This is a genomic window from Roseomonas gilardii (genome assembly GCF_001941945.1).
Classification (GTDB): Bacteria; Pseudomonadota; Alphaproteobacteria; order Acetobacterales; family Acetobacteraceae; genus Roseomonas.
Window position 1 is genome coordinate 1,352,162 of the sequence record NZ_CP015583.1, and the last position, 218,974, is coordinate 1,571,135.

Sequence of the window (218,974 nt, forward strand, 5' to 3'; positions counted from 1 at the left end):
GGCGAGGATGCCAACCAGTACCTCTCGCCCTCGGTGACGCTGTTCGACGCCTCGGTGAGCTACGACCTCGGCCAGTACCGGCTGTCGGTGAACGCGAGCAACCTCTTCGACAAGGAGTACGTCTCCTCCTGCACCGGCACCTACTACTGCTACTGGGGCAATGGCCGCACGGTGATCGGCAACGTCTCCTACCGCTGGTGAAGCGCAGGCCGGGGCACCCCCAGGTCCCCCGGCCGCCTATCCGGGGCCGACCCAGTAGGTCCCTTCGAAGGGCACGGCGGCGAAGCGGCGGTTGATTTCCGCCAGCGTCGCCGCCGGGTCGAGATCCGCGAAGAGGTCCGGCCGCAGCCAGCGCGCCATCGCCTCCAGCGCGGCGATGCCGACCGGGCTGCCGAAGACCGGGTTCCACAACCCATAGACGCGCCTGTCCCGCGTGGCGGGCAGGGCCACGAGTTCCGGCGAGGCCATCAGCGCCTCCAGCGAGGCCCTGGCCTCGGCCAGCGTGACGCCCGTGCCGACGCGCAGGCCCTGCTGGTCCTCGTCATGGCGGTTGCCGGTGTTCACCACGATCTCCGGCGCCACGGCGAGGAGCTGCTCCAGGTTGATCTCGCCGCCGCGCGGGCCGGGCAGCATGCCCTCGGACAGGTTCCGCACGCCCACCAGCGAAAGCATCTGCCCCGTGCCGTCATTCCCGGCCACCCAGCAGCAGGGCCGCCGCCCGGCGAAGGCGTTCATGATCACCCCCGGCCTCGGGCCGGCATGGGCGGCGACACGCTCGCGGATGCGCGCCAGCCGCTCCTCCTGGAAGCCGATCACCGCCTCGGCCCGTTCCTCGCAGCCCAGCGCCCGGCCCAGCAGGCGGATGCTCGGGATGCCGTTGCTGAGCGGCCGCTGGAAGTTGTCGATGAAGATCACCGGAATGCCGGCGGAGGCGAGGTGCTCGACATTCTGCCGCGTCTCGGCCGAGCCGAGCTGCCAGGTGCTCAGGATCACCAGCTCCGGCCGCAGCGCCAGCACCCGCTCCACCGAAAGGCCCTGACCCACCGCGCTGGTGAGCTCCGGCACCTGGTTCATCGCCGGGAAGCGCTGGCGGAAGGCCCGGTCGCTGCCCTGGTCGTGCTGCTTCAGGTCGCCGCCCATGCCGACCAGCAGGGAGACGGGGTCGGGCAGCAGCACCGACAGGGTCAGGAGCTGGAAGTTCTCGGCCAGCAGGATCGCCCGGGGCTGCCGCGGGAGCGTGACCTCGCGCCCCGCCAGATCCGTGACACGGCGCGGCCATCCGCCATCCGCTGCCTGGGCGCGCACCGGCGGAGCGAGCCAGGGCAGCAGCGGCAGCAATGGCAGCGCGAGGCGGAGGCGGGAGGAAATGCGGGCCAAGGGCGGGGCCTCCTGGAAGCGAGAACCGCTCGCAATAAGGGGCGCCCGGCCCACGGCACAAGGCACCCGCCATCATTCTCCCGGCGCTACTCGCTCCGGCGCGGCCGCTCCATCAGCCGCCCGACCGCCTGGGCCACGTCGAGCCGCCCCGCCAGCACGGCGGCGACGGTGGCGCTGACCGGCATCTCCACCCCGGCCGCCGCGGCGCGGGCGAGCAGGGCGGGCGCGGTGGCCGCCCCCTCCGCGACTCCCCGGCTGTCCGCCAGCGCCTCGGCCGGGCTCAGGCCGCGCCCCAGCGCATGGCCCAGCGCGAAGTTCCGGCTGCTCGGCCCGGTGCAGGTCAGCAGCAGGTCCCCCAGGCCGGAAAGCCCGGCGGCGGTCTCGGCCCGCCCGCCCAGCGCCACCACGAGGCGCGCGATCTCGGCCAGGGTGCGCGTGACCAGGGCGGCGCGGGCATTCTCGCCCAGCCCGGCGCCCATGGCGGCCCCGGCGGCGATGGCCGCGACATTCTTGGCGGCGCCGCAGATCTGCACGCCGAGCACGTCCTCGCCCTCGTAGAGGCGGAAGGCCGGCGTGGCGAGGCGGGCGCAGGCGGCGGCGCGCAGCACCGGATCGGTGCTGGCCAGCACGGCGGCGGCGGGCAGGCCGGCCGCCACCTCATGCGCGAAATTCGGCCCGGAGAGCACGGCGGCGGGCAGGCCCGGCCGCAGCTCGGCCAGCACCTCCAGCGGCAGCAACAGCGAGCTGCTCTCCACCCCCTTGGCCACCGCCACCACCGGCGGCAGTTCCGGCATGGCGGCGACGGCGGCGCGCAGCGGCTGCATCGGCACGGCCAGCACGGCGAGGCTCGCCCCCTCCAGCGCCTCGGCGGCATCGGCGGTCACGCGCAGCCCCTCCAGCACCGCATCCGGCAGGCGCGGGTTCCGGTGCGTCCCGCGCATCGCCGCCGCCTTCTCCGGGTCGCGCGCCCAGAGCGTCACCCGGTTGCCCGCCCGTGCCGCCTGGATCGCCAGCGCCGTGCCCCAGGCCCCGGCGCCAAGGACGGCGAGCCTGTTCGCCTCACTCATCGGTCAGCCTCGTCACGGCGCAGCCCTGGCCCGGCTCGCCCTGGCCCAGGCGTTCCAGCAGCGCGCGCAGGATGTCGCCGGTCACGGCCTCGAAACTCCCCTCCGGCACCCAGGGGCCGTTGCTGACCACCAGCCCGCAGCCGTTGAGCCGCGTCGGGTCGGTGGGCTCGCGCAGCCAGAGCTCGCAGGCCAGCAGATCCCGCACCCCGGAGGCGCGGAGCCGGTCGTGGAAGTCGCGCACCGGGGCGCGGTGCTTCACCGGATACCAGGCCGCCTGGATGCAGCCCCGGAAGCGCCCCGAGACGGCGGCGATCGTGTCGGCGAGGCGGTCGAACTCGCCCTCCTGCTCGAAGGGCGGGTCCATCAGCAGCAGCCCGCGCTTCTCCGGAAAGGGGGTGAGGGCGGTCGCGGCCTCCCAGCCGTCGCGCGCATGCACCGCCACGCGCCGGTCGCGGCCGATCCGGGCCCGCAGCTCCTCCTGGTCCTCGGGATGCAGCTCGCAGAGCACCAGCCGGTCGCCCTCCCGCAGCATCGCCTGGCTCAGCGCCGGGCTGCCGGGATAGAGCGGCGGCCAGCCGAACTCCCGCACGGCCGAGAGCCAGGGGGCGAGCGGACCCTCCGCGATCCCCTCCAGCCGCCCGATCCCGGCCCGCCATTCCCCGGTGCGCTCGGCCCTCTCCTCCCGCAGGTCGTAGGCGCCGATCCCGGCATGGGTGTCGAGCACGCGGAAAGGCGCCGGCTTGCGCCGCAGGGCGGCGAGGATGTGGTGCTGCAGGGCATGCTTCACGCAGTCGGCGAAGTTCCCGGCATGGTAGGCGTGGCGGTAGTTCACGGCATTCCCTGGCCGCGCGAGGCGGCGAGATCATAAAGCGGATGGCGGAACAGCGATTCCGAGGCGCGGTTGTAGCTGATCGCGGGGCACCGCCAGCCCGGCGGCGCGGCACCGAAGCGCGCCAGGATCAGCCCGTCGCCGGAGAAGCCCTCGCCCACATCGTGCTCCACCTCGATGACGCCGCCCAGCGCCCGGACCGCCTCGACGCAGCGCTGGTGCGTCAGCGGGTCGCCGCTGATGAGGTGGTGATGGGTGGACAGGAACAGCCAGTCCACGCGCCCGTCGCGCAGCAGCGGCGCCGCCTGCTCCAGCATGGTGAACTCGGCGCCCTGCGCGTCGCAATGCAGGATGGTGAGCCGGTCAAGGCCCCGCGCGGCCATCAGCCCGGCCACGTCATGGCAGGCGAGGTCCAGGGTTCCCGATTCCTCCGTGGGGAAAGGCAGGGTCTCGCCCGGCCGGTCGCCGAGGAAGCCCTGCACGATCTCCGCCGCGACGCCGTTCAGCGCGAGATTGGCGCGCCCGACCTCGATGTGCCGCGGATCGGGCTCCAGCAGCACCGCGCGCCGGCCCGGCGCCGCGAGCAGGAACCAGATGGAGTAGAAGGCCCAGTATCCGCCAAGCTCCAGCATCGTGCCGCCCGGCGGCAGGCAGCGGAGAAGCTCGTGGAACAGCCGCTCCTCCTGCGGCTCGTGATGGCCATGGCAACGCTCGATCAGCTCGGTCATCCAGGCGCCGCAATAGCCATCCGCCAGGACCCGTATGCCGTTGTGCATGATCTGGACGCGGCGGCCATCCGCCATCCTGCCGACGCGCCCGGCATCCGGCACGCGGGGCATGGGCTCCGCATCGCGGCATCGCATGCCCATGGCGATGCGATGGGCATTGCTGACCGAGGGCAGAACCTGCGTTTCCAGCCGCCTCGGGTCCAGGAGCTCCGGCGCGGCGGGCAGCAGCAGCGGCGGCAGGGTGGGTTCGAGCGCCAGGCCGGCGGCGCCACGGCCGATCCCGTTCCGGCCGATCCTGTCCCTTTGGGCGGCGGGAAGACCGGTTCGCGGCCCGCTCGGGTCAGGCGCGGCCGCCGTGCCGCGGGAAGGCCGGAAGGGCCACATCAGGATATCCCCTCCCCGGCGGGAGAAAGCTCCGCCAGCGGCCAGCGCGGCCGTGGCGCGTGGTCCACCGGATCGGTGAGGCCGGCGCGCAGCCGCTCGATCCCGGCCCAGGCCACCATCACCGCATTGTCCGTGCAGAGCCGGATGGGCGGGGCGATCAGCGGCAGCCCGGCCCGTTCCGCCACGCCGCGCAGCGCCTCGCGCACCCCGCCATTGGCGGCGACGCCGCCGGACACCACCAGCGCCGTGGCGCCGCGCATCATGCCGAGGGCGTTGCGCGCCCGGTCGGCCATCACGGCGGAAACGCTGGCCTGGAAGGCGGCGGCGATGTCCGCCTTTCCGGCTTCGTCGGCGAGTTTGCCCACCGCCTGGGCCACGGCGGTCTTGAGGCCGGAGAAGGAGAAGTCGCAGCCCGGCCGCCCCAGCATCGGGCGGGGCAGGGGGATGCGCTTCGGGTCGCCCGACGCCGCCAGCCGTTCCAGATGCGGCCCGCCGGGCCAGGGCAGGCCAAGCAGCTTGGCCGACTTGTCGAAGGCTTCGCCCACCGCGTCGTCCAGCGTCGAGCCGAGGCGGCGGTAGCGGCCCAGCCCCTCCACCGCCACGCACTGGCAATGCCCGCCGGACAGCAGCAGCAGCAGGTAGGGAAAAGCCGGCGCCTCGGGCAGCAATCCGGGAAGGCGCGGCGTCAGCGCATGCGCCTCCAGATGGTTCACCGCCACGAAGGGCAGGCCATGCGCCAGGGCCAGGCCCTTGCCGAAGCTGGCACCGACGATCAGCCCGCCGATCAGCCCGGGCCCCGAGGTGGCGGCGATGCCGCCCAGCGCCGCCGGCGCGATCCCGGCCTGCTCGAAGACCCGGGCGGCGAGGCGCGGCATGTGGTGCAGATGCGCCCGCGCCGCGACCTCCGGCACCACGCCGCCGAAGCGCGCATGCTCCGCCACCTGGCTCAGCAGCGCCTCGGCCAGCACGCGCCCATCGGGGGCCAGCAGAGCCGCCGCCGTCTCGTCGCAACTGCTTTCCAGGCCGAGCACGGGCCCCTTGAGTTCCATCATCCCAATCCTCTCGGCCCATTCCTCGCAGCCGGTGCGCGCCTCACCCACCCTGCCCGGTCCCGGGGGCCCGGCCCGCGAGAGGACGTGGGACATTCTGTCCCAGTCACACCCGCGACAAGCCCGCTTCCACGAAGGGCAGGGCGGTTCTATGACGCGCCGATGCTTCCTGCCCACCCCGCGGCACCCGGGACCAAGCCCGCCGCCCTTTCCTCCGAGGCCAGACCGCGCGTGCAGCCGCATGCGGGGCGGAACCTGCCGCTGCGCGTCGGCACGCGCGGCTCGCCCCTGGCGCTGTGGCAAACGCGGCACTTCCTGCAGAAGATCCTGCACTTCTGCCCCGTGCTGCGCATGGCCGAGGCCTTCGACGAGCATGTGATCGCCACCTCGGGCGACAGGATCCAGGACCGGCGCCTCGCCGATATCGGGGGCAAGGGGCTCTTCGCCAAGGAGATCCACGAGGCGCTGCTGGACGGGCGGATCGACTTCGCCGTGCACAGCCTCAAGGATCTGGAAACCGAGATGCCGCCGGGCATCGTCCTCGCCTGCACCCTCAAGCGCGAGGATGCGCGGGACGTGCTGCTCCCCGGCCCCGGCTGCGGCGCGCTCGATCCGGCGGACCCGCTCGGCTCGCTGCCGGCGGGCATCCTGCTCGGCACGGCCAGCCTGCGGCGGCAGAGCCAGGTGCTGCATGCGCGGCCGGACCTGCGGGTGACGATGATCCGCGGCAACGTCCAGTCCCGCCTCGGCAAGCTCGGTGCCGGCGAGGTGGATGCCACGATGCTGGCCCTGGCCGGGCTCAAGCGGCTGGAACTCGCGCCCGAGGGCATGGTGATCCTGGACCCGGAGGCCATGGTCCCCGCCGCCGGACAGGGGATCGTCGGCGTGACGGTGCGCGAGGGCGACACCGAGCTGCGCCAGCTCCTGGCCGCCATCGAGAATCCGGAAGCCCGCGCCGTATCCCGCGCCGAGCGCGCGCTGCTCTCGGCGCTGGACGGTTCCTGCCGCACGCCGATCGGCGGCCATGCCAAGCTGCTGCCGGACGGGCGGCTCCGCCTGACCGGGCTGGTGGCGCGGCCGGACGGCTCCTTCCTGCTCAAGCGCAGCGTGCATGGCGACGCCCGGGATGCCGAGCGGCTGGGCGACGCGCTGGGCCAGGAATTGCGGCTGGACAGCCCGGCCGACCTCTTCACCTGAGCCGCGCCGCGGAAGCCGGGGATTCGCCCGGCTGCCTCGTCACGCGGCCGGAGCCCGGGGCGGCCGAGACCGCCACTCTCGTCGCCGCGCTCGGCTGGCGGCCCGTGCTGGCGCCCGCCCTGCTGCTCGAACTGCGCCACGTGCCGCTGCCGCCGGCCCAGGCCCTGCTGCTGACCAGCCGCGCCGCCGCCCGCGCCCTGGTGGGCCGCATGCCCGACATGCCGGTCCTGGCCGTGGGTGGGGCCACGGCGGCGGAGGCCCGCCGCGCCGGCGCCACGACGCTGCATGTGGCAACCGGCGATGCCCAGGCCCTCGCAACCCTTGCCACCGCCGTGCTGGACCCGGCGGGCGGGCCACTCCTGCTGGCGGTGGGCCGTGGCTACGCGCTTGATCTGGCCAGGATATTGCGGGAGAGGGGATTCCGCGTCCGGCGCCGGGTGGTCTATGACGCCCACCCCGCAAGACACCTGCCGGAGGAGGCGCTGCTGGCGCTTCGTGCGGGGAAGATCGGCTCGGCCCTGTTCTTCTCGCCGCGCTCCGCGGAGGTTACGCTGTCGCTGATGCGGGACGCGGGCCTGGCCGCGGCGGCAACGTCCGTCGAGGCCCTCGCGTTGAGCGCGCGTGTCGCGACGACGCTCCGGGGCCTCCCCTGGCGCGGTGTCCGCGTCGCGTCCGATCTGAACCAGAATGCCTTGTTGGCCCTGTTGGGTCCGGCAGGCCAAACAGGAGAGCCGCCGCCCTCATGAGCGATTCCCCCGACAAGGACACGGCCCCAAGGGAACAACCAGGGGCACAGCAGGGGCCTCGTCAGGAGCCGCAGGCGGCTGCCGGCCCGTCCGGGTCCGGCGGCGCGCCGGCACGTTCCACCCTCCCGCCCTCGCCGCCGCCTCGCAAGCTCGATCCGGCGGTGCTGCCCATCCTGATCGGTGTGCTGGTGCTGGGCGGCGCCCTCGCCTTCCTGTTCCTGACGCCCTCCGGCACGGTCAATTCCGGCGAGACCAACCGGGTCCGGATCGCGGCGCTGGAGGAGAAGCTCGCCTCCGCCACCGAGCGCGTGCAGGCCGACGAACGCCGCATGGCGGCATTGGAGCAGCAGGCTCAGCAGCTCGCCACGCGCCCGGCCGGCGACCCGGCCGCCCTTCAGGATCTCGGCGCCCGCCTGCAGGGCATCGAGACCCGGGACGGCGAAAGCACCAAGCGCCTGACCGACAGCCTCGCCGCCCTGGAGAACGACCTGCAGCAGCGCCGCCAGGCCAACGAGGCCCGGCTTTCGGCCATCGAAAAGAACGCCGGCGAGGCCAGCCAGCAGAACGCCCAGCGCATCCAGGCCATCGACGGCCGGGTCGGCGAGGTGGAGAACCGCGCCGCCGCCCGCGCCGCGGAGGCCGAGCGCAGCCTGTCGCAGCGCATCTCCGAGGCGGAGAAGCAGATCGCCCAGCGCGTCGCCGATGCCGAGGCCGCCATCGCGCCCCGGCTGGCGGCGCTGGACCAGAGCATCGCCCAGCGGGTGCAGGCCGCCACGCAGGAACTGGACCGCCGCGTCAACGCGCAGAACAGCGCGCTCGACCAGCGCCTCGCCGCCTTCGACGCCCGGGTGAAGCAGGCCGAGAGCGCCGAGCGCCGCGTGGGCTTCCTGGCCGCGCGGGGCGCCATCCAGTCCGCGCTGGAGGCCGGACAGCCGCTGAAGCAACCCCTTGCCGGCCTGCCCGGCACGCCGCCGCCCGCGCTGCAACGCTATGCGGACACGGCACCGCCGACCGAGGCCGCGCTACGCCTGAGCTTCGAGGACGCCGCCCGTGCCGCCCGCGCCGCCGCCGAGCCGCAAGGGCAGGGGGTCATGGACTCCGCCCTGGCGCGCATCCAGGGGCTGGTGACCGTGCGCCGGGGCGATCAGGTGGTGGTGGGCGACACCGCCGCCGGCCATCTGGAGGCCGCGCGCCGGGCGCTGGATGCCGGCGACCTCGCCGCGGCCCTGCAACGACTCGACGCGCTGCCGCCCGAATCCAAGGCCGCCATGCGCGGCTGGCTGGATCAGGCCCAGGGGCTGCTGGCGGCGCAGACCGCGCTGCGCACCCTCGCCGCGGACCGCAACGGGGGCGCCGGCTGATGCTTCGCGCCATCTGGCTGCTGATCGTCCTCGCGGTCGGCGTCGCCTTCGCCTGGTACCTGCGCAACCTCGGCGGCGCCGTCGAGATGCGGGTGGGCGATGTCTTCGTCGGCCTGCCGCTCTGGGTCCTGCTGCTGATCCTCGTGGTCGGCTTCGTGGTGCTGCACGGGCTGCTGCGGGGCTGGGCGCTGCTGCGCTCCTGGCCGCAGCGCATCCGTGACCGCCGCACCGCCCGCTACCGCACGGAAGGCGATGCCGCCGTGACCCGCGCCCTGGTGGCTCTGGCCTCCGGCACGGCCGACCAGGCGCGGATGGAGATCCGCCGCGCCCGCAAGCTGCTGGGGGACACGCCGCACACCCTGCTGCTGACCGCCGAGGCGGAGCGCATGAGCGGGCGGGAGGAGGCGGCCAACGCCGCCTTCCAGGCCCTGGCCGAGCGCGAGGACGCCCGCTTCCTGGGCCTGCGCGGGCTGCTGCGTTCCGCCATGCAGCGGGAGGACTGGCCCGAGGCGCAGCGTCTGGCGCGCGAGGCCGAGGCGGCTCAGCCCGGCGCCTCCTGGGTGCGGGAGGAGCGGGCGCTGCTCGCCATGCGCACGCATCACTGGGGTGAGGCGCTGGCGCTGCGGGCGCCGGGCCTTTCCGAATCCGCCCTGGCCCTGGCCGCGGCGGAAGAGGAGCAGGCCCCGACCCGCAAGGCGGAGCTGGAGAAGCGCGCCTTCCAGGCCGATCCGGGCTTTGCCCCCGCCGCCCTGGCCTATGCGGCGCAACTACGCGACCTCGGCTCCCCCCGCCGCTCGCGCGCGGTGCTGGAAGAAAGCTGGAAGGCCGCACCGCATCCGGATCTTGCCCGCGCCTATCTGGCCGGCGAAGGCGATGTCCTGGCCCGGGTGCGCGCGGCCGAGGCCCTGGTGGAGCCGAACCGCACCCATCCGGAAAGCCGCCTGCTGCTCGGGCGGCTGGCGCTGGAGGCCTCGCTGGTCGGCCGGGCCCGCACGGAGCTGGAGGCGCTGGCGGCCAGCGGCGAGGCCGATCGCCGTGCCTATCTCGCCCTGGTGGATCTGGAGCGGGTGGAGCAGGGGGACACCCCCGCCGGCCGCGCCGGGGAGGCGAAATGGCTGCGCGCCGCCGCCGCCGCCGCGCCGGAGCCCCGCTGGGTCTGCGGCCAGTGCGGACAGGAGCACGAGGCCTGGGCACCGGTCTGCGACCATTGCGGCACCACCGGCCGCATCGGCTGGACGGCTCCCTATCAGCGCCCGCCCGTCCCGCGCGCGGAAAAGGTGTAAACCGGAGTTGCCGAAGTCGGCGGGCGAGGGTAGATAGCGCGCCACGCCGCTTCGGCAGGCCGACTTAGCTCAGGGGTAGAGCAACTGATTCGTAATCAGTAGGTCCGGGGTTCAATTCCCCGAGTCGGCACCATCTTCCCCACATCCACATCCGAACTTGCCACACCGTTCGGCGCCAGGGATGCGGGGAGGTTGCCTGGCCTTCCGGGCGACGGAACCGGACAACGCAGTTCCGTTTCCAGCGTGATCCAATCCCGCCCGAGAATCAGGCGCTTGTCGGCGCTGCGCGAGATCGGCAGGCCAATCACCTTGCAATAGGCGATCAGGGCGGCCGCCAGCGCGGCGGCATGAAGGATCTGCGACACCGGCTCGGCGCCGGCGCCCGGGCGGACCACCACCCGCAGACTGGGTGGGTCCTGGGAAAGCGGCTCGCAGCGGAGGATCTCCAGCGGCTCCGGCGTCAGTCCGAGGACTGCCGGGGCACTGGCCAGCGCCTGGGAAAGAACAGGGAGCGGGAAGCGGATCTGCCGGACATCGACGATGTCTTGAAACATGCGCTCCTCCTTGCCGGACCTTTCTGCCGGCAAGGTCTGAAGCAAACATGAAGATCGCGAGGCGCGGCGGACCGCGGAAAGCCGCCGGGCCGGACGGTGCGCCTCAGCGCAGCGGAAGGCGGTCCGCCGGGGGAGGGTTTCCCCACAGGCTCGCCTGAGTCTCGATCAGATGCGGCTCCGACGCGATGGGCGGCGCCACGGGGAACACGGCAGCCGCGCCACGCTCCATCCCGCCTCCTGGCTCGTCGCAGAAGCGCGAGATATAGACGGCGTCGATCTCGGCCGGTGAAAGCCGGATCGGCCCGTCGCCCCAGAGATCGTCGTTGGTCCAGACCCCTTCGGCCGGTTTCCACAGCATCGGCCGGGGCGTACAGGCCCGCCCGGTATGCGAGGTCGAAAGTTGAAGCCAGTGCCAGGATTCCATCTGGTGACACCTGGCTGGCGGATATCCATCCCAATCCGATCGCATCGCTGGCCTCCCCCAATCCTTGTCCGGCAGCGCCCGCCATTCATTGGCGTTGGCGAATCTGAACGCGAATGAGGGAGGGTTGGGCAAATCAATTGTTTGTATTGCCGGATCAATTTTCTTCCCAGAGTTGTGGACACAGCCGCTCTTCCGGCATGGTTTCCAACGGATCGGGGGCATTCCGGGAAGAGCGACCGGACCGGATAGCCTCAGCAGCGGCCGTCACGCAGCTCGATCACCAGCAGGATCACGACCAGCCAGCAGACGAGACCGATCGCAGCGGCCCAGGCGAGGCCCTTGCGCAGCCGGCCATCCGAGACCTCCTGCGGGTCCGGCTGGGGGAGAGGTTGCGGCTCCCCCTCCGGTCCAGGATCGGGCCCATGGCCCCGCCGCCCCTGATCGTCCCGCTCTCCTGCGATCCCATGCCCTCCGCCAAATCCGGGCGGCACGGCCCGGATGGAATTCCCCACGCAATTCGGGTGCCACTCGCCCTTCGCACGGGTTACCGACGGCTTGCGAGGCAATGCGATGACGCTGAGGTGAAGACAGGCGGCCCATCCCCGTCCTGTGAAAGACACTCCGGAAAGCCTCTCGCAACCTCGGCCTGCCAGACTGGTTGCCGAGCCGGACGGTCCGGGCCAGGCGCCCTGGCACGGAGCCCGCCCGGCACAGGAAATGGACACCGCAGGCCATGGCCGAGGACAGCAAGAGCGCGCAGGTGCAGGTGGCGAATGCCCGCCCCGAGGATGTCGGCAAGGGGGCCGCGCGGGTCAGCCGGCGCATCATGCAGGAACTCGGCCTCCAGCCCGGCGACGTGCTGGAGGTCGTCGGCCAGCGGCACACCGCCGTGATCCCGATCCCGCCCTTCCCGGAGGACGAGGACCTGGAGATCATCCGCCTGGACGGGTTGCAGCGCGCCAATGCCGGCGTCTCGGCCGGGGAGCGGATCGAGGTCCGCCGCGCCCAGGTGAAGCCCGCGAGCCGCGTGGTGCTCGGCCCGGCGCAGAAGAACCTGCGGCTTTCCGGCTCCGGCGAGGCACTGCGTCGGACCTTCATGGGCCGGCCGGTGGTCGCCGGGGACGTGATCTCCACCTCGGTCTACCACCGGCCCGAACGCGGCGCCGACGGCATCCCGGACGAGGTCTATCGCCGCTTCTTCGAGCAGCAGACCTATGCCCTGCAGGAAATCCGCCTCGTCGTGGTGGAAACCACGCCCAAGGGCATCGTCCGCGTCGACCAGCACACCGAGTTCGAGGTCCTGCCCCAGTACGCGGAGCCGAAGGAGGTCCGCCGCGCCGACGTCACCTATGACGACATCGGCGGGCTGGGGAATGCGGTGGACCAGGTGCGGGAGATGGTGGAACTGCCGCTGCGCCATCCCGAGCTCTTCCAGCGCCTGGGCATCGACCCGCCGAAGGGCGTGATCCTCCACGGCCCGCCCGGCACCGGCAAGACGCTGCTGGCCAAGGCGGTGGCCAACGAGTCCGAGGCCAACTTCTTCTCCATCGCCGGTCCCGAGATCATGGGCAGCCAGTACGGCGAGTCCGAGAAGCGGCTGCGCGAGATCTTCGAGCAGGCGGGCAAGCAGTCCCCCTCCATCATCTTCATCGACGAGATCGACAGCATCGCGCCCAAGCGCGACGAGACGCGCGGCGAGGTCGAGCGCCGCATCGTCGCGCAGCTCCTGACCCTGATGGACGGGCTGGAGCCGCGCCAGAACGTGGTGGTCATCGCCGCCACCAACCGCGTCGATGCGATCGACGAGGCGCTGCGCCGCCCGGGCCGCTTCGACCGGGAGATCGTGATCGGCGTGCCGGACGAGCCGGGGCGCCGCCAGATCCTGAGCATCCACACGCGCGGCATGCCGCTGGCCGACGACGTGGACCTCGATGCGCTGGCGCGCTCCACCTATGGCTATGTCGGCGCGGACATGTCGGCCCTGGCGCGGGAGGCGGCGATGGATGCGGTGCGGCGCATCCTGCCGCAGATCAACCTGCGGGAGGGCATCCCGCCCGAGATCCTGGCCGACCTGCGCGTCTGCCGGCAGGATTTCGAGAATGCGATGAAGCGCATCCAGCCCTCGGCCCTGCGCGAGATCATGATCCAGGTGCCCAACGTGTCCTGGGAGGATGTCGGCGGGCTGGAGGAAACGCGCACGCAGCTCCGCGACGGCATCGAGCTGCCGCTGAGGCATCCCGATGCCTTCCGGCGGCTGGGCATCCGCCCGGCGAAGGGCTTCCTGCTCTTCGGGCCGCCGGGCACCGGCAAGACGCTGATGGCCAAGGCCGTGGCGCGGGAGGCGAGTGCCAACTTCATCGCCACCAAATCCTCCGACCTGCTCTCGAAATGGTATGGCGAGTCCGAGCAGCAGGTGAGCCGCCTCTTCGCCCGGGCCCGGCAGGTGGCGCCGACGGTGATCTTCATCGACGAGATCGACAGCCTGGTGCCGGCGCGCGGCGGCAGCCTGGGCGAGCCCGCGGTGACGGAGCGCGTGGTGAACACCATCCTGGCCGAGATGGATGGGCTGGAGGAATTGCAGAGCGTGGTGGTGATCGGCGCCACCAACCGGCCGAACCTGCTGGACCCGGCCCTGCTGCGCCCCGGCCGCTTCGACGAGCTGGTCTATGTCCCCGTGCCGGACGAGGCCGGGCGGCTGCATATCCTCCGCATCCAGACCAAGGACATGCCTCTGACCGACGACGTGGACCTCGCGGACCTGGCGAAGCGCAGCCAGGGCTACACGGGCGCCGATCTGGGCGACGTGGTGCGCCGGGCCGGCCTGCTCGCCCTGCGCGGCGACATCGCCAGCCCGGCGGTGGGCCGTACGCAGTTCGAGCAGGCGCTGCGGGAATCCCGCCCCTCGGTGACGCCGGAGATGGAGCAGGAATACGAGCAACTCCGCCGCAGCCTGAAGCAGCAGGGGCCCCTGACGCAGCGGCCGCGCATCGGCTTCCAGCTGGACTGATCGAACGGCGGAACGCGCCGGCGCCTGGGCTCGCGAGGGTCCGGCGCCATGCTTCGGGGCCAGCCCCCGGGGGAGAGGCTCTGCCTCTCGCCCCGGACCCCCTCTCCGCCAGGACGCTGCGCGCCCTGAACCCGATGAGCTGGCACGCGCGGTGACCGTCGGCCCGAAGGCCCGATCCCGCGCCTCCCCAACGCCCCTTGCTTCCCGAACCCGGCTTAGGATATAGGAATAAAATCAACATCCCGCCGTCACATCGCCAACCACTGGAGGCAGGATTCTGGGCAAAATCCTCTCGTCTACGAAGCGGGGCCCCGCATCCGTCGGACAGATAAAGGACTAAAACCCTAAAATCTTAAAACACTAAAACCCGGGATACCGCATGGGACGAAAGACCCTCGCCCCTGCAGGCGGGAAAGGGCGAACAGAACCGGCACCAGGCCGTGATGCCCCCCGAGGATCATGCGCTCCGCCCTTCGCATCGGGTGGCACTGTTCAGGGCTGCGGGTGCCAGGACAGGATGAATTCGTGGATGCCCGAGGCGATGAACTGCACCGCGATGCAGGTCAGCAGGAAGCCCATGATCTTCGTCATCGCCATCACGCCATGCCGCCCCAGGAACTGCGCGATCCGGAAGGAGGAGGACAGCACCAGCCAGGCAAGGAAGAGCGTGATGACGATACCGAGCGCGATCACGAGATAGCCCAGCACCATCCGCCCCGGAGGGATCTGCGAGCTGTAGCCGAGCACGGCGGCGATGGAGCCGGGGCCGCTCAGGCTCGGCATGGCCAGGGGCGTGAAGGCGATGTCGGGCTGGCCGGGGCGGTTGGCGGTCTCCACCGTCTCATGCGTCGGGCCGGTCTCGTCCTGCCCCGTGAAGATCATGCGGAAGCCGAGCGCCAGGATGATCAGCCCGCCCGCGACGCGGATGCCGGGCAGGGAGATGCCGAAGCCGCTGATGATGAGCTGCCCAGCCAGCAGGAAGGCGATCAGGATCGAGGCGGCATAGATCGTGGACAGCCGGATCTGCCGCTTGCGTTCCTCGGCCGGCATGGTGCGGGTCAGCGCGATCACCAGCGGAACCGTGCTGAGCGGGTTCATGATGGGCAGGATGCCGATCACGACGATGCCGACATAGTAGGGGATCTGGATCAGGTCCGACATGCCGGTTGTCTTGCCTTTCCTCAAGGGCGAGGCAAGGCTGAGCTTCCCCCGCCGGGCGGATACCAGCCCTGCCCCAGGCCGGCACCCGGCACGGTGCCCCATCGGGCGCTCCCATCGGGCAACCCCCAGCCGGGGCCATGCGCTGTGCCGGGACAGGCGGCACAGCAGGAAAGCCATGACCCCCTTTCGCGTGGACTGGACGGATGGAACCGTGGAACCCGTCCTGGATCGGGTGCGGCGCCATGAATTCGCCCCGGCGCCGGCAGGGGAGGGATGGCGCTACGGCTGCGACGCCGGATTCCTGCGCGAATTCTCCCGCTTCTGGGCGGAGGACTATGACTGGCGCGCGGCGGCGGAGCGGCTGAACCGCTTTCCGCAATTCGTGGCGGAGGTGGACGGGGTGGAGATCCACTTCCTGCATCTGGTGGGTGAGGCGCAGGGGAAGCGGCCCCTGCTGATGAGCCATGGCTGGCCCGGCTCGCACCGGGAGTTCTGGAAGGTCGCGGAACCGCTGGCCTTTCCCTCGCGCCATGGCGGACGGGCGGAGGATGCCTTCGACCTGGTGATCCCCTCGCTGCCGAATTTCGGCTTCTCGGCCAAACCGGCGGAGACGATCGACCAGCGGCGGGTGGCGGCGCTCTTCGACGGGCTGATGACACGCGTCCTGGGCTATCGCCGCTACCGCGCTCATGGCGGCGACTGGGGCGCGCTGATAACCGCATTGCTGGGCCTGCACCATGCCCCCAGCCTGGAGGCGATCCATCTGACCATGCTCTTCCCCCGCCCCGGCGCCGCGCCGGACACGGAGGAGGAGAAGGCATGGGCGGCGAAGTTCCCCGGGATCGAGCAGCGCCTGGGCGGCTACCGGCATCTCCAGGGCAGCAAGCCGCAGAGCCTGTCCTGGGCGGTGGGCAACAGCCCGGTGGGGCAGGCGGCCTGGATCCTGGAGCGTTTCCACGACTGGTCGGACCGGCGGGAGCGGCCGTTCGAGGCGGTGTTCAGCCGCGAGGACCTGCTCGACAACATCATGATCTACGTGATGACCGGGGCCTTCCACTCCTCCATCCGCTTCTACGCGGCGGCGATGGAAGGCGGCTTCCGCAGCCTGCCGCCGGGCGTGCGGGTGGAGGTGCCGACGGCCTTCGCCTGTTTCCCGGACCCGCTGCACCCCTGGCCGCCGCGGGGCTTCGCGGAAAAGGGGTTCAACGTCACGCGCTACACGCCCATGCCGCATGGCGGGCACTTCGCGGCGCTGGAGGCGCCGGACCTGCTGGTGGCGGATCTGCGGGAATGGGCGCTGGGCGGGTGAGAGAGGGAGCCGGCGTGAGCCGGCCCCCGGAAGGCGGGGCGTTCAGACCGCCCCGTGCGCCTCGAAGGTCATGGCGTAGATCGAGTGCGAACTGGTCATGTAGAGGCGGTTGTTCTTCGGCCCGCCGAAGACCAGGTTCGGGCAGCGTTCCGGCAGGCGGATGAAGCCGATCGCCTTGCCCTGCGGGTTGAAGACCATCACCCCATCGAGATCCTCGGACCTGCCGCGCAGTTCATAGACCTTGCGGCCTCCGACATCGCGCGGCTCGGCCTCCAGCAGCCCGTTGCTGCCCCAGCCGCACCAGAGATTGCCGTCCCGGTCCACCTTGAACCCGTCCAGCGCACCCTGGTCGGCGGCATCGATCAGCTTGGTCTTGCCGGAGAGCGTGCCGTCCGGCTGCACGTCATAGCTCCAGATGCTGCGGTTGGGCGTGCCCTTCCACTCGACGACATAGAGCTTCTTCTCATCGGGGGAGAAGGCGAGGCCGTTGGGATTGACCAGATCGGTGAGGACCGCCGTCAGCTTCCCGTCCGTGCCGATGCGATAGACATTGGTGGTGGGCTGTTCCGGCGTGGCGCGGAAGCCCTCCCATTCGCCGTTGATGCCGAAGGTGGGGTCGGTGAACCAGATCGTGTCGTCCGACTTCACCACGATGTCGTTCGGCGCGTTGAGCCGCTTGCCCCCGTAGCTGTCGGCCAGGACGGTGATGGAGCCGTCCTTCTCCGTGCGGGTGACGCGGCGGGTGACGGAATGCTCGCAGGTGACGAGCCTGCCCTGCCGGTCCCGCACATTGCCGTTCGAGAAGTTGGACGGCGCGCGGAAGACGGTGAAGCTGCCATCCTTCTCGCTGTACTTCATGATCCGGTTGTTGGGGATGTCGCTGCACAGCAGGTAGCCGCCCGCATCCCCGCTGGCGGGGAAATAGGCCGGCCCCTCGGCCCAGCGCATCCCCGTGGCGACCTGTTCCAGCGTGCTGCTGTAGATCCGGTACTTCGCGAAGCTGGGATCGAGGATCTGCACCGCCGGATCGGGATAGCGCTGGTTCGGCGCGAAGGCGAAGGACTGCGCCAGGGCCGGCCGGGCCAGGGCGGCAGTCGCGGCAATGCCGCCGGCGGCGGCCAGCAGGCCGCGTCGTGTGGTGTTCATCCTGTCTGCTCCTCCCGATGCGGCGAAACCCGGAGTGGTCGAAGGGGCGGCCGCGAACGGGGGAGCCTGTCCTGTGGCCAGGTGGCTGGCAAGGGGGGCTCAGCCCCCGGCCGCAGGGCTATGAGCAGGGGCAGCGGGTGCTGGGACCGCGGGCGCGGGGCCAGCGGGCGTACTGGCGGGCGCACCGGGAGCGGGCGCACCGGGAACGGGTGCACCGGGAACGGGCGCGGGGAGGGCCCGGCCGGTACTCGCGTCGGCCGGGCGGGGCGTGGTGGCGGCCGCGTCGGGCTTGGGCGGGTTCGCTGCCCAGGCGAAAAGGGCAAAGCCCAGGATCGCGAAGGGGGCTGCGCGCCAAAGGGCGCAGACGAGCCGCTCGAAGCGCGCCCTGACGAAGAGAAAGCTGCCATCGGCGCCAAAGAGGGTGTTGTCCTCCCTGGCCCGGGCAAGGAGCTGCGTCGTCGCGGGCGTCTGCGGGTTGGTGCTGCGGGCCTGATCCACGAGGCTGACGTAGTCGGCGAAGGATGTCGCGCCGGGCGGCAGCCTGTCCCGGTAGCGTTCGAGCAGCCTGGTGCGGACCTCGACCCATTCCGGAAGGTTGTCGTGACCGGCCGAGGCGATCTCGCGGAAGGTCATGCTTTCGCGGGTGAGGACCGATATGGCGTGGTGGAGGATGACGGCCAGCGCCCCGAAGCCCACCAGCAGGCCGCCGATGGCCAGGATCAGCCGCAGCGTATTCGCCACCGGGTCCAGCGATCCGAAGGCGGTCAGCGAACTGCCGGCGAAGATGCCCGCCGCGGTCCCCACCACGCCACCCACCATCCAGCGGGCGGTGTCGCGCAGGGACTGCGCGGCCGTCGCCATCGCGGAGGCGACGGGATCGGGGTCGCTCATGGCTTGCGGAGCTTGCCGAAGTCTATGGCGAGGAGAAGCTGCGGGAGAACCCGGGCGATCTGGGTCGCGGCGCGGGTGATGTCGTGCAGGTTGGCGGTTTCGACGTTCAGGATCGCGCCAGCGGGGTCGGGCCTGCTGTCGTCGGCGATCTGGTCCCGGGCCGAGGCCACCAGCCTGTCGATATCGGGCGTTCCGTCCTGCCCGTGCTGCAGGTTGATATAGGCGCCGGGGGTGTCGAAAGGATTGGGGATATGGACGGGGGTGAAAGGATTGAGGAACGGATCGCCGTTCGCCGGTTGCGACGCCGCCTGGACCTCGATCTCCAGGATATCGCCGCCGCAGGCGATGCGGATGAGACCGTTCGCGTCGGGGATGGCGATGATGCGTGTGGCCATGACAGGAGACTCCTCAGACCGGAGCACAGCTTGTCATGACGTTTCTGGAACGAGAAGCTTCCCGACGAGCGATCCCGGCCGCACGAAGCCGGGCTGCCCTGGCAGGAGCGGGATGTGGCGGCCCCCCCTGGCCCCGGGGGGGCATACTCCCCCGGGGTTGCGGCGATCATCGCCTGCCTGGGCGGCGTCAGGCCGCCTTGCGCGCGGTGAGGCCCCAGTCCCGCAAAAGCTGCACCAGCGTGTCCTGCGCCTCTGGCGTGAGCGGCCAGGCTGCGGGCGGACGAGCGGGGCCGGCATCCTCGCCCATCAGCTGCAGTGCCGCCTTCACCACGGAAACATTGGCGCCGCCGAGCTCCTGCGCGCGCAGCACCTCGAAGGGGTCGATCGCCTCGATGTTCTCGCGCGCCGCGGCGAGGTCGCCGCGCTCCAGCGCCGCATGGATGGCGACGGAACGCTCGGGCACGACATTGATCAGGCCGGAGGTGAAGCCGCGCGCGCCCACGCCATACATCGGCGGGGCCCAGGGCTCGGCCAGGCCGCAGGTCCAGTTGACGCCGAGATGCGCGGTGCGGCGCACGGCCTGAGCCAGCAGCATGACATTGGGGGTGGCCCATTTCACGCCGACGACGCCGGGCAGGCTGGCGAGCTCGACGATGCGGTCGATGCCCATGCTGTCGTTGCGCAGGTAGAGGACGATGGGAAGCTCGCCGGCCTCGGCCACCCGCTGGAGATAGGCCTTGATGCCGCGCGGGGCGCAGAACGGATCGGGCGGCTGGTGCACCATCAGCATGTCGGCGCCGGCCTGCTTCGCCACGCGGGCGAGCTTCTCCGCCTCGACGATGGAGCGGCCCACGCCGGCGATCACGGCGGCACGCCCGGCGACCATGCCCGGGACCTCGGCCTGCATGCGCTCGGCTTCGGCGAAGGAGAGCGAGTAGAACTCGCCCGTATTGCCGTTCACGGTCAGGCCGTGGACGCCGGCCTTCGCGGCGCGGGCGATGATGGGCTCCAGCGCCGCTGGCGCGATGGCGCCGTCGCGGTCATAGGGCGTCACCAGGATGCCGGAGATGCCGCGCAGGGCGGTGAGGCATTCTTCCCGGGTCTTTGTCATGTCGTCGTCCTCCTCTTCTGGTTGGAACTGTTCCGTCCGGAGCCGTCCGGGTCGGCGATGGCGAGGCTGTCGGCCATCCCGTCCTCCTCCATGGAGGCGTCGGCCCGCTGCTGGGCCGGATGCAAGGAGGCCTGGCGCAGCGAGCGCAGGCCATGCGCGCGCATCAACAGCTCGGCGCGGTCCTGGTCGCCCAGGCGCAGGGCGTCCAGCAGCTCGGTGTGCTCCGCCAGGGCACGGGTGAACTCGCCTGGAGTGGCGAGGCTGCGCTGGCGGCCGACCTGGTCATAGCCGCGCAGGGAGCGCAGCGTCGTTTCCAGCATGGCGTTGCCGGCCATGTCACGGATCATCTCGTGGAAGCGGGTATTGGCCTCGGCGAGGCGGCCGGCGTCGCCTGCCCCGGTGGCGGCCCGCATGGCGTCGAGCTGCCCGGCGAGGCGGGCGATGTCCTCGGGCGTGGCGTTGCGGGCGGCAAGCCCGGCGGCGACGGCTTCCAGGGCGACGCGGATGCGCCCCATTTCCTCCAGCTGGCTGGGGCCGAAATCGGCGACAAGCGTGCCGCGGCGCGGCAAGGTGACGACGAGCCCTTCCATCTCCAGCCGCCGCAGGGATTCGCGGACGGGGGCGGGGGAGACGCCGAGGCGGGCGGCAAGGCCGCGCTCGGAGACACGGGTGCGCGGCGCGAGGCGGCCCATGGCGATGGCGTCGCGCAACCGGTGATAGACACGTTCCGAGAGCGAGGCCGTTTCGCTCTGCGAGAGTGGCTGGAGGCCGTTCATGCCATCTGATATATCAGTCTGGCCGAGCCTCCGCAAGCGCTTCCCGCCCCGTGCCGTCCCCAAGGGGCCAAGCCGTCAGTGGGAGGCTCCGGCGGCCATCGCGCGGCAGGCCGGGGTCAGCACGGCGGTCAGGCGCCGGGCGAGCTCCTCGGTGCGGAAGGGCTTCTGGAGGATCCTGTCCTTGTTCTCGCCTGCCATGGCCGGGGCCTCGGCATAGCCGGTGAGGAACATGATCGGCAGTTGCGGGCGCCGGCTGCGTGCGGCCTGCGCAACCTCGACGCCATTCATGCCGGGCATGGCGAAGTCCAGCAGCAGCAGGTCGAAGCGGGTGTCTCCGTCCAGCAGGTGCAGCGCCGCGAGGCCATCATGGGCCTCGACCACGTCGTAGCCCAGGTCCCGTAGGGTGAGGGCGGTGATCTCCCGCACGGGCTCCTCATCATCCACCAGCAGGATGGTCCGGTCGTCTTTCTCCTGCCCCTCCGCGGGGGCGAAGGCAGGAGCGGCCGGGCGCGCCTGGGCGCGGGGCAGATAGAGATGGATGGCCGTGCCCTGGCCGGGCGCCGTCTCCACCCGCAACCCGCCGCCGGACTGCTGGACGAAGCCGAGCACCTGGCTGAGACCCAGGCCGGAGCCCTGCCCGACATCCTTGGTGGTGAAGAAGGGCTCGAAGGCCCGGGCCCGGACCTCCGGCGTCATGCCGGTTCCGGTGTCGCGGACCGTGATCGCCACATACTCCCCGGCCGGCGGTTCCTCGGGGTGCCCGGGCAGTCCGAGTGTGACGTTGCCGGTGGCGATGCGGATCGTGCCGCTGCCCTGCATGGCGTCGCGCGCATTGAGCACGAGGTTGACCACGGCGAGCTCGATCTGGGTCGGATCGGCCATGGCGAGCCAGGCTTCCCGTCCCGGGCTGGCGTCCAGGCTGGTATCCAGGCGGATGCTGCCGCCCACAGTGGTGCCCAGCAGCCCGACCATGTCCTGGATGAGCGCGTTCATGTCCAGCGGCCGGGGGTCGAGCCGCTGGCGGCGGGAGAAGGCGAGGAGCTGCGAGGTCAGCAGGGCGCCACGCTCGGCGGCCAGCCGGACCGCTTCCAGCCGCCGCGCGAGGAGGGCGGGCGACAGGCCCGGCAAAGCGGGCTGGCGCTGCAGCAACCGCAGGTTGCCGAGGATGACGGTCAACAGGTTGTTGAAATCATGCGACACGCCGGCGGTGAGCTGGCCCAGCGCCTCGGCGCGCTGCATCTGCCGGAGCGAGGCTTCCAGCCGGTCGCGCTCCTCGATCTGCTCCTGCAGACGCCGGTTGGCCTCGGAAAGATCGCTGGTGCGCTGCCGGACCAGGCGTTCCAGCGCTTCCTCGGCCTGGTGGCTGGCGGTCATGTCCGTGTCGATGCCGACAAAGCCGAGGAACTCGCCCTCGGCGGAGAGGCGCGGGGCGGCATCCACCCGCATCCAGTACATCCGCCCTCCCTTGGCCTGCATCCGGACGACGATCTGGAAGGGCTCGCGCAAGGAGAGGGCGCGGATGATCACCGCTTCATAGGTGCCCAGATCGTCGGGATGGACCAGCCGGCGCCAGCCCTGCCCCTGCAACTCGCTGGCCGGATAGCCCAGCGTCCGCTCGTGGTGACGATTGGCGAAGACGCAATTCCCATGCTGGTCGGAAAGCCAGATCATGGAAGGGGTGCAGTCGGCGATGCGGCGGAAAGCGCTTTCCCCGGCCGCTTCCGCCGCAAGCCACAGGGCGGGGGCGGACTCCTCCGGGGATGGATGGCTGTGGCCGGATGGGCCGCACCCTTCGGAACTGCTCCCGGTCTGGCAGGGCTGGGTCGTCGGGCGGCGGGAGGGCCTTATTCGATCGGACGAGGACAGGGCCATGATCCAGGGACGGGAGGCGCGGACAGAATTCTGGACATCATTGTCCTTGGGGACGGCAAGCTAGGGCCCCGGGGGTGTCACCGCAATTGCATGGTGCCCCGATGGCGCCCCACCGGGCATCACCCTCGCGTGACGATGGCAACCCGGCGGCCGGTGCTGGCATGCCGCGGCGGCCCGTGCCAGTTCTGGCGGCCAGCAAGACAGGGGCTGATGCCATGACATCTTCCGAGGCTCTGCGCGGCGCGATCCTGCCGGTCACGCCCTTCGGCCAGAACTGCCTGATCCTTTGGGACGAGGCAACGAAGCGTGGGGCGGTGGTCGATCCGGGGGAAGCCGGGCCGGTGCTCGCCGCCCTGAAGGATCTTGGCGTAACGGCGGAGAAGGTCCTGCTGACCCATGGCCACCTGGACCATGCGGCGGGCGCCGCCGAGGTTGCCGAGACGCTTGGCATCCCGGTCGAGGGACCGCACGACGCGGACCGCTTCCTGTTGGACGGGCTGGCGCAGTCGGCGGCGCAGTACGGCTTCCCGGGGCGGCCGGTGGTGCCGGACCGCTGGCTGGCCGAGGGCGACACGGTGGAGGTCGCCGGGCACCGCTTCGAGGTGCTGCACTGCCCCGGCCATACGCCGGGCCATGTGGTGTTCTTCGATCCGGCCGCGCGTTTCGCCGTGGTGGGGGACGTCATCTTCCGCGGCTCCGTGGGGCGGACGGACTTCCCCTATGGCGACGGGCCAGGGCTGGTCCGGGCGATCCGGGAGAAGCTCTTCCCGCTGGGCGACGACGTCGCCTTCCACTGCGGTCACGGGCCGGGCGGGACGCTGGGCGAGGAACGGCGCAGCAACCCCTATGCCGGGGATGGAGCCGCCGCGTGAGCGCGGAGGAGCCCGATATCGTCTGTACGGGCAGCCGGCTGGTCTATGAGAACCGCTGGATGCGGCTGCGCGAGGACACGGTGCGGCGGCGTGACGGCTCGCCCGGCCTGTTCGGCGTGGTGGAGAAGACCGATTTCGTGACCGTGGCCGCAGTGCAGGACGGCATGGTCCATATGGTCGAGCAGTACCGCTATCCGGTGGCGCGCCGCTGCTGGGAGTTCGTGCAGGGCATGTGGGAATATGCGCCCGGCACCGACCCGCTGGAACTGGCGCGGGCCGAGCTTCGGGAGGAGACGGGGTTGCGCGCGGCGGAGATGCGCTATGCCGGGCGGCTCTTCCTCGCCTACGGCTTCTGCACCCAGGCGAACCACGTCTTCCTGGCCACCGGCCTCTCGCCGGGCGAGGCGGCGCTGGAGGTCGAGGAGCAGGACCTGGTGACACGGGCCATGCCCCTGGAGGAGCTGGAGGCGATGATCCAGGACGGCGTGATCGAGGACCAGTCCACGGTGGCGGCCTTCGGCCTGCTGCGCCTGAAGGGCATGCTGTGAGAGAAGCTCCGGAAAGGGGCTTCCCGGTTCCGCTACCATGAGTGGAACGAACGCGATGTTTTCAGCGCTCCGGCCGTGAATGGCTGTCTGCAGACTGAAATGTTCACTCGATTGCAACGGGTGCTTCCGGCGCATCCTCGCTACAGCGGTCCCCGTCTGTCACATCTGGGGACCTGATGTCCGACACCATCCTTCGGGGAGCAGCCGAGACGCTGACCTCCTCGCGCCCGGATCTCGACCGCAAGCCGCATACCCTCGGGGCCATCGCCTTCATCCTGGTGCTCGCCGCCGGGCTCGGATACGCGGCCTTCAGCATCGCGCAGGACATGCGCAGCGTGGGCGAGCATGGCCTGGCGACCGGAGCCCTCGTGATGCTCGGCCTGGCGCTGGTGATCGCGCTGGGCTTCGAATTCGTGAACGGCTTCCACGACACGGCGAATGCCGTTGCGACGGTAATCTACACGCACAGCCTGCCGCTCCTGACAGCCGTGGTCTGGTCGGGCTTCTGCAACTTCCTGGGCGTGCTGACCTCCAGCGGCGCGGTGGCCTTCACCGTCGTGACCCTGCTGCCGGTGGAACTGATCCTGCAGGTCGGCAGCGGCGCGGGCTATGCCATGATCTTCGCGCTGCTGCTTGCGGCCGCGATCTGGAACCTGGGGACCTGGGCGATGGGGCTGCCCAACAGCTCCTCGCACGCGCTGATCGGCTCCATTATCGGCGTGGGCCTCGCCAACCAGCTCATGGCGCCGGCCGGTTCGGCCACGTCCGGCGTGGACTGGAACCAGGCGATCGGCGTGTTCAAGGCGCTCCTCTTCAGCCCGCTCATCGGCTTCGTGCTGGCGGCGGTGCTGCTGCTGGCGATGCGCTTCGTGATCCGCAACGAGGCGCTCTACAAGGCTCCGGAGGGCAACAAGCCGCCGCCGATGGCGATCCGGGCCCTCCTGGTCGCCACCTGCACCGGCGTCTCCTTCTTCCATGGCAGCAATGACGGGCAGAAGGGCATGGGGCTGATCATGCTGATCCTGATCGGCGCCGCGCCCACGGCCTATGCGCTGAACCGTGCCATGCCGGACAGCACCACACCCGCCTTCGTCGAGATGACGCACCGGGCCAGCGATATCTTCGCCACCCGTGCCGGCAGCGCCCCGAAGCCGGAGAATGCCGCCGCCGCGCGCGCCGTCGTTGGCGACGCGCTGAAGGCGCGCGAGGTCAACCGCCCCGAGGTCTATGCCGCCCTGGCGGTGCTGACCCAGGATATCGGGCGGCAGGTGCAGGGCTATGGCGCGGTGCGGCTGGTGCCCGCGGCGGCAACATCGAATGTTCGCAACGACATGTACCTCGCCTCCGACGCGGTGCGGGTGATGGGTGCGCATCCGGACGGGTTCGGCGAGGAGGAGATGGCGACACTGAAGTCGCTGCGTGGCCTGCTCGACGACGGCACCAAGTTCATCCCCACCTGGGTCAAGGTCACGGTGGCGCTGGCACTGGGCCTTGGCACGATGGTGGGCTGGAAGCGCATCGTGGTCACGGTGGGCGAGCGGATCGGCAAGACGCACCTGACCTATGCGCAGGGGGCGTCGGCCGAGATCGTGGCCATGGGTACGATCGGGCTGGCCGATGTCTATGGCTTGCCGGTGTCCACGACGCATGTCCTTTCCAGCGGCGTCGCCGGCACCATGGTGGCCAATGGCTCCGGGCTGCAGTGGTCCACGGTCCGGAACCTGGCGATGGCCTGGGTGCTGACCCTGCCGGCCGCCATGGCCATCGCCGGCGGTCTCTACGTGCTGCTGCGCCAGGTCTTCTGACGGTGAGGGCCGTCGGTCGCCGGCCGCGCCGCCGGGTCCCCTCACCGCATCGTCATGGCGCGGGCGCGGCGAATTCATGCTTGAGGAGCGATCGTCAGGATGGGCCGGGAAGCCTCCGTCATGCCGATACGTCTTGCCGCCGCGTTGCCGGGCGGTGTCGTTGCCCTGGTCGCTGCCCTGGCCCTCCCCCCGGCCGCAGCGGCGCAGGAGGCGGCCGGGAAGGACTGCAAGGCCCGGGACGGGGCCGACCAGGGCGGCAGCCTGCCATCCGGCGAGGCGTTGCAGAAACGGCTGACCCTGTGCCTCGACGGGGATGACTTCACCATCCGGCCGCTGTTGCGCTTCGACCTCGATGGCGTGTCCTTTTTCGGCCAGGAGCGGCCGGGCGGCTTCGATTCCGGCACGCAGGTCCGGCGGGCGCGGCTGGGCGCGGCCGGCAACCTGCCCGCCGGCTTCGGATACCGGGTGATCTGGGAGTTCGGCGGCTATCCGAGCCGGACCAACTTCCTCTACGAGGCGCAGCTCACCTACAGGATTCAGGAATGGGGCATGGTCCGGGCCGGGGCCTATACGCCGCAGCACCTGCCGGAATATGCCGCCAGCTCCTTCGACCTGCTGTTCCTGGAGCGGTCGGCGATCAGCAACATCGTGGCCGGCCTGGCGAGCGGGGATTCGCGGGAGGCGCTGGGCCTGGAGGCGCGTGGCCGGGACTGGAACCTGAGCCTCTACGGCACGGGCGGCACCAGCTCGGCGCTGCACGACCACCGGCAGCGCGGCCTGGCCGGCCGGGCCGTCGCGGCGTCGGATGAAGGCGGGCTGCTTCATCTGCAGGCGGGGTTCGACGTTGCGGCGCAGTTCGATCCGGGCACCGTGCCGGGCAACGACACGCTGCGGCTGCGCGACTATCCGGAGCTGCGCGGCGACGGCACGCTGCGCTTTCTCGACACCCGGTCGATGGGCGCTCAGGAGGTCTATGCCTATGGGCCGGAACTGAGCGGCACGATCGGCCCCCTCTATGTCGAGGCGCTCTACCAGCAGATCGTGGTGGACCGCGGCCATGGCGGGACGAGCCGCTTCGACGGCTGGTACGCGCAGGCCGCCCTGCCGCTCCTTCCCTGGAACGGCAAGCGGCGGCGCAGCGCAGAGACGGGCACCTGGCGGCGGCCGGCCACCAGGGGCTGGGCGGGCCTCGACGGCCATCCGGGGGCGCTGGAACTGGCGGCGCGCTACAGCACCGTGAACCTGAACGATGGCGCGGCGCGGGGTGGCACGCAGAGCATCTGGACGGTGGGGCTGAACTGGTATCTCTCGGAGAACCTGAAGGTGCAGACCCAGTACCAGAACGGCCGGGTCGCCCTGGATGGGCCCGACCGCCTGTTCCAGGCCTGGGCGGTGCGGCTGGCCTTCAACCTCTGACCGTCCAGGCCTGCGCGGAGGCGCCGGCACCGGCGCGCCACCCCGGCATGCCGGTTCCGCGCTTGCGGCGCGGCGGCCGGGGCGGGAAGAAGCCTCGCGTTTCCGTGATGAGGATGGCGATGAGCGACGAGGACTACGTGTATGACGAGGCCACCGGCGAGTGGCGCCCGGCCAGCGAGATGAAGGCGGCGGCGCAGGCCCGGCCGGAGGTGCGCGATGCCTCGGGCAACCTTCTCGCCGACGGGGATTCCGTCACGCTGATCAAGGACCTGAAGGTGAAGGGGGCGAACCAGACCCTGAAGCAGGGCACGGTCATCCGCTCGATCCGCCTGACCGACGATCCGGAGGAGATCGACTGCCGCCACGACACGATCAAGGGCCTGGTGCTGCGCACGGAGTTCGTGCGGAAGCGTTGATCACGCCTCGCCTGGGCTCGGCGAAAGGCGCAGTTCGCAGCAGCCCCGGTCACCCGGCTTCCAGGTCCGCGCCGTGAAGCCGATGCCGCTGGCGCCGAAGACGCCATGATCGGCACGGCCGGCGATGCGGCAGAGCAGGGCGATCTCCTCCGGCGTCCGTCCGTCCTCCTCCCAGGCCTCCTTCAGCGGGCAGCGTTCCACCTGCACGATCAGCGTGCCGTCCGCTTCCTCGCACAGCCGGTGGGGAAAGAGCCGGCCCCAGTCCGGGCTGGCGCGCGTCAGGAAGGTTTCCGCCACGGCATGGGGCGTGGGGGCGCCGAGCCCGGCGAAGAGGGCAGCGCCCGCCGCCGCGCCCCGACGCTCGATGGCAAGCGACAGCAGGCGCTCGGCCTCCGCCTCGCCATGGGCCTCCCGCAGCGTGGCGAGCAGGTCCCAGTAGAGGCGGCCGCGCGCCTTGAAGGCGGCATCGAGCTCGGCGGCGAGGCGGGCGGCACGCTCGGCCGGGGCAGGCTCCCCGGCGGGCAGGGCGGGGGAGGGGATCTCGCGCGATTCGGCCATAATGGGGAGAAGGCTCGTTCCTGACCGGCCCCGCTGTCCACATGGATTTTCTACCCTGCCTTCCCTGCGGAGGACGATCTTTCCGCAGTTGCGAAACCTCCGGCCGCATGGACAGAGTGCCTCCCCCCTTCCCGCAGGAGAGACCCGCATGCTGCAACTCGGCCAGGTCGCGCCCGATTTCGAGGCGGAGACGACGCAGGGGCGTATCCGCTTCCATGAATGGCTGGGCGACTCCTGGGGTGTCCTGTTCAGCCACCCGAAGGATTTCACCCCCGTCTGCACCACGGAGCTGGGCATGACGGCGCGGCTGAAGCCGGAATTCGAGAAGCGGGGCGTGAAGGTCATCGGGCTGAGCGTGGACACGCTTGATCGCCATGCCGGCTGGGATGCCGATATCGCCGAGACCCAGGGCGCGGCGGTGAACTTCCCGATGATCTCGGACCCGGACCGGGCCGTCGCCAACCTCTACGGCATGATCCATCCCGAGGCCGATCCCTCGGTGACGGTGCGGACGGTCTTCGTGATCGATCCGAACCGAAAGATCCGCCTGATGCTGGTCTATCCGCCGAGCGCGGGCCGGAACTTCGACGAGGTGCTGCGCGTGATCGACAGCCTGCAAACCACGGACCGGCACAAGGTGGCGACGCCGGTGAACTGGCGGCCGGGCGATCGCGCCATCGTGCTTGCCTCGTTGAGCGACGAACAGGCGAAGCAGCAGTTCCCCCAGGGTTTCACCACGGAGAAACCCTATCTCCGCTGGGTCGAACTGCCGAAGGAGTGATGCCTTGAGCCTGTCTGGTCCCGTCGATGGCTTCTGGGGTGCGGTCGGCCGCACCCCGATGATCCGGCTGAAGCGTGCCTCGGAGCTGACGGGCTGCGACATCTTCGCCAAGGCGGAGTTCATGAACCCCGGCGGTAGCGTGAAGGACCGCGCGGCGCTGGGTATCCTGGGCGATGCGGTGGACCGCGGCCTGCTCACCCCCTACCAGCCGGGCACGGTGGTGGAGGGGACGGCGGGCAATACCGGCATCGGCCTGGCGCTGGCGGCGAATGCACGCGGCTGGCGCTCGGTGATCGTGGTGCCGGAGACGCAGAGCCGGGAGAAGATCGACTTCCTGCGGATGATCGGCGCCGATGTGCGACTGGTGAAGGCCATGCCCTATGCCGATCCGGGCAATTACGTGCATGTCTCCCGCCGTCTGGCGGAGGAGTTGTCGGCCGAGGGGCCGACCATCTGGGCGAACCAGTTCGACAACCTCGCCAACATGCATGTGCATGAGCGCACCACCGGGGCGGAGATCTGGGACGAGCTGGACGGCCGCATCCACGCCTTCACCTGCTCCTGCGGCACGGGCGGCACGCTGGCCGGCGTGGCCCGGGCGCTGAAATCCCGGAACCCGGAGGTGCGGATCGTGCTGGCCGATCCGATGGGCAGCGCGCTCTATTCCTGGGTGAAGACCGGGCGGCTGCATGCCGAGGGGAGTTCGATCACCGAGGGGATCGGGCAGGCGGCCCGGGTGCCGGGCAACCTGGAAGGCGCGCCGATCGACGATGCCGTGCAGGTGCATGACGAGGCCATGCTGGCGGAGGTCTATGCCCTGCTGGCCGAGGAAGGGCTGAGCGTCGGCGGCAGCGCCGGGCTGAATGTCGCGGCGGCGATCCAGGTGGCGCGGGAGATGGGCCCGGGGCACACGGTGGCGACGATCCTCTGCGACGGCGGGGCGCGCTATCAGTCCAAGCTGTTCAACCCGGAATTCCTGGCCACCAAGGGCCTGCCGGCGCCGCCCTGGCTGCGGGGATAGGGGGGCTCGTCGCGCCCCCAGGATCAACCGGGTGGGCGAGCCGTCCGGCGGAGTTGCCTGTGCGCCTCCATCTGGACCGCATGACGGTGCGGCAGATCGGTGGCGTCCACGTCCTCAATCCGGGTCAGGATGCGCCAGACGTGGCCGAAGGGGTCATGGAACTGCGCGATGCGATCGCCCCAGTATCCATCCTGGACGGGACAGGCGGGCTGGTCCGGCCGCGAGCCTGCGGCGACAGCTCTGACCAGGAGCGCATCCACGTCTTCCACGTATAGGGTAAGGAAGCTGGAAGCGGCGCCGGCAGAGACAGGAGCGCGCGGCCAGTCTGGACGCGGGGCATCCCGCCAACGCGGATTCTCGCGGGTAACGAAAAGCGGAGTCCCGCTCAGGCGCAGTTCAGCCCAGAACGCTTCCATGCCGGGCTCCGCGCCGGGGTGGAGGGCATGACTGCGCCTGAGTTCCGTGGCGCCGAGGATGTCACGGTAGAAATCCGCGGCCCTGGCCACGTCCTGCACGATCAGCGTGATGCCAAGTTCGCCAGGGGCCTGACTACCTCGTATCGCCATGTGCGGTCTCCCATAGCCGGCCACGAATGCCGCGGCACAGTAGGGAGGACAAAGCGTTCCTGGAAACGCGATTCCCGGACTCGGTCGGAGGAGGGGGCCGAAAAAAGAAAGGCGGCTCCGAGGAGCCGCCAAGTTTAGGGAGGAAACGTCCAAGAAATGCAGCCTCACATCTCTGCGATGCTGCACAGCGACAATATGGACGGTCTGGTCCATCCATGCAAGCCCAAATTCACAACCCAATTTGCCCTGTATGCATTTCCGGGTTGCAGGGGCCGAAGTTTTCTCACCACAGGACATCGCCCACGGGCTGCAAAGGTTTCGGCACGTCCAACTCGCCGATCGATTGCAACAGGTCGATCTCGATGGTCCGGCAGATGGCGTTCAGCGGCACGTCGTTCGGCGTGTTCTCGAACGGGTCCTGGATATCGTCGCCGATCTGCTCCATCACCAGCAACATGAGCCCCACGACGGTGGAGGCGAGCGGGGTGTAGAGGCCCAGGCTTTCCACCAGCCCGAGCGGCAGCAGCACGCAGAACAAGTGGACGAAGAAGCGGGGGTAGAAGGTGTATTGCCGGGGCAGAGGCGTGTTCTTGATCCGCTCCATGCCGCCCTGGGCATTGGCCATGTCCACCATCGTCGCCTCGATGCGGGACTGCCGGATATTGTCCATCCAGCCGCGGTCCAGCGCATCGCCGACCAGCCGGGCGGAACCGTTGAGGATGGCGTTGGGTACGTTGTTGAAGCGGTGGAGATGGGCGACCTCCTCCGGCTCCATGTGCCGGGCGAGCTCGTCCCAGCACTCCTGTTTGCGGAGCTGGCAGCGCAGGGCATGCACATAGGCGACCTGCCGCTGCACCAGCCGGCGCTTCAGCGGCACCGCCTCCGGCGTGTCGGGCAGGAAGGCCAGGACCTCCCGCCCATAGGAGCGCGAGGCATTGACCATGGCGCCCCAGAGGGTCCGCGCCTCCCACCAGCGGCCATAGGCGCTGTTGTTGCGGAAGCCCAGGAAAAGCACCAGCGCCGAGCCCAGGAGCGGCAGGGGAAGCACCGGCAGATAGACGCTGAAATCGTGGTGGAGCGTGACATAGGAGACCACGATCAGGACGTCCCAGATCAGGAAGATGACCAGGGGCCATCCCAGCCGGGCCATCATGCGGTGCAGCTGAACGTCCTTCGGAACGATCATGCGGTTCGGTTCTTCTCCGTTGTTCGGCGGTCGGGGCAAGAGGCATCCCGGCGCCCCGCCACTGCTGCAACGCAGCATGTCCTCGGGGGTTAGGCCAAGAATCCGAGTGTTACAGGGGCAACCGCCTCTCCGGGTGCGCGTCATGAAGGCAGCGGGTGCCACCCGCGGATGCGCGGAGCCGGGAGACACATCACATGATCGAAAGACGCGGCATGCTCGCCGGCGGCCTCGCCAGCATGGCCTCGGTGGCGGCGGGCCTGCCGCTGGGGGAGGCCCGGGCGCAGAGCGGCAATGGAGGGGGCAACGGTCCCGCCTCGCTGCTGCTGGTCATGGAGAAGAACGCGGGGAAACTCGCCTTCTTCGACGCGGCGGACGGTACGCGGGTTGGCGAGGTCGGGCTACCTGCCTATCCGCATGAATTCGTCGTCGATGCGCAGGGGCGCTTCGCCTATGTCGGCCATTACGGCCTGCCGAGTTCCGACAAGCCGGGCGAAGGCGGACATTCCGTGGTCGTGGTGGATCTCGGCGAGCGCCGCGTGGCGCGGACCATCGACTGCGCGCCCTTCAACCGGTTGCACGGGATCGGGCTGGATGGGCAGGGCAGGCTCGGCGTGCTGAGCGAGGGGCGCGACACGCTGCTGATCCTGGACGACCCCGCCAGGGCCACGCGCCCGGACCGGCAGGCCGCCACGGGTGGGCGCAAGACGCACCTCTTCTCCTTCAGCCGGAACGGCGAGCGCGCCTATGTCACCGGCCTGGAATCCGGCACGGCCAGCCTGGTGCGTCCCCATGACCGGGGCGCGAAGCCGGTGGTGACGAAGACGGGACAGATGCCGGAGGGCAATTGCCTGAGCCCGGACGGCAAGGTCTTCTATGTCGGCAACCGGCGCAGCGGGACGGTGAGCGTGCTGGATGCCGGGAGCATGAAGCTCAGGGACCAGCGCGATGTCGGCGGCGATCCGCTGCGTCTCTACGCGCTGCCGGACGGGCGGATCCTGCTCGCGGATCTGGAGCGCGAGAGCATCAGCCTGCTGCGGCCTGACCTGCGCGAGATCTGGCGCCTGCCGCTGGGCGCGAAGCCGAGCGCGGCCTCGCTGCACCCGGGCAAGGCGGTGGCGTTCGTCTCCCTCGCCTCGGACGAGGTGGTGGCGGTGGACCTGGAGGCGAGGTGCATCGAGCAGCGCATCAGGACCGGCGCGGGCGCGGACGTGACCCGGCTGTTGCAGCAGGGCTGAGGCGTCAGCGCCGGACGAAGAGCGCGATCGCCAGGACGATGCAGGCGAAGGCCAGGATGCCGAACATCGCCTGCACGACGGAGTAGTTCTCCGCCCCCGTCGCCACGAAGACGGAAGCCAGGCTGCCGCCGAGATAAAGGATCAGCCGGACGATCAGTCCCATGGCGCGGTGCTCCTTCCCGTGGCGGCCGGCGCCACCGGGCCATGTGGCCCGGCGGCACGCGGCGCGGGCATCGTCAGCCCGCCTTCGCCTCGCGGCGGCGGCGGGTGAGGATGAACTCGGTATAGCCGTTGGGCTGGGTCGTGCCCTCGAAAACGAGGTCGCAGGCGGCCTTGAAGGCAGGGCCGTCGAAGCCAGGCGCCATCGGGCTGTACAGCGGATCGCCCGCATTCTGCTGGTCCACCACCCCCGCCATGCGGCGCAGGGTCTCCGTCACCTGTTCCTTCGTGGTGACGCCGTGGCGCAGCCAGTTGGCGATGTGCTGGGCGGAGATGCGCAGCGTGGCGCGGTCCTCCATCAGCGCGACATCGTGGATGTCGGGCACTTTGGAGCAGCCGACGCCCTGATCCACCCAGCGCACGACATAGCCGAGGATGCCCTGGGCGTTGTTGTCCAGCTCGGCCTGCACGTCGGAGGGCGCCCAGTTGGTGTCCTTGGCCAGCGGCACGGCGAGGATGTCCGACAGCTTCGCGCGGGGCCCGCCGGCCGCGATCTCCCGCTGCCGCTCCAGCACGTTCACCTGGTGGTAGTGCAGGGCGTGCAGCGTGGCGGCGGTGGGGGAGGGCACCCAGGCGGTGTTGGCTCCGGCCTTCGGGTGGCCGATCTTCTGCACCAGCATGTCCGCCATGGCATCGGGCGCGGCCCACATGCCCTTGCCGATCTGCGCCTTGCCGGCGAGGCCGCAGGCGAGGCCGGTATCGACGTTCCAGTCCTCATAGGCCTTGATCCAGGGCTGGGCCTTCATGTCGGCCTTGCGCACCACGGCGCCGGCTTCCATGGAGGTGTGGATCTCGTCGCCCGTGCGGTCGAGGAAGCCGGTGTTGATGAAGACCACCCGCTCCCGCGCCGCGGCGATGCAGGCCTTGAGGTTGGTGGTGGTACGACGCTCCTCGTCCATGATGCCCATCTTGAGCGTGTTGCGCGCCATGCCGAGGATGTCCTCGACCCGGCCGAACATCTCGACGGCGAAGGCCACCTCCTCCGGCCCGTGCAGCTTGGGCTTCACGATATAGACGGAGCCGGCGCGGCTGTTCATGCGGCGGCCGTCCGGACCGATATCGTGCAGGGCGATGGCGCCGGTGATCAGCGCGTCGAGCATGGTCTCGGGCACCGGCTGGCCGTCCAGCGTCACCACGTCGGTCAGCATGTGGTGGCCGACATTGCGCACCAGCATCAGCGAGCGCCCCGGCAGGGTCAGCGTGCCGCCATCCGGCGCGGTCCAGCTCCGGTCCGGGTTCAACTGGCGGGTGACGGTCTTCCCGCCCTTCTCGAAGCTCTCGGCGAGGTCGCCCTTCATCAGGCCGAGCCAGTTCCGGTACACCACCACCTTGTCGGCGGCATCGACGGCGGCGACGGAATCCTCGCAGTCCTGGATGGTGCTGACCGCGGATTCCAGGATCAGGTCGGAGATGCCGGCGGCATCGTCCTTGCCGATCGGGCTCGTACGGTCGAAGACGATCTCCAGGTGCAACCCGTTCTTCCGAAGCAGCACGGCGCCGGGCGAGGCGGGTTCGCCGGAATAGCCCGCGAACTGCGCGGGATCGCGCAGCGCCGTGGTGGTTCCACCCTTCAGCGTCACGACCAGCGCGCCGTCCTTCACCGCATAGCCCGTGGCATCGGCATGGGAGCCCTGGGCGAGCGGCGCGGCCTCGTCCAGCGCGGCGCGGGCGCGGGCGATCACCTGGGCGCCACGGGCGGGGTCGTAGCCCTTCTGCTTCGGCCCTTCCTGCGGGATGGCATCAGTGCCGTAGAGCGCATCGTAGAGGCTGCCCCAGCGCGCATTGGCGGCGTTGAGCGCGTAGCGGGCGTTGTTCACCGGCACCACGAGCTGCGGCCCGGCGATGGTCGCGATCTCCGCATCCACGTTCCCGGTGGAGACCTGCACCTCGCCCGGCGGGTCGAGGAGGTAGCCGATCCCGCGCAGGAAGCTCTCATAGGCCGCCGCGTCGATCGGCTTCGCGGGATGTTCGCGGTGCCAGGCATCGACCTTGGCCTGGATCTCGTCGCGCTTCGCCAGCAGGGCGGCGTTGCGGGGGGCAAGGTCGCGCAACAGGGCTTCCATGCCGGCGAAGAAGGCATCCGGCGCGACGCCGGTGCCGGGCAGGGCTTCCTTGACCAGGAAGGCTTCCAGTTCGGGGGCCACCCGCAGGGCGCTGCTCGCCGCCATGACCTGTTCCTCCGGAGATATGATCCAGTCCAGGAGATAACCGCCTTCGCGGTGCCGGGCAAAGGGGCCTGGACCGGACCCGGGAACGGGTCGCCCCCGGGGCATGGGCAAATCTGCGACAGGACAGGCCCCGGATGCGTTCCCCGCGCGGCGGACAGGGCATCCGCGCCGCCGGCAAAAACCGGGATGGCAGGGGTTGCGGCACGCTGCGGGCGGGCGGAGGCTGCCGCGCCGAAGGAGCCATGTCCATGTCCCAGCACGCCTCGCCGAACCTCGCCGACTACCAGCCCCGGCCGCACCGCACCCAGAACTGGGCGGTGACCAAGCCTTCCGCGCGCGGCAAGCGCGGCATGGTGGTGTCGCAGAGCAAGGCGGCCGCCGAGGCGGGCGTGGCGGTGCTGGAGGCGGGTGGCAATGCGGCGGATGCGGCGGTGGCAGCAGCCTTCGCGCTGGCCGTGGTGGAACCCTGGAACAGCGGCCTCGGCGGCATCGGCTTCGGCATGGTGCACCGCGCCGGGGCGGAGAATGCCGAGGTGCTGGATTTCGGCCCCGTGGCGCCGAAGGGGGTGGACCCCGCCGCCTACAGGCTGACGGGCCAGGTGAAGAAGGACTTCTTCACCTGGCCGGAAGTCGAGGGCGACCGCAACATCCACGGGCCGCTCTCGGCGCTGATCCCCTCCTCGGTGGCGGGCTACGACCTGCTGCGCGAGCGGTTCGGCACGGGAATGCCCCTCGCGGAACTGCTGGGCCCGGCGGTGGCGCTGGCACGGCGTGGGCTGCCGCAGGACTGGTTCACGCTGATCAAGGTCGCGGCATCGGCGAAGATCATCCGCCTCTATCCGGAAAGCGCGCGGATCTACCTGCCGGACGGGTTGCCGCCGACGCCGCCCTACCAGGGCAATCCGGGCTTCTTCCGCCAGGGCAACCTCGCCGAGACGCTGGAGCGGCTGCGGCGGCACGGGTTGCGCGACTTCTACGAGGGCGGTGTCGCCGCCGACCTCGTGGCGGATCTGCGGGAGCTGGGAAGCTTCGTTTCCGCCGGGGATCTCGCGGAATGCCGCGCCGCGGTCCGGCCCGCCACGGTGCTGGACTGGCGCGGGCGCTTCCGCGTGCAGTCGGCTGGTGGGCTGACCGCGGCGCCGACCCTGGCGGCGGTGATGCGGCAGATGGCGGAGGTGCGGCCGGGCGGCGAGCCGGATGCGGCCTGGTACGTGGCGCTGTCGCAGGCGATGCGCGATGCCTATGCGGAGCGGCTGACCAGCCTGGGCGCCGCGAACCCGCCACCGGAGCCGGCGGAAACCTGCACGACGCACCTGACCGCCACGGATGCGGAGGGGAACATGGTGTCGCTGACCACGACGCTGCTCTCCTCGATGGGCGGCCGCATGGTGCTGCCGAAGACCGGCGTGCTGATGAACAACGGCATGATGTGGTTCGACCCGACGCCGGGTTCGGCCAATGCGATCCGCCCCGGTGCGCGCCCGCTGTGCAACATGCTGCCGCTGACGGTGTCCGAGGCGGGCAAGGCCGGGCCGGTGATCGCCGTCGGTGCCTCGGGTGGGCGGCGCATCCTGGCCAGCGTGTACCAGATGCTGGCCTATTCGCTCGATTTCGGCATGGGGCCGGAGGCGGCGGCGGCGATGCCGCGCATCGACGTGTCCAGCCCCGACGCCACCAGCGCCGACCCGCGCCTGCCCGGCGCCGTGCTGGAGGCGCTGGCGGGGCAGGGGGGGCTGGAGTTGGTGGAGCATGCCACCATGCCGGTGAACTATGCCTGCCCGAACATCATCCGCTGGGAGGATGGCGAGGCGGTGGGGGTGAGCGACGTGATGTCGCCGAGCTCGGGCGCCGTGGCGGCGGGTTGAACCGGCTCCGGGGGGAGGGCTGGCCTCCCCCCGGATGATGCCGCCGCTTCAGGCCGGAGCGGCGGCATTCTCCTTGCAGTAGCGCGCGACCTGCTCGTGCGTCAGGAAGCAGACACCCTCGAAGCCCTTGATGTATTCCACCAGCCGGTCGAGCAGCGCGATGCGCGAGCGGTGGCCGATGATGTGCGGGTGCATGGTGAGCAGGAAGAGCCCGCCCTCGGCATAGGCACCGTCGAATTCCGCCTTGAAGATCTCCTCCACGGCGGAAGGCGGCGTATAGGGGCGCAGGCCGCTGAAGCGCTGGAAGTTCAGATAGGGCGCGTCGTCCTTGATCCATTCCGGCGGCAGCTCGACGATGCCGGTGGGGACGCCGTCGGCGACGATCTCATAGGGGTCGTCATCCGCCATCAGGCTGCTGTCGTAGAGCAGGCCCATCTCCCGGATGATGTCCATCGTATCGACCGAGAAGTCCCAGGAGGCAGTGCGGATGCCGACGGGACGGCGCCCGGCGGTCTTCTCCAGCACATCGGCGGCGCGCATGGTCAGGTCGCGCTCCGCCCCCGGCGGCAGGGTGGTGTTGGCCTCGTGGATCCAGGAATGGATGCCGATCTCGTGGCCCTCATCGGCCAGGGCGCGCACCTCCTCCGGATAGATCAGCGCCGAGACCGCCGGATAGAAGAAGGAGGCCGGGATACCATAGCGCTTCAGCAGCGCGCGGATGCGGGGGATGCCGCGCCGGCTGCCGTACTGCCCCTGGCTGATGCGCATCGGGCTCTCGTCGGCATCGCGCAGCGGCGTGGTATCGTGGTCCGCGTCGAAGGAAAGGGCGACGCAGCACCGCGCGCCGCCGGGCCAGGAGGCGGGCGCCAGGGAGCGGCCGGCGCGGGCACGGTTGACCATCCTGCGCCAGGTCGGCTCGGGCCATTCCCAGGGCTTCATGGGCTGGTCGCTCATCGTCTCACCTCTCGGCTCGGAAGGCGGACACGAGAGAGCCGCGGCGGCTCGCCGTCAACACCCGGTGGCGAGGCGGAAGGCGGCGGGCGGGGCTGGCACGCCGATTGCTCCGAACCGGGGCACCGCAACCGCGCGCCGGGGCGCGCCGCCGAGGGGGTCGTTCATGGATATCGGTGTCTTCATCCCCATCAACAACAATGGCTGGATCATCTCGGAGACCTCGCCGCAATACATGCCGAGCTTCGATCTCAACAAGCGCGTGGTGCAGAAGGCCGAGGGCTATGGCCTGGATTTCGCGCTGTCGATGATCAAGCTGCACGGCTTCGGCGGCAAGACGGAATACTGGGACTACGGGCTGGAGAGCTTCACGCTGATGGCCGGGTTGGCCTCGGTGACGACGAGGATCAAGCTCTTCGCCTCGACCGCCGTGCTGACGCTGCCGCCGGCGATGGTGGCGCGGATGGCGGTGACGATCGACAGCATCTCCGGCGGCCGCTTCGGGGTGAACATCGTCTCCGGCTGGCACAAGACCGAGTACAGCCAGATGGGGCTGTGGCCGGGCGACGTGCATTTCGGCCGGCGCTACGACTACAGCACCGAGTATGTGACGATCATGAAGGAGCTGTGGGAGACGGGGGAGTCCGACTTCAAGGGCCAGTTCTTCCAGATGGACCACTGCATGCTCAAGCCCGCGCCGCAGGTGCCGATCAAGCTGGTCTCGGCGGGGCAGAGCGACCGCGGCATGGAGTTCGCGGCGCAGTACTGCGACTACAACTTCATCCTGGGCGAAGGGGTGAACGAGCCCCGCAAATGCGCGGCGCTGCCCGCGCGGATGCAGGCGGTGGGCGAGAAGGCCGGCCGCGATGTGGGCTCCTACGTGCTGTACATGCTGATCGCCGAGGAGACTGAGGAGGCGGCCTGGGCGAAGTGGGAGCTGTACCTCAAGGGCGCCGACAAGGAGGCGCTGGCCTACATGTTCGGCCGTGCGGCGGATGACAAGGACGCCTCGGGCACCTCGATGGCCGCCTCGGTGCTGCGCTCGGCCAGCGGCGTCAACTGGAACATGGGCACGCTGGTGGGCAGCTACGAACAGGTGGCGCACATGCTCGACGAGGCGGCGGGGATGCCGGGGGTGAAGGGGCTGATGCTCACCTTCGACGACTTCATCGAGGGCATGGACAAGTTCGGCCAGAAGATCCAGCCGCTGATGCGCAGCCGCGCGAAGGTGCTGGAGAAGGCCTGACCGCCCGGACGTCATCCGGAGACGGCCCGTTCCGCGAGGAACGGGTCAGCGGGCGGCGCGCCAGGGCCTGCGCCCCAGGCCGGTGAAGAAGCGCAGCAGGTAGCCATCCGGGTCGGCCAGCACGAACTGCCGGTTGCCGGCCTCGGTGTCATCCTGCCGGTACCAGCGATCCTCCAGCGGGATGACGATGGAGAGGCCGGAGGCCAGGGCGCCGTGATGCAGCGCCTCCACGTCCGGGACCTCGATCTGAAGGTTGATGCCGCGCCCATAGGGGTGTTCCAGCGGCGCGGTGCGGAAGCGTCGGCCAGGCCCCGCGGCCTCCTGCAGCATCAGGTGCACCTGCCGGTTCCCGTCGCCGCGCAGGAGATAGGCGAAGCGCTCCTCGGGGCGCGTGACATGGAAGCGGAAGCCGAGGGGTCCGCAATAGACGGCCAGAGTGCGGTCGATATCTGCCACGTCGAGCTCGGGCACCACGGGAGGCGGGCGAAAGGACATGCCCGCAGCCTGACATGGCAGCGGCATGGCAGCCATACGCGCCGCAGCCATACCGGACGTGGCCTATCCCGGCAGCGGGCATGGGCGCAGGATGCCGGCGCGATGGTGACAGCGATGACGACCAAGACCGATCCGGCGCTGATGAGCGCTGAGGAACTGCTCGCGCTCTATGCGCGCCGGGCGATCAGCCCCGTCGAGACCCTGAAGGCCGTGACCGAGCGGGTCGCGCGCTACAATCCCTGGGTGAACGCCTTTGCGGCGCTGAATCCCCGCGCACTGATGCAGGCGGGGGAGAGCGAGGCGCGCTGGGCCGCCGGGCGGCCGCTGGGGCCGCTGGACGGCGTGCCGGTGACGGTGAAGGACCTGCTGAACGTGGCGGGCTTCCCGACCCGGCGCGGCAGCAAGATCACCGACGCCACCCCGGCGCCGGAGGATGCGCCGGCGGTGATGGGGCTGAAAGCGGCGGGGGCCGTCATCCTGGGCAAGACCACCACCACGGAATTCGGCTGGAAGACGCCGGGCGACTGCCCGCTGCACGGCATCACGCGCAATCCCTGGGACCCGCGGCGGACTCCGGGCGGCTCCTCCTCCGGCGCCGGGGCGGCGGGGGCGGCCTGTTTCGGGCCGTTGCATGTCGGCACCGATGCGGGCGGCTCGATCCGCATCCCGGCCGCCTATTGCGGGCTGGTGGGAGTGAAGCCGAGCTATGGCCGCGTGCCGCAATGGCCGCAGAGCGCCTTCGGCAGCGTCTCCTGCGCCGGGCCGATGACGCGCAGCGTGCGCGACGCGGCGCTGATGCTGGGCGTCATGGCGCGGGCGGATGTGCGCGATCCGTACTGCCTGCCGGACGAGCCGCGCGACTGGCGCCAGGGCATCGAGGGCGGCGTGCGCGGGATGCGGGTGGCGGTGATGCGCCGCCCGGGTTTCGCCGCGCCCCTGGATGCCGATGGCGAAGCCATGCTGCAACAGGCCGCCGACTGGCTGCGGCAGGAAGGTGCGCTGGTGGAGGAGGCCGATCCGGCCTTCCCCGATATCCGCGAGACCTTCGGCCGCGTCTGGGGTGTGGCGCTGGCGCGGATGGTGTCGCTGACGCCGGAGGCCAAGCGCGGCATGCTGGATTCCGGGCTGGAGGAGGTGGCGCGGCGCGAAGGTGGCATGAGCGCCATCGACTTCCTCGGCGCCGAGGCGGCGCGCACCCAGGCGGCCCATGCGGCGGGGCAGTTCCACCTGCGCTACGATCTGATCCTGGCGCCCTGCACGCCAACGGCGGCCTTCGGGGCGGATCAGCCGACCCTGCACCCCACCCAGGCGCTGTGGCGCGACTGGGCGCCCTGGACCGCTGTGTTCAACCTGACCCGGCAACCGGCGATCAGCGTGCCGGTGGGGCTGGATGGCGAGGGAATGCCGCGCGCCGTGCAGGTGGCGGCTGCCCAGGGGCGGGAGGATCTGTGCTTCCGCGCCGCGCGGGCGATCGAGCGGGCGGCCGGCTTCCCGCTGGCCGATCCGGACCTGGCGGCGAAGGCGTAGCCGGGGGACTCGCCCCCCTCGGCCCGCCGGCTGTTCAGGCCGTGGGCGTCGGTGCGCGGCGGTCGATCAGCCCTTCCTCCTTCATCTGCGCCCAGAAGCCCGCTGGAACGGTCGTGCGGAAGGATTCCGCGTTCTGGCGCGGCTGGTCCGGATGGCTGGCGCCGGGGATGAAGCAGGACACGGCGGGCTGCGCGTCGAGGAAGTGCAGGGCGGCGGTGCGGAGATCCACCTCGTGCTCCCGTGCCACGGCCTGCATGCGGCTGCGCTTGCGCTGCATCGGTTCGGGGATGGAGGAGCCGTAGTCGTAGCGATCTTTCCCGGCGAGGAAGCCGCCGTTGAGCGGGGCGCCGATCATCAGCGACACGCCCTTGGCCCGCACGGCGGGGATGATGCCGTCGAGCGCCCGGCCATGCTCGGCGAGCGAGTACTGCGTGGCGGCGAGGAAGATGTCGGGCTCCGCCACCTCCAGCGCGGCGAGGATGGGTTCCGGGTCGTTCACGCCCATGCCCCAGGCCTTGATGATGCCCTCCTCCTTCATCCTCTGGAGCGCCGGGAAGGCGCCCTTGCGGGCCTCCTCGAAGGCCTCGCGCCAGGGCCGGCCGAGATCGCGCTCGTTGCCGGGCGAGAGGTCGTGGACGAAGACGATGTCGATGCGCGAAAGGCCGAGGCGCTGCAGGCTGTCCTCGATCGAGCGGCGCGTGCCATCGGCGCTGTAGTCGTAGCGATAGCGGAAGGCGGGGGCCTCGGCCCAGTTGGCGACGCGGCGCAGGGCCAGTCCCGCATCCGGCTCCAGCACGCGGCCGACCTTGGTGGAGAGGGTGAATTCGTCGCGCGGCTTGGTGCTGAGCACGGCGCCGATGCGACGCTCGCTGCGGCCCAGCCCGTACCAGGGCGAGGTGTCGAAGAGGCGCATCCCGGAATCCCAGGCGGATTCCACCGTGGCGATGGCGGTGGCCGGGGAGACCACCTTGCCGAAGCCGTTGCTGAGCGGCTGGCAGCCGAGGCCCAGGCGCTGCGGCGGACGCCAGCGGCCGGAGGCGCCGGGATCGTTCATGGGCAATGCCGCTCCCGCGGGGTCCCTGGCCGGGGTGGTCTGCGCCGCCGCCGGGCGGGCGAGGAAGGCCGCCGTGCCGAGAGCAGCAGCGGAAAGGAGGGCGCGGCGTTCGGTCACAGGTCATCTCCCGCGGGTTGCATAGCTGGGAGATGAACGTTCCTTCACCTTGGACTGTTGCGTTGCAGTGTGTTGCGGCCCCCGGGGCGACGGAGGGCGGGGAAGGCAGGCACCTGCCCCGCCCACCCGTTCCTCAGCCCGGGTCGCGGCAGGCGAAGCTCGCCGCCTCGTCGGGATTGCCCTTGCCGTCATAGGTGGCGACCTGCGGATAGGGGCAGAGCGGCCGGGTGCGAGCGACACGGTCGCCGGCGCGCTGGGCGGCCGGGATGCTATCCGGTGCCTTGCCGGACTCGACCCATTCGACCAGCGAGGTCATGGCATCGAAGCTGTCCGTGCCGAAGCCGCCCCGGCAATGGAACATGCCGGGCACCATGAAGAGGCGGAAGAAATCGGGCGTGGCGTCGCCGTTCTTCGCCCTGGCCTTCTCGTAGTACTCCACGCTCATCAGCGGCGTCAGCGCCGTGTCCGCCCAGCCATGGTACATGATCAGCTTGCCGCCGCGCCGGCGGAAGCCGGAGAGGTCCGGATCGGTGGCGTTGATCAGGCTGCGGGCGGCGGACATGCGTTCCGGATCGCGCGCGAAGTCGAAGCTGGCCGGGTCGAAATCCGGGCGTGGCTTTCCGAAGGCCATGTTCTGCATGAAGGTCATGGCGTATTCGAACTGCCGCGAGGGCTGGCCGGGCAAGGGGATGATCCAGCGCGTCCAGCCGCCCGCGACATCCGAGCCGCCGGGCAGGCTGGGGCCGCTGGCCTCGGACCCCACCGGGAAGCCATGGAAATAGGGCTTGCCATCGGGCAGGCGGATGCCGGAGTTGATGGCGGAAATGGCGCGGGCCTGCGGTGTGGTCAGGCAGTCATCGCCATCCTGGCCCGCCGCGCACTGTTTCACGTCGCGCGCCGGGTCGAAGTCGCAGCGGCGCGGATCGGCGAGAAGCCCGTCCTTCAATCCGTCGGCGGCATCGCAGCGCGCCATCACTGCCTGCGAGACGGTGCTCATCTTGGCCGTGGTGAGGCCGCTGCCGCGCAGGGCACGGTCGTTCCAGATGTAGTTCACCATGGTATCGACGAAATTCGAGACCGGTGCGCCGGCCAGGATGCCGTCGAAGTCGTCCGGGAAGCGCTGCGCCGAGATCAGCCCCTGCCGGCCGCCGGTGGAACAGGCATCCCAGTAGGAATAGGCGGGCGGGCGGCCGTAATAGGCGGCGGTGGCGCGCTTGGCCTCCTCGACCGTGCGGTGGACGGCGCGGAAGGCGTAATCGACCATCTTCGCGGCGTTGCCGGCGAAGCTGCCCAGCGGCTCGCGCTCCGCGTCATGGCCCGTGTTGTTGCTGGCGACCACGAACCCACGGCGCAGCGCGGCCTCCCGCGTATCGCGCCGCGCGGGCGCATCGAGGTCCTCCCCGGCATAGCCGCCATTGCCGAACATGTAGAAGCGGCGGTTCCAATGCTCCGGCAGATTCACCTCGAACTGGATTTCCGGCGCGATGACGCCGCGCAGGCGGCAATAGGCGGGGATATCGCCCGTGGCCGCGAAGCTGGTGGCGGAGACGATGGTGACCTCGCCGCCGGAAAGCCCGGCACGCAGGGCGTCGCAACTCCGCTGCGGCTGTTGCGGCGCCAGGGTATAGGGCACGCCGGATTGCGCGGCGCGGGAGAAGGTGCCGGTGCCGGCGCTTTCCGAGATGCCCTGCGCCGCGCCCGATGGCTGCTGCGGCGCGGGCTGGGCCGCGAGCGGCGCGGCGCCCAGCAGCGTGGCGGCGACGGCCAGGCGCAGGCCGGTTCTACCGTAGGTCATGCTTTTTCCTCCCCGATCGGGATGGCGGATTCGTACCGCCGCTGGGCAGGAGGCTAACCCGCGCCGGCGCGCGGCGTGAACCGCATGTCGGGACGGCATGGCATCTCCCGGGTGTGCCGCGCTTCTGCTACGACCGCAGGCCGCGCAGTCGAGGAGAGCGAGCATGTCCGCAGACACCACCGAGGCCCGTGTCCTGGATTGGCTGCAGCAGCATGAGTCCGGAATGGTCGCGTTGCTGGAGGCCATGGTGAACACGGATGGCGGCTCCTACGACAAGGCGGGCGTGGATGCGGTGGGCGCCATCGCCAGCCGCTTCCTGGCCGAGCACGGCATCCCCGTGGAGACCGTACCGGGCGAGCGCTTCGGCGACTGCCTGCGCGCCACGGTCGAGGCGGGCGAGGGCGCCGCGCAGGCCAGCGGCAACCGGCAGCGCAACATCCTGCTGATGGGGCATCGCGACACGGTCTTCCCGAAGGGCGAGCCTGCGCGGCGCCCCTTCCGCATCGAGGACGGGCGCGCCTATGGCCCCGGCGTGGCCGACATGAAGGCCGGGCTGGTGATGAACATGTTCGTGCTGGCGGCCTTCAAGGCGATCGGCGGCGCGCCGGGGCCGCTGGTCGGCCTGTTCACGGGCGACGAGGAGATCGGCTCGCCGGAAGGGCGGCCGGTGATCGAGGCGGAGGCGCGCAACGCCCGCGTCGTCTTCAACAGCGAACCCGGGCGGCCCACCGGCAACGTGGTGACGGGGCGCAAGGGCGGCGTCTTCATGGTGATGGATATCGAGGGCCGTGCCGCGCATTCCGGCGGCAACTTCGAACGCGGTATCAGCGCCATCGGCGAGCTGGCGCGGAAGATCGTGGCGATCCACGCCCTGACCGACCTGGAGCGCGGCATCACGCTGAATGTCGGGCTGGTGAGCGGCGGCCAGAGCGTGAACACCGTGGCGCCGCACGCCCAGGGGCAGATCGACCTGCGCTATGTCGATCCGGCGGACCGCGAGGAGATCATGGGGAAGATCCACGAGATCATCGCGACCTCCTACGTACCCGGCACGAAGGCGGTGCTGACCATCAAGGGCGAGTTCCTGCCGCTGGTGCAGGACGCGGCTGCGAAGCGTCTCTTCGATGCCTATCGCGGCGCGGCGGCCGAGACGGGCCTCAAGGTCGAGGGGGAATTCGCCGGAGGCTGCGCCGACAGCGGTTTCACCGCCGCCGTGGGCGCGCCGACCCTCTGCTCCGTGGGGCCGGTCGGCGGGCTGGCGCACAGCCCGGAGGAGTACCTGGAGATCGGCAGCATGGTGCCGCGTGCCCAGGCGCTGGCCCGGGCGATCCTGGGGCTGGAGAAGGCTGGGCTCTGAGCCCCGGCCACAGCCGCACGGCCGGGCCTGCGTTGCACCGGCATGGGAAGGAGACGGGTGCCATGAGGTATCGGGGATGGACGCCACTGGCCGCACTGGCCCTCGCTCTTCTCGCTGGCTGCGGAGGCGCGCAGGGCAGCGACAGGACATCAGGGGAGGCAGGCCAGGGCGAAAGCCGATCCACGGCGGGACCTGTGGCCGGCATGCCGAATCCCGCCTCTGTCTTCTGCCGCGACCAGGGCGGCATGACGCAGTTCCAGAAGCAGGCGGATGGCGGTGTGATCGGCCTCTGCCGCTTCCCGGATGGCCGTGTCTGCGAGGAATGGTCCTTCTTCCGCAGCAAAACCTGCCTGCCGCCGCGCCAGCCCGGCTAGCGGGCCGGGGCGCCCCGCTGCGAAAGGCGGGGCGCGGGGCTTTCCGTCAACCGTGCCTTTTCCGCCGCCCAGGCCTCGCGGCGCAGACGTCGGCCCTCATCCTCGCGCTCGGCCGAATCGGTGCCAGGAGAGGGCCTGGAGCGCCCCATGCCGCGGGCATCCTCCGCGAAGAGGTTGCCGAAGCTGCGGTCGAACAGGCTGTCCAGCATCGCGGCCGCGGCGGGTGTGCCGGACGCCAGGAGCAGCGACAGGACCAGGAGGGCAGGCATCCGGCTCGGGCCTTCATGAAGCGTGTTGGGGGATGCTGACCGCAGGGGCCGCCCCTGACGGGCCAAGCATCGCCGGCGGCAACCTTCCTCTAGCACCAGGGTGGGGGAAGGGCGACGGGGGCCTCGTACAACTCCACGTTGCCAGTGGCCTAGTGACGGGGAGTTGCGTGGCGCCGCTGCCCCGGCGTGTCCCGCCCTAGCGAATCTGCTGTTGCAGCAGGGGCGTTGCCTCGGGGCCGCCTGCCTGCGGGCCGGTGCCCGGCGGGCGCTGGAGATGCGCCCCGCCCCGGACGTTGTCGGCGGGTGCCCCCTGCTGGCTGAGGTCCGGGGCGCGATCGGCCTCCAGCATCCCCGCCCGCGTCATCGCCGCCGAGCGGTTCTGCGGCGCTTCCGTCGGGGGCTGCTGGTTGAGGATGTCCTTCTGCTGCTCCCGCCGGAATTCCTGGTCCAGCTGCTGCTGGGCCTGGCGGGCGGCATCCTGCGCCCAGGCGGCACCGATCATGACGGGGCTGGCCAGGCTGGCGGCGAGAACCGCCATGACGACGCGCTTCATGGCTCGATGGTCTTCCTGTTCCGTTTCCCCAGGAACGCGGCAGGAAGCCCATCGTTCCCAGGGAGCAGCCCCCGAAGACCTATCCGGCTGGTCCGGACCCCGTCCCGCCCAGCCTCAGCGGCGCGCGCCGCCGGGTTGCCAGACGGGCGGTTCGACGGAGCCCACCTGTTCCACGATGCGGCCATAGGCCTCGGGGCGGCGATGGGCAGCGAAGTTGAAGATGGTAGTGCGGCCCAGCTTGCACATGTCCAGATCGCAATCCGCCACGATCAGCTCGTCGTCCCAGGAGGTCGCCTGGGCCATGATCTCGCCCTGGGGATTGCAGATGATGGAATGGCCGAAGAGCTCGTGCCCGTCCTCCACGCCGCCCTTGGCCACGCCGACGCCGAAGCAGGCATTCTGGTAGCAGCCGGACTGGATCGAGAGATGGCTGTGCAGCACCCGCAGGTGATGCGCCTCGAAGCCACGACGGTCCTGGTTGATGCTGGGGGTGTTGTAGCCGAGCATGACCAGCTCGACCTGCTGCAGCCCGAGCACGCGCCAGGCCTCCGGCCAGCGGCGGTCGTTGCAGATCAGCATGCCGACATTCACCTGCTGCTCGCCGATGGGTGCGCGCGTCACCGGGAAGCCGAGGTCGCCGATCTCGAAATAGCGCTTCTCCAGGTGCTGCACCTGCCGGATCGGGTCGTATTCCTTGTGCCCGGGCAGGTGGATCTTGCGGTACTTCAGGACGATCTCGCCCGAGGGATGGACGAAGACGGCGGTGTTGAAGCGGCGCCCGTCCGGCGTCTTCTCGGCATAGCCCAGATGGAAGGCGATGCCGTATTTCCGCGCGGCCTCGAAGAGAGGCGCGGTTTCGTTGGAAGGCAGCGCCGTCTCGTACCAGTGGTCGGCATTGGCGGTGTCCTCCTCGTACCAGCGCGGGAAGAAGGTGGTCAGCGCCAGTTCGGGGAAGACGACGACCTGGGCACCGCGCTGGTGGGCACGTTCCATGAGCCGGACCATGCGGCCGACCGCGACGTCGCGGCCTTCCGCCTTCTGGATGGGGCCGAGCTGTGCGCCGGCCACGGTGATGAGTCGCTGTGTCATGGGGGCAGGGAGGTACACCCGGTTCCGCCCCGCGCCAATGCTCAGGATGCGGGCGTGGGATCGTCCAGACTCAGCTTCATGCCACTATGGGTGGCAGAAAAACCCAGTTGCTCATAGAAGCGGCGTGCCTCGGCGCGGCTGGCATGGGTGGTAAGTTGCATCAGCCTGCAACCCGCCGCCCGGGCCCGGCCGATGGCGTGGCGCATCAGCGCCGTGCCCAGGCCACGCCCGCGATGGGTGGAAGCGATGCGGACGCTTTCCACCTGTGCCCGCAACCCGCCCTGGTGCGACAGATGCGGCAGCAGCATGAATTGCAGGCAACCGACCGGCTCGCCCTCCGCATCCTCTGCCAGGATCACCGACCATCCGGGCAGGGCGGCGATGGCGGCGAAGGCCTGCTCATAGGCGGCAGAGAGCGTGGCATCGGCACCATGGGCGGCCGGTGCCTCGCGTTGCGCGCCGAAGCCATCGTCGGCCATCAGGCGCACGATGGCAGGCAGGTCGGCGGCGGTGGCATCACGGAAACGGAGCATGGCGTGCGTCACCCTATATAGGTGTCACGGTGCTGGCGCGGCACGAAGCCTCCGGTGCCGGGCTTCGCCAGGACATTCCGTCCGTCCCAGATGCAGGCACCGCGCAGATAGGTGGCGGCGACGCGCGCCTTGACCGGGCGTCCGTCATAGGGTGACCAGCGGGCGTCCTCCCGGTCCCGGATCTCGGCGGCATCGAAGGTGAAGTCGCCGCGCTCCATGACGCAGAGATCGGCATCCGCGCCGACGCGGATGGCACCCTTCCTCGGGAAGAGGCCGTGGAAGCGGGCCGGGCGCTCGGCGCAGTAGAGCGCCATGAACTGCGGCGAGAGGCCGCGCTCGGCCAGCAGGGAGTACATGACGGGCGCGAAGGACTGCATGCCGGTGAGACCGGCGCCGACGGCGAAGATGTCGCCCCGGTAGATCTTCTTCTCGCGCGGCCAGGGGGCGTGGTCGGTGGAGACATAGGCGATGCGCCCGGCCAGCAGCTCCTCCCACATGCGCTCCACCTCCTCTGCCGTGCGGAAGGGCGGGTTGCACTTGCCGAAGCCCTCCAGGCGGACGAGGTCCTCCTCGGTCATGCACAGATACTGCAGGCAGGCCTCGCCCGTGGCCTTGCCGCCGGCACGCCGGAAATCCTCCGCCATGCGGAAGCCGCGGGCGATGGAGGAATGCGCCATGTGGACATGCGCACCCGTCTCCAGCCCGATCTCGAAGATCTCGCCATCCGCCATGCTCTCGGCCAGAGGCGGACGGGTGCGGCAATGCATGATCGGGTCGGTGCGCCCCTCTGCCTTCGCCTGGGAGGTCAGGAACTCGACCATCTCCTGGTCCTCGTTGTGGACGGAGACCATCAGCCCGGTCTTCGCGATCTCCCGGAAAGCCTCGACCATGGTGATGTGGTCGATCCGGGGAAAGCGGTTCTCGTCGTACTCATAGGTCGAGAGCTTGAAGGAGCAGGCGCCCGCCTCGGCCAGGGCGGGGATCGCCTCCACCCCGCCACGCTTGCGGATGGTGCCGTACAGGGCGATGTCCACATGCGCCAGCCGCTCCACCCACTCCACCTTCTCGCGGAAGATCTCGGCATCCGTCACCGCGCGCGGCACGTCATAGGGCATGTCCACGCAGGTGGTGACGCCGCCGGCGGCGGCCGACATGGTCGCGCCCTCGATGCCGGGAAAACCGACCGCGCTGCCGGTGTGCATGTGCCCATCCACCAGGCCCGGCAGCACGAGATCGCCGCGATGGTCGGCCACGGCGCGGGCGGCGGGCGGTTCGCCCTCACCGATTCCCGCGATGCGGCCGGCGCTGACGGCCACCCAGCCATCGGCGAGGATTCGGTCGGGAAGCACCAGCTCTCCCCGGATCAGGGAGTCGTAGGTCTGGCTCATCGGGGCTGCCTCACGGTTGATCGCGTCATCGTGTCTGCGGATGGGCGCGACGCTAGACCCGTTGCGTCGGAAGCGCGAGGGTGGCGCGAGACAGGAGGGACCGGGCGGATGCCGGTACCGCCCCGGCATGGCGGCGGGGCAGGGCAGCCGGCTGCCGCACGTCGCCGACGGAACGGCGACATCCCTGTCCTGCAAAGGCCGGACGTGAAAGCGCGAATGCCTGCCCGGCCATGGCGAAGCCCCGGAACGGAGGATCGCCGGAACGTGGAGCCGACAGCCTGTCGCGGAAGATGCACCCCCGGCGACGATGGCGCGAAGCGCGGCAACGTGGCGGTGATCGTATCCACGCCGTGCATCCGGCGACATGCAGCGGAGCGCGCAGGACAGAGGTGGCACGCGTTTTCGTTGACAAGCATCGGGTGCATCCCGATAGCGTGCGTCACGCGCCATGATTCGCGCGATTCGTTTGAAGCGACGCACGGCTGGGTGTCGGATGCGGCTTCGGCGAAAAGCCTCAGCAGGTGGTGTCGCGGAACGAGGAACGGTTCGGAACCAGGAGCCAGCATGGAAGCTGGTCAGGCATCCCACAGCCGGGCGGTTGTCCCTGGTGGACAGGTTCGGGATGCGTTGTCCGGATGCGACCCCGGTGTCCGGGACGATCCGCCGGACAGGCCCGGCGACGTTCGGACCGGCACTTCAAGACATTCCTTTCGCGCGTGTTGCAGCCGGGGACGGCATGACGCGTTGCCGTTCCGGGCAAACAGACGACATCCTTCAGAATCGAGCAGGAGACCAGTCATGAGTGAAGAAACCGGCGAGAAGGCCCCGCGGGCCCAGGCCATGGCGGTGAGCACCACCCGTCGCAGCAGCACCAGCGCGCGCCGTGGCACCACCACCACCCGCAAGGCCCCGGCCGCGGCGAAGAAGCCCGCCGCGAAGAAGGCGGCAACCACCCGCACGGCCGCAGCCAAGAAGCCGGCCGCGAAGAAGGCGACGGCGACCCGGGCGGCCAGCACGCGCACGGCCACGGCGAAGAAGCCCGCCGCGAAGAAGGCGACGGCGGCGACCCGCCGCACGGCGACCACGCGTACGGCCACGGCGAAGAAGCCCGCCGCGCGGAAGACGGCGACCGCCGCCCGCACCACGACGGCGCGCAAGCCCGCCGCGAAGAAGGCGACGACGGCGACCCGTCGCACGGCGACCACGCGCACCGCCGCGGCGAAGCCGGCCGCGAAGAAGGCGACGACGACCCGCCGCGCCGCCGCCACGCGCACGACCACGGCGAAGAAGCCCGCCGCGCGGAAGACGACCACCGCCGCCCGCAAGGCGCCGGCCCGCACCGCCGCCAAGCCCGCCGCGCCGAAGCGCGCCGCCACCGCCCGCAAGGCCACGACGCGCAGCGCCGCCAAGCCCACCACGCGACGCGTCGCCACGGCCCGCAAGCCGGCGACCCGCACGGCGGCGCCGAAGCCCGCCACGACGCGCGGCACGTCCCGCAAGCCCGCCGCCGCCAAGCCGGCCGCGACCGCGTCCAGCACGCGCTCCGAGGCCGCGAAGAAGGCCGCCGTGACGCGTGCGCGCCGCAAGGCCGAGGCCGCCTCGATCGTGACGACGCCGGAGCCGGTGATGGATCTGCCGCCCGTGGTCGCCAATGACGGCGAACCGCAGGAGGATTGAGGCGGATCGCCTGACGGACGGGACCTGCCCTTCCGGGCGGCCCCGTTCCGGAGGTCCGTGAAAAGGGGCGCCACGGCGACGCGGCGCCCCTTTTCACGTCAGGTCATATCCTCGAAGGCGCGCAGGAACATGTCGCGCCCGCCGAAATTGCCGGATTTCAGCGCGAGGTGCAGCCCGGGCGGATCGGCGAAGGTCCAGGGCACGCCAGGCGCGATCTCGCCACCGATGCGCAGGCTTCGCACGCCCAGCCGCTGCACCACGGCCCCCGAGCTTTCCCCGCCTGCCACGAGGAGCCGGCCGACGCCGCGTTCCGCCAGCCCCGCCGCGATCGCGGCCAGCGCTTCCTCCACCATCGCGCCTGCCGCCTCGCGTCCCAGGCGCCGCTGCAGCAGCGCCACGCGATCGGGCATGGCGGAGGTGGCGATCACCACCGGACGGTCTTCCCGCAGCTTGCCATCCACCCATCCCAGCGCGGCGGCGACCATCGCCGGACCGTCCTGCGTCAGCGGGTCGAGTTCCAGCACGGGCAGATGGTCACGCGCGAAGCCGATCTGCCCCAGCGTGGCGCGGGAGCAGGACCCCGCCAGCACGGCGCCATGCCCCCGCATGGGCGGCAGCACATCGGCATCGTCGCGGGATGGCAGCAGCCCGGCGCGGCGGAAATTCTCCGGCAGGCCCATGGCGATGCCGGAGCCGCCGACGAGCAGCGGATGCGCCGCCGCGGCCTCGCCGATCGCCACCAGATGCGCGTCGGTCAGCGCGTCGAGGATGGCATAGCGCCGGCCGGATTCCGCGAGGCGCGTCATGGCCTGGCGGATCGCCCCCGCACCCCGTTCCACCGTGCCGAAGCCCACCAGCCCGACGCCGCCATCCGTCTGGCGCGACAGCACGCGCACCAGGTCGGGGTCGCACATCGGGGTCAGGGGATGGTCCTGCATCCCGCTCTCGCTCAGCAGCCGGCTGCCGACGAAAAGATGCCCCTGGTACACGGTGCGGCCATTCGCCGGAAACGCCGGGCAGGCGAGCGCGAAGCCCGCCTGCAGACGGCGCAGCAGCGCATCCGCCACCGGGCCGATATTGCCCGCGTCGGTGCTGTCGAAGGTGGAGCAGACCTTGAACAGGATCTGGCGCGCCCCCGCCGCCAGCAGGGCCTCCAGCGCCGCCAGGGACCGCGCCACCGCCTCCGGCGCGGGGATGGTGTGGGACTTCAGCGCCACCACCACGGCATCGGCTTCGGGGAGCGGCCCGTCCGGCACACCGATCACCTGGATCGTGCGCATGCCATGGCGCACCAGCATGGAGGCGAGGTCGGTCGCCCCGGTGAAATCATCCGCGATGCAGCCCAGAAGAAGGGGCATGGTGCAGTCTCCTCGGTGCGAGGGGGCGTTGGATCAGCCCGCGGCAGGAAGCGCCAGCAGGTCGCGATGCCCGATCACTGCCCGCAGGCGGTTCTGTCGCCACTGACGGCTGCGGGCCTCGGTCCAGGCCTCGATGCGGCGCGGCTGCCGCAGATGGGCGCTCGCCGCATCGGCATGGCCGAGCACCAGCTCCAGCAGCAACTCGCGATGGCGGCGCGGCCCGAGCTCCCAGGCCGACCCCGCCTGCTCCACCGAGAAGCCGCGCGCGGCGAAGGCACGTGCCGCCGCCGCCGGGGCGCCACCGCCCAGGGCTGGTCCGTCGAAGCCCTTGTCGCGCCGCTGGTCGCGGCGGAAGGCCTGCGCCACCACGCCGTCGAGCGGATGCGGCGGCAGGAAGCGGTCGCGCCCGTCCACGGTCATGGAGGCATAGAAGGGGCATTCGACCACATCGGCCAGATCCTCCAGCCAGTCCTCGGACACGAGGTCCAGCAGGGCGGAACAGACCACCGCATCGGCGCCACGCTTCGGCAGCCAGTCCGGCGCGTCGGCGAGATCGGCGATCAGCCCTTCCACCCGCCAGGCACCCTCGGGCGCATGGACCAGCAGGGTCCGCTTGTTCGGCGCGCTCACCGTCAGGCCGATGCTGTCCGCGCGGCGGGCGATGGTGTCGAAGGCCTCCTCCACCAGCGCGGCGTCGCTGTCCACCAGCGTCCAGGCCTGCGCGCCGCCGATCCTGGGGGCGAGCCAGCGGAACAGGCTGCCGGTGCCCGCGCCGAGATCGACCAGATGCGGGCGCTTCGGCAGCAGGGAGACGAGGCGTTCCGCCAGCGCGGGATCGCGCGCGAAGGCGTCGGCGGGCTCGCGCAGCGCCAGCCAGGTGGCGTCGAAGCTCTCGCTCACGCCGCGCCCTCCAGCAGCGCCGCGAAGGCATCGGCGCGATCCTCCCAGCGCGGCAGCCGCTGCCCGGCGGCCCAGGAAGCATCGGCCATCTTCCGGCGCAGCAAGCGGTCGAAGATCACGCGCCGCATCGCCTTGGAGAGGCTGGCGGAATCGCCCGGCGGCGAAGCGACACCGGCGCCGGGCGGCATCAGCTCCGCCAGCGCACCGCCCTTGGTGATCGCCAGCGGCAGGCCGCGCGCCATGGCTTCGGCCACCGCCATGCCATAGCCCTCCCAGTGGGAAGCGAGGGTGAAGACGTCGCTGCGGGCATAGAGTGCCTCCAGCGCCGCGCCGGTGACGGGGCCGGCGAAGGTGACGCGTTCCTCCAGATCCAGCTCCTTCGCCAGCGCGCGCAGCGCGGCGGCGCAGGCGGGGTCGGCATCCGGCCCGGCAATGGTCAGGTGCCAGTCGAGGTCCATGAGCCGCGCCACGGCGCGCAGCAGCACGTCATGCCCCTTGCGCGGCACGAGGACGCCGACGGCGAGGAGCTGGCAGGTCTCGCCGCCCGATCCCGGGGCACGCGGCGCCGGGTCGGTGCCCGGCTCCACCACAGCGACGCGTCCGGCCTCCACGCCGAACTCGCGCGGCAGGCTTTCGGCGGTCAGCGGCGAGGTGGCGACGAGGCGAGAGAGGCGCGGATAGAGGATCTCCTCGCGCCGCCGCAGCTCCGCGCGAGTGGCGTCGTCATGGCCCGTCTCGATGCAGGTGGGATGGTGGATCAGCCCGATGGCGCCGCGCTTCGCCAGCTCCTCCACCAACGGCGCGAAGGCGGGAAGGCCGAGGCTGTCCAGCACGATCCGCTCCTCCGCCGCGCAGGCGGCGAGCGCCTCGCGCGCCGAGGCTTCCGCCGCCGCATCGGGCATTGGATGCCGGCCGGCGAGCTCCACCACGCGCACCGCATGGCCGCGTTCGCGCAGCCCGGCGGTGATGCGGCGGTCATAGCCGTAGCCGCCGCTTACCGCGTCGAAAGGGGCGGGGACGAGGAAGGCGATGTTCATGCCACCGCGCCCTCATAGGCTGCCCAGGCCAGCGGGCTCTCGCGCAGCAGGATCTTCAGCGACTGCACGGCGCGTCCGCCATCGCCGAGCTTACCGTCCCGCAGGGCGGCCGAGAGCAGCCCATGGATATGCGCGCAGAGGAATTCGGTGGTGGTGTTCTGCCCGGCCAACTCGGGCACCTCGTCGAGGTTGCGGTAGTCCAGCCCGTCCAGGATGCGGCGCAGCTCGACCCGCGCGGCGGCGATGTCCACCAGCAGGTTCGCGCCGTCCAGCCGCGCGGCGCGGAACTCCGCCTCCACGACGAAGGTGGCGCCATGGACGCGCTGGGCGGGGCCGAATTCCACGCCGCGAAAGGAATGGGCGATCATGATGTGGTCGGCGACGGTCAGGCTGTACACGCGGAAGGAGCCTCCTGGCGAAGGGTTGGCGCGGCCGCCGGGCGAGGGTGTGGCCGGGGTGTGCGGACAGAATTAAGGCGTGGCGCGCCGGACGGAAGAGCAGGGCGGCAGGACTTCCGCGCCGGCACCATGCCCGGCCGCGAAGTCACGGCGCCTGCCGGCTCCATACCCGAAGACTCAATAGACGACGACCGGGCAGAGCGGCGCATCCTGGCCGGGCGGCGTTTCGAGCAGGCCCGGCAGCGCCTGCGGCAATTCGGCGAAAGGCAGCACCGGGCCGCAGAGCGCATCCAGCGCGGGATCGTCCAGCAGCGCCAGTGCCAGCGCCAGCCGCTCCGCGTGCGTGCGACGCCCGCGCATGGCGGGCGAGACCTGGCCGACCTGGGTGGAGAACAGGCGCAAGCGGCGCGCGTGGAAGGCCTCGCCGAGCGGCAGGGCGATCTCCGCATCGCCGAACCAGGAGGCCTCCAGGATGCGCGCTTCCATCGTCGCGCAGCGGAGCGCGAGGCGCAGCCCCTCCGCGCTGGCGCTGGCATGGATGATCAGTTCCCGCTCCGCCGGCGCTTCCTCCGGCCCGGCGAAGCGCAGGCCGAGCCCTTCCGCCACCGTGCGGCGCGCGGGATCGCGGTCGAGGATATGGAGATCAATGCCGGGGATGCGCGACATCAGGAAGGCGGCGAGCAGCCCGACCACGCCCGCGCCGATCACCAGCGCGCGCTCGCCCATCAGCGGCGCGGCATCCCAGAGGATATTGAGCGCCGTCTCCATGTTCGCGGCCAGCACGGCGCGGCGATCGGGGATGCGGTCGGGCACGGGGATGCACATCGCGGCCGGCGCCACGAAACGGTCCTGGTGCGGATGCAGGCAGAAGACGCGGCGCCCAAGCAGCCGCTCCGGCCCGGACTCCACCACGCCCACCGCCGCGTAGCCGTATTTCACCGGGAAGGGGAAGGCACCGCCCATCAGCGGCGCGGCCATGACGCCCCACTGGCTTTCCGGCACGCGGCCGGCGAGAACGAGGCGCTCCGTGCCGCGCGACACCCCGCTGGCGAGGCTGCGCACCAGCGCCTCCTCCGGGCCGGGCGCGGGCAGGATCTCGCGCCGCAGCTCGGCCCGGCCGGGCGCGACGCTCCAGAGCGCCGTCGCCTCCGTCACGCCGTGGCTTCCCGGCAGATGCCCGGCCTGGCCTGGTCCAGAGGGATGTCGAAGAGCACGTCGTCGCCCAGCGAATGCACCGTCCAGGCGAAACGCAGCCCCTCGGCGATGCGCGCGACCTCCGGCAGCACGAAGGCCGGGCGGCCGGAACCCAGGATGACCGGCGCCACGGTCAGGTGCAGCCGGTCCAGCAGGCCCGCCGCCAGGAAGCGGGAGACGGTGATGCCGCCGCCCTCCACGAAGACGCGGCGCAGCCCCCGTGCGAAGAGCGCCCGCATCAGGGCGGGCAGGAAGCCGTCGCGCGGCAGGCGCAGGATCTCGGCGCTGCCGTGATGCGTGCCGCCATCGCCCGGCGCGTCCTCGGCGCAGGCCAGGAGGGTGCGCGGCGGGCCGGCGAAGACCTTGTGGCCGGTGCCCAGCCGCCGTTCCGTGTCGATCACCACGCGCACCGGGTCGGGGCCGTCCACCTCCCGCGTCGTGAGCCGCGGGTCGTCGGCCGCGACCGTGCCGGCGCCGACCACCACGGCATCGAAGAGCGCGCGCAGCCGGTGCGTGTGCAGGATGTCGCCCCGACCGCCGATCCAGTGGCTGGCGCCACAGGCGGTGGCGATGCGCCCGTCCAGCGTCTGGGCGAGGCGGCCGAGCACGAGGCAGCGTCCATCCCCGTCCCCGGCGGGGCGCAGCAGCGGCATGAAGAGGCGCGCGAGCGCATGGTCCGGCGGTGGCGGCCCGCCGCGCGCCGCGCGCATCAGCATGGCCCAGGCGTCGTCATCTCCCATGCCTTCGGCTATGCCGCAGGCCGGAACGGGGCGCCATCCCGGGCGCGGCATTCCCCTGGCGGCTCGCGCGATTGTTCGGCGCGGCCGTCCCACCCCCGCGGGGCCGGGGAAGAGCGCTCAGGCGCGGGTGCCGATGCTCAGGAAGGGCACCGGGCGCAGCGGCGCGCGGCGGCCGCCGGTGGTGTAGGTGACCGGCTGCGCATAGGGCAGGGCGGCGCCCGCGATGGTCTCGATCACCTTGGCCTGCAGGGCGATGGCGCGTTCCAGCAGGCGGCGGTTCTCGTCCGAGAGGTCCTTCAGCCGCAGGGAAAGCTGTTCGGTTTCCTCGCGCTGTGTCTCGTCGGCGATCCGCGCACCCGTCCGGTGCACGGCGACATGCGCGGCGGAGAAGGCCTCGGAGGCGCGGATCTTGGCATCCGCGAGCTTCGCGGCGCGCAGCAGGTCGAGCCGCGCCAGGGCCTCGTTCTCCTCGGCCAGGGCCTCGGCGAGGCGGTGGCCGGCGGTGATCAGCGACTGCATCATCATGCGGGGGATTCTCCACCGTCAGGGATTGAGGAAGGGTTCGCGGCGCCCGTCCCGGCACCTGATCCTTGCGCGCGCAGCATCTCCTGCATCACCGAGGCGGCGAGACCGATGCCGCCCTGGCGGCTCCAGGCCTCGGCATAGGCGTCCACCAGCATCGGCCGCCATTGCCCTTCCGCCGCGCCGCCGCCAAAGGTGCCGGCGCTGACGGTGGCGAAGGCGGGCTGCAGCAGCGCGCCCAGGGCCTGGGCCTCGAACTTCCGCGCGGCCTCGCGCACCGCCTCCAGGCGGGGCGGCTGGCCGGAGACCGTGGAGGGCAGGGTGGGGCCCATCAGCGCACCTCCAGCTCGGCCTGCAAGGCACCCGCCGCCTTGATGGATTGCAGGATGGTGATCATGTCGCGCGGCCCGACGCCCAGGGCGTTCAGCCCGTTCACCAGCTCCTGCAGCGTGACGGAGCGCGGCAGGATGCCGAGGCGGCGGCCGTTCTGGTCGTCCACCTCGATGCCGGTGCGCGGCACCACCGTGGTCTGGCCGTTGGAAAGCGGCGCGGGCTGGCTCACCTGCGGCGTCTCGGTGATCCGGATGGTCAGGTTGCCCTGGGCGATGGCGACGGTGGAGATTCGCACATCGGCGCCCATGACGATGGTGCCGGAGGCCTCCTCGATCACCACCTTGGCCGACTGGTCGGGCACGACGCGGAGCTGTTCGATCTCCCCGAGCAGGCCGGCCACGTCCATGCCGCGCGTCATCATCACCACGGTGCGCGGGTCGGTGGCGGTGGCGAGGCCGGGGAAGCGCGCGTTGATCGCTCCCGCGATCCGGCGCGCCGTGGTCATGTCCGGGTTCCGCAGGCCGAGGCGGACGCGGTCGTGCCCGGCCAGCTCGAAGGGGATCTCGCGCTCCACCACCGCGCCGCTGGCGATGCGCCCGGCGGTGGGCACGCCCCGCTGCACCGAGGCGGCCTGCCCCTTGGCACCGATCGCGCCCGTGGCGAGCGCGCCCTGGGAGACGGCATAGACCTCCCCATCCGCGCCCAGCAGCGGCGTCACGAGCAGCGTGCCGCCGGTGAGGTTGGAGGCATCGCCCAGGGCCGAGACCGCCACGTCGATACGCGAGCCGGGCCGCGCGAAGGCGGGCAGGTTCGCCGTGACCATCACCGCGGCGACATTCTTGGTGTCGAGCTGCTTCTCGTTGTCGCGGGTGTTGACGCCCAGGCGTTCCAGCATCCCGACCAGGGACTGGCGGGTGAAGACGGCGGAGCGGAGCTTGTCGCCCGTGCCGGGCAGGCCGACCACCAGCCCGTAGCCGACGAGCTGGTTGTCACGGACCCCCTCCACATCGGCGATGTCCTTGATCCGCACCTGGGCCATGGCCTGGGGGGCCAGCAAGGGCAGGAGGACGAGGGCGCAACCCAGCAGCAGCGCGGGCAGCGCCTTGATGAATCCACATCCGGCCATGTTTGCCGTTCGGAAACCGGTTCGGGGGAGGATAGGGCGCATCACGCCACGGCACAGCGCAACCGCCGTGCCAGGCATGGAGCGGGGCGAGGGCGGCAGAAGCTGCCGCCGTCCCGGCCAGAACAGCAGTCCGGCGGCAAAAGGAGCCCAGATGATCCAGCGTGTCAGCGAAACACGACCCGGCCTTCCCCTCGGCGGACCGCGCCGCGCCGCCGGGCGGGGCGGAGGCTTCCGGCTGGCGGAGGGCGGCGAGGCCCATGCCGCGGCGGCGGACGGCGCCGTGCCGGTCCTGGCCGCCGGGCTGCTGGCGATCCAGGAGGGCGGGGAGCGCGACGGGGAATGCGACCGGCGGGCGGCCCGGCGGGGGGAGGCGATGCTGGAGGAGCTGGCGGGCTTCCAGGCCGACCTCCTGCGCGGCCGGGCGGACCCCGAGCGGTTGCGGCGGCTGGCCGGGTTGTCGGAGGGCGAGACGCCATCCGATTCCCGTCTCGCGGAGGCCCTGGAGGCCATTTCCCTGCGCGCGAAGGTTGAATTGGCCCGATTGGAGGTTCGCGGGCGTGGCGTTTGAGCCACCCTGTCTCTGAAACATCTCAACTGCCCTCTTGGCTTGGCAGCCATGCGCCTTGTATGAGGCTCACGGTTTCGTGGACCGGGAATGCCGCCGGGGCTCACGAAGACTGAGGGATGTACGTGATGCTGGTGACCCTACCGCCGGATTATCGTCCGACCGAATCCGAGCCTTTCATGAACCCTCAGCAGCTGCAGTATTTCCGGCAGAAGCTGCTGCGCTGGCGTCAGGACCTGTTGCGGGAGGCCGGGGAGACCCTGAGTTCCATGGGGCAGGGGGGCATCATCGAGGCCGACCTGACCGACCGGGCCAGTGTCGAGACCGATCGCGCCCTGGAGTTGCGGACCCGGGACCGCGCCCGCAAGCTGATCAGCAAGATCGACATGGCGCTGGAGCGGATCGAGAACGGCACCTATGGCTATTGCGAGGAGACCGGCGAGCCGATCGGCCTGAAGCGCCTGGAGGCCCGCCCGATCGCCACCCTGTCCATCGAGGCGCAGGAGCGCCACGAGCGCATGGAGCGCGTCCACCGGGACGACTGACCGGCGCGAAGGGGCCTCCGGGCATCGTTTCCACTGCCGGAGTGCCGCCGCAGGGGCCGAGGATGCTTGCAATTCCGGTTCCGACAGCGCAAATGTGCCACCGCGATAGCGGGGGTCCGGCATCCCCCGGGTTCATCCCCGGGTCCACCCTCCCGGGGGCACCCCGGGACGGACCAGAACCCTTGAGTGAGAACCAGTCTGGCGGGCGAGGCGGCGAGGAGCCGCCCCGGTCCCGCCGCAATGCTTACCCGCGCGGCAGGCGCCGCGAGCTTTTGGAGGCCCACCGTGGCGCGTACCCCGCTCGACAAGATCCGGAACATCGGGATCACGGCGCATATCGACGCCGGCAAGACCACCACGACCGAGCGCATCCTCTACTACACCGGCAAGTCCCATAAGATCGGTGAGGTGCACGACGGCAACACCACGACCGACTACATGGAGCAGGAGCGGGAGCGTGGCATCACGATCACCTCCGCCGCCGTGACGGCCGTGTGGCACGACTACCGCATCAACGTCATCGACACCCCGGGCCACATCGACTTCAACATCGAGGTGAACCGCTCGCTGCGCGTGCTCGACGGCGCGGTGTTCATCATCGAGGGCGTGGCCGGCGTGCAGCCGCAGTCCGAGACCAACTGGCGCCTGGCCGACCGCTACAACGTCCCGCGCATCATCTTCATCAACAAGCTGGACCGCACGGGCGCCGACTTCTACCGCGCCGCGGACACGCTGACCGAGAAGCTGGGCATCAACTGGGTCGCCCTGCAGCTGCCGATCGGCATCGAGGAGAACCTCAGGGGCGTCGTCGACCTGGTCGAGATGAAGGCCCTGATCTGGGAAGGCGACGAGCTGGGCGCCAAGTACCATGAGGCCCCGATCCCCGACGACCTCAAGGAGAAGGCGGACGAGTACCGCCAGAAGCTGCTCGACGCCGTGCTCGGCATGGATGACGCGGCCATGGAGCAGTACTTCGAGACGGGCGACGTGGACGTCGCGACCCTGAAGGCCTGCATCAAGAAGGGCACGATCGCCGGCGAGTTCCGCCCGGTCTTCTGCGGCTCCGCCTTCAAGAACAAGGGCGTGCAGCCGCTGCTGGACGGCGTGGTGGACTACCTGCCGAGCCCGGTGGACATCGAGGGCATCAAGGTCGCCCCCGAGGAGGGCGAGGACGAGGACGCCGAGCGCCGCGTGATCCCCGCGGACGAGAACGCGCCTTTCGCCGGCCTGGCGTTCAAGATCATCAACGACAAGTACGGCAACCTGACCTTCGTCCGCGTCTATCGCGGCGTGCTGCGCTCCGGTGACCAGGTCCTGAACACGACCAAGGGCAACAAGGAGCGCGTCGGCCGCATGTTCCAGATGCATGCCGACAAGCGCGAGGAGATCAAGGAGGTCTTCGCCGGCGACATCGCGGCCTTCGTGGGCCTGAAGGACACCGGCACGGGCGACACCCTGGCCTCCGCCGACGACCCGGTGGTGCTGGAGCGCATGGCCTTCCCGGTGCCCGTGATCGACATCTCCGTCGAGCCGAAGACCAAGGAAGGCATCGAGAAGATGACCCTTGGCCTGCAGAAGCTGGCGGGCGAGGATCCTTCCCTGCGGCTGAAGACCGACCAGGAGACCGGCCAGACCATCCTGTCCGGGATGGGCGAGCTGCACCTGGAGATCATCATCGACCGCCTCCGCCGCGAATACGGCGTGGACGCCAATATCGGCGCCCCGCAGGTCGCGTACCGCGAGACGATCACCAAGGCGCACACCGAGACCTATACCCATAAGAAGCAGTCGGGTGGCTCGGGCCAGTTCGCCGAGGTGAAGATCATGTTCGAGCCGAAGGAGCGGAACACGGGCATCGAGTTCGTGAACGCCGTGGTCGGCGGCACGGTGCCGAAGGAGTACATCCCGGCGGTCGACAAGGGCATCAAGGTCCAGGCCGACACCGGCGTGCTCGCCGGCTTCCCGACGGTGGACTTCAAGTTCACCCTGCTGGACGGCAAGTACCACGACGTCGACTCCTCCGCCCTGGCGTTCGAGATCGCCGGCAAGGCCTGCTTCCGCGAAGGCATGAAGAAGGCCGGCCCGGTGATCCTGGAGCCGATCATGGACGTGGAGGTCACCACCCCGCAGGACCATGTCGGTGACGTGGTGGGTGACCTGAACCGCCGCCGTGGCGTGATCCAGTCGCAGGACATGGCCGGCACCTCGGTCATCGTCCGGGCGCATGTCCCGCTGAAGGAGATGTTCGGCTATATCTCCAACCTGCGTGGCATGACCAAGGGGCGCGCGTCCTTCTCGATGCAGTTCCACCACTACGATCCGGTGCCGCGCAACGTGGCCGAAGAGATCATGAAGGCCAGCGCCTGATTTCTCAGGCGTGAAGGTCCGGTTCCCGCCTTGGCGGGGGCCGGCCGGGCTGTGACGAAAAACCCCCTGCCAGCGATGGCAGGGGGTTTTTCTTTGCGTGGTGTCCCGCTTCGACAAGGGGTGGCTGCGGTGCCCGGCGATGCACCCGCAGCCTCGGTGGAAAGGTTCCGCCCCTCCCGCCACCGGGTCGTTTTAGGGCTTTAGCATTTTAGCATTTTAGCATTTTAGCATTTTAGGATTTTAGCCCTTTATTCGCCCAGGCAGATAAAGGACCTCGACCCATGAGGCGGGCAGGGGGTCGAACTCCATTTCCAAGGACGGATGGCGCCGAAGCGAGAATTGAGCGAGGCGGTATCTTGATTATATTCCTATAGCGGGCGGCTGGTGAGGAAGCAAGGGGCGTCGAGGGGGCCCCGATCCATGCGGCAGGACGTGTGGCCTCAGGGGAAAGGCGCAGCCTTCGCCCCGGTACTTCCATCCGCTGGTCGGGTCGGTGGGGCGGCGGTGATCGGCGGCGCCAGCTTCCCGGGTTCAGGGCACGCAGTGTCCTGACGGTGAGGGGGCTCCGAGGCGAGAGGCAGGGCCTCTCCCCCGGGGGCTGGCCACGGAGTGCGATGCCGGAGCCTCGCATGCCCATGGGTCAGCCTGTTCCACCGTTCGTATGAGGCCCGGCGTCAGCGCCGCGCGACGTTGAAGTTGATCGGCACCGCGGCGCTGAAGGTGTCGTCGCTGAACTCCTCCGGCACCGGCGGCAGGGAGGCGCGCTGCAGGGTTTCCACGGCCGCCTCGTCGAGGAGTTCGCTGCCGCTGCTGCGGGACACCCGGGCCGAGATCAGCGTCCCGTCCCGCCGCATGGCGAAGGTCACGATCACGACGCCCTGGATGCCGCGCATCTCGGCCTCGCGCGGATAGCGCTTGGCGCGGTTGATCGCGGCCGAGAGCCGGCTGGTCCAGTTCGGCGGCGGGCCGGCCGTGGCCATGCGCGGGCGCGACGGGGCGGCCGGCGCGGCGGTGGCGGCCGGGGGCGCGTACTCGCGGGCCGCCGGTGCCTCGGTGACGGCAGGGCGCGGCGGGGCAGGCCTCGGCGGGGTGGGGCGCGGCGGCGTCGGGCGGGGCGGCGTGGGACGCGGCGGCGGGGGCGGTGCCGGCGGCGGCGGCTCGGGCAGGGGCTCCAGCGCGGGTTCCGGATCGGGCGGGGGCGCTTCGGCGACCTGCACCGGCTCCGGCTTCACCGGCTCGGTCACGGGCGGCGGCTCGGCCGTCTGCACGGGCGGCGGCTCGGCCGTCTGCACGGGCGGGGGCTCGGCGGCCTGCACGGGCGGCGGCGGCTCCGCCTCGGCCGGCGGGGGCGGTTCGGCGGGCTTGACGGTCTCGGCGGGCGGCGCCGCCGCGGCGGCCTCCGTGGCCTCTGCCGGGTTGTCCGGCGTTTCCTCGGGGGCCATCACCGCCAGCTCGACCGGCATCTCCACCTCGGCGGCCGGGGGTGGGGGCTCGGGGATCAGGAACAGCGGCACGGCCACCGCCGCATGCAGCACCAGGGAAGTCCCCCAGCCGAGGACCTGCGCGCGCGTTGCCATGGCGTCAGCGCGCCTGGACGGGGGGCGTGCCCGGCTCCGCCTCGGCGATCAGCGAGACGCGGGAGATGCCGGCGGCGGTGATGCGGCCCATCACCCGCAGGACCACGCCATAGGGGGTGTCGCGGTCGCCGCGCACATAGACGGGGGTATCGGGGTCGTCCCCCTGGGCTTCCTTGATGCGGGTGCCGACCTCGGCCTCCGGCACCTCGTCCTGCTTGATGAAGGTGCGGCCCTCGTGGTTCACGGTCAGCACCACGGGCGGCTTGGGCGCGGCGACGCGGGCGGCGGAGGTCTTGGGCAGGTTCACGGGAACGCCCACCACCATCATCGGGGCGGCCACCATGAAGATGATCAGCAGCACGAGCATCACGTCCACCAGGGGCGTGACGTTCATCTCGGCGAGTGGGCGCGCGTCGTCCTCGTCGCCGCCGAGATCGGGTCCGGCAAAGGCCATGGTGGAATGCCTTACTCCGCCGCGGCGCGCAGGCGGGTGTTGGCGCGGCGCGACAGGTTGGCGGCCAGGTCCCCGGCGGCGGCCGCGCCTTCCTGGCGGATGCGGGCGATGGCGACGTTGAAGCGGTTATAGGCCATGACCGCCGGGATGGCGGCGAAGAGGCCGATCGCCGTGGCGAAGAGCGCCTCGGCGATGCCCGGCGCCACGACGGCCAGCGAGGTGTCGTTGCTGGCGGCGATGCCCTGGAAGCTGTTCATGATGCCCCAGACCGTGCCGAACAGGCCGACGAAGGGGGCGACGGAGCCGGTGGTGGCCAGGATCGGCAGGCCCGGCTCGGCGCGGCGCAGCGCCTTGGTCAGCATCCCGCGCATGGAGCGTTCCATGCGGTCGCGGAACTCGGCGCGGCTCTCATCCTCCTCGCGCCCTTCGCGCCATTCGCGCAGCCCGGCCTGGAGGGTCTCGCCCGCCAGCCCGTCCTGCTGCACCGGAGCGCCGGTCGGCAGGCCGTCATGCACGATGCGGGCGAAGTTGCGGACCTGGCGGCGCAGGCGGCCCAGGGTGATGGTCTTCTCGACCATGATCGCCCAGCAGGCGATCGAGGCCAGGATCAGCAGCAGCATCACCACCTTCACCACGATATCGGCCTGCAGGAACAGGCCCAGCATGGTCAGGTCGTGGGGCGGGGGAACCGGCACGGCGGGGAGGGCGGTGGCGGGAAGGGCGGCGTCCGGATTCATGGGGGTCAGACCCTCGGGCTCGGGGTTGCGTTGGCCAGGGCCTTGGCGAGCGGCGCTGCGCTCGGATCGGCCGTCTGCGTCACTTGTCGAAGCTCACGCCCTGCACGCGCGACGAGGTCGCGATCCGTGGCAGGCAGGCGCTGCGCCCTTCCGGCTCCGGTCCGCAGGCAAGGAGGTCGTTCAGCAGCACGCCGGTGATGCCCTCGCAGGGCAGGCCGGACAGGTCGAAGATCCGGGCCAGCGTCTTGCTGGCGGGCAGGGGGCCGACATCCAGCGCCAGGCGGCGGGCGATCACCCCGTCCTTGCCGAAGAGGATCAGGTCCAGCCGCAGCGGGTCGATCGCGGTGTCGCCGGGGTTGCGCATCAGCAACCAGGCGCGGCAGCCGGGGGGCTGCAGGTCCGGCTTCGGTTCCAGCCGGTTCAGCTCCAGGGTGATGGGCTTGGCGGCATCCTGCTGCGCCGCGGCCGGCAGGGCCAGGGCGGTCGCGGCGGTCAGGGAGAGGACGGCGGTGAGAAGGCGGGACGCAACCGCCCTCACGCCGCTTCCGCGCCGCGGCGCAGCAGGAAAGGCGGAGAGGCTTTTCGCGGTGGCGCGGCCGGACCGGAGGAGGCTGTTCCGGGTTTGGGGCTGCGGCATGCGGATCTCCGGTGAAAGACGACGCACAAGGGTGCGGCGCCACCGCCCCGATGCCGGGGAAGCCCGGCCGGGGAAGGATGATGGCACCGCAGCAATGTCGGGCTGTCTTTCGCTCCTGGCGTTCTGTTTAGCAAGTGAGAATTGCTTGCAAATACCCTGTCGCAGTCCTGTCCCCCGGAGACGGCATGGCCTCCGGATGCGCGAACCGGTGGCCAGGGTCCGCCCAGGGCGGGTGCCGCGTCAGTCCACCGGCTGCGCGACGAAGCCCGCCCAGCCCCGCGCCCGCAGCTCACAGGCGGGACAGGTGCCGCAGCCATAGCCCCAGGGATGGCGGTGCGTGCGATCGCCCAGATAGCAGGTGTGGCTGTCCTCCAGGATCATCTCCACGAGTTCCTGCCCGCCCAGGTCGCGGGCGAGGCGCCACGTGGCGGGCTTGTCGCGCCACATCAGCGGGGTGTGGAGGACGAAGCGGCGTTCCATGCCGAGGTTGATGGCGACCTGCAGCGCCTTGAGCGTGTCGTCGCGGCAATCGGGGTAGCCGGAATAATCCGTCTCGCACATGCCGCCGACGAGGTGGCGCAGCCCCCGGCGATAGGCGAGGGCGGCGGCGAAGGTGACGAAGAGGAGGTTGCGGCCGGGGACGAAGGTGTTGGGCAGCCCGTCCTCGCGCATCCGGATCGCGATCTCCGCCGTCATGGCGGTGTCGGAGACCTGTGACAGCGCCTCCAGCGGCAGCGTGTGGTCGGGGCCGAGCTTCGCCGCCCAGTGCGGAAAGCGTTCCGCGAGGAGGCGGCGGAAGGTGTCGCGGCATTCCAGCTCCACCCGGTGGCGCTGGCCGTAGTCGAAGCCCAGCGTTTCCACATGGGCGAAGCGGTCCAGCGCCCAGGCGAGGCAGGTGGCGCTGTCCTGGCCGCCGCTGAACAGGACCAGGGCGCCGTCCCCGGAAAGATTGTCGGTCATGGGGTGATGTTCTCCAGGCGGGACACGGCCCAGGCGGCGGCCTCCGCCACCACGGGGTCGGGATCTCCGGCGAGGCGGCGTGCTTCGGGCAGCAGCGCGGGATCGGCCGAATTGCCGATGGCGTAGAGCACGTTGCGGACGAAGCGGTCGCGGCCGATGCGCTTGATGGGGGAGCCCGAGAAGTGGGCGCGGAAGGTGGCGTCGTCCAGTGCGGCCAGTTCCGCCAAGCGCGGGGCGGCGAGGTCTTCCCGCCCGATCAGGGCCGGCTCGGTGGCGGTGTGGGCGAACTTGTTCCAGGGGCAGGCGGCGAGGCAGTCGTCGCAGCCATAGATGCGGTTGCCGAGGCGCGGGCGCAGCGCCTCGGGAACCGGTCCCTTGTGCTCGATGGTGAGGTAGGAGACGCAGCGGCGGGCATCGAGCCGGTAGGGGCCGAGGAAGGCACCGGTCGGGCAGGCGTCGAGGCAGCGGCGGCACTGGCCGCAATGGTCCGTCTCCGCCGCATCGGGCGCGAGGTCGAGCGTGGTGTACACCTCGCCCAGGAAGAGCCAGGAGCCGTGCTGGCGGGACACGAGGTTGCTGTGCTTGCCCTGCCAGCCGATCCCGGCCTGCTGGGCGAGGGGCTTCTCCGCCACCGGGGCGGTGTCCACGAAGACCTTCAGCTCCATGGCGGCCTCGCCGCCGGCGAAGCGGGCCATCATCCAGCGGGCCAGGGCCTTCAGCCGCTTCTTCACCACGTCGTGGTAGTCGCGGTGGCGGGCATAGACGCTGATCGTGCCGCGATCGGGGCGGGACAGGCTGGCGAGCGGGTCGTCCTCCGGCCCGTAGTTCATGCCGAGGCTGATCACCGAGACGGCTTCGGGCCAGAGAGCCCGAGGATGGCTGCGCTGCTCGGCGCGTTCGGCCATCCAGCCCATCTCCCCATGCATCCCGGCCCCCAGGAAGGCGGCGAGGCGCTCGCGCACCTCGGGCCCGAGGTGCGCGCGGGCGAAGCCCACCGCGTCGAAGCCCAGCCGCAGGGCCTCGTCCCGGATGGCGTCGCGGGCGGCGTCCGGCGGGCAGGCGGGGGCCGTGCCGGGGCGGGATGTGGCGAGGGTGGCGGACATGGTTCCGGCCCTATCTGTCGCCCCTGGCACCGCGCTGCAAGGATGGACGCGGCCTGGCGGGGGAGTCATGCCGGGTGGTGGTGACTGAAAGGGAGTCCGGGGCGATGGAACAGGAATTCGCGGGGCGGCGCGTGGTGGTGATGGGCGGCAGCCGGGGCATCGGGCGTTCCACGGCGCTGCTCTTCGCGGCGCGCGGGGCGGCGGTGTCGATCTGCGCGCGCGGCGCCGGGACGCTGGAGGACACGCGGCGGGAGATCGCGGCGCTCGGGGGCCTGGCCCATGCCGGGGTGGCGGACCTGTCGCGGGAGGCCGACATCGCCCGCTTCATCCCCGAGGCGGCGGCGGCGCTGGGGGGGATCGACGTGCTGGTGAACAACGCCTCGGGCTTCGGCATGTCGGATGACGAGGCGGGCTGGGCGGCCTCGCTGAATGTCGACGTGATGGCGGTGGTGCGGGCCAGCCACGCGGCACTGCCCTTCCTGGAGGCCTCGCCCCGGGAGGGGGGCGGCGGCAGCATCGTCAACATCGCCTCGATCTCGGCGATGCGGGCCTCGGCGCGCTCGGCGCCCTATGGGGCGGTGAAGGCGGCGGTGATCCACTACACCGGCAGCCAGGGGAAGATGCTGGCACGGCGGGGCATCCGGGCCAACTGCGTGGCGCCGGGCTCCATCGAGTTCCCGGGCGGAAGCTGGGAGCAGCGCCGGCTGGCGGGGGAGAAGCTCTATGCCGACACCCTGGCCACGATCCCCTTCGGGCGGCTGGGCAGGCCGGAGGAGGTGGCCGAGGTAGTCGCCTTCCTGGCCTCGCCGCGCGCGAGCTGGGTCACCGGCCAGTGCATCGTGGTGGATGGTGGCCAGCTCGTCGGCCCCTGAGAACGGGGACCGAGGCCATGGCCGGGATGGGAGCGACGCCGGCATGACACGCTCGCGCGTCCTGCTGCTGCTCTGGCTGGCCGCCGCCCTACTCGGCGCGGGCGCGATGGCGCTGCTGACTCCCGGCGATCCGGGGGAGGCGCCACCGCCTGCCCGGCTTGGCGACGCCCCTGGCCAGCCGTTGGAGGCGCTGCTGGCCGGGGCCGACCCGGCGGCGGGGGCGCGCCTCTTCGGCCGCTGTGCCGCCTGCCACACCATCGGCGCGGGCGGGGCGGACCTGAACGGGCCGAACCTGCATGGGGTGATGGGGGCGCCCGTGGCGGGCAACCGGCCGCGCTACGGCTATACCCAGGCGCTGCGGCAGGTGGGCGGGGTGTGGACCCCCGCGCGGATGGACGCGTGGCTGCGCGACCCGCAGGGCTTCGCGCCGGGGAACCGGATGGTGTTCCCCGGCCTGAAGGATGCCCGGGAGCGGGCGGATCTGATCGCCTATCTCGGTGGGCGATAGGGGAGGGATCCGGCCGCCCCGGACTCCTCAGCCTTCGGCGCGCACGCCCACCGTGGCGGCGGCGGCCACGATGCCCGCCCAGCTCGTCTCGTCGATGGGGATGCCCTCGGCGAGGCGCTGCGCCATGGTCCGGCGCTCCGGTTCGCCGGCCACCAGAACCTCCTCGCCCGGCTGCGGCGGGGAGGCCTTCACATGCGCGATGCAGGCGGCGACCTCGCGCTGGAACGCCGCCACGTCACCCAGGCGGGCGGGGTCGAAGACGAAGCTGAGCATGTTGTTGACGATGCCGCGCCGGGGGCTGTCGTCGCCGGTGTTGGGGCCGCCGCCGCTCAGGCCGCCGGCCAGCACCTCGCACATCAGGGACAGGCCGAAGCCCTTGTGTCCGCCGAAGGGCAGCAGGCAGCCATGGGCGCCCTGGCCATCCGCATTGCCGGCACCCTTGTCCTGCGTGCCGTAGAGGGCGTTGGGGTCGTCGGTCGGCCGGCCCTGGGCATCCAGCAGCACCGGGGCGGGCAGCGTCTTGCCGGCGTTGCGGGCGACGCGGACCTTGCCCATGGCGATGGCGCTGGTGGCGAAGTCGAGCACCAGGGGCGGCTGGCCTTCGCCGCAGGGCACGGCGATGCAGAAGGGGTTGGTCTGCAGCCGCCCGTCGCTGCCGTTGTGGGGCGCGACGAAATAGCTGGGGCCGAGCCGCACATTGGCGAAGTGGATCGAGATCAGCCCGGCGGCGGCGGCCATCTCGCCGAAGGCGCCGATGCGGGCGAGGTGGTGGGAGTCGCGGACCGCCGCCACGGCGATGCCGGTGGTGCGCACGCGGTCGATGGCCCAGCGCATCACCTCCCGCCCGATCACCTGGCCGAAGGCGTCGCGTGCATCCACCACCGCGAAGGGGCCGTCGTCGCGCAGGAAGCGGGGCGGGGTGTTGGGCACCAGATGTCCGTCCCGGCAGTCCTGGAGATAGTCCGGGATCAGCCCGACGCCATGGCTGTCATGGCCCTTGAGATTGGCCTCGACCAGGTCGCCGGCGACGGTCGCGGCTTCCTCCGGCGTGCTGCCGGCGGCCTGGAAGATGCTGGCGGTGAGGGATTGCAGGCGGTCGCGGGCGATCAGCATGGCAGGTTCTCGCTCCCTTGGTGCGGGTTCTTGGGCTCTGTTCCTGCCCGGGAGCCTGGACGCGGCGGCGCGGGCGCACAAGCCGCGCGGGCCGCATGGCGGCCACCGGCCAGGGGAGCTGGGCGGCGAGAAAGAGAGGCTCGGCAAGGGGACACACGCGAAACAAAACGGTCCCGGACGGAATCCATTGCCCGTTTGGGCATTCCATGTGCGGGCCGAAGGGACTATCTGCCCCCGGTCCAGACGTCTTTTCTTCAAGTCACGGTGATTGTTTCATGACCCCTGCCGAGATCGCCCAGGTCCAGGCCCATCTGCGCAAGCAGTTCAACAACCAGCAGATCGTGGTGGCCGCGCCCAAGCGGCGCGGCGGCAGCGTGGAGCTGCGTATCGGCGACGAGTTCATCGGCACCATCCACCGCGATGCCGAGGATGGCGAGGTCTCCTACGCCATCCAGATGGTGGTGCTGGCCGAGGACCTGAACCAGATCGACTGATGCGGCTGGCGGCCGGCCCTATGGCCGGCCCTGGCGCTGGCCCCCGGCCGTGGAGCCGCCCCGTTCAGCCGCGGCCGCGATAGCCCGGCACGTCCTGCGGCGGAATCCAGACCCCCTCCGGCGCGGCGCCGGTCTGCCAGAACACGTCGATCGGGATGCCGCCGCGCGGATACCAGTAGCCGCCGATGCGCAGCCAGTGCGGCTTCAGCTCCCGCACCAGCCGGTCGCCGATCTCCACCGTGCAGGCCTCGTGGAAGGCGCCGTGGTTGCGGAAGGAGGTCAGGTAGAGCTTGAGCGACTTGCTTTCCACCAGCCAGCCATCGGGCACGTAGTCGATCACCAGATGCGCGAAATCCGGCTGCCCCGTGATGGGGCAGAGCGAGGTGAATTCCGGCGCGGTGAAGCGGACGCAGTAGCGCTTGTCCGGATGCGGGTTCGGCACGCGCTCCAGCCGCGCCTCCTCCGGCGAGGCGGGCTGGGCGGTGTGCTGGCCGAGCATGGTCAGCCCCGCCAGCGGACTGCCCGGCGGCAGGTCCGCCGCGCTCTCATGGCCGGGGGTGGGGCGGCCGGTGGTGCCGGAAGACGTGTCGTTGTCGCTCATGGGGCTGCACTCTTTGCGGGGCTGGTCTCGCCCCGGGATTCCTCGTTCACGCCGGATATGGGCACGTCGCCCGCCGGATCGGCCCCAGGGTCGGCCCCAGGGTCCGCCTGGGGGACGGCCGAAGCGCGGCCGGCGGAGGGGCGTGACGCCTGGCCCGTGGGGGCGGCGGCGGTCTCCGCGGCACCCTCGGCCCAGCCGGCCTCGATGCGCGCGGCCTCGTCCTCGAAGCGGCCCGCCAGGATGGCCCCGCGCAGGCGCGCCATCAGCACCTGGTAGTAGCGGATGTTGTGCCAGGTCAGCAGCATCGGGCCGAGCATCTCCTCGGCCTTGAAGAGATGGTTCAGATAGGCGCGGCTGTGCCGCGTGCAGGCCGGGCAGTCGCATTCCGGGTCGAGCGGGCGCGTATCCTCGGCGAATTTCGCGTTCCGCAGGTTCATCACGCCGCGCGAGGTATAGGCCCGCGCGGTGCGGCCGGAGCGCGTCGGGATCACGCAGTCGAACATGTCGATGCCGCGCCGGACGGCGCCGATGATGTCGGAGGGCGTGCCGACGCCCATCAGGTAGCGCGGCTTGTCCCGGGGCAGCAGCGGCGTGGTGACGTCGAGGGTGGAGAACATCATCTCCTGCCCCTCGCCGACCGCGAGGCCGCCGACCGCATAGCCCTCGAAGCCGATCCCCGTCAGCGCCCGCACGCTCTCGGCGCGCAGCCCGGCATAGGTGCTGCCCTGCACGATGCCGAAGAGGCCGTAGCCGGGGCGCGGCACGAAGGCCTCGCGGCAGCGGGCGGCCCAGAGCATGGACTGGCGCATGGAGCGCGCGGCCTCCTCCTCCGTGGCGGGGAAGGGGGTGCATTCGTCCAGGCACATGGTGACGTCGGCATCCAGCAGGTTCTGGATCTCGATGGAACGCTCGGGCGTCAGCCGGTGCTTCGAGCCGTCGATATGCGAGTGGAAGGTGACGCCATCGGCATCCATCTTCCGCAGCTTGCTCAGCGACATGACCTGGAAGCCGCCGGAATCCGTCAGGATCGGGCCGGACCAGTCCACCATCCGGTGCAGCCCGCCGAGGCGGCCGACGCGCTCGGCGCCGGGGCGCAGCATCAGGTGATAGGTGTTGCCCAGGATCATGCGGGCGCCGGTGGCGCGCACCGCATCGGCGGTCATCGCCTTCACCGTGCCGGCGGTGCCCACGGGCATGAAGACCGGCGTCGGCACCTCGCCATGCGCGGTGTGCAGCATGCCCGCGCGGGCGCCGCCATCGGTGGTCGAGAGCGTGAAGGACAGGGTCACGGGGCGGAATCCTCCCGCCGCAGCAGCGAGGCATCGCCATAGGAATAGAAGCGATAGCCGGATGCGATGGCGTGGTCATAGGCCGCACGCACGCGCGCCGTGCCCGCATAGGCGCAGGCCAGCATGAACAGCGTGCTCTTCGGCAGGTGGAAGTTGGTCAGCAGCAGCGGCGCCGAGCGGAAGCGGTGGCCGGGCAGCAGGAAGAGCTCGGTGAGGCCTCGGAAGGGGGCGATCGTGCCGTCCTCCCGCGCGGCGCTTTCCAGCAGGCGCAGCGCCGTGGTGCCGACCGCGACGACGCGGCGGGCGGCGTTGATGCGCGCGGCGGCCTCCGGCGTGATCTCGCCCCATTCGGCATGCAGCCGGTGTTCGCGCGGGTCGTCGCCGCGCACGGGCAGGAAGGTGCCGGCGCCGACATGCAGCGTCACCGTGGCCCGCCCGATGCCGCGCGCCTCCAGCGCCTCCAGCAGCCGCGGGGTGAAGTGCAGCGAGGCGGTGGGCGCGGCGACGGCGCCGGGACGGTCGGCGAAGACGGTCTGGTAGTCCGCGCGATCCGCCGCCACCGGGCCGCCGGGGCGCTGGATATAGGGCGGCAGCGGCACCTCGCCGGCACGTTCCAGCGCGGCGAGCAGAGCGGCCTCGTCGGGGCCGAAATCCACCAGCACAGCCCCGCCCTCCTGCCGCTCCACCACGCGGGGGGCGAGCTCCGGGGCGCCGCCGATGGCCAGCACGTCGCCGGGGCGCAGGCGGCGGGCGTTGCGGGCCAGGGCATGCCAGACGCCGCCGCCCTCGGCGCGGTTCAGCAGCAACTCGATCGCGGCCTCGCCGCGCCGGGCATGCAGGCGGGCCGGAATGACGCGGGTGTCATTGACCACCAGCAGGTCGCCCGGCTCCAGCAGCCCAGGCAGGTCGGAGACATGGCGGTCGGCGAGGCCGTCCGGGCGCACGTCCAGCAGGCGCGCGCTGTCGCGCGGCTGGGCGGGGGATTGGGCGATGGAGGCTTCGGGGAGGGTGAAGTCGAAATCCACCGTCCGGAGGGGCGGAAGGGAATGGGACACGCTACGGACTCGCTGGCAGGCGGCGGCCCCTAGACCGGGTGGGCACGCCTGTCCAGTCTCGCCGCCCCGTCGGAGGGGGGCGGATCAGGTTTCCTTGGCGATGATGCCGTTCAGGGTGCGGCAGGCGGCGACCACGGCGACCAGCAGCACGCCGTTGCGGATCAGCCCTTCCGGCGTGAGATAGTGGCCGCCGAGATAGAGGGAACGGGGCAGTTGCGTCACCACGTTCTGCAGCATCGGGTCGAGCTGCAGGTTGGCGGTGAGGTTCACCAGCACCCACCAGGCGATGCCCGCGAGCAGGAGCAGGGGCGCCAGGATCTCGGCCACCTGCTCGATGAAGGTCAGGGCGAAGGTCGCCACGCCGCAGACAAGGATGCGCAGGGTCCGGCCCAGGATGGCCTCCAGCCGGGCCATCAGCGGGCGGTCCGCACGGTCATCCAGAACGCTCCGGCGCGACACACCCGACATCGCCCTATCCCCTCGAAAATCCAGTATCGCCCCGCGCCCGGCCGGTCCGCCAGGACGGGCACTTTAGACCCGGGGGCAGGGGAAAGGCCACCGAGGAGCGATCACTCTCGCGATGGTTGCAGGATCGGCGCGGCCGGCATGGCCTCCGGGACACGCCCGGGCAGGGGGTGGGGAGCAGGGAACCCGTATACGTGCCGCCGGGCGGGCGCTTCCCGGCCGAGCCGGCCCTTTTCAGCGGCGAGGGCGGCTGTTCCGGACGCGCACCGGGACCGGGACCGGGGCAGGCTGGCCGGCCGCGTGCGCGGCGGCGGCAACGGCGGCGGCGATGGCAGCCAGGGCAAGGGAAATCGCGATCATCATCCTTCCTTTCCTGCCACGGCCGGGGGCCGAGCGACATGATGTTCGGGAACAAGGGCGGATGCGGCAAGCCTTTTGCCGCAGCCCTCCCTTTCCGCCGGGGACGGGGTGTTCCCCCCTGGTGTCCACCGCCCGGATCGCGGCGCCGCTCGCCTGCCGTCCGGATTGCGGAACGGAGGCGGGAGGCCGGGGTGCTCCCGCGCCATAACTCCATCATAGATTTTATGGGCGTGGCCGCCGGACAAGATGCCTGTGGGGAAGCTCACCAATGCGGCGGGCGCAACCCCCCGGAAACAGAACCCATGGAACCGAAGCGGGACTGGCGCCTCCTCCCGGACGCGGCGCCGGCCCGCCGTGACAGCGGCGCCCCTCTCGCCCGATCCGGCCGTGCCGGCCCGCATCCCCGCCATCCTGTCCTCCGACGGCATCCCTGTTTCCGCGCCTGCTCAACGCGCCGATCGCCCATCGGTTCGGCAATCGCCGTGCGGAACCGGCGGAACTGGCGAAATTTTTCGCCATGGCGCGGCTTGCTGCACCCGGTTCCGCTCGTTCAAGCTCCGCCGCCATGAGCCAAAGCAACATCCAGCCCGACACCGACCGCTTCCTGGCGGACCTGAACGACCTGCGGAAGATCGGTGCCTTCCGAACCGGCGTGCACCGCCCGACCTTCAGCGAGCAGGACATGGAATCCCGCCGCTGGCTGATGGCGCGGATGGAGGAGGTGGGGCTGGTCCCTGAGATCGACGGCATCGGCAACGTGCTGGGCCGGCATCCCGGGCCGGGGCCGAAGCTGCTGGCGGGATCGCATATCGAGAGCCAGAACGAGGCCGGCTGGCTGGACGGCGCGCTGGGCGTGGTCTCGGCGCTGAACCTCGCCCGCGCCGGCCTGCCGGTGGACGTGATCGCCTTCGCCGACGAGGAGGGGCACTACGGCTCCTTCATCGGCTCGCGCTCCTTCACCGGGCTGCTGGAGGAGGCGGAGATCGACCGCCTCGCCAACCGCTACCACGGCAAGCCGCTGCGGCAGGCGCTGCAGGAGGCGGGCCTCGCCGGCAAGCCCCGGCTGCGGCTGGAGGAAGGCCGCTACAAGGGCTTCCTGGAGATGCATATCGAGCAGGGCACCACGCTGGAGAGCGCCGGGCAGCAGATCGGCGTGGTCACCGGCATCGTGGCGATCTGGCAGTACCGCATCACCTTCGAGGGTATGCAGGACCATGCCGGCGGCACCACCATGGCGGAGCGCCGAGATGCCGGGCTGGCGGCGGTGCGCCTGCTCGCCTGGCTGGACGGGGAATTCCCCCGCCATTGCGGCGAGCGCACGGTCTGGACCTGCGGCCGCATCACGCTGGACCCGGGGGCGGCCTCGATCATCCCCGGCAAGGCGGAGGTGCTGTTCCAGTTCCGCGACATTTCCGTGGAGGTGCTGGAGCGGCTGGACGGGGTGCTGCGCCGGGGCGTGCAGGAAAGCAACCGGCGCGAGCGCTGCACCGCCACGCTGGAGGTGGTGAGCCAGTCGAAGCCCGCGCCCTGCGATCCGACCTGGCAGGAGGTCCTGTCCGGCGCGGCCGAGGCGCTGACCCCGGGCGGCTGGCAGCGCATGCCCTCCGGCGCCGGGCACGATGCCCAGTACATGGCGCCGCACGTGCCGACGGCGATGCTCTTCGTGCCCTCGATCGGCGGCATCAGCCACCACTGGAGTGAGGATACGAAGCCCGAGGACCTCGCCATGGGCCTGCGCGTCATGGCCGAGGGGGCACGGCGCTTCCTGGCGGAATGAGCGAGGGGCGGCGTGAGGTCGATTCCAGCCGCTGGACCGACGCGTCCGCCAGGGCGGCGGAGGAGCGCCGGCACATCCCGCCGTCCCAGCCAGCCATCTTCAGGCGAGAGGAACTCCTGGCGCCCTCCCGGCAGGAGCATCCGGGCCGTCCGCTCCGGAGCGGGGGAGAGGCATCCGGGGCACAGCCCCCATCCGGTCCTTTCGCTTGTGCCGAGAGGCGGCTTACGCCACCCCCCCTTGGACGTGTAGTCTTGTCCCGAGAGTTTCACCCCGGGAGACAGCGTCCGGATGTCCGCACAGGTTGCCAATCTCCGTCCCGGTGGGGCCGCAGACCTTTTCCGGCTGAGAGCCGCCAATTTCAGCCTGCTGGTGCTGCGCCTGCTGGATGCGCGGGTGGAGGCGGTGGTGCCCGCCATCGCCGACCAGTTCCGCCGTGCCCCGGGCTTCCTGCGCAACGCGCCGATCGCCATCGGGCTGGACGATCTGGAGGACGGGGCGCAGGTCGATTTCGAGACGTTGATCCGGGAGCTGCGCGCCGCGGCGATCCAGCCCATCGGCACCACCGGCGGCTCGCCCGCCCTGCGTTCGGCCGCCCTTTCCGCCGGGCTGCCGCCGCTGCGCAGCGTGGGGGAGGGGAAGGAGGAGATCCCGGCCTTCACCCAGGCCCCGCCGGCGCCCGAGCCGGTGGCCCCGCCCGAGGCGCCGCCCGCCCGGCGCACCATGATCGTGGACGGTTCCGTGCGCGCCGGGCAGCGGGTCTGGGCCCAGGGCTGCGATCTGGTGATCAACGGCACGGTCAATCCTGGCGGCGAGGTGATCGCGGACGGCAATGTCCATGTCTGGGGCGCGCTGAAGGGCCGGGCCGTGGCCGGCGGGGCGGAGGATACCGAGGCGCGGGTCTTCGCCTTGCAATTCGACCCCGAACTGGTGTCCATCGCGGGCTACTATGCGGTGCGCGACGGGTTGGGCGATGCGCCGATCGGCAAGGCGGTGCAGGCGCGGCTGATGGGCGAGAGCATGCGCTTCGACCGGCTGGGCTGAGGCGCGGCCCGGCCAGGGGCGTGATCCATGAGGGGCCGGCGGGCCGGGATGGGGCTGACTCGCCGGGGCCGGTGGTGCTGTAAGACGGGTTTCGACAAGGGGGACTGGGCGCGATGGCGCAGGTGATCGTGGTGACTTCGGGCAAGGGCGGCGTGGGCAAGACCACGTCCTCCGCCGCCATTGCGACCGGACTGGCACAGACGGGCAAGAAGGTGGCGGTGATCGACTTCGACGTCGGCCTGCGGAACCTGGACCTGATCATGGGTGTCGAGCGGCGCGTCGTCTTCGACCTGGTGAACGTCATCTCCGGCGAGGCGCGGCTGAACCAGGCGCTGATCCGCGACAAGCGGGTGGACACGCTGAGCATCCTCCCCGCCTCCCAGACGCGCGACAAGGAGGCGCTGACCAAGGAGGGCGTGGGCAAGGTCATCGACGATCTGGGCAAGGATTTCGACTACATCCTCTGCGACAGCCCGGCGGGCATCGAGAAGGGCGCGCTGCTGGCGCTCTACTTCGCCGACCAGGCGATCGTGGTGACGAACCCCGAGGTCTCCTCCGTCCGCGACAGCGACCGCATCCTGGGCGTGCTGCAGAGCAAGTCCCGCCGCGCCGAGGAGAACAAGGACCCGGTGCGGGAGCACCTGCTCGTCACCCGCTACGATCCGGCGCGGGTGGAGAAGGGGGAAATGCTGAAGCTCGACGACATCCAGGAGATCCTGCGGATCCCCCTGCTGGGCGTGATCCCCGAGAGCGAGAGCGTGCTCAAGGCCTCCAACACCGGCAACCCGGTGATCCTGGATGCCGAGAGCAGCGCCGGCCAGGCCTACAAGGACGCGGTGGCCCGTTTCCTCGGCGAGGAGCGGCCGATGCGCTTCCTGGGCGTGGAGAAGAAGGGCCTGCTGTCGCGCCTGTTCGGCGGGAGGGCCGCATGAGTTGGCTCGCCTTCTTCCGCAACCGCAAGCCGGAGCCCCAGACCGCGGCCGCCGCCAAGGACCGGCTGCAGATCATCCTGAGCCATGAGCGGATCAGCCGGAACGGCGAGGATTTCTTGCCCAAGCTGCAGCAGGAGATCGTGGAGCTGGTGGCCCGGCATGTCGCGATCAACCCGGAGAAGGTGAAGGTCGATCTGGAGCGGGGCTCCGATCTTTCGGCCCTGGCCATCACCGTGGAACTGCCGGGCCCCGAGGCCGTGGCGCCGAAAGCCGCCGCCAAGCCGTCCGGAGACACGGGCGCGAAGGCGGTGGGGAAGGCCGAGGGCGAGAAGGGGAAGCCGGACAGGGAGGCGGAGAAGACGGCCGCCAAGGTGCCGGAAAAGGCCCGCGAGAAGCACGTCGGCTGACCCCCGTTTCCCACCCGCCGGGGTGCCGCGAAGGTTGACCTTCGCGCCTCCGCGCCTTATAGGCCCCGGCCAAATTCGGAAGTGTTTGTGATGAAGATCCGCAACAGCCTCAAGAGCGCCAAGACCCGTGACAAGAACTGCGTGCTGGTTCGCCGCCGCGGCCGTCTGTACGTGCTCAACAAGAAGAACCCCCGGATGAAGGCCCGCCAGGGCTGAGATCCGGGGCGCGGGGAACCCCGGCACGGACCGGGGGCTTCCCCGGCCCTGGCCGGGACAGGGCCTGACCGGCCCCGCTCCCTCCAGACGAAAAAGCCCGCCATGGAACCCCATGGCGGGCTTTTTCGTGCCGGAATCGCCCGCCGAGCCTCAGCCCGGACGGATCGTCGCGATGCGGTGGTCGAGTTGTTCCAGCACCTTGGTGCAGAGCTGCAACTCGTCTTCGGGCAGACCGGCCAGCAACTCCTGCTCCATCTCCTGGATCCGTGGGCGGACCTGGGCCACGATGGCCTGCCCGGCCGGGGTCAGGCGCAGGCAGCGGGCGCGGCGGTCGTTCTTGTCGGCGTTGCGTTCCACGAAGCCGTCCCGCTCCAGCGCATCCAGCAGCCGGACGAGGCTGGGGCGCTCGATCCCCAGCGAGGAGGCCAGGTCCTTCTGGTGCACGCCGTCGCCGAGCTTGGCGAGATGCACGAGGGGCCGCCAGACCGCGTCCGTCAGCCCCTCCTGTTGCAGCCTGGTGTCGATCAGGGCCCGCCAGCGCCGCGCCAACAGCAGGAGGCGGTAGCTGAAATCCCGGTTGGTGGCTGGGGCGTTCGCCGGATCCATGGTGCGACGGGCTTAGCACGGGAAATCGTTCCGGTCAGGCGCACCATTTCCCATTCCCTGCGCGGCGAGGCCGGAATCCGGCCCGGAGGTCGCCCGGGGCGGGGTCCTGTCCGGGAAGAGGCGGCCCGAAGGCCGCTTCCTCAGGGCTTGGTGATGCTGTTGACCGTGCGGTCCATCGAGCGGCCCACCGACTCGGCCGGGCCGCTCGGCGGGTCCAGCGTGTCGCGGATCTTCTGGCCGGTGGTCCGCTCGGCGCAGGCGGCGAGGCTCATCGCGGCCAGAAGGATCAGGGTGGCGGGCTTCACGATCGACAAGGGCGTTCTCCTTTGGGGCTTCGCCGGGGCTTAACCGGCCGAATCCGGGCTGGGTTGCAGATGGGCGTGATGGGCTCGCGCGGGTGGCGGGAATGTCACAACGCTTGCGTCGGGCCGCCGGGGCGCCATCCTCAACCCATGCGCATCGTCCTCGCCCTGCTCCTGCCGACACTCCTGCTCCACCCCGCCATTTCCCAGGCCCACACCCAGGCTGGGGCCGGGGATCGGGACCAGCTCCTGCCCGTCCAGGCCAGCCGGCGCCCCGATGCCGCCGCCTCGCAGGCCGAGGCGCAGCGCCTGCTGGACGCGCTGGCCCGTGCCCCGGATGCCGGGGCGGCGGCCGTCATCGAGGCGCAGGTCCGGCGCCTCTGGGCGGCCAGGGCCAGCCCGGCGGCGGCGCTGCTGGTGCAGCGCGCGGCGCGCAACATGGAGGCCCGGGCCTATGCGGAGGCGGTGGAGGACCTGGACGCCGCCATCACCCTTCAGGCGGACGACCCGCGGAGCTGGATCCTGCGCGGCCAGGCCCAGGCGGCGCTGGGGGACCGGCGCGCGGGGGCGCTGGACCTGCGGGAGGCGCTGCGCCTGGAGCCGAGGCAGTTCGACGCGCTGCTGGCCCTGTCCACACTGCAACAGGACAGCGGCGACCTGGTGGGTGCCTTGCACAGCCTGGAGGCAGCGATGAAGATCAACCCGCGCATGGCGGGCGGCGAGGCCCGGCTGCGCGACCTGCGCCGGCGGGCACTGGGCGACAGCACCTGAGGCGCCCGCCGCGGACCCCGGCAAGAAGGGCAGGCGAGGAAGGCGACCGGAGGGCCGGCCCGAGGGGCACGGCACGCGGGGGCGGGAAGGGGCGTCCGGGAAAGCGGCGAGGCGAGCAAGGGGAGTGACCTCATGGACGACCGCGTGCGCATGCGCGAGGTCCGCGTGCTGTCCGACGACACCTACGTCCTTCGGCGGAACACCTTCGATTTCCGCCGGCGCGACGGGCGCTGGCAGACCCTGGTGCGGGAAACCTATGACCGCGGCGACGGGGCGGCGATCCTGCTCTGGGAGCCGGAGAGGCGCACGGTGCTGCTGGTGCGGCAGTTCCGCTTCCCCGCCTATGCGGCGGGCCACAAGGACGATCTGGTCGAGGTCCCCGCCGGGATGCTGGACGCGCGGAGCCCCGAGGAGGCGATCCGGCGCGAGGCGGAAGAGGAGGCGGGCGTCCGCGTCACCGCGCCGCGCCGGCTCTTCGAGGCCTTCATGAGCCCGGGCGCCGTGACCGAGCGGATCACCTTCTTCATGGCCGAATACAGCGCCGCCGACCGCATCGGCGCCGGCGGCGGGCTGGAGGAGGAGGGCGAGGATATCAGCCTGCTGGAAGTCCCGCTGGAGGAGGCCATGGCCATGATCCGGCATGGCGAGATCGTGGACGCCAAGACGATCATGCTGCTGCAATACGTCCGGCTGCATGAGCTGGGCGCAGCCTGAAGGGGGCATGCGCGTACCGGCGCAACGCCCGGATGGCGGGCCGGGGCCCCGCCATGGGACAGGAAGACATGAGCGACACCCTTCTCCCCCTTTCCGACACGGCGGACCGTCTCTGGGATTCGCTGCTCCGACGCGAGGCGCGCCAGGACGCGGTCTATGCGGTGGCAACCCAGGGGGTGTGGTGCCGCTTCGGCTGCCCTTCCCGCCTGCCGCTGCGCCGCAACACGCGCTTCTTCGCCGATGGCGCGGAGGCGGAGGCGGCGGGGTTCCGCCCCTGCCGGCGCTGCGACCCGCGCGGGGAGCGGAGCCGGCTGCATGCCGAGGCGGTGCGCGCCGCCTGCGCGATGATCGAGGGCTCGGAGGGCATCCCCTCCCTGGCCGCGCTGGCGGAACGGGCGGGCTATGCCCGGCACCACTTCCTGCGCCTGTTCCGCGAGGTGACGGGGGTGACGCCGCGCTCCTATGCCGAGGGCGTGCGGGCCCGGCGCCTGCAACGCGCACTGGGCGAGGGCGCGCGCGTCGTGGATGCGGTGGCGGAGGCCGGCTTCGGCAGCGAGAGCCGCGTCTATGAAGCACCGGGCGCCGTGCTGGGCATGACGCCGGGCGCGGCGCGCCGGGGCGGGGCGGGGGAGGAGATCCGGACTGCCTTCACCGACAGCGCGCTGGGGCTGCTGCTGATCGGGGCGACGGAGAAGGGGGTCTGCTTCCTCGGCTTCGGGGAGGACCAGGATGGGCTGGAGGGCGACCTGCGGCACCGCTTCCCCCATGCCGCGATCCGCCCGGCGCCAGAGGAACTGACGGAGACCCTGCGCGACGTGGTGGGCTTCATCGCGGAGCCTAAGGCGGCCCTGGCGCTGCCGCTGGACCTGCGCGGCACCGCCTTCCAGCGGCGGGTCTGGGAGGCGCTGCAGGGCATCCCGCTGGGCGAGACGCGGAGCTATGGCGCGCTGGCCCGGGCGATGGGGGAGCCGAAGGCCGTGCGGGCCGTGGCGCGGGCCTGTGCCTGCAACCCGGTTTCGCTGGCGGTGCCCTGCCACCGCGTGCTGGGCCAGGATGGCGACCTCACCGGCTATCGCTGGGGCGTGGAGCGCAAGCGGGCGCTGCTGGCCGGCGAGGCGGCGGGGTGTGTCGCGGCCATGTCCCACCCGGCGGAGGAGGGGATGGCCGGAGCGGAGGGGCACGGCGCCGCCCCGGCCCTGGCGGGCTGAACGGCGCCGGGCCCGCTTTCCCGGGGGGCTACTTCTTCCCCTGGGCGGGGGCGGCCGGTCTGGCGGGCTGGGCCGGCGGCGCGGCCTGGGCGCCCGGCGGGGGATTGCCGCGGAAGCTCAGCGTTTCCGTGCCCACCTGGTCGGTGCCGACCAGCGTCCACTGGCCGACCAGCGTGCCGTTGGGCATGATCTTGTACAGCGCGAGGCCGGGCTGGCCGCCGGCCGTGAAGCCCACCGCGAAATTGTCCTTGGTGGACATGGCATAGCCCTCGTAGCGGCCGATGCTGGTCTCCCAGAGTACCTGCCAGGAAACCTCCCCGACGCGGTGCAGGGCGAGGGTGCCGTCATAGGACGAGCCATCGGGGCCATTGCCGATGACGTTGTAGAAGCCGTCCTTCTGCGCATGCGCCGCCGTGGGGACGAGCAGGGAGAGGCCCAGCGGCAGGAGGGCGGTGACGAGCCCCGTCAGGAGCCGGCGGCGAAACATCCGGGAATCAGCCTTTCTTGTCTTGTGCCTTGTCGCCGACGGTGGCGACGCGGAGGGCATTGGTGGTGCCGGCCTGCCCGAAGGGCACGCCCGCGGTGACCACGATCTCGTCGCCACGGTTGGCGAAGCCCTCGGTGGAGGCGGCGCGCGTGGCGCGGCCGACCATCTCGGTCATCGAGTGCGGCGTGGCGGAGGTGAGCGCATGGGCGCCCCAGACCACGGCGAGGCGGCGGGCGGTGTTCTCCTCCGGCGTCAGCGCCAGGATCGGCGAGGACGGGCGCTCGCGGGCCACGCGCAGGGTGGTGGAGCCGGTGGAGGTGAAGGTGGCGATCGCCTGGGCACCGATCGTGGCGGCCACCTGCCGGGCGGCGGTGGCGATGGCGCCGGCGGTGGTGGCCAGTGGATCGGGCCGGGCGGCATCCGTCAGGCGGCGCCACCCCTCGTCGCCCTCCACGCGGGACAGGATGCGGTCCATCATGTTGACCGCCTCGAAGGGGTACTGGCCCGCCGCGCTCTCGGCCGAGAGCATCACCGCGTCGGCGCCGTCGAAGACCGCGGTGGCGACGTCCGAGGCCTCGGCCCGGGTGGGGGCGGGGGCGGAGATCATGCTTTCCAGCATCTGGGTCGCCACCACCACCGGCAGGCCACGGCTGCGCGCGGCGCGCACGATGCGCTTCTGGATCAGCGGCACGTCCTCGGCGGGGCACTCCACGCCCAGGTCGCCGCGCGCCACCATGACGCAGTCGGTCAGCGACAGGATCGCGTCGAGGTTCTCGACGGCCTGCGGCTTCTCCATCTTCACCATGATCCAGGCGCGGCCATCGGCGATGGCCTTGGCCTCGGCCACGTCCTCGGGGCGCTGCACGAAGCTCAGGCCGATATACTCGATGCCCAGCGGCAGCACGAAGTCGAGGTCGGCGCGGTCCTTTTCCGTCAGTGCCGGGATCGGCAGCACCACGTCGGGCACGTTCACGCCCTTGCGGTCGGACAGCGGGCCGCCCACCACCACCTCGGTCTCCAGGTGGTCCTCGCGCTTGCGGGCCACGCGCAGGCGCAGCTTGCCGTCGTCGAGCAGCAGCGTGGTGCCGATGCCGGCGGCCGCGATGATCTCGGGATGGGGGAGCTGCACGCGGCGCGAATCGCCCGGCACCGGCGAGAGGTCGAGCCGGAAGCTCTGCCCTGTCTGCAACTGCACCCGGCCGCCGCCGAACTTGCCCACCCGCAGCTTCGGTCCCTGCACGTCGGCCAGGATGCCGATCGGGCGGCCGACCTTCTTTTCCAGCGCCCGGATCGTGGCGATGTTGGCGGCGTGGCCCTCATGCGAGCCATGGCTGAAGTTCAGGCGGAACACGTCCGCGCCCGCGCGGAACAGGCGCTCGATCATCTCCGGCGTCGAGCTCGCGGGGCCCAGCGTGGCCACGACCTTGGTGCGGCGCCGGCGGCGCAACGGAATCCTCTGCGGCATGAAGCCTCCTGAAAGGGTCCGGCCGGAAGGGACAGGAGCGGCGAAAAGGCCGCCGGCTTCCGGCAAGGCCTCTTCCCACAGGCGTCCCTGGGTGCCAAGCCGGGGGTGGATGTGGAGCGGGTTGCGCCCGGCGCGGGGCAGTGGCGCCTTCCGGATGGCGCCGGGCGGGCGGAAGGCGGGACGGGACATGGCGGAACAGGCAGGCGGGGAGGCCCGCTGGCGGGCCATGGAGGCGGCGGACCTCGCGGCGGTCGAGCGGGTCGCGGCGCATGTGCATCCGGACTATCCGGAGGATGAGGCGGTCTTCGCCGAGCGCCTGTCGCTCTGTCCCGAGGGCTGCCTCGTGCTGGCGCGCCCCTTGGGCGACCTGGGAGGCTACGTGGTCGCGCATCCCTGGCGACTCGGGCAGCCTCCGGCGCTGAACAGCCTGCTCGGTGCGCTGCCGGCGGCGGCCGATACGCTCTACGTCCATGACATCGCGCTGCTGCCCGCCTGCCGTGGCGGCGGGGCCGCCGGGCGGGTGCTGAGGCGCCTGGAGGAGCTGGCGCGGCGGCGAGGGCTGCCGAGCCTGTCGCTCGTGGCAGTCGGCGGGTCGCCCGGTTTCTGGCTCCGCCAGGGCTTCCGGGAGCAGGCGGACGAGGCGCTCCGCGGGAAGCTGCAGAGCTATGACGACGCGGCGCGCTACATGGTGAAGGGCCTCGCCACGGGCTGACACGGGCCCGCGAAGGCGCCGGCTGCCGCCGGCTGGCTTCTCCGCGCGATGCGGCGGATTCAGGCCGCGCAACGGTCCGGTCCCGGCCCGGGTGAATTTTTCCCCTTGCAGGAAGATGGATGATTGTCCATGTTCCTGGCCGATCCGGGCCCCTCTGGCGTCCCGGCGGATCGGCCGGCCTGTCTCGTGGACAGCGTCCCGTGCCTTCCGCCACCGCGATGTCGGATCACCTTTCGCGCAACCGGGCCCGGCGCGCATCCAGAATATCCGCATGCGGATTCTGCCGTCCGGCCCTTTGAGAGGAGGAGCCACCCGGCATGGAGGCCTCGCCGCTTTTCTGGATCCTGTTCAACGCGGGCGTTCTCGGCCTGCTGCTGCTCGACCTCGGCGTCTTCGCGAAGAAGGATGCCAGCGGCGCGCCCGCGCCCGTTCCCGTGCGCACCGCGCTGATCAAGTCCGCCGCCTATATCGCCCTCGCCCTGCTGTTCTTCGGCTGGATGCGGATGAGCTATGGCCTCACGCCCGAGGAACGGGCGACCAACAGCCTGGAGTTCCTCACCGGCTACCTGATCGAGTGGTCGCTTTCGGTCGACAACATCTTCGTCTTCGTCCTGCTCTTCGCCCGGTTCGGCGTGCCTGCGGCCTATCAGCACCGCGTGCTGTTCTGGGGCATCATCGGCGCGCTGGTGATGCGCGGCGTGATGATCCTGGTCGGCACCGCGCTGCTGCGCGAGTTCGACTGGCTGATGGTGGTCTTCGGCCTGTTCCTGGTCTGGTCGGGCTGGAAGATGCTGCGTTCGGCCGATACGGAGCACGATCCCGCCGACAGCAGCATCCTGCGCTGGATGCGCGCGCGCCTGCCGGTGACGGAAGGCTTCCGCGGCAATGCCTTCACGGTGCGGGAGGCCGGCCGGTGGATGGTCACGCCGCTGCTGCTGGTGCTGGTGCTGATCGAGCTGACGGACCTGTTCTTCGCGCTGGACAGCATTCCGGCCATCTTCGCCGTCTCCACCGACCCGTTCATCGTCTACACGGCGAATGTCTTCGCCATCCTGGGCCTGCGGGCGATGTACTTCGCACTGGCGGGGGTCATCCACCGCTTCCACTACCTGAAGCACGGGCTCTCGGTCGTGCTGATGATCGTGGGCGCGAAGATGCTGGCCAACTGGTATGCGGGCGGCAAGGCGGTGCCGGTGGAATACGCGCTGATCCTGACCGGCACGATCATCGCCGGCTCCATCGCCCTGTCGCTGTGGAAGACCCGCAACGACAAGCCGCAGGACGTGGCGCACCAGGGCGCCGCGCCGGAGAAGGTCGAGGCGCTGACCGGCAAGACCGGCTGATCCCGGAACGGGCTGGCCGCATGGCCAGCCCGCCTTTCCCGGCGCCGGGGGGGCATCCGGAGCGGCATCCCCCTCAGGCGATGAGGAGGATGCGCAGGTCATTGACGTTGGTCAGCGTGGGCCCGGTCACCACCAGGTCGCCGAGGCTGGCGAAGAAGCCGGTGGCGTCGTGCAGCGACTGGGCCTCCCGCGCATCGAGGCCGATCGCGCGGGCGCGGGCCAGCGTGTCGGGGGTGGCGAGCGCCCCGGCGGCTTCCTCCACCCCGTCGATGCCGTCCGTGTCGCCCATCAGCGCCCAGGTGCCGGGGCGGCCTGCGGCGGCGAGCGCGAAGCCCAGCAGCGCCTCGGTGTTGCGGCCGCCGCGCCCGGGCTTGGCGTGGCGGATCGTCACCGTGGTCTCGCCGCCGGACAGGATGACGCAGGGCTTCGGCGCCGGGATGCCGTGGTCGGCGACCGAGCGGGCGATGCCGGCCAGCACCGTGCCCAGCTCGCGCGCCTCGCCCTCCAGCGCATCGCCCAGGATGATCGGCTGCAGGCCTTCGGCGGCGGCGGCCCCGGCCACGGCCTGGAGTGCCATCATCGGCGCGGCGATCAGGCGGAACTCGCTGCGCGCCAGGCGCGGGTCGCCCGGCCGGGGCAGCGGATCGGCCGCCGCGGCGAGGTGGCGGGCCACGGCGGCGGGCGGGGCGATGCCGAAGCGCTTGAGGATCGCATAGGCATCGGCGAAGCCCGATGCCTCGGGCACGGTGGGGCCGGAGGCGATGGTGCCGGGATCGTCGCCCGGCACGTCGGAGATGGCCAGCGTCACCACGCGGGCCGGATGGCAGGCCGCCGCCAGCCGCCCGCCCTTGATGGCGGAAAGGTGCTTCCGCACGATGTTCATGTCGCCGATCGTGGCCCCGGAGGCGAGCAGGGCGCGGTTGACCGCCTGCTTGTCGGCCAGCGTCAGGCCGGGGGCGGGCAGGGAGAGCAGGGCCGAGCCGCCGCCCGAGGCCAGGAAGATCACCAGATCCTCCGCCGCGAGGCCCTCCGTCAGCGCCAGCATCCGCCGCGCCGCCGCCTCGCCCGCCGCGTCGGGGACGGGGTGGCTGGCCTCGACGATCTCCACATGCCGCGTCGGCACGGCATGGCCGTAGCGGGTGACGACGAGGCCCGACATCGGCACGTCGGGCCAGGCTTCCTCCAGCGCCTGGGCCATCAGCGCCGAGGCCTTGCCCGCGCCCAGCACGAGCACGCGGCCCGAGCGCGGCTTCTCCGGCAGGTGCCGCGCCAGCACCGCGCGCGGGTCCGCCGCGCGCAGCCCGGCCTCGAAGAGCTTCCGGAGGGTCCGCCGCGCCCAGGCGTCGCTCATCTCGGCCGGTGCCGTGGGCGACCGGCCCTGCGAGGCTTCGGATTCACTCATGCGGGCATCCCCTCCGGCGCGTCAGACGTTGGCGCTGTGGATAGCGTCGCAGACCGCCTCCGTCACTTCCTTCGTGGTCGCCTTGCCGCCGAGATCGGGCGTGAGGAGGCCGCTGGCGGTCACCCGCTCCACCGCCCGCATCAGCCGTGCCGCGGCCTCCTTCTCGCCCAGGTGCTCCAGCATCTGCGCGCCGGTCCAGAAGGTCGCGATGGGATTGGCGATGCCCTTGCCGGCGATGTCGAAGGCCGAGCCGTGGATCGGCTCGAACATCGAGGGGAAGCGGCGCTCCGGATCGACATTGCCGGTGGGTGCCACGCCCAGCGAGCCGGCCAGCGCGGCGGCGAGGTCGCTCAGGATGTCGGCGTGCAGGTTGGTGGCGACGATCGTGTCCAGGCTGCCGGGCTTGAGCACCATGCGCATGGTCATGGCGTCCACCAGCATCTTGTCCCAGGTCACGTCGGGGAATTCGCGCGACACCTCGGCGGCGATCTCGTCCCACATCACCATGCCGAAGCGCTGGGCGTTGGACTTGGTGACGACGGTGAGCAGCTTGCGCGGCCGCGACTGCGCCAGGCGGAAGGCATAGCGCATGATGCGGGTGACGCCGACCCGGGTGAAGATCGCGACCTCGGTGCCGACCTCCTCCGGCAGCCCCTTGTGCGCGCGGCCGCCATGGCCGGAATACTCGCCCTCGGAGTTCTCGCGCACGATCACCCAGTCCAGGTCGCCCGGGCCGCAGTCGCGCAGCGGCGGGGTGATGCCGGGCAGGATCTTGGTCGGGCGCACATTGGCGTACTGGTCGAAGCCCTGGCAGATCGGCAGGCGCAGGCCCCAGAGGGTGATGTGGTCCGGCACGTCCGGCGCGCCCACGGCGCCGAAATAGATGGCGTCGAACTTCTTCAGGCGCTCCAGCCCGTCCGGCGCCATCATGACGCCGTGCTTCTTGTAGTAGTCGGAGCCCCAGGGGAACTCCTCGACATTCAGGCGGAACTCGCCGGTGCGGCGGCTCAGAACGTCGAGCGCCTGCAGGCCGGCGGCGATCACCTCGGGGCCGATGCCGTCGGCGGGGATGGCGGCGATGGAATATTCACGCATGGGATGACGCTCCTGGAATCGGGAAGGGAATTCAGTGCGAGGCGGCGGAGGCCTGCGTGGCCTCGGTCCGCCGGTGCCGGCTGAGCAGCAGGGTCAGCGCCGCCGAGACCACCAGCGCGGCGGCGACGACATAGAGCCCGCCGGCGAAGCTGCCGGTGGCGCCGCGGACCCAGCCGATCACGCTGGGGCCGACGAAGCCGCCGAGATTGCCGATGGAATTGATGGTGGCGATGCCCGCCGCGGCGGCGGAGCCCGACAGGAACATGGTCGGCATGGCCCAGAGCGGCGGCTTGGCGGCGCTGATGCCCAGGTTGACCAGGCAGAGTGCCAGCATCACGCCCACCAGCCCTTCCGTGCCCCCGGCCAGGACGAGGCCGAGCGCGGCCAGCAGGCAGGCGAGCACCACGTGCCAGCTCCGCTCCCCCGTGCGGTCGGAATGGCGGGCCCAGAGCACCATGCCGATCACCGCCACGATGTTGGGGATGGCGTTGAGCAGGCCGATGCCCAGTGTGCCGAGGCCGAAGCGGCCGATGATGCTCGGTGCCCAGATGCCCAGCGTGTAGAGCCCGGCGGAGGTGCCGAAATAGATCAGCGCCAGGGCCAGCACGCGCGGGTCGGTCATCGCCTTCAGCGGGTTGTGGCTGGTCTTCGCCGCGCCGACCTTGGCGCGGCGTTCGGCCTCCATCTCGGCCGTGAGCCAGTCGCGCTCCTCCGGCGCCAGCCAGCCCGCCTTCTCCGGCCGGTCGGTCATGTAGGCGAGCACGACGAAGCCCAGCAGCACGGCGGGAACGGCCTCCACCACGAAGAGCCACTGCCAGCCCGCGAAGCCCCAGAGCCCGTGCATCTCCATGATCGCGCCGGAGATCGGCGAGCCGATGGCGCTGGAAAGCGGCGCCGCGGCCATGAACATCGCCGTCACCCCGGCACGGTGGCGGGCGGGGAACCACAGGGAGATGTAGAGGATGATGCCGGGAAAGAACCCGGCCTCCGCGATGCCGAGCAGGAAGCGCAGCGCGTAGAAGCTGTTCGGCCCGGTCACGAAGGCCATGGCGCCGGAGATCAGGCCCCAGGTGATCATGATGCGCGCGATCCAGCGCCGCGCGCCGACCCGCTCCAGGATCAGGTTCGAGGGCACCTCGAAGAGGAAATAGCCGAAGAAGAAGATGCCGGCGCCCAGGCCGAACTGCGCCGGGCTGAGGCCGATGTCCTTGTTCATCGTCAACGCCGCGAAGCCCACGTTCACGCGGTCGAGGAAGGCCACGAAGTAGAGCAGCATGATGAAGGGCACGATGCGCCACATCACCTTGCGCATCACCTGCGATTCCATCGCTGTCGGCATCTCCGCCTCTCCCTTGGCTGTCCGATCGGGCGGCCTTGGCGCCGTGCTGGCGGGGGCTGCCTCTGATAACTGAGTCGGAGGAGCTAGCGCGGCGCCGGGCGGGAACCTGCACGCGAAAGATTATGCAAAGAAATGCTATAATCAGGTCTGGGCGGATGTCCGGGCAGGAAGGGGAAGGGTCTTGGAACTGCGGCAGTTGCGCTGTTTCGCGGCGGTGGCGGAGGAGCTGCATTTCGGCCGGGCGGCGGAGCGGCTGCACATGCTGCCCTCGGCGCTGGGGCGGCAGGTGCGGCTGCTGGAGGAGGAGCTGGGCGCGCCGCTGCTGCTCCGGACCACGCGGCACGTGGCGCTGACCCCGGCGGGCAACCTGCTGCTGCGGGAGGCGCGGGAGATCCTGGCGCGGGCGGAGCAGGCGGCGCGGGCGGTGCGGGAGATGGCGCGGGCGGTCTCCCCGGTGCTGCGGATCGGCGCCATCGACAGCGCGGCGGCCGGGCTGCTGCCGGAACTGCTCTATGCCTTCCACGCCCGGCATCCGGAGATCCCGACCGAGCTGATGGAGGGCAAGTCCTCCCGCCTCCTGCCGCTGCTGGTGCGCGGGCGGCTTGATCTGGGTCTGGTGCGGCCGCCGGTGGAGGAGCCGGGCATCGTCTTCGAGCACCTGCTGACCGAGCGCCCGGTGGCGGCGCTGCCGAGCACGCATCCGCTGGCGGCGCGGCGGCGCCTGCGGCCGCGGGACCTGGAGGCGCTGCCGCTGATCCTGCCGCCCCGGCGCAGCAGCCCGCACAGCGCCGGGATCGTCAAGCGCCTCTTCGACAGGCTGGGGCTGGAGCCGCATGTGGTGCAGGAGGCGGATGAGAAGCAGACCATGGTGAACCTGGTCGCCGCGCGGATCGGGGTGGCGCTGCTGCCGGAATGGATGGCGCGTATCCGCGTGCCGGGGGTGGTGTACCGGCCGCTCGATCTCGGCGAGGCCGGCAGCCTGCCGGAATGGGCGCTGGGCGTGGCCTGGGCGGAGGCGCAGCGCAGCCCGGGGCGGGATGCCTTCCTGGCGTTGTTGCGAGAGCGCTTCCTGCCGGCCCCCGCGAGGAATCCGGCGGACGATGTCGCATCCGATGCCACAGCGACACGGCCTGTCCCGTCCTGAGAGCGGAGCTTCCGGGGGAGACTGGCGAAGCGGGGGCGGCGATGCCACTTGTGCCGCCGGACGAATTCCGGAGGACCCGCATGCCCGCACCGCAGCCCGAGGCCATCATCGACACCGGCGCCGCCGCCGGCCTGACGCCCGAGCAGCGCGAGGCGCTGGAGGCCGCCGCCTTCCGCAAGCTGGTGGCGCATCTGCGCGCGCGGACGGATGTGCAGAACATCGACCTGATGAACCTCGCCGGCTTCTGCCGGAACTGCATGTCGCGCTGGTATCGGGAGGCCGCCGCCGACCGGGGCATCGCCATGGAGGACCCGGCGGCGCGCGAGGCGGTCTACGGCATGCCCTACAAGGAGTGGCAGGCGAAGCACCAGCGCGAGGCGAGCGCGGAGCAGAAGGCCGCCTTCGCCGCCGCCAATCCGGGGCACTGAGGCGGAGGAAGCGGGGCAACGCCGATGACCGCCGTCCTGGCCAGTCTCTTCCTGCCCTTCCGCCAGCTCGGCGACCCGGATTTCCGCGGTCCGCTGCTGAAGGGCCTCCTGGGTGCGATGGTCAGCTTCGCGCTGCTGGTCTGGCTGGCGGACTGGGGCATCGCCGCCATGGCCGGACACTTCGCGGGGGAGGGCTGGATCGCCACCCTCGCCGGGCTGCTCGGCGTGCTGCTGGTGCTGTTCTGCTCCGTCTGGCTCTTCGTGCCGGTGGTGCTGGCCATCGCCGGCCTCTTCACCGACCAGGTGGCGGCGGCGGTGGAGCACCGCTTCTACCCCTGGCTGCCGCCGCCCGCCGGCGGGGCCTCGCTGGCGGCGCAGGCGCGCTTCAACCTTCGCCTGACCTTGCAGGTGCTGGTGCTGAACCTGATCCTGCTGCCGCTGTCCTTCGCCCTGCCGGTGGTGGGCACCGTGCTGCTCTGGGTGGTGGCGGCGGTGGCGCTGGGCAACGGGCTGTTCGAGGGCGTGGCACAGCGGCGCATGACCGTGCCGGAGGCGCGGCTGCTGCGCCGCCGCCGCCGGGCCGAGGTCTTCCTGCTGGGCGCCGTGCTCGCGGCCCTGGCCGTGGTGCCGGTGGCGAACCTGCTGGTGCCGATCCTCGGCACCGCCGCCATGACGCATCTGCTGCACCGGGGGCAGGGCGCGCTGGTGCCGCGCCCGCAGGTGGCGGAGCTGCGGGCGGGCTGAGGCGCCCGCCCCGGGGAGCTGGGGGCGATCAGCCCGGCAGGGGCGCCTCGCCGCTGCGCAGGATCGCCTCGACCGTGGCCTGCACCTCATAGGCCTCTTCCAGCGTGGCCAGGTGATGCGGCTCGCCGCGCGTCATGCGGGCCACGCCGTCGAGCTGGCGCTGCAGGGTCAGGGGGCGGGCCTTCTCGTGCGGCATGGCCGAGGGATCGCCCTCCCATGCGCCGTCCGCCCCCAGGCGCTCCGCCAGGGCCCAGTTCCGCAGCCGGATGGCGCCCTGGCTGCCGGTGACGGTGAAGCCGTTCGCTTCGTCCGCCCCGACCCGCCCGACCGAGCCGGACAGGGCCAGCGGCAGGCCGCCCGCGGTCAGGCGGGCCTCGATCTCCCGCTCGCTGCGGCCTGCCTCGGGGAAGAGGGCGCGGGCCTGGGACAGGGCGAGCGGGCCGAAGAGGCGCCGGGCCAGGAAGAGGAAATGCGACACCACCTCGCGCGTGAAGCCGCCCTGGGCGGGGCCGTCCAGCCAGCCGGCCGCCGCGTGCTGCCAGCCGCGTGGCCAGCGGGCGAACTCCGCCGCGATGGCGAGATGCCGCGGCTGCCCCACCGCCCCGGCATCGAGCCATTCCCGCAGCCGCTCCACCGTGGGCGAGGAGGCGAAGGGGAAGTTGATGGCGCAGCGCGCGCCCTTCGCCTCCCGCAGGAAGCGCCCGGCATCGGCGACATCCACCGCCAGGGGCTTCTCGCAGAACAGCGCCCGGCCTGCCTTCAGCGTCGCCCGGGCATGGGCGAGATGCGTCGCCGGGGGCGAGGCGACATAGACGCAGTCCGAGGCCTCGATCACCGCCGCGGCGGAGGCGAGGAACTGCGTCTCCGGCAGTTCCGCGCGCAGCCGCGCCACGGCCTCCGGCGCCGGGTCCCAGAGGCCCGCGATCCGCACGCTGTCCTGGCCGGCGGCGGCCCGCAGCAGGCGCTCCCCCATGATCCCGCCGCCGATGATGCCCAGCCGCACGGGGCCGGCCGTGGTGGAGGTGTTCGTGTCGGGAGTGGTCCTGGCTTCGCTCATCCTGGCCTCGTCTCCATCGTCCGGTTCATCGTGCGGGCGGAACCTACAGCGATGGAATCCCGTGCCAATGGCCCCCGCGCGGATTCCGCGCGGCCACGGCCAGGATCGGGGCCATGCGGCGGGCGGTGCCCTGCCCAGCGGGGCGGGGCGAGGGGACGGGGCCGTCCCGCGTGTTGGCGGGGACGGGGCGGGCCGCTATACCCGGCGCCTTTCGGGGGAGAACATATGTCGGACGTGACCGATCAGGACCAGGAGCAGGACACCGATGTCGGCGGCATCGCCGCGGACCGTCTGCGCTCCATCATCGAGCGGGTGGAGCGGCTGGAGGAGGAGCGCAAGGCGCTGGCCGACGACATCAAGGACATCTTCGGCGAGGCGAAGTCCGCGGGCTTCGACGTCAAGGTGATCCGGCAGATCATCCGCCAGCGCAAGCAGGAGCCCGCCGAGGTGGAGGAGCAGGAGACCCTGCTCGACCTCTACCGCCGCGCGCTCGGCATGTGAGGGGCCGCGCGTGGCGCCGGAACAGGCAGGGAGCGGGAGGCTGATCCCGGTCAACGCCCGGCTGGCGCTGCGCGAGGACGAGATCACGGAGAGCTTCGTCCGCGCCTCCGGGCCGGGCGGGCAGAACGTGAACAAGGTCTCCACCGCCGTCCGCCTCAGCTTCGACCTGCGCAACTCGCCCTCGCTGCCCCCGGCGGTGAAGGCGCGGGCCGCCCGGCTCGCCGGGCACAGGCTGACCTCGGAAGGGGTGGTGGTGATCGCCGCCCAGCGCTTCCGCTCGCTGGAGCGGAACCGCGAGGACGCGCTGGAACGCCTGCTGGATCTGCTGCGCGAGGCGGCGGTGCCCCCGGTGCCGCGCATCGCGACCCGCGTGCCGAAGGGAGAGAAGCGGCGCCGGGTGGAGGGCAAGGTCCGGCGCGGCGAGGTCAAGCGGCTGCGGGGAAAGCCGGCGGGGGATTGAGGCTGGCGGCCATGGCGGTGGCGCATGTTCCGGAAGGGTCAGTTCCCGGCACGGATCGTTCTGCATTGGGCCGGAAATTCCGCGAAGGCTTCCCCGAAGGCTCCGGGGCCGGGTTCCCGAGGCCCGCTGCCCTATTCCCGGTCGCGCGCCGCTTCGTTTCAGGGTGGAACGGGCCTGGCTTGGCCCTGCATCAGCGGGCCGGGCTCCAGGGGCTGGCGTACGAAGACCTGGCCGGTGGCATAGGACAGCCAGACAGAACGGCGACTGAGGAAATCCGCGCCGATCACCATCTCGGCGGCCATGGGCAGGCCTTCCACGATCCGGAAGCGGGGCCGCTCGATCAGTTCGCCCCCGATGCGAAGTTCCGGGAAACGATAGTACCAGGTCGCTGACGTCGCCGGGCCGACACCGCGGGTGATGCCCGGCTTCATCCCTGGCGGCGGCGATCCGATCCCGAGAAAATCGGCGCCGCGCCGCGATATCTGGCTGCTGGTCGCGCCCGTGTCGATCAGGGCCGGCATGCTGCGCCCCATGAGGGTCACGAAGATGCCGAGGCGGTATTCCGGGCTCTGCCAGGAAGGCAGCGCACCCCACCCATCGGAAGCGGGGGGCGTGGCAGGCTGACAGGCGCCATCGCCATGCACGACGACACGCTGCCCTGGTAGATCGAGCTCGATCGCGGCCCGGCTGAGCACGTCCACGCCCAGGAAGCCGTCGAAATTCTTCTGGAGTTCCCGTGAAACGTCGTCCGGTCCGAGGATGGCGACCGGCAGGCCGGGGACGGAGAGGGTTCCGAACTGCATCCGGCCGACCGTGACGCGTCCGGTCCGGACCGTGCCACCGATGCCGCGTACGTTCTGGACGGGTTCCGTGGGAACCGGCAGGCCGAGCCGCGCCGCGGTGCCGGCAGTCAGGATGGTGCCGCCCGCGCCGGTGTCCAGCATGAGCTCGGCCGGCTTGCCGTCGATCAGCACCGGAACGGCGGGAAGGCCCATGCGCGTGGTGACGGGCACGGCGGCCGGCACCATGATCCCGCATTCCGGCCGGCTGGCACAGGCCGCGGAGAGGAAGGCGAGCAGGATCGCGGTGTTCCGCCATCGCCCGCCACGGCCCCGCCGCGCCCTCGCTACCCTGGCCGAGATCGTCACCCGCGGGATCAGTACCGGTCCAGCGCCTGCTGCGTCAGCAGGCTGGCGGGGCGCGCGCGGCGCCGGATGGGGATGCGGGAAAGCCCGGCGCAGACCTGCTCCACCAGTTGCGGCACCGGCATCTCCGTGCGCAGCCGCAGAACCGGGCAGGACAGCCCGGCCAGCCAGCCTTCGTGCAGGGCGCGGGAGCGGATTTCCGGCCCCGCCGTGTCATAGCTTTCGGCCCAGGCCAGGAAGGCGGCGCTCGCCTCCGCCATGTCGCCGCCCGGCTGGATGCGGGCGCCGTGGCGGGCCTCCTCCCGCGCCAGCAGGCGGCGCATCCGTTCCGCCGGATCGAGGCTCAGGAAGACCACCAGGTCGAAGCGGGGCACGAGGCTTCCGCCCCAGGAGATCATGGAGCCGCTCAGCACCCAGCCGGCGGCGTCGTCCAGCGCCCGCTCCAGCAGGGCCAGCCGCTCCGGCACCGGCCGCTTGGTCGTGAAGGGCGGGTCGGTCCGCCGCCAGTAGTAGAGGTCGGCATCCTCGTGCGGGCAGCCGAGGCGCTTCGCCAGGGCCGCGCCCAGGGTCGTCGTGCCGCTGCCGGAAGCGCCGAGGATGTGGACCCGATGGCTCAATACAGCGCCTCCACCAGCGGGGCATGCTGCTGCAGCACGAGGCGGCGGCGGACCTTCATGGTCGGCGTCATCAGCCCGTTCTCGACGGTGAAGGGCGCCACCGGTCGCCAGTGGCGGATGCGCTCGATGCTGGACAGGCGCCTGTTCACCCGGTCCACCGCGGGAGCGACCCGGTCCTCCGCGCCATCCGCCGGCACCAGCAGCGCCACCACGCCCGGGCGGCCCTCGCCGGCGATCACGGCCTGGGCGATCTCCGGCTCCGCCATCAGCAGCCCCTCGATCTTGGCGGGACTCACCATGTCACCTCCCAGGGTTTTGATGAAGTCCTTCTTGCGGTCGTGGATGACGATGTGCCCGGCCGGGTCGATCTCGGCGATGTCCCCGGTGTGCAGCCAGCCGTCCTCCAGCGCCGCCTCGGTGGCCTCCTGGGCGTTCCAGTAGCCGTCCATCACCAACTCGCCGCGCAACAGCAGCTCGCCATCCCCGGCGATCCGGGTCTCGACGCCGGGCAGGGGCGCGCCGACGCTGTCGCGGCGGTTGTCCCAGGGCAGGTTGACGCTGACCACCGGCCCGGCCTCGGTCTGGCCATAGCCCTGCAGCACGGTGACGCCGAGGGCGAGGAAGAAGCCCGAAAGCTCCGGATCGAGCCGGGCGCCACCGGAAACCAGCGCCACCAGCCGCCGTCCGAAGCGGGCGCGCAGCTTGCGCCGCACCAGCCGGTCCAGCGCCGCGTCCTCGATCCGCTCCAGCAGGGACAGCGGTGGCCCGTCTATCCGCCGCAGGCCGAGGGCGAGGGCGCGGTGGAACAGGCGCTGCTTCCAGGCGGGCTCCTTTTCCAACTGGGCCAGGATGCGGTGGCGCAGCACCTGGAAGAGGCGCGGCACCGCCGTCACCAGGGCGGGCTCGACCTCGGTGAACTCGGCCGCCAGCCGGTCGGCGCCACGGCTGTACACGACCTCCATGCCGAGCGAGGGCAGCAGGAAGTTGCCGACCGTGTGCTCGTAGGCATGGGAGAGCGGAAGGAAGGAGAGGTAGCACTCCCCGTCGAGCTTCAGCCGCCGCACCACCTCCGCCAGCCCGGCCTGGTTCGCCAGCATGGCCCGGTGCGGCAGCATCACGCCGCGCGGCAGGCCGCCCGTGCCGGAGGTATAGACGAGGCAGGCCAGCCGCCCGGGCGGGATCTGCGCCACCTCTGCCATCAGCATGGCGAGGTCGCCCGGATCGGCGGTCAGCGCCTGCCAGGACAGGGTCCCCGGCGCGTCCTCCATGCAGACGAGCAGGTCGAGCCCCGGATCGTTGCCGCCGCTCCCGTCCGCATGTCCCTCCTGCGCCTGCCGCGCCGCCTCGGCGACCCGGCCGGCCAGGGCGGCGGTGGAGGCGATGGCCACCCGGGCACCGCTGTCGCGCAGGATATGGGCGTGGTCCGCCACGGTGTTGGTGGTATAGGTCGGCACGGTCACGGCGCCGATGGCCATGATGGCGGTGTCGGCGACGGGGAATTCCGGCCGGTTCTCGCTGACCAGCAGCACGCGGTCGCCCGGCATGACCCCGCGGGCGCGCAGCCCGGCGGCGGTGGCGGCCACCGCATGGGCGAATCCGGCCCAGCTCATCCGCTGCCAGCCCCCGCCCGACCCGTCCCGGACCCAGTGGCGCAGCATCGGGCGGTCGCGCCAGCGCGCGGCCAGGCCCAGCAGCATGCCGGGGAGGCTTTCCCAGCGTTCGGTCATTCTGTCGCTTCCCCCTATCGTCATCGCCCGCCTGTCTTGGTGGGAGGCGGGGTGGTCATATATCCAGGCCGTTCCACTCCTCCCGCGAGGCGCACGCATTTCCATGTTTCGATCGACCTGCCTAGCCGACTCCGCCCGCCATGGCCGCGCCACCCTTGACATCTCCGGCCGCGCCGGTGGCGGCGGGGGCGAGGCCCTGCCGGAATGGGACCTGTCGGACCTCTATGCGGGAATCGAGGACCCGAAGCTCAACGCCGATCTCGGCCATGCGGAGGCGGAGGCCCGGGCGCTGGAGGCGGAAGCCGCCGGAAAGCTTGCGGACCTGTCCGGCGACGCCCTGGCCGGGGTGATCCGGCGCTACGAGGCGGTGGAGGAGATCCTGGGGCGGGTGCTCTCCTTCGCCCAGCTCCTCTTCGCGGGCGATGCCACGAAGCCGGAACACGGCCGCTTCTACCAGACCATGCAGGAGCGGGCGACCGACATCAGCAGCCACCTGCTCTTCCTGACGCTGGAGCTGAACCGGCTGGAGGATTCCGTGCTGGAGGCCAAGCTGGCGGAATCCTCCGCCCTGGCCGCCTGGCGCCCCTGGCTGCGCGACCTGCGGGTGTTCCGCCCACACCAGCTTTCGGACGAGCTGGAGAAGCTGCTGCACGAGAAGGAGGTGACCGGCCGCTCCGCCTGGAACCGCCTGTTCGACGAGACCATCGCGGCCATGAAGGTGCGGGTGGGGGAGGAGGAGCTGACCGTCTCCTCGGCGCTGAACATGCTCTCCGACCGGGACCGCGCGGTGCGCGAGGCGGCGGCCAAGGGGGTCTCGGCGGCCTTCGGCGAGCGTGCGCCGCTGTTTTCGCTGATCACCAACACGCTCGCCAAGGACAAGGAGATCATCGACAACTGGCGCCGCTACCCCCGCCCCGGCTCGTCCCGCAACCGGGCCAACATGGTCGAGGACGAGGTGGTGGACGCGCTGGTTTCCGCCGTGCGCGCGAGCTACCCGCGCCTGTCGCACCGCTACTACGCGATGAAGGCGAGGTGGCTGGGCCTGGAGAAGCTGCAGCACTGGGACCGCAACGCGCCCCTGCCGCAGGAGGAGGACCGCACCATCCCCTGGTCCGAGGCCAAGGAGCGCGTCTTCGCCGCCTACAACGCCTTCTCCCCGGAACTGGCCGCGATCGGCCGGCGCTTCTTCGACGGCCCCTGGATCGACGTGCCGCCGCGGTCGGGCAAGGCATCCGGCGCCTTCGCGCACCCGACCGTGCCCTCGGTGCATCCCTATCTGCTGCTGAACTACCACGGCAAGTCGCGCGACGTGATGACGCTGGCCCATGAGCTGGGCCATGGCGTGCATCAGATCCTGGCCTCGAAGCAGGGCTACCTGCGCTCCGGCACGCCGCTCACGCTCGCCGAGACGGCCAGCGTCTTCGGCGAGATGCTGACCTTCCGCGCCGTGCTGGATGCCGAGACCGACCCCACCCGCCGCCGCATGCTGCTGGCCGGCAAGGTGGAGGACATGCTGAACACGGTGGTGCGGCAGATCGCCTTCTACACCTTCGAATCCCGTCTGCACGAGGCGCGGCGCAAGGGCGAGCTGTCCTCCGAGCAGATCGGCGAGATCTGGATGGGCGTGCAGGGCGAGAGCCTGGGTCCGGCCTTCGAGTTCACGCCGGACTACAACGTGTACTGGGCCTATGTGCCGCACTTCGTGCACACGCCCTTCTACGTCTATGCCTATGCCTTCGGGGACTGCCTGGTGAACGCGCTCTACAGCGTCTACCAGTCCGGGGAGGTGCCGGATTTCCAGCGGAAGTATCTCGACCTGCTGCGCGCCGGCGGCACGCTGCGGCACAAGGAGCTGCTGGCCCCCTTCGGCCTCGACGCCTCCGACCCCGGCTTCTGGAACAAGGGTCTCGACGTGATCGACGGCTTCATCACCGAGCTGGAACAGCCGGCCCCCGCCGGGGCGGCGTGAGGACCGCATGAGCGATACAAGACGCGGCAACAGCCTGTTCGGCGAGATCCGCCGCATGGCCCGCACCTCCGGCGCCGTGGGCGGCATCGCCGCCCGCGTGGCGGGGGAGCGGTATCTCGGACTGAAGACCGACAAGTCCGCGCATGCCGAGGACCTGAAGGCGGTGCTGGGCGGGCTGAAGGGCCCGATGATGAAGGTGGCGCAGCTTCTCTCCACCATCCCCGACGCGCTGCCCGAGGAATATGCGCGGGAGCTGTCGCAGCTCCAGTCCAATGCCCCACCGATGGGCTGGCCCTTCGTGCGGCGGCGCATGTCCACCGAGCTGGGGCCGGCCTGGCAGTCGCGCTTCTCCGCCTTCGGCCAGGAGGCGGCGGCGGCGGCTTCGCTGGGGCAGGTGCACCGCGCCACCCTGCCGGACGGGCGGGAGGTGGCCTGCAAGCTGCAATACCCGGACATGCCGAGCGTGGTGGAGGCCGATCTGCGGCAGCTCCGCCTCGCCATGGGCATCTATGCGCGCATGGACAGCTCGATCCAGAGCGACGACGTCTATGCCGAGCTGAGCGAGCGGCTGCGGGAGGAGCTCGACTACGAGCGCGAGGCCGCGCATATGCGGCTCTATCGCCTGATGCTGGCGGGCGAGCCGGAGATCCGCGTGCCCGAGCCGGTGCCGGAGCTGACCACCAAGCGGCTGCTGACCATGACCTGGCTCGACGGCCGCGCGATCCAGTCGCGCATCGACGAGGACCCGCCGCAGGAGGAACGCGACGCCTATGCGCGGGTGCTGTTCCGCGCCTGGTACGTGCCCTTCTACCATTACGGCGTGATCCATGGGGACCCGCATCTGGGCAACTACCAGATCCGGTCCGACCTGCACGGGATCAACCTGCTCGATTTCGGCACCATCCGCGTCTTCCCGCCGCATTTCGTCACCGCCGTGGTGCGGCTCTACGAGGCGGTGCGCGACGGCGACGACGACAAGGCCATCCATGCCTTCGAGGCCTGGGGCTTCCGCAACCTGCCGCGGGAAACCTGGGCGGTGCTGATGAAATGGGCGCGCTTCCTGCACGAGCCGCTGATCGACGACCGGGTCCGCCCGATCTCCGAGACCCAGGACCCGCAATTCGGGCGCAAGGTGGCGGAGGAGGTGCATGCCGGGCTGAAGAAGACCGGCGGCGTGCGGCCGCCGCGGGAATTCGTGCTGATGGACCGGTCCACGGTGGGCCTGGGCAGCGCCTTCCTGCGGCTGAGGGCGCGGCAGAACTGGCACCGGCTCTTCGAGGAGCTGATCGCCGGCTATGACGAGGATGCCCTCGCGGCCCGCCAGGCCGAGGCGCTGCGCCAGGCGGAGGTGCCGGCGGCGGGCTGATCCCGCCCGCGGGGGCCGGCTTTCCGGAATTCGCGACCTGCTCTCTTGCGGCCCTTCCGCCGCCCGGTGATCGTGACCGGGCAGAAACGGAAAGCGGAGGGAAGCCTGCATGCGCCTGGCTGTACCGAAGGAAAGGCGTGCCACGGAGGCACGGGTGGCGGCGACGCCCGAGACGGTCCGCAAGCTGATCGGCCTCGGCCTGACCGTGGCGGTGGAGAAAGGGGCCGGGATGTCCGCCGGCATTCCCGATGCCGCCTATGCCGAGGCGGGGGCGGAGATCGCGCCGGATGCCGCGGCGGCCCTGGCCGGGGCGGGGATCGTGCTCAAGGTCCGCGCGCCGCTGGCGGCGGGCGAGGGGGAGGTGGACGAGATCGCCCTGATCCCCGAGGGCGCCGTGCTGATCGGCACGCTGGAGACGACCTCCGCGCCTGAGCGCAACCAGGCCTATGCGGCCCGCCACATCACCGCCTGCGCCATGGAACTGGCCCCGCGCATCACCCGGGCGCAGAGCATGGATGTGCTGTCCTCCCAGGCGAACCTTGCGGGCTACCGCGCGGTGATCGAGGCGGCGGGGGCCTTCGACCGGGGCTTTCCGATGCTGATGACGGCGGCGGGCACCATCCCGGCGGCGAATGTGCTGGTGCTGGGCGCGGGCGTGGCGGGGCTACAGGCCATCGCCACGGCGCGGCGGCTGGGCGGGCGCGTCTCGGCCTCCGACGTGCGTCCGGCGGCCAAGGAGGAGATCAAGTCCCTCGGTGCCAGCTTCGTCGGCGTGGAAGACGAGGAAAGCGCCGCCGCCCAGACCGCCGGCGGCTATGCCAAGGCGATGAGCCCGGAATACCTGCGCAAGCAGGCCGAGGTCGTGGCCGCCGCCGCCGCCAAGGCGGATATCGTGATCTGCACGGCGCTGGTGCAGGGGCGCAAGGCCCCGGTGCTGCTGACCGATGCCATGGTCGCCGCGATGAAACCGGGCGCGGTGGTGGTGGACATCGCCGCCGATGCGGGGGGCAACTGCGCCGCGACCGTGCCGGGCGAGGCGGTGACCACGGAGAACGGGGTGAAGGTGCTGGGCTGGCGCAACTGGCCGGCCCGCATCCCGGCGGCGGCGAGCAGCCTCTATGCCCGCAACCTGCTGACCTTCCTGACCACCTTCTGGGACAAGGAGGCCGGGATGCCGAAACTGCCGGAGGAGGACGAGATCGTGCGTGGGGTCCTGCTGACCCGCGGCGGCGCGGTCGTCCACCCGCAATTCCAGAACAACTGAGGGGGGAACAGCGATGAACCCGAACGAGACCGCCCAGGGCTTGGCGGGCCGGGCCGATGCCCTGGCGGCGCAGGCGCTCGACCTCGCCCGCCAGGCCCGCCTGGTGGCGGAGCAGCATGCCCCGGCGGCGATGGAGCAGGTCGCCCATGGCGCCGCCGTGGTGGAGCCCTTCCTGCTGCTGCTGACGATCTTCCTGCTGGCCTGCTTCGTCGGCTACCACGTCGTGTGGAACGTGACGCCGGCGCTGCACTCGCCGCTGATGGGCGTCACCAACGCCATCTCCTCGGTGATCGTGGTGGGCGCCATCCTGGCCACGGGCCTGGGCGATTCCATCGCCGCCAAGGTCTTCGGCTTCCTGGCCGTGACGCTGGCGAGCGTGAACATCTTCGGCGGCTTCCTGGTCACGCGCCGGATGCTCGCGATGTTCAAGCGGAAGGGCTGAGGGCATGTCGCACACCCTCTCGACGCTGGCCTATCTCGTCGCCGCCGTCCTGTTCATCCTGGCGCTGCGCGGGCTGAGCCATCCGGAGACCAGCCGGCGCGGCAACCTCTTCGGCATGATCGGCATGGGCATCGCGGTGGTCGCGACCCTGGCCCAGCCGGGCATGTCGGGCGGCGGCATCGCCATCGTGCTGGCGGGCCTCGTGATCGGCGGCGGCATCGGCGCCTATCTCGCCAACCGCATCCAGATGACGGCGCTGCCGCAGCTCGTGGCGGCCTTCCACTCGCTGGTGGGCCTCGCCGCCGTCTGCGTCGCGGCCGCCGCCTTCTACGCACCGCAGAGCTTCGGCATCGGCGTGCCGGGCGCGATCCATGCCCAGTCGCTGGTGGAGATGTCGCTGGGCCTCGCCATCGGCGCCATCACCTTTTCCGGCTCGGTGATCGCCTTCGCCAAGCTCCAGGGGCTGATGTCGGGCGCGCCGATCCTGTTCCGGGGGCAGCACTGGCTGAACCTGGGGCTCGGCATCCTGCTGCTGCTCCTGGTGATCGGCTTCGTCGCCAGCGGCAGCGCGGTGCTGTTCTGGCTGATCGCGATCCTCTCCTTCGCGCTCGGCTTCCTGCTGATCATCCCGATCGGGGGCGCGGACATGCCGGTCGTGGTGTCCATGCTGAACAGCTATTCCGGCTGGGCGGCGGCGGGCATCGGCTTCACCGTCGGCAACCTGTTGCTGATCGTCACCGGCGCGCTGGTCGGCGCCTCGGGCGCGATCCTGTCCTACATCATGTGCAAGGGCATGAACCGTTCGATCGTCAACGTGCTGCTGGGCGGCTTCGGCTCGGATACCGGCGCGGCCTCGGCCGCTGGCGGCGCGGCGCAGCCGGCACGGCCGGTGAAGTCCGGCTCGCCGGAGGATGCGGCCTACATCATGAAGAACGCCGGCAAGATCATCATTGTGCCCGGCTACGGCATGGCGGTGGCGCAGGCGCAGCAGGTGCTGCGGGAGATGGCGGACCTGCTGAAGAAGGAGGGCGCCACGGTGGAATACGCCATCCATCCCGTGGCGGGGCGCATGCCGGGGCACATGAACGTGCTGCTGGCCGAGGCCAACGTGCCCTATGACGACGTGAAGGAGCTGGAGGAGATCAACCCCGAATTCGCCGAGGCCGACGTGGCCTATGTGATCGGGGCCAACGACGTGACCAACCCGGCGGCGAAGACCGACAAGTCCTCGGCGATCTACGGCATGCCGATCCTGGACGTGGAGCGGGCGAAGACGGTGTTCTTCGTCAAGCGCGGCATGTCCAGCGGCTATGCCGGGGTGGAGAACGAGCTGTTCTTCCGCGACAACACGATGATGCTGTTCGGGGACGCCAAGAAAGTCACCCAGCAGATCGTGCAAGCGTTGCAGAAATAGCGGCGCACGGCCCCCGGGGATGTCGTCCATCCCCGGGGGCGGGTGGTGCGGGAGCCTGGGCGGCCCCCTGCCGGACTGTCCGGAACGGGCATCCCCAAACTGAAAAACCGCGGTCTGCGGGGATGAACCCGCACCGCGGTGTTTCAAAGCAGCTCTCTGGTGCCCTTCCCGGGGGGAAGGGGGAGGGCTCAGAAGCCCTCGCGCTCCAGGCGCTTGCGCTCGACCTTGCGGGCGCGTCGAACGGCCTCGGCGGCCTCGCGGGCGCGGCGCTCGGACGGCTTCTCGTAGTGCCGGCGGAGCTTCATCTCGCGAAAGACGCCCTCGCGCTGGAGCTTCTTCTTCAGGGCCTTCAGGGCCTGGTCAACATTGTTATCCCGAACGACGACCTGCACGCGGCTCGGTCCTCCTGTTCCAAAAAGGGTGGTAAATGACGTGCCGAACCACAGGCGCTGCCGCCCGATCCTCGGGAGCGGCGCCGATAGCACGTCCGCCGCCTGCAAGGAAGCCCTTCCAGTCGGCACCGGGCATCCCAGATGGGGTTCCCGTTTCTCTTTATCCAGGGACCAGTCGATGGCCATCCTCAAGATCGCGCGAATGGGCCATCCGGTGCTGCTGCGCCGTGCCGAGCCCGTCGCCGACCCGCGCGACCCGGAGATCCGCCGCCTCGCGGAGGACATGGTGGAAACCATGCTCGATGCCGGCGGAGTCGGCCTCGCCGCACCGCAGGTGCATGTGCCGCTGCGCCTCTTCGTCGTGCGGGAATGGGAGGGCGGGCGCGCCCTGATCAACCCCGAGCTGGAGCCGCTGGGCGAGGAGGTCGAGAGCGGCTGGGAGGGCTGCCTCTCCATCCCTGGCCTGCGCGGCTGCGTGCCGCGCGCGAAGCGGGTGCGCTGGCGGGCGCAGGACCTCGATGGGCGTGAGATCGGGGGCGAGGCCGAGGGCATGAGCGCCCGCGTCCTGCAGCACGAGTACGACCATCTGGAGGGCACGCTCTATACCATGCGGATGCCGGATCTGACGCTGCTGGGCTTCGAGCAGGAACTCGCCCGCGCCGCCGCCGAGCGGCGGAAGGCGGAAGAGGCGGAGCCCGCTTCGTGATCGCCTGCCTGCCGCCGCCGCCCCGGATCGCCCCGCCCGAGCGCAGCCCGGAGCGGGATGCCCTGTTGCGGGCCAGCCTGCCGCATGTGCCACGCCTCGGCTGGAGCATGGCGGCCCTGCGTGCCGGCGCCGCATCGGCCGGCCAGCCGCCGGAAATCGTGGAATCGCTGTTTCCCGCCGGGGCGCCGGGGGCGCTGGAAGCCTGGTGCGACCTGGTGGACCGCGAGATGGCGGAGGCCGCCGACCTGTCCGGGCTGCGCACGCCGCAACGGGTCCGCACCCTGATCGCCACCCGGCTGCGGCTCGCGCGCCCCGACAAGGAGGCGGTGCGGCTGGCTCTGGCGCAGCAGGCGCTGCCCTGGAACGTCCGCCTCGCCGCCCGGACCCTGGCGCGCACCGTCAGCGCGATCTGGGAGGCCGCGGGGGACCGTTCCGACGACCTGTCCTGGTACACGCGGCGCGCGACCCTGGCGGGACTCTATGGCAGCGTCCTGGCCTACTGGATGGGCGATCCCTCGGAGGACGATGCCGCGACGCTGGCCTTCCTGGACCGGCAACTGGCACGCCTCGCACAATTGCAGAAGCCACGTCCGCGATGGGGGCGGGTTGCCTGACGCTTCTGCCATGGCATTTCGGCAACGAACCGCAAGCCATTGCTCTCCCTTGATCCAGCTTCCCGAAAATCTCTCCTGTGCAGGGCGGCTGGCGGCCATTATAGGGCGTGTGGGGGCAGGGGGTGCCCTCGCCATTCTTGATCGGAGAACCCGGCTGCGATGAAGCCGTCTCGCTTTCTGCTCGCCGGCCTGGCAGCGGCCTTCGCCGGCGCCGCCACGCCTGCCCTTGCTCAGTCCTGCATCCAGCCGACCGAAAAGGCGGCCTTCGACGTGCGCGCGCTCCAGAGCCAGCTGATGGTTGTGGCGCTGACCTGCAAGCACGAGGACGTCTATAACGAGTTCGTGAAGCGCTATAACACGCAGCTTCACGGCGCCTACAAGACCATCGACGCCAGCTACCGCCGCGCCGGTGGCCAGAAGGCGCTGGACAGCTACATCACCTCCCTGGCGAACGTGCAGTCGCAGGAAGGCATCCGGATGGGCTCGCGCTTCTGCCAGAACAGCGCGGACCTCATCAAGACCGCCCTGGAGGCGCCCAACGACGTGACGGCCCTGTCGCGCCTGGCGATCGCCAACAACCTGTCGAACCCGCATGGCCGCTCGGAATGCGCCACCACCACCACCGCGGCGGTGACCCGCACGGCGGCGCCGAGCAAGCCGCAGGTCCGCAAGGTGTCGGCCACCACCAAGAAGCACTGAGGGCAGGCCTGGACCCGAGAGGCCACCCCGGGGGGTCGGGGGGCATCGCGGGGACAGAAGCTATGAAGAGGGCGCCTCCGGGCGCCCTTTTTCATGCCCGCTGTCCGGCCGATGGTACGGCCCGCGGGGCGCCATCCGGCCAGGGCGCCTGCCTGGGGCGGGCACAAAGAAGAAGGGCCGGTCCTCGCGGACCGGCCCCCTTTCCTGAAGCGACGTATGGAGCGTCTGCGCGATCAGCGCAGGACGATCTCCACGCGGCGGTTCTGCGGCTCGCGCACGCCATCGGCGGTCGGCACCAGCGGACGGCTCTCGCCGAAGGCCTCGACCGTGATCTCCGAACGCTGCACGCCATTGCGCACCAGCTCGGCGGCCACGGCGTCGGCGCGGCGGCGCGACAGGCCCATGTTGTACTGCGGCGTACCGGAGCGGTCGGCGTGGCCGGCCACCTCGATGCGGGTCGAGCCCGTGCTGCGCGCGTTCTGCGCCGCCTCGGCGATGATCTGCCGGGCGCGGTCCGTCAGGTTGTAACGGTCCCAATCGAAGAACACGAGGTAGGTGCGGGCCACGGCCTGCGGAGCCACAACCGGGCCAACCGGCGGGGGCGGCGGGGTCGGCGTGTTGAAGGCGTAGCGCAGGCCCAGCATCGCCGAGTGGTTGTAGTTGTCGAACTCGGTCTTCGAGCGCGACAGGACCGTGCGGGTGCCGTTGGCGGCCACGCTCTGGATCTCGGTGTCGAACTGCGGCGACAGCGTGCCCAGGAAGCGGTATTCCGCCGTGAACGACAGGCCGGGGACGGCCGGGATCGGGAAGGCGAGGCCGGCGATGCCCTGGTAGGCGAACTGGCCGTTGGTGTCGTCGATCACCAGACGGGCGTTCGGGCCATAGCGGCCGGTCGCGTTGTCCATCTGCACCCACTGGTAGCCCACGCCGGCGCCGATATAGGGCACGACCGGGGTGAACTGCGGGATGAAGCTGGGCAGGGCGAAGTCATAGAAGACGTTGCCCATCGCGCCATAGGTGCGCTGCTTGCCGCCGATCGAGTAGCCGCGCGTGCCGAAGGCGCTGAGCTGGTCGATGTCGTTCTCGCGGTAGCTGCCTTCGGCCTCGATCCGCAGGCCGTTGCCGAAGCCCCAGCCGATGCTGGCGACACCGCCCCAGCCCAGCTCGTACTTCGCCTTCAGGCTGTCGTTCGGCAGGCCGAGGCGAACGCGGACGGAGGAGTCGGAGTCGACATTGTTCGTGCTGCTCTGCACCCAGTTCGCGCCCGCGCCGCCACCGACATACAGGCCGGTGATCGGCTGCGCCTGGGCGGCCAGCGGCAGCGACAGGATCGTCGCGGCCATCAGTGCCTTGCGAAGGCTCATCATAAATTCTCCCTCGATCCCATCAGGGCATCGCAACCGCAGACCTGTGAGGAAGAACCCCCCGATTCACGCTGCGGCGTAACGGGGAGATAGCATTGGCTTTCCCGGAAAGCATCCGTCTGCGTCTCGTTTCTGCATCACTGTGGCAGCGTTGCCACGAGCGTTCCGGGGCCGGAAGCCTTCCCCCGTGGCAGGCCTCAGATTCGGCCGAGAAGGGCCGTCTCGTCCGTCTCCGCCAGGGTGCCGGGCGGCAGGAGAAGGTTGGCATGGCCCATCTTCCGGCCGGGGCGCGGGGCGCCCTTGCCATAGAGCTGCCCCACCACGCCGGGCGCGCCGAGAATCGCGGGCCAGCGCGCCATACCCTCGGGGCCGATCAGGTTCCGCATCACCGCGTCGGCATGGCGCGTGGTGGCGCCGAGCGGCAGCCCGGCGACGGCGCGGGCCTGCTGTTCGAACTGACCGGCGATGCAGGCCTCCGGCGTCCAGTGGCCGGAATTGTGCGGGCGCGGGGCGATCTCGTTGCCCAACAGGGTGCCGTCCTCCATCAGGAAGAACTCCACCGCCACCACGCCGACGAGGTCCAGCGCCTCCGCCACCCGCGCGACATGGCGCCGCGCCTGCTCCGCCACCGTCGCCGGGATGCGGGCGGGGGCGAAGGACAGGTCGAGGATGTGATGGGCGTGGCGGTTCTCGGCCACGTCATAGGTCGCCACGCTGCCGTCGAGCCCGCGCGCGGCGATGGCCGACACCTCCATCACGAAGGGAACGAAGGCCTCCAGGATCAGCGGGCGCGGGGAAAGCCGCTCCCAGGCCGCGTCGAGATCGGAATCCTCCCGCAGCACCGCCTGGCCCCGGCCGTCATAGCCCAGGCGCGTGGTCTTCAGCACGGCGGGCAGCCCGAGCGCCGCCACGGCGGCCGACAGGTCCTCGCGGCTATGCACCGCGCGCCAGGGCGCGACGGGAACGCCGGCCTCGGCCAGGAAGGCCTTCTCCAGCAGCCGGTCCTGGCACACGGAAAGCGCGCGGCGCCCGGGGCGGCAGGGCACCACGGCCTCCAGCGCATCCAGCGAGGCGACAGGCACGTTCTCGAACTCGAAGGTGACGACGTCCACGGCGCGGCCGAAACGCTCCAGCGCCGCGACATCCTCATAGGGCGCGACGGTGCGGGCGGCGGCGACCTGCATGCCGGGGGAATCCTCCTCCGGCGCATAGACATGGCAGCGGTAGCCGAGGCGGGCCGCGGCCATGGCGGTCATGCGGCCGAGCTGCCCGCCGCCCAGGATGCCGATCGTGGCGCCCGGGGGGAGGGGGGCGGTGCTCACGCGGGATTCTCCGGCACGGATTCGGTCTGCGCGCGGCGATGCGCCGCCAGCCGGTCCGCCAGGGCCTCGTCGGTGCCGGCCAGGATGGCGGCCGCCAGCAGCCCGGCATTCACCGCCCCGGCGCGGCCGATGGCGAGCGTGCCGACAGGGATGCCGGCGGGCATCTGGACGATGGAGAGCAGCGAATCCATGCCCTTCAGCGCCTGGCTTTCCACCGGCACGCCCAGCACGGGCAGCGAGGTCATCGCGGCGGCCATGCCGGGCAGGTGCGCGGCCCCGCCGGCCCCGGCGATGATCACCCGCAGGCCGCGCCCCGCGGCGCCGCGGGCATAGTCGTAGAGGCGGTCCGGGGTGCGGTGGGCCGAGACCACGCGGGTCTCGTGCGGGACTTCCAGCGCGGTCAGGATCTCGGCAGCGTGGCGCATCGTCTCCCAGTCGGAGCGGCTGCCCATGATGATCCCCACCAGCGGCGTGGCGTCAGGCGCTCCGGGGGAGGGCATTCGGGGACTGGTCAGGGCGGCCTCCGTCACGCAATGATGTCCGGAAGAAGCTGGCTTTCGAGCCAGACGATCTCGTCCTTCAACTTCAGTTTCCGCTTCTTGAGGCGCTGCATCTGGAGCTGGTCGCTGACGCCCAGTTCCATGCGCGTGATGACGGAGTCCAGGTCCCGGTGCTCGCTTCGGAGCTCGTGGAGGCGGCGAAGGAGGCTGTCGCGATCGGCGAGCATATGGGGCGACGGTTCCGGAAAGGGCTGCAACCCGAAGGGGTCCGCGCCCATAACATACATGTGCGGCCCTGACAGCCGCTAATCGGGAGAAGGAACCAAGGCTCATGCAGACTGCCCCGCGCCTGCGTTCGCTGGAAGAACGTCACGCCGCGCTGGAGGCCAGGCTCTCCGCCGAAACCCACCGTCCCAAGCCCGATGAGGCGGAACTGACCCGCCTGAAGCTGGAGAAACTACGTCTGAAGGAGGAGATGGAGCGCCTGCGCGGCGCGACGGGCTGAGCCCGAGGGGGCACCGGAGGCCCGGCCGGGCCTCCGGTGCCCCCACTCCTCCATTCCCCACCGCGATGGCCACCCCGTCACGCCCGGCAGGCGGACGCAACCGCCCGGGCGGCTGGCCGGTTTTCCGGTGCGGAGAACCCGCCCGATGTCCCTCGACGCCGCCCGCCACGACCCAGCCCCGCAGGGACCGCCCCCACACGGACAAGCCCCGGGTGGCACACCGCCGGAACTGCGGCGGGCCGCCCGGTCGGCGGGGCTGCGCTATGTGTCCGACGAGGCACCGGGGATCACGCGCCGGCGGGCGGGAAGCGGCTTCGCCTATCGCGATCCGGAGGGGCATCCGCTACGCGACAAGACGGAGCTCGCCCGTATCCGCGCGCTGGCCATTCCACCCGCCTATCGCGACGTCTGGATCTGCCCGTTGGCGAGCGGGCATCTCCAGGCCACGGGCCGGGACGAGCGAGGCCGCAAGCAGTACCGCTACCACCCCGACTGGCGGGAAGCGCGGGACGCGGCGAAATACGGCCACATGCTGGAATTCGCCGCCTGCCTGCCGGAGATCCGGAAGCGGGTGGCGGCCGATATGGCGCGACACGGGCTGCCGCGGGAGAAGGTGCTGGCGACCGTGGTGCGGCTGCTGGAGGAAACGCTGATCCGCGTCGGCAACGAGGACTATGCCGCGCAGAACGGTTCCTATGGCCTGACCACGCTGCGGAACCGGCACGTCCGGCTGGGCGGCGGCGAGATCCGCTTCGACTTCAAGGGCAAGAGCGGCAAGCGCTGGCAGGTCGGGCTGCGGGATCGCCGGGTCGCGCGGGTGATCCGGGCCTGCCAGGACCTGCCGGGGCAGGAGCTCTTCGCCTATCGCGACGAGGCCGGGGAGGCGCACGCCATCCGGTCCGAGGATGTGAACGACTATCTGCGGGAGATCACCGGGCGCGACATCACGGCCAAGGACTTCCGCACCTGGGCCGGGACGGTGATGGCGGCGCTGGCGTTGCGGGAGTTCGAGCGCTTCGACAGCCAGGCGGCGGGCCGGCGCAACATCCGCGAGGCCATCGAGCGCGTCGCCCGGCGCCTGGGCAATACGCCGACCGTGTGCCGGAAGTGCTACGTCCACCCGGACCTGCTGGAAGGCTACCTCGCCGGCGGGCTGGTGATGGAGGTGGCGGAGGAGGCGGGACAGGAACTTCGGGACCGGATCGGGACCCTGCGGCCGGAGGAGGCGGCGGTGCTGGCGCTGCTGACCCGCCTCCGGGGTGGCGGAAGCGGCAAGCGCGGCCGCCCGGCCTAGCCGCGACGCGGAGGAAAGGCGTACGCCACCCGGCGGAAGGCGGCGCCTTCCGGCACCGGCCTCCGGAAGGCGCGTCGGGGAGCCCGGAAGCCGGAGCCGCGGCTCAGTAGTTGCCCTCGGCTTCGGCCCCGTCCTCCGCCAGCGGCATGATCGCCGGGGCCGCGCCCGGGGCGCGATCGGCGGCGGCGGCCACGGCGGCGTTCAGCTCCGACTGGGTACAGAGGCCCAGGATCACCGGATCGCGCGGCTTGATGTTGGCGGAGTTCGCATGGGTGCGGTCGCGCACCTTGGCGATGGTCTCCTTGGTGGTGGCCAGCAGCTTCTCGATCTGGGTGTCGGTCAGCTCGGGATGGTTGCGGAGCAGCCACAGGATGCCGTCCGGCCGGTCGGTGCGCTTGGAGACGGGGATGTAGCGGGCGCCCTTGCCGCGCTTCTTGGGCACCGGGATCGGGCTGGCCAGCAGCTTCAGCCGCGCCTTGGGGTCGGTCTCGCAGCGCGCGATCTCGTCACGCGTCAACTGGCCGTTGGCGACGGGGTCATAGCCTACGATGCCCTGCGCCACCTCTCCATCGGCGATCGCCTGCACCTCCAGCGGATGCATGCCGACGAAATCGGCCACCTGCTCGAAGGTGAGGGAGGTCTTGTCGATCAGCCACACGGCGGTGGCCTTGGGCATCAGGGGGCTGGACATCGGAGCGTAACCTCTGGACAGGGGCCTGGCCCCCGGGAAAAGGAGCGTCGGGCAAAGAGCATCAGGGGGCCGCCATGGGGAAAGCCCCGCGAACGGGGCGGACTCATGGAGGGGCCAAGGGGCGGCCCGCTGCGGCAGGTCGGCGCCTCCTATAGTGAGAGGCCCGGGCCGGGTCAAAACCCGGACAGGCCAATCCCGATCAAAAGAGTCGGACAGGCCCGGAGGCACCATCCCGGGGGCGAAAGCAAAAGGGCTGGCGGATCGCTCCGCCAGCCCATCGATCCCGGAAAAGCGGCCGGCGGGCCGCCCCGGGGAGCCGGGGAAACCGGCGCCCCGTGGGCTCAGGCCGAAGTCAGGCGGCCCTGGGCTGGCCTTCACCCGATTCGTTCGCCACTTCCAGGGCGGCGCGCGGCGCGGCCGTTCCGATGGCAATGCGGCGGGGCTTCAGCGCCTCGGGCACCTCGCGCTTCAGGGAGACGTGCAGGAGGCCGTTCTCCATGTCGGCGCCCTGGACCTGGATATGGTCCGCGAGCACGAAGCGGCGCTCGAAGGCGCGGCCGGCGATGCCGCGATGCAGGTAGCGGCGCTGCGTGTCATCCTGCGCCGCCTTGCCGGACACCACGAGGACATTGTCCTGCGCCGTGATCTCGATGTCGTCGGGGCCGAAGCCCGCCACGGCCATCGTCAGCACATAGCCGTCATCCGACACGCGCTCGATATTATAGGGTGGATAGGCGGGCCCATCCGCGGCGGCGCGGGCGGTGTCCACCAGCCGCGCCATGCGGTCGAAGCCGATGGCGGTGCGCAGAAGGGGGGAAAGGTCGAAAGCGTTCACGAGAACCTCCTCAAGCCAAGCAAGGTCCGGTTGCGGAGCGGCATGCGAGCCGGAGGACATCCCATCGGGGGCGATGTGCTGGCCGCTGCCGCGCCGGCGACCCCGATCGGGCATCGCTGGCAAGGGGAAGATTGGAAGGGGAAACAGTGCGTTCAAGACCCCTGGCCAATGGGAAAAGGCTCCGGAAGACCCTTCCGGGAGTTCCCCCCGGTGGCGCCCCGCGGGGCTCCGCCACCGGAGGTCGGACCCGGCACCATCCCGGGAGCCGGCCGGATCGGAAGGCTCCCCAGGAAACGCGAAGGGCCCCACGGGAAGACCCGCGAGGCCCGGAAAGCGCCCATGCCCCCGGCCTGGCCAGGGGGAGCCAGGTCGGCTCAGCCCTTCTTGCGGGCGCCGATGCCGGCGAACTTCTTGTTGAACTTGGCGATCTGCCCGCCCGTGTCGATCACGCGCTGCTGGCCGGTCCAGGCCGGATGGGACTTCGGATCGATGTCCAGACGCAGCGTGTCGCCTTCCTTGCCCATGCAGGAGCGGGTCTTGAAGGTGCTGCCGTCGGTCATGATGACCGTGATCTCGTGATAGTCGGGATGGATATCGGGCTTCATCGGGGATCTCGTGTCTAGTGGCCGCCCGATGCCGACCGGGCGCGCGGAAACGCGGCTTCTAGCCGCCACGCCCCGGCGGCGCAACCATCAAGGCCCCATGGCAAGGCCCCATGGCAAGGCCCCATGGCAAGGCCCCATGGCAAGACCCCGCGACAGGAACCGCCGGGCAGGGCCCCGCCCGGCCGGATGGCCTTGCCCCCGGCCCGCGCCGCGCCCAAACCGGTGATGTGCGATCGTCTCTCCTTGGTGAAGCCGCGATGAACATCCTCTCCATCCAGTCCTGGGTCGCCTATGGCCATGTCGGCAATGCCTCCGCCGTGTTCCCGCTGCAGCGGCTGGGCGCCGAGGTCTGGGCGCTCAACACCGTGCAGTTCTCCAACCACACGGGCTATGGCGCCTGGCGTGGCCAGGTCTTCGGGGCGGAGCTGATCCGCGAACTGGTGGCGGGGATCGAGGAGCGCGGCGTGCTCGGCACCTGCGACGCGGTGCTGTCCGGCTACATGGGCGATGCCGCGATCGGCGAGGCGATCCTGGAAGCGGTGGCGCGGGTGCGGGCGGCCAACCCGCAGGCGCTCTATTGCTGCGACCCGGTGATCGGCGATGTCGGGCGCGGGGTCTTCGTCCGCCCGGGCATCCCGGAATTCATGCGCGACCGGGCCCTGCCCGCCGCCGATATCGTCACCCCCAACCAGTTCGAGCTGGAATGGCTGACCGGGCGCGCCGTCGGCACGCTGGCCGAGGCGAAGGAGGCCGTGCGCGCCCTGCAGGAACGGGGCCCGCGCTGCGTGCTCGTGACCTCGCTGCGGGTGGAGGACACGCCGGCCGACGCCATTGAGATGCTGGCGGCGGAGGGCGGGCATTTCTGGCGCGTCCGCACCCCGCTGCTGCCGATCTCGGTCAACGGGGCGGGCGATGCCATCGCGGCGCTGTTCCTGTTCCACCGGCTGCGCTGGGGCGATGCGCGGGTGGCGGTCTCCTCCGCCGCGTCCTCGATCCACGGGCTGCTGCGGCGGACGGCCGAGGCGGGTTCGCGCGAGATCCTGACCGTGGCGGCACAGGACGAGTTCGTGCGGCCCAGCCAGACCTTCGTGGCGGAGCCCTGCTGAAGCCGTCCTGGGGAGGTGCTTTCCTGGGGGTCCTGGCCGCGCCAAGGCGACTGATCTAGCCTCCCGCGCCGGACGGCACGGGAGGAAAGCCGATGCGTGGAAAGACGATCCTGGCCCTGGCCGGGCTGGTGGCGGGCCTGCCCGTGCTGGCGCCAGCGGCCGCGCGGGCCGCACCCGGCCCGGTCGCCTGCCCCGATGGCCTGCCCGCCGGCACGGAATGTCGGCGCGGGCGCGATGCCAACGGCGCCTATTACTGGATCGCGGTGCCGAAGGACTGGAACGGCACGCTGGTGGTGCACAGCCATGGCGGCCCCCGCCTCGGCGCGCCGAAGCCGGACGATCCGGTGGAGGACCTCCAGCGCTTCGCCGTCACCGTCTCGGAGGGCTATGCCTGGGCCGGCAGCAGCTACCGCCGCGGCGGCTATGGCGTGCGCATGGCGGCGGAGGATACCGAGAACCTTCGCCAGCTTTTCGTGGCCGAGGTGGCGAAGCCGAAGCGCACCTTCATCCACGGCCAGTCCTGGGGCGGCAATGTCGCGGCCAAGGCGATCGAGCTCTATCCCGGCAGCTATGACGGGGCGCTGCTGACCAGCGGCGTGCTGGCGGGCGGCACGGAGGGCTATGGCTACCGCACCGATCTGCGCGCCGTGTACCAGTACTACTGCCACAACCACCCCAGGCCCGATGAGCCGCAGTATCCGCTGAACATCGGCCTGCCCGCCGGTCAGCGGATGACGGCGAAGGAACTGGCGGAGCGGGTCGATGCCTGCACCGGCGTCGACAAGCCGGCGGCGGAGCGCAGCCCGGAGCAGGCGCGGAAGCTGGCGGAGATCACCGCCGTGACGCGGGTGCCGGAGCGCACGCTGGCCTCGCACATGAACTGGGCGACCTTCCTGTACCGCGACATCGTGACGGAGCGCCTGGGCGGCCGCAGCCCCTTCGGCAACGAGGGCGTGCGCTACACGGGCTCCTCCGACGACGCGGCACTGAACGCGGGCGTGGCGCGGCTGCGGGCCGATCCGAAGGCCGTGGCGGAACTGGCCGGGGACAGCGACCTGACCGGCAAGGTCACGATCCCGACCCTGACGATCCACGCGATCGACGATCCCACCGCCTTCGTCGAGCACGAGAGCCATTACCGCGCGGTGCGGGAGAAGGCGGGCACGGCGGGGCTGCTGGTGCAGAACTTCACGCGGGAGCATGTGCACAGCAAGCTGCACACGCCGGAATACGCCGCCGCCTTCGCGGCCCTGTCGCGCTGGGTGGACACGAAGCAGGCGCCGGAACCGGCGGCGATCGCGGCCTCCTGCGAGGGCTATCGCAAGGCCTATCCGGAAACCTGCCTCTTCGACCCCGGCTTCCACCCGGCGCCCTATGACAGCCGGGTCTATCCGCGCGACCCGGCCGGGAAGGACTGAGGGGCGCCTCTCAGGAGATCAGGCCGAGCCGGGCCCAGTCGTCCAGGATGGCGGCGAAGGCGATGCCCTCGTTGCGGAAATGCGTGCTGTTGCCGTTCGGCTCCGGAATCCAGCCGCCGCTGTGGTGCAGGGCGACCAGCGCCCAGCCGTCATCGAAGACCGGCGAGCCGGAGGAGCCTGGCATGGTGTCGGTCAGGTACTGCACCACCTGCCCGTCCGCATAGGCGACCTCGTTGTCCACCAGCCCGATCTGCTTGGGCTGGCCGCCCGGATGCTGGATGATGTTCACGCGCATGCCGGCCGAGGCGGCGGTGCGGTAGGGCGGCACGAAGCCGAACTGCATCCCCGGATCGCCCTGCACGCCGACCAGCGTGTAGTCCAGCGCCTCGCTCGTCACGAAGAGCATGTCCGGCGCGCAGTTGTAGTAGCTGCTGGCCATGAGCTGGCCGGAGACATCCGTCTCGTAGTTGAAGCGCAGCAGGGTCTGGCGCGCGTGATCCACGCTCGGGATCACATGGTTGTTCGTCAGCAGCAGGTTGGGCGCGATCAGGAAGCCGGTGCCGAGGCCGAGGCCGGTGACGATCACCTGCGTGACGCAGCGCGCCCGGCGCGTCCCCATCTCCAGGAAGGAGATGGGCCGCAGGTTGTTGTCGCCGATCAGCACCTCCTTCTGCGAGAAGGCCTCGTTCTGGCTGCAGACGCGCCGCACCGACAGCGCCTCCCGCGTGCCGCGCGTGTTGTCTTCCTGCCCGTGCCACTGGAAGCCGGGGCCTTCGATCACCTGGAACATCCGTCCTCTCCGCTTCATCCATTCGCGACATGGGGCTGGGTCGGGGGGCACTCCCGTGCCGCATGGTCTCCACCCCGGCGAGCGGCGCCGGAACGGGTGCCTGGACCATGACGCCGGGGGCGCCCCCACCCTTCCGTTCCGGCGGCGCCTCCCGCCAGGGCAGGAGGCGCGGCCGGCCCTAGCCGCCCGAACCCGGCGTCCCGCCGGAGCCCGCGGCGAGCTGCTGGATCTGCTGGTCCAGCGCCTCGCTCTCATTGACCAGCAGGTCGGCCAGGGCGCGCAGCCCCCGCGCGACATCGGCGATCGTGGCCGCGGCGGGCACCGTCACGGTGAAGCCCGCCCCCTGGACGGTGGCTTCCTGCCGGCCCGCCATGCCGCCCAGGCCGCGCTGCCCGGCCGTGGCGATGGCCACCACCACCGTGCTGGCGGCCCGGCCGAGATCGGTGCCGAGGCTGCCGCGCTGCCCGGCGCTGGCGGCGACGATGACCACGGTGCTGGCGGCCCGGCCGAGATCGGTGCCGAGGCTGCCGCGCTGTCCGGCGCTGGCGGCGACGATGACCACCGTGCTGGCGGCCCGGCCGAGATCGGTGCCGAGACTGCCGCGCTGTCCGGCGCTGGCGGCGACCACCACCACGGTGCTGGCGGCATTGCCCGCCTGGCTGGCGATGCTGCCGCGCTGGCCCGCCGTGGCGATGGCCACCACCACCGTGCTGGCGGCCAGGCCGCCCAGGAAGCGGCTGCCTTCCGTCAAGTCCAGCGAGGGCTGGATCTGCTGCTGGAAGTCGGGGCTGTTCACATCGACCCCGTTCTTCTCCAGCAGCTCCAGCGTATCCGCCAGGAAGCGGGCGCGCGCGGTGGGCGACTGGAGAAGGCGCTGCTCCAGCGCCTCGAAATTGCCCGTGCTCGAAGAGCCCGTATCGGAGGGGCCCGTGCTGCTACTGCCTGTATCGGACATGGCTGTCTGCTCCGGACTGGACGTTTCGGGAAGTTCACGGCGGGGAGGTGGCCCTCGGGGGGAGGCGGCCCCGTCCCCGCTTCCGTGAGGTGCGCGTCCTCAGACGATGCTGACCGAGCGGAGGGTGTCGAGGATGACACGCTCCCCGGCCGCATCGCCCTTCTGCGCCCGCACCGCGGCGAGAAGCTGGGTGATCCGCTCGCATTCCAGCCGCTCCATCACCGCCAGGATGCGGTCGGCCAGGACGGGGTCGCGGAACAGGCGGTGGCAGAGATGGCAGGGGCCCACCGCCTGCGACGGGTCGGGAAGATCGCGTGCCAGATCGGCATCGGCCTCCCGCAGCAGGCGGTAGAGCTCCGCGAAGTTCTGGCTCTTCATCACCCGCAGCAGCAGGGAGCCCTCGGCGCGATCCCAGACCTCGGACAGCGTGTCGCGATAGACATTGCCGAGGCTGAGCTTCGGCATCTCGCGGTTGTAGACCGAGCAGCAGGGATAGACCTCGCCATCCCAGAAGACCGTGATGTCGTGGTAGATCCGCTTGTAGCAACTGCCGAAGCCGGGGCTTTGCGGCACATGGCCGTAGCTCGCCGGCGTGACGGAGATGTTGCGTTGCCCCATGCGCCCGACATCGGGCAGCACGACGCGGTTGACGATGTCGATATCGGGCTGTCCCGCATATTCGGGGAAGATCTGCTCCAGCCGCATCGTGTCGTCGTAGAAGCTGGAGCAGAGGCAGACGCGCACGCCGCATTCGCGGGCCGCGTCGATGGCGTTGCGCACGTATTGCAGCGGCACCCAGTTCTGGTGGCTCGGGTCGTGCGTGGCGGTGAAGACGTCGATGCCATGGGCGGCGAGGTCGCGCAGCACGCGCCGCGCCTCCGCCATGTCCTTCGCCCAGTAGCAGGAGGAGATCATGGAGAAGGGCAGGCCGTGCTTCTGCATGCGCGCGGTGATGCGCATGATCTCGTCGTGGAAGATCAGCGCCTCGCCGCCGGTGAAGCCGCATTGCGCGAAGATGCCGAGTTCGGCGGCCTGATCGACCAGGTCCAGCGCCAGCGCCTCGTCCATGGTCTCGCTGCGCTTCGGCGAGCAGCCGTAGCAGCAGTAGTCGCAGGCCAGCGGGCATTTCATCGTGTAGTTGAGGATCAGGATGTTGAAGAGATCCGGCTCCGGCGTGAAGCCGGTCATGCGGGCGATGTCCGTATCGACCTGCTGCCGCCGCAGGGAGCGCGGCGCCATGGCCGCTCGCGGCCGCATGATCTGTTCCGGGCGCGTCACGCGGGCATCGAGTGCGGGGATGCGGTGGCAGGGGCTCGACATGGCTGGGGTCCTGTCTGTTGCTGTCCTGGCGGAAGGCAGAGAGATCTCGTCAGCGAAACGGCAGGGAATTCCCCCTGCCGGGGCGCAGTTATTCCGAGTCAATTCTGTCGTGTTGTTTAGATTTACTGTAACTCATCATCCACTTGAATGATAAGTCACGGTTCCCGCTGAATATTTATTATGTGATTTCGATATTAGAACGATATCACGATCGGTTGATGATTGAGGAACTCCACGCAGCTTCAACCGATCCTGGCAGAGCCGCCGTGCCCGGCGACACAGTGCCGTCACCCGGCCAGCGCGGTACCCGTGTCGGTATCAGAAGCCGATGCAGGCGGGACGCAGGAGGCGCAGCACGGATTCCTGCTGGAAACGCCGCCGGTAGGCTTCGGCGAGGGGCTCCAGCCGGGACGCGGCCTCGGCCGGACTGGCACCGGGCAGGGCGAGGATCAGCAGCTTCGATGCCTCGCGCCCCGCGTGTCCATCCGCGCCACGCCACTGGCCGATGGCGTCGAGCACCGTCAGCCCATCCGGAAAGCGGGGCGTGACCTCGGTGGCGAGGAAGGCATCCCAGGCAGCCTCGCCGACCACCTGAGCGCCATCGCGGTTCCGGCCGAAGAAGAGCTCCGCCACCACGCCCTGCCGCAGCCCGTCCGGGCAGGCGATGGCCGGAGCGGCAGGCGGCGCGGCACAGGCGGAAAGGGCCAGTGCCACGGCGAGGGCGGGAAGGCCGCGCCCGCCGCGCGTGATCCCGGCAGCGGGACCGGCCATGTCAGGCCACGGCGAGCAGGGCGACCCCGGCGCAGATCAGCCCGAGCGCCGCCACCTTGGCCGGGCCCAGCATCTCGCCGAAGGCGAAATGCCCGATCGCCGCGACCGCGACATAGGAGACGGCGGTGCAGGGCAGCGCCACGCTCATCGGCAGCTTGCGCAGCGCCACGATGTAGAGCAACGCCGCGCCGCCATAGGCGCCGAGCCCGATGATGGTCTGCCAGCGGAAGAGCTGGGTGAGGAAGCCGCCCTCGCCCAGCGTGCCGGCCTTGAGCAGGATCTGGCCGAGCAGCGAGGTGCCGATCGCCGCGGCGAGTGCAATCCAGGACGGCGTCATCGGACTTCGGCACCATCCCGCTGCACGGCTGCCACGGCGGGCTCATGGGGCGGCGCCTCCGGCCGCGCCCGCAGCTCCTCCCGCACCACGCCCTGCGGCTTGCCGTTGGCGGACAGGAAGGCGCGGCCGACATACTCGCCCAGCACGCCCAGGATGACGAACTGCACGCCCGCGATCAGTAGCGTGACCACCATCAGCGAGGGCCAGCCGGAGGGCATCCCGTGGACGAAGGTCTCGGCCACGACCCAGCAGGCGCCGAGCAGGCCCAGCAGGCCCATGGCGATGCCGGCGAGCCCGGCCATGCGCAGCGGCTTCACCGAGAAGGAGGTGGCGAGGTTCAGCCAGAGCCGGATCAGCCGGCGCAGCGTGTAGTTGGAACGGCCCTCGGCGCGGGCGAGGTGGCGGACCTCGATGGAATCGATCCGCTGCGTCACCTGCATGACCAGCCCGTCGATATAGGGATAGGGGCCGGTGTAGCGGGTGATGTTATCCACCACGAGCGCGGACATGCAGCGGAAGGAAGAGAGGTAGAGGCCGGCCGGCTTGTCCAGCAGGCTGTCGGCCACCTTGTTGGCGAAGCGCGAGCCGATGTTGCGCCAGGCCTCGTGCTTCTTCTCCGCATAGCGCGTGTACACCACGTCCCAGCCGCCAAGCCGGGCATGGTCGTAGAGCCGCACGACCTCCTCCGGCGGGTTCTGCAGGTCGTCGTCCATGGTGATGACGTAGCTGCCCCGGACCCGGCGCAGCCCACTCATGACCGCGTTGTGCTCGCCGAAGTTGCGCGCGTGCTCGACATAGGTGAGCGGCACCGTGGCGGTCTCGATCAGGCGCCGGCAGACATCGCCGGAATTGTCCGGGCTGCCGTCGTTCACCAGGATGATCTCGATGCCGCCGGCGGGGCGCAGGGCGGACAGCGCTTCCACCAGCCGGCCCACCGTGGCCGCGCCGCGATACACCGGGACGACGATGCTGAGGCCCTGGAAGCCGTCCCGGGGCGGGGGCACGGCCGATGCGGAGGGCAGGGGAAACATGGCGGGGTCGTCCTTCTCGCCGGCGGAACACGGTCCGGAGCGGCGGCCCGGGGGCGGGCGGCCAGGGTGGATGATGGCGCTCTCTTTAGGCCAAAAAATGACCGGTGTGCTTCGGAACTGCGACAGGTCGTCCGAAAGATGCGAAGGGGCTCATCCGGGCGTGACGCGCGTCATCCGGGGATGCAGGGTCCGGATGCCCCGTGGCCCCGTCTCGTCCAGGAGCTCGACCTCCAACAGGCCAGGCGCCTCGGGGAGCGGGCAGTCCAGACGCCAGCCGGTGGCGATGCGCCCGTAATCCGCGAAGGCATCCGCCAGATCCGGGCGGCGGCCGGCCACCTCGGCCTCGCCCAGCGGCTCCCCGCCATGGCGCAGCCGGATGCGGGTGACCGGCGGGTCCGCCGCCACGAAGCCCCGCAGCGCCAGCCGGTTCTCCTCGGGCCAGGCGGTCGCCTCCACGCCAAGGCGGAGCGGCAGCCGGGCGGCGGGGCGCCGGTCCGGCATGGGCCTCCCGGCACGGCGCCGGTGCGCCCGTGTGAGGCTTTCCAGCGCCCGTGCCATGCGGGACGCGTGATGCGGCGCGCGGCCGCCGACGGCATCCCCCAGGAACCGCTCCACCGCCGCGCTATCCTCCCGGGCCCGGCGGAGCGCGTCGAGCACGGCCTCCGGCTCCAGCGAGGCGGCCATGCCGGGGATGCCCCCGAAGGCTTCCAGGGCATCGTCCAGCGGCAGCGAGACCAGCGGCTTGCCCAGGGCCAGGGCTTCCAGTCCCAGGGTGGAGTAGTTGGTCAGCACCGCCGAGCAGGCCGCCAGGGCAGGGATCGGGTCCCCCGCCTCGACCAGCGCCTGCAAGGCCGGGTCGCGCGGCAGGCTGGCCTCGGGGCGGTAAAGGCCCGGACGGGCGGGATGGTCGCGCACCAGCACGGGGCATCCCAGCCGGGCCTCCAGCGCGGTCAGCAGCCGGTTCACCGCCTCCACGGCGGTGGGGCGCGCATCGGCGACATAGAGCAGGAAGCCCCGGTCGCTGGTGGGCTGTTCCGCCAACCGGTCGAGCTTCGGCAGGCCGGCCACCCGCGCCCGGGCACGCAGCCAGGGCGCCAGCCGGCCCAGGTCGCGCGGACCGAAGGCCAGGAAGGCATCGCAGGTGTCGTGCCGGTTCATCTCTTCCCAGCGCTGCACCAGCCCGTGCTGGACACCGATCCAGAAAGGCGCGCGCGGCGGCGGCAGGCGTTCCCGCAGGTCCGCGCGGAGCCGGGCGAAGGGCAGGGTGTTCACCGCCAGCACCAGGGCGGCGGGCCGGAAGCCCTCGATCTCCGCCGCGATCTCCTCCAGGAAGCCGGGCGAGCGGGCATGGTCGGCGTATTCCGCCACGGTTCCGGCATCATGTTCCAGAACGCGGTGCGCGCCCTCCGCCCAGCCGGCGAAGCGGTCGCGCGAGGCGTCGCCAGGCAGGGGATAGAGCAGGCTGCGGCAGGCATGGCCGCCCGCGCGCAGCACGGCCATGGCCGGGGCGAGGCTGTCGAGCGCCCGGAAGGTGCTGCCCAGGAAGAGGAATCTCAAGCGCGTCCCCGCTGTGGCGGCCGGTGCAGCGCGGGGTCCCGGCGGGGTCCGGATGCATGCCGTGGGATCATATCAACCACCGCGTGTGGTGCCGGGGCAAGGGACAGGATGACGCGCCGGGCCGGAAGACCCTTTTCAGGGCCGCGCGGCCACCGCCAGCACCGACCCCCCGGCGGGAAAGCGCGCCCCGGCGGCGAGCAGGCGCCGCTCCGCGCGGTCCACCGCCGTCAGCGCGGCGTCGAGCCAGGGCGGAAAGGGCGCGACATCGCTGGGGGCATCCTCGCCCCGCGACAGGATCTTTCGCTGCGCCACCATCAGCGGCAGCAGCAGGCTGTTCCAGTAGCGTGTCTCGATACCGCCGAATCCCGCCCCGGCCAGCAGGCGCCGGGCGGCAGGCGCGGTGTAGCGCCGGGCGTTGTGGACCCGCGTGTCATGGGCCGAACGCAGCCACTCGAAGGCCGGCAGGTTCAGGATCACGCGGCCGCCGGGCGCCAGGACGCGGTGGAACTCGGCCAGGGCCAGGGACTCGGTCACGCCCCGGTGGCAGAGCACGTCCACCGACACCACGGCGTCGAAGCTGCCATCGGCGAAGGGCAGGCGGTTGACGTCGCCGCAGGCCACGGCGGCGCCGGACTTGGCGGCGGCCCTCTGCGCGGCACCGCCGTCATATTCCAGGCCGACGCGCCGCAGCCCGGGAAGCGTGCCCTCCAGCCGCCGCAGGAAGCCGCCCGTGCCGCAGCCGGCATCCAGTACGCGGGCACCGGGCGGCAGGGCGGCCAGGGCATGGGCCAGCCGGGCATGGATGGCGCGATACCACCACATGCCTTCCTCGGCCTCGTCCATCAGCGTGTATTCGGTGGGCTCCACGGCGCGGATTATTCGCCGGGGCCGCGGCTGCCACAAGGCGGTCCCGCCTCGCCACCGCCGCATTCCTCTGCCAGGAATTCTTCCGCGGATGTGACCGCCCCCGCTTCCTGTTCCGCCGGACGATGAAACCGCCTCCACACCAGACCGGCCCGGCCTCACCGGGCTACACCCCAGGCCCTTCTTCCGGCGCTCCGCCGGCCTCCCCCAAGGCCCATGCCCTGGCCCGGACCATGGCGGAGGCCGCGCCCGCGGTGGGCAGCCTCTCCACCGACTCGCCGGCTGCCGCGCACCTGCGGGCGAGGCTGCTGCGGCTGGCCGTCCATCTCCCGGCGCTGCTCTTCCTGCTCGCGGTGCTCTCGCCCCCCCTGAACCACGACGTGGCGGCGGTGCTGAACTTCTCTGAGCGCTGGTTCGCCGGGGAGCGGCTCTATGTCGATCTGATCGACGTCAACCCGCCTCTGATCTTCTCGCTGAACCTGATCCCGGCGGCGATCGCGGCCTGGACGCCGCTGGACGGGGTGCAGGCGCTGCAGCTCTGCCTGCTCGCCCTGGCCGGGCTGTGCCTGTGGCTCTGCCTGCGGCTGCGGGAGGGGCGGGCCGAAGGCACGGTGGAGGCGGCGGTGCTGACGGGGCTGCTGCCGCTGGCGATGCTGGTGGTTGGCTATGACTTCGGCCAGCGGGAGGTGCTGATGGGCACGGCGGCGCTGCCTTACGCCCTGCTGGCCGCCCGCCGGATGGAGGGGCGGCGCACCCCGCGCGGGCTCTGGCTTGGCACCACGCTGCTGGCCGCGCTGGGCTTCGCGCTGAAGCCGCATTTCCTGGCCGTGCCCCTGCTGGTGGAGGCGCTGGTGCTGCTGCGGCGCGGGCCGCGCCGCGCCCTGCGGGACCCGGCGCCCTGGGCGATGGCCGCGGTCTGGCTGGCCTATCTCGCCGCCATCCCGCTGATCTTCCCCGCCTATCTCGGCTATGTCGTGCCGCTGGTCTGGCAGTACTACCTGGATCTTGGCGGGCAGAGCGCCTGGGCGGTGCTGTTCACGCCCAACCTCGCCGTCGCGGCGGCGCTGCTTCTGGCGCTGGTGCCGCTCGCTTTTCGCGCCACGGGCGGCCCTCTGGCGCGGGTACTGGCGGCGGCGGCACTGGGGGCCTTCCTGTCCGCCTGGGTGCAGCACAAGGGCTGGACCTACCACGTCGCGCCGGTGCTGATGCTGGGCGGCGTGCTGGCCGGGCTGCTGGCGGCGCGCGCGGCGGATTCCGTCCTGCCCCTGGCCACGGCGCGGCGGGCGGCGCCCGGGCTGGCGCTCCTGGCCACGGCGGGGCTTGCGCTCTTCGCGCTGCGCGGCGGCGAGGCGCCCTTCCGCGAGATCGGCTTCGAGGACAGCAAGGCCGGGCGGCTCACCGCCTGGCTGAAGCACGAGGCCTATGGCGAGCGCCTGCTGATCATCAGCCCGGACATCTATCCGGTCTATCCGGCGCTGAACTACGCGCATGTGCAGTCCACGCTGCGCACCATGAACATGTGGCTGCTGCAGGGCGTGTACCGGACCTGCCCGGAGAACGGGGAGCGCTACCGCCAGCCCTGGGAGATGAGCCGGGCGGAGTTCTTCGTCTATCGTACCGTGGCGGAGGACTTCGCGAAGGCGCCCCCGGCCGCGGTGCTGATCGACCGCAACCCGGGCATCCCCTGGTGCGGGCGGGAGTTCGACTTCGCCGAATACTTCTCCCGCCATCCGCTCTTCGCCGCGACCTGGCGCCACTACCACCAGGAAGGGGAGATCGAGGGCTACCGCCTCTATGTCCGGGACAACTGAGGGGGCGCCCTGCCTCGATCCCGGGCAGACGCATGCTGCGCCGCCGCATGGATCGGCAGGACACGGTGCGCCAGGACACAGTGCGACTCTTTTCGGCGATTCGCGGGGCTGATCAGCGTCTCCCGCGCATGCCCCACGGCGCGAACTCGTCCTACAAATGACAACCCTGACAGAAGACACCGGCCAGACGCGCCGGGAACGGGGAGCGAATCGTGTCCAGCACCGAGGTCACTGCGCCGAAGCTCGTCGATGATGCCGTCCGGGGGATCGGCTTCGTCGCCCTGAGCTACCTCGTCTTCTCCCTGTCGGACGCCTCGATGAAATGGGCCCTGCCGGAACTCGGCACGGCGGGGGCGATGATCTGGCGCGGGCTCTTCGGGACCCTGTCGGTCGCCTTCATGGCCGGGGTGTACCGGCCCGGCGGCCTCGCCCGGATCTGGCCCAACAACAAGCGCATCATCTTCTGGCGCGGCGTGCTGAACGTCGTGGCGACGGCCCTCTACTACGTCGCCTGGCGGCACGGCCTCGCCTTGGGCGACACCTACGCGGTCGCCGCCACCGCGCCGCTGATGCTGACCCTTCTCGCCATCCCCATGCTGGGGGAGACGGTGGGCTGGCGGCGCTGGACCAGCACGGGCATCGGCTTCCTCGGCGTGCTCTTCATGTTCCAGCCGGGGGGCGCTCTCTGGGGGCTCAACACCGTGCTGATCCTGGCCGCGGTCGCCATGCTGGCGATGACGCGGATCTGGACCCGTGTCCTGGCGCGCACCGACAAGCCGACCACCATCACCTTCTGGCTGATGTTCGGGCAGTTGCCGGCGGGGCTGCTGATGCTGCCCTTCTTCCCGCTGCCGGCGGAATGGCCCTCGCTCTTCGCCCTGGCGCTGGTGGCGATGTGCGGGCTGGCGCATGGGCTGGCGCATTACCTGCTGGCGCGGGGCTATGCCATGGCGCCGGTCAGCACCCTGGCGCCGCTGGAATACACGCCGATCCTCTGGGGCACGGCGCTCGGCTTCCTGATCTGGGGCGACATGCCCGCCTGGACCACCTTCGCCGGTGCCGGCGTGGTGGTCTGCGCCGGCCTGTACAACCTGCACCGGGAGCGCATCCGGGCGCGCGAGAAGCGCCGAAGGGAGATCCAGGGGGAGGGCAAGACCGCCGCCACGCCGGCGCCCCTGGCCGCGAGGACCATGGCATGAGGACCGGGAGCATGAGGACCGGGGACGTGAGGATGGGGGCATGAGGCACGACCTGCGGCGCGGCGCCCTGCTGATCGTCTCGGCCGGGCTGATCTGGCAGTTGATGAACGCGCTGGTGAAGCAGCTCGGGACCACCATCCCCGTCCCGGAGCTGATGTTCTTCCGCAACCTCTTCTCCTTGCCCATGGTGCTGCTGATCGCTTCGCGCGGCACGATCACGCTGCGCACGCGGCGCTTCGGCGGGCATGTGATCCGGGCCAGCACCGGGCTGATGGCGATGAGCCTGTCCTTCCTGGCGGTGAGCGTGCTGCCGCTCGCGGAGCAGCAGGTGCTGGGCTACACGCAGCCGCTCTTCATCACGATCCTGGCCATCCCCTTCCTCGGCGAGCAGCCCGACCGGCGGCGCTGGCTGGCGGTGCTGGTGGGCTTCCTCGGCGTGGTGACGGTGGCGCTGGGCCAGGGCGGGATGGGCGGTGGCAGCGCTCCGGGTTGGGCCTATGCGGCGGCGGTGACGCAGGGGCTGATCTCGGCGCTGACCACGCTCCAGATCCGCCAGCTCTCCGCCACCGAGAGCAGTTCCACCATCACCCTCTGGCAGGCCATCCTGATGACGGCGATCATGACCTGCGCGCTGCCCTTCGTCTGGGTGACGCCGACATGGGGGCAGTTCGGCCTGCTGGTCCTGCTCGGCACGCTGGGCGGACTGGCCCAGGTGCTGCAGACGGAGGCCTTCGCCTCCGCCCAGGTCTCGGCGCTTGGCCCCTATACCTATTGCGGGCTGATCTGGGCGACGATCATCGGCTGGACCGTCTTCGGCGACGCGCCGTCGCTGGTGATGATCCTGGGGGCGCTCCTCATCGTGGGTGCCGGCCTCGCCATCCTGCCGGGCCGCCCAAGGCCCGGGCCGGTGGCCGAGCCCTGCGCCAAGCCCCGCGAGGCGGTGGCCGGCGAATGAGCATCCCGTTCCTCACCGAGGACGACCTGCCGCCCGGCGAGGCGCGGGAGGTCGTGGCCGGCGATGCGGCGGGCGGGATTCCGCCCGTCCGGCGCCTCCTCTGCGGCAATGCCGGGCCGCTCACCTTCCGCGGCACCAACACCTGGCTGATCGGCCGGGGCGAGGTCACGCTGCTCGACCCCGGGCCGGAGGATGCGGCGCATCGCGACGCCATCCTGCGCGCCACGCGCGGCGAGCGGATCACGCGGATCCTGGTCTCCCACACGCATCTGGACCATTCGGAAGGCGCCCCGGCCCTGGCCGCCGCGACCGGTGCGCCGGTGCTGGCCTGGGGCCCGCACCCCACGCCGCCGGAGGCTGGCGGGATGGGAGCGGACCACGCCTTCCGCCCGGATGCGCTGCTGGCCGATGGCGCGGCGGTGGAGGGTGGGGGCTGGCGCCTGCGCGCCCTGCACACGCCCGGCCACTGCGCCAACCATCTCTGCTTCGTGACGGAGGGGCCGGGGCTGCTCTTCAGCGCCGACCTCGCCATGTCCTGGTCCACCAGCGTCGTTTCTCCGCCGGATGGCGACATGGCGGACTACATGCGTTCCCTGGCCCGGATCGCGGCGCGCGACGACCGGCTGATGCTGCCGGGCCACGGCCCCGTCCTGCCTCGCCCCGCGCCCTTCCTTGCCGCCCTGGTCCGCCACCGGGAGGCGCGCGAGGCCAAGGTTCTGGCGGCGCTGCGCGCGGCGGCGGGGAGGGTGAGCGCGGAGGATCTGGTCCCGCCGGTCTATGGCCCGGCCCTGGACCCGCGCCTCGTGCGCGGGGCGGCGCGCAGCCTGCTCGCGCATCTGCTGAAGCTGACGGCGGAAGGGCAGGCACGGCAGGAGGCCGGTGGCTTCCGCGCATCGCCCGGCTGACGGCCGGGTTCAAAGGCGGAATGCGGCGGCAGAACGCGGTGGCGGAAAATGATGGCGCAGGAAAGGGCTTGCCGCCGGGCTGGGAGGCGGTGACATTCCGGCGAATCGGTGCCGTCGCCATTTCCCGCGGCGGCGCCTGCGGCTAGAGCGGGGGGCGCAAGCCTCGCTCCGCTTGCCGGGACAGATCGCGGCGGCTCCCCTTGGAATCGCCGTGGCCCGATCGAAACTACCGGAAGCGGCGAAGCGCTGCCGGAGGCAAGGAACCAGCCATGTTCACGCTTGAGATCGGCGGCAAGCCGGTTGCCATCACCGATGCCGGGGAAGACGAGGCCCGCGAGATCTTCGAGGGCAAGGATTTCCGCGACGATCTTCTGGACCTGGAGGGCGAGGATGGCCCCCTCTGGGACGGCGAGGCCGCGCTGAACTGGCGCCCGGCCACCGAGGAGGAGATCGCCGAGTTCCGCCAGGTGGAGCTGGAGGAAGAGGACGAGGAGGACGAGGAGGATGACGGGCCGGTCATCATGTTCCTCGTGCCGCTGGTCGATGAGGACGAGGACGAGGAATACGAGGAGGACTGATCGCCTCCTTTCCCGGCCCGCATGGGGCGTGGCCTTGGCCGCGCCCCTGTCCGGCCCCGCCTTTCCCGCGCCGTCAGGCCCGGGACGGGTCGGGGAGGCCGGACCGCGCCGCCCGGCATGGGCCGGCGCTCCCCGGCCCGCCCCCCGCGCCTCAGCGGCGAGTGAAGAAGCCCTCCAGCCGTGCCATCGCCTCCCGCGCCAGTTCCGGCGAGATGGCGAAGCACAGGCGCAGGCAGCCCTGGCCCGCCGGGCCGAAGGCGGTGCCGGGTGCCACGCCCACCTTGGCCTCCCGCAGCACCCGCTTGGCGAGGTCGAGGGCGCTCTTCTCCCCCTCCACCGAGAAGAACAGGTAGAAGGCGCCCTCCGGCACGCTCAGCGTCACGCCGGGCAGGCGGGAGAGGCCGTCCACGAAGATCTGGCGGCTCTCGGCGCAGCGGCCGACCATCTTGCGGATGAAGCTGTCGCCCTGTTCCAGCGCCACGATCGCCGCATGCTGCACGAAGGTCGGGATCGAGGTGGTGTTGTACTGGTTCAGCTTGGCGAAGGTGGCGTCCAGCCCCTGCGGATAGACCACCCAGCCGGCCCGCCAGCCGGTCATCGCCCAGTTCTTGCTGAAGGTGTTGGTCACCAGCAGCCGGTCGTCGGGGCGCGCGATCTCCAGGAAGGAGGGGGCGATGGCATTGCCGTAGGTGAAGTGGTTGTACACCTCGTCGGAGAGGATCCAGATCCTCCGCTCCCGGGCGAAGGCCAGCAGACGCTCCATGTCCGCGCGCGGCATCACCCAACCCGTGGGGTTGGAGGGCGAGTTGATGACGATGACCTTCGTGCGTTCCGTCACCGCCGCGAAGAGGTCCTCCAGCGACAGCACGAAGCCGCCCCCGGCGTTGCGGCGATAGCTGACGGGCACGGGCACGCCGCCGCAGATGCGCGCGGCCTCCAGCAGGTTCGGCCAGGCGGGGGAGGGGTGGACGACCTCGTCGCCCGGTTCCAGCACCGCCTGGAAGGCCTGCATCACCGCGTTCATGCCGCCCGAGGTCACGGAGAAGCGCGAGGGTGCGACCTCCACCCCCCAGTGGCGGCGGTGGTAGTCGGCCAGCGCCTGCCGCAGCCGGGGCAGGCCCAGGGAATAGGTGTAGCGGGTATGGCCCTCGCGCAGCGCCTGCACCACCGCCTCGGTCACGAAATCCGGGGTGGGGAGGTCGCCCTCGCCGATCCAGAGCTTGATGACGGCGGGGTCCTCGCGGGCAAGGTCGGCCACCTCGGCGATCTGGCTGCTGCCCAGGCCGCGGACGCGCTCGGGCAGCGTCTCGCTCAGGTCGGTCAGGGTCTCGGGAAAAGCGGTGCTCATGGGGCCTCGTGCGCGGGCAGCGTCGGAAGGGCGCGATTATCGCGTGCCGGACCGGGGATGGCCACAGCGGCGGCACCGGATTGCGGAGCGGACAGCCATGCGGGGCGCGATATCTGTTGATGTCCGCCGCCGCCGGCCTATGGTCGTTACGGAGACAGTTTCAACGGCGGCCGGATATCACCATGGCGATCGAGATATACGCGGGTGTCCATCGTCCGATGGAGGACAAGCCGGGCCGGGACAGATGGAGCTTCGACGCCTCCATCGACGGGCAGCACGGGATCGTCGAGTTCTCCGCCCCCTCGGGAACCGGCGATGCGCAGGCGCGTGAGTTCGCCCACGACATCCTCACGAGATATCCGGAACGGCTCCAGGGCATCACATCGACACACAGCGTTCACGACGTCTGGAGGGTCCAGACGCCGGATGGAAGCTAGGTCCGGGCCCTGACGGGGCCTTGCCGCCGGCCCGGCCCCGTCATGTGCCCCCTCAGGCGCCGAGGCGTTCCGCGTGCCAGCGGAGATGATCGGCCACGAAGCTGCCGATGAAGTAGTAGGAGTGGTCGTACCCCTCCTGCATCCGCAGGGTCAGCGGGATGCCGGCCCGGTCGCAGGCCTCGCGCAATAGTTCCGGCTTGAGCTGGCCTTCCAGGAACTGGTCCGCCATGCCCTGGTCCACCAGGATCGCGGCGACGCGGGCGCCATCCTCGATCAACGCCGTGGCGTCGTGGCCGCGCCAGCGCGCGCGGTCCGGGCCGAGATAGGCGGTGAGCGCCTTCTCCCCCCAGGGGCAGCGCATCGGCGAGACGATGGGGGCGAAGGCCGAGACGGAGCGGAAACGCCCCGGATGGCGCAGCGCCAGGGTCAGCGCGCCATGGCCGCCCATGGAATGGCCGAAGACGGACTGGCGTGCGAGATCCACCGGGAACTCCGCCGCCAGCAGGTCCGGCAACTCGCCCGTGACCCAGCTTTCCATGCGGAAATGCGGCGCCCAGGGCGCCTCGGTGGCGTCGAGCCAGAAGCCCGCGCCCTGGCCCAGGTCGTAGGCCGGGTCGTCGGCCACGCCCTCTCCCCGTGGGGAGGTGTCGGGCACCGCCAGCATCAGCCCGAACTCGGCGGCGAGGCGCTGGGCGCCCGCCTTCTCGGTGAAGTTCGCCTCGGTGCAGGTCAGGCCGGACAGGAACCAGAGGAGCGGGAGCCTTGCCCCCGCCTCCTCCGCCTGGGGCGGCAGGTAGAGCCCGAAGCGCATCGGCGTGCCGGTGGCCGCGCTGTCGTGGCGGCACACGAGCTGCGTGCCGCCGAAGCTCCGCGTGCTGGCGAGGACCTCCATCAGAAGGTGACGACGCTGCGGATCGACTTGCCCTCGTGCATCAGGTCGAAGGCGTGGTTGATCTGGTCCAGCGGCATGGTGTGGGTGATCAGGTCGTCGATGTTGATCTTCCCCTCCATGTACCAGTCCACGATCTTCGGCACGTCGGTGCGGCCGCGCGCGCCGCCGAAGGCCGAGCCCTTCCAGACGCGCCCGGTGACGAGCTGGAAGGGGCGGGTGGAGATCTCCTTGCCCGCCTCGGCCACGCCGATGACGATGCTCTCGCCCCAGCCGCGATGGCAGCATTCCAGCGCCTGGCGCATGACGTTCACGTTGCCCGTGCAGTCGAAGGAGAAGTCCGCGCCGCCGCCGGTGACGTCGAGGATGGCCTGCACGACCTTGTCGTTGCCCAGCTCGGCCGGGTTGATGAAGTCAGTCATGCCGAACTTCCGCGCCATCGCGACCTTGGCCGGGTTGATGTCCACGCCCACGATCCGGTCGGCGCCGACCATGCGCGCGCCCTGGATGACGTTCAGCCCGATGCCGCCCAGGCCGAAGACCACGACATTGGCGCCCGGCCAGACCTTGGCGGTGTTGATCACCGCGCCGATGCCGGTGGTGACGCCGCAGCCGATGTAGCAGATCTTGTCGAAGGGCGCGTCTTCCCGGACCTTGGCCACCGCGATCTCCGGCAGGACGGTGAAGTTCGAGAAGGTCGAGCAGCCCATGTAGTGGAAGACGGTGTCGCCCGTCGCCTGGCTGCGCGCCGGGGTGGCGGGTTCGCAATGGAAGCGGCTGGTGCCGTCGGGCATCACGCCCTGGCCCTGCGTGCTGCGGATGGCGGTGCAGAGGTTGGTGCGCTGGCTGAGACAGGACTTACAGTTGCGGCATTCCGGCGTGTAGAGCGGGATGACGTGGTCGCCCACCTTCACGCTGGAAACGCCGGCGCCCACCTCGCGCACGATGCCCGCGCCCTCATGCCCCAGGATGGCGGGGAACTTGCCCTCCGAATCCGCGCCGGAGAGGGTGTAGGCGTCGGTGTGGCAGACGCCGGTGGCCATGATCTCCACCAGCACCTCGCCGGGCTTCGGGCCGTCCAGCCGGACGGTCTCGATGGTCAGGGGCTGTCCGGCGGCCCAGGCCACCGCGGCGCGTGTTTCCATCTGTCAGGCTCTCCCGCTTCGTTCCCCGCGGTGGACGGCCCATCGGGGGCCGTATCATCGCACCGGGACCAGATCCTCGCGCAGTGATAAGGACCGTGATATCCCGAGGCAAATCGCGCCGTCTCCGGCCCCCGGCGGAGGGGGTTCCGGAAGCCGGGCGCCGCCTCTGCGTCAGACGGACACGCCGTAATCGGCCAGTTCCGGAAGCATGGCCTCGATCACGAAGTCCACGAAGGCTGACGGGATGTCGAGGTAGAACTCCCGGGGGGAATAATCGCCGACCACGGCTTCCAGCCCGTTTCGCGCGGCCCATTCGGCCAGGGCCTCCAGGTCGGCGCGCGGCGTGTCGCTCAGGAAGGCGATCTGGGAGCGCAGCTTGTCCTCGTCGCGGCGTGGATTCGTGCTCTGGCTGAACTGCAGGTCGATATTAGTGCCGGGCTGCCGTAGCCAGATCGAACGCTCGGTGCGCCGCAGCTCGACGAAGCCGAGCCGGGTGGTCAGCATCATGACCACCGTCTCGAAATGCCGGGTGTCGAGGCGGTTGGCGACATGGTTGAACTGCATGGCCATGGCGGTCTCCAGAGAGCGGCGCAGCGCATCCTACAGGCCGCCCCCGCTCCGGAGCCATACCAGCGCCGCCGGACACCGCGGCACGCTCCCGGGCTGCGGACCCGGGTCGTGACCCCTGCGGGTCAGGCTTTCCGCCGGCGCGGCAGGTATTCCGGAAACCGGTTGTCGAAGCCCGCGAAGCGGAAGAGCGGCCGCTCGTCCCGCGCCCCGGGCGGCAGGGCGAGCAGGGCGCGGAACTCCCGCAGCACGCAGGCGGTGATGGGGGCCAGGGCAGGGCCAGGGCTGCCCTCCACCGGATACCAGCCGAGCTCCTCCAGCTCCCCGGAGCCGGCGAGGCTGCCGCGCACCGCCTCGGCGGGGGCGAGCAGGAAGCGCGCGTTGAAGCGGATCGACATGGTGGGGGGCGTGACGGCCCGGCAGAGATAGCCGAGCGGCGCGAGGTCGGGGCGCAGCGTGCCGCCCGGCGCGACCTCGCCCAGCAGCAGGCCGGTTTCCTCCTGCAGTTCCCGCGCGGCGGCGACGGCCAGGCCATGGGCGGTGCGGGGCGTGGCGCGGCGTTCCAGCGCCTGCCGGGTCGGGGCGGCGAGGGGGGTGAGGGCGGGGGTTCGCCGGTCCGCCGGGTCCAGCCTGCCGCCCGGGAAGACCAGCACGCCGGGCATGAAGCGGTGGGCACGGCTGCGCAGGCCCATCAGCACTTCCACCCCCTGCCGGGACTGCCGCCAGAGGATGAGGGAGGCGGCATCGGCGGGGCGCGCGGCGGCGGCCTTGTTGCGTTCGGGGCCGGTTCTGTCCTGGACGATCATGGGCCCAGCTTGGCACCGGCATGGCGGGAAGGAAATGCGGCGTTGGGCGCGCAGGGCGGGTCCTTTCCGGCCGCCCGGCAAGTTGCGAACGTCTCTCAAACCATTGCGCGTGCTTGACAAACGGCGGTCCGGCTCGCATCTGGGCCATACCGGACCCCAGAGGTCCAGTATTCCGCTCCCTGCCGGAGGTCCTGCCGTGCTGCGGTTGTCGAAACTGACGGATTACGCCATCGCCGTGCTGGCCCGCCTGGGCCAGGAGGGCGGGTTGCGCACCGCCCCGGAACTCGCCGCCGGCACCGGCCTGGGCGAGCCGACCGTGTCGAAGGTGCTCAAGACCCTGGGCCATGCCTGCCTCGTGGAAGGCGTGCGCGGCTCCCGCGGTGGGTATCGGCTGGCACGGCCCCTGTCACGCGTTTCCCTGGCCGAGGTGGTGGTCGCCATGGATGGACCGATCGCGCTGACCGCCTGCGTGGACGGTTCCGTCAACAGTTGCGACGCCGAGGCGCTCTGCCCCGTGCGCGGGCGCTGGAACCCGGTGAACGACGCCATCCGCGACGCCCTGGCCTCGGTTTCCCTGGCCGACCTGACGGCCAATCCCTGTCAATCGCATGGCCGCACCGCCCCGACCGCCCCCCCGGCGGTGCCCGTCGCCGCGCAGTAGCTGAAAGAGCAAGGACAACGAGATGCCCGCCGTCTCCGAGACGATCGACGCTGTCCAGTCCGTTACCCACTCGACCTACAAGTGGGGCTTCGAGACGGATATCGAGATGGACATGGCCCCCAAGGGGCTGAACGAGGATATCGTCCGCTTCATCTCCGCCAAGAAGGGTGAGCCCGGGTGGCTGCTCGACTGGCGGCTCAAGGCCTTTGCCGCCTGGAAGAAGATGGAGGAGCCGCGCTGGCCGGCGGTGAAGTACCCGCCGATCGACTACCAGGACGCCTACTACTACGCCGCGCCGAAGCAGAAGGCCGCGCCGAAGTCGCTGGACGAGGTCGATCCCGAGCTGCTGAAGACCTATGCCAAGCTGGGCATCCCGCTGAAGGAGCAGGCGATCCTGGCCGGCGTCGAGGGCGCGGGCGAGATGCCGGCGGACCCGCAGGACGGGGAGCGCGTGCCGGTGGCCGTGGACGCGGTCTTCGACAGCGTGTCCGTGGCCACGACCTACAAGGAGCGGCTGGAGAAGGACGGCATCATCTTCTGCTCCATCTCCGAGGCGGTGCGCGAGCATCCGGAGCTGGTGCGGCAGTACCTGGGCACGGTGGTGCCGGCGGGGGACAACTTCTTCGCGGCGCTGAACTCGGCGGTCTTCACCGACGGGTCCTTCGTCTACATCCCCAAGGGCGTGCGCTGCCCGATGGACCTGTCCACCTATTTCCGCATCAACGCCAAGAGCACGGGTCAGTTCGAGCGGACGCTGATCATCGCCGACGAGGGCGCCACGGTTTCCTACCTGGAAGGCTGCACGGCGCCGCAGCGTGACGAGAACCAGCTTCATGCCGCGGTGGTGGAGCTGGTGGCGATGGACGACGCCACCATCAAGTACTCCACGGTGCAGAACTGGTACCCGGGCGACGAGAACGGGGTGGGCGGCATCTACAACTTCGTCACCAAGCGCGCGGCCTGCCGCGGCAAGCGGTCGAAGGTGAGCTGGACCCAGGTGGAGACGGGTTCCGCCATCACCTGGAAGTACCCGTCCTGCATCCTCCAGGGCGATGAGAGCGTGGGCGAGTTCTACTCGGTCGCCATCACCAACAACTGGCAGCAGGCCGATACCGGCACCAAGATGATCCATCTGGGCGCCAACACGAAGTCCACCATCGTGAGCAAGGGCATCAGCGCCGGCCAGGGGCAGAACACCTATCGCGGCCTGGTGAAGATCAGCCCGAAGGCGCGGAACGCCCGCAACTTCACGCAGTGCGACAGCCTGCTGATCGGCGACCAGTGCGGCGCGCACACCGTGCCGTATATCGAGAACCGCTGCATCTCGGCCAAGGTGGAGCATGAGGCGACGACCTCGCGCATCGCCGAGGACCAGCTCTTCTATTGCCGCCAGCGCGGGCTGAACCAGGAGGAGGCCGTGGGCCTCATCGTGAACGGCTTCTGCCGCGAGGTGCTGAAGGAGCTGCCGATGGAATTCGCCGTCGAGGCGCAGAAGCTGCTGGCGATCAGCCTCGAAGGCTCGGTCGGCTGAGGCATCCGCCCGCTCGGGGCACGACAGGAGAACAGGCCCGGCCGTGGCGCACCAGCGTGTGCCGCGCCGGCGCCGGATGGGATAAGAGCGATGTTGAAGATTGAAGGGCTGCGGGCCGAGATCGACGGCAAGGAGATCCTGCGCGGGATCGACCTGGAAGTGCCGACGGGCGAGGTGCATGCCATCATGGGCCCGAACGGCTCGGGCAAGTCCACCCTGTCCTACGTGCTCTCGGGGCGCGAGGGCTATGAGGTGACGGGCGGCACGGCCAGCTTCGACGGGCAGGACATCCTGGAGATGGAGCCCGAGGAGCGGGCGGCGGCGGGGCTGTTCCTGGCCTTCCAGTACCCGGTGGAACTGCCGGGCGTGGGCAATGCCAACTTCCTCCGCACCGCGCTGAACGCGCTGCGCCGTTCGCGCGGCGAGAGCGAGCTGGACGCGATGCAGTTCCTGAAGCTGGCACGGGAGCGGATGAAGAAGCTGTCCATGCCCGAGGACATGCTGAAGCGCGGTGTCAATGTCGGCTTCTCGGGCGGCGAGAAGAAGCGCAACGAGGTGCTGCAGATGGCCCTGTTGCAGCCGAAGCTCGCCATCCTCGACGAGACGGATTCCGGCCTGGACATCGACGCGCTGAAGATCGTGGCGGAGGGCGTGAACGCCCAGCGCGGCCCGGATTTCTCGGCGCTGGTGATCACCCACTACCAGCGGCTGCTGGACTATATCGTGCCGGACCGGGTGCATGTGCTGGCCAATGGCCGCATCATCGCCTCCGGCGGGCCGGAGCTGGCGCACCGCCTGGAGGCCGAGGGCTATGCCACGGTGATCGAGGAGGCCGCGTGACCGCGCTCCCCGCCAACACGCCCGGCGGCACCAGCTTCCTCGCCCGCTACGAGGGGCTGCGGGACCGCCTGCCGGGCCGCAACATCCCCGCCATCCACGCGCTGCGCGAGGCGGCGGCGGAGATCCTGCGCACCACCGGCCTGCCGACGCGCCGCGTCGAGGCCTGGCGCTACACGGACATCACCGCGGTCAGCCGGGCGGAGTTCCGCGAGCCGCTGCTTTCGGTGGAAAGCGGCCCCCCCCTGCCGTCGAAGCGCTGCGAATACCGCGCCGTCTTCCTGGACGGCCGCTTCCAGCCAGACCTGTCGGAGCTGCCGCCCCATGCGGCGCCGCTGAGCGAGCATCTGGTGCAGGCCGCCGGCCTGCTGGGCGAGGTCGATGCGCTGCGCCCGGCCGAGGCGCTGAACGCCATGCTCTTCGAGGACGGGTTGTTCCTGGACCTGCCGGAAGGCGCCGAGGGTGGCGAGCTGGAGCTGCTGACCGTGGCGACGGGGCCGGTGGCCATGGCCTATCACCCGCGCCACGTCATCCGCCTGGCGCGCGGCGCCTCGCTGATGCTGCTGGAAACGGCGACGGGCCCGGAGGGCAGCCAGCACCTCCACAACCCGGTCTTCGACATCGCCGTGGCGGAGGATGCGCGCATCGTGCATGTGCGCGCCCAGCGGGAGCCGGTGGAGGCCTTCCACCTCGCCCATATCAACGTCCATGTCGCGGCGCGCGGGGTCTATGACGGCTTCGCGCTGAACGCCGGCGGGCGCGTGGCGCGGTCCGAGATCCGGCTGCGGCTGGACGGGCCGAAGGCGGAGGCGCATCTGAACGGCGCGCAGCTCGCGGCCGACGGGCAGGTGGCGGACATCACCACCGCCATCGACCATGCCGCGCCGGATTGCCCCAGCCGCCAGACGGTGAAGACGGTGCTGGCCGGCCGCGCGCGCGGCGTGTTCCAGGGCAAGATCCTGGTGCGGCAGGCGGCGCAGAAGACCGACGGCTACCAGATGAACCAGGCGCTGCTGCTTTCCGAGAACGCGGAGATGGACAGCAAGCCGCAGCTGGAGATCTATGCCGACGACGTGAAGTGCTCGCACGGCGCCACGGTCGGCGCGCTGGACGAGGAGCAGCTCTTCTACATGCGCTCCCGCGGCATCCCAGCCGATGCGGCGCGGGCGATGCTGGTGCGTGCCTTCCTGGAGGAAGCGATCGAGATCGTGTCCTCCGAGACGGCGAAGGGTGCGCTGGAGGAGGCGATCGCCATCTGGTGGACGCGCTACGGCATCGGCACGTCGGGCGAGGGGGAGGCGGCGTAACGGTCATGGACGGCCCCCTGGGAAACCCGGTTGCTCCTGCCTTCGACGTGGCGCGGGTCCGGAAGGACTTCCCGATCCTCTCCACCACGCATCGCGGCAAGCCGCTGGTCTTCCTCGACAGCGGTGCCTCGGCGCAGAAGCCGCGTGCCGTGATCGATGCGATGAAGGAGATGATGGAGACCGCCTATGCCAATGTGCATCGCGGCGCCTATCACCTCAGCGAGCAGGCGACCGAGGCCTACGAGGCCGCCCGCCGCGCTGCCGCCCGCTTCCTGAACGCGGGCGACGAGCGCGAGATCGTGCTGACCGGCACCGGCTCCACCCAGGCGATCAACCTCGTCGCCCATTCCTTCGGACGCGGCGTGCTGAAGCCGGGGCAGGCGGTGCTGGTGAGCGAGATGGAGCACCACGCCAACCTCGTGCCCTGGCAGATGCTGCGGGACAGCCACGGGGTGGAGCTGCGCATCTGCCGCGTCACCGATGCGGGGGAGCTGGACATGGCCGACCTGGAGGCGAAGCTCGCCGACGGGAAGGTCGGGCTGGTCTCCGTCGCCCATATGTCCAACGTGCTGGGCACGGTGGTGCCGGCGCGGCGGATCGTGGATCTCGCCCACGCCTATGGGGCGCGGGTGATGTTCGACGGCTCCCAGGGCGCGGTCCACCGCAAGGTGGACGTGCAGGCGCTGGGCTGCGACTTCTACGTCTTCACCGCGCACAAGCTCTATGGCCCGACCGGGCTAGGCATCCTCTACGGCCGGATGGAGGTGCTGGAGCGCATGCCGCCCTTCCTGGGCGGCGGCGACATGATCACCGAGGTGTCGCTGGAGCGCTCGCTCTTCGCCGAGCCGCCGCTGCGCTTCGAGGCGGGCACGCCGCCGATCATCGAGGCGATCGGGCTGCATGCCGCCATCGACTATGTCGAGGCCATCGGCATGGAGGCGATCGAGGCGCATGAACGGTCCCTGGTGGACCACGCGATGCAGCGCCTGGGGAATATCGAGGGCGTGACGCTGCTGGGCCGGGCGCAGGACCGGGGCGGGGTCTTTGCCTTCTCCATCGACAACGCCCATTCCCATGACGTCGCGACGCTGCTGGACCGCGCGGGGATCTGCGTGCGCTCCGGCCGTCATTGCGCCGAGCCGCTGCATGCCCGCTTCGGCGTGGAAAGCACCTGCCGCGCCTCCTTCGGCCTCTACACGACGCATGAGGAGGTGGATTATCTCGCCGAGGCCGTGACCAAGGCCCGGGAGTTCTTCGCGTGAGGCCCGGCGCCGGGGCGGCCATCGGAATGGCCCATCCCGGACAGGGCCTGGGAGTGCGCTGATGTTCGACGATCTTCGCGATCTCTACCAGGAGGTCATCCTGGACCACGGCCGCAAGCCGCGGAACTTCCGCCGGCTGGAGGATGCCGACCGCCACGCGCGCGGGGACAACCCGCTCTGCGGCGACCGGATGGAGCTCTGGGTCAAGCTGGACGGGGAGGGCCACATCGCCGACGCCGCCTTCCAGGGCAAGGGCTGCGCCATCTCCATGGCCAGCGCCTCCCTGATGACGGAGACGGTGCGCGGCAAGAGCCCCGGCGAGGCGAAGGAGCTGGGCACGAAGTTCCGCGAACTGGCGATGACAGGCACCTGCCCCGATTGTGGCGCCGACCTTGCCGAGGAGATGGAGCGTCTCCAGGTTCTGGGCGGTGTCGCCGAGTATCCGAGCCGCGTGAAATGCGCGACCCTCGCCTGGCACACGCTGAATGCCGCCCTGGAGGGCGCGAAGGAGGCGTCGAGTGAGTGACACGCCCGCCAAGGACCTCTCTGTGACGGAGGAACCCGCCGCGACGCAGCCGGCCGCCGCCTCCCATGGCGTCTGGACCCCGGATGGGGAGGTGCCCCCCGCCGCGCCCGAGGGCGTGCAGGAAGAGGCCGTGCTGAACGCGCTGAAGACGGTCTTCGACCCGGAAATCCCCGTCGATATCTACGAGATGGGCCTGATCTACGCGGTGGAGATCGGCGAGGACGGCACGGTCAAGGTCGAGATGACGCTGACCACGCCCTCCTGCCCCTCGGCGCAGGAGCTTCCGACCATGGTCGAGGAAGCGGTCCGCACCGTGCCGAATGTGAGCGACGTCGAGGTCGAGGTCGTCTGGGACCCGCCCTGGGACCCGTCGCGGATGAGCGAGGACGCCCGCCTCGCCCTGAACATGTACTGAGGAGGTTGTCCCCCCCGATGAGCACGACGACCGAGACCCCCACCCGGCCCAAGCGCGCCCTGCCGCCGCTGATGTCGCTGTCCGATTCCGCCGCCGACCGGTTGCGCCGCCTCTACGAGAGCGGCGAGAACGGGAAGTACCTGCGCATCGCGGTGAAGACCAAGGGCTGCTCCGGCATGGCCTATGACCTGAACTGGGTGGACGAGCCCGGGCCGGGCGACGAGGTGGTGACGGACAAGGGCATCACCATCCTGGTGGACCGCAAGGCGACGCTGTTCCTGATCGGCACCATCATGGACTACGAGGTGAAGACCATGTCGGCGGGCTTCACCTTCGTGAACCCGAACGAGAAGGGCCGCTGCGGCTGCGGCGAGAGCTTCCACGTCTGACCGGGGCGGCGGCCGTCAGACCGCCACCTCATCCTCCGCCTCGGCATTCCTCCCGGTGGGGGCGAGGCGCGTGTCCAGCCGCACCAGGGCGAAGGCGACGGCGAGGAAGCCGGCCGAGATGCCCAGTGTGTTGAGCCCGGTCCGCGCCCAGCCGATCGCCGCCACGTCGATGAAGGGATAGGCGTAGCGGCCGCCGAGTTCGCCGCGCAGCAGGGCATAGGCGAGATAGACCAGCGGGTAGATCGCCCAGATCAGCGGATCGTGCCCGCGCAGTCGCCCCTTGGGCATGAAGAGCAGCCAGAAGAGCGGCACCAGCGCCGGAATGGCGTCGTGCATCAGCATGTTGGCGGTGCGGGCGAGGCTGTCGCCCAGCACCGGCACATGGCCGCGCAGCAGCAGCGCATAGACCACGCCCACCAGCATGATCGCCAGCGTCGTGCCCCCCACCAGGCCGGGGGCGGCGAAGCCGGGGCGGCGCAGGGCGATGCCGGTGAAGACCAGGGCCACCAGCAGGTTGGTGGTGATGGTGAAATAGCCCAGCAGGACCCAGAGCGCCGCGACGACGGACTGCGTCCGCTCCAGGAGCGACAGGAACTGCAAACCCAGCTCGAGCCAGGCGAGCACGGCGATCAGCGCCGCGAAGCCGGTGGCGACCTGGCCGAGGGGAAAGTGGCTGGCGGGGAGGGTCTGCTCCATGTCCGGGTGAGGCGTGGTCGGGTCGTCGTGCAACTTGGGTTGGAATCCGGGGGAAGGTGGGGACCTCGTGGGGTCAGCCCGCCAGGATGCCTTCAGCCCCGGGCGAATGCCACCACGGATTCGAGGTGCGGCGACCACAGGAACTGGTCCACCGGCACGGCCGAAACGGCACGCCAGCCACCGCGCTTCAGCAGCGCCGCGTCGCGCGCCAGGGCGACGGGGTTGCAGGACACATAGACCACCCGCTCCACCCGGCTCCGGGCGATGATTCCCATCTGCTCGGCGGCGCCGGCATAGGGCGGGTCCAGCACCACGGCGGCATAGGCGCCGAGCTCGGCGGGCAACAGCGGCTGCCGCGCGAGGTCGCGGCGCTTGGCCTGGACGCGGCGCATGGCCTTGTTGGCGCCGGCGGCGAGCGCCGCGACGGCCTCGGCCTCGCCCTCGAAGGCATCCACCCGGGCGAGCCGGGCCAGGGGCAGGGACAGCGTGCCCACCCCCGCATAGAGATCGGCGATCCGGGCCTTGGCAGGCAGCCTGCGCGGCAGGGCCGCCAGCACGGCCGCGACGATCGCGGCCTCGCCCTCCGGCGTCGCCTGGAGGAAGGCACCGGGCGCCGGGGGCACCGCCACGCCATCGAGCATCAGCGAGACGCCGCCGCTCTGCGCCGCGATCTCCGGCGCGCCCTTGTCGCGGGCCCAGGCAATGCGGGGAATGCCGTGATCCACGCCGAACGCCGCCAGGATCTGGCGGTCCTGGGCGGTCAGGGGCGCATCGGTGCGCAGCAGCAGGTCCGGCCCGGTGTCGAGCAGGTTGACCAGGGCCGAGGCCTCCCGCCGGAAGCCGCGCAGCCGGGCGAAGAGGCCGCGCAGCGGCTCCAGCAGCGTGAGGATCGCGGGGCCGAGCACATGGCATTCCCGCATGTCCACCACATGCGTCCCGGCCCGTTCATGGAAGCCGATCCGCACCCCGTCCGCGCCCTGGCGGATGGCGAGGTCGGCGCGGCGGCGCGTCATGGTGGGGCAGGGGGCCAGCGGGGCGACGGGCGTGTCGGGAAAGCCGGCGCGGGCCAGCGCCTCGGCCAGCCGCGCGGCCTTCCAGGCGCGATAGGCCGCGCCGTCCCAGTGCTGCAGCGCGCAGCCGCCGCAGGTGCCGAAATAGCGGCAGGGCGGGGCGACGCGCTCCGGGCTGGGGCGCAGGACCGCCTCGGCCTCCGCCATCACGGCCTCGCCACGCTTGCCGGCGATGCGGGCGCGGACCCGCTCGCCGGGCAGGGTGAAGGGCAGGAAGGCGGTGCCCCCTTCCGGCAGGGTGGCGACACCGTCGCCGCCCGAGCCCATGGCCGTGATGTCGAGTTCGAACGTGCTCACGCTTCGTCCAGATGCAGGGTGGTGAGCCAGATTTCGGCCAGGAAGAAGGCGAGCGACCCCATCAGCACGATCAGCGCCGCGACCAGCAGCGCGCCGAGCAGCAGCCCCACGCGCAGGTCGAAGAACGGGCCGGCGAAGGAGATCACCAGCAGGGCGCAGAGCAGGAAGGCCGAGAGGACGCAGCCGGTGATGGCGAACTGCACCAGGCGCGCCCGCCGTCCCAGCCGGGACAGCTCCCCGGGCGCCGGTTCCGCCCCGGCGCGCAGGGCGCGGGTGCGGTCCACCAGCCGGGAAAGCCGTGTCGCCAGGATGTTGAGCACCGCCATGATGCCGCTCAGCAGGAAGGCGGGCGCGATCGCGAGCTGGATGGTCCGCTCGACGTCGAGGATGTCACCGCCCAAGGGAGGCCCTTTCCGGAAGACGCGGTGCCGGGGGGCTCCCATGCCCCGTCTGGGGCAGGGAAGCGCGCCGGCACCGTGGATCAGGCCGCTTCGGATTCCGGCGAGGCGGCTTCCTCCACCCGGCGCGGGCGGGGGATGGGGATCAGCATGAAGGCCGGCACGTTGTCGCCGAAGCCCAGCACCGGCGGGCCCAGATCGTCGCGGTCGCGGCGGGAGGGATAGCGGTCCTCGTAGCGGCCCCCCTCGTGACGGCCACGGCTGCCATAGCGGCTCTCCCGCTCCACCTCGGCGCCCTCGCGCCGGGCCGGGGCGGCGGCCTCCGGCCCCGCCTCGCGGCGCGGACGCTCGGCACGCGGGGCGCGATCCTCCCGGGGCGCACGCTCCTCGCGGGCACCACGTTCCTCGCGGGGCGGGCGGGCCTCGCGCGGGGCGCGTTCCTCGCGGGGGGCCTTCTCCTCGCGGGGCGCGCGCCCTTCCTCCCGGCGGCCCGAAGCGGGGCGGGCGGAACGGGTGCGGGAGGCGGGCTCCTCGCGCCGGCCACGTCCGCCGCGCGGGCTGCGGGCGGCGGCTTCCATCTCCTCCTCGGAGACGGCGTCGATCCCGTCGATCTCGATGCGCGGGATCGGGTTGCCGGTCAGCTTCTCCACCGCCTGGAGCAGCTTGGCGTCGTCCGGCGTGGCGAGGGTATAGGCATGGCCTTCCCGCCCCGCGCGGCCGGTGCGGCCGATGCGGTGGACATAGTCCTCGGAATGGAAGGGCACGTCGAAGTTGAAGACGTGCGACAGCCCGCCGATGTCGATGCCGCGGGCCGCCACGTCGGAGCAGACGAGGAGCTGAAGCTCATCCGCCTTGAAGCTGTTCAGCGTGGCGAAGCGGGCGGACTGGTCCATGTCCCCGTGCAGGGAGCCGACCGAGAAGCCGTGCTTCTTGAGCGACTTGTAGAGGATGTCCACGTCGCGCTTGCGGTTGCAGAAGATCAGCGCGTTCTTCACCTGCTCCCGCCGGATCAGGCGGCGCAGCGCCTCGCGCTTTTCCATGGTGCGGCAGAAGACCACGCCCGCGACGATGGTCGGGGCCACGGAGGCCGCGCGGGAGACCTTGATCTCCTTCGGGTTGCTCAGGAAGGCATCGGCCAGCTTGCGGATCTCCGGCGCCATGGTGGCGGAGAAGAACAGCGTCTGGCGCAGCGGCGGCAGCATGCCGACGATCCGCTCGACATCGGGGATGAAGCCCATGTCCAGCATCCGGTCGGCCTCGTCGATGACGAGGATCTTGCAGTCGGCGAGCAGGATGCGGCCACGGTCGAACAGGTCCAGCAGCCGGCCCGGCGTGGCGATCAGCACGTCCACGCCCTGGTTCAGGATGGCCTTCTGCTCGTCCATGCTTTCGCCGCCGATCAGCAGCGCATGGTTCAGCTTCAGGTGCTTGCCGTACTTCACGAAGTTCTCGGCCACCTGCAGCGCCAGCTCGCGCGTCGGCTCCAGGATCAGCGAGCGCGGCATGCGGGCCTTGGCGCGCGATCCGGACAGGATGTCCATCATCGGCAGCACGAAGGAGGCCGTCTTGCCGGTGCCGGTCTGGGCCACGCCCAGCACGTCGCGGCCCATCAGCACCACCGGGATGGCCTGGGCCTGGATCGGCGTCGGGGTGACGTAGCCGGCATCGGCGATGCCCTGGAGGAGGAGTTCGCTCAGGCCGAGATCCGAGAAGGGCGGCAGGGGCTCCTCCGGCTCCGCGGCGGGGGCCTGCTCCGGCTCCACGGCCTCGGGCTCCGCAGTCTCGCGCGTGGCCTCGGCCTCGGGGGCCTGGGCGGTGGCGGGAGCGGCCTCCTCCGGAGCGGCGGAGACCGGCTCGTCCGGCAGCGGCCCGGCCACTTCCCCGGCGAAATGCCCGATCTCGGCGGCGGAGGAACCCGGCACCTCGTCGCCTTCGCGCGCCGGCACGGTCTCGCCCGGCAGCGTGGCGCCACCCTCGGGCGGGACATCCGGGTTCGGCACCACGGCGTCCTCGTAGAACTGCTCGGGCGTCTCTTCGGTGCTGCCCTCGCCGGGGCGCTCGGGCTCGAAGGGAGTGCTCTCTTCCTGCTCGGGCGTGGTGCCTTCGGGCGTCACCGGCCCGGGCTGCCCAGCCTTGTCATGAGACTGGTCATGGGCCTGCTCATGGCCCGTGGCTTCCGGCTTGTCGCTGTGATCCGCCGCGGCGGCAGCGTTGCGCGTTTCGTTCAAATCTGATCGGTCCTGCGGCGCCCGGCGGAAGACCGCCAGGCGGGTTATGCCGCGGCCTTTCCGCGGCTATCCTCTTCTGCAGCCCGGGCGTCGCGCCAGCATGGTGGCGGACTGGCCAGGGGACCGAAACCGGTCCCGCCCGACCCAGGCTTCGCCGCATATGCGCGCATAGCCTGTTGAAAGCAAGGTTTTCGGCGCTGGACGGGCATTCCGGCATCGCCTATCGCCCGGGCGTGAGCACGCGCATCCCCCTTCTCCTGTTGCCCGGCCTGCTGAACGACGCCCGCCTCTGGCACCACCAGACGGAGGCCCTGGCCGGCATCGCCGAAAGCCGGGTCCCCGACATCAGCCTCGATGACAGCATGGCGGCCATCGCCGCCCGGGTGCTCGCCTCGGCCCCGGAGCGCTTCGCCCTCGCCGGCCTGTCGATGGGCGGCTACGTCTGCTTCGAGATCATGCGGCAGGCGCCGGAGCGCGTGCTGCGCCTCGCCCTCTTCGACACCTCGGCGCGTCCGGAGGCGCCCGAGCAGGAAAGGCGGCGGCGCGGGCTGATGTCGCTGACCCGGGGCAGCGCGCCGGACCGGTTCCGGGGCGTCACGCCGCGCCTGATGCCGCAGATCCTGCATCCCGACCATCTGGGCGAGGGCAGCGGAGGCAGGCTGGGGCAGTTGATCACCGACATGGCCATGGCGGTGGGGCGGGAGGGTTTCCTGCGGCAGCAGGCGGCGATCCTCGGGCGCCCGGACTCCCGCCCCGGCCTCGGCGCCATCAGGGTGCCGGCGCTGGTGGCGGTGGGGGAGGCGGATGCCATGACCCCGCCCGCCCTGTCGGAGGAGATCGCCGCCGGCATCCCTGGCGCCGCCCTGCACCGCGTGCCGCGCAGCGGCCACCTGCCGCCGCTGGAGAACCCGCCCGTGGTGAACGCGCTGATGCGGGACTGGCTGCTGGGCTGACGCCCGGCGACGGGCTGCGGCATGATGCGGGCCGTTCCCCGATCGGAGTCGCATGGCGATGAGCATCCTCGACCTCGCCCTGGTGGCGCATGACACCAAGAAGGACGCGCTGATCGCCTGGGCGGAGCGGCACCGCTCCCTGCTCTCCGGCCACCGCATCCTGGCCACCGGCACCACGGGCCAGAGGCTGAAGGAGGCCATCCCCGAGCTGAAGGTGGAGCGTGTGCTGAGCGGCCCTCTCGGGGGCGACCTCCAGATCGGCGCCCGCATCGCCGAGAAGCGGGTGGACGCGCTGATCTTCCTGATCGACCCCCTCTGGGCTCAGCCGCACGAGCCCGATGTGCGGGCGCTGATGCGCATCGCGGCGGTGCATGACGTGCCCATGGCCACCAACCTCAGCACCGCCGAGGCCCTGGTCGCCACCTGGCCGAAGGTGACGGTGCTGGCCGACGGCTGAACCGCCCCCGGGAGGGGGACGAATCACGCCGCTCCGCCCTCCGGGGCGGGGGTCTCCTCCGGGCCCGTGGCGATCAGGTGCTCCACCAGACGGCGGGCATGGACCGGCAGGGCGTCCAGCCGCCGAACGCAGAGCATGAGCCGGCGCAGGGCCCAGGGATCGGCCAGGGGGACGGCCGCCAGCGCCATCTCCCGCTGGCAGCGCCGCGCCACGATCTCCGGCAGCACGGCGATGCCCACCCCGGCCTCCACCATGCGGGCGAGGGCGGTGACGCCGCGCAGCCGGACCCGGAAGCGCGGCACATGGCCGAGGCGCGCCGCCTGCTGCGACAGATGCGCCGACAGGGCATTGCCGGCCGGCAGGCCGACGAAATCCTCCTCCAGCACCTCGGCGAAGCGGAGGACGGACCGCTCCGCCAGGGCATGGCCATGCGGCGCCACCACCACCAGCCGGTCGATGCGGAAGGGATGGGCCTCCAGCCCGCCGGTCCCGGCCTCCCCGGACAGGATGCCCGCCTCCGCCTCGCCCTGGGCGATGGCGGCGGCGATCTCCTGGCTGGGGCGTTCCTCCAGGTCGAGGTCGATGCCGGGATTGGCCGCCAGCCAGCCCGCCAGGGCGGCGGGCAGGTGCTCCTCGATGGCGGCGGTGTTGGACAGCAGGCGGACATGGCCGCGCAGCCCGCCCCGGGCATGGTCGCGCAACCCGCCGCGCAGCCGCTCCATCTCCTCCAGCACCCGGCGTGCATGGTGCAGCAGCGTCTGCCCCGCCGGGGTGGGGCGCACGCCGCGCCGGCCGCGTTCCAGCAGCGGCGCGCCGAGCGCCGTTTCCATACCCCGGACGCGGGCGCTGGCCGAGGCCAGCGCCAGGCCGACCCGTTCCGCCCCGGCGGTGATGCTGCCGCACTCGGCGATCGCCGCGAAGAGCCGGAGGTCGGTCAGGTCGAAATGCATGGACGCCTGCCTACGCCCAGGACGAAGGCTGCCTCAAGCATTCCCGCATTGTGGCAGGGCGGCGCGCGGATCAGCCTGCGGCCATGGACCTTCCCCTTTCCCTTCTCGCCGGCATCGCACCGGTGTTCCTCCTGGCCGGATTCACCAAGGGCGTGACCGGGCTGGGCCTGCCCACGGTCGGGATGGGTCTGCTCAGCCTGTTCATGGCGCCGGCCCAGGCTGCCACGCTGGTGATCCTGCCTTCGTTGCTGACGAATTTCTGGCAGATGACGGGGCACGCCTTGCCGGGGTTGCTGCGCCGCCTCTGGCCGATGCTGCTGGCGACCGTCCTGGGCTGCTGGGCCGGGCGCGGGGTGCTGACGGGGGGCTCCGCCTGGGTCGGGCAGGGGGCGCTGGGGTTCGTGCTGGTCGCCTATGCGCTGTTCGGCCTTTCGCCGCTGCGCCTGCCCTCCGTCCCACCCCGGCGGGAGGGGTGGCTCGGCCCGCTCGCCGGCTTCTGCACCGGGCTGCTCACCGCCGCCACCGGGGTCTTCGTGCTGCCGGCGGTGCCCTATCTCCAGGCCCTGTCGCTCGAACGCCCGGCGCTGATGCAGGCGCTCGGCCTGTCCTTCACCACCTCTACCCTGGCGCTGGCGGCGGTGCTGGCCGATGGCGGCGCGCTGGACGGTGCCGGGGCGACGGGCTCGGCCCTGGCGCTGCTGCCGGCTCTGCTCGGGATGGCGCTCGGGCAGTGGCTGCAGAAGCGGCTGCGCCCTGCGGTCTTCCGGCGGATCTTCTTCGGCGGGTTGCTGCTGCTCGGTGCCCATCTCCTCCTGCGCGGCCTGCTCGGCTGAGCAGACCGCATGGGAAGGGGAGCGTCAGGCGTCCACCGCCTCGACATCCAGCTTCGCGGCATTCTCCTGGATGAAGCGGAAGCGCAGCTCCGGCTTGCGGCCCATCAGCGCCTCCAGCAGCTCCGCCGTCTGGGCGCGCTCCTCGGGGGGCAGGACCACTTTGAGCAGGGTCCGCTTGCGCGGGTCCATGGTGGTCTCCTTCAGCGACATGGGCGGCATCTCGCCCAGGCCCTTGAAGCGGCTGACCTCGACCTTCTGGCTCGGCTTGAAGCTTCGCTTCCGCACCCGCTCCAGGTCCGCGTCGTCGCGGGCATAGACGGAGACGGCGCCGGATTGCAGCCGGTAGAGCGGCGGCTGCGCCAGGAAGACCCGGCCCTGCCGCACCAGCTCCGGCAGCTCCTTGTAGAAGAAGGTCATCAGCAGCGCGGCGATATGGGCGCCGTCCACATCGGCATCCGTCATGATGACGACGCGGCCATAGCGCAGGCGGTTCATGTCGAAGCGCTCGCCCGCGCCGCAGCCCAGGGCCTCGATCAGATCCTTCAGCTCCTGGTTGCCGCGCAGCTTGTCGGCGGAGGCCGAGGCGACGTTCAGGATCTTGCCGCGCAGCGGCAGCACCGCCTGGGTCTGGCGGTCCCGGGCCTGCTTGGCGGAACCGCCGGCCGAATCGCCCTCCACCAGGAACAGCTCGGTCGCCGCGGCATTCTCCAGCGAGCAGTCGGCGAGCTTGCCGGGCAGGCGCAGCCGCCGCGTCGCCGATTTGCGCGGCGTGTCCTTCTGCTCGCGCCGCCGCTGCCGCTCCTCGGCCCGCTCGATCGCCCAGGCGAGGAGGTTGTCCGCGTTGCGGGTGTCGCCGGTCAGCCAGTGGTCGAAATGGTCGCGCAGCCCCGCCTCGACCAGCTTCGCCGCCTCCGGCGAGGTCAGCTTGTCCTTGGTCTGGCCCTGGAACTGCGGGTCGCGGACGAAGACCGAGAGCATCCCGGCCAAGCCACCGAACAGGTCCTCGGCGGTGACCCCGCCGGCCCGCTTCTCCTTCTTCAGCTCGCCATAGGCGCGCAGGCCCTTCACCAGCGCGTTGCGCAACCCCGCCTCATGCGTGCCGCCCAGAGGCGTCGGGATGGTGTTGGCATAGGCGTTGAGGAAGCCGTCCCCATGTTCCAGCCAGGTCACCGCCCATTCGGCGCGGCCCTGGCCCTCGGGGAAGGAGACCTCGCCCGACCAGGGGGCGGGGACGACCGTGGCGCGGCTCTCCACGGCGGCCGCCAGGAAGTCCGAGAGGCCGCCCGGGAAATGCAGCGTGGCGGTGGCGGGGGTCTCGTCCTTGATCAGCTCCGGATCGCAGGACCAGCGGATCTCCACGCCTTTGTAGAGATAGGCCTTGGAACGGCAGAGCCGGTACAGGCGGGCGGGGGAGAAGAGCTGCTTGCCGAAGATCTCCTGGTCCGGCGTGAACCGGATCGTGGTCCCCCGCCGGTTGTGCACCGGGCCGGCATTCTTCAGCTTCGTGACCGGCTTGCCGCGCTCATAGGCCTGGGTGAACAGGGTGCGGTCGCGGGCGACCTCCACCTCCATGCGCTCGCTCAGCGCGTTCACCACCGAGGAGCCGACGCCGTGCAGCCCGCCCGAGGTGTCGTAGGCCTTGCCAGAGAACTTGCCGCCCGAATGCAGCGTGGTGAGGATCACCTCCAGCGCCGAGAGCTTCGGGAATTTCGGGTGCGGATCGACCGGGATGCCGCGCCCGTTGTCGCGAACGGTCAGGCGGTTGCCGGCTTCCAGCGCGACCTCGATGCGGTCGGCATGGCCGGCCACCGCTTCGTCCATGGAATTGTCGAGAATCTCCGCCGCCAGGTGGTGCAGCGCGTTCTCGTCGGTGCCGCCGATATACATGCCGGGGCGCCGGCGGACGGGCTCCAGCCCCTCCAGCACCTCGATATCCGCCGCGGAATAGCTCTGGTTTGCGGGCCCCTTCTGAGGGCGGCCGCCGAACAAGTCGTTCATGTTGTGTTCCGGTCCCCCGCCGGGAAAATAGGCCGTGTGGCAGGGAACCGCAAGTTTCGCGGGCGGTGGCGCGGCGATTTACCGGCTGGCGCTCGTCCAATGGCGCGTCCTCGGGGCACAGGCCCGATGACAGCAAAAACCCCTCCGCCCGGCCGGATGCCAGAGGGAGGGGTCTTGGTCTCCTGCGCCCCGGCGAAGGGGACGGCCAGCCGCCGGAGGTTCCAGCGGCCGCAGGCTCAGTTGCCGTGGCCCTGGAGGTGCGCCTCCAGCATCCAAAGCTTCTTGTCGATGTCGCGGGACAGCTCGGTCAGCAGGTCCGAGGTGTCGGCGTCGCCCGCATCGTCCGTCTCGTCGATGCCGTCGCGAAGCGCCTTGCCCACCATGGCATAGCGCTCGGACAGCTCCTTCACATGGCCGATGCTGTCCAGCAGATCGGCCGGGTAGGGCGGGAGGCGGGTGGTGCTGGCGAGGTTCTGGGTCGTGCCGTTCGCCACGCCGCCCAGCTGCACCAGCCGCTCGGCCAGGGCGTCGGTGCTCTCGTTCAGGTCGTTGTAGAAACCGTCCAGCATCTCATGCAGGCCGATGAAGTTCGTGCCCTTCAGGTTCCAGTGCGCCTGACGGGTGGCGTTGTAGAGGTCGATCGCGTCCGTCAGCAGCGCCTGGAGCGTGGTGAGCGAGACGTTCTTGGCGTTCTCGCCGACGCTGTTCCGGGTCGACCAGCGGGTGCCCGAATAACCCGTGTCACCCTTGCCCTGAGCCTTGGCCATGGAATCGACTCCTTAGGTGGTCCGATTGGATCTTTATCCGAAACGCCACGGCGTTCCGCTACCGCGCCAGCGCGTGGCGAGGATGAAGGTTTCAGGGCTCCAGGCTCAGGTATCGCCCCGCGAGTGCCGGCTCGCTGCCGCGGTGCAACGCCGCGGCGCGGGCCAGGATTGCGGCATCCGCATCGGTCATACGCCCGGCCTCCCGCAGGTGCTCCATCCACGACTCCATGGTCCAGAGCTCCACGAAGCGCTCCGGATGCGCGACATCCTCATAGAGCCGCCAGTTCACCGCCCCGGCCCGCATCCGCACGCCCCGGACCTCGCGCATGGCAGCCAGGAACTCGGCGCGGTCCACCTCGGGCACGAGGTAGCGGACCGACTCCATGACCGGCAGCGCATCGCGGGCCAGGACGGATGCCAGGCCGGGATCGGGGCTCTCGGGCGCGGGGTGCAGGATATCCGCGCCGGGCGGCGGCGGGGGCGGCGGGTTCTCCATCGGCAGGCGTTGCAACGCCCAGGCCCCGATGGCTCCGCCGATGCCGAATCCCGCCAGGGTCGCCGGGATGCCGAAGGCCTCGCCCGCCGCGCCGGACAGCACCGAACCCAGCGCCATCGCCCCGAAGGTGGCGACCTGGTAGAGCCCCATCGCCCGCGCCCGCACCCAGGACGGGGCGGAAAGCTGCGCCGAGGCGCCGAAGGTGCTGGCGGCCGAGATCCAGCAGGCGCCATAGACCAGCATGGCCAGAATCGCCGGCAGCCAGTGGCGCGACAGGCCCAGCACCACCAGCGCCGCGCCCATGGCGGTGGTGCCCAGCACCACCAGGGTGGAGAAGCTCATCCGGCTGCGCAGGGAGGGGAGCAGGAAGCCGGCGCAGACCGCGCCGGTCCCCATTGCCGCCAGCATCAGCCCATAGGCCTCCGGCCCCAGGCCGAGCTGGCGCCGCACCAGCAGCGGCAGCAGCCCCCAGATCGCCGCCCCGGCGAAGAAGGTGACGAGCGAGCGCAGGATCGTGCCGCGCAGCGCCGGGCTCGCCACCACGAAGCGGACGCCCGTGCGCATGGCGGAGAGGAAGTGCTCGTTGGGCAGGCGCCCCGCCGGGGCCTGCCGCCGCCACAGGAACAGCGCCACCACCAGGACCATCACGCAGGCGGCGTTCAGGGCGAAGGTCGCCTGCGGCCCCGCCATGCCCATCAGCAGTCCGCCCAGCGCCGGCCCCAGGGCACGGGCGAGGTTGAAGCCGATACCGTTCAGCACGATGGCCTGGGCCAGGTCGGCGCGCGGCACCAGTTCCGGCGTCACGGCGGAAAAGGCCGGGAAGTTGATGGCCGAGCCGATGCCCAGCGCGAAGGTCAGCGCCAGCAACCCCCAGGGGCCGATCACGCCCACAGCCGCCAGCAGGCAGAGCAGCAGGGCGGAGAAGCACATCCAGAGCTGCGCCCCGATCAGGAAGCGCCGCCGGTCGAGGATATCGGCCAGCGCCCCGGCCGGCATGGCCAGCAGGAAGACCGGCAGCAGGCTCGCCGTCTGCACCAGGGCGACCATGCCGGGGCGGCCGTCCAGGATGGTCATCAGCCAGCCCGCGCCCGTGTTCTGCACCCACAGCCCCATGTTGCTGAACAGGGTCGCGGTCCACAGCAGCCGGAAATTCGGATGGCGCAGGGGTTGGAAGGCGGCGGGCAGAGGCATGGGACTCGGGGGGACCGGCTTCTTCTGGCTTGGACGGAGAACCGGCTTAGCCCGCCGGGCGGGGCGGCGCGACCCGACGCTGACGTGAAGGGAGAGGCACTAAGGGCACGGCCCGGGGGGGCGGAACAGGGCGATGGCGGGGGAGAAGCCCCCACGAACCGGGTGGCTTGCCATGCAGCCCCTTGCATAGGGGGCGGGGAGGCGTACCATATTTTGATACACGCGGCGCATCCGCCAGTAACCGCGTGCGTTCATTGCGTACACCATTCGTCCAGTATGACGAGCGATAGTCACGGACAAGAAAAGCAACCGCAGCGTGTTCCGCGACGATCCTTGACGACACGGCAATGCAGGGAGAGTGCCAGAACCATGTTCTATGACGCCTACCAGGCGCAGCAGGATATCCTTGCGCCTTTCCAGGGCTTCGCGCGCGGAAGCAGCCGGCTTCTCCGCCAGTTCGACGAGGCCGTGCCGGGCGTCTTCCCCCTGCGCCACTGGGCCGCGATGTTCGACATCCTGGGCGGGGCGCGGACCACGCATGAGCGCCCCCCCTTCGGCTTCACCTCGGTCCAGGTCGATGGCGAGAGCGTCGCCGTGACCGAGGAGGCGGTGCACGCCATGCCCTTCGGCACCCTCCTGCGCTTCCGCAAGGACACGAAGCGGAAGCAGACGCCGGTGCTGCTGGTCGCTCCGATGTCCGGACACTTCGCCACCCTGCTGCGCGGCACCGTGGCGACGATGCTGCCGGACTATGACGTCCATATCACCGACTGGCACAATGCCCGTGAGGTCCCCGTCAGCGCGGGTTCCTTCGGCTTCGACGGCTTCGTCGCGCACATCAGCGCCTTCCTGCGGGCGATGGGCCCGGGCGCGCATGTGGTGGCCGTCTGCCAGCCCGCCGTGCCGGTACTGGCCGCCGCCGCGCTGATGGCGGAGGAACGCGACCCCGCCCGGCCGCGCAGCCTGACGCTGATGGCCGGGCCGATCGACACCCGCGTCAACCCGACTTCCGTGAACGAGCTCGCGACCTCCCGCCCCATCTCCTGGTTCGAGCAGCACCTGATCTCCACCGTCCCCTGGCGCTTCGCCGGGGCCGGGCGCCATGTCTATCCCGGCGTGCTGCAGCTCACCGCCTTCCTGAACATGAACATGGACCGGCACGTGAAGGCCTATGCCGACCAGTTCCGACACATCGTGTCGGGGGAGGAAGAGGCGGCCACCGCGCATCGCCGGTTCTATGACGAATATCTGGCGGTGATGGACCTGCCGGCGGAATTCTACCTGGAAACGGTGAAGATCGTGTTCCAGGACCATTCCCTGCCGCTGGGCAAACTGACCGTCGGCGGCCGCCTGGTCCGGCCCGAGCTGATCCAGGACATGTCGATCCTGACGGTCGAGGCGGAGCGGGACGACATCTGCTCCGTCGGCCAGACGGCGGCGGCGCTCGATCTCTGCTCCAGCCTGCCGGCGGAGCGGAAGCGCAACCATGTCCAGAAGGGCGTCGGCCATTACGGCGTCTTCAACGGGCGCCGCTGGAGCACCGAGATCTATCCGATGGTACGCGAGACCATCGAATCCGCGAACCGCGCGGCGGAGGCTGCCGCCGCCTGATCCGACCCGCACCGGACCCAAGGGCGGGGGCGGCCGGGGGGGGCATCATGCCACCCCCGGCCGCCCCGCGCGTTTCAGCCTGCGCCCATCCAGAACTTCACCGCCGAAAGCGCGGCGATCAGCCACACCGCGCCGGACACCTGCCCCGCCTTGCCGGCCAGCAGCTTGATGACCGCATAGGTGATGAAGCCGATGCCGATCCCCGAGGCGATCGAGAAGGTGAGCGGCATGGACAGCGCGGTGATGATGGCGGGCGCGTAGTCCGTGATGTCCTCCCAGTCCAGGTCGCGCAGCGACTTCGCCATCAGGCAGGCGACGAAGACCAGCGCGGGCGCCGTGGCATATCCCGGGATGGAGGTGGCCAGCGGCGCCAGGAACAGCGTCAGCAGGAACAGCACCGCCACGGTCAGGGCGGTGAGCCCCGTGCGCCCCCCGGCCTGGATGCCGGCCGCGCTCTCGATATAGCTGGTGGTGGTGGAGGTGCCGAGCACGGAGCCGATGATGGCGCCGCCGCTATCGGCGAGCAGCGCGCGGCCGAGGCGCGGCACGGAACCGTCCGGCCGCATCAGCCCGGCGCGGTGCGTGGTGCCGATCAGCGTGCCCGCATTGTCCAGCAGGTCCACGATGAAGAAGGTGAACACGATCCCCGCCACGCCCAGGCCGATGGCGCCGGGGATGTCGAGTTGCAGGAAGGTCGGCGCCAGCGAGGGCGGAAGCGACACCACGCCATGGAAGGTGGTCAGCCCGAAGGGAATGCCGAGCAGCGCCGTGACGAGGATGCCGATGATGATCCCGCCCGGCACGTTGCGCGCGACCATGCCGGCGATCAGCAGGAAGCCCAGGCAGGAGAGCAGCACCTTCGGCTCCGCCACATGGCCCAGCCCGACCATGGTGGCCGGGTTCGCCACCACCAGCCCCATGCCCTGCAGCCCGATGATGCCCAGGAAGAAACCGATCCCGGCGGCGATGCCGAGCTTCAGCGAGAGCGGGATGGTGTTGATCAGCCATTCCCGGATCCGCAGCACCGACACCGCGAGGAAGATGAGGCCCGACAGGAAGACGGCGCCCAGCGCCACCTGCCAGGGGATGTGCATGCCGCCCACCACGGCGAAGGCGAAATAGGCGTTCAACCCCATCCCCGGCGCCAGGGCGATGGGATAGTTGGCCAGCAACCCCATCAGCGCCGAGCCGATGGCGGCGGCGAGGCAGGTGGCGACGAAGGACGCCCCCTGGTCGATGCCGGCGGCGGCCATGATGTTGGGATTGACCACGACGATATAGACCATCGTCAGGAAGGTGGCGAAGCCCGCCATGATCTCCGTGCGCGGCGTGGTGCCGTGCTCGCGCAGCCGGAAAAAGGATTCCACAGTCCCGATTCCCCCTCGGTGTGATCCGTCATGTTTCCACGCCGGCAAAGACGGGGGGAAGCAAGCGCGATGCCGCCGGTCGCGCGGGCCGTTCCGGCGGCTCAGCCATTCGGCTCAGCCCCCCGGTTCAACCCCCCGGCTCAGTCCCCTGGCCCACCGGCCGGCGGGCGGTCGCGCAGCAGGGCGACGATGCAGAGCTGGATGTCGTCGGTACCATAGGGCTTGCCCAGCACCGTGGTGCCCCGGAACCGCTCGGGCACGATGGTGGCAGCGTCGAAGCCGGTGGTGAACAGGAAGGGGATCCCCCGCTCCGCCAGGACATCGGCCACTGGGAAGACGCTTTCCCCGTCGAGGTCCACATCCAGCAGCGCGGCATCGATCCGTGACGAGACGGCGAGGCGGATCGCCTGGGCCAGCGCGGCGGCGGGGCCGACGACCACGGCGCCCCCATCCTCCAGCGCGCGGCTCACCTGCATGGCCACCAGCGCGGCATCCTCCACCACCAGGATGCGGCGCCCGGCGATGGTGCCCGGGGCCGGATCGGGCCGGCGCGGCGCGGCGGTGGGCGAGGCGGGCGCGCTTTCCACCAGCTGCTTCAGCGGGATGGTCACCGCGCAGCGCAGCCCGGCCGGATCGAAGTTGAGCTTCGCCTGGCCGCCGAGCTCATAGGAGAGGCCACGTTCCACCACGGTCGAGCCGAAGCCGCGGCGGCGCGGCGGCTGCACCGGCGGGCCGCCGCTTTCCACCCAGTGCAGGATGATGCGCTCGCCATCCATGTTCCAAGTGACCGCGACCTGTCCCTCCGGCACCGACAGCCCGCCGTATTTCGCGGCATTCGTCGCCAGCTCGTGCAAGGCGAGGCTCAGCGCCAGCGCTGCCTTCGGCTTCAGCCGGACCTCCGGCCCCGCGACGGTGACGCGCTGCTCGCTGGCGTTGCGATAGGGACGGAGCTCCTCCTCCGCCAGGGCCCGCAGGTCCGCCCCCTCCCAGCGCGTGCTGGTCAGCAGGCTGTGCGCCACCGCCATGGCGCGGATGCGCCGGTCGAAGTCGTGGACGAAGCCTTCCAGGTTGCCGGCGCCGCTCTTGGTGTGGCGCACCAGGGCCTGGATATTGGCCAGGGTGTTCTTCACCCGGTGGTCCAGCTCCGCCATCAGCAGGTCCTGCTGCGCCCGGGCGCGCCCGCGCTCCTCGGAGGCGTCCTCGATCCGGCGCAGCACCACCTCCAGCAGGCTGAGCTGCAGCGCCTGCGCCGCCTCGATCTCCACCGCCCGCCAGGGCCTGGCGCGGCCATGCACCGTCTCGGTCCAGGTGTCGAAGGAGGCGCGGGGCGAAAGCTGCCCGGGTCCGGCGCCCGGTTCCACCGGCTTGTCCGGGTTGCCCGCCCAGTGGAGCGTCCGCACCATCTCCGGCCGGAACCAGAGGATATAGTCCTGGGGCGCGCGGCTCACCGAGAGGGCGAGGACGCCGCTGGCGACATCGGCGAATTCCCGGGCCGGGGGATAGAGCTCCGGCAGGCGGTCCAGCGCCACGATCCGCTCCTCGACGGTGCCGCGCAGCCATTCCACCAGGCCGTTGACCTGCTCCCGCGTCGGGGTCTGGCCAGCCGTGGCGTATCGTCCCGAGGCCAGCACCGCCACGCCGCCCGCCTCCAGGTAGTCGAGCAGGTTCGGCCGCTGGCGGATCAGCCCCTCGCCGAGTTCCTCCTCCTGCGCCATGACCTGCTCCAGGTGCTCGTGCACCCGGCGCATGCGCAGCGCATCCTCGTGGTTCTCCCGCTGCTCCAGCGTTTCGAGCTGCAGCGAGAACATCTGGGCGAAGAGCTCGCAGGCCGCGCGCATGGCGACGGGCAGGTGCCAGGCGGTCCGGTGGTGGCAGGCGATGAGCCCCCAGAGCCGCCCGCCCTGCTGGATGGACAGGGACATGGAGGCCTGCACGCCCATGTTCCGCAGATACTGCAGATGGATCGGGGAGACCGCGCGCAGCGAGCAATCGGACATGTCCAGCGCCTCGCCCGTCCTCGGGCTGAGCGCCGGCATGAGCGGCTCCGGGATATAGTGCGCGTCCGGGATCAGCCGCATCCAGTTGCGCAGGTAGAGGGCGCGGGCCTGCTTCGGGATGTCCGAGGCGGGGAAGTGGAGGCCGAGATAGGAGCCGGTCCCTTCCGCCCTGGCTTCCGCCACGACGCAGCCCGTGTCGTCGGGCTCGAAGCGGTACACCATCACGCGGTCGAAGCCGGTCATGTCGCGGATCGTCGCCGCCGCCGCCTCGCAGTACTGCCGGGCGGTCGCGGCACCCTGGAGGCTGGCGATCATGCCCTGGACCAGGGCTAGCGTGTCGTCCTGGCGCACCGGGCCCGGCACGCCCCGGGGCTCGATCTCCACGATGATCCCGGCGGGGCTGTCGCGGCCCTGGAGGTCGAAGAAGCGTCCCGGCCGCAGCTCCACCCCGCTCAGCAGCCGGGCGCCCGCGGGAAGGCGGGGCAGGCAGGGCTCCTGCGGGGCGGGGGCCGGGGCGCAAAGCGCCTGGATGACGCCGGGCGGCAGGAACCGGCCCGCCTCGACGCCCAGCGCCGCATCCAGCGGGACGCCCAGGAGATGCTGCATGTCGCCGGCGGCCTGCAGGACCCGCAGCGTGTCCGGGTCCAGCACCAGCAGCAGCCCGTGGGGCTGGATGGAGGCCGGGACATGGATCGGCTCGCGGTCGCAGGTGCTCGTGTCCGGGCGGCCGGGCAGGGCGCGGAGGTCGGGCAACGGCAGGGAGGGCGAGGGCTGGCTCACGCCGGCGCCCCGGCCAGCGCGGCGCGGCCGGGTTCGTGCCGGGCCTCCATGGCGGAAAGCCAGGATTCCAGGCGGTGGAAACTGTCGCGGGCCGCGTCGCAGGCGCCCCCGGCATCCGTGCAATGGAGCGCCAGCGCCTGGCGGAAGCGCCGCCAGCTCTCGCCGACCGGCCGGCCCAGGCTGGCATGGAAGGACGCGCCGTGCTCCGGACCCAGGCCGAGCAAGGCCTCAGCCCGGCGCAGGATCACCTGCCCGCCGAGGGCGGAGCCTTCCAGCACGTAGAGAGCGCCGAAGGCGGCATCCCGTGTCGCGGGAGGAAGCGGGGAAGGGGCGAGGGGCAGGGCGTCCAGCTCCGCGGGCGGCAGGCCCAGGAAGCGGAGGTCGTTCCGCAGCAGCGGCACACGCCAGCGGGCCACGTCGGGCGCAAGGCCGGTGGCCTGCCAGTCGAAGCGGTCCAGCATCGCCTCCAGCGGCGCCACGATGCCCAGCATGGCCGAAAGGAAGCGCGCATAGGCCACCGGGGATGCCAGGTGCCTGTCCAGATCGATCCCGGCGTCGAGACGGGCGTGCAGGGTGGCGGTGGCGTCACGCAGCGCCGTCAGGACGTCCGCTGAGGTCAAGCAGCCGTTTCCAGGGTCACGATGCTTCCTCCAACGCAGTGTTTCACGGAGGATCGAAAATAGAGGTCCGTGGCCACGGCGCAAGGAGCGGGCGGGACCGGCTTCCGACAAGAACAGGCGAGCGGAAAGCACGAAGGGCGCCTCGCGGCGCCCTTCGCAAGCCCTGCTCCGCCAGCCGGGCCACCCGCATCGGGCGGCCCGGAACGCGGGTTCAGGCGGAGTAGTACATCTCGAACTCGACCGGGTGCGGCGTGTGCTCGAAGCGATAGACCTCGTTCCACTTCAGATCGATGTAGCTCTCGATCTGCTCCCGCGAGAAGACGTCGCCCGCGAGCAGGAACTCGTGGTCGGCCGCCAGGCTCTCCAGCGCTTCGCGCAGCGAGCCGCACACCGTCGGGATGTCCTTCAGCTCCTCCGGCGGCAGGTCGTACAGGTCCTTGTCCATCGGCTCGCCCGGATGGATCTTGTTCTTGATCCCGTCCATTGCCGCCATGGTGAGGGCCGCGAAGGAGAGGTAGGGGTTCGCGGTCGGATCGGGGAAGCGGACCTCGACGCGCTTGGCCTTCGGGCTGGTGGTGTAGGGGATACGGCAGGAGGCCGAGCGGTTGCGCGCCGAGTAGGCGAGCAGCACGGGGGCCTCGAAGCCCGGGATCAGGCGCTTGTAGGAATTGGTGGACGGGTTGGTGAAGGCGTTGATCGCCTTGGCGTGCTTGATGATGCCGCCAATGGCGAACAGGCACATCTCCGACAGGTCGGCATAGCCGTTGCCCGCGAACATGGGCTTCCCGTCCTTCCAGATGGACAGGTGGGTGTGCATGCCCGAGCCGTTGTCGCCATAGATCGGCTTCGGCATGAAGGTCGCGGTCTTGCCGTAGCTGTGGGCGACGTTTTGGACGCAGTACTTGTAGATCTGCATCTGGTCGGCCATCGTCACCAGCTTGCCGAACCGCGTGCCCAGCTCGTGCTGCGACTGCGCCACCTCGTGGTGGTGCTTCTCGCCCGGCAGGCCCATCTCGATCATGGTCGAGAGCATCTCGGCGCGCAGGTCCATCTCGCTATCGACCGGCGGGACGGGGAAGTAGCCGCCCTTCACCAGCGGGCGGTGGCCCATGTTGCCCTCGGGGTAGTCCTTCATGTTGGCGCCGGGGCCTTCGATGCTCTCCAGCCTGTAGTGGCCGAAGTTGCCGCCGGTGCCGAACTTGACGTCGTCGAACACGAAGAACTCGGCCTCGGCGCCGACCAGCACGGTGTCGCCCACGCCGGAGGCGGCGACATAGGCCTCGGCCTTCTTGGCGGTGCCGCGCGGGTCACGGCCATAGGCCTGGCCGGTCGAGGGCTCGATGATGTCGCAGAAGAGGATCAGCTGCGGCTTGGCCGAGAACGGGTCCATGCAGGCATTGGCCGTGTCCGGCATCAGGATCATGTCGGACTCGTTGATCGCCTTCCAGCCGGCGATCGAGGAGCCGTCGAACATGATCCCGTCCGTGAAGACCTCTTCCGAGACGGTCGAGACGTGCTGGGCCGTGTGCTGCCACTTGCCCTTCGGATCGGTGAAGCGGAAGTCCACGTACTCGACGGAGTTCTCCTTGATCATGTCCATGACCCTGGAAACGCCGTCCGGGACCCCCGGGGCTGCTGCGGGCTTCTTCGCCATCGTGTCCTGATCCTGTTCCCTAGAACGTGGCAGTCACTTCGCGGGCCGTCCGGCCCACGTTTCGCCGGCCGCCGGCCCCGGCGGGTCCCCTCGGGACACCCACCCCGGAGCCGGTCGCCCGGAATCTCGCTATGTCAGACGGCGTCCTCGCCGCGCTCCCCGGTCCGGATGCGGATCACCTCCTGCACGTCGGACACGAAGATCTTGCCGTCGCCGATCCGCCCCGTGCGGGCGGCGGCGGTGATGGCCTCGATGGCGCGCTCCACCAGGTCGTCGGGGCAGATCACCTCGATCTTCACCTTGGGGAGGAAATCCACCACGTACTCGGCGCCGCGGTAGAGCTCCGTATGGCCCTTCTGGCGCCCGAAGCCCTTGGCCTCCACGACCGTCAGGCCCTGGAGCCCGATCTCATGGAGGGCGTCCTTCACCTCGTCGAGCTTGAAGGGCTTGATGATGGCCTCGATCTTCTTCATCGGCTCCGCCGTCCCGTTTCCCCGCGCCGCCTGACGGCACGAGGGCCGTTTCCCCTCGCGATCGCCGGCCTTGTCCTGCCGGCGCTGGCCCGCGACACGGGCGTACCCGGTGTTGCACGGCCCGTGCCGCGCGGGCAATGGCCGTGGCGAGCGGTTTTCACCGCTCCCGCTCCCGGAATGCGCCATCCCCGGCGGCATTCTGCCTGTTTTGGCGGCAGATGCCACCAGGGACCATGGTTGCGCCGCCGTGCCGGGGGTCCCATTATCCTTCCGGGCCTGGAAACCCGCGCGGCAAACCCGGCATGGCGCCGGGCCGGACCGCCGCGCCGGATTCGGGCCGCCGCATCCCCAGGCCCCCGCGCCGGGGCCCGTTTCCGGGCCCGCCGCCGCGACGGGTCCCGTGAGAATCGGGAGCACCCCGCCGGGCCTCCCCATCAGAGACGAAGCGCATCCACAGATGAAGCCCCCAGGCCAAGCCCAGAACGCCGGATCGAAGGTCGCCCGGCCCCAGAACACCCTGCTTTCGGCCACCGGCACCACGGTCTTCACCGTCATGTCGGCACTGGCGGCGCAGCACGGGGCGATCAACCTCGGCCAGGGCTTTCCGGACGAGGAAGGGCCGGCGGATGTGGTGCGGGCCGCGGCCGACGCGCTGCTCGACAACCGCAACCAGTACCCGCCGCTGACCGGCGTGCCCGAGCTGCGGGAGGCCGTGGCGGCCGCGAACCGCCGCTTCTACGGGCTGGAGATCGACCCGGCGGCGGAGGTGGTCGTCACCTCCGGCGCCACCGAGGCGATCACCGCCTGCCTGATGGCGCTGCTCGACCCGGGCGACGAGGTGGTGCTGATCGAGCCGCTCTACGACACCTACCTGCCGGTGGTGCGGATGCTGGGCGCGGTACCGAAGCTGGTGCGCCTCGCCCCGCCGAAATGGGAGCTGCCGCGCGCCGAGCTGGCCGCCGCCTTCGGGCCGAAGACCAAGGCGATCCTGCTCAACAGCCCGATGAACCCCGCCGGCAAGGTCTTCACCGCCGCCGAGCTCGCCTTCATCGCGGAGCTGGTGCAGCGCCACGACGCCTATGCGGTCTGCGACGAGGTCTACGAGCACCTGACCTTCGACGGCTGGAAGCACATCCCGCTGATGACCCTGCCCGGCATGCGCGAACGCTGCCTGCGCATCGGCTCGGCCGGCAAGACCTTCAGCCTGACCGGCTGGAAGGTGGGCTACATCACCTGCGACCGCTCCGTGGCGCCGAACGTGGCCAAGGCGCACCAGCTCCTGACCTTCACCACCCCACCGAACCTGCAGCGCGCGGTGGCGCTGGGGCTGGGCAAGGAGGATGCGTATTTCGAGGGCCTGTCCGGCGGGCTCCAGGCCAGGCGCGACCATCTCGCGGCGGGGCTGGAGCGGCTGGGCTTCGGCGTTCTGCCCGCCATGGGCTCCTACTTCATCACCGCCGATTTCCGGCCGCTGGGCTTCGCCGGGGACGACGTGGCCTTCTGCCGCCACATCACCGAGGCCGCGCGGGTGACGGCGATCCCCGTCAGCGCCTTCTATGCCGGGCCGGACGCGCCCAGCCACTATGCCCGCTTCGCCTTCTGCAAGCGGCTGGAGGTGCTGGACGAGGCCCTGGCGCGGCTGGAGGCCTGGAAGGCCGGGCGCGAGCAGGCGGGCGGCAAGGCGCGGGTGGTCTAGAACGGAGGGGAGGGGAGGCGGCGGGGGGCGTGCCAAACTTCGCGCGCGACCCCCGTTGACGACGCCACGGACGGGCCTTACACCGCGCCACACCGTGTGGCGGCCTTAGCTCAGTCGGTAGAGCGCCAGGTTGTGGTCTTGGATGTCACGGGTTCGAATCCCGTAGGTCGCCCCACCCTTCTCCCCCTCATGCGACGTTGATCCATCGGGATGCTCCCCGGGCCGCTCCGGCCGGGACAGGAACATCCGGCGATCCGGGGGTTGAGCGTAAGATGCAGTTCGACGTGGCGATCGTGGGCGGCGGGCCGGTGGGCCTCGCCTTCGCGCGGGAAATGGCCGGCAGCGGACTGTCGCTTGCCGTGATCGAGACGCAGCCCGAGGCGCGGCTGGCCGACCCGGGTTTCGACGGGCGCGAGATCGCGCTCACCCATCTCTCGCAGGACCTGATGCGCGCCCTGGGCGCCTGGGACCACCTGCCCGCCGGTGCCGCCTCGGCGCTGCGCGAGGCCCGGGTGCTGAACGGCGGCTCCCCCTATGCCCTGCATTTCGATGTGTCCGACCGGGCCGAGGCCGCGCTGGGCCAGCTCGTGCCGAACCACCTGATCCGCCGCGCGCTCTTCGCGGCGACGCGGGGGCAGGCGGGGCTGACGCTGCTGGCCGGCACCAGCGTCACCGGCGCCACGATCACCCGCCAGGGCGCCCGCCTGGCGCTGGCCGATGGGCGGGAGGTCGCGGCGAAGCTGGTGGTGGCGGCGGACACGCGCTTCTCGCCGTTGCGCAAGGCGCAGCGGATCGAGGCCGACGTCACGGATTTCGCGAAATCCATGCTGGTCTGCCGCCTGGAGCATGAGGGCGAGCACGGGCATGTCGCGACCGAGTGGTTCGACAACGACCAGACCATCGCCATGCTGCCGCTGAACGGCCGCTGCTCCTCGGCGGTGATCACCCTGCCCAAGCCGGAGATCGAGCGTCTGGCCGCCCTGGACGGCACCGCCTTCTCCGCCGAGGTGACCGAGCGCTACCGGAACCGTCTCGGCGCGATGCGCCTGGTCAGCAGCCGCCACACCTACCCGCTGGTCACCACCTATGCCCGCCGCTTCGTGGCGCCCCGCTTCGCCCTGATCGGCGACGCGGCGGTGGGGATGCACCCGGTGACGGCGCATGGCTTCAACCTCGGCCTGCGCGGCGCGCACACGCTGGCGGAGGAGCTGCGCGGCGCCCTGGCGCGCGGCGCGGACCTCGCCCGGGCGGAGGCGCTGGACGCACCGCTCGCGGCCTATGAGAGCCGGCACCGCCGCGCGACCTGGCCGCTCTATACGGGGACCAACCTGCTGGCGAAGCTCTACACGGACGAACGCGCCCCGGCGCGCCTCGCCCGCCATGCCGCGCTGCGCCTGGGCAACCGGCTGACCCCCTTCAAGCACCTCATCCGCGGCATGCTCATGGAAAGCGACGGGCCGCGCCCTTCCAGCCGGGGGTGATGCGCCTGCTGCTGGTCCGCCACCTGCCCGTCCCGGACGGGGCGGGACGCTGCTACGGCAGGCTCGACCTCCCGGCGCGCGCGGCGACGGCGGCGGAACTGGCCGCCATGCGCGACCAAACCTCCCGGCTGAGCCAGCCCATCCTGCTGAGCAGCCCGGCCCGGCGCTGCCGCGACCTCGCACGGCATCTCGGCCCGGCGCCGCGCCTGGAACCCCGGCTGCGGGAGCTGGATTTCGGCGCCTGGGAAGGCCTGCCCTGGGATGCCGTGCCCCGCGCGGCGCTGGACGCCTGGGCGGCCGATCCCACCGGCTTCACCCCCCCGGGCGGCGAAGGCATGGCCGACTTCCTCGCGCGCCTGGGCGCCCTGGCCGATACGCTACGCGAGGCGGGCCGGGACGCCGTGCTGGTGACCCATGGCGGACCGATGCGGGTGCTGCCCGCGCTGCTGCGGGGGGCGGCGCCGGACCTCCTCGCCCCCGCGCCGGGCTTCGGCACGACGCTGCGGGTGGAACTGCCCGGAGCCTGAGGCGCGTGGGCTTTTCGCCCCTTGCCCTCCGCCCGCTTCTCGCCTTCGCTCTCCGGCAGAAGAAGAACCTGCCGGAAACCCGTCCATGTCCCTTGTCCCGCGCCGCCGCGCGCTGCGTTCCGCCCTGGCCACGATCTCCCTGGCCATGATTCCCCTGGCGACCGCCCTGCCGCCGCTGGCCTCGCCCGCCCATGCCCAGGCCGCCTGGCCGGACCGTCCCTTGCGGCTGATCCTCCCCTACACACCCGGCGGCGGCACGGATTCCGTCGCCCGCGCCCTGGGCGCGCGCCTCCACACCGCGCTGGGCCAGGCCGTGGTGGTGGAGAACCGTCCGGGCGCGGGCGGCAACCTCTCGACCGAGCTGGTGGCGACCGCGAAGCCGGATGGCTACACGCTGCTGATGGGCAACCAGGGTCCCATGACGGTGAACCCGACCCTGTTCGGCAAGACGCTGAAGGTCGATCCGCTCGCCGCGCTGGACCCGGTGGCGATGGTGGCGGAAACGCAGCTCGTGCTGGTGGCCGGCCCCGGCACGAAGGCGGCGGACCTCGCCTCGCTGCTCGACGAGGCCCGGGCGAAGAAAGGCGAGCTGAACTACGCCTCGCCCGGCAACGGCTCGGCCGGGCACCTCGCCATGGCCCTGCTGTTGCAACAGGCGGGCGTGGAGGCGGTGCACTTCCCCTTCAAGGGCGCGGCGCCCGGCCTGACCGACGTGGCGGCGGGCCATATGGCGGTGATGATCAGCACGCTGCCCTCCGTGCTGGGCCTGGTGCAGGGCGGGGCGCTGCGGGCCCTGGCGGTGACCGGCGACAAGCGTTCCCCGGCCCTCCCGGATGTGCCGGCGGTATCCGAGACCCTGCCCGGCTACCGGGTCACCGCCTGGTACGGGATCCTGGTGCCGCATGGCACGCCGGAGCCGGTGCGGGCGCGGCTGGAAGGCGCGATCCTCGGCAGCCTTGACGCACCGGACCTCGCGGAGAGCCTGCGCAAGGAGGGGGCGGACCCCTATCCGATGCCCGGCGACGCCTTCCGCCGCTTCATGGAGGGCGAGCGGACGCGCTGGGCCAAGGTGATCGAGGTGGCGAGGATCACCGCGGACTGACCGGTCTCCCGGGAGGCGCCGGCAGGAGCGCGTCCAGCGGCACCGCCTCCGCCATGGCGAGGTAGCCGGCCCGGTTCGGGTGCAGCCCATCCCCCGCGCCGCCCGCCGTGCTGCCCGGCACCATCTCCGGCCGCAGCCCGCCCGTGGCCGGGTCCAGCGTGGCGCGGTCGAAATCCGCCACCGCGTCGAACAGGCCGGAATGCCGGATGGCCTCGTTGACCGCCCGCCGGCGCGCATCCTGCTCCGCGCCGCCATGGGCAGGGTTGGTGCTGGCCAGGGCCGAGGTGAGGGTGGCGCCCACCAGCCGCACCCCGGGAAGGCCGGCCCGCAGCCGCCGGGCGCCCTCCCGCATCCCCGCCACCACCGTCTCCGGCGTGACGCCGCTGCCGCGCGCCAGGTCGTTGATTCCCAGCGCCCAGATCACCGCACGCACGCCGGACAGGCGGATCACATCCCGCTCCAGCCGTTCCAGCCCTGGCGGGCCGCCGGGCCAGGGGGCGCCGGGGCCGTAGCCCTCCGGCCCCAGGATGCGGTTGCCGTTGATCCCTGCATTCACCACAGAAACCGGCCCGCCATGCGCGGCGCCCAGGCGGCGGGCCAGCACATCCGGCCAGCGGTCATCGCCGTTCAGTGTGGCGCCCACGCCATCGGTGATGGAATCGCCCAATGCCACGACCACGGGCAGACCGGGCGGAGCCTGCATGTCCACCGCGTCGAGGAAGAACCAGGAGGTGGTGGAAAAGGGAAAGCCGCCCTCATCCTCCCGCTCCCCCAGCGATCCGCCCCCAGGCGCGGAGAGATAGGAAGTCTGGAGCGCCGTGGCGTGCCAGGTCATCGGCCCGCTCGGCCCGGCGATATGGAAGGAAACCGCCAGCTTGCGCCCTTCCAGCAACGCGGGCGGCGGATCGCTGAAGGGCAGGGGGACAGGATCGGACCAGGCCTCGCCCCCCGGGGGGATCGAGACGCGCCGCCCGCCCCCGAAGCGCACCGGCTGGTTGCTCCCCGGCAGCAGCGCGGCCCCGCCGGACTGCACCCCCGCCCAGGCATCCCCGATCACCAGCGCCCGCGTACCGAAGGCATTGGAGAAGCGCAGCCGCAGGCGCGGCCCCCAGAAGCCGGGGCGCAGCACCATGCGGAAGCTCTGGTCGCGGGCGCCACCGGCCGGGTCCGGCAGGCTGCGCCCCTGCTCCGGCTGGGCGGAGGTGAAGCCCACCGGATAGGGGCCCTGTGCCGGGGCCGCCCAGACGGAGGCCCAGCCAGGGAGGGGTGAAGGCTGCGCCAGGGCCGGCCGGGCCAGACCCGGCCCGGTCAGGGGCGCGGCGGCCAGCGCCCGCAACACCCCGCGCCGCCGCAGGAACACCTGGGAAGGAAGGTCTCGTCCCGGATCGGCCATGCCGCAGCCTTCCATCCCGGGCGGCAGGCGGCAAGCCAGCGGATCAGCCAGGTCTCACCAGGCAGGCCGCCAGCAGGCTCAGCACCAGCGCCTCGGCCAGTTGCTCGCAGGCGCCCAGCACATCCCCCGTATGGCCACCCACCTGCCGCCGGGCCAGCCGCGCCATCGCCAGCGCGGCCAGTCCCGCGAGAAGGATGCCGCCCAGCGCCACCGGCAGCGGAAGCAGCGCCAGTCCCGGCAGCGCCGCCAGCGCCGCGCCGCCCGCCAGCAGCCCTCCCCCCGGCCGGCCGAGCAGCGCTGCCAGCCCATCCGGCCGCGCGGGCGGCGCCAGCGCCAGCACGCCCAGGATCGCGCCCCGCCCCAGCGCCCCGCTCACCACGAGCGACGCCACCATCGTCCCGGGCCCCGGCATCGCAGCCAGAGCGAGGCCCCGGATACCGAGGGACAGCGCCAGGGCCAGCACGCCATAGCTGCCGATCCGGCTGTCGCGCATGATCTCCAGCTTGCGCGCCCGGTCCCGCCCGCCGCCGAAGCCGTCGGCGGTGTCGGCCAGCCCGTCCTCGTGCAGCGCCCCGGTCAGCAACAGCAGCGCCGCCAGGGCCCAGGCCGCCGCGAGCCCGCCCGGCAGGCCCAGCCACAGCCCCAGCGCCCCCACCACGCCGCCGAGCAGCCCCACCAGCGCGCCGACCAACGGATAGGCCCAGACGCCGCCGGACAGATCCCCCCTCCAGCCCTTCCGCGCCAGGGCACCGGCCGGCAGCCGGGTCAGCACCATGGCGGCGCCCACCAGATCGTCCCGCAGCCGCCCGGCGAGGCGGCGGATCACGCCTCGCGGTCCGAAACCCCGGCCTCGGCGAAGGTGGCCATCCCGGCATGGCAGGCGAGCGCGGCACGAAGCAGCGGCACCGCCAGCGCGGCGCCGGATGCCTCGCCCAGCCGCAGGCCGAGATCGAGCAGCGGCTCCATCCCCAGCGCGGCGAGCAGCGTGGCGCAGCCGGCTTCGGCGGAACGGTGCGCCGCCCGGGCATGGTCCAGCCCATCACCGCGCAGCCGGGCCAGCGGCGCCACCGCGGCGAGGCAGACATAGCCGTCCAGCAGCACCGGCACGCCCCGCTGCCGGGCGGCCAGGGCGGCGCCGAGCATGGCCGCCGTCTCCCGCCCGCCCAGGGCGCGCGCGGCGTGCAGCGGGTCCCGCCGTGTCTCCGGATGGCGGGCCAGGGCGGCATCCACGGCGGCGCGCTTGCGGGCCAGCCCGGCATCGTCCACCCCCGTGCCGCGCCCGGCCCAGCGATGCCCGTCGCCGCCGAACAGGGCCGCGGCCAGGGCGGCGGCGGCGGTGGTGTTGCCGATGCCCATCTCGCCCAGGCACAGCAGTTCCGTTCCCGGCCGCAGGGCGGCATGGCCCATGGAGACGGCGGCCAGGAATTCGGCCTCCCCCATGGCCGGGCCTTCGGTGAAGTCCCCCGTCGGCGTGTCGAGCGCCAGCGGCACCACGCGCAGCTCCGCCCCGGCCAGCCGCGCGATCTGGTTGATGGCGGCGCCGCCCGCCGCATAGTTCGCCACCATCTGCGCCGTCACCGAGGGCGGATAGGGTGAGACGCCGCGCGCCACCACGCCATGATTGCCCGCGAAGACCAGCACCTCCACCCGGTCCAGCGCCGGCATGCCGCGCCGCTGCCAGCGCGCCATCCAGGCGGCCAGTTCCTCCAGGCGCCCGAGGCTGCCCGGCGGCTTGGTGAGCCTGGCCTGCCGCGCGGCCACCGCCCCGGCGGCGGCCTCGTCGCCTCCGGGCAGGTCCAGGCAGGCGGCACGGAGGGAGTCGAGGGTCGTGAAGGCGGTCATGTCATCCGTCGTCGCGGGCAATGGCGTGGAAGAAGCTGCCGCTGACCCGGCCGCGCCGCGCGCCCGAGGGCGGCAGCGGCTGGCCGAGCCCGTCGGTCAGGCTGGCGAAAGGCGCATCGGCGCCGGAATCCTCCACCGTGGCGTAATGGAACTCGTGCCCGCGCAGCACCGTCCCGGCGGGGCCGAGCGGCCCATCCGCCAGCAGCGTGGCGCGGCGATAGCCGAGGTTCATGCGGCGCTTCGCGAAGCTGGTGCGGTGGCCGAGCAGCCCCGCCATGGCGTGCCACTCGCCCGCCGCATCCCGCAGCGCCTCGCCCAGCACCATGAAGCCGCCGCACTCGCCATGGACAGGCCGCGTCCCGGCGAAGCGCCGCAGCCCCTCGCGGAAGCGTGTGGCGGCGGCGAGGGCAGGGGCATGCAACTCCGGATAACCGCCGGGCAGCCAGCAGGCATCACAGCCCTCCGGCGGCGCCTCGTCGGCCAGCGGGGAGAAGGGACGGATCTCCGCCCCCGCCGCCCGCCAGCCGTCGAGCAGGTGCGGATAGGCGAAGGAGAAGGCGGCATCCCGCGCCAGGGCGATGCGCTGTCCCGGCGGCGGAAGACCGGGGCCATCCACCATCTCCCCATCGGGCAGCGGCCCGGCCAGCGCCAGGATGCCATCGAGGTCCAGCGCCCCCCCCACCTCCCGCAGCCGCTCCAGCAGTGCCGGCAGCGTCCCGAGCTCCTGTGCCTGGACGAGGCCGAGATGCCGCTCCGGCAGGGCGATTGCCGCCTCCCGCATCAGGCAGCCCAGCACCGGCAGCCCGGTTTCCGCCATCTCCGCCTCCACCCCCGCCCGGTGCCGCGCGCTGGCGACGCGGTTCAGCACCACCCCCGCCACGCGCACCCCCGGTCGGTGCATGGCGAAGCCCCGTGCCACCGCCGCCGCCGATTGCGACTGCCCCGACACGTCCAGCACCAGCAGCACCGGCAGCCCCAGCGCCTCCGCCAGGTCGCCGCCGCTGCCCTGCCGCCCCGGCGGGCTGAGCGGCGAGGGCGCCAGCCCGTCGAACAGCCCCATCGAGGCCTCCACCAGCAGCAGCCCCGCCTCCCGCCCCGCCTGCGCCGCCATCGCCCGCAGCACCGGTGCCGGCATGGCCCAACTGTCCAGGTTGGGCGAAGGCCACCCCGTCACCGCCGCGTGGAAGGCCGGGTCGATATAGTCCGGCCCCGACTTCGCCGCCCGCACCGCCACGCCCCGCGCCCGCAGCGCCGCCAGCAGCGCCAGCGCCACCGTCGTCTTGCCCGAGCCCGAGCGCGGCGCCGCCAGGATCAGGCCCTTCATGGTGAAGGGTCCTGATGGTCGGGTCGGGGAACCGGGAGGCTCTGCCTCCCGGACCCTTTGCTGAAGAAGGGGCCGCTCAGGGGGATGGTATCCCCCCGAGACCCCGCCATGAGCGCTCCGCGAGGAGGGGGTGATGGCTGCCGGCGTGCCAATGGCGACCGCTGTCCCAATCCCCCTCCTCGCGGAGCGCTCACAGGGTTCCCAGGGACCAACGTCCCTGGGCGGGGTGTCCAGAGGGGCAGAGCCCCTCTGGCCCCGGTCCGAACCAACAGCGCCGCCGCGCCATGACAGGCTCCGGGGCCGGGCCTATGCTGGGGGGTGTGCAAGCCGAACCACCGTTGCGCCGGGGCTGGACCACGGGGGCCTGTGCCACGGCGGCGGCGAAGGCGGCCTTCACGGCCCTGCTGACCGGCGAATTCCCCGATCCCGTGACCATCCGCCTGCCGCGCGGGGAGGAACCCGGCTTCGCGCTCGCGGAGCAGGCGCGGGGGGAGGGCTGGGCCTCGGCGGGCGTGGTGAAGGATGCGGGCGACGACCCGGACGTGACACACGGGGCGCTGGTGCGGGCGACGGTGCGGCGGGGCGCGGCGGGGAGCGGGCTGCGCTTCCGCGCCGGGCCGGGGGTCGGCGTGGTGACGCGGCCCGGCCTGCCGCTGCCGGTGGGCGAGCCCGCCATCAACCCGGTGCCGCGCCGCATGATCGCCGAGGCGCTGGCGGAGGTGGGCGCGGAGCCCGACCTGGAGGTGGAGATCGCCGTGCCGGGCGGCGAGGCCCTGGCGCAGCGGACGCTGAACCCCCGGCTGGGCATCCTGGGCGGCCTCTCCATCCTGGGCACGACCGGGGTGGTGGTGCCCTATTCCTGCTCGGCCTGGATTCATTCCATCCATCGCGGCATCGACGTGGCGCGGGCCATGGGGCTGGACCACGTCGCGGGCGCCACCGGCAGCGCCTCCGAGGACGCCATCCGGCACCTGCACGGGTTGCCGGAACAGGCGCTGATCGACATGGGCGACTTCGTCGGCGGGATGCTGAAATACCTGCGCGCGCATCCGGTGCCGCGCGTCACCGTGGCGGGCGGCCTGGCGAAGATGACCAAGCTGGCCCAGGGTCGCCTCGACCTGCATTCCAAACGCGGCTCGGCCGATCTGGGCGCGCTCGCCGCCCTGGCGCGGGAAGGCGGGGCGCCGGAGGCGGTGGCGGCGCGCATCGCCATGGCGAACACCGTGGCCGAGGGCTTCGCCCTGGCCGCGGAGGCCGGGATCGCGTTGGGCGAGGCGGTGGCGCTGCGGGCCTGGGACACCGCGGCGCATGTGCTGCTCGGCGCGCCCTCGATGCTGGAACTCGTGGTCTTCGACCGCGAGGGGCGGCTGCTGGGCCGGGCGCCCTTCCGTCACGTCTCGCCGCCCTCTGTCTGAGGACCACCTCTGCCCCGGAAGCGGCGGCGGTAGTCGGGGCTGTAGAGGGCGCTCTCGCGGAACCCCTCGGCGTCCATCGCCGGGCCGACCAGCACCAGCGCGGTGCGTTCCGCCGGGGCCTCGGCCAGCCGCGCGGCGATGGTGGCGAGCGTGCCGCGCAGGATGCGTTCGTCCGGCCAGCTCGCCCGCACCACCACCGCCACGGGGCAGTCCGGGCCATAGAGCGGCGTGAGCGTCTCCACGATCCGCGCGATGGCATGGATGGCGAGGTGGATGGCCAGCGTCGCGCCGGTGGCGCCGAAAGCCTCCAGCGTCTCGCCCGCCGGCATGGCGGAGGCGCGGCCGGAAACCCGGGTCAGCACCACGCTCTGCGCCACCCCCGGCACGGTCAGCTCGCGGCCCAGCGTGGCGGCGGCGGCGGCGAAGGCGGGGACCCCCGGCGTCAACGTATAGGGGATGCCGCGCGCCTCCAGCCGGCGGAGCTGTTCCGCCAGGGCGCTGTAGATCGACAGGTCGCCGGAATGCAGCCGGGCGACGTCCTGCCCGGCGGCATGGGCGGCGACATATTCGCGCTCGATCTCGTCCAGGCTCATCGGCGCCGTGTCCACCAGCCGGGCCCCGGGTGGGCAGTGCTCCAGCATGGCGGCGGGGACGATGGAGCCCGCGTAAAGGCAGACCGGGCAGCGGGCGAGGATGTCGCGGCCGCGCAGGGTCAGCAGGTCGGGCGCGCCGGGGCCGGCGCCGATGAAATGGACGGTCATGCGGGTCCTGTCGCGAGGGCGCAGGTGGCGTTGGCGGAGGCGATGCGGGGCAGCACCAGCCGCCCGCCCGGCCCTGCCAGAGCGAGCGCGGCGGCCTCGGCCACGGAGGCCAGCCCGGTCGCGCGCAGGCTGGCCCCGGAACGGGTGGGGCAGCGGGGCTGCTCGGCCTCCAGCGCCGCGCGCGGGATGGGCTGGATGGGCAGGCCGAGGCGCCCGGCGGCCTCGCGCGGGCCGGGCGCCCCGGTCCGGAAATCCGGGATGCCGAGGCGCGTGGCCCGGCACCCCGCCAGCGTCTCGGCACGGCGCAGCAGGGCGACGATCTCCTCTGCCGGGCAGAGCGGGCGGCAGCCGATACCGGCGAAGACCTCCCTCATGGCTTCTCCGCCACCCATTGCGTGACGGTCATGGCGGGGCGGAAGCCGTGCATCCCCCCCAGCCGGTCCAGCCGCTCCACGCCGATCCGCGCCAGCGTGCCGCCACACCGGCCCAGCGCGGCGGCGAGGGCGGACTCGCCCTCCAGCGTCACCGCATTGGCCACGATCCGCCCGCCGGGGCGCAGGGCCTCCCAGGCGGCGTCGAGCAGGCCCGGATGGCTCACCCCGCCGCCGACAAAGACGGCATCCGGCGCCGGCTGCCCCGCCAGGGCCTCCGGGGCACGGCCTTCCACGATCCGCAGCGCCGGGACGCCCAGCAGCGCGGCATTGCCCGCGGCCCGGGCGGCGCGTTCGGAGCGGGGCTCGAAGCCGATGGCGCGGTTGGCGGGGTGCCGCAGCATCCATTCGATGCCCAGGGAGCCCGAGCCGGCGCCGATATCCCACAACATCCCGCCCTGCCGTGGCGCGAGGCTGGACAGGGTGACGGCGCGGATCTCGCGCTTGGTGATCTGCCCGTCATGCTCGAAGAATTCGTCCGGCAACCCGCTGGCGAGCGGCAGGACGCGGGCGCCGGGCGCCGCCTCGACCTCCAGCGCCAGCAGGTTCAGCGGGTCGATCGGGGCGGGCAGGGGCTCCCCGGCCATCAGGCGGCGATGCCGCTCGCGCGGACCGCCCAGGGCTTCCAGCAGGTGCATCCGCGTGGGGCCGAAGCCATGCCGGCACAGGAAGCCGGCGACCGCCCCGGGCGTGGCGGCATCGGCGGCCAGGACCAGCACCCGCGCCCCTGGCTGCAAGGCCGGGCGCAGCGTTTCCAGCGGGCGGCCGCAGAGCGAGACCGTTGCCACCTCCTGCATCGCCCAGCCGAGCCGCGCGCAGGCCAAGGCGAGCGAGGACGGCGCCGGCAGGGCCAGGAACTCCTCCGGCGGAACCAGCCGCGCCAGGCTGGCGCCGACCCCGAAGAGGAAGGGATCGCCCGAGGCCAGCACCGCGACGGGCCGGCCGCGCAGGGCCAGCAGCTCCGGCCAGCTTTCCGCGAGCGGGCTGCGCCAGGGATGCGCCTCCCCCCGCAGCAGCGGCGCCGCCAGCGCCAGGTGCCGCTGCCCGCCGAAGACATGCATGGCGCCGGCGAGCAGCGTGCGGGCGGCGGGCGACAGCCCCTCCGCCCCATCCTCGCCGAGCCCGATGATGCTAAGCCAGCGCGCCATGGACGACCCCTCGCCGACGCGAATCCTGACACGCATTCTGATTCTGGGCGGCAGCACCGAGGCCTCGGCGCTGGCCATCGTGCTGGCGGGCGACGAGCGCTTCGACGTGGTGCTCTCGCTGGCCGGCGCCACCCGCTCCCCCCGGCCGCAGCCCGTGCCGGTGCGGCGCGGCGGCTTCGGCGGCGCGTCGGGGCTGGCGGAATTCCTGCGGGCCGAGGCGGTGGACCTGCTGATCGACGCCACCCACCCCTTCGCGGCCCGGATGTCGGGCCATGCGGTGGAGGCGGCGGCGCTGGCGGGCCTGCCCCTGCTGCGGATCGAGCGCCCGGCCTGGGTGGCCGGGGAGGGCGATCGCTGGACCCCTGTGCCGGACATGGAATCCGCCGCCCGGGCTCTCGGTGGGGCCCTGGGCGGGGCATCGGGCGAGACCCCGCGCCGCGTGCTGCTCACCGTGGGGCAGAAGGAACTGGCGCCCTTTTGCGACACGCCCTGGCACCGCTACGTGATCCGCAGCATCGACCCGCCGGACCCGGCCAGCCTGCCGCCGCACGCCACCTTCCTGCCCGGAGCCGGGCCCTTCACCGTGGAGGCCGAGCGCCGCCTGCTGCGCGAACACGCCATCGAGGTGATCGTCACCAAGAATTCCGGCGGCCTCGCGACGGTGGCCAAGCTGGAGGCGGCGCGGGAGCTCGGCCTGCCGGTGGTGATGGTGTCGCGCCCGGCCCTGCCCCCCGCCGAGACCGCCACGGACAGCAGCGGGGCCCTGTGCTGGGTCCTGGCCCGTCATGAGGCGCTGCGCGGCGCGTAGAGCCAGGGCCGTCCGCCGGGACGCTCGATCAGGCGCGAGGCCTCGGTGCCGACCAGCACCAGGGTGCGCATGTCGGCGCGGCCGGGATCGGCCCGTTCCAGCGGCACGATGTCGATGCGCTCCTCCGGCCGCGTCGCGGCGGTGGCGAAGACCACCGGCACCGTGCCCGGCAGCATGTCGCGCAACAGGTCCAGCGCCTGGCCAAGCTGCCAGGCGCGGGCGCGGGAGATCGGGTTGTAGAGGGCGATGGCGAAGCCGGCCTCGACGGCGAGGCGCAGCCGGCGTTCCACCAGCGACCAGGGCTTGAGGTTGTCGGACAGCGAGATGGCGCAGAAATCATGCCCCAGCGGCGCGCCGACCCGCGCCGCCACGGCGAACATGGCGGAAATCCCGGGGATCACCGCGATGTCCAGGCCCCGCCATTCCACGGGCCCGGCCTCCAGCGCCTCGAAGACCGCGCTGGCCATGCCGAAGACGCCCGCATCCCCGGCGGAGACCACGGCCACGCGGCCCCCCCGGCGGCCAGCGCCAGGGCATGACGGGCGCGGTCGAGCTCCACGCGGTTGTCGGTGGCGTGGCGGGTGAGGCCGGGGCGGTCCGGCACGCGGGCGACATAGGGACCGTAGCCGATCAGGTCGCTCGCCCCCTCCAGGGCGGCGGCGGCCTCGGGCGCCAGCAGGTCCGGCGCGCCGGGGCCGAGGCCGATAACGCGGAGCCAGCCGGCAGCCGACATGGAGCCGCTCATCGCGGCCGCTGCCGGCCCGGGACCAGCACCAGCGAGAAATACGGCGCGGGCGCGTCGTCTCGCTCGGCGAGCGGCGTGATCCGCTCCTCCGCCATGGTGCCGCGCTCGACATAGAGGGCGCGGGCGGTAAGGCCCACCGCCTCCAGCGCGGCGCGGATCTTCGGCAGGTTGCGGCCGACCTTCATGATCACCGCCGCATCGGTGCCGCGCAGCCGCTCCGCCATGCGCTCTCCGTCCAGCGTGCCGGGAAGGACGGTGAGGATGTCGTCGCCATGCACGATCGGCGTCCCGGCCCGGGCCCAGCAGCCGCCCATGGCGGTGATGCCGGGCACGACCTCCTGCCGGAACTCGTCCCGCAGCCGGTCGAAGAGATACATCGACGAACCGTAGAAGAACGGATCGCCCTCGCAGAGCAGCGCGACATCCTGCCCGGCCCGCAGGCGCGCGGCCAGGATCGCGGCACATTCCTCGTAGAAGCCCGCGATGCCGGTCAGGTAGCGCGGATCGTCCAGCGGGATCTCGGTGGTATAGGGATACTCGAAACGCAACTCCTCCGCCGAGGGCGGCAGATGCGGCGTGGCGATGGTGCGGGCATTCCCGGCGCGGCCGCGCTTGGCGAAATGCGCGAAGACCGGCGTTTCCCGCAAAATTCGGGCGGCCTTGAGCGTCAGCAGCTCCGGATCGCCGGGGCCGAGGCCCAGCGTGTAGAGCGTGCCGGAAGCAGCGGGACAGGCGGCCACGCTACTCGGCCTCGCTCGCCAGGGCGTTCACGGCGGCCACGGCCATGGCGCTGCCGCCCAGCCGGCCCTCCGCGATCATCCAGGGGATGTCGTGCCGCGCGGCCAGGGCCTGCTTGGATTCCGCCGCGCCCACGAAGCCCACCGGTAGGCCGATCACCGCCGCCGGGCGCGGCGCCCCGGCATCCAGCAGCTCCAGCAGGTGGAACAGCGCGGTGGGGGCATTGCCGATCGCCACCAGCGCGCCCTCCAGCAGCCCGCCCCACAGGTGCAGCGCGGCGGCGGAGCGCGTGTTGCCGATCTCGCGCGCCAGTTCCGGCACGCCCGGCGCGTCGAGCGTGCAGACCACCTCGTTCGCGGCCGGCAGGCGCGGGCGGGTGATGCCATGCGCGACCATCTTGGCGTCGCAGAGGATGGGCCGCCCGTCCAGCAGGGCCTGGCGGGCCGCGGCGGTGAAGCCGGGCGAGAAGCGCAGGGCGCGCACCACCTCCACCATGCCGCAGGCATGGATCACGCGCACCGCGACGCGGGCTTCCTCCGCGGAGAAGCCGGAAAGATCGGCCTCGGCCCGGATGGTGGCGAAGGACTGGCGGTAGATCGCCGCGCCGTCGCGGATATAGTCGTAGGTCATGCCACCTTCTGGGCCGCGTCCTGGCCGCCCGTCCTGTCCTGTGCGCCGAGGAGCCAGTCTGCCACCTCGCCGATGCTGAGTCCCCGACGCTCCGGCGCCTCGCGCGCCGTGGCGTCGCGGCGGATGCCGTAGCGTCCCGCCTCTCCGCCGGGGGCCTCCCCGACAAGGGTGACGGCGGCGGGACCGGGATGGGCACAGCCTTTGGCGCAACCGGAGAGGTGCAGCAAGCCCGCGCGCGGCAGTCCGCGCGCCGCGAGGGTGGCGGCATCGGCCTCCGTGTCCACGCCGGCGCTGGCGCAGCCGCGCAGCCCCGGGCAGGCGCGGATGCGGAGCAGCGGGTCGCCCGCATCGGCGATCCCCCCCGCCGCCGCGACGGCCCCGGCGAGCCGGGATGCGTCCCGCGCCAGGACGCCGGGGATGACGAGGAGGCGCCAGGGCGTCAGGCGCAGCGTACCATCGCCGAACCGCTCCGCGATCCCGCCCAGGGCCGCGAGCTGCGCGGCGCCGAGCCGCCCCAGCGGCAGGCCGAGCAGGAAGGCCCCCATCCGGCCATCGGGTGCCGTCGCCAGGAAGCCGGGGCGGGCGGCGGAACCAGGACCAGAACCCGGATCTGGGCCGGCAGCACCGGGCAGGAGCCCGGCCTCCCGCAACAGCGCGGCACCTCCCTCCCGCCGCACCAGATCGCGCAGCCGCCGGGGTTCCTCCACGCCGTCAGGCACCCCGCCCCGCGCGGCGGCGAAGCGGCGCAGCAGGCGGGACACCGCCGGGACGGCCTCCTCCCAGGGGCAGAGTGCCGTCTCCACGGCCCCATCCAGCAGGACCCGCAGCGCCCCGCCCTCGGCACGCAGCAGGATATCCGCCCGCGAGGCATCGAGCGGCAGCGCGCCGCCCCCATCCAGGGCCAGGCCGAACTTGCCCGGAACCGCCTCCAGCGCCGGATCGGCCAGCGCGCCCTCCAGCGCGGCGATCAGCGCGGGCAGGCGCGGGTCCAGCGCCGGGTCATGCCCCAGCAACGGCGGGCAGACGAGGTTGCGCCGCCGCTCCACGCCCGGATCGGGATCGGCCAGCCCGGCCCCGACCAGCGCATCCGCCAGGGGCCGCAGCCCCGCCTCCGCGATGCCGCGAAGCTGGAGGTTCCCCCGGTTGGTCAGCTCGATCCGCCCATTGCCGTGCCCCGCGGCCAGCGCCGCCACCAGCCGGGCCGCCCCGGCGGTGAGCGTGGCACGGCCCGGCTTGACGCGAGCCAGCCAGCCATCGCCCGACCGCATCGGCTCGTGCAGCGAGGGACACCAGCCCCGCACGGCCATGCTTGGCCCCCTCTCGGCTGCGGGCGGGCTCACGTGCCGCTCTCCAGCAACCCGGCGGTGCTGTTGCGGCGGGGCCGCCAGAGATCGCGCGCCAGCGCATCGGCGAGGCGCCGCCGCAGCGCCTCGCGGGCCTCGGGGTTATGGTCGCGCAGGAAACGGTCCACCGCCTCGTCGCCCAGCGTGTGCTCGAACAACAGCTCGAACTGCCGGTCGAAGCGGACGGGAAGCGTGGCCGCGAAGCCGTGCAGCGCCTCGGCGGCGCGAGCGATCTCGGCCGCGCCCCGGCGGCCATGGCGCATCTGCCCGGCGATCCAGAGCGGGTTGGCGGCACGGCCCCGCACCACGCGGGCGATCTCCTCCTCCAGCGCGCGCAGCCTGGGCGTTCCGGCGCGGCTGGTGTCGGCGTGGTAGAGCCTCGGGCTGGCGCCGAGCCCCGCCGCCGCCGCCGCGAAGCCACCGGCATGGGCGGCGCGATCCGGACTGTCGAGCAGGTCGGTCTCGGCATGGTCCTGCACCTGCAGGAAGGCGCCGCCCGCCGCGATCCGCGCCGCGAAGCCCCGCGCATCGGGAGCGCCGTCGAGACCCTGCCCATAGGCATGGCCGGAGGCGGCGAGATAGGCACGCCCCAGCTCCGCCTTGTCCTCCCAGCCGCCCCGGGCGAGCAGATCCTCGGTCCCGGCGCCGTAATCCCCCGGCGCGGCGCCGAAGATCCGCACGGTGGCCCGGCGGAAGGCGTCGCCCTCCAGCCCCCCTTCCAGCCCTCGGGCCGAGGCGGCGAGCGGGTTCCAGTCCGCCGCCTCGTCCCGCGCCGCGACGGTGCGCACGGCCATGTCGAACAGCGCGATCTGTGCCGGGAAGGCATCGCGGAACAGGCCGGAGATGCGCAGCGTCACATCCACGCGCGGGCGGTCGAGCATGGCGAGCGGCAGCACCTCGACGCCGCTGGCGCGCCCCGATTCCGCGTCCCAGACCGGGCGCGCGCCCAGCAGCACCAGGGCCAGCGCCAGTTCCTCGCCGCCGGTGCGCAGCGTGGCGCTGCCCCAGAGGTCGATCACCAGATGGCGCAGGAAGTCGCCCTGCTCCTGCTGGTGCCGGCGCAGCAGCTCCGCCGCCGCCTTCTCCGCCAGCACCAGGGCGGAACGGGTCGGTACGCTGCGCGGGTCCAGGGCGAAGAGGTTGCGCCCGGTCGGCAGCACATCGGCGCGGCCCCGGCTGGGCGCGCCGGACGGCCCGGGGGCCACGAAGCGCCCGTCCAGCGCCGCGAGCAGCGCCTCGCGCTCGGCCAGGGCACAGGCATCGAGCCGCGCGGCCAGCGCCTCCGCGCCCAGGCCGGGACTGGAGCGCATCAGCGCATCCAGAAGCAGGGCGCGGCGCTCCGGCGCCGGCTCCCGGCCGAAGACATGCAGCCCGTCGCGGATCTGCATCTCCTTGACGTCGCAGAGATAGGCGTCGAGCCGGGCCAGCGCCTCCTCCTCCGGTGCCTCACGCGCCACCCCGCTCTCGTCGAGCAGCCCGCAGGCGCCGGCACGCTCCAGGATCTCGCGCCGGAGCAGGGCGGTGCGGCGGCGGTCGAGCCCGTCGGCGGCGGCATACTCGTCGATCAGCCGCTCCAGCGCCGCCCCCTCCGCATGCAGCCCGGCGGGGCGCAGCGGCGGGGTCAGGTGCCCGATGGTGACCGCACCCAGGCGCCGCTTGGCGGCGGCCGCCTCCCCGGGATTGTTGACGATGAAGGGATAGATCACCGGCAGCCCACCCACGAGCGCCACCGGGGCGCAGTCCGGCGCCAGTGCCGCCGCCTTGCCCGGCAGCCATTCCAGCGAGCCATGCGTGCCGAGATGCACCAGCGCATGGACCCGCTCCGCCTCCCGCATCCAGAGATGGAAGGCGACGAAGCCGTGCCGGGGCGGCAGGTCGGGGTCGTGGTAGCTCGCCTTGCGCCGCGCCGGATCGCCCCGGTCGGGCTGGATGGTCAGGAGATGTGGGCCGAGCCGTAGGTGCCGCAGGTGGAAGCCGCCATCCTTCACGGCGGCGTCCGCCTCCGCCCCGCCCCAGGCCGCCTCGACGCGGGCGCGGAAGGCCTCGGGCAGCGCGGCGAAGAGGCGCCGGTAGTGGTCGAGGGACAGGATGGGCCCGGGCGCGGCGCGGCAAAGCCATTCGGCCAGGGTCGCCGCATCCGGCGGCGCGGGCAGGTCATAGCCCGCTCCCCTCAACAGGCCGAGCATGGCTTCGAGGCTGGCGAAGCTGTCGAGCCCGACCGCATGGCCCTCCTGCCCCCCCACGCCCGGATAATCGGACAGCACGATGCCCAGCCGCCGCCCGGCGCGCGGCGTGGCGGCGAGCCGCGCCCAGGCGGCGGCGCGATCAGCGGCCAGCGCGATGCCCTCCGGGTCCGGGCGCAGCAGGGTGCGCGCGAAGCCGAGACCGGCGATGGCCGCATCCTCGGCCTTGTGCGCCACGGCGGTGGTCAGCAGGCGCCCGTCCAGCTCCGGCAGCGCCACCTGCATGGCGAGGTCGCTCTGCGACAACCCGCGCGCCGAGGCGGCCCAGACTTCGCGCGAGGCGGAGGACAGCAGCAGTTGCAACACCGGCACCCCGGCGGCATCGAGCGGCGAGCCGGAATCGTCACGCCGGGCGGAAAAGCCGGTGAGGTTCAGCACCACCGCCGGTTTCCAGCCGCGCAGCGTGGCGGCGATGCCCCGCGCCGTGCCGGGGGATTTCAGGCTGTCGGCGAACAGCGCCCGGGGCCGCAGCCCGCGCGCCGCCAGCGCCCCGGCCAGGGCGGCGACCGGCGCGGTGTCTCCGGCCAGGAGATGCGAGCGGTAGAAGGTGATGGCAGCAACCGGACCTTCCCCGCCAGCATCCCCCGGCAGTTCGTGCTCGCCCCAGGCGGGGAGGGACCGTGGCGGCGGGGGCAGGGCCGCAAGCGGATCGCGCGCCAGCGCCGCCATGAAGCGCAGCGCCGCCCCGGCATTCTCCGGCCCGCCGGCGGCGAAACCCGCATCCAGCCAGCGCCAGGCGGGTTCCGGCAGGGTGGAGAGGGCACGCAGCCGCGCATCGTCCCGTCCGTCGCCCGGCAGCAGCGCGAGCGCGATCCCCTCCCGCCGCGCCAGCGCCGCCAGTTCCTCGGCGCCATAGCGCCAGTAGTCGAGCCCGCCCAGCAACCGCGCCATCACGCAGCGCGACGCGGCCAGCGTGTTCTCCAGATAGAGATCGACCGAAAGCGGATGGCGCAGCCGCCCCAGGCTGGCGAGCCGCAGTTCGGGCCGCTCGCCCTCCATCCCCGCCCAGGCCGTGGCGGCGGCGCCGAGATCGGCGTCGGAGAAGGAGAGCACCACCAGCTCCGCGGGCGCCTGGCCGAGATCGACGGCGGCATCCGCCTCGTCCAGGCTGCGCGTCTCGCGGACCAGCAGGTGCATGGCGCGGCCCGCTCCCTCAGCCCATCAGCGCGGCGGCGATGGCGTCCCGGTCCAGCCCGGTCTGCCCGATCACCACGAGCTGCCCCTGGCGCGCCTCGCCCGGCGCCCAGGCGCGGTCGAACTGGTGGCTGAAACGGGTGCCGACACCCTGCACGGCGAGGCGCAGCGGCTTGCCGGCGATGGCGGCGAAGCCCTTCATCCGCAGCACGTCATGTGCCTCCGCCACCGCGCGCAGCCGCGCCACCAGCGCCTCGGGCGAGTCCAGCTCGGGCAGCGGCAGGGCGAAGCTGGTGAAGTCGTCATGCTCGTGCGCGCCATCCTCGGCATCGTGGTGCGAGGGGCGGGCGGCGAGGTCGTCCTCGGCGGCGGCGTTGAGGCCGAGCAGGATGGCGGGATCGAGCTTCCCGTCGCGGGCGGGCACGACCTTCACCGCGCGCGGGATGGCGCCCGCGATCCCGGCGCGCAGCCGCGCGGTGGCGGCCTCGTCCAGCAGGTCGGTCTTGTTCAGCACCACGAGGTCCGCGGCCAGGAGCTGATCCTCATAGACCTCCGCCAGCGGGTTGTCGTGGTCCAGCGACGGGTCCTCCGCGCGCTGCGCCGCCACCGCCTCCGGGTCCTCGGCGAAGCGGCCATCGGCCACGGCGGGGCCGTCCACCACCGTCACCACGCCGTCCACCGTGACGCGGGAGCGGATGCCGGGCCAGTTGAAGGCCTTGATCAGCGGCTTCGGCAGGGCGAGGCCGGAGGTCTCGATCAGGATATGCTCCGGCGGGTTCGGCCGGTCGAGCAGGGCCTGCATGGTGGGCAGGAACTCGTCGGCCACGGTGCAGCAGAGGCAGCCATTGGCCAGCTCGACGATGTTCTCCTCTTCGCAGCCCTCGATGCCGCAGCTCCGCAGCGTCTCGCCGTCGATGCCCAGCGCGCCGAACTCGTTGACGATGATGGCGATGCGGCGGCCGCGCGCATGGGCCATCAGGTGGCGCACCAGCGTGGTCTTCCCGGCGCCGAGGAAGCCGGTGACGATGGTGGCGGGGATCTTTGTGGCGGTGGCGCTCACGCGGCGTTCTCCGGTGCGGTCTGGGTGGGTTCGGCGGGCTCCGGCGCGGCGAAGGGCGGCACGCGGCCGAGCACGACCTGTTTCAGGGAGGCGGGGCGCTTCGAGGGCATGACCACCCCCGTGCGGGAGGCTGCGAACAGCGCGCCGTAATCCAGCAGGTCCCCCGCCTGTTCCGGCAGGAGGCGGCCCAGCAGGTACTGCCACTTGCCCGCCGCGGCGAGGGCGGCGGCGCAGCCCTGCTCGCAGGAGGCCATGCAGGTGGCGGCGCGCAGCCGCACCGGGCTGTCCGGCCGCGCCGCCAGGGCTTCGGCCACGGCGTCGTGCAGCCGCTGGCCCTCGGGCACGTCGCCCTCGCGCAGATCGAGTCCGGCGCGGCAGGTGATGCAGACATGGAGCAGGACAGGCTCGGCCAAACGGGGCACCCCAGGGATCGACACGCGCATGGGATGCCGACCGCTCCCATTGCCCCCTCCGGTCGGGGAAGCCGGGAACCGATGGCCGCCGGCCAGGGGGCCGGGGCGCATCGCCGATGCCGGGGCACCCCGCCCGGCGTCACGATCCATCCCGCCGGGACAAGCCCGGTGGGGATGATGGCAGGTCTCCTGGCTCGCGGATCAGGCGCGGCCTGCCGGCCTTCCCGGCACGCCGCCCCATTCCCGGGGCCGGCACGCCAGTGGCGGATTGGCAGGCCGCTCTCCGCTCACAGTTGCGGGGGCAGCCGCGGATTCGGGCCGCACGACCCTCACCGCATTCCCTTTTCACCCCCGCCCCGGGCATTGTCGGTGGCATCGGCCCATGGCGGGGGACCATCGGCTGCGGGGGTAGTCTTGGCGGCCCGGCCCTGTCAATGGAAAGCCATGGCTGCCGATTCCCCCGACACCCCCATGCTGACCCTGGTCCTGGGCGGCACCCGTTCCGGCAAGAGCCGCCACGCGGAGACCCTCCTCGCCGCCCTGCCGAAACCCTGGCTCTACATCGCCACGGCCCAGGCCTTCGACGAGGAGATGCGCGCCCGCATCGCCGAGCACCGCGCCCGCCGCGGTCCGGAATGGGAAACGGTGGAGGCGCCGCTCGACCTGCCCGCCGCCCTGCTGCGCGCCCGGCACCGCCCGGTGCTGGTGGACTGCCTGACGCTCTGGCTGAGCAACCTGATCCTGGGCGAGCGCGACCTGGAGGCGGCGGCGGTGGCGCTGGAAACGGCGCTGGCGCAGCGTTCCGCCCCGGCGGTGCTGGTCTCCAACGAGGTCGGCCTCGGCATCGTGCCCGAGAACGCCCTGGCCCGGCGCTTCCGCGACGCGGCGGGTATCCTGCACCAGCGCCTGGCGGAACGGGCGGAGCGCGTGGTCTTCACCGTCGCCGGCCTGCCCATGGTGGTGAAGTGAGCGACACGGAGGAAGCCGCCCGCCACCGCGCGAAGATGGAGAAGCGCAAGGCGGTGCAGGATGCCGAGGTGGCCTCGAAGACCATCGAGAAGGGCCTGCTGCTGGTGAACACCGGCCCCGGCAAGGGCAAGTCCACCGCCGCCTTCGGCCTGCTGCTGCGCATGCTGGGCCATGGGCGGCCCTGCGGCGTGGTGCAGTTCATCAAGGGCGCCTGGAGCACGGGCGAGCGCCATGTGCTGGAAGGCTTCGGCCCCTTGGTGGAGTGGCACAGCATGGGCGAGGGCTTCACCTGGGAAACGCAGGACCGCGCCCGCGACGTGGCGGCGGCGGAGGCGGCCTGGGCGAAGGCCCTGGCGCTGATGGCGCGGGAGGACCTCGCCCTGCTGGTGCTGGACGAGCTCTGCATCGCGCTGCGCTACGGCTATCTCGGCACCGACGCCGTGGTGGCGGCGCTGCGGGCACGGCGGCCCTCGCTGCATGTCGTCGCCACCGGCCGCAACGCCCCGCCGGCGCTGGTCGAAGCGGCGGACCTCGTCACCGAGATGGGGCTGGTGAAGCACCATTTCGCGGCGGGGGTGAAGGCGCAGCAGGGGATCGAGTTCTGATGTCCGTGGCCCTGATGTTCCAGGGCACCGGTTCCTCGGTCGGCAAGTCGCTGCTGGTGGCGGGGCTGGCGCGTCTCTTCGCGCAGCGCGGGCTGCGGGTGCGGCCCTTCAAGCCGCAGAACATGTCCAACAACGCCGCCGTCACGGCCGATGGCGGGGAGATCGGCCGCGCCCAGGCCCTCCAGGCGCGGGCGGCCGGCGTGGCGCCCAGCGTCCACATGAACCCCGTGCTGCTCAAGCCGCAGAGCGAGACCGGCTCCCAGGTCGTGGTGCAGGGCCACGTCCTCGCCACGGCGCGGGCCCGCGAATACCAGGCGATGAAGCCCCAACTCATGCCCCATGTCCTCGACAGCTTCGCGCGGCTGCGGGCCGAGGCCGACCTCGTGCTGGTGGAGGGGGCCGGCAGCGCCTCCGAGATCAACCTGCGCGCGGGCGACATCGCCAATATGGGCTTCGCCCGCGCCACCGGCACGCCGGTCGTGCTGGTGGGCGATATCGACCGGGGCGGGGTGATCGCCAGCCTCGTCGGCACCCAGGCGGTTCTGCCGCCGGAGGATGCGGCGATGATCCGCGGCTTCCTGGTGAACCGGATGCGCGGCGACCCGACGCTGTTCGAGGCGGGGATGCGCGCGATCGCGGAACGCACCGGCTGGGCGCCGCTGGGGCTGGTGCCCTTCACCGACGCGGCGCGCCGCCTGCCGGCTGAGGACGCACAGGATCTGTTCACCGCCCTTGGGGCCGCCCCCCGCAACCCCGGCGCCCCCCTGCGGATCGCCGTGCCGGTGCTGCCCTGCATCAGCAATTTCGACGACCTCGACCCGCTCGCCGCCGAGCCGGGGGTGGAGCTCCTGCTGCTGCGCCGGGGCACGCCCCTGCCGGGGGATTGCGGCCTCGTGGTGCTGCCCGGCTCGAAGGCCACGATCGCCGACCTCGCCGTGCTGCGCGAGGAAGGCTGGGACATCGACATCCTGGCGCACCGGCGGCGGGGCGGGCGGGTGCTGGGGCTCTGCGGCGGCTACCAGATGCTCGGGCGGCGGATCGAGGACCCGCTGGGCATCGAGGGTCCGCCCGGCGGCGTGGCGGGGCTCGGCCTGCTCGACGTCTCGACGGTCCTGACACGGGAGAAGCGGCTCAGCCCGGCCGGCGGCGTGACGCTGGCGGAAGGCGCGCCCTTCACCGGCTACGAGATGCATATGGGCCGCACCGAGGGGCCGGACGCGGCGAACCCGCTGCTCCGCCTCGATGACGGGCGGCTGGACGGCGCTGTCTCGGCGGACGGGCTGGTTTCGGGCACCTATGTCCACGGCCTGTTCGGCGACGACGCGCAGCGGGCGGCCTGGCTGGGGCGCCTGGGCCTCGCCGCGGCGCCGCGCCGGCACGAGGCCGGGGTCGAGGCGGCGTTGGACGCGCTGGCGGCGCATCTGGCGCGGCATGTGGACGTGGAAGCCCTGCTGCGCATCGCCGGACGGGCATGATCCCCGATCCCCACGGGGCGCTGGCGATCTTCTGATCGGGCTCCCGGCCGGGGCGGCGTTGACGGGCCGGGCGCGGCGCGGGAGAGGATCGTCCCAGGCAGGGCACCGAAGGGGTCGATCCATGGACCGTCGCAGCTTTCTGGCTTCCGCAGCCACCATTACCCTGGCCGCCGGCACCCTGACCGCCGGCCTCCAGAGCCCCGGACAGGCCCTGGCCCAGCCAACCCCCCAACCGGCGCCCCTGCCGCCCGGCTGGCGCCAGTTCGAGGTCGTCACTCGCGTGACGCTGCAGGACGCCCCGGGCGCGGCGCAGCTCTGGCTGCCCATGGCGCAGACGGCCGGCGGCTACCAGGCTGTCCTCGAAACCCGCTGCCAGGGCACGGGCCGGGCCCAGGTCGTGCGGGACGCGCGCTACGGCGCCGAGGTGCTGAAGATGAACTGGGAGGCCGGCTCCGACACCCCCAGGAGCGCCGAGCTGGTCCAGCGCGTGGCCACCCGGGACCGCGACGGCCACGACCCGGCCGTGCCCGTCACCCTGGCCGAGCGCCAGTTCTGGACCCAGCCCACCGAGAGCGTGCAGACGGACGGCATCGTACGCGACACCGCGCAGCGCATCACCGCCGGGCTGAGCGAGCCGCGCGCCCGGCTGCGGGCGATCTACGACTGGGTGGTGGACCACACGACCCGCGACCCGGAAACGCCGGGCTGCGGCTTCGGCGATGTCCGCGGCATGCTGGAAAGCGGCCGGCTGAGCGGCAAATGCGCCGACATCAACGGGCTCATGACGGGCCTCGCCCGCGCGGCGGGCTTCCCGGCACGCGACGTCTACGGGGTCCGCGTCGCCGGCTCGCGCCAGTTCCGGACGCTGGGCGCCAGCGGCGACGTCTCCAAGGCGCAGCACTGCCGCTCCGAGGTCTTCCTGGAGGATGCCGGCTGGTTCCCCATCGATCCGGCGGATGTGCGCAAGGTCATCCTGGAGCACAAGCTGGCCCTGGACAGCGCCGAGATCCGCGCCCTGCGCGAGAGCATCTTCGGCTCCTGGGAGATGAACTGGGTGGGCTACAACAGCGCCACCGACATCATCCTGCCGGACGCGATGGGCAACCAGAAGCCGAACTTCGCCTTCCTGATGTACCCCTGTGCCTTCACCGCGAACGGCCAGCCGGATTGCCTGGACCCCGTGCATTTCAGCTACGCGATCGAGGCGCGAGAGATCGCCGCCTGACCCCGCCGCGCCCTCAGCCCGCCGCCATGGCGAGCGCGGCCAGCGCCAGCACCGCCGCGAACTGCACCGCGCAGGCCCGCCGGTAAAGCCGCAGCGCCCGGCGCAGATCCGCCGGCACCGCCTCCGCGCGGCCGTCGCCCATCCAGTGATCCTCCACCCGCACGCCGCCATAGACGCGCGGCCCGGCGAGGCGCAGGCCCAGCGCCCCCGCCATGGCGGCTTCCGGCCATCCGGCATTGGGGGAACGGTGGCGGCTGGCATCCCGCCGCACCGCGCGCAGCGCCCCCCGCGCGCTGGCTCCGGGGGTGAGCAGGGCGGCGAGGACGAGCCACAGTGCCGAGAGGCGGGAGGCCGGAAGGTTCACCAGGTCGTCGAAGCGGGCGGCGGCCCAGCCATAGTCGGCGTAGCGCGGCGTGCGGTGGCCGATCATGCTGTCGGCGGTGTTGGCGGCCTTGTAGCCGGCGATGCCGGGCAGGCCCGCGACCCCGCACCAGAAGGCCGGCGCCACCACGCCGTCGGAGAAGTTCTCGGCCAGGCTCTCGGTCGCGGCGCGCACCACGCCCGCCTCGTCCAGCGCGGCGGGGTCGCGGCCCACGATTCGCGACACCGCCTCGCGCCCGCCCGCCAGCCCGCGCTCCTCCAGCGCCCGCGCCACGGCGCGCACGTGATCGTGCAGGCTGCGCTGCGCCGGCAGGCTCGCCGCCAGCAGCGCCAGCAGGGCGACCGCCGGCCAGAAGGGGAGGGACCGCAGCAGCAGGAGCTGCAGCAGCGCGGCGGGCACCACCACCGCGCTCAGGAGAAGCAACTGCGCGAGGAACCCCGCGAGGCGCCTTGCCTTATTCGTGCCGGTTTCCCGATTCAGACGGCGTTCCAGCCAGGCGATGAGCCCACCCATCCAGACCACCGGATGGCGGATCCTGCGGAACACGGCTTCGGGATAGCCAAGGACGGCTTCCAGCGCGAGCGCGCCGGCCAGGATGAACAAGCTGGGCAAGGGACAGGTTCGAATTGCTGACGATGAATGCGGCAGGGGCTAGCACGCCCCGGGACGGCGCGTCAGGCGCCGTGACCGAACATGGTGGCCGGCTGGCCGCGGCACGGCTGCTCTTTCCCGGCGCGCCGGAGCCTTTCCTCGACCTGTCCACGGGTATCAACCCCGTGCCCTATCACCTGCCGCGCTTCCCGGCCGATGCCTTCACCCGCCTGCCGGAGCCGGAGGCGCTGTGGGAACTCCAGATGATCGCCGCCGCCGCCTATGGCGCCGCATCGCCGGAGATGGTGGCCGCCGCGCCGGGCACGCAGATCCTGATCAGCCTCCTGCCGCATCTCCTGCCCTGGCGCGACGTGGCGGTGCTCGGCCCGACCTATGCCGAGCACGCCCTGTCCTGGCGCGCGGCCGGGGCGCGGGTGACGGAAACGGAAGACCCCGGGGAACTGGCGCGGCACGAGGTGGCGGTGCTGTGCAACCCCAACAACCCCGATGGCCGCCGGCACGACCGGGCAGCGCTGGCGGCGCTGGCGGCCCGGGTGAGGCTGCTGGTGGTGGACGAGTCCTTCGCCGATTTCGACGGGCCGGAGCGCAACGCGGCGCCGCTCCTGCCGCGGCCGGACCTGCTGGTGCTACGCTCCTTCGGCAAGAGCTACGGGCTGGCCGGGCTGCGCCTGGGCTTCGCCCTGGCCGAGCCCGCCCTGGCCGGGCGGCTGCGCGCGATGATGGGCCCCTGGGCCGTCTCCGGCCCCGCTTTGGCGGTGGGCATCCCGGCCCTGCGCGACCGGAACTGGCTGATCGAGGCATCGCGCCGCTGCGCCGTGGACGCGCTGCGGCTGGACATGCTGCTGGCCCAGGCGGGCTTCCGCATCCTGGGCGGCACCAGCCTCTTCCGCCTGGCCTCCCACGCGGCGGCGGCGGACTGGTTTGGACGGCTGGGCCGGGCGGGCATCCTGGTGCGCGGCTTCCGCGACCTCCCCGACCGGCTGCGCTTCGGCCTGCCGGGCGACGAGGCGGGCTGGACGCGGCTGGAGGCGGTGCTGCGCGGCTGAGCCCCCGGACCGTGCCTTAGTAGGGGCTCGTGCGCCCGGAATAGGGCGGCACGGCCGGAGCCGGATAGCTGTGGGAGGCCGGCGGCCGGGAGGCATCGATCGCCGCCCCCAGGGCGGCACCGGCCGCGGCGCCCGCCGCCGCGGCGGAGCCCGGTGCCCCATAGTAGTAGGGATCGGGCGTCACGACCTGCACGCAACCGCCCAGCGCCGCCGCCGCCAGCAGCAGCCCGAAGACTGGCAGGCCCCGCCCTCCGGCGCGGCGGGGAACCGGGGCCTGAAGCCGGGAAGGGTGCCGCTGGGCCGGTCTGAGCATCCGGTCAGGCTGGCCCTTCCGGCGGCACGAGGCAAGCGCCGCCGGGCGGGACCGTCTCCTCAGCCCTGGCGGGGCAGGAGCCGTTCCGCCAGCGTGGCGAAATAGGAAGCGCCCACCGGCAGGATCTCGTCGTTGAAGTCATAGAGCGGGTGATGGACGTTCGGGTCGTGTCCCGTCCGGCCGCCGCCGAGGAACAGGTAGGACCCGTCCTTCACGTTGAGCATGAAGGAGAAGTCCTCGCCGCCCATGGTCGGCTTCTCCACCTCGATCACGCGGCCCTCGCCCACCACCACGGCGGCCGCCTCGGCGGCCAGGCGCGTGCTCTCCGCCTCGTTGATCGTGGCCGGATAGGCGCGCTGGAAATCGACCTCCGCGCTGGCGCCGAAGGCCGCCGCGATGCCGCCCGCGATCTCGCGCACCTTGCGCTCCAGCAGGTCGCCGATCTCCGGCTTGAACCAGCGCGCGGTGCCCTGCATCCGCACCACCTCCGGGATCACGTTGAAGGTGTGGCCGCCGGTGATGTGCGCGATGGTCACGACGCCGGCCTCCACCGGCTCGACATTGCGCGCCACGATGGATTGCAGCGCGGAGACGATCTGCGCCGCGATCACGATCGGGTCGTTGCCGTTGTGCGGCATGGCGCCATGCGCGCCCTTGCCGGTGACGGTGATGGTGATGTTGGCGACGGCGGCCATGATCGGGCCGACCTTCCAGGCGAACTGCCCGGCGGGCAGGCTGGGCCAGTTGTGGATGCCGAAGACCCGCTTCATCGGGAAGCGCTCGAACAGCCCCTCCTTCACCATCGCATCGCCGCCGCCGAAATTCTCCTCGGCCGGCTGGAAGATCACATAGGCGGTGCCGGCGAAGTTGCGCGTCTCCGCCAGGTACTTCGCCGCGCCGAGCAGCATGGTGGTGTGCCCGTCATGGCCGCAGGCATGCATCGTCCCCGGCACGGTGGAGGCATAGACGAGCCCGGTCTCCTCCAGGATCGGCAGCGCGTCCATGTCGGCGCGGAAGCCGATGCCGTCGCCCGGTGCTTGCCCCCGGATCACCCCCACCACGCCGGTCTTCGCGATGCCGGTGACGACCTCATCGCAGCCGAATTCCCGCAGCTTCTCCGCGACGATGCCGGAGGTGCGGACCTCCTCGTAGGCCAGCTCCGGATGGCGGTGGAAATCCTGCCGCCACGCGGTCATCTCGTCGTGGAACTCGGCGATACGGTTCAGGACAGGCATGACGGCCCTCGCTCTGTGTCTTCGCCCCGAGGTTTGGAGCCGGCCCGGGGTGGAGGCAAGAGCGGCCGCCGGGCGCATCGCCACCTCACCCCCGCCCGAAGGTGCTCGCCAGCCCCGCCTCCAGCGGACGCGGCTCGACCCCCAGCTCCGCCCGCATCGGCCCGATGTCGAAGCCCTTGTCCTCCGTCAGCCGCCGCAGCTCGCTCGCCCGCACGGTGGGCAGGAAGGGCAGCAGCCGGGTGAGGGGGGACAGCGCCAGCAGCGGCGCCAGCGGCACGGGCAGGACCGGCGGCACCCGCACCCCGGCGGCACGGCACACCGCCCGCAGGAAATCGGCATAGCGCAGCGCCTCCGGCCCGGCGATCACCAGCGCTCGGGGCGCCTCCCAGTCCCGCGCCAGCGCGGCGCGCAGGCTGGCGGTCACGTCGTCCTGGTGGATCGGCTGCACCAGCGCCCGCCCGCCGCCGGGCAGGGGCGCGACGGGCAGGCGCCGCATCAGCGCGGCCAGGCGCTGCACGTTGTCCTCCCCCTGGGCGCCATAGATCATCGTGGGGTGCAGGATCACGCCGTTCCACCCGCTGGCCAGCAGCGCCGCCTCGCCGGCCCGCACGCCGTCGCCATGCGCATCCGCCCAGCGGGAGAAGCGGCGCGTGCTGCCCATCAGCACGATCCGCGCCGCCGGCGGCGCGGCGGCGAGGATCGCCGGGGCATGCCGGGCATGGGCGCCGGACACGATGCGCGTGGCATCCGCCAGCGCGGCGCGCAGGGCCGCGGCATCCTTCAGGTCGGCGACGCGCGGCGTGCCGGGCAGGCCGGTGGCGGCCCAGCGTTCCGGGTTCCGCACCACGGGGATGACGGGGATGCCGTCAGCGGCCAGGGAGCGGCAGAGCGTGGCGCCGGAACGGCCGGAGGCGCCGATCACCGTGACGGGACCATCTCCGGGACGCAGCGTGGCACTCACCGGCAGGCTCGCCACGGGCCGCGGTCGAGGTGGAAGTGGTCGCGGTGCAAGGCGTTGTACTCCGGTCCCAGGACGGCGTCGAAGACACGGCAGGCGCCGTCGCGCGCCGCGTGCAGGAAGGCGCCGCGCGGCCCGGGATCGTCCCAGTCGCGGGCCAGCGACACCTCGCGCCCGTCTGCCAGTACGAAGCCCGCCACATCAAGGGCATTGGCCGTGGCGTGCTGGCTGCGACGCGTGCCGTCCCCCCGGCCGCCGCGCACGGCGCGGCAGGCATAGGTGCCGAGCTGCCGGATGCGCACGACCTCCTGCCCCAGATGCTCCCGCGCGACCGGCTGGAGGACGGCATTGACATAGATGGCCCAGGACGCGCCCAGCGCGCAGGTCGCCATCGGCGCCGCCGGGGCGAGCGCCGGCCCGAAATCCAGCCGCAGCGCCTCCAGGATCTCGCAGCCCTCGTCGGACGGCTGGTCCGCGACGCGGCGGACGGGGATTCCGGCGGCCTCGAAGGCGGCGAAGCAGCGGTCCGGCTGCCACTTCATCTGCGCCAGCTTGAACCGGCTCATCGGGTTGGGCGCGGCGCGCAGGTCCAGGGGCGCGAAAGGGTCCCAGGCCGGGGGAAGGCGGAGGAATCCCGCCAGCGCCACCCCCAGCAGGGCGAGCGGCAACAGCAGCAGGAGGAGGGCGCGCTTCACGCGCATGGACATGGCCACGGCCCCGCGTTCCGGCAGCGGGAAAGGCGCCGAATTTGTGGTAACGAAATGCCGCCGGATTTGTGGTATTAAAATACCACACCGGAAAAACCCTGATTTGGCTTGACTTACAGCGCCAGGACGGCGATATGCCGCGCCACTCTTACTGAACCATCTGGATCGCCATGCTCTCGACGCAGACCCGCTCGATCAAGCCGGCGGAGGTCAAGAAGGACTGGGTGCTGATCGACGCGGAGGGCCTCGTGCTCGGCCGTCTCGCCGCCCTGGTCGCCAATCGCCTCCGCGGCAAGCACAAGCCCACCTTCACCCCGCATGTCGATTGCGGCGATCACGTCGTGATCGTCAACGCCGACAAGGTCCGCGTCACCGGCGCCAAGGCCGAGCAGTCCGTGTTCTACTGGCACACCGGCTACGCCGGCGGCATCAAGGGCCGCACGGTGCGTGAGCGCCTCGAGGGCCGTTTCCCCGAGCGCGTGATCGAGAAGGCCGTGGAGCGCATGATCACCCGTGGCCCCCTCGGCCGCCAGCAGATGCGCAACCTCCACGTCTATGCCGGTGGCGAGCACCCGCACGCCGGCCAGACGCCGTCGAAGGTCGACATCGCGGCGCTGAACCGCAAGAACAAGGTGGCCTGACCGTGAGCGACACCCAGTCCACGAATTCCCTCGCCGACCTCAAGACCCTCGTCGCCGGCACCCCGGCCGGCGAGGGCACCACGGCCGCCGCGACCCGTGAGCCGAAGCGCGACGCCCAGGGCCGCGCCTACGCCACCGGCCGCCGCAAGAACGCCATCGCCCGCGTCTGGCTGAAGCCCGGCAAGGGCGAGGTTCAGGTCAATGGCCGCGCCCAGGCGAAGTACTTCGCCCGCCCGGTGCTGCGGATGCTGATCGCCCAGCCCTTCCTGGTGGCGGACCGCTACCAGCAGTTCGACGTGATCTGCACGGTGGTCGGCGGTGGCCTGTCCGGCCAGGCCGGCGCGGTGCGCCTCGGCGTCAGCCGCGCGCTCACCCACTACGAGCCCGCCCTGCGCCCGATCCTGAAGAAGGCCGGCTTCCTGACCCGCGACCCGCGCGTGGTCGAGCGCAAGAAGTACGGCAAGGCCAAGGCCCGACGCTCCTTCCAGTTCAGCAAGCGCTGACCGGGGGCGGGCGCCGGTTGGCGCCCGGGCCGTATCTGGTTCCGGAAAAGGGCGGTCCCGCTGGGGCCGCCCTTTTTCACGTTCTTGTCCGTTGTTCCGGCGCGGTGCCTGCGTCATCACCGTGCTGCATCCGAGAGCGAGAGGAGTTCTCCGCATGGCCAAGGGTTCCCTGCCGTCCGTCTTCGTGGACGGCGAGTCCGGCACCACGGGGCTGCAGATCGTCGAGCGCCTGCAGAACCTGCCGGGCGTCGCGCTCCGTTCCCTGCCGGCGGAGCGCCGCAAGGACCCGGAGGCCAAGCGCGCCCTGATGGCCGAGGTGGATGCGGTGGTGCTCTGCCTGCCCGACGACGCGGCGAAGGAAAGCGCCGCCATGGCGGCCTCCCTCGGCACCGACGCGCCCAAGGTCCTGGACGCCTCGACCGCCCACCGGGTGGACCCGGACTGGGTCTATGGCTTCCCCGAGCTCTCGCCGCAGCAGGCGACCGCCGTGGCCCAGGCCCCGCGCGTGAGCAACCCCGGCTGCTACCCCACCGGCGGCATCGCGCTGCTGCGGCCGCTGCTCGATGCCGGCCTCATCCCGGCGGACTACCCGGTCACGGTAAACGCCGTCTCCGGCTATTCCGGCGGCGGCAAGGCGATGATCGCCGAGCACGAGGGCGGCAAGGCGCCGAATTTCGAGCTCTACGGCCTGGCGCTGGAACACAAGCACGTGGCCGAGCTGCAGCGCTATTCCGGCCTGACGCGCCGCCCGCTCTTCGTCCCGAGCGTGGGGCATTTCCGGCAGGGCATGCTGGTCTCCATCCCGCTGCATCTTGACATGCTGCCGGGCACGCCCTCGCCGGCCCGCCTGCGCGAAGTGCTGGAGGCGCACTACGCCGGCTCCCCCTGGGTCCGCGTCCTGCCCGCCGAGGCGAATGGCAAGCTGGAGGCCGAGGCCCTGAACGACACCAACGGGCTGGAACTCCGGGTCTTCGGCAACGAGGCCCGGCAGCAGGCGGTGCTGGTGGCGCGGCTGGACAATCTCGGCAAGGGCGCCTCGGGCGCGGCCGTCCAGAACCTCGGCCTGATGCTGGGCCTCGATGTCGAGGCGCGGCTGGGCCGGGCGGCATGAGCGGCCACACAGGCCACATCCTCCCCTTCGAGGGTAAACTCCCCCGCATCCACCCCACCGCCTGGATCGCCCCCACCGCCGTGGTGATCGGCGATGTGGAGATCGGGGAGGGGGCGAGCATCTGGTACAACTGCGTGCTGCGCGGCGACACCGCCGCGATCACGGTCGGCGCCCGCTCCAATGTCCAGGACGGCACAATCGTCCACCTCAATGCCGGGGAGCCGACGCGGATCGGCGCCGATGTCACGATCGGCCATGCCTGCATCATCCATGCCTGCACGCTGGAGGACGGCGCCTTCGTCGGCATGGGCGCCACGGTGCTGGACCGCGCGGTGATCGAGACGGGCGGCATGATCGGCGCGGGCGGCCTGCTCGCGCCGGGCAAGGTGATCCGCAGCAACGAGCTCTGGCTCGGCTCGCCCGCGCGCCTGGCGCGGCAGCGGACGGAGGAGGATCTGGCGATCTTCGCCCGCACCGCCCCGCACTACGTGGAACTGTCCGGACGGCACCGCCAGAGTCTGGCGCAGAGCCTGGAGTGAGGCATCTGCGCCCCCCGGCGCTTCTCCTGCTCGCCGGCCTCGCCGCCTGCGCCACGGAAAGCAACGCCCCCGCCCTGCCGCCCATCGCCGCGACGGGGCAGGACCCGGCCATCGCCTCGATCTACGGCGCGATGCCGGTCTTCCGCGACACGCGCATCGTGGCGGGCAAGCCGGCCGAGGCCGCCATCGCCGCGATCCGGCTGGAATGGCTGGCGGCGGCGATGCCGCACGACCTCGCCTTCACCCACAGCAACCCCATCACCATCCCCGCCATGCTGGCGGCGCGCGACAACCTCCGCGCCGCGCTCGGAATCCAGCCCGGGGCACCGGGGACCATGGTGATGGCCGGGCTGGCCGATGCGGCGGCGGCGCTGGCCCGGGGCGACGAGGAAGCGGCGCGTCGCGCCCTGCCGCCGCCGGTCTTCGCCCCGGACACGCTGCGGCGCCTCGCCCGGCTGCCGGACCTGCCGGAGGCCAACCTCGCCCTGCTGCGGGCAGCCAAGGATCTGGACAGCGGCCCCGGCTCCTGAGACGGACGTGGGAGCGCGGTTGCCGAGCCGTGCCGGGGATGGGAAGACACCCTATGCAACGACGACTCCTGCTGCTGGCCCTGCTGCCGCTCGCCGCCTGTGCGGAGCTGCGCACGCCGCGCCGGCCGATTTCGCCGCCGCCCGGCCTGCTGACCGGCCCCGACCAGGGGCGGCAGGCGATCCGGGAACTCGACGAGTCCTTCCGCAACGGCGCCGCCGCGCTGCGCGGCCATCCGGAACGGATGGCCCGGGCCGCGGCGATGCTGGAATGGCTCTGCACGGACCTCGCCGGCAATCCGCGTTGGAACCCGGTCTCCCCGGGGGTGAAGCAGGTTGTCTATACCGCCCGCGACGAGGTGCGGAACGCCCTCGGCATCCAGCCGGAAGTGACCGGGCCGGAAGCGGCCACGGTCATGGCCGATGTCGCGCGGGAACTGGCCGACGGCCAGGAAACGCGCGCCCAGGCTTTGCTGGAGGACGAGCGCCGCTTCCGCAATGGCGGGGAGCGGGTGATCGCCCGGCTGCGCGACCCGGGGCCCCTGCCGAACAGCGAGATCGCGCTTGGTGCCCTGGCGCAGGAGGTGGCGCGGCTGGATTCGGTGAATGGCTGGGTGGTTCAGCCCGCCGCCGATCCCTCCCTGACCGGCACGCGCGGGCTGGAGGACGATTCCTTCCGGTCCTCGCCCGGGTTCTGACCGTCGGGGATTCCGGCCGGGGCGGAACCCCCGGCCGCCAGGGCGCCGGGGTCAGTCCTGCGCCATCACCTTCACATAGTCGCCGGGCGCATCGGCCAGGGCCGGCAGCTTCCCGGCCCCCGGCTCGCGGGCGGGCACCATGGCGTTGTCCAGCCCCGTGACCCAGCGCTGCCAGTCCGGCCACCAGGAGCCGGCGAGCTCCGTGGCCCCCTCCAGCCATTCCTCCGGATCGGCGGGCAGAGCCTCGTTGGTCCAGTGGCTGTACTTGCCGCTCTCGGGCGCGTTCACCACCCCGGCGATATGGCCCGAGGCGGCGAGCACGAAGCGGATCGGCCCGCCATAGATCTGCGTCGCGCGATAGGTGCTTTTCCAGGGCGCGATATGGTCCTCGCGCGTCGAGAGCAGATAGACGGGGATCTTGATCTTCCGCAGGTCGATCGGCACCCCGTCCAGCGTGATCCCGCCCGGCTTCACCAGGTCGTTCTGCTGATACATGCGGCGCAGGTAGAAGCTGTGCATCTTCGCCGGCATGCGCGTGCTGTCGTCGTTCCAGAACAGCAGGTCGAAGGGGAAGGGCTCCTGCCCCAGCAGGTAGTTCTGGACCACGAAGCTCCAGATCAGGTCGTTGGCGCGGAGCATGTTGAAGGTGTTCGCCATCTCCCCGCCCGCGAGGAAGCCCCGCTCGCCCATCTTCTGCTCGACGGCCTTGAGCTGCACCTCGTCGATGAAGACGCTGATCTCGCCCGCCTCCTCGAAATCCGTCATGGTGGTGAAGAAGGTGGCGCTCTTGATGCGCGTGTCGCGCTTCGCCGCCATATGCGCGAGCGTCGCGGCCAGCAGCGTGCCGCCGAGGCAGTAGCCGATGGCGTTGACGTTGCGCTCCCCCGTCGCCTGCTGGATCGCGTCCAGCGCGGCATAGGGGCCCTCCTTCATGTAGTCCTCGAAATCCTTCTCCGCGAGGTGCTCGTCCGGATTGACCCAGGAGCAGACGAAGACCGTATGCCCCTGCGACACCGCCCAGCGGATGAGGGAGTTCTTCGGCCGCAGGTCGAGGATGTAGAACTTGTTGATCCAGGGCGGCAGCAGCAGCAGCGGCCGCTTGAGCACCTTCTCCGTGGTAGGGCTGTACTGGATCAGCTCCATCAGCTCGTTGCGATACACCACCTTGCCCGGCGTCACCGCGATGTTCTCGCCGATCGCGAACTTGCTGCGGTCGGTCATGCTGATGCGCAGGTTGCCCTTGCCACGCTCCAGGTCGGTCAGGAGGTTGGTCAGGCCCTTCAACAGGTTCTCGCCGCCGGTCTCGGCGGTGCGGCGCAGCACCTGGGGGTTGGTCATCAGGAAGTTCGTCGGGCTCATCGCATCCACGAACTGCCGCGTGTAGAAATCGACCTTCTGGGCGTTCTTCGGGTCGAGCTCGCCCTCCGTGCCGCGCACCACGTTCTGCATGTACCGCGCCGACAGCAGGTAGGACTGCTTGATGAAGTCGAAGACCTCGTTCTCGCGCCAGGCATCGTCCTTGAAGCGCTTGTCCTTGCTGTCCTCGGAGATGACCGGCTTGACCTCGCCCCCCATCATGCGGCGCGCGGTGTTGCCCCAGAGGGTCAGGTAGTCCTGCCAGAAGCCCATCTGGGCCTGCATCAGCCGGGCCGGGTTGGCCATCAGCCGGCTCGCCATCTCCATGAAGGCGCCGCCGAGGTTGAAGGGATCGAGCGGCGTCCCGCCCTCCACCTGGGGCGTGCCGCCGGTGCGGCCGGCCAGCTTCTCCGCGCTGTCGCCCTGCCGGCGGACGAAGTCGGCCACGATGCGCTGGCTGCGCTCCGCGACATCGGCCATGGTTCGTGTCACCAGCGCCGGGTCCGGCAGGCGGAAACCAGGATCGGGCGTCTTGTCACTCTGGCTCATCGGCGTGTTCCTGGTGCTCTCCCGGCCTGCGGCATCCGATGGCTTCACGCTTCGCCGGTTCTGCGGCAAACCTCGGTCCGAAGGGTATGGACCGATGGGAATGCCCCGCGGGAACCCGGCCGGGCGGGAAGTGCAGATGATCCACAAGCCGATCAAACCTAGGTTGCGTGGGCAGGGGCGGCAAGCAGCCGCGCCGCTTTTGGCGCTGCGGCAAGGACGGCGCCTGCGCCCGCTCGTCCTGCTGGGCTGCCTGGTGCCGCTGGGCGCCTGCGTCGGCTCGCCGGGCGAGGGGCCCTTCGACTTCGTGCGCGAGATCCGCGGCAACGGGCTGAGCGGGCGCGAGGCGCCGCCGGGCCTGGAGGAAGGCTTCCCCAACCTCGCCCGCATCCCCCCCCGCCCGGCCCGGGGGGAGGCCTCGGTGCGCGAGCAACTGACCACCGCGCTCGCCGCCAACCGCGCCGCGGCGTCGCAGCCCATCTCGCCCGACGCCCCGGTGCCCGAGCCGCCGCCCGCGCCGGGTGCGAACCAGGTGCCGCACAGCCCGCCGCCGCCGCCGCGCCTGGCCTCGGCCCCGGCCATCGGCCCCAGCCCCCCCACCTCCGTGCTGCGCACCGGCGCGCCCGATCCCGGCAGCGCGCCGCCCCCGGCCCCGCCCACCGAGATGCTGGCGCCGCCGCCCGCGCCCACCCTGGCGCCCGCGCCCCCGGCCCCGCCGCCCGCGGATCTGCTGGCCCCCTCCGCCACGCCGAAACCGGCGAATCCCTAGCCGGAAACCCGCCCCGCTGGCCCGCCCCGCCCGCCATTCCCCCCGGGGAGGGACGGCGCGGGGCGGCCACGCGGCAGACGCGTCGCGCGATGGCCTCGCGCTGCGGCGCGAGGAGGGCTACCCTGGCCGCTCCGAGGAATTGAGGGCCCGAAGGGCTACACCCATGAGTGACGACTTCCACCGCATCCGCCGCCTTCCCCCCTATGTCTTCGCCGAGGTGAACGGCGCCAAGGCCAAGGCGCGTGCCGCCGCGGAGGACATCGTGGACCTCGGCATGGGCAATCCCGACAGCCCCACGCCGCCACATATCGTGGCCAAGCTGGTGGAGGCGGTGCAGGACCCGCGCACCCACCGCTACTCGGCCTCCAAGGGCATCCCCGGTCTGCGCAAGGCGCTGGCGAACTACTACGCCCGCCGCTTCAACGTGCAGCTCGACCCGGAGACCGAGGTCGTGGCCACGCTGGGCTCGAAGGAAGGGCTGGCGAATCTCGCCCAGGCCATCACCTCGCCCGGCGACACGATCCTGGTGCCGAACCCCTCCTACCCGATCCACCAGTTCGGCTTCATCATCGCCGGCGCCTCGGTGCGCTCGATCCCGCACACGCCCGACGAGGAGATGCTGCGCGCCATCGACCGCGCGGTGCGCCATTCCGTGCCCGCGCCCACCGCGCTGATCGTGAACTTCCCCTCCAACCCGACGGCGCTGCTGGCCGATCTCGACTTCTACCGGGAGGTCGTGGCCATGGCGCGGAAGCACGGCTTCTACGTGCTCTCCGACCTCGCCTATGCCGAGCTGTATTTCGGCGACAAGATCCCCCCCTCGATCCTGGAGGTCCCGGGCGCCAAGGACGTGGCCGTGGAGTTCACCTCCATGAGCAAGACCTACAACATGCCCGGCTGGCGCATGGGCTTCGCCGCCGGCAACCGCAAGCTGATCGCCGCGCTGACGCGGGTGAAGTCCTATCTCGACTACGGCGCCTTCACCCCGATCCAGGTCGCCGCCACCGCCGCGCTGAACGGGCCGCAGGATTGCGTGGCCGAGATGCGCACCCTGTACCGCGACCGGCGCGACCTGCTGGTCAAGGGGCTGAAGCAGGCGGGCTGGGACGTGCCGATGCCGGAGGGCTCGATGTTCGTCTGGGCGCCGATCCCGGAGCGCTTCGCCCATCTCGGCTCGGTGGAATTCTCCAAGCTGCTGCTGGCCAGGGCCAAGGTCGCCGTCGCCCCCGGCATCGGCTTCGGCGAGTACGGCGACGGCCATGTCCGCATCGCCACGGTGGAGAACGCCCAGCGCATCCGCCAGGCCCTGCGCGGCATCCGCTCCTTCCTGGCCGCCGACAACGGTGGACCCGCGCCCGGCTCGGGCGACGGCGGCCCCTCGACCGACACTTCCGCGGAGCTCGTGCGCGCTTGACCCGTCCCCTTTCCGTCGCCCTGGCCGGTCTCGGCACCGTCGGCGCGGGCACGCTGCAGATCCTGCGCACCAATGCCGAGCTGATCGCCGCCCGCGCCGGCCGTCCCATCGCCGTGACCGCCGTGGCGGCGCGCGACCGCTCGCGCGACCGCGGCATCCCGCTGGACGGGCTGCGCTGGTACGACGACCCGGTCGCGCTGGCGCATGACCCGGCGGTGGACGTGGTGGTCGAAGCCATCGGCGGCTCCGAGGGCGCGGCCCGCGCCGCGGTCGAGGCCGCGCTGGCCGCCGGCAAGCCGGTGGTGACGGCGAACAAGGCGCTGCTCGCCGTCCATGGCGCCGCCCTCGCCCGTTCGGCGGAGATGCAGGGCGTGCCGCTGGCCTTCGAGGCGGCGGTCGCCGGCGGCATCCCGGTCATCAAGGCGCTGCGCGAGGGGCTGGCGGCCAACCGCTTCCAGCGCGTCACCGGCATCCTGAACGGCACCTGCAACTACATCCTGACGCAGATGCGCGAGCGCGGGCGGGAATTCGCCGAGGCGCTCGCCGACGCGCAGCGCCTCGGCTATGCCGAGGCCGATCCCTCCTTCGACATCGACGGCGTGGACGCGGCGCACAAGCTGGCGATCCTGGCGGCGCTCGCCTTCGGCCGCCCGGTGGACTTCTCCGCCGTGCATGTCGAGGGCATCCGCAACATCACCGCGCTCGACATCAAGCTGGCCGAGGAGCTCGGCTACCGCATCAAGCTGCTGGGCCTCGCCCGCTGCACCGATCGCGGCGTGGAGACGCGCGTGCATCCCTGCATGGTCCCCGCCGCCTTCCCGCTGGCCCGCGTGGACGGCGTCTTCAACGCCGTGGTGGCGGAGGGCGACTTCGTGGGCCGCGTGGTGCTCGAAGGCCGCGGCGCCGGCGCCGGGCCGACCGCCTCGGCCGTGGTGGCCGACCTGATCGACATCGCGCGCAACCGGCACACGCCCGTCTGGGGCGCCGGGCTCGACGACCTCGCCCCGCTGCCCTCCCTGCCGATGGAGGAGCGCACCGGCGCCTACTACCTGCGCCTGATGGTGGTGGACCGCCCCGGCGTGATCGCCGACGTGACCGGCGCGCTGCGCGATTCCGGGATCAGCCTGGAATCCATGCTGCAGCGCGGCCGCGCCCCGGGCGAGGCCGTGCCCGTGGTGCTGACCACGCATGATTCGTCGGAACGCGCGATGCGCAAGGCCATCGCGCGGATCGAGGCTTTGGAGACGGTGCTGGAATCCCCGGCGCTGATCCGGATCGAGAGTTTCTGAGGAGAGCGGGAAGCGATGAGCGAAAGCGGCATGTCCCTGAAGGCGGACCGCAACCTGGTCATGGAACTGGTCCGGGTGACCGAGGCGGCGGCGCTCGCCTGCTCCTCCTGGATCGGGCGCGGCGACAAGAACGCCGCCGACGGCGCGGCGGTGGACGCCATGCGCCGCGCCTTCGACGCGGTCGCCATCGCCGGCACCGTGGTGATCGGCGAGGGCGAGATGGACGAGGCGCCGATGCTCTACATCGGCGAGAAGGTGGGCCTCGGCGGGCCGGAGATGGACATCGCCGTGGACCCGCTGGAAGGCACGAACATCTGCGCCACCGGCGGGCCGAACTCCATCGCCACGCTGGCCGTGGCGGAGAAGGGCGGCTTCCTGCACGCGCCCGACATCTACATGGACAAGCTCGCCATCGGGCCGGGCCTGCCGGAAGGCGTGGTGGATCTCGACGCCTCGCCGGAGGAGAACCTGCGCGAGCTGGCCAAGGCCAAGAAGGTCTCGATCAACGACCTGATGGTCTGCACCCTGGGCCGCGACCGCCACAAGCCGCTGATCGAGGCCTGCCGCCGCGCCGGCGCGCGCATCACCCTGCTGCCGGATGGCGACGTGGCCGGCGTGGTGGCCTGCGCGCAGGAGGATTCGGGCATCGACATCTACATGGGCTCGGGCGGCGCGCCGGAGGGCGTGCTGGCCGCCGCCGCGCTGCGCTGCACCGGCGGCCAGATGCAGGGGCGCCTGCTCTACGAGGACGACGCGCAGATCGCCCGCGCGAAGGAGATGGGCATCACCGACCCGCACCGGAAGTTCCTGGTGGAGGACATGGCCAAGGGCGACGTGATGTTCGCCGCGACCGGCGTGACCTCCGGCGCCTTCCTGCGCGGCGTGCGCCGCACCAAGACCGGCGCGGTGACGCATTCCATCATCATGCGCTCCAAGACCGGCACGGTCCGCTACATCGAGGGCCACCACAACTCCCAGCGCAAGCCCGGCAGCTTCTTTGCCTGAGGGTATGGGGCCAGAGGGCCTGACCGCGACGGCGGCGGAGCCCGTGCTGGGGGTGGCGCAGAGCGTCACCGGCCGGCGCTGGCTCTGGCGCGGCGGCGACGAGCGGCTGGGCCTCGCCATCGCGCAGCGCCTGGAACTCCCCGAGATCGTCGGCCGCCTGCTCGCCGGGCGGGGCGTGACGGCGGACACCGCGACGGACTTCCTCGACCCGACGCTGCGCGCGCTGCTGCCCGACCCCTCCTGCCTGAAGGACATGGAGGCGGCGGCGGCGCGGCTCGCCGATGCCGTCCGCCGGGGCGAGCAGGTGGCCGTCTATGGCGACTACGACGTGGACGGCGCCTGCGCCGGCGCGCTCACCGTGCGCGTGCTGCGGGAACTCGGCTGCGAGGTCGCGCATTACGTCCCCGACCGCATCCGGGAGGGCTACGGCCCCAACGGGCCGGCCATCGCCGGGCTCTGCGACCGGGGCGCGACGCTGATCGTCTGCGTCGATTGCGGCATCGCGGCGCATGAGGCGCTGGAGGCGGCACGGGGCCGCGCGGATGTGGTGGTCCTCGACCACCACAAGTCCGAGGGGCCGGTGCCCGATGTGGCGGCGGTGGTGAACCCCAACCGCCTCGACTGCCCCTCCGGCCTGCGCCATCTCTGCGCCGCCGCCGTCTGCTTCCTGGCGGCGGTGGCGCTGCAGCGCGTCCTGCGCCGCAGCGGCTTCTTCGCCCATCGGTCGGAGCCGCGCCTGCTGGCGCTGCTGGACCTCGTGGCGCTGGCCACGGTCTGCGACGTCATGCCGCTGGTCGGGCTGAACCGGGCGCTGGTGGCCCAGGGGCTGAAGGTCATGGCCCGGCGCGAGCATGCCGGCATCGCCGCGCTGCTGGAAATGGCCGCGGTGAAGGAGGCGCCCACCGCCCATACGCTCGGCTTCGTGCTCGGCCCGCGCATCAACGCCTCTGGCCGGATCGGCGAGCCCGACCTGGCGCTGCGCCTGCTGCTGCTGGACGACCCGGTCGAGGCCCGCGCCATCGCCGCGCGGCTGGACGAGGTGAACCGCAAGCGGCAGGAGGTGGAGGCCGATGTCCTGACCGGCGCCTTCGCCGAAGCGGAGCGGCAGGCCGAGGCGGGCAGCCCCGTGCTGATGATCTGCGGCGAGGGCTGGCATCCCGGCGTGGTCGGCATCGTGGCCGGGCGGGTGAAGGAACGCTTCAACCGCCCGACGCTGGTGGCCTCGCTGGCCGAGGGGCTGGCGCGAGGCTCGGGCCGCTCGGTGCCGGGGGTGGATCTCGGCGCGGCGGTGATCGCGGCGCGGCAGTCCGGACTGATGCTGACCGGCGGCGGCCACGCCATGGCGGCCGGCTTCTCCTTCGAGGCGGCGCGGATGGAGGAGGTTCGCACCTTCCTTCACGACCGCCTCGGCCACGCCAACACCCTGCCCGCCGCCGCCGACCTCTCGGTGGAGGGCACGATCACCGTCCAGGCGGCCACGGCGGGCTTCGCGGCGGAGGTCGGGCGGCTGGCGCCCTTCGGCCCCGGCAACGAGGAACCGGTCTTCGCCATCCGCCGCGCCCGCATCGTCCGCGCCGACCGTGTGGGGCGGGAGGGCGGCACCGTCCGCGCCTTCCTGGAAGGCGAGGGGGGAGGGCGGCTGAAGGCCGTCTGCTTCCGCGCCAAGGAAGGCCCGCTCGCGCATCTGCTGCTCAATTCCGGCGGCCTGCCCCTGCATCTCTGCGGCACGCTGCGTGCGGAAAGCTGGAACGGCACGGTCTCCGCCTCTCTGCACGTCCAGGACGCGGCGCCGGCCCTGGACGGCTGAGAAGGGCCGGCTGACGCGCAGGTGAGGCGGCGGCGGGTTGAAACCCCGCCGCCACGGCCCCCATTCCCGCACGGGGGCCCCGGCAATCGGGCCGGCGGCCCCGCATGGAACGGGAGCCGCGACGATGCGCGCCTATCATCTGCCCAAGGCCGGGGCGATCGAGGACCTCACGCTCACCACCCTGGAAAGGCCACACCCTGGCCGCCGGCAGGTGCTGGTGCGGATACGGGCTACCTCGCTGAACTACCGCGACCTGATGGTGGCCACCGGGCGCTACGGCAGGGCAGGGGTCCGGCCCGGGCTGGTGCCGCTTTCCGACGGGGCGGGCGAGGTGGCCGAGATCGGCCCGGACGTCACCCGGGTGAAGCCGGGCGACCGCGTGGCCGGCATCTTCATGCAGGGCTGGATCGCCGGCCCGCCCGACGAATCCTATCGCGCCACCGCCCTGGGCGGCTCCATCGACGGGGTTCTGGCGGAATACGTCCTCTTCGAGGAGGAAGGGCTGGTCCACCTGCCGGCGCACCTGTCCTTCGAGGAAGGCGCCTGCCTGCCCTGCGCGGGCGTGACGGCCTGGAACGCCCTGACCGCCCTGCGCCCGGTGGGGCCGGAACAGACCGTGCTGCTGCTGGGCACGGGCGGCGTCTCGATCCTCGCGCTGCAATTCGCCCATGCCGCCGGGGCGCGGGTGATCGTGACCTCCTCCTCCGACGAGAAGCTGGCGCGGGCGAAGGAACTGGGCGCCGATGCGGGCGTGAACTACCGCACCCATCCGGACTGGGAGAAGGAGGTCTGGACCCTTACCGGCAAGCGCGGCGTGGACCATGTGGTGGAGGTCGGCGGGGCGGGGACCCTGCCGAAATCCATCGCCGCGACCCGGGTGGGCGGCGCCGTCCACCTCATCGGCGTGCTGACCGGCGGGCAGATCGACCCGCTGCCCATCATGCAGAAGGCCATGGACCTGCGCGGGGTCTTCGTCGGCTCGCGCGAGATGTTCGAGGCGATGAACCGCGCCGTCACCTTCCACCGCATCCAGCCGGTGATCGACCGGGTCTTCCCCTTCGAGGAAGCCCAGGCGGCCTATCGCCACCTGGAAAGCCAGGCGCATCTCGGCAAGGTGGTCATCCGCCTCGGCTGAGGCAACCGGCAGCCGGGGGCGGGCAAGCCCAGCCCCCGGACCACGGCTGGTTCAGCCCGCGATCTTCGCCGCGATCTTCGCCACATGCTCACCCTGGAACCGCGCGAGCTCCAGCTCGTTCGCGGAGGGCTGCCGCTGCCCCTGGCCGCCGGCGATGGTGGAGGCGCCATAGGGCGTGCCGCCGCTCACCTCGTCCAGCGTGACCAGCCCCTGCGCGGAATAGGGCAGGCCGACCAGCACCATGCCGTGGTGGAACAGCATCGTGTGGATGCCCATCAGGGTCGTCTCCTGCCCGCCATGCTGGCTGGCGGTGGAGGTGAAAGCGGAGCCGACCTTGCCGATCAGCGCGCCCTTCGCCCAGAGCCCGCCGGTCTGGTCCCAGAACTGCGCCATCTGCGAAGGAATGCGGCCATAGCGCGTCGGCGCGCCGACGATGATGGCGTCATAATCGGCCACTTCCTGCGGGCTGGCGATCGGGGCCGCCTGGTCCGCCTTGCCACCGGCGGCGGCGAAGGCCTCGGGCGCCATGATCTCGGCCACGCGCTTGACCGTCACCTCGGCACCCGCACCGCGCGCACCCTCGGCCACGGCCTGCGCCATGGTCTCGATATGGCCGTACATCGAATAGTAGAGGACCAGAACCTTCGTCACGCCGTGTCTCCCTCGGGGAAAATGCCTGGCCGCAGACTTGGACCCGGGGAGGAAGTCCCGCCATCGGGGTCGCGATCATATCTCGTAATGGCGGCGATGGGCCTCGCGGATCGGCCGCCGGTTGGTGGCGCGGCGCGGCGCTTCCTGGCATTCGACTCCGATGCGCCTGCACATCCAGAATCCCCCCGCCTCCGACCTCAGCATCACCCCGGCCCAGTGGGAGGCGGCGATCGCGCGCCACCCGGACATGGCCCATCTCGCCATGACCATGGCGGAAGACCCGCAAGGGCTGGAGGACGGGCTGCGCGAGGCCGAGGTGCTGGTGACCTGGACGGGCCTGCCCGGCGACCCCCTGCGCGCGGCGCCGCTGCGCGAACGCGCCCCGCATCTGCGCATCCTCTCCTTCACCTCGGCCGGGGTGGACCGGATGGCGCCCTTCGACTGGCTGCCGGACGGCGTGGCGATGCTCAACAACCGCGGCACCCATGGCGACAAGGCGGGCGAGTTCGCCATCATGGCCCTGCTGATGCTGCGCAACCACATCCCCTTCTTCGCGGAATGCCAGCGGGAGGGACGCTGGGCGCCACGCCTCGCCCCCAGCCTGGCCGGCGCCACGCTCGGCGTGCTGGGCCTCGGCGCGCTGGGCGGTGCCACGGCCCGCCGGGCGCGGCAGTTCGGCATGCGCGTCCTGGGCATCCGCAGCGGCAGCGAGCCCCATCCCGATTGCGACGAGACCTTCCCGCAGGAGGCGCTCGACACGGTGCTGCCACGCTGCGACATGCTGGTCCTGGCCTGCCCGCTCACGCCCCGCACGCGCAACATCCTGTCGCGGGACCGGTTGTCGCTGCTGCCGCGCGGGGCAGGGGTGGTGAACATCGCGCGCGGCCCGGTCTGGGACCAGGACGCCGTCTGCGACCTGCTGGAAAGCGGCCATCTCTCCGCCTGCCTGACCGATGTGGCGGTGCCGGAGCCGCTGCCGCCGGAAAGCCGGCTCTGGCGCACGCCGGGCCTGTTCGTGACGCCCCACATGTCGGCGGACGACCCGCTGGTCTACAACGACCGCACGCTGGACATTCTGTTCGAGAACCTGCGGGCGGAACGCGAAGGGCGGTCCCTGCCGAACCTGGTCGATCCCCGGCGTGGCTACTGAACCGGCGCAGCTACCGAAAGGGGCTGCCGAAAGGGGCTGCCAGGGCTGAACCCGACCGCCGGCATGGGCGGCACGCACCGGACGGGTTTCCCTGTCCGGCACGCACCGCACCAGCCGGAGCGGGGAAAGGAAAGTCCCCCCGGACCGGGCCCCGGTCCATGCCGGACCGTAACCCTGCCCTTTCCCACGCCCGGTATTGGCATCCAGGCGCGGCTCCGGCGGCGCCATGGCGCCCCCATCGGCAAGCCGGATGCACGAAACATTCGGCCGAAGCCGGTCATCCTGGGGAAGAGCCGGGACCAGATGCGAATGATTCGCAGAATAGCGAATGAAGAGTGTCGCGCAAGAGACCGTAACACGCGGTCGGATTCCCGCAATATCCGAACGTGACCCAGCGGATGCGAGACCGATGACAAAAAGGGGCCGAAGCGGTCATTCCGCCCCGGCCCCCCCATGGCTTTCCCCTGCTGCGAGACGGCTCAGGCCGCCTCCAGCGCCTTCACGCCGGGAAGGGTCTTGCCCTCCAGCCATTCCAGGAAGGCACCGCCGGCGGTGGAAACATAGGTCATGCGGTCGATCACCCCCGCATGGCGCAGCGCCGAGACCGTGTCGCCGCCGCCGCCGATCGACTTCAGCCCGGCCGAGGCGCCCAGCGCCGCCACCGTCTGCGCCACCGCCACCGTGGCCGTGTCGAAGGGCGGCGTCTCGAAGGCCCCCAGCGGCCCGTTCCACACCAGGGTGGAAGCGGAGCGCAGCTTATCCTCGATCAGCTCCACCGTCTTCGGCCCGACATCCAGCGCCATCATGTCCTCCGGCACCGCATCCACCGGCACCGTCCGCGTGGCCACATTCGCCTCGAAGCGCGGCGCCACCACGAGATCGACCGGCAGCACGATCTCGCAGCCCGTCCTGGCCGCCTCCTCCATGATCTGCCGGGCGGTGTCGTGCATCTCCGCCTCCTGCAGCGACTTGCCGACCGGATGCCCCTGCGCCGCCAGGAAGGTGTTCGCCATGGCGCCGCCGATCACCAGCACATCCACCTTCTTCGACAGGTTGCCGAGCAGGTCGAGCTTGGTGGACACCTTGGAGCCGCCGACGATCGCCACCACCGGGCGGGACGGATTGCCCAGCGCCGCGTCCAGCGCCTCCAGCTCGCCCTGCATCAGCCGCCCGGCATAGGAAGGCAGCAGCTTCGCCACGCCCTCGGTGGAGGCATGGGCGCGGTGCGCGGCGGAAAACGCATCGTTCACATAGACATCCGCGAGCTTCGCCAGCCCCTGCGCGAGCGCCGGGTCGTTCTTCTCCTCGCCGGCATGGAAGCGCGTGTTCTCCAGCAGCAGCACGTCGCCATCCGACAGCTTCGCCACCGCCGCCTCGGCCTCCGAGCCGACGCAGTCACCCGCGAAAGCCACCGGCTTGCCCAGCGCCTTGCTCAGCGCCTCCGCCATCGGCTTCAGCGACATCTCCGGCACGACCTTGCCCTTGGGCCGGTCGAAATGGGAGCACAGGATCACCTTCGCCCCCTTCTCCGCCAACTCCTTCACCGTCGGCACGAGACGCTCGATCCGCGTCATGTCCGTGATCTTCCCATCCCGCACGGGGAGGTTCAGATCGGCCCGGAGCAGGACGCGCTTGCCCTTGGGATCGAGCGTGTCGAGGGTGCGGAAAGCTGGCATCGGAAGGTCCTGATCCTGGGGAAGGGCTGACTGAGACAGCGACGCCTTCCTAGCATCCGCGGGAAGGCCGATCCAGTTGCCCACCCCTGGCCCGGAACCTTCGGCCCCCGTGATTCCCTTGATTTCGCGATCAGGTTGGCACATAAGAATAAAAACCCATCTGCCCAACCCGCCGCCGCACGATCCGGAGCGCCTCCGCCAGCACGTCCCGCGTAATTCCCTGCTTGCCGAACATGGCTTCCGCCTCGTCCAGCGTGGCGGACAGTGCCGGCCGCAGCATCAGCACGCCCTGTTCCATCCAGCATTCCAGATGCCTGGGGTTCCCGAGCGCCTCGCGCACCCCGCGCCGCAACGTCACCTGCCCCTGGGGCGAGACCTTGAGCAGAACCCTCTTGCCAGCCATCGCGAAGCCCTCCACCTGTCGGGACAGATAAAGGACTAAAATCCTAAAACAGTAAAGAAAAAAGGCCGGGGAAGCGAACTCCCCCGGCCCCGGTTACCTCAGAGCTTGCCGAGATAGGCGGCGGTGTCGCTCATCCGGTTCGAGAAGCCCCACTCGTTGTCGTACCAGGACATCACGCGCACCAGCCCGCCATCGACCACCTGCGTCTGCGTCGCGTCGAAGGTGGAGGAAGCCGGGTTGTGGTTGAAGTCCACGGAAACCAGCGGCGCGGTGTTGTAGCCGAGGATGCCCTTCAGCTCGCCCTCCGAGGCTTCCTTCAGCGCCGCGTTGATGGCGTCCTTGGTCAGCCCGTCGGTCTTGGCCGGCACGAAGTCCAGGCTGACCAGCGAGACGTTCGGCGTCGGGATGCGGATGGCGGTGCCGTCCAGCTTGCCCTTCAGCTCCGGCAGCACCAGGCCCACGGCCTTCGCCGCACCCGTCGAGGTCGGGATGGCGGACACCGCCGCCGCGCGGGCGCGGTGCAGGTCCTTGTGCAGCGTGTCCACCGTGTTCTGGTCACCCGTATAGGCATGGATGGTGACCATGTAGCCGCGCAGGATGCCGAACTTCTCGTGCAGCACCTTGGCGATCGGCGCCAGGCAGTTGGTGGTGCAGGAGGCGTTGGAGACGATCTTGTCCTCGGCCGTCAGCGTCTTGTGGTTGACGCCATAGACGATCGTCTTGTCCGCACCTTCGCCGGGGGCGGAGATCAGCACCTTCTTGGCACCCGTGCCGAGCAGCAGTTGCGCCTTCTCGCGCGCGGTGAAGATGCCCGTGCATTCGGCCGCGATGTCCACGCCGTCCCACTGCAGCTTGGACGGGTCGCGCTCGGCCGAAACCTTGATCGGGCCCCAGGTCTTGCCATGGGCCTTGATGGTGATGCTGTCGCCCTCGACGATCACCTCGCCGGGGAAGCGGCCATGCACGCTGTCATAGCGGAAGAGATGGGCGTTCGCCTCGACCGAGCCGAGATCGTTGATGGCGACGAACTCGACATCGTCGCGCCCGCTCTCGCAGGCGGCGCGCAGCACGAGACGCCCGATGCGGCCGAAGCCGTTGATGGCGACCTTAACAGCCATGAGACGAACCCCTTCTTCCTACCTGTGGTTACGACAGTTTCTTCCGGACGGCAGCCGCGATGGCCTCCGCCGTGATGCCGAAATGGGGATACAGGTGTTCCGCCGGCGCGCTAGCGCCGAAGCCCTGCATTCCGATGAAAACTCCGTCAGCGCCGGTCCAGCGCTCCCAGCCGAAGCCGAGCGCCGCCTCGATGCCGACGCGCAGGCCCTTGCCCAGCACCGCATCCTGGTGCTGCGCGTCCTGCAACGCGAAGATCTCCCAGCAGGGCAGGGACACGACGGCGGTGGGAATGCCCTCGGCCTCCAGCGCCTCACGCGCCGCCATGGCGATATGGACCTCGGAGCCGGTGGCCACCAGGGTCGCCTTCCGCTCGCCCGAGGCTTCCGCCAGCACATAGCCGCCGCGGGCGCAGCGGTTCTCGCCCGCCTCGCCGCGCAGGGCCGGCAGGTTCTGGCGCGACAGGGCCAGCACGCTCGGCCCGTCGGCCCGGCGCAGCGCCAGCTCCCAGCACTCCGCCGTCTCCAGCGCATCCGCCGGGCGGAAGACGAAGAGGTTGGGCATGGCGCGCAGCGAGGCCAGCGTCTCCACCGGCTGGTGCGTCGGCCCGTCCTCGCCCAGGCCGATGCTGTCATGCGTCAGCACATGCACGACGCGCTGCTTCATCAGTGCCGCGAGGCGCAGCGAGGGGCGCAGGTAGTCGGCGAAGACCAGGAATGTGCCGGAATAAGGGATCAGCCCCCCATGCAGCGCCATGCCGTTCATCGCCGCGGCCATGCCGTGCTCGCGGATGCCGTAATGGATGTAACGCCCGGAGAAGTTGTCCGGCGTGACCGAGGGGATGCCCTTGACGTTGGTGTTGTTGGACCCCGTCAGGTCGGCCGAGCCGCCGATCATCTCGGCGATGGCCGGCACCAGCACCTCCAGCGCGCGCTGGGAGGCGATGCGGGTCGCGATCTTCGGCTTGTCCTCGGCCACCTTCGCCTTATAGGCGCCGAAGGTCTCGGCCCAGTCGTCCGGCAGGCGGCCCGCCATGGCGCGCTCGAATTCGGTGCGCTGCGGATGCTTGGCCAGGCGCTTGAGCCAGGAGCGGCGGGTGCCGCCGGCACGGCGTCCGGCCGTCTCCCACTCGCCCTTGATCCCCTCGGGGATCTCGAAGGGCCCGTGGTTCCAGCCCAGCGCCGACTTCGCCGCCGTCGCCTCGTCCGGCCCCAGCGCCGCGCCATGGCTGGCGGCGGTGCCGGCCTTCTTGGGCGCGGAGAAGCCGATGATGGTGCGGCAGGCGATGATCACCGGCTTGCGCGACTTCTGCGCCCAGGCGAGGGCCGAGGCGATCTCCTCGTGGTCGTGGCCGTTGATCCGCCGCGTCGCCCAGCCATAGGCGCGGTAGCGGGCCAGCACGTCCTCCGAGAAGGAGATCGCGGTGTCGCCGTCGATCGAGATGTGGTTGTCGTCCCACAGCACGCAGAGCTTGCTCAGCTGCAGGTGCCCGGCCAGCGAGGAAGCCTCGTGGCTGATGCCTTCCTGCAGGTCGCCGTCCGAGGCGATCACCCAGGTGCGGTGATCGACCAGGGACTTGCCGAAGCGGGCCGCGAGCAGGCGCTCGGCCATGGCGAAGCCGACCGCGGTGGAGATGCCCTGGCCCAGCGGGCCGGTGGTCATCTCGATGCCCGGGTGCTCGCCGAATTCCGGATGGCCTGCGGCGGGGGAATGGAGCTGGCGGAAGCGCTTCAGCTCCTCGATGCCCATGCCCGCCTGCCCGGTCAGGTGCAGCAGGGCATAGAGCAGCATCGAGCCGTGGCCCGCCGAGAGGATGAACCGGTCGCGGTCCGCCCAGCGCGGGTCGTCGGCATCGTTCTTGAGGAAGCGGGTCCAGAGGACCGTGGCCACGTCCGCCATGCCCATGGGCATGCCGGGATGGCCGGATTTCGCTTTCTCGACGGCATCGATCGCCAGCACCCGGATGGCATCGGCCATCCGGCGGGCCGGCGTCGCCGGTTGCGCCAGGATCGCAGCCTGGGCGGCGAGGGCGGGGTTGGGCGGCGCGGGCGCCTGGGAATCTGGTTCGGTCGTGGCCAAGGCGTGATCTCCGAAGCGTGAGTTCATAGAGGTGGGCGCCCGATCCGCCAACCCTGGGTGGCAGTTTGCAGTGCGGCAAGATTGGCGCAAAGGCGTCTCATTCTCAAAATAAGAAATGAATTCAATGGTATGAGTGTATATCAGTTCGCCTTTTCCGATCCGCTGCGGCAGGCTGTGCGGCATGGACAGTCTGGCTCCCAACAAATCCGGCCTGCCGGTGATGCCCCCTGGCCCACCGCACAGGGAGCAGCACGCCACGTCTTCCCCACTGGTGCGCGATCTCGTCATCGGCACGGCGGATGGGCTGACGGTCCCCTTCGCCCTGGCGGCGGGCCTGTCCGGCGCGGTCGCGGCCAACCCGCTGATCGTGACGGCCGGGATGGCGGAACTCGCGGCCGGCTGTATCGCCATGGGCCTGGGCGGCTATCTGGCGGCGCGCAGCGAGGCCGACCGCTATGCCTCGGAATACCGCCGCGAATGGGCGGAGACGGCGAACTATCCGGCGCGGGAGCGCTGGGAGGTGGCAGCCATCCTGCATCGCCAGGGATTGCAAGGGGAGGTGCTGCAGGCCGCGACCGAGGCGATCTGTGCCGACCGGCAGCGCTGGGTGGATTTCATGATGCGCTTCGAGCTGGAGCTGAGCGAGCCGACGCCAGGCGAGGCGCCCCGCTCCGCGCTGCGCATCGGCGGCTCCTACGTCGCTGGCGGGATGGTGCCGCTGCTTCCCTACATGCTGCTGGACGACACGCCGCGGGCGCTGCTGGTATCCAGCCTGATGACCGGCCTGGCGCTCCTCGCCTTCGGCTGGCTCAGGGCGAAGGCCACCGGAATGCCACGCTGGGCAGGCGCCTTGCAGACGGCCGTGATCGGCGCCGTGGCGGCCGGGGCCGCCTTCGGAATCGCGCGGCTGGTCGGCGGATAAGGGCCGGCGGCGGCCCGCACCTTGCCCTCCGGCCCCTGCGAGGCGAGGCTTCGGGCCGACAGCCAGACAGGGACCGTTCGGCCATGGCCCATGAATTCCAGACCGGTGGCGGCGCGCCCGCCATCCTCCGCAACGCCGCCCTCGATTCGGAGGCGGTCCTGGAAGCGCGCCGCGACCTCGCTGCCTGTTTCCGCATGGCGGCGCGGCTGGGGCTGCAGGAGGGCATCTGCAACCACTTCTCGGCCCTGGTGCCGGGTCATGACGGGCTGATGCTGGTGAACCCCTATGGCTGGGCCTTCGAGGAGCTCACCGCCTCCCGCCTGCTGATCTGCGACTTCCAGGGGAACGTGCTGGCGGGGGAGGGCAAGCCGGAGGCCACCGCCTTCTACATCCATGCCCGGCTGCACATGCGCCATCCCCGCGCCGTGGCGGCCTTCCACACGCATATGCCCAACGCCACCGCCCTTTCCATGACCGAGGGGCCGCCGCTGCTCTTCGCCGGGCAGACGGCGCTGAAGTTCTTCGGCCGCATCGCGGTGGACGAGGACTACAACGGCCTCGCCCTCGACGAGCGGGAAGGGGACCGCATCGCGGCGGCGATGGGGGAGGCCGATATCGGCTTCCTCAAGAACCACGGCGTGATGGTGGTCGGCCCGACCATCGCCGAGGCCTGGGACGACCTCTACTACCTGGAGCGCGCCGCCGAGGCCCAGCGCCTGGCCCTCTCCACCGGAAGGCCGCTGAAGCCCGTGCCGGAGCCGGTGGCGCGCGAGGCGGCGGCGCGGATGCGGGAAGGCGACCCGGAAAGCGCGCGGCTGCACCTCGCCAGCATCCGCCGCATCCTGGACCGGGAGGCGCCGGACTACGCCGGCTGACCCCGGGCGCCCCCCGGTCACGCCCCCTGGCGGAGCGAGAGCACCATGCACACCGACCCAACCTGGTCCGACATCGCCCTCCGCCTGGTGCTGGCGGCGCTGGCCGGGGCCGCCTTCGGCATCAACCGGGGGATCAAGGGCCGTGCGGCGGGGCTGCGCACGACCATGCTGGTCTGCCTCGCCGCGGCCCTGGCGATGCTGCTGGCCGATATCCTGCTGACCACCGCCCGCCGCCCCGATCATGGCGTCATCAGCATGGATGTGATGCGCCTGCCTCTCGGCATCCTGACCGGTGTGGGCTTCATCGGCGGCGGCGCGATCCTGCGCCAGGGCGGCACCGTGACCGGCGTCACCACGGCGGCGACGCTCTGGTTCGTGACGGTGGCCGGGCTCTGCCTGGGGGCCGGGGAGATCGGGTTGGGCCTCGCCGGCGTGCTGCTGGGCCTCGGCGTGGTCTGGGTGCTGAAATGGGCCGAGGGGCGCCTGCACCAGACCCATACCGGGACGCTGCTCCTGGCGGGCGACAGCGCCACGCTGCGAAGCCTGGGGATGGAGGCCCGCCTCGCGGGCCTGGGCTACGAGACGGTGCGGCAGGCGGTCACCTACCGGGACAGCGGCAGGGCCTGCATGCGGCGCTACCAGCTGAGATGGCGCGGGCGCTACAGCAGCCGCCGGCAGGTTCCGCCCTTCCTGGAGGAGATCGCCGCCCTGCCCGGGATGCGTGAGGTCCGCTGGCTGCCCTGAGCCGGCGGCGGCAGGAAACCTGAGCCGGCGGCGGCAGGAAACCTGAGCCGGCGGCGGCAGGAAACGAGAGGAGCCAGGAACATGATCGACCGGCTGGACCATCTGGTGCTGACGGTGCGCGACATGGCACGGACGCGGGACTTCTACGTGCGCGGCCTGGGGATGCGGGAGGAGGTCTTCGGCGGTGGCCGGGTGGCCCTCTGCTTCGGGCGGCAGAAGTTCAACCTGCACGAGGCGGCCGGAGCCCCGATCCTGCCACGCGCCGTGAACCCGACGCCGGGCAGCGCGGATTTCTGCCTGATCGCCGACCGGTCGCTGGAGGCGGTGATCGCCCTGCTGCGGGAACGCGGGCTGGCGATCGAGCTCGGCCCGGTGGACCGCACCGGGGCCACCGGCCCGATCCGCTCGGTCTATCTGCGCGATCCGGACGACAACCTGGTGGAGATCTCGGAATACCGCTGACAGGTCCGGCGCGCGGCGGCCTCCCCTGCCGGGCCGATGGACAGCGGCGGCGCCCGGCGGCATGGTCCGCGCCTCCATGACCCACTCCGACATTCCCCCGATCCGCCTGCTGCCCGGCCGCGAGCGCCGGGCCAAGGCGGGCCATCCCTGGATCTTCTCCAACGAGGTCGCCACCGGCGCATCCACCAAGACGCTCGTGCCCGGTGGGCTGGTGCGGGTGGAGGGCGACGATGGCAGCCGCCTCGGCCTCTACCAGTACAACCCGCATTCCCTGATCGCCGGCCGGCGCCTCAGCCGCGACCCCGAGGCGGCGGCCGGCCCGGGCTTCTGGCGCGAAAGGCTGGCCTCGGCTTTGGCGCTGCGGGAGCGGCTGCGCGACGGTCCCTATTACCGCTTGGCCCATGCCGAGGCCGACGGCCTGCCGGGCCTAGTGCTGGACCGCTATGGCGACGTGCTGGCGCTGCAGGCCAACACCGCCGGCATGGAGCTGGCCACGCCAGACATCCTCGCGGCGCTGCGCGACCTGCTGCCGCTCCGCGCCGTGGTGGCACGCAACGACGCC

219 protein-coding genes, 2 tRNA genes, 1 pseudogene and 1 riboswitch (2 of these 223 cut by a window edge) are annotated in these 218,974 nt (G+C 71.6%); of the genes and pseudogenes, 103 read left to right on the forward strand and 119 right to left on the reverse strand.

Annotated elements, in window-relative coordinates; genetic code table 11:
- Positions 1 to 201: the 3' portion of a TonB-dependent siderophore receptor gene (locus tag RGI145_RS06015; RefSeq protein ID WP_237183224.1), read on the forward strand. 1,986 nt of this gene lie to the left of the window's left edge; the window shows 201 of its 2,187 coding nt (coding positions 1,987-2,187); the start codon falls outside the window, past its left edge; the stop codon is at positions 199 to 201.
- 36 nt (positions 202 to 237) lie between these two features.
- Here the strand turns inward: RGI145_RS06015 and RGI145_RS06020 are convergent, their stop codons facing one another.
- The 5 genes from RGI145_RS06020 to tsaD form a co-directional block, all read right to left on the reverse strand.
- Entirely contained in the window at positions 238 to 1,377 is a 1,140-nt protein-coding gene (locus tag RGI145_RS06020; protein WP_075797647.1) for an ABC transporter substrate-binding protein, read from the reverse strand.
- Positions 1,378 to 1,463: 86 nt separating this feature from the next.
- Complete coding sequence (locus RGI145_RS06025) at positions 1,464 to 2,444, reverse strand: NAD(P)H-dependent glycerol-3-phosphate dehydrogenase (protein ID WP_075797648.1); 981 nt, start codon at positions 2,442 to 2,444, stop codon at positions 1,464 to 1,466.
- Complete coding sequence (locus tag RGI145_RS06030) at positions 2,437 to 3,276, reverse strand: 23S rRNA (adenine(2030)-N(6))-methyltransferase RlmJ (protein WP_075797649.1); 840 nt, start codon at positions 3,274 to 3,276, stop codon at positions 2,437 to 2,439. Before RGI145_RS06030 ends, RGI145_RS06025 begins: the two co-directional genes overlap by 8 nt.
- The gene (locus tag RGI145_RS06035; protein ID WP_075797650.1) at positions 3,273 to 4,385 is read right to left on the reverse strand and encodes a class I SAM-dependent methyltransferase; all 1,113 of its coding nucleotides are present in this window, start codon (positions 4,383 to 4,385) and stop codon (positions 3,273 to 3,275) included. Before RGI145_RS06035 ends, RGI145_RS06030 begins: the two co-directional genes overlap by 4 nt.
- Positions 4,385 to 5,434 carry a tRNA (adenosine(37)-N6)-threonylcarbamoyltransferase complex transferase subunit TsaD gene (tsaD, locus tag RGI145_RS06040; protein ID WP_075799879.1) on the reverse strand — a complete coding sequence of 350 codons (1,050 nt, stop codon included), beginning with the start codon at positions 5,432 to 5,434 and terminating at the stop codon, positions 4,385 to 4,387. Before tsaD ends, RGI145_RS06035 begins: the two co-directional genes overlap by 1 nt.
- A 162-nt stretch (positions 5,435 to 5,596) precedes the next feature.
- On the opposite strand from tsaD, the gene hemC reads away from it, so the two are divergent.
- The 5 genes from hemC to RGI145_RS06065 all read left to right on the forward strand — a co-directional run bounded on the left by hemC (position 5,597) and on the right by RGI145_RS06065 (position 10,154).
- Positions 5,597 to 6,631 carry a hydroxymethylbilane synthase gene (gene hemC, locus RGI145_RS06045; protein ID WP_075797651.1) on the forward strand — a complete coding sequence of 345 codons (1,035 nt, stop codon included), beginning with the start codon at positions 5,597 to 5,599 and terminating at the stop codon, positions 6,629 to 6,631.
- A gap of 104 nt (positions 6,632 to 6,735) precedes the next feature.
- On the forward strand, positions 6,736 to 7,377 hold the full coding sequence (locus RGI145_RS06050; protein WP_167668238.1) for a uroporphyrinogen-III synthase: 642 nt from the start codon (positions 6,736 to 6,738) through the stop codon (positions 7,375 to 7,377).
- Positions 7,374 to 8,738: a COG4223 family protein gene (locus RGI145_RS06055; protein ID WP_156878448.1), complete on the forward strand. Its 1,365-nt coding sequence runs from the start codon at positions 7,374 to 7,376 to the stop codon at positions 8,736 to 8,738. Before RGI145_RS06050 ends, RGI145_RS06055 begins: the two co-directional genes overlap by 4 nt.
- Positions 8,738 to 10,021, forward strand: a complete 1,284-nt coding sequence (locus RGI145_RS06060) for a heme biosynthesis HemY N-terminal domain-containing protein (protein WP_075797653.1) — start codon at positions 8,738 to 8,740, stop codon at positions 10,019 to 10,021. The genes RGI145_RS06055 and RGI145_RS06060 overlap by 1 nt, the downstream gene beginning before the upstream one ends.
- Before the next feature lie 58 nt (positions 10,022 to 10,079).
- Positions 10,080 to 10,154: transfer RNA gene (locus tag RGI145_RS06065), tRNA-Thr, on the forward strand.
- 524 nt (positions 10,155 to 10,678) lie between these two features.
- On the opposite strand, the gene RGI145_RS06070 is transcribed toward RGI145_RS06065, so the two are convergent.
- Positions 10,679 to 10,933 (reverse strand): hypothetical protein, encoded by a 255-nt coding sequence (locus RGI145_RS06070; RefSeq protein WP_156878449.1) that lies wholly within the window; start codon positions 10,931 to 10,933, stop codon positions 10,679 to 10,681.
- Positions 10,934 to 11,250: 317 nt separating this feature from the next.
- On the reverse strand, positions 11,251 to 11,490 hold the full coding sequence (locus RGI145_RS06075) for a hypothetical protein (RefSeq protein WP_156878450.1): 240 nt from the start codon (positions 11,488 to 11,490) through the stop codon (positions 11,251 to 11,253).
- A 242-nt stretch (positions 11,491 to 11,732) separates the two neighbouring features.
- Here RGI145_RS06075 and RGI145_RS06080 point away from each other — a divergent pair, with 242 nt between their 5' ends.
- The gene (locus tag RGI145_RS06080; RefSeq protein WP_075797656.1) at positions 11,733 to 14,006 is read left to right on the forward strand and encodes a CDC48 family AAA ATPase; all 2,274 of its coding nucleotides are present in this window, start codon (positions 11,733 to 11,735) and stop codon (positions 14,004 to 14,006) included.
- Between the two features lie 492 nt (positions 14,007 to 14,498).
- Here the strand turns inward: RGI145_RS06080 and RGI145_RS06085 are convergent, their stop codons facing one another.
- Positions 14,499 to 15,167 (reverse strand): MarC family NAAT transporter, encoded by a 669-nt coding sequence (locus RGI145_RS06085; RefSeq protein WP_075797657.1) that lies wholly within the window; start codon positions 15,165 to 15,167, stop codon positions 14,499 to 14,501.
- Between the two features lie 175 nt (positions 15,168 to 15,342).
- On the opposite strand from RGI145_RS06085, the gene RGI145_RS06090 reads away from it, so the two are divergent.
- Entirely contained in the window at positions 15,343 to 16,476 is a 1,134-nt protein-coding gene (locus RGI145_RS06090) for an epoxide hydrolase family protein (protein ID WP_075797658.1), read from the forward strand.
- A 42-nt stretch (positions 16,477 to 16,518) separates the two neighbouring features.
- Here the strand turns inward: RGI145_RS06090 and RGI145_RS06095 are convergent, their stop codons facing one another.
- From RGI145_RS06095 to RGI145_RS06120, 6 genes are all read right to left on the reverse strand, one after another.
- A complete protein-coding gene (locus tag RGI145_RS06095; protein WP_075797659.1) occupies positions 16,519 to 17,622 on the reverse strand; it encodes an SMP-30/gluconolactonase/LRE family protein in 1,104 nt (367 codons plus the stop codon).
- 99 nt (positions 17,623 to 17,721) lie between these two features.
- The gene (locus tag RGI145_RS06100; RefSeq protein ID WP_075797660.1) at positions 17,722 to 18,513 is read right to left on the reverse strand and encodes a hypothetical protein; all 792 of its coding nucleotides are present in this window, start codon (positions 18,511 to 18,513) and stop codon (positions 17,722 to 17,724) included.
- The gene (locus RGI145_RS06105; protein ID WP_075797661.1) at positions 18,510 to 18,908 is read right to left on the reverse strand and encodes a hypothetical protein; all 399 of its coding nucleotides are present in this window, start codon (positions 18,906 to 18,908) and stop codon (positions 18,510 to 18,512) included. Before RGI145_RS06105 ends, RGI145_RS06100 begins: the two co-directional genes overlap by 4 nt.
- Positions 18,909 to 19,095: 187 nt before the next feature.
- Positions 19,096 to 20,019 carry a dihydrodipicolinate synthase family protein gene (locus tag RGI145_RS06110; RefSeq protein ID WP_075797662.1) on the reverse strand — a complete coding sequence of 308 codons (924 nt, stop codon included), beginning with the start codon at positions 20,017 to 20,019 and terminating at the stop codon, positions 19,096 to 19,098.
- Positions 20,016 to 20,795, reverse strand: a complete 780-nt coding sequence (locus tag RGI145_RS06115) for a GntR family transcriptional regulator (protein ID WP_075797663.1) — start codon at positions 20,793 to 20,795, stop codon at positions 20,016 to 20,018. Before RGI145_RS06115 ends, RGI145_RS06110 begins: the two co-directional genes overlap by 4 nt.
- A gap of 75 nt (positions 20,796 to 20,870) precedes the next feature.
- Positions 20,871 to 22,466, reverse strand: coding sequence for a response regulator (locus tag RGI145_RS06120; protein ID WP_167668240.1), 1,596 nt, complete (start codon positions 22,464 to 22,466; stop codon positions 20,871 to 20,873).
- A gap of 416 nt (positions 22,467 to 22,882) precedes the next feature.
- On the opposite strand from RGI145_RS06120, the gene RGI145_RS06125 reads away from it, so the two are divergent.
- From RGI145_RS06125 to RGI145_RS06145, 5 genes are all read left to right on the forward strand, one after another.
- Positions 22,883 to 23,539 carry an MBL fold metallo-hydrolase gene (locus RGI145_RS06125; protein ID WP_075797665.1) on the forward strand — a complete coding sequence of 219 codons (657 nt, stop codon included), beginning with the start codon at positions 22,883 to 22,885 and terminating at the stop codon, positions 23,537 to 23,539.
- Positions 23,536 to 24,087, forward strand: a complete 552-nt coding sequence (locus tag RGI145_RS06130; RefSeq protein ID WP_208863937.1) for an NUDIX domain-containing protein — start codon at positions 23,536 to 23,538, stop codon at positions 24,085 to 24,087. Before RGI145_RS06125 ends, RGI145_RS06130 begins: the two co-directional genes overlap by 4 nt.
- Before the next feature lie 176 nt (positions 24,088 to 24,263).
- On the forward strand, positions 24,264 to 25,892 hold the full coding sequence (locus tag RGI145_RS06135) for an inorganic phosphate transporter (protein WP_075797666.1): 1,629 nt from the start codon (positions 24,264 to 24,266) through the stop codon (positions 25,890 to 25,892).
- A 120-nt stretch (positions 25,893 to 26,012) separates the two neighbouring features.
- Positions 26,013 to 27,308 (forward strand): OprO/OprP family phosphate-selective porin, encoded by a 1,296-nt coding sequence (locus RGI145_RS06140; RefSeq protein ID WP_167668242.1) that lies wholly within the window; start codon positions 26,013 to 26,015, stop codon positions 27,306 to 27,308.
- Between the two features lie 119 nt (positions 27,309 to 27,427).
- Positions 27,428 to 27,724, forward strand: a complete 297-nt coding sequence (locus tag RGI145_RS06145; RefSeq protein ID WP_335740092.1) for an alkylphosphonate utilization protein — start codon at positions 27,428 to 27,430, stop codon at positions 27,722 to 27,724.
- On the opposite strand, the gene RGI145_RS06150 is transcribed toward RGI145_RS06145, so the two are convergent.
- Positions 27,725 to 28,282, reverse strand: coding sequence for an L-2-amino-thiazoline-4-carboxylic acid hydrolase (locus RGI145_RS06150; protein WP_167668243.1), 558 nt, complete (start codon positions 28,280 to 28,282; stop codon positions 27,725 to 27,727).
- A 148-nt stretch (positions 28,283 to 28,430) separates the two neighbouring features.
- Between RGI145_RS06150 and RGI145_RS06155 the strand changes: the two genes are divergently transcribed.
- Both RGI145_RS06155 and RGI145_RS06160 read left to right on the forward strand, forming a co-directional pair.
- Positions 28,431 to 29,063, forward strand: a complete 633-nt coding sequence (locus tag RGI145_RS06155; RefSeq protein ID WP_075797668.1) for a peroxiredoxin — start codon at positions 28,431 to 28,433, stop codon at positions 29,061 to 29,063.
- Positions 29,064 to 29,121: 58 nt separating this feature from the next.
- Positions 29,122 to 30,084 (forward strand): cysteine synthase A, encoded by a 963-nt coding sequence (locus tag RGI145_RS06160; RefSeq protein WP_237183275.1) that lies wholly within the window; start codon positions 29,122 to 29,124, stop codon positions 30,082 to 30,084.
- 23 nt (positions 30,085 to 30,107) lie between these two features.
- Here RGI145_RS06160 and RGI145_RS25400 read toward each other — a convergent pair whose 3' ends face one another.
- Complete coding sequence (locus RGI145_RS25400; RefSeq protein ID WP_167668244.1) at positions 30,108 to 30,650, reverse strand: VOC family protein; 543 nt, start codon at positions 30,648 to 30,650, stop codon at positions 30,108 to 30,110.
- 283 nt (positions 30,651 to 30,933) lie between these two features.
- A complete protein-coding gene (locus RGI145_RS06170; RefSeq protein ID WP_075797671.1) occupies positions 30,934 to 31,836 on the reverse strand; it encodes a bestrophin family protein in 903 nt (300 codons plus the stop codon).
- Between the two features lie 194 nt (positions 31,837 to 32,030).
- Between RGI145_RS06170 and RGI145_RS06175 the strand changes: the two genes are divergently transcribed.
- The gene (locus RGI145_RS06175) at positions 32,031 to 33,071 is read left to right on the forward strand and encodes a YncE family protein (protein ID WP_075797672.1); all 1,041 of its coding nucleotides are present in this window, start codon (positions 32,031 to 32,033) and stop codon (positions 33,069 to 33,071) included.
- 4 nt (positions 33,072 to 33,075) lie between these two features.
- Here RGI145_RS06175 and RGI145_RS24950 read toward each other — a convergent pair whose 3' ends face one another.
- Both RGI145_RS24950 and RGI145_RS06180 read right to left on the reverse strand, forming a co-directional pair.
- Complete coding sequence (locus RGI145_RS24950; RefSeq protein ID WP_156878451.1) at positions 33,076 to 33,234, reverse strand: hypothetical protein; 159 nt, start codon at positions 33,232 to 33,234, stop codon at positions 33,076 to 33,078.
- Positions 33,235 to 33,307: 73 nt separating this feature from the next.
- Complete coding sequence (locus tag RGI145_RS06180; protein WP_075797673.1) at positions 33,308 to 35,458, reverse strand: malate synthase G; 2,151 nt, start codon at positions 35,456 to 35,458, stop codon at positions 33,308 to 33,310.
- A 248-nt stretch (positions 35,459 to 35,706) separates the two neighbouring features.
- Here RGI145_RS06180 and RGI145_RS06185 point away from each other — a divergent pair, with 248 nt between their 5' ends.
- Entirely contained in the window at positions 35,707 to 37,323 is a 1,617-nt protein-coding gene (locus RGI145_RS06185; RefSeq protein ID WP_075797674.1) for a gamma-glutamyltransferase, read from the forward strand.
- 48 nt (positions 37,324 to 37,371) lie between these two features.
- Here the strand turns inward: RGI145_RS06185 and RGI145_RS06190 are convergent, their stop codons facing one another.
- Positions 37,372 to 38,277, reverse strand: a complete 906-nt coding sequence (locus tag RGI145_RS06190) for a polysaccharide deacetylase family protein (protein WP_075797675.1) — start codon at positions 38,275 to 38,277, stop codon at positions 37,372 to 37,374.
- Positions 38,278 to 38,440: 163 nt separating this feature from the next.
- Between RGI145_RS06190 and rutA the strand changes: the two genes are divergently transcribed.
- The gene (gene rutA / locus RGI145_RS06195; protein ID WP_075797676.1) at positions 38,441 to 39,520 is read left to right on the forward strand and encodes a pyrimidine utilization protein A; all 1,080 of its coding nucleotides are present in this window, start codon (positions 38,441 to 38,443) and stop codon (positions 39,518 to 39,520) included.
- 45 nt (positions 39,521 to 39,565) lie between these two features.
- Here rutA and RGI145_RS06200 read toward each other — a convergent pair whose 3' ends face one another.
- Positions 39,566 to 40,015: a bleomycin resistance protein gene (locus RGI145_RS06200; RefSeq protein WP_075797677.1), complete on the reverse strand. Its 450-nt coding sequence runs from the start codon at positions 40,013 to 40,015 to the stop codon at positions 39,566 to 39,568.
- A gap of 102 nt (positions 40,016 to 40,117) precedes the next feature.
- On the opposite strand from RGI145_RS06200, the gene RGI145_RS06205 reads away from it, so the two are divergent.
- Positions 40,118 to 41,542, forward strand: coding sequence for an amidase family protein (locus tag RGI145_RS06205; protein WP_083670479.1), 1,425 nt, complete (start codon positions 40,118 to 40,120; stop codon positions 41,540 to 41,542).
- A 34-nt stretch (positions 41,543 to 41,576) separates the two neighbouring features.
- On the opposite strand, the gene RGI145_RS06210 is transcribed toward RGI145_RS06205, so the two are convergent.
- Both RGI145_RS06210 and RGI145_RS06215 read right to left on the reverse strand, forming a co-directional pair.
- On the reverse strand, positions 41,577 to 42,713 hold the full coding sequence (locus tag RGI145_RS06210; RefSeq protein WP_075797678.1) for an aldo/keto reductase: 1,137 nt from the start codon (positions 42,711 to 42,713) through the stop codon (positions 41,577 to 41,579).
- A gap of 133 nt (positions 42,714 to 42,846) precedes the next feature.
- Positions 42,847 to 44,508 (reverse strand): tannase/feruloyl esterase family alpha/beta hydrolase, encoded by a 1,662-nt coding sequence (locus RGI145_RS06215; protein ID WP_075797679.1) that lies wholly within the window; start codon positions 44,506 to 44,508, stop codon positions 42,847 to 42,849.
- Positions 44,509 to 44,671: 163 nt separating this feature from the next.
- Here RGI145_RS06215 and RGI145_RS06220 point away from each other — a divergent pair, with 163 nt between their 5' ends.
- Both RGI145_RS06220 and RGI145_RS25405 read left to right on the forward strand, forming a co-directional pair.
- A complete protein-coding gene (locus RGI145_RS06220; RefSeq protein ID WP_075797680.1) occupies positions 44,672 to 45,865 on the forward strand; it encodes a M20 family metallopeptidase in 1,194 nt (397 codons plus the stop codon).
- Positions 45,866 to 46,068: 203 nt separating this feature from the next.
- The gene (locus RGI145_RS25405) at positions 46,069 to 46,239 is read left to right on the forward strand and encodes a putative hemolysin (RefSeq protein WP_167668245.1); all 171 of its coding nucleotides are present in this window, start codon (positions 46,069 to 46,071) and stop codon (positions 46,237 to 46,239) included.
- On the opposite strand, the gene RGI145_RS06230 is transcribed toward RGI145_RS25405, so the two are convergent.
- The 5 genes from RGI145_RS06230 to RGI145_RS06250 form a co-directional block, all read right to left on the reverse strand.
- Entirely contained in the window at positions 46,236 to 46,508 is a 273-nt protein-coding gene (locus tag RGI145_RS06230) for a hypothetical protein (RefSeq protein WP_075797681.1), read from the reverse strand. The two genes, RGI145_RS25405 and RGI145_RS06230, sit on opposite strands and share 4 nt — an antisense overlap.
- 196 nt (positions 46,509 to 46,704) lie before the next feature.
- On the reverse strand, positions 46,705 to 47,061 hold the full coding sequence (locus RGI145_RS06235; RefSeq protein ID WP_075797682.1) for a hypothetical protein: 357 nt from the start codon (positions 47,059 to 47,061) through the stop codon (positions 46,705 to 46,707).
- A gap of 114 nt (positions 47,062 to 47,175) precedes the next feature.
- Positions 47,176 to 48,150, reverse strand: coding sequence for an N-carbamoyl-D-amino-acid hydrolase (locus RGI145_RS06240; RefSeq protein WP_075797683.1), 975 nt, complete (start codon positions 48,148 to 48,150; stop codon positions 47,176 to 47,178).
- A gap of 41 nt (positions 48,151 to 48,191) precedes the next feature.
- A complete protein-coding gene (locus tag RGI145_RS06245) occupies positions 48,192 to 48,683 on the reverse strand; it encodes a GNAT family N-acetyltransferase (RefSeq protein ID WP_167668246.1) in 492 nt (163 codons plus the stop codon).
- A gap of 8 nt (positions 48,684 to 48,691) precedes the next feature.
- A complete protein-coding gene (locus tag RGI145_RS06250) occupies positions 48,692 to 50,071 on the reverse strand; it encodes a dihydroorotase (protein WP_075797685.1) in 1,380 nt (459 codons plus the stop codon).
- Positions 50,072 to 50,869: 798 nt separating this feature from the next.
- Between RGI145_RS06250 and RGI145_RS24955 the strand changes: the two genes are divergently transcribed.
- Positions 50,870 to 51,748, forward strand: coding sequence for a histone (locus tag RGI145_RS24955; protein ID WP_156878452.1), 879 nt, complete (start codon positions 50,870 to 50,872; stop codon positions 51,746 to 51,748).
- Positions 51,749 to 51,846: 98 nt separating this feature from the next.
- On the opposite strand, the gene otnK is transcribed toward RGI145_RS24955, so the two are convergent.
- From otnK to RGI145_RS06300, 9 genes are all read right to left on the reverse strand, one after another.
- Positions 51,847 to 53,106, reverse strand: a complete 1,260-nt coding sequence (otnK, locus tag RGI145_RS06260) for a 3-oxo-tetronate kinase (RefSeq protein ID WP_075797687.1) — start codon at positions 53,104 to 53,106, stop codon at positions 51,847 to 51,849.
- A gap of 33 nt (positions 53,107 to 53,139) precedes the next feature.
- Positions 53,140 to 54,006, reverse strand: coding sequence for a class I SAM-dependent methyltransferase (locus tag RGI145_RS06265; protein ID WP_075797688.1), 867 nt, complete (start codon positions 54,004 to 54,006; stop codon positions 53,140 to 53,142).
- Positions 54,003 to 55,043 (reverse strand): glycosyltransferase family 4 protein, encoded by a 1,041-nt coding sequence (locus RGI145_RS06270; protein WP_075797689.1) that lies wholly within the window; start codon positions 55,041 to 55,043, stop codon positions 54,003 to 54,005. The genes RGI145_RS06265 and RGI145_RS06270 overlap by 4 nt, the downstream gene beginning before the upstream one ends.
- Complete coding sequence (locus RGI145_RS06275; protein ID WP_075797690.1) at positions 55,040 to 55,441, reverse strand: 6-pyruvoyl trahydropterin synthase family protein; 402 nt, start codon at positions 55,439 to 55,441, stop codon at positions 55,040 to 55,042. Before RGI145_RS06275 ends, RGI145_RS06270 begins: the two co-directional genes overlap by 4 nt.
- A gap of 177 nt (positions 55,442 to 55,618) precedes the next feature.
- The gene (locus tag RGI145_RS06280) at positions 55,619 to 56,596 is read right to left on the reverse strand and encodes a zinc-dependent alcohol dehydrogenase (protein WP_075797691.1); all 978 of its coding nucleotides are present in this window, start codon (positions 56,594 to 56,596) and stop codon (positions 55,619 to 55,621) included.
- On the reverse strand, positions 56,593 to 57,375 hold the full coding sequence (locus RGI145_RS06285; protein ID WP_237183225.1) for a RibD family protein: 783 nt from the start codon (positions 57,373 to 57,375) through the stop codon (positions 56,593 to 56,595). The genes RGI145_RS06280 and RGI145_RS06285 overlap by 4 nt, the downstream gene beginning before the upstream one ends.
- A gap of 117 nt (positions 57,376 to 57,492) precedes the next feature.
- The gene (locus RGI145_RS06290; protein ID WP_027279827.1) at positions 57,493 to 57,900 is read right to left on the reverse strand and encodes a hypothetical protein; all 408 of its coding nucleotides are present in this window, start codon (positions 57,898 to 57,900) and stop codon (positions 57,493 to 57,495) included.
- Positions 57,897 to 58,229 (reverse strand): rod-binding protein, encoded by a 333-nt coding sequence (locus tag RGI145_RS06295; RefSeq protein ID WP_075797692.1) that lies wholly within the window; start codon positions 58,227 to 58,229, stop codon positions 57,897 to 57,899. The genes RGI145_RS06290 and RGI145_RS06295 overlap by 4 nt, the downstream gene beginning before the upstream one ends.
- Positions 58,229 to 59,356 (reverse strand): flagellar basal body P-ring protein FlgI, encoded by a 1,128-nt coding sequence (locus RGI145_RS06300; protein ID WP_075797693.1) that lies wholly within the window; start codon positions 59,354 to 59,356, stop codon positions 58,229 to 58,231. Before RGI145_RS06300 ends, RGI145_RS06295 begins: the two co-directional genes overlap by 1 nt.
- A gap of 151 nt (positions 59,357 to 59,507) precedes the next feature.
- Between RGI145_RS06300 and RGI145_RS25410 the strand changes: the two genes are divergently transcribed.
- From RGI145_RS25410 to fusA, 3 genes are all read left to right on the forward strand, one after another.
- The gene (locus RGI145_RS25410) at positions 59,508 to 59,924 is read left to right on the forward strand and encodes a flagellar assembly protein FliX (RefSeq protein ID WP_075797694.1); all 417 of its coding nucleotides are present in this window, start codon (positions 59,508 to 59,510) and stop codon (positions 59,922 to 59,924) included.
- A gap of 125 nt (positions 59,925 to 60,049) precedes the next feature.
- A complete protein-coding gene (dksA, locus tag RGI145_RS06310; RefSeq protein WP_037224686.1) occupies positions 60,050 to 60,466 on the forward strand; it encodes an RNA polymerase-binding protein DksA in 417 nt (138 codons plus the stop codon).
- A 240-nt stretch (positions 60,467 to 60,706) separates the two neighbouring features.
- Positions 60,707 to 62,833 carry an elongation factor G gene (fusA, locus tag RGI145_RS06315; protein WP_390889853.1) on the forward strand — a complete coding sequence of 709 codons (2,127 nt, stop codon included), beginning with the start codon at positions 60,707 to 60,709 and terminating at the stop codon, positions 62,831 to 62,833.
- Positions 62,834 to 63,507: 674 nt separating this feature from the next.
- Here fusA and RGI145_RS06320 read toward each other — a convergent pair.
- From RGI145_RS06320 to queG, 6 genes are all read right to left on the reverse strand, one after another.
- Positions 63,508 to 64,410, reverse strand: coding sequence for an energy transducer TonB (locus tag RGI145_RS06320; RefSeq protein WP_075797695.1), 903 nt, complete (start codon positions 64,408 to 64,410; stop codon positions 63,508 to 63,510).
- A 4-nt stretch (positions 64,411 to 64,414) separates the two neighbouring features.
- Complete coding sequence (locus RGI145_RS06325; RefSeq protein WP_075797696.1) at positions 64,415 to 64,864, reverse strand: ExbD/TolR family protein; 450 nt, start codon at positions 64,862 to 64,864, stop codon at positions 64,415 to 64,417.
- 11 nt (positions 64,865 to 64,875) lie between these two features.
- Positions 64,876 to 65,601: a MotA/TolQ/ExbB proton channel family protein gene (locus tag RGI145_RS06330; protein ID WP_075797697.1), complete on the reverse strand. Its 726-nt coding sequence runs from the start codon at positions 65,599 to 65,601 to the stop codon at positions 64,876 to 64,878.
- Between the two features lie 79 nt (positions 65,602 to 65,680).
- Positions 65,681 to 66,139, reverse strand: coding sequence for a Tat pathway signal protein (locus RGI145_RS06335; protein ID WP_237183226.1), 459 nt, complete (start codon positions 66,137 to 66,139; stop codon positions 65,681 to 65,683).
- 339 nt (positions 66,140 to 66,478) lie between these two features.
- Positions 66,479 to 67,198: a 7-cyano-7-deazaguanine synthase QueC gene (gene queC / locus RGI145_RS06340; RefSeq protein WP_075797699.1), complete on the reverse strand. Its 720-nt coding sequence runs from the start codon at positions 67,196 to 67,198 to the stop codon at positions 66,479 to 66,481.
- Entirely contained in the window at positions 67,195 to 68,301 is a 1,107-nt protein-coding gene (gene queG / locus RGI145_RS06345; RefSeq protein ID WP_237183227.1) for a tRNA epoxyqueuosine(34) reductase QueG, read from the reverse strand. The genes queC and queG overlap by 4 nt, the downstream gene beginning before the upstream one ends.
- A 104-nt stretch (positions 68,302 to 68,405) precedes the next feature.
- On the opposite strand from queG, the gene RGI145_RS06350 reads away from it, so the two are divergent.
- Both RGI145_RS06350 and RGI145_RS06355 read left to right on the forward strand, forming a co-directional pair.
- A complete protein-coding gene (locus tag RGI145_RS06350) occupies positions 68,406 to 69,173 on the forward strand; it encodes an SDR family NAD(P)-dependent oxidoreductase (RefSeq protein WP_075797700.1) in 768 nt (255 codons plus the stop codon).
- A 43-nt stretch (positions 69,174 to 69,216) separates the two neighbouring features.
- Positions 69,217 to 69,681: a c-type cytochrome gene (locus tag RGI145_RS06355; protein ID WP_075797701.1), complete on the forward strand. Its 465-nt coding sequence runs from the start codon at positions 69,217 to 69,219 to the stop codon at positions 69,679 to 69,681.
- Positions 69,682 to 69,708: 27 nt separating this feature from the next.
- Here RGI145_RS06355 and RGI145_RS06360 read toward each other — a convergent pair whose 3' ends face one another.
- Positions 69,709 to 70,794 (reverse strand): malate/lactate/ureidoglycolate dehydrogenase, encoded by a 1,086-nt coding sequence (locus RGI145_RS06360; RefSeq protein ID WP_075797702.1) that lies wholly within the window; start codon positions 70,792 to 70,794, stop codon positions 69,709 to 69,711.
- Positions 70,795 to 71,069: 275 nt separating this feature from the next.
- On the opposite strand from RGI145_RS06360, the gene RGI145_RS06365 reads away from it, so the two are divergent.
- Complete coding sequence (locus RGI145_RS06365) at positions 71,070 to 71,288, forward strand: DUF3126 family protein (protein ID WP_019459592.1); 219 nt, start codon at positions 71,070 to 71,072, stop codon at positions 71,286 to 71,288.
- A gap of 64 nt (positions 71,289 to 71,352) precedes the next feature.
- On the opposite strand, the gene queF is transcribed toward RGI145_RS06365, so the two are convergent.
- The 5 genes from queF to RGI145_RS26010 all read right to left on the reverse strand — a co-directional run bounded on the left by queF (position 71,353) and on the right by RGI145_RS26010 (position 75,061).
- A complete protein-coding gene (gene queF / locus RGI145_RS06370; RefSeq protein ID WP_051417676.1) occupies positions 71,353 to 71,787 on the reverse strand; it encodes a preQ(1) synthase in 435 nt (144 codons plus the stop codon).
- 98 nt (positions 71,788 to 71,885) lie between these two features.
- Positions 71,886 to 73,127 carry a tRNA guanosine(34) transglycosylase Tgt gene (gene tgt, locus RGI145_RS06375; RefSeq protein ID WP_237183276.1) on the reverse strand — a complete coding sequence of 414 codons (1,242 nt, stop codon included), beginning with the start codon at positions 73,125 to 73,127 and terminating at the stop codon, positions 71,886 to 71,888.
- Positions 73,128 to 73,174: 47 nt separating this feature from the next.
- A complete protein-coding gene (gene queA / locus RGI145_RS06380) occupies positions 73,175 to 74,233 on the reverse strand; it encodes a tRNA preQ1(34) S-adenosylmethionine ribosyltransferase-isomerase QueA (protein WP_075797704.1) in 1,059 nt (352 codons plus the stop codon).
- A gap of 84 nt (positions 74,234 to 74,317) precedes the next feature.
- Positions 74,318 to 74,701 carry a hypothetical protein gene (locus tag RGI145_RS06385; protein WP_075797705.1) on the reverse strand — a complete coding sequence of 128 codons (384 nt, stop codon included), beginning with the start codon at positions 74,699 to 74,701 and terminating at the stop codon, positions 74,318 to 74,320.
- Positions 74,702 to 74,932: 231 nt separating this feature from the next.
- Complete coding sequence (locus tag RGI145_RS26010) at positions 74,933 to 75,061, reverse strand: hypothetical protein (protein WP_257787114.1); 129 nt, start codon at positions 75,059 to 75,061, stop codon at positions 74,933 to 74,935.
- Between the two features lie 562 nt (positions 75,062 to 75,623).
- Here RGI145_RS26010 and RGI145_RS06390 point away from each other — a divergent pair.
- The 5 genes from RGI145_RS06390 to ykgO all read left to right on the forward strand — a co-directional run bounded on the left by RGI145_RS06390 (position 75,624) and on the right by ykgO (position 79,431).
- Positions 75,624 to 76,835: a Zn-dependent hydrolase gene (locus RGI145_RS06390; RefSeq protein WP_075797706.1), complete on the forward strand. Its 1,212-nt coding sequence runs from the start codon at positions 75,624 to 75,626 to the stop codon at positions 76,833 to 76,835.
- Positions 76,836 to 77,123: 288 nt separating this feature from the next.
- A complete protein-coding gene (gene minC, locus RGI145_RS06395) occupies positions 77,124 to 77,876 on the forward strand; it encodes a septum site-determining protein MinC (protein ID WP_075797707.1) in 753 nt (250 codons plus the stop codon).
- Positions 77,877 to 77,989: 113 nt separating this feature from the next.
- Positions 77,990 to 78,808: a septum site-determining protein MinD gene (gene minD, locus RGI145_RS06400; RefSeq protein WP_027279811.1), complete on the forward strand. Its 819-nt coding sequence runs from the start codon at positions 77,990 to 77,992 to the stop codon at positions 78,806 to 78,808.
- Positions 78,805 to 79,215 carry a cell division topological specificity factor MinE gene (gene minE, locus RGI145_RS06405; RefSeq protein ID WP_075797708.1) on the forward strand — a complete coding sequence of 137 codons (411 nt, stop codon included), beginning with the start codon at positions 78,805 to 78,807 and terminating at the stop codon, positions 79,213 to 79,215. The genes minD and minE overlap by 4 nt, the downstream gene beginning before the upstream one ends.
- A 90-nt stretch (positions 79,216 to 79,305) precedes the next feature.
- On the forward strand, positions 79,306 to 79,431 hold the full coding sequence (gene ykgO, locus RGI145_RS06410) for a type B 50S ribosomal protein L36 (RefSeq protein ID WP_019459583.1): 126 nt from the start codon (positions 79,306 to 79,308) through the stop codon (positions 79,429 to 79,431).
- A gap of 150 nt (positions 79,432 to 79,581) precedes the next feature.
- On the opposite strand, the gene RGI145_RS06415 is transcribed toward ykgO, so the two are convergent.
- Positions 79,582 to 80,037: a MarR family winged helix-turn-helix transcriptional regulator gene (locus RGI145_RS06415; protein ID WP_075797709.1), complete on the reverse strand. Its 456-nt coding sequence runs from the start codon at positions 80,035 to 80,037 to the stop codon at positions 79,582 to 79,584.
- A gap of 140 nt (positions 80,038 to 80,177) precedes the next feature.
- Complete coding sequence (locus tag RGI145_RS24960; protein WP_156878454.1) at positions 80,178 to 80,351, reverse strand: hypothetical protein; 174 nt, start codon at positions 80,349 to 80,351, stop codon at positions 80,178 to 80,180.
- A 138-nt stretch (positions 80,352 to 80,489) separates the two neighbouring features.
- Between RGI145_RS24960 and RGI145_RS06420 the strand changes: the two genes are divergently transcribed.
- The 3 genes from RGI145_RS06420 (at position 80,490) to ada (ending at position 83,032) form a co-directional block, all read left to right on the forward strand.
- Positions 80,490 to 81,110 (forward strand): tetratricopeptide repeat protein, encoded by a 621-nt coding sequence (locus RGI145_RS06420; protein ID WP_075797710.1) that lies wholly within the window; start codon positions 80,490 to 80,492, stop codon positions 81,108 to 81,110.
- 132 nt (positions 81,111 to 81,242) lie between these two features.
- The gene (locus RGI145_RS06425; RefSeq protein ID WP_075797711.1) at positions 81,243 to 81,824 is read left to right on the forward strand and encodes an NUDIX domain-containing protein; all 582 of its coding nucleotides are present in this window, start codon (positions 81,243 to 81,245) and stop codon (positions 81,822 to 81,824) included.
- 68 nt (positions 81,825 to 81,892) lie between these two features.
- The gene (gene ada / locus RGI145_RS06430) at positions 81,893 to 83,032 is read left to right on the forward strand and encodes a bifunctional DNA-binding transcriptional regulator/O6-methylguanine-DNA methyltransferase Ada (RefSeq protein ID WP_075797712.1); all 1,140 of its coding nucleotides are present in this window, start codon (positions 81,893 to 81,895) and stop codon (positions 83,030 to 83,032) included.
- Between the two features lie 28 nt (positions 83,033 to 83,060).
- Here the strand turns inward: ada and RGI145_RS06435 are convergent, their stop codons facing one another.
- Complete coding sequence (locus tag RGI145_RS06435; RefSeq protein ID WP_075797713.1) at positions 83,061 to 83,519, reverse strand: hypothetical protein; 459 nt, start codon at positions 83,517 to 83,519, stop codon at positions 83,061 to 83,063.
- Positions 83,520 to 83,526: 7 nt separating this feature from the next.
- A complete protein-coding gene (pyk, locus tag RGI145_RS06440; protein ID WP_075797714.1) occupies positions 83,527 to 84,984 on the reverse strand; it encodes a pyruvate kinase in 1,458 nt (485 codons plus the stop codon).
- 187 nt (positions 84,985 to 85,171) lie between these two features.
- Between pyk and RGI145_RS06445 the strand changes: the two genes are divergently transcribed.
- Together RGI145_RS06445 and RGI145_RS06450 are read left to right on the forward strand one after the other, a co-directional pair.
- On the forward strand, positions 85,172 to 85,696 hold the full coding sequence (locus RGI145_RS06445) for a GNAT family N-acetyltransferase (RefSeq protein WP_075799887.1): 525 nt from the start codon (positions 85,172 to 85,174) through the stop codon (positions 85,694 to 85,696).
- A 317-nt stretch (positions 85,697 to 86,013) separates the two neighbouring features.
- The gene (locus RGI145_RS06450; RefSeq protein WP_075797715.1) at positions 86,014 to 87,039 is read left to right on the forward strand and encodes a TerC family protein; all 1,026 of its coding nucleotides are present in this window, start codon (positions 86,014 to 86,016) and stop codon (positions 87,037 to 87,039) included.
- A 73-nt stretch (positions 87,040 to 87,112) separates the two neighbouring features.
- Here RGI145_RS06450 and RGI145_RS06455 read toward each other — a convergent pair whose 3' ends face one another.
- The 3 genes from RGI145_RS06455 to RGI145_RS06465 all read right to left on the reverse strand — a co-directional run bounded on the left by RGI145_RS06455 (position 87,113) and on the right by RGI145_RS06465 (position 90,875).
- On the reverse strand, positions 87,113 to 88,390 hold the full coding sequence (locus RGI145_RS06455; RefSeq protein ID WP_075799888.1) for a glycerate kinase type-2 family protein: 1,278 nt from the start codon (positions 88,388 to 88,390) through the stop codon (positions 87,113 to 87,115).
- Positions 88,391 to 88,462: 72 nt separating this feature from the next.
- Positions 88,463 to 89,536 carry a tartrate dehydrogenase gene (locus RGI145_RS06460; protein ID WP_075797716.1) on the reverse strand — a complete coding sequence of 358 codons (1,074 nt, stop codon included), beginning with the start codon at positions 89,534 to 89,536 and terminating at the stop codon, positions 88,463 to 88,465.
- 31 nt (positions 89,537 to 89,567) lie between these two features.
- A complete protein-coding gene (locus RGI145_RS06465; protein WP_075797717.1) occupies positions 89,568 to 90,875 on the reverse strand; it encodes an MFS transporter in 1,308 nt (435 codons plus the stop codon).
- 181 nt (positions 90,876 to 91,056) lie between these two features.
- Here RGI145_RS06465 and RGI145_RS06470 point away from each other — a divergent pair, with 181 nt between their 5' ends.
- From RGI145_RS06470 to RGI145_RS06480, 3 genes are all read left to right on the forward strand, one after another.
- Positions 91,057 to 92,019 carry a LysR substrate-binding domain-containing protein gene (locus RGI145_RS06470; RefSeq protein WP_075797718.1) on the forward strand — a complete coding sequence of 321 codons (963 nt, stop codon included), beginning with the start codon at positions 91,057 to 91,059 and terminating at the stop codon, positions 92,017 to 92,019.
- An 80-nt stretch (positions 92,020 to 92,099) separates the two neighbouring features.
- Positions 92,100 to 92,447: a DUF1244 domain-containing protein gene (locus RGI145_RS06475; RefSeq protein ID WP_083670485.1), complete on the forward strand. Its 348-nt coding sequence runs from the start codon at positions 92,100 to 92,102 to the stop codon at positions 92,445 to 92,447.
- A gap of 24 nt (positions 92,448 to 92,471) precedes the next feature.
- Positions 92,472 to 93,191 carry an EI24 domain-containing protein gene (locus RGI145_RS06480; RefSeq protein WP_075797719.1) on the forward strand — a complete coding sequence of 240 codons (720 nt, stop codon included), beginning with the start codon at positions 92,472 to 92,474 and terminating at the stop codon, positions 93,189 to 93,191.
- A 28-nt stretch (positions 93,192 to 93,219) separates the two neighbouring features.
- Here RGI145_RS06480 and RGI145_RS06485 read toward each other — a convergent pair whose 3' ends face one another.
- Positions 93,220 to 94,248 (reverse strand): Gfo/Idh/MocA family protein, encoded by a 1,029-nt coding sequence (locus RGI145_RS06485; RefSeq protein ID WP_075797720.1) that lies wholly within the window; start codon positions 94,246 to 94,248, stop codon positions 93,220 to 93,222.
- Positions 94,249 to 94,473: 225 nt separating this feature from the next.
- Between RGI145_RS06485 and RGI145_RS06490 the strand changes: the two genes are divergently transcribed.
- Together RGI145_RS06490 and arfB are read left to right on the forward strand one after the other, a co-directional pair.
- The gene (locus tag RGI145_RS06490; protein ID WP_019459568.1) at positions 94,474 to 94,749 is read left to right on the forward strand and encodes a DUF2312 domain-containing protein; all 276 of its coding nucleotides are present in this window, start codon (positions 94,474 to 94,476) and stop codon (positions 94,747 to 94,749) included.
- Positions 94,750 to 94,759: 10 nt separating this feature from the next.
- On the forward strand, positions 94,760 to 95,209 hold the full coding sequence (arfB, locus tag RGI145_RS06495; protein ID WP_208863938.1) for an alternative ribosome rescue aminoacyl-tRNA hydrolase ArfB: 450 nt from the start codon (positions 94,760 to 94,762) through the stop codon (positions 95,207 to 95,209).
- Between the two features lie 158 nt (positions 95,210 to 95,367).
- Here the strand turns inward: arfB and RGI145_RS06500 are convergent, their stop codons facing one another.
- The 3 genes from RGI145_RS06500 to RGI145_RS06510 form a co-directional block, all read right to left on the reverse strand.
- A complete protein-coding gene (locus tag RGI145_RS06500; protein WP_075797721.1) occupies positions 95,368 to 96,237 on the reverse strand; it encodes a retroviral-like aspartic protease family protein in 870 nt (289 codons plus the stop codon).
- 128 nt (positions 96,238 to 96,365) lie between these two features.
- Positions 96,366 to 96,971 carry an AAA family ATPase gene (locus RGI145_RS06505; RefSeq protein ID WP_075797722.1) on the reverse strand — a complete coding sequence of 202 codons (606 nt, stop codon included), beginning with the start codon at positions 96,969 to 96,971 and terminating at the stop codon, positions 96,366 to 96,368.
- The gene (locus tag RGI145_RS06510; RefSeq protein ID WP_075797723.1) at positions 96,968 to 98,698 is read right to left on the reverse strand and encodes an AMP-dependent synthetase/ligase; all 1,731 of its coding nucleotides are present in this window, start codon (positions 98,696 to 98,698) and stop codon (positions 96,968 to 96,970) included. Before RGI145_RS06510 ends, RGI145_RS06505 begins: the two co-directional genes overlap by 4 nt.
- Before the next feature lie 103 nt (positions 98,699 to 98,801).
- Between RGI145_RS06510 and RGI145_RS06515 the strand changes: the two genes are divergently transcribed.
- From RGI145_RS06515 to RGI145_RS06535, 5 genes are all read left to right on the forward strand, one after another.
- Entirely contained in the window at positions 98,802 to 100,667 is a 1,866-nt protein-coding gene (locus RGI145_RS06515) for a M3 family oligoendopeptidase (RefSeq protein WP_075797724.1), read from the forward strand.
- A gap of 7 nt (positions 100,668 to 100,674) precedes the next feature.
- Positions 100,675 to 102,033: an ABC1 kinase family protein gene (locus RGI145_RS06520; protein ID WP_075797725.1), complete on the forward strand. Its 1,359-nt coding sequence runs from the start codon at positions 100,675 to 100,677 to the stop codon at positions 102,031 to 102,033.
- A gap of 109 nt (positions 102,034 to 102,142) precedes the next feature.
- On the forward strand, positions 102,143 to 103,297 hold the full coding sequence (locus RGI145_RS06525) for a Re/Si-specific NAD(P)(+) transhydrogenase subunit alpha (protein WP_075797726.1): 1,155 nt from the start codon (positions 102,143 to 102,145) through the stop codon (positions 103,295 to 103,297).
- Positions 103,298 to 103,310: 13 nt separating this feature from the next.
- On the forward strand, positions 103,311 to 103,739 hold the full coding sequence (locus RGI145_RS06530) for an NAD(P) transhydrogenase subunit alpha part 2 (protein ID WP_075797727.1): 429 nt from the start codon (positions 103,311 to 103,313) through the stop codon (positions 103,737 to 103,739).
- Between the two features lie 4 nt (positions 103,740 to 103,743).
- A complete protein-coding gene (locus RGI145_RS06535) occupies positions 103,744 to 105,153 on the forward strand; it encodes an NAD(P)(+) transhydrogenase (Re/Si-specific) subunit beta (protein WP_075797728.1) in 1,410 nt (469 codons plus the stop codon).
- A 188-nt stretch (positions 105,154 to 105,341) separates the two neighbouring features.
- Here RGI145_RS06535 and rpsU read toward each other — a convergent pair whose 3' ends face one another.
- Positions 105,342 to 105,545 carry a 30S ribosomal protein S21 gene (gene rpsU / locus RGI145_RS06540; protein ID WP_019459559.1) on the reverse strand — a complete coding sequence of 68 codons (204 nt, stop codon included), beginning with the start codon at positions 105,543 to 105,545 and terminating at the stop codon, positions 105,342 to 105,344.
- Positions 105,546 to 105,723: 178 nt separating this feature from the next.
- On the opposite strand from rpsU, the gene def reads away from it, so the two are divergent.
- The 3 genes from def to RGI145_RS06555 all read left to right on the forward strand — a co-directional run bounded on the left by def (position 105,724) and on the right by RGI145_RS06555 (position 107,564).
- Complete coding sequence (gene def, locus RGI145_RS06545; protein WP_075797729.1) at positions 105,724 to 106,251, forward strand: peptide deformylase; 528 nt, start codon at positions 105,724 to 105,726, stop codon at positions 106,249 to 106,251.
- Positions 106,248 to 106,865 (forward strand): COQ9 family protein, encoded by a 618-nt coding sequence (locus tag RGI145_RS06550; RefSeq protein WP_075797730.1) that lies wholly within the window; start codon positions 106,248 to 106,250, stop codon positions 106,863 to 106,865. Before def ends, RGI145_RS06550 begins: the two co-directional genes overlap by 4 nt.
- A 159-nt stretch (positions 106,866 to 107,024) precedes the next feature.
- Complete coding sequence (locus RGI145_RS06555) at positions 107,025 to 107,564, forward strand: hypothetical protein (protein ID WP_075797731.1); 540 nt, start codon at positions 107,025 to 107,027, stop codon at positions 107,562 to 107,564.
- 233 nt (positions 107,565 to 107,797) lie between these two features.
- Here the strand turns inward: RGI145_RS06555 and RGI145_RS06560 are convergent, their stop codons facing one another.
- From RGI145_RS06560 to RGI145_RS06575, 4 genes are all read right to left on the reverse strand, one after another.
- Positions 107,798 to 108,928 carry an OmpA family protein gene (locus RGI145_RS06560; RefSeq protein WP_075799891.1) on the reverse strand — a complete coding sequence of 377 codons (1,131 nt, stop codon included), beginning with the start codon at positions 108,926 to 108,928 and terminating at the stop codon, positions 107,798 to 107,800.
- Between the two features lie 197 nt (positions 108,929 to 109,125).
- Positions 109,126 to 110,250 (reverse strand): 5-(carboxyamino)imidazole ribonucleotide synthase, encoded by a 1,125-nt coding sequence (locus RGI145_RS06565; RefSeq protein WP_075797732.1) that lies wholly within the window; start codon positions 110,248 to 110,250, stop codon positions 109,126 to 109,128.
- Entirely contained in the window at positions 110,247 to 110,750 is a 504-nt protein-coding gene (gene purE, locus RGI145_RS06570) for a 5-(carboxyamino)imidazole ribonucleotide mutase (RefSeq protein WP_051417528.1), read from the reverse strand. The genes RGI145_RS06565 and purE overlap by 4 nt, the downstream gene beginning before the upstream one ends.
- A gap of 26 nt (positions 110,751 to 110,776) precedes the next feature.
- The gene (locus RGI145_RS06575) at positions 110,777 to 110,977 is read right to left on the reverse strand and encodes a YdcH family protein (protein ID WP_019459528.1); all 201 of its coding nucleotides are present in this window, start codon (positions 110,975 to 110,977) and stop codon (positions 110,777 to 110,779) included.
- 104 nt (positions 110,978 to 111,081) lie between these two features.
- Here RGI145_RS06575 and RGI145_RS06580 point away from each other — a divergent pair, with 104 nt between their 5' ends.
- Together RGI145_RS06580 and RGI145_RS06585 are read left to right on the forward strand one after the other, a co-directional pair.
- On the forward strand, positions 111,082 to 111,255 hold the full coding sequence (locus tag RGI145_RS06580) for a YdcH family protein (protein WP_075797733.1): 174 nt from the start codon (positions 111,082 to 111,084) through the stop codon (positions 111,253 to 111,255).
- A gap of 145 nt (positions 111,256 to 111,400) precedes the next feature.
- The gene (locus RGI145_RS06585; protein ID WP_075797734.1) at positions 111,401 to 112,549 is read left to right on the forward strand and encodes a DNA topoisomerase IB; all 1,149 of its coding nucleotides are present in this window, start codon (positions 111,401 to 111,403) and stop codon (positions 112,547 to 112,549) included.
- A gap of 103 nt (positions 112,550 to 112,652) precedes the next feature.
- Here RGI145_RS06585 and RGI145_RS06590 read toward each other — a convergent pair whose 3' ends face one another.
- The 3 genes from RGI145_RS06590 to rpmE all read right to left on the reverse strand — a co-directional run bounded on the left by RGI145_RS06590 (position 112,653) and on the right by rpmE (position 114,680).
- On the reverse strand, positions 112,653 to 113,240 hold the full coding sequence (locus RGI145_RS06590; protein WP_027279783.1) for a DUF1013 domain-containing protein: 588 nt from the start codon (positions 113,238 to 113,240) through the stop codon (positions 112,653 to 112,655).
- 352 nt (positions 113,241 to 113,592) lie between these two features.
- Positions 113,593 to 114,075, reverse strand: coding sequence for an Hsp20 family protein (locus tag RGI145_RS06595; protein WP_075797735.1), 483 nt, complete (start codon positions 114,073 to 114,075; stop codon positions 113,593 to 113,595).
- Positions 114,076 to 114,449: 374 nt separating this feature from the next.
- Positions 114,450 to 114,680 carry a 50S ribosomal protein L31 gene (gene rpmE / locus RGI145_RS06600; protein WP_019459523.1) on the reverse strand — a complete coding sequence of 77 codons (231 nt, stop codon included), beginning with the start codon at positions 114,678 to 114,680 and terminating at the stop codon, positions 114,450 to 114,452.
- Positions 114,681 to 114,937: 257 nt separating this feature from the next.
- On the opposite strand from rpmE, the gene pdxY reads away from it, so the two are divergent.
- Both pdxY and RGI145_RS06610 read left to right on the forward strand, forming a co-directional pair.
- Positions 114,938 to 115,786, forward strand: coding sequence for a pyridoxal kinase PdxY (gene pdxY, locus RGI145_RS06605; protein ID WP_075797736.1), 849 nt, complete (start codon positions 114,938 to 114,940; stop codon positions 115,784 to 115,786).
- 92 nt (positions 115,787 to 115,878) lie between these two features.
- Positions 115,879 to 117,204: an alpha/beta hydrolase family protein gene (locus RGI145_RS06610; protein ID WP_075797737.1), complete on the forward strand. Its 1,326-nt coding sequence runs from the start codon at positions 115,879 to 115,881 to the stop codon at positions 117,202 to 117,204.
- Between the two features lie 10 nt (positions 117,205 to 117,214).
- Here RGI145_RS06610 and RGI145_RS06615 read toward each other — a convergent pair whose 3' ends face one another.
- The 8 genes from RGI145_RS06615 to RGI145_RS06650 all read right to left on the reverse strand — a co-directional run bounded on the left by RGI145_RS06615 (position 117,215) and on the right by RGI145_RS06650 (position 124,832).
- Complete coding sequence (locus tag RGI145_RS06615; RefSeq protein WP_075797738.1) at positions 117,215 to 117,994, reverse strand: trypsin-like serine peptidase; 780 nt, start codon at positions 117,992 to 117,994, stop codon at positions 117,215 to 117,217.
- A gap of 178 nt (positions 117,995 to 118,172) precedes the next feature.
- Positions 118,173 to 118,949, reverse strand: a complete 777-nt coding sequence (locus RGI145_RS06620) for a hypothetical protein (RefSeq protein WP_075797739.1) — start codon at positions 118,947 to 118,949, stop codon at positions 118,173 to 118,175.
- Positions 118,950 to 119,048: 99 nt separating this feature from the next.
- Positions 119,049 to 120,269 (reverse strand): radical SAM/SPASM domain-containing protein, encoded by a 1,221-nt coding sequence (locus tag RGI145_RS06625; RefSeq protein WP_075797740.1) that lies wholly within the window; start codon positions 120,267 to 120,269, stop codon positions 119,049 to 119,051.
- A gap of 318 nt (positions 120,270 to 120,587) precedes the next feature.
- Entirely contained in the window at positions 120,588 to 121,040 is a 453-nt protein-coding gene (locus RGI145_RS06630) for a DUF3574 domain-containing protein (RefSeq protein ID WP_075797741.1), read from the reverse strand.
- 1 nt (position 121,041) lies between these two features.
- Entirely contained in the window at positions 121,042 to 121,377 is a 336-nt protein-coding gene (locus RGI145_RS06635; RefSeq protein WP_075797742.1) for a DMT family transporter, read from the reverse strand.
- On the reverse strand, positions 121,374 to 122,408 hold the full coding sequence (locus tag RGI145_RS06640; RefSeq protein ID WP_075797743.1) for a glycosyltransferase family 2 protein: 1,035 nt from the start codon (positions 122,406 to 122,408) through the stop codon (positions 121,374 to 121,376). Before RGI145_RS06640 ends, RGI145_RS06635 begins: the two co-directional genes overlap by 4 nt.
- Before the next feature lie 150 nt (positions 122,409 to 122,558).
- A complete protein-coding gene (locus RGI145_RS06645) occupies positions 122,559 to 123,965 on the reverse strand; it encodes a hypothetical protein (protein WP_075797744.1) in 1,407 nt (468 codons plus the stop codon).
- 135 nt (positions 123,966 to 124,100) lie between these two features.
- Positions 124,101 to 124,832 (reverse strand): class I SAM-dependent methyltransferase, encoded by a 732-nt coding sequence (locus RGI145_RS06650; RefSeq protein ID WP_075797745.1) that lies wholly within the window; start codon positions 124,830 to 124,832, stop codon positions 124,101 to 124,103.
- 230 nt (positions 124,833 to 125,062) lie between these two features.
- Between RGI145_RS06650 and RGI145_RS06655 the strand changes: the two genes are divergently transcribed.
- The 5 genes from RGI145_RS06655 (at position 125,063) to RGI145_RS06675 (ending at position 130,277) form a co-directional block, all read left to right on the forward strand.
- Positions 125,063 to 126,640: a hypothetical protein gene (locus RGI145_RS06655; RefSeq protein ID WP_075797746.1), complete on the forward strand. Its 1,578-nt coding sequence runs from the start codon at positions 125,063 to 125,065 to the stop codon at positions 126,638 to 126,640.
- Between the two features lie 212 nt (positions 126,641 to 126,852).
- On the forward strand, positions 126,853 to 127,839 hold the full coding sequence (locus RGI145_RS06660; RefSeq protein WP_075797747.1) for a DMT family transporter: 987 nt from the start codon (positions 126,853 to 126,855) through the stop codon (positions 127,837 to 127,839).
- Positions 127,840 to 127,879: 40 nt separating this feature from the next.
- On the forward strand, positions 127,880 to 128,794 hold the full coding sequence (locus tag RGI145_RS06665) for a DMT family transporter (RefSeq protein ID WP_075797748.1): 915 nt from the start codon (positions 127,880 to 127,882) through the stop codon (positions 128,792 to 128,794).
- The gene (locus RGI145_RS06670; RefSeq protein WP_075797749.1) at positions 128,791 to 129,699 is read left to right on the forward strand and encodes an MBL fold metallo-hydrolase; all 909 of its coding nucleotides are present in this window, start codon (positions 128,791 to 128,793) and stop codon (positions 129,697 to 129,699) included. The genes RGI145_RS06665 and RGI145_RS06670 overlap by 4 nt, the downstream gene beginning before the upstream one ends.
- Before the next feature lie 269 nt (positions 129,700 to 129,968).
- A complete protein-coding gene (locus RGI145_RS06675; RefSeq protein WP_027279769.1) occupies positions 129,969 to 130,277 on the forward strand; it encodes a hypothetical protein in 309 nt (102 codons plus the stop codon).
- A gap of 151 nt (positions 130,278 to 130,428) precedes the next feature.
- On the opposite strand, the gene RGI145_RS06680 is transcribed toward RGI145_RS06675, so the two are convergent.
- Positions 130,429 to 131,625, reverse strand: coding sequence for a pyridoxal phosphate-dependent aminotransferase (locus tag RGI145_RS06680; protein ID WP_075797750.1), 1,197 nt, complete (start codon positions 131,623 to 131,625; stop codon positions 130,429 to 130,431).
- 182 nt (positions 131,626 to 131,807) lie between these two features.
- Between RGI145_RS06680 and RGI145_RS06685 the strand changes: the two genes are divergently transcribed.
- Positions 131,808 to 132,062, forward strand: coding sequence for a hypothetical protein (locus RGI145_RS06685; RefSeq protein ID WP_075797751.1), 255 nt, complete (start codon positions 131,808 to 131,810; stop codon positions 132,060 to 132,062).
- A 52-nt stretch (positions 132,063 to 132,114) separates the two neighbouring features.
- Here RGI145_RS06685 and fghA read toward each other — a convergent pair whose 3' ends face one another.
- The 4 genes from fghA to RGI145_RS06705 form a co-directional block, all read right to left on the reverse strand.
- Complete coding sequence (gene fghA, locus RGI145_RS06690) at positions 132,115 to 132,954, reverse strand: S-formylglutathione hydrolase (RefSeq protein WP_075797752.1); 840 nt, start codon at positions 132,952 to 132,954, stop codon at positions 132,115 to 132,117.
- Positions 132,954 to 134,096 (reverse strand): S-(hydroxymethyl)glutathione dehydrogenase/class III alcohol dehydrogenase, encoded by a 1,143-nt coding sequence (locus tag RGI145_RS06695; RefSeq protein ID WP_075797753.1) that lies wholly within the window; start codon positions 134,094 to 134,096, stop codon positions 132,954 to 132,956. Before RGI145_RS06695 ends, fghA begins: the two co-directional genes overlap by 1 nt.
- Before the next feature lie 171 nt (positions 134,097 to 134,267).
- On the reverse strand, positions 134,268 to 134,666 hold the full coding sequence (locus RGI145_RS06700) for a VOC family protein (protein WP_208863939.1): 399 nt from the start codon (positions 134,664 to 134,666) through the stop codon (positions 134,268 to 134,270).
- Between the two features lie 122 nt (positions 134,667 to 134,788).
- Complete coding sequence (locus RGI145_RS06705) at positions 134,789 to 135,469, reverse strand: NUDIX hydrolase (RefSeq protein ID WP_075797754.1); 681 nt, start codon at positions 135,467 to 135,469, stop codon at positions 134,789 to 134,791.
- A gap of 196 nt (positions 135,470 to 135,665) precedes the next feature.
- Between RGI145_RS06705 and RGI145_RS06710 the strand changes: the two genes are divergently transcribed.
- The 8 genes from RGI145_RS06710 (at position 135,666) to RGI145_RS06745 (ending at position 142,397) form a co-directional block, all read left to right on the forward strand.
- Entirely contained in the window at positions 135,666 to 136,130 is a 465-nt protein-coding gene (locus RGI145_RS06710; RefSeq protein ID WP_075797755.1) for an SUF system Fe-S cluster assembly regulator, read from the forward strand.
- Between the two features lie 22 nt (positions 136,131 to 136,152).
- Positions 136,153 to 137,661: a Fe-S cluster assembly protein SufB gene (gene sufB, locus RGI145_RS06715; protein WP_075797756.1), complete on the forward strand. Its 1,509-nt coding sequence runs from the start codon at positions 136,153 to 136,155 to the stop codon at positions 137,659 to 137,661.
- Between the two features lie 90 nt (positions 137,662 to 137,751).
- Complete coding sequence (gene sufC, locus RGI145_RS06720; protein WP_075797757.1) at positions 137,752 to 138,501, forward strand: Fe-S cluster assembly ATPase SufC; 750 nt, start codon at positions 137,752 to 137,754, stop codon at positions 138,499 to 138,501.
- Complete coding sequence (gene sufD / locus RGI145_RS06725) at positions 138,498 to 139,805, forward strand: Fe-S cluster assembly protein SufD (RefSeq protein WP_083670489.1); 1,308 nt, start codon at positions 138,498 to 138,500, stop codon at positions 139,803 to 139,805. Before sufC ends, sufD begins: the two co-directional genes overlap by 4 nt.
- Before the next feature lie 5 nt (positions 139,806 to 139,810).
- On the forward strand, positions 139,811 to 141,067 hold the full coding sequence (locus tag RGI145_RS06730; protein ID WP_075797758.1) for an aminotransferase class V-fold PLP-dependent enzyme: 1,257 nt from the start codon (positions 139,811 to 139,813) through the stop codon (positions 141,065 to 141,067).
- 61 nt (positions 141,068 to 141,128) lie between these two features.
- Positions 141,129 to 141,593, forward strand: coding sequence for a Fe-S cluster assembly sulfur transfer protein SufU (gene sufU, locus RGI145_RS06735; RefSeq protein ID WP_075797759.1), 465 nt, complete (start codon positions 141,129 to 141,131; stop codon positions 141,591 to 141,593).
- Positions 141,553 to 142,008: an SUF system Fe-S cluster assembly protein gene (locus tag RGI145_RS06740; RefSeq protein WP_418314495.1), complete on the forward strand. Its 456-nt coding sequence runs from the start codon at positions 141,553 to 141,555 to the stop codon at positions 142,006 to 142,008. The genes sufU and RGI145_RS06740 overlap by 41 nt, the downstream gene beginning before the upstream one ends.
- A gap of 17 nt (positions 142,009 to 142,025) precedes the next feature.
- Complete coding sequence (locus RGI145_RS06745) at positions 142,026 to 142,397, forward strand: HesB/IscA family protein (RefSeq protein ID WP_075797760.1); 372 nt, start codon at positions 142,026 to 142,028, stop codon at positions 142,395 to 142,397.
- A 15-nt stretch (positions 142,398 to 142,412) separates the two neighbouring features.
- Here the strand turns inward: RGI145_RS06745 and RGI145_RS06750 are convergent, their stop codons facing one another.
- The 4 genes from RGI145_RS06750 to RGI145_RS06765 all read right to left on the reverse strand — a co-directional run bounded on the left by RGI145_RS06750 (position 142,413) and on the right by RGI145_RS06765 (position 146,735).
- Entirely contained in the window at positions 142,413 to 143,126 is a 714-nt protein-coding gene (locus RGI145_RS06750) for a Pr6Pr family membrane protein (protein ID WP_208863940.1), read from the reverse strand.
- A gap of 59 nt (positions 143,127 to 143,185) precedes the next feature.
- Complete coding sequence (locus RGI145_RS06755; RefSeq protein WP_083670491.1) at positions 143,186 to 144,460, reverse strand: class I SAM-dependent RNA methyltransferase; 1,275 nt, start codon at positions 144,458 to 144,460, stop codon at positions 143,186 to 143,188.
- On the reverse strand, positions 144,457 to 144,861 hold the full coding sequence (locus RGI145_RS06760; protein WP_027279753.1) for a DUF2721 domain-containing protein: 405 nt from the start codon (positions 144,859 to 144,861) through the stop codon (positions 144,457 to 144,459). Before RGI145_RS06760 ends, RGI145_RS06755 begins: the two co-directional genes overlap by 4 nt.
- Before the next feature lie 80 nt (positions 144,862 to 144,941).
- On the reverse strand, positions 144,942 to 146,735 hold the full coding sequence (locus tag RGI145_RS06765) for a DEAD/DEAH box helicase (protein WP_083671068.1): 1,794 nt from the start codon (positions 146,733 to 146,735) through the stop codon (positions 144,942 to 144,944).
- A 527-nt stretch (positions 146,736 to 147,262) separates the two neighbouring features.
- Between RGI145_RS06765 and RGI145_RS06770 the strand changes: the two genes are divergently transcribed.
- Together RGI145_RS06770 and RGI145_RS06775 are read left to right on the forward strand one after the other, a co-directional pair.
- Positions 147,263 to 148,039, forward strand: a complete 777-nt coding sequence (locus RGI145_RS06770) for an alpha/beta fold hydrolase (protein WP_083670493.1) — start codon at positions 147,263 to 147,265, stop codon at positions 148,037 to 148,039.
- A gap of 58 nt (positions 148,040 to 148,097) precedes the next feature.
- Positions 148,098 to 148,496 (forward strand): methylglyoxal synthase, encoded by a 399-nt coding sequence (locus RGI145_RS06775; RefSeq protein WP_075799898.1) that lies wholly within the window; start codon positions 148,098 to 148,100, stop codon positions 148,494 to 148,496.
- Between the two features lie 23 nt (positions 148,497 to 148,519).
- Here the strand turns inward: RGI145_RS06775 and RGI145_RS06780 are convergent, their stop codons facing one another.
- Entirely contained in the window at positions 148,520 to 149,446 is a 927-nt protein-coding gene (locus tag RGI145_RS06780) for a LysR family transcriptional regulator (RefSeq protein WP_075797763.1), read from the reverse strand.
- A gap of 83 nt (positions 149,447 to 149,529) precedes the next feature.
- On the opposite strand from RGI145_RS06780, the gene RGI145_RS06785 reads away from it, so the two are divergent.
- Positions 149,530 to 150,279: a sulfite exporter TauE/SafE family protein gene (locus RGI145_RS06785; protein ID WP_075797764.1), complete on the forward strand. Its 750-nt coding sequence runs from the start codon at positions 149,530 to 149,532 to the stop codon at positions 150,277 to 150,279.
- A gap of 24 nt (positions 150,280 to 150,303) precedes the next feature.
- On the opposite strand, the gene parE is transcribed toward RGI145_RS06785, so the two are convergent.
- The 3 genes from parE to RGI145_RS06800 form a co-directional block, all read right to left on the reverse strand.
- Positions 150,304 to 152,277: a DNA topoisomerase IV subunit B gene (gene parE / locus RGI145_RS06790; RefSeq protein ID WP_075797765.1), complete on the reverse strand. Its 1,974-nt coding sequence runs from the start codon at positions 152,275 to 152,277 to the stop codon at positions 150,304 to 150,306.
- 236 nt (positions 152,278 to 152,513) lie between these two features.
- Positions 152,514 to 153,044, reverse strand: coding sequence for a DNA starvation/stationary phase protection protein Dps (gene dps, locus RGI145_RS06795; protein WP_075797766.1), 531 nt, complete (start codon positions 153,042 to 153,044; stop codon positions 152,514 to 152,516).
- A 91-nt stretch (positions 153,045 to 153,135) separates the two neighbouring features.
- Positions 153,136 to 154,731, reverse strand: coding sequence for an MFS transporter (locus RGI145_RS06800; RefSeq protein WP_075797767.1), 1,596 nt, complete (start codon positions 154,729 to 154,731; stop codon positions 153,136 to 153,138).
- 369 nt (positions 154,732 to 155,100) lie between these two features.
- On the opposite strand from RGI145_RS06800, the gene RGI145_RS06805 reads away from it, so the two are divergent.
- Entirely contained in the window at positions 155,101 to 156,342 is a 1,242-nt protein-coding gene (locus tag RGI145_RS06805) for a polyhydroxyalkanoate depolymerase (protein ID WP_075797768.1), read from the forward strand.
- A 74-nt stretch (positions 156,343 to 156,416) separates the two neighbouring features.
- Here the strand turns inward: RGI145_RS06805 and RGI145_RS06810 are convergent, their stop codons facing one another.
- From RGI145_RS06810 to RGI145_RS06830, 5 genes are all read right to left on the reverse strand, one after another.
- Positions 156,417 to 157,709, reverse strand: a complete 1,293-nt coding sequence (locus tag RGI145_RS06810) for an NCS2 family permease (RefSeq protein WP_208863941.1) — start codon at positions 157,707 to 157,709, stop codon at positions 156,417 to 156,419.
- A 140-nt stretch (positions 157,710 to 157,849) separates the two neighbouring features.
- On the reverse strand, positions 157,850 to 160,486 hold the full coding sequence (locus tag RGI145_RS06815) for an HWE histidine kinase domain-containing protein (RefSeq protein ID WP_156878456.1): 2,637 nt from the start codon (positions 160,484 to 160,486) through the stop codon (positions 157,850 to 157,852).
- Entirely contained in the window at positions 160,483 to 161,106 is a 624-nt protein-coding gene (locus tag RGI145_RS06820; RefSeq protein WP_075797770.1) for a biliverdin-producing heme oxygenase, read from the reverse strand. Before RGI145_RS06820 ends, RGI145_RS06815 begins: the two co-directional genes overlap by 4 nt.
- 211 nt (positions 161,107 to 161,317) lie before the next feature.
- Entirely contained in the window at positions 161,318 to 162,760 is a 1,443-nt protein-coding gene (gene glnA, locus RGI145_RS06825; RefSeq protein ID WP_075797771.1) for a type I glutamate--ammonia ligase, read from the reverse strand.
- Positions 162,761 to 162,894: 134 nt separating this feature from the next.
- On the reverse strand, positions 162,895 to 163,233 hold the full coding sequence (locus tag RGI145_RS06830) for a P-II family nitrogen regulator (RefSeq protein ID WP_027279742.1): 339 nt from the start codon (positions 163,231 to 163,233) through the stop codon (positions 162,895 to 162,897).
- A gap of 457 nt (positions 163,234 to 163,690) precedes the next feature.
- Between RGI145_RS06830 and RGI145_RS06835 the strand changes: the two genes are divergently transcribed.
- From RGI145_RS06835 to RGI145_RS06855, 5 genes are all read left to right on the forward strand, one after another.
- Positions 163,691 to 164,929: an aminotransferase gene (locus RGI145_RS06835; RefSeq protein WP_075797772.1), complete on the forward strand. Its 1,239-nt coding sequence runs from the start codon at positions 163,691 to 163,693 to the stop codon at positions 164,927 to 164,929.
- Positions 164,930 to 165,028: 99 nt separating this feature from the next.
- Positions 165,029 to 165,104, forward strand: a tRNA-His gene (locus tag RGI145_RS06840).
- Positions 165,105 to 165,201: 97 nt separating this feature from the next.
- Entirely contained in the window at positions 165,202 to 166,410 is a 1,209-nt protein-coding gene (gene ubiM / locus RGI145_RS06845; protein ID WP_075797773.1) for a 5-demethoxyubiquinol-8 5-hydroxylase UbiM, read from the forward strand.
- Complete coding sequence (locus RGI145_RS06850; protein ID WP_075797774.1) at positions 166,410 to 166,937, forward strand: histidine phosphatase family protein; 528 nt, start codon at positions 166,410 to 166,412, stop codon at positions 166,935 to 166,937. Before ubiM ends, RGI145_RS06850 begins: the two co-directional genes overlap by 1 nt.
- A gap of 85 nt (positions 166,938 to 167,022) precedes the next feature.
- Positions 167,023 to 168,039: a Bug family tripartite tricarboxylate transporter substrate binding protein gene (locus RGI145_RS06855; protein ID WP_208863942.1), complete on the forward strand. Its 1,017-nt coding sequence runs from the start codon at positions 167,023 to 167,025 to the stop codon at positions 168,037 to 168,039.
- On the opposite strand, the gene RGI145_RS06860 is transcribed toward RGI145_RS06855, so the two are convergent.
- Genes RGI145_RS06860 through RGI145_RS06875 form a run of 4 tightly spaced genes read right to left on the reverse strand, consistent with a single transcriptional unit; the run spans position 168,026 to position 172,598 of the window.
- A complete protein-coding gene (locus tag RGI145_RS06860; protein ID WP_075797775.1) occupies positions 168,026 to 169,432 on the reverse strand; it encodes a GDSL-type esterase/lipase family protein in 1,407 nt (468 codons plus the stop codon). The genes RGI145_RS06855 and RGI145_RS06860 overlap by 14 nt on opposite strands.
- 43 nt (positions 169,433 to 169,475) lie before the next feature.
- Positions 169,476 to 170,258: an adenosylcobinamide-GDP ribazoletransferase gene (locus tag RGI145_RS06865; RefSeq protein WP_237183229.1), complete on the reverse strand. Its 783-nt coding sequence runs from the start codon at positions 170,256 to 170,258 to the stop codon at positions 169,476 to 169,478.
- A complete protein-coding gene (gene cobT, locus RGI145_RS06870; RefSeq protein ID WP_075797776.1) occupies positions 170,255 to 171,274 on the reverse strand; it encodes a nicotinate-nucleotide--dimethylbenzimidazole phosphoribosyltransferase in 1,020 nt (339 codons plus the stop codon). The genes RGI145_RS06865 and cobT overlap by 4 nt, the downstream gene beginning before the upstream one ends.
- A 1-nt stretch (position 171,275) precedes the next feature.
- Entirely contained in the window at positions 171,276 to 172,598 is a 1,323-nt protein-coding gene (locus RGI145_RS06875; RefSeq protein WP_075797777.1) for a cobyrinate a,c-diamide synthase, read from the reverse strand.
- Positions 172,599 to 172,906: 308 nt separating this feature from the next.
- On the opposite strand from RGI145_RS06875, the gene RGI145_RS06880 reads away from it, so the two are divergent.
- Positions 172,907 to 174,013, forward strand: a complete 1,107-nt coding sequence (locus RGI145_RS06880; RefSeq protein WP_083670501.1) for a cobalt-precorrin-5B (C(1))-methyltransferase — start codon at positions 172,907 to 172,909, stop codon at positions 174,011 to 174,013.
- On the opposite strand, the gene cobM is transcribed toward RGI145_RS06880, so the two are convergent.
- From cobM to cbiE, 3 genes are read right to left on the reverse strand one after another with little or no spacing between them, the layout of a single operon-like run.
- Positions 173,989 to 174,774 carry a precorrin-4 C(11)-methyltransferase gene (gene cobM / locus RGI145_RS06885; RefSeq protein ID WP_075797779.1) on the reverse strand — a complete coding sequence of 262 codons (786 nt, stop codon included), beginning with the start codon at positions 174,772 to 174,774 and terminating at the stop codon, positions 173,989 to 173,991. The two genes, RGI145_RS06880 and cobM, sit on opposite strands and share 25 nt — an antisense overlap.
- Complete coding sequence (locus RGI145_RS06890; protein ID WP_208863943.1) at positions 174,771 to 175,148, reverse strand: cobalamin biosynthesis protein; 378 nt, start codon at positions 175,146 to 175,148, stop codon at positions 174,771 to 174,773. The genes cobM and RGI145_RS06890 overlap by 4 nt, the downstream gene beginning before the upstream one ends.
- Positions 175,145 to 176,353 (reverse strand): precorrin-6y C5,15-methyltransferase (decarboxylating) subunit CbiE, encoded by a 1,209-nt coding sequence (cbiE, locus tag RGI145_RS06895; protein ID WP_208863944.1) that lies wholly within the window; start codon positions 176,351 to 176,353, stop codon positions 175,145 to 175,147. Before cbiE ends, RGI145_RS06890 begins: the two co-directional genes overlap by 4 nt.
- On the opposite strand from cbiE, the gene RGI145_RS06900 reads away from it, so the two are divergent.
- Positions 176,334 to 177,161 carry a cobalt-precorrin-6A reductase gene (locus tag RGI145_RS06900; protein WP_237183230.1) on the forward strand — a complete coding sequence of 276 codons (828 nt, stop codon included), beginning with the start codon at positions 176,334 to 176,336 and terminating at the stop codon, positions 177,159 to 177,161. The two genes, cbiE and RGI145_RS06900, sit on opposite strands and share 20 nt — an antisense overlap.
- On the opposite strand, the pseudogene cobJ reads toward RGI145_RS06900, so the two are convergent.
- The 7 genes and pseudogenes from cobJ to RGI145_RS06935 form a co-directional block, all read right to left on the reverse strand.
- Positions 177,137 to 177,894 (reverse strand): annotated as a pseudogene (gene cobJ, locus RGI145_RS06905) (precorrin-3B C(17)-methyltransferase). The gene RGI145_RS06900 and the pseudogene cobJ sit on opposite strands and share 25 nt — an antisense overlap.
- A gap of 8 nt (positions 177,895 to 177,902) precedes the next feature.
- Positions 177,903 to 178,646 carry a precorrin-2 C(20)-methyltransferase gene (locus RGI145_RS06910; RefSeq protein WP_075797781.1) on the reverse strand — a complete coding sequence of 248 codons (744 nt, stop codon included), beginning with the start codon at positions 178,644 to 178,646 and terminating at the stop codon, positions 177,903 to 177,905.
- A 1-nt stretch (position 178,647) separates the two neighbouring features.
- Positions 178,648 to 179,274 (reverse strand): precorrin-8X methylmutase, encoded by a 627-nt coding sequence (locus RGI145_RS06915; protein WP_075797782.1) that lies wholly within the window; start codon positions 179,272 to 179,274, stop codon positions 178,648 to 178,650.
- A complete protein-coding gene (cobG, locus tag RGI145_RS06920) occupies positions 179,271 to 180,614 on the reverse strand; it encodes a precorrin-3B synthase (protein ID WP_156878458.1) in 1,344 nt (447 codons plus the stop codon). The genes RGI145_RS06915 and cobG overlap by 4 nt, the downstream gene beginning before the upstream one ends.
- Positions 180,611 to 183,997, reverse strand: coding sequence for a cobaltochelatase subunit CobN (gene cobN / locus RGI145_RS06925; protein WP_075797784.1), 3,387 nt, complete (start codon positions 183,995 to 183,997; stop codon positions 180,611 to 180,613). The genes cobG and cobN overlap by 4 nt, the downstream gene beginning before the upstream one ends.
- A 16-nt stretch (positions 183,998 to 184,013) precedes the next feature.
- A complete protein-coding gene (gene cobW / locus RGI145_RS06930; RefSeq protein WP_075797785.1) occupies positions 184,014 to 185,054 on the reverse strand; it encodes a cobalamin biosynthesis protein CobW in 1,041 nt (346 codons plus the stop codon).
- Complete coding sequence (locus tag RGI145_RS06935) at positions 185,051 to 185,497, reverse strand: DUF1636 family protein (protein WP_075797786.1); 447 nt, start codon at positions 185,495 to 185,497, stop codon at positions 185,051 to 185,053. Before RGI145_RS06935 ends, cobW begins: the two co-directional genes overlap by 4 nt.
- A 132-nt stretch (positions 185,498 to 185,629) precedes the next feature.
- Positions 185,630 to 185,880, reverse strand: a riboswitch (cobalamin riboswitch).
- 31 nt (positions 185,881 to 185,911) lie between these two features.
- Between RGI145_RS06935 and cobU the strand changes: the two genes are divergently transcribed.
- The 4 genes from cobU to RGI145_RS06955 all read left to right on the forward strand — a co-directional run bounded on the left by cobU (position 185,912) and on the right by RGI145_RS06955 (position 189,741).
- Complete coding sequence (gene cobU / locus RGI145_RS06940) at positions 185,912 to 186,436, forward strand: bifunctional adenosylcobinamide kinase/adenosylcobinamide-phosphate guanylyltransferase (protein ID WP_208863945.1); 525 nt, start codon at positions 185,912 to 185,914, stop codon at positions 186,434 to 186,436.
- On the forward strand, positions 186,433 to 187,041 hold the full coding sequence (gene cobO, locus RGI145_RS06945) for a cob(I)yrinic acid a,c-diamide adenosyltransferase (RefSeq protein ID WP_075797787.1): 609 nt from the start codon (positions 186,433 to 186,435) through the stop codon (positions 187,039 to 187,041). The genes cobU and cobO overlap by 4 nt, the downstream gene beginning before the upstream one ends.
- Entirely contained in the window at positions 187,041 to 188,516 is a 1,476-nt protein-coding gene (locus tag RGI145_RS06950; protein ID WP_075797788.1) for a cobyric acid synthase, read from the forward strand. The genes cobO and RGI145_RS06950 overlap by 1 nt, the downstream gene beginning before the upstream one ends.
- A gap of 121 nt (positions 188,517 to 188,637) precedes the next feature.
- Entirely contained in the window at positions 188,638 to 189,741 is a 1,104-nt protein-coding gene (locus RGI145_RS06955) for a transglutaminase-like domain-containing protein (protein WP_075797789.1), read from the forward strand.
- Between the two features lie 13 nt (positions 189,742 to 189,754).
- Here the strand turns inward: RGI145_RS06955 and cbiB are convergent, their stop codons facing one another.
- Complete coding sequence (gene cbiB, locus RGI145_RS06960) at positions 189,755 to 190,735, reverse strand: adenosylcobinamide-phosphate synthase CbiB (protein ID WP_156878459.1); 981 nt, start codon at positions 190,733 to 190,735, stop codon at positions 189,755 to 189,757.
- A gap of 71 nt (positions 190,736 to 190,806) precedes the next feature.
- On the opposite strand from cbiB, the gene cobD reads away from it, so the two are divergent.
- Positions 190,807 to 191,781: a threonine-phosphate decarboxylase CobD gene (gene cobD, locus RGI145_RS06965; RefSeq protein WP_237183231.1), complete on the forward strand. Its 975-nt coding sequence runs from the start codon at positions 190,807 to 190,809 to the stop codon at positions 191,779 to 191,781.
- A gap of 16 nt (positions 191,782 to 191,797) precedes the next feature.
- Here cobD and RGI145_RS06970 read toward each other — a convergent pair whose 3' ends face one another.
- From RGI145_RS06970 to RGI145_RS06985, 4 genes are all read right to left on the reverse strand, one after another.
- Positions 191,798 to 192,094 (reverse strand): hypothetical protein, encoded by a 297-nt coding sequence (locus RGI145_RS06970; RefSeq protein ID WP_075797791.1) that lies wholly within the window; start codon positions 192,092 to 192,094, stop codon positions 191,798 to 191,800.
- A 59-nt stretch (positions 192,095 to 192,153) separates the two neighbouring features.
- Positions 192,154 to 193,329 (reverse strand): M20 aminoacylase family protein, encoded by a 1,176-nt coding sequence (locus RGI145_RS06975; RefSeq protein ID WP_075797792.1) that lies wholly within the window; start codon positions 193,327 to 193,329, stop codon positions 192,154 to 192,156.
- 85 nt (positions 193,330 to 193,414) lie between these two features.
- The gene (locus RGI145_RS06980) at positions 193,415 to 194,290 is read right to left on the reverse strand and encodes an SDR family oxidoreductase (protein ID WP_075799906.1); all 876 of its coding nucleotides are present in this window, start codon (positions 194,288 to 194,290) and stop codon (positions 193,415 to 193,417) included.
- The gene (locus RGI145_RS06985; RefSeq protein ID WP_237183277.1) at positions 194,287 to 194,994 is read right to left on the reverse strand and encodes an extensin-like domain-containing protein; all 708 of its coding nucleotides are present in this window, start codon (positions 194,992 to 194,994) and stop codon (positions 194,287 to 194,289) included. Before RGI145_RS06985 ends, RGI145_RS06980 begins: the two co-directional genes overlap by 4 nt.
- Before the next feature lie 170 nt (positions 194,995 to 195,164).
- On the opposite strand from RGI145_RS06985, the gene rplM reads away from it, so the two are divergent.
- The 6 genes from rplM to RGI145_RS07015 all read left to right on the forward strand — a co-directional run bounded on the left by rplM (position 195,165) and on the right by RGI145_RS07015 (position 199,013).
- Complete coding sequence (gene rplM / locus RGI145_RS06990) at positions 195,165 to 195,635, forward strand: 50S ribosomal protein L13 (protein ID WP_075797793.1); 471 nt, start codon at positions 195,165 to 195,167, stop codon at positions 195,633 to 195,635.
- Between the two features lie 2 nt (positions 195,636 to 195,637).
- Entirely contained in the window at positions 195,638 to 196,138 is a 501-nt protein-coding gene (gene rpsI, locus RGI145_RS06995) for a 30S ribosomal protein S9 (protein WP_075797794.1), read from the forward strand.
- Between the two features lie 154 nt (positions 196,139 to 196,292).
- On the forward strand, positions 196,293 to 197,249 hold the full coding sequence (argC, locus tag RGI145_RS07000) for an N-acetyl-gamma-glutamyl-phosphate reductase (protein ID WP_075797795.1): 957 nt from the start codon (positions 196,293 to 196,295) through the stop codon (positions 197,247 to 197,249).
- Positions 197,246 to 197,788 carry a gamma carbonic anhydrase family protein gene (locus RGI145_RS07005; protein ID WP_075797796.1) on the forward strand — a complete coding sequence of 181 codons (543 nt, stop codon included), beginning with the start codon at positions 197,246 to 197,248 and terminating at the stop codon, positions 197,786 to 197,788. Before argC ends, RGI145_RS07005 begins: the two co-directional genes overlap by 4 nt.
- A complete protein-coding gene (locus tag RGI145_RS07010) occupies positions 197,785 to 198,318 on the forward strand; it encodes a hypothetical protein (RefSeq protein WP_075797797.1) in 534 nt (177 codons plus the stop codon). The genes RGI145_RS07005 and RGI145_RS07010 overlap by 4 nt, the downstream gene beginning before the upstream one ends.
- Before the next feature lie 53 nt (positions 198,319 to 198,371).
- Positions 198,372 to 199,013 (forward strand): hypothetical protein, encoded by a 642-nt coding sequence (locus RGI145_RS07015; RefSeq protein WP_075797798.1) that lies wholly within the window; start codon positions 198,372 to 198,374, stop codon positions 199,011 to 199,013.
- Positions 199,014 to 199,064: 51 nt separating this feature from the next.
- On the opposite strand, the gene RGI145_RS07020 is transcribed toward RGI145_RS07015, so the two are convergent.
- Entirely contained in the window at positions 199,065 to 200,918 is a 1,854-nt protein-coding gene (locus RGI145_RS07020) for a PHA/PHB synthase family protein (RefSeq protein WP_075797799.1), read from the reverse strand.
- Between the two features lie 136 nt (positions 200,919 to 201,054).
- Here RGI145_RS07020 and RGI145_RS26080 point away from each other — a divergent pair, with 136 nt between their 5' ends.
- The 6 genes from RGI145_RS26080 (at position 201,055) to RGI145_RS07050 (ending at position 208,334) form a co-directional block, all read left to right on the forward strand.
- Positions 201,055 to 201,684, forward strand: coding sequence for a hypothetical protein (locus RGI145_RS26080; protein WP_156878460.1), 630 nt, complete (start codon positions 201,055 to 201,057; stop codon positions 201,682 to 201,684).
- Positions 201,685 to 201,847: 163 nt separating this feature from the next.
- Positions 201,848 to 203,098: an LL-diaminopimelate aminotransferase gene (locus tag RGI145_RS07030; protein WP_075797801.1), complete on the forward strand. Its 1,251-nt coding sequence runs from the start codon at positions 201,848 to 201,850 to the stop codon at positions 203,096 to 203,098.
- On the forward strand, positions 203,095 to 204,387 hold the full coding sequence (locus RGI145_RS07035; RefSeq protein WP_075797802.1) for a homoserine dehydrogenase: 1,293 nt from the start codon (positions 203,095 to 203,097) through the stop codon (positions 204,385 to 204,387). The genes RGI145_RS07030 and RGI145_RS07035 overlap by 4 nt, the downstream gene beginning before the upstream one ends.
- 15 nt (positions 204,388 to 204,402) lie before the next feature.
- On the forward strand, positions 204,403 to 205,392 hold the full coding sequence (gene glpX, locus RGI145_RS07040) for a class II fructose-bisphosphatase (RefSeq protein WP_075797803.1): 990 nt from the start codon (positions 204,403 to 204,405) through the stop codon (positions 205,390 to 205,392).
- A gap of 4 nt (positions 205,393 to 205,396) precedes the next feature.
- Complete coding sequence (recJ, locus tag RGI145_RS07045; protein WP_075797804.1) at positions 205,397 to 207,199, forward strand: single-stranded-DNA-specific exonuclease RecJ; 1,803 nt, start codon at positions 205,397 to 205,399, stop codon at positions 207,197 to 207,199.
- Between the two features lie 124 nt (positions 207,200 to 207,323).
- On the forward strand, positions 207,324 to 208,334 hold the full coding sequence (locus RGI145_RS07050; RefSeq protein ID WP_075797805.1) for a zinc-dependent alcohol dehydrogenase family protein: 1,011 nt from the start codon (positions 207,324 to 207,326) through the stop codon (positions 208,332 to 208,334).
- A gap of 51 nt (positions 208,335 to 208,385) precedes the next feature.
- On the opposite strand, the gene wrbA is transcribed toward RGI145_RS07050, so the two are convergent.
- Positions 208,386 to 208,985: an NAD(P)H:quinone oxidoreductase gene (wrbA, locus tag RGI145_RS07055; protein WP_075797806.1), complete on the reverse strand. Its 600-nt coding sequence runs from the start codon at positions 208,983 to 208,985 to the stop codon at positions 208,386 to 208,388.
- Positions 208,986 to 209,145: 160 nt separating this feature from the next.
- Here wrbA and RGI145_RS07060 point away from each other — a divergent pair, with 160 nt between their 5' ends.
- Positions 209,146 to 210,135: an NAD(P)-dependent oxidoreductase gene (locus tag RGI145_RS07060; protein WP_075799908.1), complete on the forward strand. Its 990-nt coding sequence runs from the start codon at positions 209,146 to 209,148 to the stop codon at positions 210,133 to 210,135.
- 479 nt (positions 210,136 to 210,614) lie between these two features.
- Here the strand turns inward: RGI145_RS07060 and RGI145_RS07065 are convergent, their stop codons facing one another.
- The 4 genes from RGI145_RS07065 to tkt all read right to left on the reverse strand — a co-directional run bounded on the left by RGI145_RS07065 (position 210,615) and on the right by tkt (position 215,307).
- A complete protein-coding gene (locus RGI145_RS07065; RefSeq protein ID WP_075797807.1) occupies positions 210,615 to 211,811 on the reverse strand; it encodes a phosphoglycerate kinase in 1,197 nt (398 codons plus the stop codon).
- Positions 211,812 to 211,941: 130 nt separating this feature from the next.
- A complete protein-coding gene (locus RGI145_RS07070) occupies positions 211,942 to 212,214 on the reverse strand; it encodes a hypothetical protein (protein ID WP_075799909.1) in 273 nt (90 codons plus the stop codon).
- A gap of 98 nt (positions 212,215 to 212,312) precedes the next feature.
- On the reverse strand, positions 212,313 to 213,332 hold the full coding sequence (gap, locus tag RGI145_RS07075) for a type I glyceraldehyde-3-phosphate dehydrogenase (RefSeq protein ID WP_075797808.1): 1,020 nt from the start codon (positions 213,330 to 213,332) through the stop codon (positions 212,313 to 212,315).
- 28 nt (positions 213,333 to 213,360) lie between these two features.
- A complete protein-coding gene (gene tkt, locus RGI145_RS07080) occupies positions 213,361 to 215,307 on the reverse strand; it encodes a transketolase (protein ID WP_237183278.1) in 1,947 nt (648 codons plus the stop codon).
- Positions 215,308 to 215,590: 283 nt separating this feature from the next.
- Here tkt and RGI145_RS07085 point away from each other — a divergent pair, with 283 nt between their 5' ends.
- The 5 genes from RGI145_RS07085 to RGI145_RS07105 all read left to right on the forward strand — a co-directional run.
- A complete protein-coding gene (locus RGI145_RS07085) occupies positions 215,591 to 216,331 on the forward strand; it encodes a VIT1/CCC1 transporter family protein (protein ID WP_083670507.1) in 741 nt (246 codons plus the stop codon).
- 83 nt (positions 216,332 to 216,414) lie between these two features.
- A complete protein-coding gene (locus RGI145_RS07090) occupies positions 216,415 to 217,206 on the forward strand; it encodes an aldolase (RefSeq protein WP_075797809.1) in 792 nt (263 codons plus the stop codon).
- A gap of 45 nt (positions 217,207 to 217,251) precedes the next feature.
- Positions 217,252 to 217,950 carry an MgtC/SapB family protein gene (locus RGI145_RS07095; RefSeq protein ID WP_075797810.1) on the forward strand — a complete coding sequence of 233 codons (699 nt, stop codon included), beginning with the start codon at positions 217,252 to 217,254 and terminating at the stop codon, positions 217,948 to 217,950.
- An 81-nt stretch (positions 217,951 to 218,031) separates the two neighbouring features.
- Positions 218,032 to 218,412: a VOC family protein gene (locus RGI145_RS07100; protein ID WP_075797811.1), complete on the forward strand. Its 381-nt coding sequence runs from the start codon at positions 218,032 to 218,034 to the stop codon at positions 218,410 to 218,412.
- A gap of 76 nt (positions 218,413 to 218,488) precedes the next feature.
- Positions 218,489 to 218,974, forward strand: the beginning of a protein-coding gene (locus tag RGI145_RS07105; RefSeq protein WP_237183232.1) for a class I SAM-dependent rRNA methyltransferase. It continues 705 nt past the right edge of the window; 486 of the gene's 1,191 nt are visible here — the first part of the coding sequence; it begins with the start codon at positions 218,489 to 218,491; its stop codon lies beyond the right edge, outside the window.

Coding starts and splice junctions, on each gene's coding strand:
- RGI145_RS07050 (WP_075797805.1), top strand. CDS start 207,324: ATGCGCGCCTATCATCTGCCCAAGGCCGGGGCGATCGAGGACCTCACG.
- RGI145_RS06630 (WP_075797741.1), bottom strand. CDS start 121,040: ATGGCCGGTCCCGCTGCCGGGATCACGCGCGGCGGGCGCGGCCTTCCC.
- RGI145_RS06890 (WP_208863943.1), bottom strand. CDS start 175,148: ATGAGGGAGGTCTTCGCCGGTATCGGCTGCCGCCCGCTCTGCCCGGCA.
- RGI145_RS07030 (WP_075797801.1), top strand. CDS start 201,848: ATGAGTGACGACTTCCACCGCATCCGCCGCCTTCCCCCCTATGTCTTC.
- RGI145_RS06250 (WP_075797685.1), bottom strand. CDS start 50,071: ATGAGCCAGACCTACGACTCCCTGATCCGGGGAGAGCTGGTGCTTCCC.
- RGI145_RS25405 (WP_167668245.1), top strand. CDS start 46,069: ATGCCGAATCCCGCCTCTGTCTTCTGCCGCGACCAGGGCGGCATGACG.
- RGI145_RS06100 (WP_075797660.1), bottom strand. CDS start 18,513: ATGAGCGACCCCGATCCCGTCGCCTCCGCGATGGCGACGGCCGCGCAG.
- RGI145_RS06555 (WP_075797731.1), top strand. CDS start 107,025: ATGAAGCCGTCTCGCTTTCTGCTCGCCGGCCTGGCAGCGGCCTTCGCC.
- RGI145_RS06950 (WP_075797788.1), top strand. CDS start 187,041: ATGTCCGTGGCCCTGATGTTCCAGGGCACCGGTTCCTCGGTCGGCAAG.
- RGI145_RS06730 (WP_075797758.1), top strand. CDS start 139,811: ATGGACGGCCCCCTGGGAAACCCGGTTGCTCCTGCCTTCGACGTGGCG.
- RGI145_RS06170 (WP_075797671.1), bottom strand. CDS start 31,836: ATGATCGTTCCGAAGGACGTTCAGCTGCACCGCATGATGGCCCGGCTG.
- sufU (WP_075797759.1), top strand. CDS start 141,129: ATGTTCGACGATCTTCGCGATCTCTACCAGGAGGTCATCCTGGACCAC.
- tsaD (WP_075799879.1), bottom strand. CDS start 5,434: ATGGAACTCAAGGGGCCCGTGCTCGGCCTGGAAAGCAGTTGCGACGAG.
- RGI145_RS06140 (WP_167668242.1), top strand. CDS start 26,013: ATGCCGATACGTCTTGCCGCCGCGTTGCCGGGCGGTGTCGTTGCCCTG.
- RGI145_RS06080 (WP_075797656.1), top strand. CDS start 11,733: ATGGCCGAGGACAGCAAGAGCGCGCAGGTGCAGGTGGCGAATGCCCGC.
- RGI145_RS06985 (WP_237183277.1), bottom strand. CDS start 194,994: ATGTCCATGCGCGTGAAGCGCGCCCTCCTCCTGCTGCTGTTGCCGCTC.
- RGI145_RS06785 (WP_075797764.1), top strand. CDS start 149,530: ATGGACCTTCCCCTTTCCCTTCTCGCCGGCATCGCACCGGTGTTCCTC.
- RGI145_RS06875 (WP_075797777.1), bottom strand. CDS start 172,598: ATGAAGGGCCTGATCCTGGCGGCGCCGCGCTCGGGCTCGGGCAAGACG.
- fusA (WP_390889853.1), top strand. CDS start 60,707: ATGCTTACCCGCGCGGCAGGCGCCGCGAGCTTTTGGAGGCCCACCGTG.
- queF (WP_051417676.1), bottom strand. CDS start 71,787: ATGCTCGGCCAGCACACCGCCCAGCCCGCCTCGCCGGAGGAGGCGCGG.
- RGI145_RS07090 (WP_075797809.1), top strand. CDS start 216,415: ATGGCCCATGAATTCCAGACCGGTGGCGGCGCGCCCGCCATCCTCCGC.
- RGI145_RS06560 (WP_075799891.1), bottom strand. CDS start 108,928: ATGAGCCTTCGCAAGGCACTGATGGCCGCGACGATCCTGTCGCTGCCG.
- RGI145_RS06700 (WP_208863939.1), bottom strand. CDS start 134,666: ATGGCCATGCAGTTCAACCATGTCGCCAACCGCCTCGACACCCGGCAT.
- recJ (WP_075797804.1), top strand. CDS start 205,397: ATGGGGCCAGAGGGCCTGACCGCGACGGCGGCGGAGCCCGTGCTGGGG.
- RGI145_RS06025 (WP_075797648.1), bottom strand. CDS start 2,444: ATGAGTGAGGCGAACAGGCTCGCCGTCCTTGGCGCCGGGGCCTGGGGC.
- RGI145_RS07015 (WP_075797798.1), top strand. CDS start 198,372: ATGCAACGACGACTCCTGCTGCTGGCCCTGCTGCCGCTCGCCGCCTGT.
- RGI145_RS06915 (WP_075797782.1), bottom strand. CDS start 179,274: ATGACCTACGACTATATCCGCGACGGCGCGGCGATCTACCGCCAGTCC.
- RGI145_RS07005 (WP_075797796.1), top strand. CDS start 197,246: ATGAGCGGCCACACAGGCCACATCCTCCCCTTCGAGGGTAAACTCCCC.
- RGI145_RS06835 (WP_075797772.1), top strand. CDS start 163,691: ATGAAGCCCCCAGGCCAAGCCCAGAACGCCGGATCGAAGGTCGCCCGG.
- RGI145_RS06115 (WP_075797663.1), bottom strand. CDS start 20,795: ATGAACGGCCTCCAGCCACTCTCGCAGAGCGAAACGGCCTCGCTCTCG.
- RGI145_RS06300 (WP_075797693.1), bottom strand. CDS start 59,356: ATGGCCGGATGTGGATTCATCAAGGCGCTGCCCGCGCTGCTGCTGGGT.
- cobU (WP_208863945.1), top strand. CDS start 185,912: ATGGCTGCCGATTCCCCCGACACCCCCATGCTGACCCTGGTCCTGGGC.
- RGI145_RS06205 (WP_083670479.1), top strand. CDS start 40,118: ATGGTGACAGCGATGACGACCAAGACCGATCCGGCGCTGATGAGCGCT.
- tgt (WP_237183276.1), bottom strand. CDS start 73,127: ATGCTGCACACCGCGCATGGCGAGGTGCCGACGCCGGTCTTCATGCCC.
- RGI145_RS06415 (WP_075797709.1), bottom strand. CDS start 80,037: ATGGATCCGGCGAACGCCCCAGCCACCAACCGGGATTTCAGCTACCGC.
- RGI145_RS06935 (WP_075797786.1), bottom strand. CDS start 185,497: ATGCGCGTGTCGATCCCTGGGGTGCCCCGTTTGGCCGAGCCTGTCCTG.
- RGI145_RS06150 (WP_167668243.1), bottom strand. CDS start 28,282: ATGGCCGAATCGCGCGAGATCCCCTCCCCCGCCCTGCCCGCCGGGGAG.
- RGI145_RS06295 (WP_075797692.1), bottom strand. CDS start 58,229: ATGGGCCCCACCCTGCCCTCCACGGTCTCCGGCCAGCCGCCCCGCCTG.
- RGI145_RS06105 (WP_075797661.1), bottom strand. CDS start 18,908: ATGGCCACACGCATCATCGCCATCCCCGACGCGAACGGTCTCATCCGC.
- RGI145_RS06535 (WP_075797728.1), top strand. CDS start 103,744: ATGTCGCACACCCTCTCGACGCTGGCCTATCTCGTCGCCGCCGTCCTG.
- sufC (WP_075797757.1), top strand. CDS start 137,752: ATGTTGAAGATTGAAGGGCTGCGGGCCGAGATCGACGGCAAGGAGATC.
- RGI145_RS06325 (WP_075797696.1), bottom strand. CDS start 64,864: ATGGCCTTTGCCGGACCCGATCTCGGCGGCGACGAGGACGACGCGCGC.
- RGI145_RS06365 (WP_019459592.1), top strand. CDS start 71,070: ATGACCCCTGCCGAGATCGCCCAGGTCCAGGCCCATCTGCGCAAGCAG.
- RGI145_RS06330 (WP_075797697.1), bottom strand. CDS start 65,601: ATGAATCCGGACGCCGCCCTTCCCGCCACCGCCCTCCCCGCCGTGCCG.
- RGI145_RS06110 (WP_075797662.1), bottom strand. CDS start 20,019: ATGACAAAGACCCGGGAAGAATGCCTCACCGCCCTGCGCGGCATCTCC.
- RGI145_RS06775 (WP_075799898.1), top strand. CDS start 148,098: ATGAGCATCCTCGACCTCGCCCTGGTGGCGCATGACACCAAGAAGGAC.
- RGI145_RS07065 (WP_075797807.1), bottom strand. CDS start 211,811: ATGCCAGCTTTCCGCACCCTCGACACGCTCGATCCCAAGGGCAAGCGC.
- RGI145_RS06805 (WP_075797768.1), top strand. CDS start 155,101: ATGTTCTATGACGCCTACCAGGCGCAGCAGGATATCCTTGCGCCTTTC.
- RGI145_RS06350 (WP_075797700.1), top strand. CDS start 68,406: ATGGAACAGGAATTCGCGGGGCGGCGCGTGGTGGTGATGGGCGGCAGC.
- RGI145_RS06500 (WP_075797721.1), bottom strand. CDS start 96,237: ATGGTGCCGGCCGCCGTGCCCGTCACCACGCGCATGGGCCTTCCCGCC.
- RGI145_RS07095 (WP_075797810.1), top strand. CDS start 217,252: ATGCACACCGACCCAACCTGGTCCGACATCGCCCTCCGCCTGGTGCTG.
- RGI145_RS06620 (WP_075797739.1), bottom strand. CDS start 118,949: ATGTCCGATACAGGCAGTAGCAGCACGGGCCCCTCCGATACGGGCTCT.
- RGI145_RS06070 (WP_156878449.1), bottom strand. CDS start 10,933: ATGCTGTGGAAACCGGCCGAAGGGGTCTGGACCAACGACGATCTCTGG.
- sufB (WP_075797756.1), top strand. CDS start 136,153: ATGCCCGCCGTCTCCGAGACGATCGACGCTGTCCAGTCCGTTACCCAC.
- cobM (WP_075797779.1), bottom strand. CDS start 174,774: ATGACCGTCCATTTCATCGGCGCCGGCCCCGGCGCGCCCGACCTGCTG.
- minD (WP_027279811.1), top strand. CDS start 77,990: ATGGCGCAGGTGATCGTGGTGACTTCGGGCAAGGGCGGCGTGGGCAAG.
- RGI145_RS06975 (WP_075797792.1), bottom strand. CDS start 193,329: ATGCCTGTCCTGAACCGTATCGCCGAGTTCCACGACGAGATGACCGCG.
- RGI145_RS07070 (WP_075799909.1), bottom strand. CDS start 212,214: ATGGCTGGCAAGAGGGTTCTGCTCAAGGTCTCGCCCCAGGGGCAGGTG.
- RGI145_RS06485 (WP_075797720.1), bottom strand. CDS start 94,248: ATGAGCGAAGCCAGGACCACTCCCGACACGAACACCTCCACCACGGCC.
- RGI145_RS06850 (WP_075797774.1), top strand. CDS start 166,410: ATGCGCCTGCTGCTGGTCCGCCACCTGCCCGTCCCGGACGGGGCGGGA.
- RGI145_RS06635 (WP_075797742.1), bottom strand. CDS start 121,377: ATGACGCCGTCCTGGATTGCACTCGCCGCGGCGATCGGCACCTCGCTG.
- RGI145_RS06855 (WP_208863942.1), top strand. CDS start 167,023: ATGTCCCTTGTCCCGCGCCGCCGCGCGCTGCGTTCCGCCCTGGCCACG.
- RGI145_RS06060 (WP_075797653.1), top strand. CDS start 8,738: ATGCTTCGCGCCATCTGGCTGCTGATCGTCCTCGCGGTCGGCGTCGCC.
- RGI145_RS06580 (WP_075797733.1), top strand. CDS start 111,082: ATGCAGACTGCCCCGCGCCTGCGTTCGCTGGAAGAACGTCACGCCGCG.
- RGI145_RS06035 (WP_075797650.1), bottom strand. CDS start 4,385: ATGTGGCCCTTCCGGCCTTCCCGCGGCACGGCGGCCGCGCCTGACCCG.
- pyk (WP_075797714.1), bottom strand. CDS start 84,984: ATGCCGCAGAGGATTCCGTTGCGCCGCCGGCGCCGCACCAAGGTCGTG.
- RGI145_RS06480 (WP_075797719.1), top strand. CDS start 92,472: ATGACCGCCGTCCTGGCCAGTCTCTTCCTGCCCTTCCGCCAGCTCGGC.
- rpmE (WP_019459523.1), bottom strand. CDS start 114,680: ATGAAGCCCGATATCCATCCCGACTATCACGAGATCACGGTCATCATG.
- RGI145_RS06585 (WP_075797734.1), top strand. CDS start 111,401: ATGTCCCTCGACGCCGCCCGCCACGACCCAGCCCCGCAGGGACCGCCC.
- RGI145_RS06705 (WP_075797754.1), bottom strand. CDS start 135,469: ATGATCGTCCAGGACAGAACCGGCCCCGAACGCAACAAGGCCGCCGCC.
- ada (WP_075797712.1), top strand. CDS start 81,893: ATGAGCGACACCCTTCTCCCCCTTTCCGACACGGCGGACCGTCTCTGG.
- queC (WP_075797699.1), bottom strand. CDS start 67,198: ATGACCGACAATCTTTCCGGGGACGGCGCCCTGGTCCTGTTCAGCGGC.
- RGI145_RS06530 (WP_075797727.1), top strand. CDS start 103,311: ATGAACCCGAACGAGACCGCCCAGGGCTTGGCGGGCCGGGCCGATGCC.
- RGI145_RS06220 (WP_075797680.1), top strand. CDS start 44,672: ATGTCCGCAGACACCACCGAGGCCCGTGTCCTGGATTGGCTGCAGCAG.
- RGI145_RS06490 (WP_019459568.1), top strand. CDS start 94,474: ATGTCGGACGTGACCGATCAGGACCAGGAGCAGGACACCGATGTCGGC.
- RGI145_RS06090 (WP_075797658.1), top strand. CDS start 15,343: ATGACCCCCTTTCGCGTGGACTGGACGGATGGAACCGTGGAACCCGTC.
- RGI145_RS26010 (WP_257787114.1), bottom strand. CDS start 75,061: ATGATGATCGCGATTTCCCTTGCCCTGGCTGCCATCGCCGCCGCCGTT.
- RGI145_RS06675 (WP_027279769.1), top strand. CDS start 129,969: ATGTTCACGCTTGAGATCGGCGGCAAGCCGGTTGCCATCACCGATGCC.
- RGI145_RS06655 (WP_075797746.1), top strand. CDS start 125,063: ATGGCGGAGGCCGCGCCCGCGGTGGGCAGCCTCTCCACCGACTCGCCG.
- RGI145_RS06135 (WP_075797666.1), top strand. CDS start 24,264: ATGTCCGACACCATCCTTCGGGGAGCAGCCGAGACGCTGACCTCCTCG.
- RGI145_RS06125 (WP_075797665.1), top strand. CDS start 22,883: ATGACATCTTCCGAGGCTCTGCGCGGCGCGATCCTGCCGGTCACGCCC.
- RGI145_RS06740 (WP_418314495.1), top strand. CDS start 141,553: ATGCCGCCCTGGAGGGCGCGAAGGAGGCGTCGAGTGAGTGACACGCCC.
- RGI145_RS25410 (WP_075797694.1), top strand. CDS start 59,508: ATGATCCAGCGTGTCAGCGAAACACGACCCGGCCTTCCCCTCGGCGGA.
- RGI145_RS06180 (WP_075797673.1), bottom strand. CDS start 35,458: ATGGCGGCGAGCAGCGCCCTGCGGGTGGCCCCCGAACTGGAAGCCTTC.
- RGI145_RS06460 (WP_075797716.1), bottom strand. CDS start 89,536: ATGCGTGAATATTCCATCGCCGCCATCCCCGCCGACGGCATCGGCCCC.
- RGI145_RS06665 (WP_075797748.1), top strand. CDS start 127,880: ATGAGGCACGACCTGCGGCGCGGCGCCCTGCTGATCGTCTCGGCCGGG.
- otnK (WP_075797687.1), bottom strand. CDS start 53,106: ATGCCCCTTCTTCTGGGCTGCATCGCGGATGATTTCACCGGGGCGACC.
- RGI145_RS06515 (WP_075797724.1), top strand. CDS start 98,802: ATGTTTCGATCGACCTGCCTAGCCGACTCCGCCCGCCATGGCCGCGCC.
- RGI145_RS06830 (WP_027279742.1), bottom strand. CDS start 163,233: ATGAAGAAGATCGAGGCCATCATCAAGCCCTTCAAGCTCGACGAGGTG.
- minE (WP_075797708.1), top strand. CDS start 78,805: ATGAGTTGGCTCGCCTTCTTCCGCAACCGCAAGCCGGAGCCCCAGACC.
- tkt (WP_237183278.1), bottom strand. CDS start 215,307: ATGGCCGATGCCATCCGGGTGCTGGCGATCGATGCCGTCGAGAAAGCG.
- RGI145_RS06245 (WP_167668246.1), bottom strand. CDS start 48,683: ATGCTCCGTTTCCGTGATGCCACCGCCGCCGACCTGCCTGCCATCGTG.
- def (WP_075797729.1), top strand. CDS start 105,724: ATGGCCATCCTCAAGATCGCGCGAATGGGCCATCCGGTGCTGCTGCGC.
- RGI145_RS26080 (WP_156878460.1), top strand. CDS start 201,055: ATGATCCACAAGCCGATCAAACCTAGGTTGCGTGGGCAGGGGCGGCAA.
- RGI145_RS06200 (WP_075797677.1), bottom strand. CDS start 40,015: ATGTCCTTTCGCCCGCCTCCCGTGGTGCCCGAGCTCGACGTGGCAGAT.
- RGI145_RS06085 (WP_075797657.1), bottom strand. CDS start 15,167: ATGTCGGACCTGATCCAGATCCCCTACTATGTCGGCATCGTCGTGATC.
- queG (WP_237183227.1), bottom strand. CDS start 68,301: ATGTCCGCCACCCTCGCCACATCCCGCCCCGGCACGGCCCCCGCCTGC.
- argC (WP_075797795.1), top strand. CDS start 196,293: ATGGCCAAGGGTTCCCTGCCGTCCGTCTTCGTGGACGGCGAGTCCGGC.
- RGI145_RS06590 (WP_027279783.1), bottom strand. CDS start 113,240: ATGTCCAGCCCCCTGATGCCCAAGGCCACCGCCGTGTGGCTGATCGAC.
- RGI145_RS24955 (WP_156878452.1), top strand. CDS start 50,870: ATGAGTGAAGAAACCGGCGAGAAGGCCCCGCGGGCCCAGGCCATGGCG.
- RGI145_RS06625 (WP_075797740.1), bottom strand. CDS start 120,269: ATGTCGAGCCCCTGCCACCGCATCCCCGCACTCGATGCCCGCGTGACG.
- RGI145_RS06290 (WP_027279827.1), bottom strand. CDS start 57,900: ATGATGATGCAGTCGCTGATCACCGCCGGCCACCGCCTCGCCGAGGCC.
- RGI145_RS06525 (WP_075797726.1), top strand. CDS start 102,143: ATGCGCCTGGCTGTACCGAAGGAAAGGCGTGCCACGGAGGCACGGGTG.
- RGI145_RS06465 (WP_075797717.1), bottom strand. CDS start 90,875: ATGCCGACAGCGATGGAATCGCAGGTGATGCGCAAGGTGATGTGGCGC.
- gap (WP_075797808.1), bottom strand. CDS start 213,332: ATGGCTGTTAAGGTCGCCATCAACGGCTTCGGCCGCATCGGGCGTCTC.
- hemC (WP_075797651.1), top strand. CDS start 5,597: ATGCTTCCTGCCCACCCCGCGGCACCCGGGACCAAGCCCGCCGCCCTT.
- RGI145_RS06270 (WP_075797689.1), bottom strand. CDS start 55,043: ATGAACATCGCCTTCCTCGTCCCCGCCCCTTTCGACGCGGTAAGCGGC.
- fghA (WP_075797752.1), bottom strand. CDS start 132,954: ATGGAGGTCCTCGCCAGCACGCGGAGCTTCGGCGGCACGCAGCTCGTG.
- RGI145_RS06435 (WP_075797713.1), bottom strand. CDS start 83,519: ATGTTTCGCCGCCGGCTCCTGACGGGGCTCGTCACCGCCCTCCTGCCG.
- RGI145_RS06475 (WP_083670485.1), top strand. CDS start 92,100: ATGCCCGCACCGCAGCCCGAGGCCATCATCGACACCGGCGCCGCCGCC.
- RGI145_RS07020 (WP_075797799.1), bottom strand. CDS start 200,918: ATGAGCCAGAGTGACAAGACGCCCGATCCTGGTTTCCGCCTGCCGGAC.
- RGI145_RS06800 (WP_075797767.1), bottom strand. CDS start 154,731: ATGCCTCTGCCCGCCGCCTTCCAACCCCTGCGCCATCCGAATTTCCGG.
- RGI145_RS06640 (WP_075797743.1), bottom strand. CDS start 122,408: ATGTTTCCCCTGCCCTCCGCATCGGCCGTGCCCCCGCCCCGGGACGGC.
- RGI145_RS25400 (WP_167668244.1), bottom strand. CDS start 30,650: ATGGCGATACGAGGTAGTCAGGCCCCTGGCGAACTTGGCATCACGCTG.
- RGI145_RS06215 (WP_075797679.1), bottom strand. CDS start 44,508: ATGACCTACGGTAGAACCGGCCTGCGCCTGGCCGTCGCCGCCACGCTG.
- RGI145_RS24950 (WP_156878451.1), bottom strand. CDS start 33,234: ATGGGACTGATCGTCCGGCTGATCCTTTATCTCGGCGGCAGCCTGGCT.
- RGI145_RS06095 (WP_075797659.1), bottom strand. CDS start 17,622: ATGAACACCACACGACGCGGCCTGCTGGCCGCCGCCGGCGGCATTGCC.
- RGI145_RS06575 (WP_019459528.1), bottom strand. CDS start 110,977: ATGCTCGCCGATCGCGACAGCCTCCTTCGCCGCCTCCACGAGCTCCGA.
- purE (WP_051417528.1), bottom strand. CDS start 110,750: ATGCCCTCCCCCGGAGCGCCTGACGCCACGCCGCTGGTGGGGATCATC.
- RGI145_RS06420 (WP_075797710.1), top strand. CDS start 80,490: ATGCGCATCGTCCTCGCCCTGCTCCTGCCGACACTCCTGCTCCACCCC.
- ubiM (WP_075797773.1), top strand. CDS start 165,202: ATGCAGTTCGACGTGGCGATCGTGGGCGGCGGGCCGGTGGGCCTCGCC.
- RGI145_RS06900 (WP_237183230.1), top strand. CDS start 176,334: ATGCTAAGCCAGCGCGCCATGGACGACCCCTCGCCGACGCGAATCCTG.
- RGI145_RS06230 (WP_075797681.1), bottom strand. CDS start 46,508: ATGCCTGCCCTCCTGGTCCTGTCGCTGCTCCTGGCGTCCGGCACACCC.
- parE (WP_075797765.1), bottom strand. CDS start 152,277: ATGAACGACTTGTTCGGCGGCCGCCCTCAGAAGGGGCCCGCAAACCAG.
- RGI145_RS06145 (WP_335740092.1), top strand. CDS start 27,428: ATGAGCGACGAGGACTACGTGTATGACGAGGCCACCGGCGAGTGGCGC.
- RGI145_RS07100 (WP_075797811.1), top strand. CDS start 218,032: ATGATCGACCGGCTGGACCATCTGGTGCTGACGGTGCGCGACATGGCA.
- RGI145_RS07060 (WP_075799908.1), top strand. CDS start 209,146: ATGCGCCTGCACATCCAGAATCCCCCCGCCTCCGACCTCAGCATCACC.
- RGI145_RS06670 (WP_075797749.1), top strand. CDS start 128,791: ATGAGCATCCCGTTCCTCACCGAGGACGACCTGCCGCCCGGCGAGGCG.
- RGI145_RS06425 (WP_075797711.1), top strand. CDS start 81,243: ATGGACGACCGCGTGCGCATGCGCGAGGTCCGCGTGCTGTCCGACGAC.
- RGI145_RS06880 (WP_083670501.1), top strand. CDS start 172,907: ATGCTGGGGGGTGTGCAAGCCGAACCACCGTTGCGCCGGGGCTGGACC.
- cobN (WP_075797784.1), bottom strand. CDS start 183,997: ATGCACCTGCTGGTCCGCGAGACGCGCAGCCTGGACGAGGCGGATGCC.
- RGI145_RS06780 (WP_075797763.1), bottom strand. CDS start 149,446: ATGCATTTCGACCTGACCGACCTCCGGCTCTTCGCGGCGATCGCCGAG.
- pdxY (WP_075797736.1), top strand. CDS start 114,938: ATGAACATCCTCTCCATCCAGTCCTGGGTCGCCTATGGCCATGTCGGC.
- RGI145_RS06385 (WP_075797705.1), bottom strand. CDS start 74,701: ATGTCGGGTGTGTCGCGCCGGAGCGTTCTGGATGACCGTGCGGACCGC.
- RGI145_RS06175 (WP_075797672.1), top strand. CDS start 32,031: ATGATCGAAAGACGCGGCATGCTCGCCGGCGGCCTCGCCAGCATGGCC.
- rplM (WP_075797793.1), top strand. CDS start 195,165: ATGCTCTCGACGCAGACCCGCTCGATCAAGCCGGCGGAGGTCAAGAAG.
- RGI145_RS07085 (WP_083670507.1), top strand. CDS start 215,591: ATGGACAGTCTGGCTCCCAACAAATCCGGCCTGCCGGTGATGCCCCCT.
- RGI145_RS06185 (WP_075797674.1), top strand. CDS start 35,707: ATGTCCCAGCACGCCTCGCCGAACCTCGCCGACTACCAGCCCCGGCCG.
- glnA (WP_075797771.1), bottom strand. CDS start 162,760: ATGGCGAAGAAGCCCGCAGCAGCCCCGGGGGTCCCGGACGGCGTTTCC.
- RGI145_RS06320 (WP_075797695.1), bottom strand. CDS start 64,410: ATGGCAACGCGCGCGCAGGTCCTCGGCTGGGGGACTTCCCTGGTGCTG.
- RGI145_RS06510 (WP_075797723.1), bottom strand. CDS start 98,698: ATGACCGAACGCTGGGAAAGCCTCCCCGGCATGCTGCTGGGCCTGGCC.
- RGI145_RS06455 (WP_075799888.1), bottom strand. CDS start 88,390: ATGAGCGACGCCTGGGCGCGGCGGACCCTCCGGAAGCTCTTCGAGGCC.
- RGI145_RS06745 (WP_075797760.1), top strand. CDS start 142,026: ATGAGCACGACGACCGAGACCCCCACCCGGCCCAAGCGCGCCCTGCCG.
- RGI145_RS06860 (WP_075797775.1), bottom strand. CDS start 169,432: ATGGCCGATCCGGGACGAGACCTTCCTTCCCAGGTGTTCCTGCGGCGG.
- cobT (WP_075797776.1), bottom strand. CDS start 171,274: ATGACCGCCTTCACGACCCTCGACTCCCTCCGTGCCGCCTGCCTGGAC.
- RGI145_RS06190 (WP_075797675.1), bottom strand. CDS start 38,277: ATGAGCGACCAGCCCATGAAGCCCTGGGAATGGCCCGAGCCGACCTGG.
- RGI145_RS06055 (WP_156878448.1), top strand. CDS start 7,374: ATGAGCGATTCCCCCGACAAGGACACGGCCCCAAGGGAACAACCAGGG.
- RGI145_RS06610 (WP_075797737.1), top strand. CDS start 115,879: ATGCGTGGAAAGACGATCCTGGCCCTGGCCGGGCTGGTGGCGGGCCTG.
- RGI145_RS06695 (WP_075797753.1), bottom strand. CDS start 134,096: ATGGAAACACGCGCCGCGGTGGCCTGGGCCGCCGGACAGCCCCTGACC.
- RGI145_RS06120 (WP_167668240.1), bottom strand. CDS start 22,466: ATGATCTGGCTTTCCGACCAGCATGGGAATTGCGTCTTCGCCAATCGT.
- RGI145_RS06390 (WP_075797706.1), top strand. CDS start 75,624: ATGAGCCAAAGCAACATCCAGCCCGACACCGACCGCTTCCTGGCGGAC.
- rutA (WP_075797676.1), top strand. CDS start 38,441: ATGGATATCGGTGTCTTCATCCCCATCAACAACAATGGCTGGATCATC.
- RGI145_RS06285 (WP_237183225.1), bottom strand. CDS start 57,375: ATGGGAGATGACGACGCCTGGGCCATGCTGATGCGCGCGGCGCGCGGC.
- RGI145_RS06155 (WP_075797668.1), top strand. CDS start 28,431: ATGCTGCAACTCGGCCAGGTCGCGCCCGATTTCGAGGCGGAGACGACG.
- dksA (WP_037224686.1), top strand. CDS start 60,050: ATGCTGGTGACCCTACCGCCGGATTATCGTCCGACCGAATCCGAGCCT.
- RGI145_RS06955 (WP_075797789.1), top strand. CDS start 188,638: ATGGACCGTCGCAGCTTTCTGGCTTCCGCAGCCACCATTACCCTGGCC.
- RGI145_RS06240 (WP_075797683.1), bottom strand. CDS start 48,150: ATGACACAGCGACTCATCACCGTGGCCGGCGCACAGCTCGGCCCCATC.
- RGI145_RS06235 (WP_075797682.1), bottom strand. CDS start 47,061: ATGAAGCGCGTCGTCATGGCGGTTCTCGCCGCCAGCCTGGCCAGCCCC.
- RGI145_RS06450 (WP_075797715.1), top strand. CDS start 86,014: ATGGAGGCCTCGCCGCTTTTCTGGATCCTGTTCAACGCGGGCGTTCTC.
- RGI145_RS06160 (WP_237183275.1), top strand. CDS start 29,122: ATGATCCGGCTGAAGCGTGCCTCGGAGCTGACGGGCTGCGACATCTTC.
- minC (WP_075797707.1), top strand. CDS start 77,124: ATGTCCGCACAGGTTGCCAATCTCCGTCCCGGTGGGGCCGCAGACCTT.
- RGI145_RS06355 (WP_075797701.1), top strand. CDS start 69,217: ATGACACGCTCGCGCGTCCTGCTGCTGCTCTGGCTGGCCGCCGCCCTA.
- ykgO (WP_019459583.1), top strand. CDS start 79,306: ATGAAGATCCGCAACAGCCTCAAGAGCGCCAAGACCCGTGACAAGAAC.
- RGI145_RS06520 (WP_075797725.1), top strand. CDS start 100,675: ATGAGCGATACAAGACGCGGCAACAGCCTGTTCGGCGAGATCCGCCGC.
- RGI145_RS06685 (WP_075797751.1), top strand. CDS start 131,808: ATGGCGATCGAGATATACGCGGGTGTCCATCGTCCGATGGAGGACAAG.
- RGI145_RS06360 (WP_075797702.1), bottom strand. CDS start 70,794: ATGCTGATCGCCCGCGACCGCCTGCAATCCCTCACCGCCAGCATCTTC.
- RGI145_RS06445 (WP_075799887.1), top strand. CDS start 85,172: ATGGCGGAACAGGCAGGCGGGGAGGCCCGCTGGCGGGCCATGGAGGCG.
- glpX (WP_075797803.1), top strand. CDS start 204,403: ATGAGCGAAAGCGGCATGTCCCTGAAGGCGGACCGCAACCTGGTCATG.
- RGI145_RS06680 (WP_075797750.1), bottom strand. CDS start 131,625: ATGAGCACCGCTTTTCCCGAGACCCTGACCGACCTGAGCGAGACGCTG.
- RGI145_RS06970 (WP_075797791.1), bottom strand. CDS start 192,094: ATGCTCAGACCGGCCCAGCGGCACCCTTCCCGGCTTCAGGCCCCGGTT.
- RGI145_RS06615 (WP_075797738.1), bottom strand. CDS start 117,994: ATGTTCCAGGTGATCGAAGGCCCCGGCTTCCAGTGGCACGGGCAGGAA.
- cbiE (WP_208863944.1), bottom strand. CDS start 176,353: ATGGCGCGCTGGCTTAGCATCATCGGGCTCGGCGAGGATGGGGCGGAG.
- dps (WP_075797766.1), bottom strand. CDS start 153,044: ATGGCCAAGGCTCAGGGCAAGGGTGACACGGGTTATTCGGGCACCCGC.